The organism is Caballeronia sp. LZ033 (assembly GCF_031451265.1).
Lineage (GTDB): Bacteria > Pseudomonadota > Gammaproteobacteria > Burkholderiales > Burkholderiaceae > Caballeronia.
Genome location: NZ_JARUXQ010000004.1, coordinates 946,773 through 1,168,087, shown reverse-complemented (window position 1 = coordinate 1,168,087; position 221,315 = coordinate 946,773). Strand labels below are relative to the sequence as shown.

Here is a 221,315-nt window from a genome sequence, read left to right as displayed (position 1 = left end):
AGACCAGGACGTTGATAGGTCAGGTGTGTAAGTGCAGTAATGCATTGAGCTAACTGATACTAATTGCCCGTAAGGCTTGATCCTATAACCAGTGTGTTTCGCAGTGACTTGGCGCTTCAGCGCTTAGTCAATGCAACCCCCGAAGGGGGCCACACCGGTTGAGTGAGCCGTTGTTGCCAACAATCACCACCCCAAACACTTCTACTTCTTCCCAGATTGGTTGTGCCGTCCCCGACGACACAACAACAAGTCATGCCTGATGACCATAGCGAGTCGGTACCACCCCTTCCCATCCCGAACAGGACCGTGAAACGACTCCACGCCGATGATAGTGCGGATCACCCGTGTGAAAGTAGGTAATCGTCAGGCTCCTCATGCTCCAAACAAAAACCCCACCCCACAAAGGTGGGGTTTTTGCGTTTCAGGGCCTGGGCCGAGGTCGGGCCTGGCATTTGCATCCTGCTATCTCGTTCTGACACCATCTCGATGTCGGACCTTCGCTTTCTGTCGGTAGAATGACGACGAGAGCCATCATGTCGACCCTCACTGGAGCGCATATGAGAACGAGCCTGTTGATCGCAGCCCTGAGCGCCGCCTTGCTGGTTGCCGCATGCGGCAAGAAGAACGACGCGAGCGAGTCCAGCCTGGGCGATGCAATATCCGCCGACATGAAAACCAGCCGCGGTCTGCTCTGTCTGAACCGCAGCGGCCGCGGCCCTTATACGTTTCCATCGGTCTATAGCAACCAGGACCTCAACGAATACGCTGCCGGCGCCTTGCGCGAGCAACTCGCCGCGCTGGAGAAGGCCGGTCTGATCGCTCGCGCGGCAACCACGCCCGCGAATGCCAGCGCCAAGCAGAACGGCGTCGCCTACAGCCTGACGGGCGAAGGGCAGAAGTACGCGGTCGAAACGAATCGGCCGGCGGGCGATCCCAATGCCACGAACGACCCGCATACCTGGAAGATCTGCTACGCGCACGTCAAGCTCGACAAAGTCGCGAGCTGGACGGAGCCGGATCCCACTGCGCACCGCTCGGATGTCACTTACACGTACAAGCTCGAAAACGTGGCCCCCTGGGCCGATGATCGCGACGTCAAGCGGGCGTTTTCCGAAGTGACGGCGTCTGATCGGGAAGCGGGCGAGACAAAGCTGCACATCACGCTGGAACAACGCGAGGATGGCTGGGTGCGGGTGGATTGACCCGCTGTCTCAACCCTCCTACATCCGTGCGAGCGAACCCGCCGCGCATGTCTGACGTCGCTCGCCACGCGGGTGTGTCGAAGATGACGGTGTCGCGCGTGCTGGCGGGCCATAGCGTTGCGCTTGCCACGCGCGAACGCGTGCAGAAGGCCATCGATGAACTCGGCTACGTCGCCGATGCCGCCGCCGGCGCGCTCTCTTCGGGCCGGTCCGAATTCGTGGCCGTGCTGGTGCCGTCGCTCGCAAGCTCCAACTTTTCCGATACCGTCCGGGGCCTGTCAGCGTCGCTGGAGCCACATGGCTTGCAATTGCTGATCGGCGATACCGACTACCATCTCGACCGCGAAGAGCGCCTCGTGCGTTCAATGCTGCGTCATCAGCCGCGTGGCATCGCGCTGACGGGATCGCGCCACACCGAAGCGACGCGCACGCTGCTGCGCCGCTCGGGCGTTCCCGTCGTCGAGATGTGGGATGCAACGACAGATCCGATCGGCGCCGCCGTCGGGTTCTCCAATGTCAGCGCAGCACGCGAAATGGTCCGCTATCTGGCGGGCAAGGGGCACGAACGCATCGGCTTTCTCGGCGGCGCGAGCGAACTCGACCGGCGCGGCCTCGATCGCCTGAAGGGCTTCCGAGCGCAAATGAAGGCACTGGGTCTCGACGATCGTCGCGTGATCCGGCTGGGCGAATCGCCGATCACCATGAGTCACGGCGGCCCCGCGATGGCCGCGTTGCTCGAAGCCTGGCCCGACACGCAAGCCGTCATGTGCGTGAGCGACATGTCCGCCTTTGGTGCGATCATGGAATGCCATCGGCGCGGGCTCTCGGTGCCGGACGACGTCGCAGTGGCGGGCTTCGGCAATTTCGAGGTCGCGGCCTGCTGTACGCCGTCGATCACCACAGTATCGGTGGATGCATACGGAATCGGCTGTCGCGCGGGCGCGATGCTGCTTGAAGCGCTCGACATGCGTGAGAACGGCATCGTCGAGCCGACAGGGAAGCGTGAGCGCGTGGGGTACTACGTGGTGGCGAGGGAGAGCGCCTGAACCGCAGCAGGTTTGCTCACGCGTGCTACCATGCATCGCGATGTTACCGGTAACGGAACCATGAAAACAGCAGCGCCGGCATTCGGGCCGGACGAGGCGCATCACATGGAGAGACAAATCATGCCCCAGCAGAAGGTACAACGGCTGCGCAGCCAGGAATGGTTCGACGATCCCTCTCACGCCGACATGACGGCGTTGTATGTCGAACGTTTCATGAACTACGGCCTCACGCGAGAAGAACTGCAGTCCGGCCGTCCGATCATCGGCATTGCGCAGACGGGTAGCGATCTCGCGCCGTGCAATCGTCATCACATCGAGCTGGCCGCGCGCACGAAGGCGGGCATCCGCGACGCGGGCGGCATCCCGATGGAGTTTCCTGTTCACCCACTGGCGGAACAGAGCCGCCGTCCAACCGCGGCGCTCGACCGCAATCTCGCCTATCTCGGGCTGGTTGAAATCCTGCACGGCTTTCCGCTCGATGGCGTCGTGCTCACCACCGGCTGCGACAAGACCACGCCGGCTTGTCTCATGGCGGCCGCGACCGTCGACATGCCGGCCATCGTCCTCTCGGGCGGCCCCATGCTCGACGGATGGCATGAAGGCAAGCGGGTCGGCTCCGGCACGGTCATCTGGCATGCGCGCAATCTGCTCGCGGCGGGCAAGATCGATTATGAGGGCTTCATGCAACTGACGACGGCGTCGTCGCCATCGATCGGTCATTGCAACACGATGGGCACCGCGCTCTCGATGAACAGCCTCGCCGAAGCGCTCGGCATGTCGCTGCCGACCTGCGCCAGCATTCCCGCCGCGTATCGCGAGCGCGGACAGATGGCGTATGCGACCGGCAGGCGCATCGTCGAGATGGTGCGCGAGGACCTCAAGCCTTCGAAGATCATGACGCGCGATGCGTTCATCAACGCCATCGTGGTGGCCTCGGCGCTCGGTGCGTCGACCAACTGTCCGCCGCATCTGATCGCGATTGCGCGTCATATGGGTATCGAACTGACGCTCGATGACTGGCAACGTCATGGCGAGCCTGTACCGCTGATCGTCAACTGCATGCCGGCGGGTGACTATCTCGGCGAGAGTTTTCATCGCGCGGGCGGGGTGCCGGCGGTCATCAGGCAACTGGACCAGGCGGGACTGATCGCGGGGCAGTGCATGACGGTATCGGGCCGCACGATCGGCGATATTGCCAGCGACGCGCCCGCCGCCGACAACGACGTCATCCGCACGGCAAGCGATCCGCTGAAACATGGTGCGGGCTTCATGGTGCTGTCGGGCAATTTCTTCGACAGCGCGATCATGAAGATGTCCGTGGTCGGCGATGCTTTCCGCCAGACCTATCTGAGCGAGCCCGGTGCCGAGAACACGTTCGAGGCGCGTGCCATTGTTTTCGATGGTCCGGAGGACTATCACGCACGCATCAATGATCCGTCGCTCAACATCGACGAGCATTGCATTCTCGTAATCCGCGGTTGCGGCACGGTGGGTTATCCGGGCAGCGCGGAGGTGGTGAACATGGCGCCGCCGGCGGAGTTGATCAAGCAAGGCATCGATAGCCTTCCTTGCATGGGCGATGGACGGCAGAGCGGGACGTCCGCGAGTCCGTCGATTCTCAACATGTCGCCGGAAGCAGCGGTGGGCGGCGGCCTCGCGCTCCTGCGCACGAACGACATGATCCGCGTGGACCTGAACGCGCGTTCCGTCAACGTGCTGCTTGGCGAGGCCGAGCTCGAAAGCCGTCGCGCGGATAGCGCGTTCGCCGTGCCGGTTGCGCAAACGCCGTGGCAGGAGTTGTATCGACAGACCGTGGGGCAGTTGTCGACGGGCGGCTGTCTCGAGCCCGCGACGTTGTATCTGAAGGTGATCGAAACGCGCGGCAATCCGCGTCACTCACACTGAGTGCACCATCATGTCCTTTGCCATTTATCCGAGCTTGAAGGACCAGTGTGTCGTCGTGACGGGCGGCGGCAGCGGTATCGGTGCGGGGATCGTCGAGGCGTTCGCGCAGCAGGGCGCGCGCGTGTTTTTCATCGACGTGGCCGATGCCGATTCGCGGCAACTCGAACAGGCGTTGGCGGGTGAACCACACGCGCCGAAGTATCTTTACTGCGATCTGCGCGATCCCGCCGCCATCGAACAAACCTTCGATGCCATCGCGAGCGAAGCAGGGCGCATCGACGTGCTCGTCAACAATGCGGCGAACGACGATCGTCATCAATGGGACAACGTCAGCGCTGCTTACTGGGACGAGCGCATGGCCGTGAACCTGCGACATCAGTTCTTCTGCGCGCAGGCGGCGGCGCAACGCATGCGGACGCAGCGGCGCGGATCGATCATCAATATGGGCTCGATTTCGTGGCACCTTGCCTTGCCCGATCTCACGCTTTATATGACGGCGAAGGCGGGAATAGAAGGGCTCACGCGCGGGCTAGCGCGTGAGCTTGGGGAGCACGGCATTCGCGTGAATACGGTGATTCCGGGGGCGGTGCGTACGCCGCGGCAGATGAAGCTGTGGCAATCGCCGGACAGCGAAGCGAAGCTTCTCGCACAGCAATGCCTTCATGAGCGCATCGATCCGGAGCATATCGCGCGCATGGTGCTGTTTCTCGCCTCTGATGATGGCGCGCGTTGTACTGGGCGAGAGTTTTACGTCGACGCGGGGTGGTTCCGCGCTTGACGCGTCACGGCGGCGTTACGGCCGCGCGTTACGTAAGCGCCGCGGGTGTCAGATGCGCGCGTCGCGCCGGCGCGAAGCCTTTACCGGCTTGAGCGTCGGCACTGTGCCGTTCTCGATGTAGTGCTGCACGGTGTGCGCCGCTTCGTCGTAACCGCGTCGTCGAGCCAGTGCCGGACGGCGGCGAGAAACAGCCCAAGCCCGGCATGCCCGCAATGGGCCATGACATCCGCGATGCCCTCGGCGAGTACTTTGGATCGCCCCTCTTCGCGCAGCGCGCTTGCCACGTGCGATGCGGCGCGTGAGACTGGATTTGCCCCGCATTTCCGGACACCATCTCACACCAAGGTTGATGAATCGGTTCTACGTCGGAACTCGCGCGGCGAGCGGTATTTCAGCGCGCTAGCCGCCGCTCGATGCCTGGCCTCGCAGGCCTCCTGTGAAGCAGCGTAAACGCGCTTGGCGTTCACCGGAGCCGCACGTCGCGATTCCCGCTCGCACCGCAACATCCCCCAGACGCGTCGATAACCGTAGGTCGGCACGCCAGCAACTAGCGACCGAACTTCATCAACGAGGCCAGCATCATCCGTCCGGCTTGCACTACGGCCATCCCGCCAGTCAGCAGCACGTGCGAACTTTACCGACACATTTGAGCGCGCTACGCCGGAAACGTCGCAGATCTGCTTCACTGGCCGTCTCCCGGCAATGAGGGTGAGCGCGCAATCCATTTTCGCGACTTCGTCACCTCCACTGCTTCCCGGAGAAGCTCATTCTCCATTGTCTTCTTGCCGAGCAGGCGCTGCAGCTTCTTTACCTGCTTGAGCGCATCGCTCAGCTCAGATACCGGAACAACTTCTTCACCAGCGCTCACCGTCGACAGGCTGCCGTCCTGACGCAGCTTGCGCACTGAAACAGTTGATTCGGATTGATGCCGTGCAGCCGCGCAACCACCTAAACCGTCTTGCCTGGCTCGAAGTGTCTCGAACCATCGCCAGCTTCTCATCCGCTGACCAGCGCCGCCGATGCTCAGGTCCGCGCAACACTTCCATTACTTCGTCCTTGTTGTTAGTCATATACACAGTCTTAAGCCTGCCCACTATTGCAAGTGGGCGACTGTGTCCGGACTTTCAGGGGGTACTCCAATAATAATAATTTCCGAAATAGTGTCTGGCCCGCAGGCTTCATTCAGCAGCGTTCTTCGGTTTTATCACATTGTCTTCCACCACCCTCTTCGAGGCTGGATTTCAGATGCGAATCGTGTTTGCCCTGGTGTTAATGAGCCGCAATGCCGCTTGGCTCCCCAGGTAGATTTAATGCCTCGATAAATAATTCAGTTTACGGTTTCATTGAATCTGCCAAACTGTGTAATAGAAGAGTTATAAGGTAGATAAAGCGACTGAATGCATCTTAGATTAACAAGGCTTCATCTGGTGTGTTGAACAACCTTTACCAATCTAAGGAGTCGAAAGTGGATAAATCGGTCATTAATAAATTATTCATGTTTGCCGCGTTTTCCTGGTTATTGATTGATGCAACTGCCTCTCACGCACAAGCCAGTACGGCCGACGTAACAATGCAAAATTGGGCTGGCTACGTCATAAACGACGCAGCATATTCGAGCGTGTACGCGTCTTGGGTCGTACCGTCCGTGGATTGCAGCGCAATCGCTGCCGGCGGGGCATCTGCTTCCTACGCTTGGGTTGGGTTGGGGGGCTACAACGACGCAGTGCTGAAGCAAAATTCCCTGGAGCAAATCGGGACCGCCCAATCGTGCAACGGAACGACGCCATCATACGCGGTCTTTTACGAGTTTGTCCCGGCCGGTCCGCAGTTTGGAGGCGCCCAATATCCGCTTTCAGCGGGCGATACGGTGACGGCAATGGTCGTCCAAAACCTCGATGGAAGTTACACCCTCCTGGAATCGGCCACGGCCAAAGGCGCGACCTCACCGAAATGGATGTTCAACACGAAAGGTTCGGCGCCGGGCGCGAGTGCATTGGATCCGGGCAATAAATCGGCTGAAGTCGTCATGGAGCAGCCGGGCATTGTTGGATGGATTGGTCGCGCGCCCGTGGCGAACTACGGAAGTATCACCTTCTTCAACGTAGGATTCACGAAGGCCAATACTGCAAGCGACGAAATATCCAAGGTCCAGTATTTCGAACCGCTGAGCGGAAACACGCTCTCGAATTTCTTTGCGTTTCCGGCCACACTTTCGCCCACCAGCTTCATCGTGTATCAGATTTAAGGAGCGGACCCGCTCTGATATCGTCCATCGCCTGCCACTGGCGATGGACAGACAACACCTCCCTCCGCGTCATGCCTGAAGTCCCGGGAAGCTTTCCGTACAATCGGATTCATGCGCACATCAAGGCACAACGACATGCCGTGGTTTCCCAGTTTCCCGGCCGGCGCGCTGATGCAAACCACTCGCGTCGCCCTCTGCACGATCGCACTGCTGGCAGGTTGTACCCCGACTACCTCCGCGCAAGGCGATCAAACGTCCCAGCCACCCGACACCACCCAACCCCAGCCGCTGCATCACGCAAAACGCACGGCTTCAGGCTTCGAAAACAACTACGGCACCTTGCCGCGTGAATCCCTGTTGAAATGGCGCTGGGAACGCTTCACGCAGGGCTTGCCGAAGCCGCCGGCCAACGGCTATCACTTCCCGACGGCCCAGCCCGACGTCGCGTGGCTGAAGGCTAACCGTACAGCGAACACGCTCACATGGATCGGTCATGCGAGCGCACTCGTGCAGATCAACGGCGTGAACATCCTCACGGACCCGATGTTGTCCGAGCGTGCGTCGCCGTTCTCGTTCGCCGGCCCGAAACGCAAGACGCCGCCGGGGCTCACGCTTGAGCAACTGCCGCACATCGACGTCGTGCTCATCTCGCACAATCACTACGATCATCTCGACAAGCCCACCGTCGAGGCGCTGAATCGCCAGGCCGGCGGCCCGCCGCGCTTTCTCGTGCCGCTGGGCGTGAAGGCATGGATGAACGACATCGGCATCACGAACGCGCAGGAGTTCGACTGGGGCGATGAAACGCACGCGTCAGGGCTCGATATCTGGTTCGTGCCGAGCCAGCACTGGTCGGCCCGCACGCCGTTCGATCGTTCTGAAACGTTGTGGGGCGGATGGGTGGTGAAGACGCCTGAAGGCGCGGCGCATCCGTACTCGTTCTACTTCGCGGGCGACACCGGCTATTCGCCGGACTTTCGTGACATCGGCGCGCGGTTCGGTGGTTTCGATCTCGCGCTGATTCCGATCGGCGCCTATGACCCGCGCTGGTTCATGCACGCGCAACACGTGGATCCGGAAGAGGCTGTGCGCATCTTCCAGGAAGTCCACGCGAAGAAGGCAATCGGCATTCACTGGGGCACGTTCGAACTCACCGACGAGCCGCTCGACGAACCTCCGCGTCGCCTGGCCGAAGCCGTGCGCCACGCCGGTCTGCCCGCCAATGCATTCACGGTGCTGAAATTCGGCGAAACCCTGCAGCTCGATACGGCCGCTCGCTGAACCATGCGGCCATAAAAAAAACGCGCGGACTCGAGAGAGGTCCGCGCGTCTTTTTTAACCTCAATGCAGCGTCATCGTCTGAACACGCCCAGCAGCAAGGTCGCAAGAAAGATCACGATGAAGATGAAGAACAGGATCTTGGCGATTTCCGCCGCGCCGGTCGCGATGCCACCGAAGCCAAAGAAGGCGGCGATGATCGCGATGATGAAGAAGATGACAGCGTAACGAAGCATGAAGTCCTCCACGGGATCGGTTGATCGAATGATTCGCAGCCGGGCGGATGCCGATGCCGCTTCGCTCATGGCGTGCATGCCGCGCGATGGCACGAAGCAACGCCCGTGCCCAGCAATGAAAACGCCGCAAGGCCTGAGCGGCAGTGCGGCGTCGCGGGATGCGCCATGGGAGACGCAAGGGGCACGGCAGGGAAGGCTAACGGCCTAGTGTGCGTTCGGAGTCGGATTCATCGTCGAGATCGTCTTCATCATCGACGCTGTTTAGCGCATCCGGCAGGTTGTTCTCCAGTTCATCGCGCTCGATCTGATCGGCGAGATCGAGGGATTTGCGCGTGGCGGGACCGGATGGGCGGTTGGCTCCAGACATGACGTACTCCTTGAACAGATTGCAAAGCCGCGCCGGAAATTCGACGCGAATTGACGAACAAGCAAGGCATGTACGCGCCGGACTGTAACCGCCGCTAGAGCAGTCACGCAGGTGCTTGCTGGAAGCTTCTGTACCATCCTGTCCCAAACTTGCAAGGAGGACGGCAGATTTTGCGTGCCGGCGCGTCGGACCAGTATGCACCGGTCCCGGCGATCCGGCAAAGCGCGCGGCGCCTGGATGCATCATGCGAAAAAATGGGCCACGATCGGATACAGCGAAAGCACCAGCAGCAGCGCCATCGACAGATTGAACATGCGCAGCCAGCGTGGGTTGGCGAGAAAGCGTCGCAGTGACATGCCGAACGCCGCCCACATTGTGATGCAGGGCAAGCCGATCACGACCAGCACGAGCGCCATCAACGCCGCATTCAGCGAGAGACTGGCATGCAGGTGAATGGTGGTTGCGGCGGTCAGCACCATCATCCACGCCTTCGGGTTGATCCACTGGAACGCGATGGCTTCGTGAAAGCGCATCGGGCGGCTCTGGCCGTCGCGCAGCTGCACCGACGACGACGTACCGATCTTCCACGCCAGATACAGGAGATACGCCACGCTCGCGGCTTCCAGCACCGTATAGAGCCACGGCAAGCGTTCGAAGGCCTGCGCGAGGCCCAGCCCGACCGCGATCATCAGGATGGCAACGCCCGTGCTGATGCCAAGCACGTGAGGCAGCGTGCGCTTCAGGCCGAAATTGACGCCCGAGGCGAGCAGCATCGTGTTGTTCGGGCCGGGCGTAATGGTCGTCACGAGGGCGAACAGCGCGGCGGCGGGCAGAGCGTTGAAGAGTTCCTGCGGCATGGCGCGCTCCTTGAACTGGGATATCGATGAACCCAGTGTACTGGAGTGGTCCGGTACAGTACCGGTACAGATCGCCGACAGATTTCCAGTACGGAAAAGAAGCGCGCCTTCCTGCTCACTTACACCGGAAACGGATTGCGCTCCGCAAAGCCCTGCTGATGCCAGTACGGATAGGCCGGCCGCACCGTACTCGCTTCATCGAGCTTCTTGACCTGTTCCGGCGTGAGGTTCCAGCCCACTGCGCCGAGGTTCTGCCGCAACTGTTCCTCGTTGCGCGCGCCGATCAGCACGGTTGCGACCGTCGGACGCTGCAACAGCCAGTTGAGCGCAACCTGCGGAATCGTCTTGCCGGTTTCCTCGGCGACGGCGTCGAGCGCATCGACGACGCGGTACAGATAGTCGTCGGGCACGGGCGGCCCCATGTCGGCGGTCTTGTGAAGGCGGCTGGTCTCGGGCAGCGGCTGGCCGCGCCGGATCTTGCCCGTGAGGCGTCCCCAGCCGAGCGGGCTCCACACGACAGCGCCCACGCCTTGATCGAGTCCGAGCGGCATCAACTCCCATTCGTAGTCACGGCCGATCAGCGAGTAGTACGTCTGGTTCGCGACGTAGCGCGGGTAACCGTAGCGCGCAGCGACATCTAGCGATTTCTGAAGATGCCAGCCCGAGAAATTCGACACGCCCGTATAGCGGATCTTGCCCGCGCGCACGAGGTCGTCGAGTGTGGAAAGCGTTTCTTCCACCGGCGTTTTTGCATCGAAGCCATGCAGCTGGAACAGGTCGATGTGATCGGTCTGCAAACGCTTGAGCGCCGCATTGACCGCCTCGATCAGATGAAAGCGCGACGAGCCGACGGCGTTCGGTTCATCGGGATCGAAACGGAACGTGGCCTTCGTCGAGATGATGGCCTTGTCACGACGGCCCTTGAGTGCTTCGCCGAGAATCGATTCCGATGCGCCGCGCGAATAGAGGTCGGCGGTGTCGAACATCGTGACGCCGGCGTCGAGACAGATGTCGATCAGCTTGCGTGCCTCGCTCACGTCGGTCTCGCCCCAGGCCTGGAAGAATTCGCCCTTGCCGCCGAACGTGCCGGTGCCGAAACTCAAGACCGGAACCTTGAAGCCGGAAGCGCCGAGATGTCGATATTCCATTGCGTGTCCTCTCTGAGATGAAGTCGAAGAGACGCCGCTCATTGTCCATATCGATGACGAGCGGCGCGCGAGTGTTCAGCGGACGAGACTACCGCAACGGTCCGCGGAATGCAGAATGCAAAACGCATAATGCCAACGTGCAGCCCGCAGCCCGCAGCCCGCAGCCCGCAGCCCGCAGCCCGCAGCCCGCAGCCCGCAGCCCGCAAAACGCAAAACGCAAAACGCAAAACGCAAAACGCAAAACGCAAAACGCAAAACGCAGCATCACCGCTTGTCCGCCGCCGCGCGTTCCCCGAGCGAGTCGTAGATCGGCGGCACGCGCAACAGCATGGGCACGATCATCGCGGTGAAGCAGGCCGTGAGCATGGGCAGCAGCAGGGTGAAGCTGGCGGTCATCTCCGTGACGAGCACGATGCCCGTCAAGGGCGCACGCACCACCGCGACGAAGAACGCGGCCATGCCGACAACCGCGAACGTGCTGGTGTCGCCCGTCACCGCCGACATGCCCGGAAACCAGTCGAGACACAGGCGCCCGAACACGAGTCCGGTCTGCGCGCCGAGCACCAGCAGCGGCGCGAACAGACCGCCAGGCGTGCCCGCCGCATACGACACGGTGCCCAGCACGAAGCGCAGCGCGAGGGTTGCGAGCACGCCCGCGACGGTGCCTGCGCCGAGCAGCGCGCGTTCGGTGAGCACATCTCCGCCGCCCGCGAGATCCGGCGCGAACCACGCGAGCACGCCGACCGCCGCGCCGACGAGCGCCGCGCGCGCGGTCGCATGCGCGACCGTCAGCGGCCTCGAAAGCGACTCGGCGATATCGAGCGTCCAGAGAATTGCGCGGCAATACGCCACGCCCAGCAACCCCAGCAACACGCCGAGCAGCAGATGCGCGCCCGTCATCGCGAAGCCGGGGAACGGTTGCGCGGGCACGTGGAAGTCGGGCAGATCGCCGTGCAGCAGACGAGCCATTGCGATGGCGCTTGCGGAAGCGCCGAGCGCCGCGACCGCCGTGCGCGTGTCGAAACGCCGCATCAGTTCCTCGAGCACGAAGACCGCACCGGCGATGGGCGCATTGAAGGCCGTCGCGAGTCCCGCGCCCGCGCCTGCCGCGAGCAGCACGCGGCAATCGCCGGCGGTGCGCCGCATGAACTGGCCGATGGCATGCGCGATCGATGCCCCCATCTGCACGGTCGGACCTTCGCGTCCCAATGCAAGACCTGCACCGATGGCGAGCACGCCGCCCACGAACTTGATGGGCACGAGCACGAGCGGCGCGGGCGGCAGCTTGCCGTGCAGCACGGCTTCGACATGAGGAATGCCGCTGCCGCTGGCCATCGGCGCGAAGCGCGCGACGAGCCAGGTCGCGAGCCCGGTGCCCACGGCCGCCGCGAGCACGACCAGTACGAAAGCGGCCTCATGTCCCGCGTGGCCCCACGCGACGAATGCAGTGCGCCACGCCTCCGCGCGTTCGAGGGAAAAGCGGAAGCCCACGCCGATGGCCCCCGTCGCGGAGCCGACGATGACCGAGGCCGCCGCGAGTGGAACGAGTCCTGCGCGTTCGTCGTGCTGTTCGAGGGAGTCGGTGTCGTTCATTGCGCATGAAGCTCCGCATCGGCATGTGCTGCGAAGGGTAGCATCGCGCCGGGCATGCTGCTTGCAAAACGAAAGACATTTGACGCAAGGAAACACGGAGGCGTGAGACGCGCATGAATCAGGCAAGCGACGACGAGCCGTTTTTCCAGCCCGGACGCAACTGCGCGAGCGTGCGTCACGCGGCACGCTTCAGCTTGCTGATCGATGGCGCGGATTATTTTCGCGTGCTGCGCGAGGCGATCACGCGTGCCGAGCGCACTGTGTTCATCCTTGGCTGGGACATCGACAGCCGCATGAAGCTCACGCCCGAAGGCGCGGACGACGGCTTCCCCGAAGCGCTCGGCGACTTCCTGCATGCGGTCGCGAATCACAAGCGGCGTCTGCGCATCTACATCCTGGCGTGGGACTTCGCGATGCTCTACGCGTTCGAACGCGAGTGGCTGCCCGTCTACAAGATGGGCTGGCGCACCAGCCGGCGCATTGCGTTCCAGATGGACGGCAAGCATCCGATGGGCGGTTCGCAGCATCAGAAGCTCGTCGTCATCGACGACCGGCTCGCGTTCGTCGGCGGTCTCGATCTCACGCGCTCGCGCTGGGACACCACCGCGCATGCACCCGACGAACCGCTGCGCCGCGATGCGAACGGCACGCGCTACCAGCCCTTTCACGATGTCCACACGATGTTCGATGGCGCGGCCGCGCGCGAAATCGGCCTGCTCGCGCGCGAGCGCTGGGCGCGCGCCTGCGGCAAACAGCTCGCGATCCGCGCGCATCGGGCAAACCTCGAACACGATGCCTGGCCGCCGTCGCGGCGTGTCGATCTCGAAGATGTCGAGATTGCCATCTCGCTGACCGAGCCCGGTTATCTCGGCCGCGAGCCCGTGCAGCAGATTCGCGCGCAGTATCTGGACGCCATCGCGCGGGCGCGGCACAGCATCTATATCGAGAACCAGTACTTCACGTCGGGCACCATCGGCGCGGCGCTCGCGAAATCGCTTGGGCGAGAGGACGGACCGGACCTTGCCATCGTCGTGCCGCGCAACCAGAGCGGCTGGCTTCAGGAAGTCACCATGGGCGTGTTGCGGGCGCGGTTGCACGCCTTGCTGAAGGACGCCGACACGCATGGCCGCTACCAGCTGCTGTGTCCGAGCGTGCCGAAACTCGGCGACGAGATCGTCAACGTGCACAGCAAGCTGATGATCGTCGACGACGAATTGCTGATGGTCGGTTCGGCCAACCTGAACAATCGTTCGATGGTGCTGGACAGCGAATGCAACATCGCCATCGATGCTCGCGGCGATGCACGCATCCGCCGCGCCATCGCCACCATGCGCGACACCTTGCTCGCCGAACATCTCGGCTGCGATATCGCGGACATCGACCGTGAACGCGCCGCGCATGGCGGCATGAACGCGGCGATCCAGGCGCTGCTGCGCGAGCGCGACGAACATCGCACGCTGGTGCCGCTGGATCCGCTGGTGTCGAGGGAACTCGATCAACTGATTCCGACCGAAGCGCTGATCGATCCGGAAACGCCGATCGCCGCCGACGAACTCGTCGACCAGTTCGTGCCCGCGGAAAAGACCCGGCCGCTCATCGGCCGCTTCGCGCTGCTCGGTGTACTTGCGCTGATGGTCGTGGTGGTCGCGGGCTTGTTGCACTGGACCTCGCTCGGCGACTACGTCAACCTTCGCTCGCTGACGAACGCGACGCGCCGCATCGACGCGCTGCCGCTCGCGCCGCTCTGGATCGTGCTGGCCTACGTCGTGGCGGCGGTCATTTCCGTGCCGATCACCTTGCTCATCGCGGCCACCGGTCTCGTGTTCGGCGCGGCATGGGGCGGGCTGTATGCCTTCCTCGGCACGATGGCCGCGGCGGCCGTCTCCTATTCGCTCGGCAACTGGCTCGGGCGCGATGTCGTGCGCCGAGTCGCGGGTGCGCGCGTCAACCGGCTGTCAGAACGTGTCGCGAAGCGCGGCATCGTGGCCGTCGTCGTGCTGCGTCTGCTGCCGGTGGCGCCGTTCTCAATCGTCAATCTCGTCGCGGGCGCCTCGCATATCCGCATGCGCGACTTCATGATCGGCACGATGCTCGGCATGGGGCCCGGCATCTTCCTCACGGTGGCGTTCGCCCATCAGCTGGTCGCTTCACTGCACCGCCCGACGATCGGCTCGTTTGCGGTGCTGATCGGCATCGGCGCGGCGCTGATCGGCGTGTCGCTGCTGTTGCAGCGTTTCCTCGGCGGCGCTCAGCCTGATGCGCACGAAGGCGCACCCGGCGATGCCGACAAGCCGCGCGCCAGCGAAGAAGCGAAGCGCGCGAGCGAACTGCACGAGAGCGGCGCGATGCCGCGCGATCCAGCGGCGCGCAACGCGCGGCCCGACGAGGTCAACTCATGACGCCGCTGCACGAACCCGTGATCGACTTGCAGGACACGAGCGAAAGCCGCGCGCGCGAACTGCGTATCGCGACATACAACCTGCATGGCGCGGTGGGCATCGACGGAAGGTTTTCGCCGCAGCGCATCGGCGAAGTGCTCGCGGAGATCGACGCCGATGTCTTCGCGCTCCAGGAAGTGCCGCTTGGTGGCCGTGGCGCGCATGACGTGCTCGACGTGCTGCAGCGCATGACCGGTCTGCATGCCGTCGCGGGACCGACGCTCGATACGCCCGAGCGCCGCTATGGCAACGCGGTGCTCACGCGCTATCCGGTGCGCGCGGTGCGCACGCTCGACCTGTCGTTCCGGAGCCGCGAGCCGCGCGGCGCGCTGGATGCCGACATCGATTGCGGCGGCGAGGTGTGGCGCGTGGTCGCGACGCATCTCGGGCTGGCGTCGAGCGAGCGGCGCGCGCAAGTGGAGCAGGTGCTGCAGAGCTTCGATACGCCCGCGCTGCCGGTGATCCTGCTCGGCGATCTCAACGAGTGGTTCGTCTATGGCCGCACGCTTCGTCGACTGGTCACGCACTTTCATCGCGCCACTGCGCTGCGCACCTTTCCGACGCGCTTTCCGCTGTTCGCGCTCGACCGCATCTGGGTGCATCCGGGCGAGCGTCTGATGCGCGTGGACGTGCATCGCACACGTCTGTCGCGTGTCGCGTCGGATCACTATCCGCTCATCGCGCACATCGCGCATCGATGATGAAAGCGCCTGCATGGCGTGCGGTAAACATCAAGGAAGCATGCATCGAGATGGCTTCATGAGCCGCATGTCTGCGCGGCACCACGAAAAACCCCTGTAAAAGCGATATAAAAACGCAAAAGACTCGCACGAACTCGCTTGGCGTATGTAGAATCCGGCGTGATACGAACGCATCGGTGCGAACGTATTCGAATATCACTGACCAAAAAACAGGTAGGAGAAACATGCCGACTTCCGCTAAAACCGCTGCCAAGAAAGCCCCGGCCAAGAAAGCCACGGCGAAGACTGCCGCACCGGCGAAGAAAGCTGCAGCACCGAAGGTTGCCGTCAAGAAAGTCGCTGCCAAGAAGACCACCACGGGCGCACTGTCGCCGGTCAAGGATACGTTCACGAAGGCATCGCTCGCGAACCATCTGGCCGAGCGCGCAGCAGTGGACGTGAAGGCAGTCAAGGCCGTGATGGTCGCGCTGGAAGACACCATCCTCGGTTCGATCCACAAGAAGGGCGCCGGCGAATTCACGCTGTCGGGTCTTCTGAAGATCTCGGCTCAAGCCGTTCCGGCCAAGAAGAAGCGCTTCGGCAAGGACCCGTTCACCGGCACCGAGCGCTGGTTCCCGGCCAAGCCGGCAAGCGTCCGCATCAAGGCACGCGCGCTGAAGAAGCTGAAGGACGCAGCAGCCTGAGTGCTCTGATGCTCTGATGCTCTGATGCTCTGATGCTTTGACGTTGCGTTCGAAGTTCGCGTCCGTCAGGTTCGGCGCACGCGAAGCTTCGTGAAAAGAGGCCAGTACCCCATGCGTGGGGTACTGGCCTCTTTGACTTTCATGCTTGCTTTCAAGCGTGATTCGACGCCAGGCCAAGCAACGCGTGATCGGTTTCGCTGAAGACCGCGCTCACCCAATCCGCGAAAACCCGTACACGCGCCGACAACTGCCGGCTATGCGGATAGAGCACCGAGACAGGCATCGGCGGCGGCGCGAAGTCCGGGAGCACGAGCTGAAGGCGTCCTTCCGCAAGCGCATCATGGATGTGATAACGCGGCACCTGCACGATGCCGAAGCCTGCGAGCGCCGCCTGCGTGTACATCTCGACGCCGGTCACCGAGACCGTCGCCTTGAGTTCGACTGCCTCGATGCGGTCTCTCACGCTGAACTCCAGCGGCACCACGCGTCCCGTCGCACTCGACACATAGTTCACCGCGCGATGCGACATCAGCGCTTCGAGATCGTGCGGCATACCCGCCCGCGCGAGATACGCGGGGCTCGCTACCGTCACTTGTTCGAGCAATGCAACGCGCTTGCCGATCATCGACGAATCCTGCAACGTGCCCGCGCGCAGCACGCAATCCACGCCTTCGCGCACGAGGTCGACGAGCCGGTCGTCTTCACCGATATGCAGCTCGATCTCTCCATAGCGTTCGATGAAGGCCGGCAGCCCCGGCATGATGAAGGTGCGCGCGAGCGTGCCTTGCAGGTTCACGCGCAGCAGGCCCTTGGGTTCGGCGTGACGGAACGATCCTTCCGCTTCTTCGAGATCGGCGATCAGCCGCACGCAGCGCTGGTAGTGCGCTTCGCCGTCGTGTGTGAGGCGCACGGTGCGCGTCGTGCGTTCGAGCAGGCGCGCGCCGAGCCGTTCCTCCATGCGCTTCATCAGATTGGTGACGGTGGCGCGGGGCATCTGCAGGTCGTCGGCGGCCTGCGTGAAGCTATGGCGCTCCGCGATGCGCACGAAGACCTGCATTTCCTGGAAGCGATCCATGGCGGTTCGATATCGATGAAGGATTGTTGAAGCAGATGGAACGATGATACTAAGCCCCGCCCGATGATCGCGGAAACGGAATGATTCATCATGCTGCTCATCGAACCTCACTCTTCAAGGAGCAGCAGCATGAACAAGACGGAACGTCAGCGCGTGGCCATCGTCACGGGTGCATCGCGCGGTATCGGTGCGGAGCTTGCGCGGCGTCTCGCGCGCGATGGCCTTGCCGTCGCGGTGAACTATGCATCGAGTGCGAAGGAGGCGGATGCGCTCGTCGCCGAGTTGCGCGAAGCGGGCGGCGTGGCGCTTGCGGTGCGTGCGAACGTCGCGAATGCCGAGGAAGTGCGCAGCATGTTCGCGACGGTCGAGGCCGAGCTCGGGGCGGTCGATGTCCTCGTCAACAACGCGGGCGTGATGAAGACGATGCCCATCGCCGACACCAGCGATGCCCTCTACGACCAGACCTTCGACATCAACGTGCGCGGCACCTTCAACACGTTGCGCGAGGCTGCGGCGCGCATGGGCGATGGCGGACGCATCGTCAACTTCTCGAGCACGGCGCTGGCCCTCAACATGCCCGGCTACGCGATCTACAACGCGACCAAGGCAGCGGTCGAATCGATGACGCACGTCTTCGCGAAGGAACTGCGCGGGCGCGGCATCACCGTGAACGCGGTGGCGCCGGGGCCGGTGGCCACGTCGCTGTTCCTCGACGGCAAGACCGACGAGCAGATCGCGGGCATGGCGAAAATGGCGCCGCTGGAGCGGCTCGGGCAGCCGGACGACATCGCGTCGGTGGTTGCGTTCCTGGTCGGGCCGGACGCGGGCTGGGTGAACGGCCAGGTGCTGCGCGCGAACGGCGGACTCGCGTAAACGGGCGTTCCGAAGCTCAGAAGCTCAGCGCGAACTGTGCCTCGGCGGGGGCGCGGCGTCGTGCCGGGTGCGTTGCCTTTACTTTTGCCGCATGGGTCGCGCGGCGCACGCTTGCGGGCGGCTCCTGGGCGATGAGATGGAATCCCGGCCGCGCATCGCACGCGATCCATTCGAGCCGGCCCGCCGCGAGGCGTTTAGCGATCAGCGCATACACGTCGGAATCGAACGGACGCAGGTCGGGGGCATCGTCGAGCAGCGCGGCGATGTCCTCGCGTTTGGCACAGGTGCCGAGGTAGCACCAGCGATCGATCACATGCCACGCTTCCTGCGTCGAACCTTCGTTGCGTTCGGCAATGGCGATCGGTCCTTCATGCGGCCAGCGCACGAGACGTGCGTTTTGCAGCGCGTCGAGCGCGCGCGTGGCGTGATCGGCGAAGCTTTCCATGCCTGCACACGAACCCCGGCAGCGCTTCACCTGATAGCCGAAACAGCCGCGTCCGCGCGACAGCGGCGCTTTCTCGAGACCGAGTGTCACGGGACAGAGCGCGTGTTCATCGGCGAGATGGCGCAGGAAAGCATGCGCTTTTGCGCGCGTCGCGAAGACGCCGAACAGCTGATCCTCCCGCGACAGATCGCGCCGGCTTGCTTTCACGAGCACCGGCGCGGGTGCGCCCGGCAGCCATTGCCAGGCGCACGCGCCCGACGCGCCCTTCAACAGCCGGTTATGCGCCGGTTTCAGATCCTTCACGAGCTTCGCTTCGAGCAGCAGCGCGCCGAGTTCTCCGACCGTCTCACGGGTTTCGATGCGACGGATGGACTGCGAGATCGCCAGATCCTTGGCAAGCCTGTGATCGCCCGAAAAATGCGCCGCGACGCGCTGTTTCAGGTTGATGCTCTTGCCGACGTAAAGCGGAATATCGTCGTCGCCGTGGAAGAGATAGACGCCGGGCGTCGCGGGCAGCGTATCGAGCGTGCCTTCGGGCAGCGCGGCCGGCAGGCTCGCGCGGCGCACCAGCGCCTTGATGGCGCTATCGACGAGATCCTGCGAGTACAGCGCGTGGATCTTCTGCCAGAACTGCCAGAGCAGATCGGCGTCGGCGAGCGCGCGATGGCGTCCCGTCGGCGCGAGGTCGAGCCTTGCGATGAGCGCGTCGAGGCCATGCCGCTCGACCGACGGAAACAGCGCCCGCGACAGCCGCACCGTGCACAAGGTATCCGCGCGAAAGGCGATGCCCGCGCGACGGAATTCGTTCTTGAGAAAGCCGTAGTCGAAGCGCGCGTTGTGCGCGATGAAGAGCTTGCCTTGCAGCCGCTCGGCCAGCGCCGGGGCCAGCGATGCGAAGCTCGGCTGGCCGCGCAACATCGCGTCTTCGATGCCGGTCAGCCGCGCGATGAACGGCGGCACCGGCACGCCGGGATCGACCAGCACGCTCCAGCGCTCGATACCCGCCGTGCTCGCCTCCACCACGCCGATTTCGGTGATGCGGTCTTCGGTCGCATTCGAGCCGGTGGTTTCCAGATCGACGAACACGATGGGACGCGCAAGGCCGGCGAGGAGGGCATCGGCGAGAGCGTCGCTGATTTCGATTGCTTCGGGGACTTCGGACATGATGAGGCGCGGGGCGTGAAGCAGGAAGTCTAGCGCGAAACGCCTTTTGGTCTCGCCAACCCCCTGAAAAAGCGGTCGTGCCGTGCCGTTAAGCGCTCGGAAGCGCGCTGGATGAAATGCGCAGGCGCGCTCAGTACAATGACGTTTTGCTTGCTTCAGGATGGATCGACATGACTTATTGCGTGGGTATGTGCGTGGACGAGGGACTCGTGTTCCTCTCCGATACCCGCACCAACGCCGGCGTGGACCACGTGAGCGCCGCGCGCAAGATGGTGGTCTTCGAACAGCCGGGCGAGCGCGTCCTCGTGCTGCTCACGGCGGGCAACCTGGCCATCACGCAGGCCGTCACGCAACTGCTCGCCGAACCGTCCGATCCGAACGCGCCCACGCTCTACAGCGTCGCGACCATGCCGGAGGCGGCGCGGGTCGTCGGCGACGCGGTGCGCGAGGTGCATCGGCGCGATGCGTCGTCGCTCGCGGAGTTCAGCGTCGACTTCAATTGCAGTTTCATTGTCGGCGGACAGATTTGCGGCCAGCCGCCGCGCCTGTTCATGATCTACGCGGCGGGCAATTTCATCGAATCGACGCGGGTGTCGCCGTATTTCCAGATCGGCGAATCGAAATACGGCAAGCCGATCATCGACCGCGTCATCACGCCGGCATCGCCGCTCGACGAAGCCGCCAAGTGCGCCCTCATTTCGATGGACTCCACGCTGCGCTCCAACCTGTCCGTTGGCTTGCCGCTCGATCTGCTGGTGTACGAGAAGGACGCGCTGTGCGTGACGCGCTTCGCCACGCTCGACAGCAACAGCGCCTACTACCAGATGATCAACAAGACGTGGGGCGAGCGCCTGCGGCAGTTGTTCGGCGAGATCCCTAATCCCGCGTGGACCGAGCCCGGCAACGTGCCGCTGCGTCCGCGCGATGCGCGCAACACGGTGCCGCGGCTCGTTATCGGCGATCTGCCGTGTCCCGAAGCGCCCGCGCAGACATTGGCCGAAGACGTGCCTTCGGGCAACGCGCCGCGGCAATAGTCATCAGCTCATGCCCGCCGCACAGGACGACGGCAGCGCCGCTTTCACGGCGCTCATCTTCGACGGCGAATCCACCAGTACGGCATCGATGCCGAGACACGCGGCGGCGCGGTAGTCCTCCGCCGTGTCGATGCCGATCGCGACGATCCGGGTCTTGCCTTGCGCGCCGAAGCAGCGCACGGCGTCGGGCGTCCAGAGCTTCGCTGTCACTGCCGTGCGCGCTTCGCCCAGCGTGAAGGTTTCGACGAGCTCCATCTTTCTTTCGAACTCGAACGCGGTCCATGTGCCGGGAGGCGGGGGCGCTTCGCAGGTCTGTTCCAGTGCGACGGCCGCGAGCCGCGCCCGGGTGGCATCGCGCGATTCAAACAGCACGGCTTGCGGCCACGCAGCGAAGGCCTTCTGATAGGACGCGTCCGTCGAGTAGATCAGCACGCGCGTCCAGGCGGCTTCCTCGTTCAGCACGCGCGCTACCGCTGCGGCTTGCGGCTCGGCCGGCAGCGCCTTCATGTCGAGCATGACGGGCACGCCGGGCGGAATCGCGCGCAAGGCTTGCGCGAGCGTGGGAATGCGCAGCGGTGTCTCACGGTACGGATAGCGCGTTACGCCAGCCGCATCGATGCGCGCAAAGCGCCAGCCTGCATTGAGACGTTCGAGCGAGGCGAGATCGGTGTCAGCGACCGCGCCCTGGCCTTCGGTATTCGCCGACAGATCCGCCGGACGATACAGCACCGGCACGCCGTCGCGCGTGAGCTGCACGGTCAGCCAGATGGCATCGGCATGATTCTTCAGCGCGCCTTCGATGGCGAGCAGCGTGTTCTCGGGGAAATCGGCTGCGCCTGCGCGATGCGCGATGATCATCGGCGCGGCGGGGGAATCGTCGCTGCGGGCGGCCCCGCATCCCGCCACGGCGATGCAGATAACAAGGGCAGCGGCGAACGCGGCGGCGTGGCGAAACGGCATCGAATCAGACTCCGAACGGCTTGAGGTTCGGGAGATTCTGCCGCGATCATCGAGCGATGTGATCTTCCACCCGCTCGATTCAACCATTTGTCACGTTACTGACGCGCAAAAAAAACAGCCATCGGCATGCCGATGGCTGTTCGAGCGTCTTGCGGTCCTGCCAGCGCGACATCTGCATGTCGCGCGAGCCGGTTGTTCTTAGAACTTGTGGCGAACGCCGACGATGACCATTTCCTGGTGGCTGCGGCCGCTTTCGTAGCCGTACGAGCCGATCGACGCTTGTGCCGAGTTCACCGTACCCGTCGTTGCATCGCGCTGGTCGCCGCTTGCGTGCTGGTAAGCAGCAACAGCGTAGAAGTCCGTGCGCTTCGACAGCGAGTAGTCGGCGCCGAGGCTGACCTGATGGTAGGTCGCCGACGTATCGCCGCCTGCCTTCGTGTAGGTGTAGCCCAGACCCGTCAACAGAGCCGGCGTGACCTGGAAGTTCACGAAGCCGTTGCCGGTGTTGAAGTGTTCCGAACCGAAGCGCGAACCACCGTCAGCCTTGAATTGCGAGTTGCTGTACGAACCGCCGACCGTGAATGCGCCGATCGAGTACTGCACCGCGCCGCGAGCGATGCCGATGGCATGAGCCGAAGCGTAGGCGTTGTTGATCGGGCCGTCGAACAGTGCGTCGGACGTGGAGCTGGTCCAGCCGCTTGCGCCCGTCGGCGGCGTGCGGCCGGCGCTCGGGTTGTTCGCGTAGAAGTAGCCGCCTGCGATAGCCAGCGGGCCGTTGTTGTACGTCGCTGCACCCGACCACGTCTGACCTTGACCGGTTGCGCCGGCAACGCCCGACACGCCGTACAGACCTTCAACCTGGAAGCCTGCGAAGTTCGGCGAAACGTACTTGACCGCATTGCTCACGCGCAGCGAGTTGTCGTAGTTGTCGATGTCGCCCGGCGTTGCGAAGATGGCGCCCCAGTAGTTGTCAGCCGTGATGCCCTGGACCATGTCAACCAGCGGGTCGTATTGACGACCGAGGGTGACCGTACCCCACTGATTGCCCGACAGACCGACGAATGCCTGACGGCCGAATTCGCGACCGCCCTGTCCGAGTTGGCCCGTGCCAACGTCAAAACCGTTTTCCAACTGGAAGATTGCCTTCAGACCGCCACCCAGGTCTTCTTGACCCTTCAGGCCCCAACGGTCGCCGGACAGGTTGCCGTTGATCATGCCGACCAGCTTGTCGCCGTTCGCGTTTGCATGGCTCACATAGCCAATGCCCGCATCGATCACGCCGTAGAGCGTCACGCTCGTTTGGGCCTGAGCTGCGCCAGCCGCGCCGAGCAGTGCCAGCGACAGGGACGTCAGTGCGAATTTCTTCATCGAATTCTCCACGCGAATGTTTAATATGTTGTTGCTGGCGCAGAGAATAACGCAACGTTTCGAAACTTTAGAAATGAAAAAATATAGATTGTCTCGAAAAACACACACTTGCTGCAACACAAGCCAGTAAAGGGTTTGCGGCAAGTTTGAAAGCAGACGACCGACGACAGAAGGCACCTCGAAAAGTTCCGCACGAGCGCCGGCATGGCGAAACTTCAACTGCGCTGCTTTATTCGATTACCTTCTATCTGAATAACAAACGGCCTTTTCGAGTTTGCTTTTTTCGGCCGTTGCGGATGATTGCCGCGCGAGATCAATCGCGGGCTATTTCTTCTGACGATCGTGACGTATCGCGACGCGATAGCAGCGCCACTGCCATGCCGGCGCTCGCCGCCACCAACACTGCGCGCCACGGATGCCGACGCACCGCCTGGTTGGCGTTCGACGCCTTGCGGGTCGCGCCGATCATGGCGATTGCGGTGGCGCGTGTCGCCGTCGATTCGGCTCGCGCGAGCTTGCGCGACAACTCAAGCGCCCGCGCAACCGCCGATACTTTCATGCGCGCCTGACCGGTCAACTGCTGGGCATGCTGGGCGCGCGCACCGATGACGCGTCGCGCGCTCGCGCTCACAGGGGCATCCGGACGCATGCTGGCGGGCGTGACGGGCAGGGCGGCGGCACTTGCCGCATTGGCGGGCGTCGCGGGACGCGTCGAGGACGCGAGCAGCGAGCCGATCTTCGCGCGGCTGCCGGGCGGCACCTTGCCATTGTTCTGCATGCCCCATGCGCCGCGCGGATCATGCAGACGCGCCCGCGCCGCCGAGAATTCCGCGCCGAGCAGCAGGACAGCCGCCGAAAAATACAGCCACATCAACAGCACCGCGAGCGAACCCGCCGCGCCGAATGCGCTGGCCGTGCCCGCATGCGTCAGATAGACCGCAAACAACTTCTTGCCTGCGGAGAACAGCACCGCGGCCACCAGCCCACCGACGAGCGCATCGCGCCATTCGACCGGCGCATCGGGCAGGAACTTGAGCAGTCCGCCGAAGGCCGCCGACAGGATCACGAGCCCGACCACCATCTGCACGATATCGCCGATGATCACAAAGGGCGATTCGCCCCACAGCCACATCCCGACGGCCTGGATAGCGGTATCGAGCACCAGCGACACGATCAGCAGGAAAGCGACGCCCAGCACCAGACCGAACGACACGAGCCGCACGCGCACCATCGCGAAGACGCCGGAGCGCTGTTCGCCGGTCATCGGCCACACGAGGTTGAGCGCGGTATTGAGTGAAGAAAAAGTAGCCGACGCACCAATGGCCAGCAGCGCGAACGAAATGATCGCGGCGATGCCCGTGCCGCTGCTGCGGTGCGCATTCTCGACGATGCTCTGCACGCCCGCGGCCGCCTGATCGCCGATCAGGCCGTTGACCTGATGGAACAACTGCCCGCGCGCCGCCTCCGGCCCGAAGATCCAGCCTGCGACGGCGATCACCATGACGAGCGTCGGCGCGAGCGAGAAGGCGGAATAGAAGGCAATGCTTGCCGCCATGGCGGCGCAGCGGTCTTCGGAAAACTTCTTGAGCGCGCCGACGGCCCAGGATGCATCTTTCCTGACGGCGGCTTCGATCTTCTGCGTTGACACGGAACTCATGGCGGACCTCTCGGTTCGGTAAGACGCGCAGGGCGCCCGGACTTGAGGTCGGGAGAGCAGGTTCCATTCCAGAACGTTCAGGAGGCATGCGTCTCAGGCGCGTACATTGCTTCATCGGGACGTTCCGGACATGAAGACGCTGCTGCCACTGCATCTTTACTGCAGGTGTCACCGAGCACCCTTACACTCTGGAAACCCACTTTACGACACGCCGAGGGCAATCATGCTCCAAATGTCACGGCGACAGTTCCTCAAGGTCTCCGCGAGCACGCTCGCCGGATCGAGCCTGGCGGCAATGGGCTTCTCTCCGGCTCCCGCGCTTGCCGAAGTCCGGCAATACAAACTGTCGCGCACCACGGAAACGCGCAATACCTGTCCGTACTGTTCAGTCGGATGCGGCATCCTGATGTACGGCCTCGGCGACAACGCCAAGAACGCCAAGGCCAGCATCATCCACATCGAGGGCGACCCGGATCATCCGGTCAATCGCGGCACCCTCTGTCCGAAAGGCGCCTCGCTCATCGATTTCATTCACAGCCCGAGCCGTCTGCTTCATCCGGAATACCGCGCGCCGGGGTCGAGCGAGTGGAAACGGATGTCGTGGGAGGACGCGCTCGACCGCATCGCCACGCTTCTGAAGGAAGACCGCGATGCCAATTTCGTCGAGAAGACGGCGGACGGCAAGACGGTCAATCGCTGGCTGACCTCGGGCTACCTGGCGGCGTCGGCGGGCAGCAACGAGGTCGGCTATCTGACGCACAAGACGGTGCGCAGCTGGGGAATGCTCGCATTCGACAATCAGGCGCGTGTCTGACATGGCCCGACGGTGGCAGGTCTTGCCCCGACGTTTGGCCGTGGAGCGATGACGAACCATTGGGTCGACATCAAGAACGCGGACGTGATTCTCGTGATGGGCGGCAATGCCGCCGAGGCGCACCCGTGCGGCTTCAAGTGGGTGACCGAAGCGAAGGCGCATCGCAAGACGCGTCTCATCGTGGTGGATCCGCGCTTCACGCGCACGGCATCGGTCGCGGATTTTTATGCGCCGATCCGCACCGGCTCGGACATCGCGTTCCTGGGCGGCGTGATCAACTATCTGCTCACGCACGACAAGATCCAGCACGAGTATGTGAAGAATTACACGGACATGTCGTTCATCGTGCGCGAAGACTTCGTGTTCAAGGACGGCCTGTTCTCGGGCTATGACGCCGAGCATCGCAAGTACGACAAGTCGACTTGGGACTACGAGCGCGGCGACGACGGCTACGTGAAGACCGATCCGAGCTTGCAGCATCCGCGCTGCGTCTACAACCTGCTGAAGCAGCACTACGCTTCGTACACCCCGGAGATGGTGACCAAGGTCTGCGGCACGCCGACCGACAAGTTCCTCAAGGTCTGCGAGATGCTCGCCACGACCGCCGCGCCGAATCGCGCGGGCACGATTCTCTACGCGCTCGGCTGGACGCATCATTCGGTCGGCGCGCAGATGATCCGCACGGGCGCGATGGTGCAGCTTCTGCTTGGCAACATCGGCATAGCGGGCGGCGGCATGAACGCGCTGCGCGGGCACTCGAACATCCAGGGCCTCACCGATCTTGGCCTGATGTCGAACCTCTTGCCCGGCTACATGACCCTGCCGATGGAAGCCGAACAGGACTTCGACGACTACATCACGAAGCGCGCGTCGCAGCCGTTGCGGCCGAACCAGCTGAGTTACTGGAAGAACTATCGGGCGTTCCACGTGAGCTTCATGAAGTCATGGTGGGGCGAGAACGCCACCGCCGACAACAACTTCGGCTTCGACTATCTGCCCAAGCTCGACAAGTCCTACGACATGCTGCAGGTCTTCGAGCTGATGGCCGCGGGCAAGATGAACGGCTACATCTGCCAGGGCTTCAATCCGCTGGCCGCGACGCCCAACAAGGCGAAGGTCGGACTCGGGCTGTCGAAGCTGAAGTGGCTGGTCATCATGGATCCGCTCGCGACCGAGACGTCCGAGTTCTGGAAGAACCACGGCGAGTTCAATGATGTCGATTCGTCGACGATCCAGACGGAGGTATTCCGGCTGCCCACGACCTGTTTCGCGGAGGAACGCGGCTCGCTGGTCAGCTCGTCGCGTGTGTTGCAGTGGCACTGGCAGGGCGCGGTGGGACCGGGCGAGGCGCGCAGCGACCTGGAGATCATGTCGGGTCTGTGGCTGCGCATGCGTCGCGCTTATCAGGAAAAGGGCGGCGCGTATCCCGATCCGATCCTGAAGATGAGCTGGCCCTACGCCGATCCGGAAAGCCCGACGCCGGAAGAGATCGCGATGGAGTTCAACGGCCGCGCGCTCGCCGATGTCACCGATCCCGCCGACAAGACCAAGGTGCTCGCGAAGCAAGGCGAGCAGCTGGCGAGTTTCGCGCAATTGCGCGACGACGGCTCGACCGCGAGCGGCTGCTGGATTTTCTGCGGTTCGTGGACGCAGGCGGGCAACCAGATGGGCCGGCGCGACAACGCGGACCCCACCGGCATCGGCCAGACGCTCGGCTGGGCCTGGGCGTGGCCGGCGAACCGGCGGGTGCTGTACAACCGCGCGTCGTGCGACGTGAACGGCACGCCCTTCGATCCGTCGCGCAAGCTGATCGCATGGAACGGGCGCGCGTGGACCGGTCCGGATATCCCCGACTTCAAGGTCGACGAACCGCCCGACAAGGGCATGAGTCCGTTCATCATGAACCCCGAGGGCGTAGCGCGTTTCTTCGCCCGCGACGGCATGAACGAAGGCCCGTTCCCCGTGCATTACGAGCCGTTCGAGACGCCCATCGGCTATAACCCGTTCTTCCCGGACAACAAGGCGGTGACGAGCAATCCGGCGGCGCGCGTGTTTCCGGATGACCGCGCGGCGTTCGGCACGGCGGACAAGTTCCCGAACACCGGCACGACCTATCGCCTGACCGAGCATTTCCACTACTGGACCAAGCACGCGCGCCTGAACGCGATCGTGCAGCCGCAGCAGTTCGTGGAGATCGGCGAGGAACACGCAAAGGAAGTGGGCGTGGTGGCGGGAGACCGCGTGAGGGTATCGAGCAATCGCGGACATATCGTCGCGGTGGCGCTCGTCACCAAGCGCATCAAGCCATTGATGGTGGAGGGCAAGAAGGTCCATACCGTCGGCCTGCCGCTGCACTGGGGCTTCAAGGGCCTCGCGCAGCCGGGCTATCTCGTCAACACGCTGACGCCTTCCGTGGGCGACGGGAACTCGCAGACGCCGGAGTTCAAGTCGTTTCTCGTGAAAGTGGAAAAGGCTTAGGGAGGACGGCATGGCATTGCAATCGCTGGATATCAAGCGCCTCTCGGCCACCACCACGCCGCCGCCCGGCGACCGCGTGCCCGTCACGGGCACGGTCGCGAAGCTGATCGACGTGTCGAAGTGCATCGGCTGCAAGGCGTGCCAGACGGCCTGCATGGAGTGGAACGACCTGCGCGACGACATCGGTCACACGACCGGCATCTACGACAACCCGCGCGACCTGACCGAGCACTCGTGGACGGTGATGCGTTTCACCGAATACGAGAACCCGAAGGGCGATCTCGAATGGCTGATCCGCAAGGACGGCTGCATGCACTGCGAGGATCCGGGCTGCCTGAAGGCGTGTCCGTCGCCGGGCGCGATCGTGCAGTACACCAACGGGATCGTGGACTTTCACGAGGAGAACTGCATCGGCTGCGGGTATTGCATCACGGGTTGTCCGTTCAATATTCCGCGGCTCTCGAAGGAAGATCATCGCGTGTACAAGTGCACGCTGTGTTCGGACCGCGTCGCCGTGGGACAGGAGCCCGCGTGCGTCAAGACCTGCCCGACCGGCGCGATCATGTTCGGCACCAAGGTGGACATGCAGCAGCAGGCGGCGGAGCGTGTCGAGGACCTGAAGGAACGCGGCTTCGAGCATGCCGGACTGTACGATCCGGCGGGCGTGGGCGGCACGCACGTGATGTACGTGCTGCACCACGCGGATCAGCCGGAGCTTTATCACGGTCTGGCGAAGGATCCGCATATCAGTCCGCTGGTGTCGATCTGGAAGGGCGTGACGAAGCCGCTGGCGATGATCGGCATCGGCATTGCGGCGCTGGCCGGGTTCTTCCATTACACGCGTATCGGGCCGAACGAAGTCAGCGACGAAGACGAAATCGAGGCGCAGCGCGAGGCGGATGAAGTGCGTCACCGCCGTGAGGGCGGACAGGAGCGAAGCGATGAAACACGATAGCGAACTGCGTGACGTCAAGGGGCATCGGCTGATACAGCGCTACACGCCGAACGAGCGCACGAATCACTGGATCACCGCGATCACCTTCGTGCTGCTCGCGCTCTCCGGGCTCGCGATGTTTCATCCTTCGATGGCGTGGCTTTACGCGGTGTTCGGCGGCGGACAGTGGACGCGCATCTTGCATCCGTTTGTGGGCTGCGTGATGTTCGTGTCGTTCCTGATCCTCGCGCTGCGGTTCTGGCATCACAACTATCTGGACCGCAACGACGTGCAGTGGATGAAACAGATCGGCGACGTGCTCACGAACCGCGAGGACCGGCTGCCGGAGATCGGCAAGTACAACGCCGGGCAGAAGCTGCTGTTTTTCGTGATGGTGGCGAGTCTCGTGCTGCTGCTGCTGAGCGGGATCGTGATCTGGCGGCGTTACTTCGCGTTCTATTTTCCGATCACGGTGGTGCGCGTGGCGTCGGTCGTACATGCGGCGACGGCCTTCGTGCTGATCGTGTCGATCATCGTGCATATCTATGCGGCGCTGTGGATCAAGGGATCGATCGGCGCAATGACGCGCGGCACGGTCACGTTCGGATGGGCGCGGAAGCATCATCCGAGGTGGTTTCGGGAGATGATCGGGAAGTAGGGGGTTCGTCTCAGGCTCAGGCGGGAGCAGGATGTTTTACGTCCCGCGTCCTTGATGCTGATCCAATTCACCAGGTCATCGGAAACCGGTGCCTTGGAGTCGCAGCGCGCGATAAGCTGATCCAGAGAGTATCGGGGTCGTGCCGGCGCAAGCACGATTCCCTCCGAACGGATCTCAACGACGAGCCTGTCACCTATGGTGACGCGAGCTTGCTCGAGCAGCGCGGCGGGCAAACGCAAAGCGGCACTTTACCCCCACTTCTGAATCGACAGTTCCATCTTGATTTCCTCAATGTGTCTTGACTCAAGCTACGCGAAATCGTAGCGCTCATCGACGCGATGTCTTTCTCTCAGGCGGCCCTTGCAACGTGTTTTTAAGCAAGACACAGTGATTTCAGACTGCTCTGAGCGCGCGCATGGATACTGCTATGCTTGACGCGCGTGTCCGTTCGAACAGACTGCCTTGTTGCCCGATACTTCCATCCAGGAGCCGCCGTGGTCCAACGCATCATCGAAGCCGCTGAGATCGAGTCGCTCGATCCCTCGGCGATCCCTAGATTGCGCATGCCCGAGCGTGCCACGGTGTTCGCTTCACGCGCCGCACGGCTGCTGCAACTCGCGGATGCGAGCAGTCCCATCGGCGGCTATCTGCAGCTGATGTCCGCGCTCGCCGACACGCAGCAGCGCGTTCTGTCCCAGTTCCAGGCGCCGATGCCCGCGCGCGAATCGATTCAAATGAATCAGCGGCATTCGATGCCGATCATCCCCGCACTCACCGATCACCGCGATCCCGCCTGGCGCGACGTGTTGTTCATGCTGCTCGACGGCATCGAGGCGGCTGGCGCGCTGACGCCCGCGCTCGTGCAACTGGTGGCGCGTCTGCGCACGATGGACACCGCCACGCTCGACAATCAGGCCGACGCCATCCTTGCCTTGCGCTTCGCCGAGATCGATCCGGCCGCCGCGCCCTTCGTCGCGGCGGCGCTGCAAGTCGTCTGGACCGATCTCGCGAGCCGCGTCAACATGCGCGACGTGCCCTACCTCGACGCGCCCGGCGTCTGTCCCGTGTGCGGCTCGGTGCCGGTGGCGAGCATCGTGCGCGTCGGCGGTCCGTATGAAGGGTATCGCTATGTGCAGTGCGGGCTGTGCGCGACGGAGCTGCACGTGGTCCGCGCAAAATGCACGAACTGCGATTCGACCAAGGGCATCGCTTATCACGCGATGGGCACGGGCGACGAAAGCGAGGACGACAAGGCCGAGCAGGCGAAACGCGCGGCGCTCAAGGCTGAGTCGTGCGACGAATGCGGCACGTATCGCAAGATCGGCTACCAGGACAAGGCGTTCGACTTCGAACCCTACGCCGACGATCTCGCGAGCCTCACACTCGACCTGTTGATGGGCGATGCCGGTTATCGCCGTGCCGCGCCGCATCCCTGGCTGTGGCCCGAACAGCCTGACGAATCATGAGCGACGTCCGGGGAAGCGACGGCGGTGAACTGCGTGCGTTGATGGCGCGCGTGCCGTCGGTCGAGCGCGTGCTGGGCGCGGCGGAATTCGCGGACGTGATCGCCGCCCATGGACGCACACAGACGCTCGCGGCCCTGCGCGCCACGCTGGATGCTTGGCGCAGCGATGCGCAGGCCGGCCGGGCAACCGTCGATGCATTGAGCGACGCCGCACTGGCGCAAGCGGTGAGCGCGGCGCTTTCGGCTCGGGCGCGCAGCGCGGTGCGCAGCGTCTTCAATCTCACCGGAACCGTGCTGCATACGAATCTGGGCCGCGCGCTGCTGCCGGACGAAGCCGTCAGCGCGGTGACGGAAGTCCTCACGCGGCCCGCGAACCTCGAATTCGATCTCGACACCGGAGCGCGCGGCGATCGCGATGACCTCATCAACGGCCTCATCTGCGAGTTGACGGGCGCGGAGGCAGCGACCGTCGTCAACAACAATGCGGCGGCCGTGCTGTTGACGCTGTCGGCGCTTGCGTCGCGCAAGGAAGTGATCGTGTCGCGAGGCGAACTGGTGGAAATCGGCGGCGCGTTCCGCATTCCCGACATCATGAGCCGCGCAGGCGCAAGGTTGCGCGAAGTCGGTACGACGAATCGCACGCATCTCAAGGACTATGACGAAGCCATCGGCCCGAAGACCGCCCTGCTGATGAAGGTGCATTGCAGCAACTACGCCGTCACCGGCTTTACCAGGGAAGTGACACTCGCCGAACTCGCGCCGCTGGCCAAATCGCGTGATTTGCCCATCGCGGTGGATCTGGGCAGCGGCACGCTGGTCGATCTCGCGCAGTGGGGCCTGCCGCGCGAAGCGACGGTGCGGGAGACCGTCGACGCCGGCGCGGATCTCGTCACCTTCAGTGGCGACAAGCTGCTGGGCGGCCCGCAGGCCGGGCTGATCGTCGGCCGTCGCGAGCTGATCGCGAAGATCAAGAAGCATCCGCTGAAGCGCGCGCTGCGGGTCGGCAAGCTGACGCTCGCGGCGCTCGAAGCCGTGTTGCGGCTGTATCGGGCACCGGAGAATCTCCGCGAACGCCTGACGACGTTGCGCCTGCTCACGCGTCCCGCCGACGCCATGCGTCTCTGCGCCGAACGCATCCAGCCCGCGCTGCAGCAATGGATTGGCGATGCCTTCGTCGTGAGCGCCGAACCGATGTTCAGCCAAATCGGCAGCGGCGCATTGCCCGTCGATGTCCTGCCGAGCTACGGCCTGGCCGTGCGCCTCGCGAACGGCAAGCGTCCGGGCAGCCAGTTGAACCGCATCGAGAAGCGGCTGCGCGAGTTGCCGCGGCCCGTGATCGGACGCATCGCCGACGGCGCCTTGCGGCTCGACCTCCGCTGCCTCGAAGAAGGCGACGAAACCTTGTTCATCGCGCAACTGCGAGGGCCAGGGGCGCGAGGCGAAGAAGGATGATCGTCGGCACGGCGGGACATATCGATCACGGCAAGACGACGCTCACGCGCGCGCTGTCGGGCGTCGATACCGACCGTCTGAAGGAAGAGAAGGCGCGCGGCATTTCCATCGAACTGGGCTATGCGTACGTGCCGCTGGCAGGCGGCGGCGTGCTCGGGTTCATCGACGTTCCCGGGCACGAGAAACTCGTTCATACGATGGCGGCGGGTGCGTGCGGCATCGACTTCGCGCTGCTCGTGATCGCCGCCGACGACGGCGTGATGCCGCAGACCCGCGAGCATCTCGCGATCCTCGAACTGCTCGGCGTGACGCGGGGCGCGGTGGCGGTGACGAAGGTCGATCGCGTGGACGCCGCGCGCCGCCGCGAGGCGCAGGCGGACATCGACGCGCTGCTCGCGCGCAGTCCGCTGCATGCGGCGCCGCGCTTCGATACCGACGCCACGCGCGAACACGATGCCGGCGTCGCCGCGCTGGCCGCGCATCTGCACGAAGCGGCGGCGCACGAGCGCGCGCGCCGCGACGACGGCTGGTTCCGGCTGGCGGTGGATCGCGTGTTCACGCTGGCGGGGCAGGGCACGATCGCGACCGGCACGGTGTTCGCGGGCCGCGTGGCGACGGGCGACGTGTGCGCGCTCGCGCCGCGCGGAACCTCGGGCGAGGCCGTGCGGGTGCGCAGCATTCATGCGCAGAATCGCGCGACGCAGACGGGCCGCGCGGGCGAACGCTGCGCGTTGAATCTCGCTGGCATCGAGAAGGATGCGCTGGGTCGCGGCGACTGGATCGTCGATGCGCGGCTGGCGCGTGTGTGTGAGCGTATCGACGTCGAACTGAACCTGCTCGACGATGCGGCTCTCACGCTCCAGCACTGGTCGCCCTTGCATGTTCATCTCGGCACGACGCATCGCGTGGCGCACGTCGCGCTGCTCGACGGCGACACCTTGCAGCCGGGGCACACGGCGCGCGTGCAGCTCGTCTTCGATACCCCGGTGTGCGCGCTGCCCGGCGACCGCTTCATCGTGCGCAATGCGCAGGCGAGCCGCACGGTCGGCGGCGGCCGCGTGCTCGATCCGTTCGCGCCTGCCAGGAAGCGCCGCACGCCGCAACGCCGCGCCTGGCTCGATGCGCTCGCGGCGTGGCTCGATACCCAGCGTGTGGATGCGCTGTTCGAACAGGCGCCTTACGGCCTGCCGCGTTCGCTGATCGAGCATCTGTGCGGCGTGCCGATGGCGGCGCTCGCCTTGCCGGCCGACATGCGCGAGATTCCGCTGCATAACGATGTGCTCTACGTGTCGGCTGCTTACTGGAACGTGCTGAACGCACGGCTCATCGACGCGCTGGGCGCGTTTCACGCACGCTTCCCCGATGAACAGGGCCCCGACGTCGCGCGCCTGCGCCGCATGGCCGCGCCGCTCGCGCCGGATGCACTGTGGCGCGCGCTCGTCGACGACGCCGTGGCGCAGAAGACGATTGCGCGAAGCGGTCCATGGCTGCATCTGCCGACGCACGCGGTGACGCTCGATGCGCGCGAGGAAACGCTGGCGCACGCGGTGCTGGCGTCGCTGCAACAAGGCCGGTTCGATCCGCCGTGGGTGCGCGATCTTGCACGAACGCACGGCGTCGCGGAAGAGGACATGCGCCGGCTGCTGAAGAAACTCGCGCGGCGTGGCGACGCGCATCAGGTGGTGCGCGACCTGTTCTACGACCGCGCGACGATCGGCGCACTGGCGCGGCTCGTGGCCGAACAGGCGGCGGCGCAGGGCGGCGGGCTGGGTGCGGCCCATTTCCGCGATGCAACGGGTCTCGGCCGCAAGCGCGCAATACAGCTTTTGGAGTTCTTCGACCGGGTTGGATACACTCGATTCCATCGCGACCTCCACCTGTTGCGCACCGACAGCCGCTGGCACGAGTCCGTCTGATGTCCGTCTGATCCGTCCTGTCCCTGGCCGGGTTCACCCTTGATCGCGATGGAGCATTACTACTTCAAGCTCTTGCATGTCCTGGCGAGTTACCCGGAATGGGCGCTCGCCGTGGTGCTGCTCGCGTCGTTCCTGGAATCGGTCGCGTTCATCGGCACCTTCGTGCCCGGCAGCACGGCGATGTTCATCGCGGGCGCGCTGGTCGGCACGGGCGCGTTGAATCTCGGCTGGGTATTCGTCTGCGCGATCGGGGGCGCAATTGCCGGCGATGCCGCGAGCTTCTGGTTTGGTCAGCGCTACGCGGACCGCATTGCGCAGATGTGGCCGTTCCGGACGCATCCCGGCGCGCTCACGGCAGGCAAGAAGTATTTCGAGAAGCATGGCGCGAAGAGCGTCGTGCTGGCGCGTTTCGTCGCGCCGATGCGCGCCGTCGTGCCGGTCGTCGCGGGCCTGACGGGCATGACGCCCGCGCGCTTCCTGGCCGTCAACATCCTGAGCGCGCTGGTCTGGGCGCCGACGCATATCCTGCCGGGCGTGGTGTTCGGCGCGTCGATCGAACTGGCGGGTGCGGTTTCGATCCGGCTCGTCGTGATCCTCATCATCCTTACCGCGCTCGCGTGGGTCGTGTTCAACATCGTGCGCGTGCTGGTTTCGCATGCGATGCGCTGGAGCATCCTGTCGCGCGATGCGCTGCTCGCCTGGGCCCGCAACAGCCGCGGCCTGCCGGCGCGGCTCGTCGCGCGCGCGCTCGATCCGGCCAATCCGGCCACCGGCCTCATCGTGATGATCTCGACGCTGCTGCTTGCCTCGGCGGTGCTCTTCTTCTCGGTGCTCGCGAATGTCGCGCGCGGGGCGTCGATCGTGCAGGTGGATGTGTCGGTGTATCGGCTGCTGCAATCGTTCCGCTCCACCTGGACCGACTCCATCCTCGATGCCGCCGCCACGCTCGGCAGCACCGAGACGCTGCTCGTGCTGGGCGTGATGGTGATCGTGTGGATGAGCATCGAGCGGCGCTGGCGCACGGTCGCCTACTGGGTCGCGGCGCTGGCGTTCTCGCAGTTGCTGGTGGCCGCGATCCGCTTCACCGCGCACGAGCCGCTGGCCGTGTCGTTCGCGCCTTCGACGCACCGCTTTCCAAGCAGTCACGTCGCGGCGACGGTCGTGATCTACGGCTTCCTCGCGTTCCTGCTGCTGCGCCGCGTGCGGCTGCTGACGGGCGTGCTGGTCGCGATGGGGACGTCGGCGATCGTGACGGCGGTGGCGCTGGCGGGGCTCTACTTCGGCCGCTTCACGATCTCGGATGCGCTCGGCAGCGCGGCGCTCGCGGCCGTGTGGGTGTTCCTGATCGCGTTGACGGCCGTGTGGCGCAATCCGGCCAAGCCGAAGCCGCGGCCGTTGATGCCGGTCGCGGTGCTGGTCGTGATCTGCGCGAGCGTGGCGCTGCAACTGAGCGACGACACTGAAGCGCGCAGCGCGCCGCCCCGGTCCGTCGTCATTACGCCGATCCAATGGACCGATTCGGTCTGGCGGACCTTCTCGTGTTATCGCGCGAACATGGAAGGCGACCGGCGCGAGCCGATCACCGTGCAGTGGGCCGCGACGCCCGCGCAGATCCGCGCGCAGTTGTTGAGCCGCGGCTGGACCGAGGTGTCGCATGTGTCGCTGAAGAGCGTGTTGTCGGTGGTGCTGCCGAATGCGCCCGCCATCGATCTGCCGGCGCTGCCGCGCCTGAACAATGGCGAGCCGTCGAAGCTCGTGTTCGCGCGGTCGCCCTATGGCGCCGACGAGCGCGACGTGCTGCGCTTCTGGTCCACGCCATACGAGGTGCGCGAGCGTCCGGGCGTCGCGCCGACGCCCATCTGGCTCGGCGCCGTGGTGCACGAGCGGATCCGCCGTCCTTCGTGGCCGTTCAATGTGCTGAGGCCCGACCGGCGCGTCGATCCGATGGCCTTCGACCACGGCAAGAATTCGCCGTGGCAAGGCATCGAAATTGCGAGTAGCGCGGGATGCGGCGATGTGCCGGTGATGCTCGTTGAGTCGAGGGCGGAATGATGCGTTGGAACCAGCGTTCGCGAGGTGTTGTTTGATTCAGATCCCGCCGTCGGCAATCGTGCAATGGGGCGGCGCGGCCGTTTTTGCGAACGTGCTGCTCACGCGACTGGGCGTGCCGTTGCCGTCCGCGCCGTTGCTGGTGTTCGCGGGATCGGCGGTGGCGAGCGGGCGGCTCGCGTTCTCGCATGTGCTGCTCGCGGCGGTGTGCGGCGCGTTGCTCGGCGATGGCGTGTGGTTTGCCGCAGGGCGCATCTATGGGCGCAAGCTGGTCGCGGCGCTCTCGCGCAGATCGTATGCGGTGGATTCGGGCATGCGCACGACCGGCGAACTGTTCGAACGGCATGGGCCGCCGATCGTGGCGCTGTCGAAGTTCGTTCCGGGACTTGGACTCGTCACGCCGCCGTTGATGGGCACCACGCAGATCGCGGTGCCGGCGTTCTTCTTGTGGGACACGGCGGGGATCGTCGCGTGGGCGGCGTTCTGGCTGCTCGGCGGCGCGCTCTTCGAGCATCAATTGCACCTCGCGCTGCTCGAATTGCAGGCGCACGGCACCACGGTGGTCGATCTGCTCGTGGCCGTGGCGTTGCTGTACTGCGTCTATCGGCTGTTGCGGAGGCGTCAGCCGCGACGGCACATGAAGGACAAGGGCGGCGGACCCTGACTCATGCTCGACGAATGACGTCGTTATAATCGGTCGCCCCCTGCGAAGTTTTGACGGCGGCGCAGTGTGACGCACGGAAGGCATCCGTATCCGGTGGTGCGGCTGGGCTTCAAACCCAGTTGGGGATGTCAGACATTCCCAGGTCGGTTCGACTCCGGCTGCCTTCCGCCATGTGGCTCGTGGCATCTTCTCGCTCACCCTTTAGTCCCACCGAAAGAGATAGTGTTTTCCCTGATGGGAGCGACCCCTTTGCGGACGTACTCTTTGTATACAGAATTTAGAGTACGGTAGTCATGCCGCCTGAAGGCATGGACATCGCACGTCTCCACAGCGCCAGTCGACAGATCCAAAAATGGACGTCCCCAACTATCTCGTTCTCCGGTCCGATGCAGGCCCTCCCGTCGAATGTCAAACCCTGAGCCATAGCGATGGCGCTTTCGGCGGCCTCCGCCGACCGCCTCATGCCCTCGCACAGTGGACAGACTCCGACGCGTTTCCGGCTTCGGCACAATGCGTTTTGAATGCAAAATCCTCATTGAGGGAACTCGAGGGGCTCTCGCGCGTGCTCATGCGATCTGAAACGCGTACGGATTACGACGCCGCCTGGATACTGGCCCGCGCGAGAATCGGGCTGGTGTCGATCCTGGTACGCGACGCGCGCGACTTCACCACAGCGGCATTCATCGAGGATGCGAGTTTCGTGCTGAAGCAGGCGAGACGTTACTTTGCGTCGCAATCGCTCGTGCTGGTGCAGGCCCATTCCGAATCCGGCCTGGCACGCGCACGCGCGGTCATGGAAGAGGTCTTGCAGATGCGTGATGTCGCGCCGGACGTGCTCTATGAGAAGCATGCCGCCGAAAACGAAACGCTTGGCGTCGCGCTCCTGTCGATGAGCTGAGCGCCCTCGACGTGGCAATTTGCCGGAGCAAAATCCCTGTGGAAAGCTGATAGGATTCGGTATTCAATATCGATTCTGATTTGCCATGCCGGCCAAACTCGTCAAGATTCAGGCTCGTACCGATTACGTCGACGAGGTCTACAACATCCTTCTCGACGCCATCAGCGAAGGCTCCATCGCCCCTGGAACGCGCATCGTGCAGGAGGAGATTGCCGAACAGCTCTCGGTATCTCGTTCGCCCGTGCTTCAGGCGTTTCGTTTGCTCAAGAAAGACGGACTGGTCGAGGACGCACCCGGGCGCGGCTTGCAGGTCACGCCGCTCAACGTCGAACGGGTCGGGCATCTGTATGAATTCAGGGAAGCGCTCGACGGTCTCGCCGCCAAGCTCGCCGCCCGGCGTTCCGTGCGGCTCGACAAGTCGCTGATCGCCAATGGCCGCAAGGCAATGCGCGGCGACGACATCAAGGCCATGGTCGAAGCCGACATGGCGTTTCATCTGGCCATCTATGCCGCTTCAGGCAATCCGTTGATCCTGGAAAATGCCCGGCTGCACTGGATGCATCTGAGGCGCGTGATGGGCGCGGTGCATCAGGTCGTCGGCCAGAGGAAGGTGGTCTGGGACGAGCACGCGGCCATCGCCGACGCAATCGCCGCAGGCGACGAAGAACTCGCCGCGCGCCTGAGCGTGCTGCACGTCGAGGCGGCGCGAGCGAATCTCGTGAAGCACATGAGCACGAACAGCGAAATCGCTCAGGCTACTTCCTGAGTCGCAATACCGGCCGCTTGGGTCCTGCGGCCGTCATCTCTTCTGAAAATCCCGCGTTTCTGCACCTGTCTGCATTGCCACCAACTTCACGTCCTCGCGACGTGCGCGTGACACTTCCCGCGCAACGCTAATGCGTCTCCGGCAACGCCCGGAAACACTCTTATCCGTGTTTACCCATAGAGACATCGCCCTCGTATGCGCCTAATCTTTGGATACAGAGTTCAGAGCACGGAACACCGACGACGGAAACCGCTCTGACAAGAACAACCGATGTGGTCCCTAACAATCATTGGAGGCAGGACATGAGCGTCAAATCGGACAAGATGGACGACCAGAAGCGCACCGGAGGTTCGGCGCCGGTGGCGAAGAAGCTGATTCCATTCGGGGGCTATTACGCCAACAAGACGCCGGAGCATGATCCCGAGCTGACGGAAACCGGCCCGGGCACGCCGACTGGCGAATACATGCGCCGCTTCTGGCATCCGGTCTGCATGTCGATGGAACTGACCGACACGCCGCGCTTCCTCAAGATCCTCAACGAAGAGCTGGTCGCCTTCCGCGACAAGAGCGGCCGCGTCGGCGTGCTGCATGCGCACTGCGTTCACCGCGGCGCATCGCTCGAATACGGCGCGATCCAGGAGCGCGGCATCATGTGCTGCTATCACGGCATGGTGTTCGACGTGGACGGCGCCTGCCTCCACGTGCCGTTCCCCAAGGGCGAGGAAAAGGAAGCCGAGCGCTACGCGTGCTCGATCCGTCAGGGCGCCTACAAGGCGGTCGAGCGCAACGGCCTCGTGTTCGCCTACATGGGACCGCCGGAAGAGGAGCCGCCGTTTCCGGAATGGGAAGGCGACTACACGGTATCGCCCGGCGACGAGCTCGTGCCCTACAGCAACTTCCAGCACTGCAACTGGCTGCAGGTCCAGGACAACGCGGCGGACAACTACCATCCGACCGCACTGCACGCGGGCAAGAACGTCGTCGACGGCAACTATCAGGGAACGACTTTCGACGAAGTCGGCGCCGCATCCATGGAAGTCGCGCCGGACATGAACTTCGTGCCGGTGCAGGGCGGACGCAGTCTGGCGTGCGCCGGCGCTCGCCGCGTCAACAAGGACCGGCTGTTCGTCCGCGTCCAGCATCAGGTGCTGCCGAACCTGAGCCTGCATGCCTACACGTCGGAAGACGGCTCGAAGAAGAAGTACTTCAGCCGCTTCCACATCATCCGCTGGACCGTGCCCGTCGATGACGAGAACAGCAAGATGATCGGCTGGCGCGTCATGGGCCCGGGCATCGACACACGCGGCATCGGCAACAAGGAGATGGTCGGTTACGAAACCATCGACTTCCTGGAAGGACAGGTGGCGATGCGCCGTCCCGAGCGCTTCGGCAAGTACAAGCTCGAAGACATGCCGCCGATTCCCCCGAACCATCGCGAACGCGACATCTACAAGCAGGCTCAGTACGCACCGGGCGACTACGAGGCGATCATCAGCCAGCGTCCGATCGCCGTTCATGCACTCGAGAATCCGACCAAGTTCGACGCGGGCCTGTACCAGTTCCGCAAGATGCTGCGCGATGCAGTGCGCGGCACGAACTCGGCGGCCTCGGCGCAGGGCTTCGCCGAATGGTTCCGCGCTTTGGGCGGTGCGCCCAACAGCTTCTGCTCGGGCAACGTGTTCGAAATCGAAGAGGGCGCGACGGTCGAAGAAGAAGTGGCGCGCCGTCGCAAGGTGCTGAAGACCGTCGTCCAGATCCTGACCGAGAGCGACAGCCTGAAAGGCGAAGCGCGCGGTGAATTCGTGCGCAACAAGTTCAAGGACCTCGAACAGTCGCTGAAGAGCTAATCGGCGCGCCGGGTGCCGGCCGCCTTTACGCGCGGCCGGTCATCCGCCACGGAGCAAGGATCATGGACACGGTATTGGAACGATTGGAACAGGAAGAAGCGGTCGCGGATATCGAAGCCGGTACGCTCGATGTCCGCGTCAAGCAGATTCGTTACGAAGGCAAGGGCATCAACTCGTACGAACTCACGAACCCGAGCGGCCAGGCGCTGCCTCGCTTCGAGGCGGGCTCGCACATCGACGTTCATCTGAAGAGCGGCGTCATCCGACAGTACTCGCTGTGCAATGCACCTGCTGAGCGCAACCGGTATGTCATTGCCGTGCTCAAGGACGAGAGCGGGCGGGGCGGTTCGCGCGCGGTGCACGAAAGCATCGGCGCTGGCGACATCGTCACCATCAGCAAGCCGCGCAATCATTTCGCGCTGGCCGAGGGCGCACGCAAGGTCGTGCTGATTGCGGGCGGTATCGGCGTGACGCCCTTGAAGGCGATGGCGCATGAGCTGGAACAGCGCGGCGTGGATTTCGACATGCACTACTGCGCGCGCAGCCAGGATGCAGCGGCATTCGGTCCTGAGTTCGCCAGCATGTTGCGCGCGGGCAAGCTGCACTATCACTTCGACGATGGCGCGGAAGCCGATCGCCTGGACTTGCGTGCGCTGCTCGCCGAGCCGCAGCCGGGCACGCACGTTTATTACTGCGGGCCGGGCGGATTCATGGCGGCCTGCGCCGACGCGGCGAGTCACTGGCCGAAGGGCACGGTGCACTTCGAGCACTTCAAGGCGCCGGAGCAGCCGAAGCGCGAGCCTTCGGGCACCGAGAACGCCGACGGTTGCGACGTCACCATCGCCAGCACGGGTCAGGTCATTCATGTGCGACCGGAGCAGAACTTCAGTGAAGCGCTGGGCGAGGCGGGTGTCGAAGTGCCCACGTCCTGCTGTGCCGGCCTGTGCGCAACCTGCAAGGTCCGCTATCTCGAAGGCGAAGTCGAGCACAACGACTTCATTCTGGACGAAGACGAACGCAGGGAATTCCTGACGGTATGCGTCTCCAGGCCCATCAGCAAGACATTGATCCTGGACCTGTAGACCACGCATCTCGCGTGGCCGACATCAACCCTTCCATCGCACCCATCTGGAAACCGCATGAAAGTCTTTTACGACAAGGATGCCGACCTTGCCCTTCTGAAGAGCCGCAGCGTCGCCATCATCGGCTACGGTTCGCAGGGCCATGCGCATGCCCTCAACCTGAAGGACAGCGGCATCAACGTCTGCGTCGGCGTGCGCCAGGGCCCTTCGTGGGAGAAGGCGCAACGCGCCGGCCTGACCGTCAAGCGCATCGCCGATGCCGTCAAGGAAGCCGACATCGTCATGATGCTGCTGCCTGACGAGCAGATCGCCGAGGTCTATCGCACGGACGTCGAACCGCATGCCCGCGAGGGCGCGGCGCTCGGCTTCGCTCACGGCTTCAACATCCATTACGGGCAGGTCAGCCCGCGCGCGGATCTGGACGTCATCATGATCGCGCCGAAGGCACCCGGCCACACGGTCCGCAGCACCTACGCCGCAGGCGGCGGCGTGCCGCATCTGATCGCCGTGGCGCAGGACCGCTCGGGCTCGGCGCGCGACATCGCGCTCGCGTATGCGGCGGCGACGGGCGGTGGCCGCGCCGGCATCATCGAGACCAGCTTCCTGGAAGAAACCGAAACCGACCTGTTCGGCGAGCAGGCCGTGCTCTGCGGCGGTCTGGTGGACCTCATCAAGGCGGGCTTCGAAACGCTGGTGGAAGCCGGCTATTCGCCCGAGATGGCGTACTTCGAATGCCTGCACGAAGTGAAGCTCATCGTCGATCTCATCTACGAGGGCGGCATCGGCAACATGAACTACGGCATTTCCAACAATGCCGAGTTTGGCGAATACGTCACTGGCCCGCGCATCGTGACCGCGCAGACGAAGGCCGCCATGAAGGACGTGCTGCACGACATCCAGACGGGTGAGTACGCGAAGCAATTCATCCTCGAAAGCAAGGCCGGGGCGCCGACCCTTCAGTCGCGCCGACGTATCACCGCCGCGCATCCGATCGAAATCGTCGGCGCCAGGCTGCGCGCAATGATGCCGTGGATCGCCCGGGACGCACTGGTCGACCGCTCCAGGAACTAGGCCGCCGCTCTCGTGAAGTTCCAGTGTCCCCCAATCAACAACAGGAGTATCTGATGTCCACCATCGATGAACCGAAGCAAGCCACGCAGGAATCGATTCTGAAGCCCGGCAAGATCTCGATCTACGAGCCGGATCAGGAAGGCGTGATCTTTCCGCGCATGCCCGAGTTCAAGGACCACGCCGAGCATCGCAAGTATCTGAAGGAACGCCTCGTCGCCGCATGCCGCGCCTTCGCGCTGCAAGGTTTCGACTACGGCTTCGCGGGCCACCTGACGGTGCGCGACCCGGAGCATCCGGGCCTGTACTGGACCAATCCGATGGCCGTCCACTTCTCGCAGGTGAAGGTGTCGAACCTCATCTGCGCGGACCACGAGGGCAAGGTGGTTGAAGGCGAATACGCGATCAATCGCGCCGGCTTCGTCCTGCATGCCGCGGTGCATGAGCAGCATCAGGACATCGTCGCGATGTGTCATGCGCACACCACCTACGGTACGGCATTCGCCTCGCTCGGCAAGCCGCTGGCGCCGATCTCGCAGGATGCGGCCGCCTTCTTCGAGGACCACGTCGTCATCGGCGATGAGGCAGGCAAGGTCGCGGTGGAAGTGAAGGGCGGCAACAAGGTCGCGAACGCGTTCAAGGGCGTGAAGGCCGCCATTCACCAGAACCACGGCCTGCTGACGGCGAGCCGTCACAGCATCGACTCGGCCGCGTTCTGGTTCATCGCGCTCGAGCGCTGCTGCCAGCAGCAACTGATGATCGAAGCCACCGGCATCACGCCGAAGGAAGTCACGCCCGAGCGCGCGCGCTACAGCCGCGAGCACGTGGGCAGCGATTACATCGGCTGGCTGCACTTCCAGACCATCTGGAGCGAGCTGGTCGAAACCCAGCCGGACATGTTCGACTGAGTACGCAGGGTAGTGCGGGATGCGCGCGCCAGGTCTGGCGCGCGCATCTCAAGCGCTGGCGGAGAACCGTCCGGTACAGGACACCGCTGGTCACTCGATGGCCCCACAGGAGACACAACTTGAGTTCCCAAAGCCCAGCCACCTTCGTGGAAGGCGCCGACACGTCCGTCTTTACCAAAGCCGCGTGGCGTCTCGTTCCCTTCCTCTTCGTCTGTTACCTCTTCGCTTATCTCGACCGCATCAACGTTGCATTCGCCAAGCTCCAGATGCTGAGCGACCTCGGCTTCAGCGAGGCCGTCTATGGCTTTGGCGCGAGTGTGTTTTTCGTCGGCTATCTGCTGTTCGAAGTGCCCAGCAACCTGTTGCTGCTCCGCGTGGGTCCGCGCCGCTGGATCGCCCGGATCATGGTCACGTGGGGGCTGATTTCAGCGGCGATGATGTTCGTCAAGACACCGACGATGTTCTATGTCATGCGCTTCTTCCTCGGTGTCGCGGAGGCGGGCTTCTTTCCGGCCATCGTGCTCTATCTGACCTACTGGTTCCCGGCTTCGCGGCGCTCGAAGGTGACGGCGTTGTTCATGACCGGCATTCCGATGTCCGGGGTGATCGGCGGGCCGTTGTCCGGCTGGATCATGACCGCGATGAACGGCTCGCATGGTTTTGCGGGATGGCAGTGGCTGTTCCTGGTCGAAGGCATCCCGACCGCCGTGCTGGGCGTGATGGCGTTCTTCTACCTCGACGACCGGGTGCGCGACGCGAAGTGGCTCACGGAATCGCAGAAGGACACGCTCGAGACCGCGCTCAAGGTCGAACAGCCGAAGAGCGGGCTGCATTCGATGAAAGACGGCCTGATGAACCCGAAGGTGCTGCTCGTCAGTGTCATCTACTTCTTCTACACCATGGGGCTGTACGGGGTCAGCTTCTGGCTGCCGACGCTCATCAAGTCCAGTGGCGTGGCCGACCCGCTGCATGTCGGCTTGCTGACGGCGATTCCGTATGCGGCCGGCGCGCTGGCGATGGTGTTCGTAAGCCACAACTCGGACCGGACCGGTGAGCGTCGCTGGCATCTGATCGTGCCGGGTCTGGTTGCGGCCTTTGGCCTGACGATGAGCGTCGTGTTCTCTCACTCGACCGTGCTCGCGATGATCGCGCTGACCATCGGCACGATGGGCGTCATGACCACCATCTCGCAGTTCTGGGTGATTCCGCCGTCGTTCCTGGGCGGGGCGGCGGCAGCAGCGGGGCTCGCGCTCGCGAATTCGGTCGGCAGTATTTCGGGTGTGGTGAGTCCGTCGCTGATCGGGTTGGTGAAGGAAGCGACGGGATCGGCAGGGGCGGGCGTGCTGGCGCTTTCGGTGAGTCTGGTGATCGGCGGGATATTGGTGCTGCTGGTGCCTGCTGCACTGGTGAATAGCCGCAGGCGGTAACTTCAGATTGCACACTTGAAAAGCCGGCACGGGCTGAACGCCGTGCCGGCTTTGCGCTCTCTTGTGCGTCGAAAGCCATTTGCTGAACGCTCAGATTTCCCCGGTGGCCCGCAGATGCGCGAGCCGCTTCTTCATGTGCATGACGTCGCGCGTGTGGTTCTCACCGCGCCTCAATGCGACGCTGGTCGAAAGAATGTCGATGACGACCAGCGCCGCGAGCCTTGAGGTAGTCGGCGTATAGACGTCAGTGTTTTCGAGCGTCTCGGCGATCACCGCGACGTCGGCGTAACGCGTGATCGGGCTATCGGAACCGGTGATGACGACCACGCCCGCGCCGCGTTCGCGCGCGGTGCGGGCAATCTCGATCAACCCGCGCGTGGAACCCGTGTTCGAAATTGCAACGACCGCATCGCCCGCTTCGAGCATCGAGGCCGCGATGAACTGCTGATGCGAATCCTGATGCGCGACGCACGGCACGCCGAACAACGGAAACTTCTGCTGCGCGTCCTGCGCGACGATGCCCGACGCCCCGAAGCCGAAAAACTCGATGCGCCGCGCCTTCGCGAGCAGATCGACCGCGCGTCCGACGGCCGCGAAATCGAGCTTCTTGCGGGCCCAGTCGAGGCTCGTGATCGTGTAGTCGAAGATCTTGGTGGCGACGGCCTCGGGCGTGTCGTCGTTGGAGAGCACCGAGTGCGCGGCGGGCGCGCCGAGCGCGAGGCTCTGCACCACTCGAATCTTGAAGTCGCGAAAGCCGTTGCAGCCGAGCGTCGTGCAGAAGCGCAGCACGGTCGGCTCGCTGACGTTGGCGAGCCGCGCGAGTTCGGCGAGGCTCAGGTCGGGGAGGGTATCGAGATTCGAAAGGATGAACTCGGCGACCTGCCGGCTGCCGCGCTTCAGGCCCGGCCGTGCGCGGTCGATCAGTTCGAGAACGTTGATGTCGGACACTCGATGTTCCTTTGAAGGACGCCGGACGCGCGGGCTTCAACGGCGGCGCGTCCGGCGGGGTCACGCGAAAGGAACAGTTTATCGGAACGAGAAACGGCGCCAGAAGCCGCCGCCGCGCTGCGACAGCACCGCCGCGACGATGATCACGCCCATCACCACCTGCTGGTGATAGCCCGGCACGCTCGCCAGATTCATGATGTTGCCGATCACGCCAAGAATCAGCACGCCCATCAGCGTGTTGAGCGCGCCGCCCTTGCCGCCCGCGAGACTCGCGCCGCCGATCACCACCGCTGCGATCACGGTCAGTTCGTCGCCCACGCCGACGGTCGGCGCGCCGACGCCCGCGCGCGAGGTCGAGATGATGCCGGCCATCGCGGCGAGCACGCCCGACGCCACATAGGTGCCGAGCACGTGGCGCGCGACCGGCACGCCGGAGAGACGCACGGCTTCCTCGTTGGAGCCGATCGCGCGCACCACGCGGCCCGCGCGCAGCCGGTTCAGCGCGATGCCGCCGCCGACGAACACCAGCAGCATCACGAGCGTCGGTCCCGGAATGCCGAGATACGAATGACGGCCGAAGTCGAGCAGCGCCTGGCCGGGATCGTCGACGAGAATCGGCGAGCCGTTCGACACGATCAGCGCGATGCCGCGCGCCACGGTCATCATCGCGAGGGTGACGACGAACGGCGTGAGCCGGAACCACGCCACCAGCGCGCCCGAGACGAAGCCGCACAGCGCGCCGGTCAGGAGCGTGGCGAGCAGCGCGAACCAGAGGCCGTGTTCGGGGATCAGCAGCGCGCACAGCACGCTGCCGAGCGCGGCGACGGAGCCCACCGAGAGATCGATGCCGCCCGTGAGCACGACCAGCAGCATGCCCACCGACATGATGCCGACGCCCGCGACCTGCCGCGAGATGTTCGCGAGGTTCGGCACGGAGAGAAAGTCGCTCGACACGAACGATGCCGCGATCACGAGCACGACGAGGATCGCGACCGTATTGAAGCGGCGCGCGGCGGTCCACCATGAGGCGGCCGCGGCGCGCTGCGTGCGCGCACTGGACGATTCCGGCGTGGCGGCGCTGTGATTCATGATGTCATCTCCGCATGGGTATGAGTGAGCGAGGGCGCTTCGCCGGCCTCGCGTTGCAGCGACAGCGCGAGGATGCGTTCCTCGCTGTAGTCGTCGGGATTCAGTTGTCCGCGAATGCGGCCTTCGCCCATCACGAGGATGCGATCGCACAGGCCCATCAGTTCCTGATGATCCGACGAGATCACCAGCACGGCCTTGCCCCGTTCCGCCAGTTGATTGACCAGCGTGTAGATTTCGACCTTCGCGCCGACGTCGACGCCGCGCGTGGGTTCATCGAGAATGATGAGATCGCCGTCGGCGTGGAACCACTTCGCCAGCACGACCTTCTGCTGATTGCCGCCGGACAGCGTGGAGACATCCGCGTCCATCGAGCGGGCCTTGATGCGCAGCGCGTCCATCAGCTTCGCCACCGCCGCGCGTTCACGCCGGAAGGCCAGCCAGCCGAACGGCCCACTCACCGAATCGAGCGCGGCGAGCGTCGCGTTGATGCGGATCGGCATCCCGAGCACCGCGCCCTGGCCCTTGCGGTCCTCCGGCACGAAGCCGATGCCCGCGCGTACGGCGGCCATCGGCGAGCGCGCATGGAGCGGCTTGTTCTTCAGTTCGATATGACCTGCGTCGCGCGTGTCCGCGCCGAAGATGAGCCGCGCGACTTCCGTGCGCCCCGAGCCGATCAGCCCGCCCAGGCCCACCACTTCGCCGGCGCGCAATGAGAACGACACATCCTGCACGGCGCGGCCGCGCGTCAGCCCCTCGACCTTCAGCACTTCTGCGCCGGGCGTCGCATGGCGTTCGGGAAACAGCACGGACAGCGGACGGCCCACCATCTTGCGGATCAGTTCGTCGCGCGTGATGTCGCCGGGCGTAACGGTATCGACGCGCTTGCCGTCCTTCAGCACCGTGATGCGGTCCGCGATCGCGAAGACCTCTTCCAGCCGGTGCGAGATATAGACGATGCCCACGCCGCGCGCCTTCAGATCGCGCACGATATCGAGCAGACGGTTGGCGTCCGAGGGCGCGAGCGCGGCGGTCGGTTCGTCGAGCACCAGCAGCTTGAGCGTGCCGCTCAGCGCCTTGGCGATCTCGATGACCTGGCATTGCGCCGCCGACATCGTTTCGACGAGCGCGGCCGGATCGATCTCGAAGCCGAGGCTCTCGATCAGCGCACGGGCCTTCATGCGCAGCGCGCGCCAGTCGAGCACGGCGGGCATCGCGCCGAGGAACACGTTCTCGGCCACCGAGAGATCGGGCGCGAGCGCGGTCTCCTGATGAATCACGGCGATGCCTTCGGCCAGCGACGCATGCGGATTGCGGAACGTGATCTCGCGGCCTTCGACGCGTATCGTGCCCGCATCCGCCTGATGGCCGCCGCCGATCACGCGCATCAGCGTGGACTTGCCCGCGCCGTTCTCGCCGACGAGCGCATGGACCTCGCCCGCGTGGACGTCGAAGTCGATGCCCTCGATGGCGTGCACGCCGCCGAAGCGCTTGGCGATGCCCGAGAGAGCGATAAACGGAAGCATGTTGGGTTCTCCACTCCAGCACGCTGCGCGCATGACGGCGCGCGCAGCGTGCGGTCGGTCCGGCTTTAGAAGATCGCCTTCGGGTTGTAGAACTTGTCGACGTTGTCCTTGCTGATGACCGCCGAAGGCGTATAGGAGATCTTCGGCACGCTCACGGCCTGTCCTTGCGCCGCCTTCACGCCGATATCCACCGCCGTGCGCGCGACCAGCGCCGGGTCGTTGAGCGCGGTGGCGCCGTACTTGCCCTGCTTGATGAGCGCGAGCGCTTCCTTCTGGCCGTCCGCCGCCGCCACCAGCGTGATGCCCTGGCGGTTCGCGCTTTCAATCGCGCGGCGCGCGCCGAGAACCATGCTGTCGTTTTCGCCGAGCACCATGTTGATGTCCTTGTTGGCGACCAGCAGATCTTCCATCGCCTTCAGGCCGCCTTCGTCGGACCAGTTGCCCCAGCCTTGCCCGACCACCTGCACGTTGACCTTGCCGGTCTTCGCGAGCTGCGCTTCCATGATCCCTTCGAGCACGCCGTCGCGACGTTCCTTGCCCACCGGGTTGCCCTTCTCGCCGGAGATCAACGCGATCTTGAGCGGCTTGTCGCCCATCGTGTTGACGACCCACTGGCCGACCAGCGAGCCGTTCTCACGGTTCGACGACTGCACCAGCGTCAGGTAGTTGGCCTTCGGATCGAGCGTGCTGTCGATCACGACCACTTTCACGCCGGCGGCGGTCGCGGCGTTCACCGCGTTGACGAGGCCTTTCGGATCGGCGGGATCGATGATGAGCACCTTGATGCCGCGCGTCACGAGATCTTCCACATCAGCAATCTGCTTCTGCATCTTGCCCTGCGCGTCGGCGACGATGACGTCCTGACCCAGTTCGGTGGCGCGTGCCTTCGCGGATTCCATCGCGGCGGCGAAGTAGGGCGCGTTGAGCACTTTCATCGAGATGCCGACCTTGATCTTGTCGGCGGCGAACGCGGACGACGACAGCGCAATGGCCGCGACCGCAAGTGCGATGGCGCCGGCTGCTTTCTTCATGACACGGGACATGTCTCCTCCTTTATGAGCGCGAGCGCGCGGGTGTGATGCGAGTGATCGACTGCTGCGTCGTCGAATGAAGCGGGTCAGGCCGGAAGCAGCTTTCCGGGATTCAGCAGGTTCAGCGGGTCGAGCGCGTGTTTCACCGCGCGCATCGCGGCGAGTTCGGCGGGCGTGCGCGACAGCGCGATCACGCCGAGCTTCTTCAAGCCGATGCCATGCTCCGCCGACACCGAGCCGCCGAACTCCGCCGTGACGCCATACACCACGGCCTGCACGCGCGGCGCGGTATCGGCGGGCCAGTCGGGCTCCTGCACGACGATATGCAGATTGCCGTCGCCAAGATGGCCGTAGATGAGGATCGTCGCGCGCGGCCATTGCTCGCGCAGCTTCGCTTCGGCACGGCGCGCCGCTTCGCCGACATCGGCGATCGAAAAGCTCACGTCGAAGGACACGCGGCCCGGAATCAGGCGCGGATATTCGCCGGGCGCGTCGCGGATCGCCCAGAACGCGGCGGCGTCCGCTTCGCTCGCGGCGAGCGCCGCATCCGCGATCACGCCGTTTTCGAGCATCTCGCCGAGGAAGTCCTCGAAGGCTTCCGCCTGGCGCGCCGGGTCCGCGCCGCTGCTCTCCAGCAGCACGTAGTACGCATGCCGTTCTTCGAGCGGCGCGCGCAGTTCCGGAAGACGGCCGAGCACGAAGTCGTAATAGCCCGGCCACATCACCTCGAATGCGGAGACGCCCGCAGGCAGCCGCTCCTGCGCGGCGTGCAGCAGCGCGGTCACGGCGTCGTAGCTGCCGACGCCGCAGAATGCGGTCGAGACGGCGCGCGGCTTCGGACGCAGCCGCAGCACCGCGCGCGTGATGACCGCGAGCGTGCCTTCGCTGCCGATCAACAGATTGCGCAGGTCGTAGCCGGTGTTGTTCTTGATCATCTTGCGCAGGCCGCCGACCACGGTGCCGTCCGCCAGCACCGCTTCGAGGTCGAGCACCTGTTCGCGCATCATCCCGTACTTGATGACGCGGTTGCCGCCTGCATTGGTCGCGAGATTGCCGCCGATGGTCGCGCTGCCGCGCGCGCCGAGATCGAGCGGGAACATGAAGTTCGCCGCATCGGCTGCTTCCTGCACCGTTTGCAGCGGCGTGCCGGCCAGTACCGTCATCGCGGCGCCCACGGCATCGATCTCCTCGATGCCGGTCATGCGCTCCAGACTCAGCGCGACTTCACCGCCCAGCATGCATGCGCCGCCCGCGAGGCCCGTCAGGCCGCCTTGCGTGACTACCGCTTGCCGGTGCGCATGACAGATGCGCAGCGCCGTGGCCACCTGAGCGGTCGTGCGCGGCCGGATCAACGCGATGGGATCGGCGCTCGGCGTGCGGCTCCAGTCGGCGTGCTTGCGGCCGGCGAAATCGGCGGGCAGCGTCACGATGCCGGCGCCGAGCGCCTCATGCAGCGCGGCCACTACCGCTGGCAAGTCTGAGTTGTGCATGGATGTCTCCCGGCGAGGCCAACAGGCTTTCCCTGGCGCCAGTGAATATCGTTAGTTATGTGAACGTTGACAGATCGTATCACTAGCGTTTACGTGCTGTGAAGCAGCAATTTCTCGGGGAAAACCCGGTCATAAAACTTCAAAACTTATCTTTTAACTTTACTAAAAGTAACGTTAGAATCGGCGGGACATTGATCCTGGAGAGCGCCTCATGAGCTGGCCTGAACCCCGAGCATTCGACGTCGATCTGGAAACCGGCCTCATGGACGGCACGGACACGCGTTACCGGAAGCATCTGCGCGATCTCGACGGCCTCTATGCCGATGCCGCCGCCTTCGCCGCGCTCGCGGCCCAGCGCGGCGACGACGTGGTGTACGACGTGACCGACCATCGCCCGAGCGCGGCGCCCGGCGATCTCATTACCGGCGTGACGCGCATGAGTCCGGGCAAGGTGGGCAACGAGTACTTCATGACGCGCGGACATATCCACGCGAACATCGACCGGCCGGAGCTGTACTTCGGCCTGAAGGGCACGGGGCTGATGCTGATGGAGTCGCCGGACGGCGACACGCGCATCATCGAGATACGCGCGAACACGGTGTGCTATGTGCCGCCGCGCTGGATCCATCGTTCGGTGAATTTCGGCGGCGAGGACTTCGTGATGCTGTTCTGCTATCCCGCCGATTCGGGCCAGGACTACGCGATCATCGAGAAGTCGAACGGCATGAAGCTGCGCGTCGTCGATGACGGCGCGGGCGGCTATCGCACCGAACCCAATCCGGCGTATGTGGCGCGCAGCGGCGCGGACATCGACCAGTTGATCGAGCGCGCCAGCGAAGGAGCCACGCGATGAACCAGGTTGCCACGACGACATACGAGGCGGCGCGCCGCCCGACCTTCTATTTCATCGGCGTGACGACGGCGCAGAGTTCGATCATGCGGGTGTTTCCCGCATGGGCGAAACATCTGGGTTTGGGCGATGTCGAGATCAGGGGCATCGACTTCAAGCCGCATTCGAGTCCGGAAGCGTATCGGGAAGCGGTGCGTTTCCTGCGCGACGATCCGCTCTCGCTCGGCGCGCTGGTCACGACGCACAAGATCGACCTGTATGCGGCCTGCCGCGACCTGTTCGACGAGATCGACGACTACGCGCGCATCATGGGCGAGACCAGTTGTCTCTCGAAGCGCGACGGCAAGTTCGTCTGCCACGCCAAGGATCCGATCACGTCGGGCTTCGCACTCGACGGCTTCCTGCCGGAGGGGCATTTCGCGACGACCGGCGCCGAAGTCTTCTCGATGGGCGCGGGCGGTTCGACCATCGCGCTCACCTGGCATCTGATGCAGCGCAGCCGCGGCGCGGACCGGCCTTCGAAGGTGATCGTGTCGAACCGTTCGGCGGGGCGGCTGGAGGAAATCGAACGCATCCATCGCGAACTGGATCTCGGCGTGCCGTGCGAATACGTCACCGCGCCGCGCCCCGAGGACAATGATGCGGTGCTCGCGCGGCTGTCGCCCGGCGCGCTCGTGATCAACGCAACGGGTCTGGGCAAGGACGCGCCCGGTTCGCCGCTGACCGATGCGGCGGTGTTTCCCGAACGCGCCATCGCGTGGGATCTGAACTATCGCGGCGATCTGGTGTATCTCGATCAGGCGCGCGCGCAGGAGCGCGAGCGGCGCTTGCAGGTCGAAGACGGCTGGACTTACTTCATTTATGGCTGGACACGCGTGATCGCGGAAGTGTTTCATCGGGATATCGCGTCGAGCGGTCCGGCCTTCGATGAAATCTGCCGCATCGCCGCCGACGCAGGCAAGCCCGCGCCGCGCGCAGCCTCGTAAAAGCACTCGTCATCAAGGGAACGCTGAACATGTACATGGACAAATTCCGGCTCGACGGCAAGATCGCGGTCGTGACGGGCGCGGCACGCGGCATCGGCTTTGCGATTGCGGAAGCGCTCGGCGAAGCAGGCGCGCGCGTCGTGCTGACGGACTTCGACGCGAAAGCGCTGGACGAAGCGCTCGCGAAACTGGCGTCGTCAGGCGCGCAGGTGGAAGGCGAGCTGTTCGACGTCACCGATCCCGCCGCCGCGCAACGCGTCAACGATGCCGTGGTCGCGCGTCATGGACGCGTGGACGTGCTCGTCAACAACGCGGGCATCGCGATCTCGAATCATCCCGCTGAAACGATGAGCGACGAAGTGTGGGACCGCGTGATCGACGTGAACCTGAACGGCGTGTTCCGTGCCTGCCGCGCGTTCGGCAAGGGCATGCTGGAGCGCGGCGGCGGCAGCATCGTGAACGTCGGCTCGATGTCGGGCTTCATCGTCAACCGGCCGCAGGAACAGGCGAACTACAACGCGTCGAAGGCGGGCGTGCATCATCTGACGCGTTCGCTGGCCGCCGAATGGGGCGCGCGCGGCGTGCGCGTGAACGCGGTTGCGCCGACTTATATCGACACGGAAATGAACCAGTACGTGTACAAGAAAGAGAACGAGGAGATGTATCGCCATTGGGTGGGCGGCACGCCGATGAACCGTCTCGGACGCGTCGATGAAGTGGCCTCCGTGGCGCTGTTCCTCGCCAGCGATGCGGCGAGCCTGATGACGGGCGCCATCGTGCTCGCGGACGGCGGCTACGTGTGCTGGTGATGCACGCCGAATCCTTCGATACGCCGCTCGCCGCGCGTCTGGCCGATGCGCGTCATGCGCCGCGCGCGGGCGAGGTCGTGTTGTACTGGCTGGGCCAGGCGGGCTTCGTCATCGATACGCCGGAAGCGCGGCTGTTGATCGATCCGTATCTGTCGGACTCGCTCGCGCAGAAGTATCGCGGCACGCGCTTTCCGCATGAGCGCATGATGCCCGCGCCCATCGCGCCGCATGATTTCGATCGCCTCGATCTAGTGTTGTGCACGCACCGGCACACGGATCACATGGACCCGGGCACGCTGCAACCGCTGGCGGAACGCTTTCCGTCGCTGCGCTTCGTGGTGCCGGAAGCATCGCTCGATGAAGCGCTCAGGCGCACCGGCGCGAGCCGCGAGCGGCTGATCCCGGTCGAAGCAGGGCAGCGCGTGCCGCTCTTCGATGGCTGCACGGTGTCGCCGATCGCGTCCGCGCATGAAACGCTCGACACGGACGAAGCAGGGCGCCATCCGTGGCTCGGCTATGTGATCGAACTGCATGGCGTGCGCCTCTATCATTCGGGCGATTGCGTGCCGTATCCGCAGTTGCACGAGCGCGTGCGGCAGGCCGCGCCCGATGTCGCGCTGCTGCCTGTGAATGGCCGCGACGCCACGCGCAGCGGCAACGGCGTGCCGGGCAATTTCACGCTCGACGAAGCCGTGGAACTCGCGCGCGCCGCGCACATTCCCGCGCTGATCGCGCATCATCACGGCTTGTTCGGCTTCAATACGCTCGCGCCCGAAGTGATCGACGCCCGTATCGACGATGAACGCGAACACGGCGCATTGTCGATACACCGCGCGCAGACCGGCTGCGCGTGGCACATCGGCGCATCGACGCCTCGGCGCGCACGAATGGGTGAATGACATGGAGACCTTCTATCTCGCGATCGACGTGGGCACGGGCAGCGTGCGCGCCGCGCTCGTCGATTCGCGCGGCGTGGTGCGGCACATCGCGGCGCATGAGCACGAGCAGATCGTGCCGCGCTATGGCTGGTCGGAGCAGCGTCCGGCCGACTGGTGGGCGGGCGCGGCGCGTTCCATCCGCGAGGCGCTCGACAGCGTGCCCGGCGCGGCGGCGAACGTCGTGGCGGTGTGCGCGTGCGGGCAGATGCACGGCACGGTGCTGATCGACGCCGACGGACAACTCACGCGCGACACCGCGCCGCTCTGGAACGACAAGCGCACCTTCGGTCAGGTCGCGCAGTTCCGCGCGAGTCACGATGCACAGCGCTATCTGCACAACACCGCGAATCCCGCGACGCCCGCATGGCCCGCGTTCAAGCTGCAATGGATCAAGGAGCACGACCCGGAGGCGTACGAACGCGCGGCCACGGTGTTCATGCCGAAGGACTACGTGAACTTCCGACTGACCGGCGAGCGCGCCTGCGACTGGAGCGATGCATCGACGAGCTTCCTGATGGACCCGGTCACGCGCACGTGGTCGCGCGACATGCTCGACCTGCTCGGACTCGATGCCGCGAAGCTCGCGCCGATCCGCGCGCCGCTCGACCTGCTCGGCGCCGTGACCAAGGAAGCCGCCGCGGCGACCGGCCTGCGTGAAGGCACGCCGGTGCTGGTCGGCGGCGCGGACTATCCGGTGTCGGTGCTGGGCTCGGGCGTCTATGGCGCAGGGCAGGCTTCGGACATCACGGGCACGTCGTCGATCATCACCGTCATCGCCGATACGCCGATGCTGCATCCCGAAGTATCGAACCTCGTGACCTGCGACGGCTCCTGGGGCCGTTTCATGCTGCTCGATTCCGGCGGCGATGCGATGCGCTGGGCGCGCCGCGCCTTCCACGAAAACGCGCTGTCCTACGAGAACGTCGCGCAGAAGGCGGCGAGCGCACCGGTGGGCGCCGAAGGGCTGTTCTTCCTGCCGTACCTGACCGGCGAGCGTCTCGGCGAGCACACCAATTCGCGCGCGCAGTTCTTCGGCATCACGGCGAAGCATGGGCTGGCGCATCTGCATCGCGCGGTGCTGGAAGGCGTCGCGTTCGGCGTGCGTCGGCATATCGCGCTGCTGCAACCGGACGGCGCGAAGACGGAACGGCTCGTCGCGGCGAGCGGCGGCGCGAAGGCGTCGCTGTGGCTGAAGATCAAGGCCAGCATGTATCGCACGCCGATCCTGGTGCCCACGCAAGTGGAGTGCGGCGTGACGGGCTGCGCGATTCTCGCCGCCACCGCGCATGGACAGTTCGCGCGTCTCGCCGATGCCGTCAGCGCATTCGTGAGCTTCGAGCAGGAAGTGCTGCCCGACGAACGCGCCAGCGACACCTACGACCGCATGATGCCGATCTTTGAGCGCCTGTACCTGAACGCGCAGCAGTTCTACGACGACCTCGACCGGCTCGCCCTCGACTCTCAAGAACCCACACGATGATCAAAGCCATTCTCTGGGACATGGACGGAACCCTCGCCGAAAGCGAGGCGCTGCATCTCAGCACCTTGATCGCGGTGCTGGCGAAACATGGCATCGAAGCCGGCGACGAAATGCATCCGCTGATCTTCGGCAAGACCGGGCGCGAAGTGCATGCGTTGTGCTGCGAGCGGTTCGGCCTGTCCACGCCGTTTGCCGCGTGGTCCGCGTTTCGCGCCCGCGCCTATCTCGACGGCGCGCCGCATCTCGTGCCGCGTCCGGGTGCGCTGGAGGTGTATCGCGCGGCGCAACGGGCGGGGATTGCGCAAGGCATCGTGTCGAACTCGTCGCGCATGTTGCTCGAAGCCAATCTGCGCGCGCTCGGCCTCGAAGAGCCGCAGCTCGTGACCGTGAGCGCCAACGACGTGCGCATGGGCAAGCCCAGCCCCGAGCCCTACGAACGCGCCGCGTGGCTGATGCGCGCGCTGCCCGCCGAGGTGATCGTTGTCGAAGACAGTCCGACCGGTGCGCGCGCGGCCATCGCCGCGAACATGCGCGTGCTCGGCTGGCCGCCCGACGAAGCCGGCGCCGCGCTGTTTCCGCCGCAAGCGCAGATCGTCTTCACGCCGGAAGAACTGGCGCGGGCGCTCGGCCTGACTGATGTCTCCCTCTCCGGACAGACGGACGATGATGCCTAGAACCAGCATCTTTCCGTCGCGCTATGTGCAGGGCGCGGGCGCGCTCGAGCAACTTGGCGCGGAACTCGCGCGCCTCGGCACGCACGCGGCGTGTCTCGTGGACAGCAGCGTTGCCGCGTTGATCGAACCTGCACTGGCGAAGACCGACGGCGTGCGCGTGCAGATGCGCAAGCAGGACGCGGCCTGCACCGAACGCGCCATCGCCGATGCGGCCGCGTGGGTCAGGCAATGCGGCGCGGATATCGTCGTGTCGTTCGGCGGCGGCAAGGTCGTGGATATCGGCCGCGCGGCGGCGGACGATCTGCGGCTGCCGTTCGTCTGCGTGCCGACCATCGCGGCGTCGGATGCGCCGTGTTCGGCGCTCGCCGTCATCTACGACGAAGCGGGGCACGTGGTGCGCGACCGCTTCGTGCGGCGCAATCCCGATCTCGTGCTGCTCGACACTGCGTTGATCGTCGCGGCGCCGGTGCGCTTCTTCATCGCGGGGATCGGCGACGCCCTCGCGACCTTCTACGAAGCCGATGCCTGCCGGCGCTCCGGCGCGCGCAATCTGTGCGGCGGCGTGGGCACCGCGCTCGCCTTCGAGGCCGCGCGGCTGTGCCGCGACACGCTGTTCGCGCATGCGGTGGACGCCGTCGCCGATTGCAGGCGCAAGACCGTGACGCTGGCGTTCGACGCGACGCTGGAAGCCACCGTGCTGCTGTCGGGGCTCGGCTTCGAGTCGGGCGGCGTCGCGGCGGCGCATGCGATCCATCACGGACTGGCGCAACTCGACAGCACGCACGGCGTCCTGCATGGCGAGAAAGTGGCGATCGGCACGTTGGCTTCCTTGTTCCTGTGGCCGTGCGCGGACAGAGAACGCCGCCGCGTGTTCACGTTCTGCAAGGCGGTGGGCTTGCCGACGCGTCTCGCCGATATCCACGTGGACGCGGCGGACCGTACGGCATTGCTGCGCGTCGCGGAGCGTGCGTGTCGCGAGGGCGAAATCATTCATAACGAACCGTATCCGGTGAACGCCGGCATGGTCGTCGCCGCGCTCGATGCGATGGATCGCTACGCCGCGTTGATGGATCACGCCGAACCCGCCACCACCCTTTGAACGAGGACGATCACATGGAACAGGCATTTCGCGCAGGACTTTTCGAAGGCAGGACCGTGCTCGTGTCGGGCGCGACGAGCGGTATCGGCCTCGCGATTGCAAGCGGCTTTGCGGCGCTCTCGGCGCGAGTGATCGCCACGGGTAGTTCCGATGCGAAGCTCGCTTCCCTGCGCGCGGATCGCACGCTGGAAGGCATCCGTTTCGAGAAGCTCGACGTGCGCAGTCCCGGCGACATCGTGGACTTCGTCGCGCAACTGGATGAACTCGATGTGCTGGTGAATGCCGCGGGCGTCGCGCGTCCCGCCGACGAATACACGGACGCGGTGTTCCAGGAAGTGCTCGACGTGAACCTGAGCGCGGCGATGCGTCTTTCGATGGCGGCGCGCGACCGGCTCGAATCCCGGCGCGGCGCGATCATCAACATCGCCTCGATGCTGAGTTTCATGGCCGACGCCGACGTGCCCGCGTATTGCGCGAGCAAGTCGGGCATCGTCGGGCTGACGCGCGCGCTGGCCCATGCTTTCGGACCGGCGGGCGTGCGCGTCAATGCAGTGGCGCCGGGATACCATCGCACGGACATGACGAAGGCGCTGTGGCAGGACCCGGCGAAGGCGGACAAGATCGCGGCGCGCAGCGCGCTCAAGCGCTGGGGCGAGGCGGAGGATCTGGTGGGCGCGGTGACGTTTCTCGCATCGCCGGCTGCGGCGTTCGTCACGGGCGTTACCTTGCCCGTGGACGGCGGCTATCTGACCGGCGCGTGAGGCCGCGCGCGGGTCATAGCTGTTGCGTGATTTGCGGAACGGCCTCGAACAGATCGCCGACGAGTCCATAGTCCGCGATGCTGAAAATCGGCGCCTCGGCATCCTTGTTGACGGCGACGATGACCTTCGAATCCTTCATGCCGGCCAGATGCTGGATCGCGCCCGAGATGCCGACCGCCACGTACAACTGCGGCGCGACGATCTTCCCGGTCTGTCCGACCTGCCAGTCGTTGGGCGCGAAGCCTGAATCCACGGCCGCGCGCGACGCGCCCACGGCCGCACCGAGCTTCTGCGCGAGCGGGTCGAGGATGGCGAAGTTATCCGCGCTGCCGAGTCCGCGCCCGCCCGACACGACAATGCGCGCCGAGGTCAGTTCGGGCCGCTCGCTGACGGCAATCTCGCGGCGCACGAAGCGGGCGCGGCCGTTCACAGCCACCGCGTCGCGCGTGTCGATTTGCGCGTTGCCACCTGACGCGGCGGCAGCATCGAACGCGGTGGTGCGGATCGTCGCGACCTTGATCGCGTCGCCGCACTGCACGGTGGCGATCGCATTGCCCGCATAGATCGGGCGATCGAAGGTATCGGCGTCGTGAATGGCGATGACATCCGACATCTGCGACGCATCGAGCTTTGCGGCCACACGCGGCGCGACGTTCTTGCCCGCCGCCGTCGCCGCGAAGAACAGATGCGTATACGACGGCGCCAGCATCAGCACCTGCGCGGCGAGCGCTTCGGCGAGGCCGTCGGCGAGTTGCGGCGCGTCGATCAGGATCACGCGCTCCACGCCCTCGATGGCGCTGGCCGCTTCCGCCGCACCGCGTGCATCATGACCCGCGACCAGCACATGCACACCGTTCTGCAACTGCTGCGCGGCGCTCACCGCGTTGAGCGTCGCGGCCTTGATGCGGGCGCCTTCGTGTTCGGCAATGACGAGAGTGGTCATTCAGATTACCTTCGCTTCGTTGCGGAGTTTGTCGATGAGCGCGGCCACGTCGGTCACGCGCACGCCGGCCTGGCGCGCGGGCGGTTCCTTCACGGTGAGCGTCTTCAGGCGCGGCGCAGGATCGACGCCGAGTTCCGCCGGCCTCAGCGTATCGACCGGCTTTTTCTTCGCCTTCATGATGTTGGGCAGCGTCACGTAGCGCGGCTCGTTCAGGCGCAGGTCCGTCGTGACGATGGCCGGCAACGTGAGTTCGATCACTTCGAGCCCGCCGTCCACTTCACGCGTAACCGTGGCCGTGTCCGTGCCGATCTCGATGCGACTGGCGAACGTGGCCTGCGGCCAGTCGAGCAGCGCGGCGAGCAACTGGCCGGTCTGGCCCGCATCGTCGTCGATGGCCTGCTTGCCGAGAATCACCAGCTGCGCCTCTTCGCGCTCGACCGCCGCCTTCAGCAGCTTCGCGACGGCCAGCGGCTGCAATTCCGCATCGGTGTGGATGTGCACGCCGCGATCCGCGCCGATGGCCAGCGCCGTGCGCAGCGTCTCCGCGCTCTGCGCCGGGCCGCAGGTCACCGCGATCACTTCGCTTGCATGACCGGCTTCCTTCAGCCGCACGGCGGCTTCCACGGCGATCTCGTCGAACGGGTTCATCGACATCTTCACGTTGCTCGTCTCGACACCGCTGTGGTCCGCCTTTACGCGGACGTTCACGTTGTAATCGACGACACGCTTCACTGCTGCCATGACTTTCATGCCTGGACCTTCCTCAGGAAACCGCGCCGACGCCGTACTTGCCGGTCAGCAAGGCGCCAGTCGCGAAACGTTCGATGGAATACGGCGCGAGCGAGACCTCGGTCGGCAGGCCGAGCGCGGCTTGCGCGAGCACCAGGCCGACGGTCGGCGAGAGCTTGAAGCCGTGACCGGAGAAGCCATAGCCGATCACCAGTCCGTCGATGCCGGGCAAGCCGCCAAGCACGGGATTCCAGTCGGGCGTGACGTCGTACACGCCGGTCCACGACGAGGCAATGCCCGCCGCCTCGTAGGCCGGAAAGCGCTCGGCGACCTGCGCGCCGACTTCGACGACATAGTCCATCGGAATGTCGCCTTGTTCGGTGTCGGCGTGGTCGAGCTTTTCGCCGGCGGTGCCTTCGCTCACCAGCATCTGATTGCCGCCGTAGCTGCGGTAATAGAGCATGCCCGGCGACGCGAGGTCCTTGAACACCGGCATCTGGTACGTGTAAGCGGCGCCTGCGCATTCCAGCGCGAGCACCGCATGACGTTCGGGCGAGACCGGCAAGGTCTGGCCGGTCCAGCCGGCGAGTTCGGGCGTCCAGATGTTCTGCGTGCTGACGACCATCGCGGCGGCGAAATCGCCCGCGCTGGTCGAGACGCCGCGCACCTTGCCGTTGTCGATCAACAAGCGGTTCACCGTGACGTTCTCGCGTATCGTCACGCCGCCGCGCCGTGCGGCGCGCGCAAAGCTCGTCGCGGTCAGATAGGCATCGGCGAAACCGGCTTCGGGTTCGAAGCCGATCAGGGCGGCATCGTCGAAGCGGGCGATCGGCATCAGTTCCTGCGCCTGCTGCGCACTCAGCAATTCGAGCGGAATGCCTTGTTGCTGCTGCTGTTCGAGCGAGGCGCGCAAGGGCTCGACCTTGTCGCCCTCGGCCGCGACGATCATGTAGCCGCTCTTCACGAGGCCGCATGACGCTTCGTCGTCGCCGAGATATGCCGCGAAGTCGTTGAACACGGCCCACGACTTGCGCGCGAGCTGGACGTTTTCCTTCACCGAATAATGCGTGCGCAGAATGCCGGACGATTGCGAGGTCGTGCCCGCGCCGATGGTCGCGCGGTCCAGCACGAGCACGTTCTTCGCGCCGAGCTTTTGCAGGTGGAACGCGACCGACGTGCCGACTACGCCGGCCCCGATCACCACCACGTCATAAGTATTCACGGTTGCGCTTCCTTTGCGATGCGGATGATGGATGCAGTGTGCCGCGCCGCCTGCGCCGCGCGGCGTTCATAAGGAACAACGATGCTAAGCAGAAGCGCGGGCACGCCACGGGTGTCAGGCAGCGCCTTCCAGCCCCTTCATGACTTCGGCCTGCACGGTTTCCCAGATCGACTTCTTCATCTCGAGATACGCGGGCGAGAGCTGCACTTCGGCGGAGCGGGGCATCGGCAGGTCGTTGCGGATGTCCTGCACGATGCGTCCCGGCTTCGCGCCCATCACGATCATGCGCGTGGAGAGCATCAGCGCTTCGTCGATCGAATGCGTAATGAAGACGATGGTCTTGCCGCTCTTCTCGTACAGCGAAAGAAGCTGTTCCTGGAGCACCTGGCGCGTCATGGCATCGAGTGCGGCGAAGGGTTCGTCGAGCAGCATCACGTCGGGGTCGTTGGCGAGCACGCGCGCAATCGACACGCGCTGCTTCATGCCGCCCGAGAGCCTGCCGGGATAACTGTCCTCGAAGCCCTTCAGGCCCACCGCCTCGATATGACGGCGCGCGGCCTCACGCCGCTCCGCCTTGCTGACGCCGCGCATCTTGAGACCGAACGCCACGTTCTCGCTGACCGTCTTCCACGGGAACAGCGCATATTGCTGGAACACCATGCCGCAGGCCGGCTCGATGTCCTTCACCACCTTGTCGTGAACGAGCACGCGGCCTTGCGTCGGCTGCTCGAAGCCGGAGATCATGTTGAGCATCGTCGACTTGCCGCAACCCGATGCGCCGAGCAGCACGACGAATTCGCCCCGGGCGATATCGAGGTTGACTTCCTTCAGCACCTGCAACGCGCCATAGCTTTTCGCGACGCCTTCGAGGCGGATCATCGGCGCATTCATCGTTGCCATGACAGCACCCCGCGTTCGATGAGGCGAAACACGGCATCGGTAATCAGCACCGTGATGCTGATGAGCACCATGCCGAGCACGACCGTGTCGGTCTGGAAAAACTCGCGTCCGTTCATGATCATGAAGCCCAGGCCTTGCTGCGCGGCGACGAGTTCGGCCGAGATCACGCAGGTCCACGAGAGGCCGAGAATCACCTTCATGCCGGACAGGATCTGCGGGATGCAACCCGGCAGGATCACTTCGACCATCACCTGCCAGCGGTTCGCGCCGAGATTGCGCGCGGCGCGGATGAAGATCGGATCGATACTGCGTGTGGCGTCGATCACATACAGCAGCGCGGGCGCGAACGAGCCCATGAAGACGATGCTGTACTTCTGCGTTTCGGTGATGCCGAACCACAGCAGCGACAGCGGGATCCAGCTCATCGAGGGCAGCGGGCGCAGGAACGACAGCAGCGGATCGAACACGGCGCGCGCCACGCGTGACGTGCCGAGCACGATGCCGAGCGGGATCGACACCAGCGCGGCCGCAAGGAAGCCGACCATCACGCGGCGCGTCGAGGCGAGCACGTGGTCGAGCAGCGCATGCTGGTTCCACATGCGGATGCCGCGCGCCAGCACCTGCGACGGCGCGGGCAGGAACACGGGATCGACCAGGCCGGCGCGGCAGATGAGTTCCCACAGCAGCAGGAAGCCGATCAACGAGCAGGCGCTGACGACGAACAGACCGCCGCCGTCACGCCATCTACGATTGGAGGCCATCCGCGCGCGCTCAGAGATAAGTTGCGTTGATCCAGTCCGCCACCTTCGGCGACTGATCGATCTGCTTCAGGTCGACGAGCATGTCCGAGAGCTTCTGCACGCCATCGACGAACGGCCCCGGCTTGCCGCCGTTGCCCACGAAGAGCGCCTTCTGCTGCGCGTGCGAATACCACTGGGTCTGCTTGAGGACGGCCATCTGTTCGTCCTGGGACAGGCTGGTGAGCGTCATCAGGATCGGCGCGGCTTTTTCGGGCTGTTGCGTCATCAGGTCGTTGGCTTGCGCGATGCCTTGCAGGAAGGCCTTCGGCACTTCGGGATGCGCGCTCGCGAAGGCCGTGCGGACCAGCAGCACGTCCGGTCCCGGCGTCAGCTGGAACTGCTTGTAGAGCGAGAACGACGAATCGTCGAGCAGCAGCTTCGTGTCGGGCAGGGCGCGGATGCGGTCGAAGGTCGGCGTCCATGCGGCGGCGGCGTCGATCTGGTTGCCGCGATAGGCGGTGAGCAGTTCAGTGGCCGGCAGATTGATGATGCTGACGTCCTTGGTCGGGTCCATGTTGGCCTGGCGCAGCACGTCGAGCAGCAGCACATGCGAACTCGACGCATAGGTGACGCCGATCTTCTTGCCTTTCAGATCCGCGAGCGACTTCACGTTCGCATGCACCAGCAAGCCTTCGGACTTGCCAAAGTTGTTGGGCGTGGTGATGAGCTGAAATTGCTTCGCGCCGTTGGCCATCAGCGCGAGCGCCGAGACGACGCCCGTGCCGGCGATATCGAGGTTGCCCGACATCACCGCGCCCATGCGCGCGGAGGAGGTCGAGAACGACTGCCAGCGACAGTCGATGCCGAGCTTCGTGAAGATGTCGGTCTTCATCGCGACATAGGCCGCGTAGTGCCCGAGCCATGCCGAGCCGCCGTAGTTGACGGGAACCGCCGCCGCGCGCGCCAGCGGCGCGAAGCCTGCCGAGATGCCCGCCGTGGCGGCGGCCGCGCCGATCCAGGAAGCCTGCTTCAGAAAAGTGCGGCGACTGCTTGTCATCGTTATGTCCGTCCGAATGAGAGGTTTGAACCGGCGGCGTGCCCGGCGTGATCTGGTCCGCCATCGATGGTAGTGGCGAACGCGTGCTCGCCATAAAGCGGGTTGCCGAATCAGCAACTCTTATGTTTTGAAGCAGTTGCGCTAATTCGATGCTGCATTGCCCACTGCTTCGGCTTCTGCCGCGTGGGTATCGAAGAGATGGGGGGGCATGCCCGGCAGGGCCGCATGCAGACCGGGCGCGATCACGTCGCGCGTCACGGCGATGGACTCGCGCGACACGGCTTCGGCCATCGCGGACCATTCGGAACGGCGCGTGAGGATGTAGAAGTCCCGGTGCCCGATGCGCGTGAGAGGCAGCGGCACGACCGTCACGTCCGGCAGATGTGCACGCGATTGCCACAGGCACAGCGGCGAAGTGATCGCGCAACCGAAGCCGGACGCGACGAGACTGAGCAGCGGATCGGTGTCATCGAACTCGTAGCGGTTCGGCGCGTGGAAGTTCATGTGCTTGACGAGCCGCTCCACCTGTTGCCCGATCAGCGAGCGCCCGGTGTAGCGCAACAGCGGCAGTTCACGCACGACGTCGTGGAAGTTGCGCGGTGGGTGTTCCGCGCAGAAGGCCTTCGGCGCGACGGCGACAAAGGTCTCCGAAAACAGCGGACGCAATTCGACACGGCGCGGATCGAGTGTCGCGTCCGTGCAGATGGCGAGATCGAGTTCGCGGTTGGCGAGTTGTTCGCTCAGGATCGGCGTGAGACCGGACCACATCGAAAGCGTCTTCATGCGCTCCGCCAGCCGCTGCACGATGAACGGCCCGACACTGGCGGCGAACGAGTCCACGCAGCCGATACGCAGGCTCGACACGCCTTCGCTCGTCGCCGTCCGCACGTTGTGCGAGACCGCCTGCGCATGTTCGAGCAGCCCGCCCGCCTGCTCGAACAGGATGCGTCCCGCCGCGTTGGGCCGCACGGGCCGGAACTCGCGGTCGAACAGCGCGACGCCCTGTTCGCGCTCCAGCGCGGCGATCAGCTGGCTCACCGCGCTCTGCGTGACGCCGAGCACGCGGGCGGCTTCGGTCATCGAGCGCGTCTCGCATACCGCGACGAACGCCTGCAACGCGCGCAGGTCCACCCCGACGAATGTATTTCGCATGGCATCCTCCTGCGCGCCATAATAGCGGGCACAAGCATCGAACACGGCGTCTTCGCGAGTGCGCTTGCTGCTCAGCGAAGGCTTGCATCGTCAACCCCACGTCGCGCGCCTTGGTCACTCACTCTTCTTCATCCGCCGCCGTGCCGCCGCGCCGGTTCGTGTTCCTGCTGGCCGAAGGCCTCTCGATGATGAGCCTCTCGTCCGCCATCGAGCCTTTGCGCTCGGCCAACCGCCTCGCGGGAGAAACGCTCTACGGCTGGACGCTTGCGAGCCTCGATGGCGAGCCGGTCGAGTCATCGAATGGCATTGCGCTGGCGGCGCGCAGCTTCGACGACGTGTATAAGGAGGCCGACTACGTGTTCATCTGCGGCGGCCTGCGTCTCGCGCCCGCGCAGGAACCGGCCTTCGTCGCGGCGCTGAAGCGGGCGGCGCGCACGGGTGCGGTGATCGGCTCGCTGTCGACGGCAACCTGGCTGCTCGCGCTTGCTGGCCTGCTCGACGGCTATCACTGCACCATCCACTGGGAGAACCTGCCGGCCTTTACGGAAGCCTTTCCCGATCTGCTGTGCAGTAGCCGGCTGTTCGACATCGATCGCGACCGCATGACGTGCTCGGGCGGCATCGCGGCGATGGACATGATGCTGCAGCTCATCAAGACGCAGCATGGCAGCGATCTGGCGGTTCGCGTCGCCAACCAGTTCCACCACGAACGCATGCGCGACACCGCCGACAACCAGCGCGGCTGGCGCGACCAGAATCACGCGAGCCTGCCGCGCGGCATTCGCCGGGCCATCGAGATGATGCGCGCGAACGTGGAGACGCCGGTGCAGATCAACGATATCGGATCGGCGATCGGCATGACGTCGCGGCAGATGGAGCGCCTGTTCCTGCGGCATCTGAACGCGACGCCCGCGCGCTATTACGTGCAGCTAAGGCTGGAGCGCGCGCACGACATGCTGACGTATTCGAGCGTGCCCGTAGCCGATGTGGCGGTGGCGACGGGCTTTGCGTCGCCGTCGCATCTGGCGCGCTGGGTGCGCCGGGCGTACGGCATCAGCCCGACGGAATTGCGCGCGGCGCAGCCGCGCTCCTGAGCTTCTACGCGGCTTCCAGTACGGGCGCCGCAGCGCGCAACGGCAACGGCAGCCAGCCCTGCAATTCGCGCCAGTTCGGCTCCAGTTCGGCGAAGCGCGCGAGCGAGAGCGATGACAGATCGGCGAACCCGCAATGCCCGTCCACGACGAGATCGCGGATTGCGTGCCCGCTCGCCGGCGACAAGCCAAAGCCCACGCTCGACAAGGTCGCGACCGTCACGTTGCTTTGCGCCGCCGGCCGATCGATCACGGGCCGTCCATCCGGCGTGTTCTCGATATAGCCCGCCCAGCTGCGGATGACCTTCGCATGCGCGGCCTTCGGCAGCAGGGCCGCGAGCCGGGCCGCGATGCTGCATTGAAGCGGCGTCGAATGCGGGCGGACTTTCGGGACGTCGTCGAGCGCGAGCCATTCGTGCGGTCCGCCGCCATACGCAAGATTGCCGCGCAGCGTCTGCCGTCCATACAGTCCGTTGCCGTCGATACCGCCCAGCGGCATCAGCGGCAGCGGCTCGGTGACGATCATCTCCGCGCGCGCGGCCGCCAGCGGCACGTCGATGCCGAGCTGCGCCGCCAGCACGCCGGTATGCGGTCCGGCCGCGATGACCAGATGGTCGCAGGCAAACTCCCCTGCGGGCGTCTGCACCGCGGAGACGCGTCCGCCTTGCGAGACGAAACCCGTCACCGGCGTGTGTTGCAGGATGCGCCCGCCGTGATCCTCCATGGCCCACGCATAAGCCTGCAACGTGCGATGCGGATTCGCATGGCCGCCGAAGTGATAGAAGTAACCGGCATGCACGTTGTCGCCCGCGAGCGGCACGAGTTCGCGCACCTGCTTCGCGTCGAGCACGTCGGAGCGCAGTCCGTGATGTTCGCCGTTCTCCAGCGCGCGCCGGTAGAGGATGAACTGCTGTTCGTCCAGTGCGATGCGGATGCGTTCGCGGCAGAACTCGGTCGGATAGCCGAGCAGTTCGTCCATCATCGGCCAGAGGCGCTGCTCTTCCATGAAAAGCGGGCTGTGATGATGCGAACAGCCGCCGCCGTTGCGCCCCGACGCGCCCCAGCCCAGCATGCCTGCTTCGAGCACCAGCACGTCGATGCCCTCGCGCGCGAGCCACCATCCCGCCGACAATCCCGTCACCCCGCCGCCGACGATGACGACCGATGCGCCCTTGACCGTGCCGCCGTCCGTGGTCTTGCCTGCTGCCGATGTGTTCATGCCTGCGTGCCTCGATTGCGATTGGGAGTTGCCTTTGGATGCGATGGAGTCGACGTCATGTTATTCGCTCGCCACTGCTTCGCCGACCTGGCGCGTGCCCGCGCGATAGAGCGGCTCGACGCGCCAGAACGGCACCCATTGCGAGGCCATGCCGAACCAGCTGTCCCAATGCGCGGCGGTCGATGAGGCTTCGGCGACTTCGGCCAGCTGGCGCAATGCGAGCGGACGCACCGGCGCGCGGAAGGTGGCGAGCGGAATCTGCGGCAGCGCGCAGCCCGAACCGATGGCCAGCAGCGCCGCCACTTGTTCGCGGCAGCGGCGGCCCTGACACGGACCCATGCAGGCGCGTGTCAGGCGCTTGACCGCATCGGGATTCGGCGGGCCGCTCTGCGCCAGCCCGGCGACGCCGCGCGTGTCGTGCGCGGCATCGGCGGGATGCCAGTCGAGATAGCGCGGCGGACGCACATCGAGGATCTCGCGCGCGGTTACTTCCTCGCACTGGCACACGAACGGCTCGCCCGCCGCGCCGATGACGCTCGCCTGGACCCATGCCACGCGTGCCTGCGCGATGTCGTATGCGGGCGTGTCGGGTTCAATCGGCTTGGTCGCGGCAGTTTCGTCCCGGGAAGCGCCCAGCGCTTCGAGCGCCGCGCGCGCTGCGCGCCGGCCTTCCTCTCGCGCGACATCTTCATCACGGCTCTTGCTTGCCCACACGCCCGCGCAGTCGCCGGCCGCGTGAATGAACGGCAGCGATGTGCGTTGCATCGCATCGACGATCACGACATGACCGCTGCGCGCGGCATCGAACGTCGTTGCGCAGCCGGCTGCTTCGGGCAGTTCGATCGCGGGCAGGGCGGCGATGCCGAGCAACACCGTGTCGCACTCGAACGCGGTCGATGCGCCCGTATCCAGCGACGCCGCTTCGACCGAGGTCACGCCGTAGGCGTCGCCGTGCGCGTGCCGCACCGCGTGACGCACGAGCAGCCGCGCGCCGCCTGCCTCGAGTTGCGAGGCGAGCGCCGGATCGCCGAGAATCGCCTCCGACTGTTCGATCACCGCGACAATGCGCACCCCGCGCGCCATCAGTTCGACGGCCACGTTCAGTGCATCCGTATCGCTGCCGACGAGCACCGCGCGGCGCGCATCGAGTGCGCCGTAGAGCACCGCGAGCCGCCATGCGGCGCTCGCGCCCATCACGCCGGGCCGCTGCCAGCCGTCGAAGGCGAGGCCCATGTCACGCCGTCCGGACGCGACGATCACCTGTTTGAAACTCATCAGCCACGCATGCGAGGCATCGGCGAGACCGGCGGCGTGGGTGTCCATCCACGCGCGCGCCGGGCCGTGCGGGAAAAGTCCCCAGACCGCCGTGCCGAGTCTGACGTCGACGCCCGCTTCCAGCGCGTCGCCGAGTTCGGGACGCGCCTCCAGCATCGCTTCGAGCATCGCGTTGGCATTGCCCGCTGTCGCGCCCATGCGTCCGCCGAAGTGCAACGGCACGTCCTCGCCCATGGTTTCCAGCGGCACCGGATTTTCATCGACGAGCGTCACGCCGATGCCGCGTCCCGCCGCTTCGAGCGCGGCCGCAATGCCGGCGGGACCCGCGCCGACGATGAGCAGATCGGTCGCTTCGCCGACCGGCGGCGCCTTGCCCGCGACGCTGGCGGGATCATGGAACGGCGTGTGCATGGCTTCGTTTTCCACTGTTTCGGTTCGATCGTTCAGGAGGGGACGGCCTGGTCGTCGCAGGCGCGTGCATCGGCTTCTTCGATGGCGGGCGGCGCGTTCAGCACGAGTTCGCACAAGCGGGCGGCACTTGCATCGGGTTCGGCGAGTGCATCGACGGCGGCTTCGAGTTCGCTCGCGAAACGAGCGCCGAAACGCGCGCTCGTCAGGCTGCGGTATTTGTCGCGTTCGGCACCGGGCGATAGCGGGCGCGCGAGGTCGCCGTCCGCCTGCATCGGACCGGAATCGAGGCGGCGTCCGTCGCTCAGTTCGACGCCCACACGCGCCCAGCGCTCGGCGGGAAAGGCTGCGTTGAAGTCCGCGTGTTCGCGCGTGACGAGCCGCGGCAGCAGTGCGCGCACCGCGGGATCGGCGAGACCCGCATCGCCGATGGTGTCCGCATCCACGCGTCCATGCAGCAGCGCGGCGGCGACCGGGAACAGCACGCCGTATTGCGCTTCTTCGGTCGTGCGCGGCGCGTCCGACCACAGGCGCGCGGCTTGATGGAAGGTCTCGATTTCCACGCGCACGATGTCCGCCGCATCGAAACCGGCCTGCGCGCGCACCGCGAGCGCCGCCGCAATCGAAGCGTGCGCCCAGCGGCACACCGGATACGGCTTCACATACTGTTCGAGGATCAGCCAGCGTTCGCCGAGATCGGCCCAGACGGCGGGCGCATCGCGTTCGACGGTCGTGGCCGGCGCGCCGGTGAAGCCGCGCGACGCGAGCCACGCCGCGCTGATGCCCGCGAGCGCGCCCCAGCACGAGCCGTCCTTCAGCATGGTCGGATGATCGATACAGCGCATCATGTCCGAGCGCGGTCCGTGATACTCGGCGATGCCGAGCGCGTGACGCGTCGTCGGCAGATCGAAGCCGAGCGCGCGGCTCGCGATGGCCGCCGCCGCAAGCGCATTCCACGCGCCCGACGTGTGATATTCGCGGCTCGTCGCGTGCAGCGCGATACCCGCGCGCGTGCCGAGCTCATAGCCGAGCACCGTCTGCACGATGAACTCGCGGCCGCTCATGCCGGGCGCGCGTTCGGTCATCGCGAGCAGTGCGGGCAGCACCGTGACGCCTGCGTGGCCCTTGGTGAGGGCGTGGCCGTCGTGGCCGTCGAAACTGTCGATGGTCGCCGCGCCCGCGAAGGCCGCGCCCGCCGCGCTAGCGAGCCGCCCGTCGAACAGCATGCGCGCCGGACTGCGGCCGGCGGCGAAACAGTCGAGCGCATGTTCGCGCGCAATCGACGACATCCGCGTGCTCGTGCCCGCCGCCGCGATGCCGAAGAGATCGAGCAGGCGGCGCTGTGCGTCGCGGACCACCGTATCCGGCAGCATGTCGAAACGCAACGCGTGCGTGAAGCGGCTGGCGTCGTCTTGCAAAGGAGCGGCGGTGCGTGTCATCTGAGCGCGATCTCGATGTCGGTGGAAGGGCGGCTGGAGCACGCGAGAATCCAGCCTTGCGATTCCTCGGCGGCGGACAAACCGCCCGCGTGCTGCATCGAGACTTCGCCGGAGAGGCGGCGGACCTTGCATGTGCCGCACATGCCGCTCGCGCAGCCGCAGGGAATCACGACGTGCTGACGCGTCGCCGCGACGAGCAGCGTTTCGCCCGCGCGCACGTCGAAGCGCTTGTCGCCGAAGGTGGCGTGATGGATGACGCCGGTCGTGTCATCGGGCGTCGGTGTTGCCGGATCGACGGGTGCCGGTCCGAAATGCTCGATATGAAACGCCGCGCGTCGCGCGCCTTCCGCCGCATGAATCTGCCGGATGCCTTGCATGAAGCCCGCCGGGCCGCAGCAGTACACCGTGCGGCGGCCGAAGTCCGGCGTCATCGCCCAAAGCGTGCCGCGCGTCATGCGTCCGCGCAGGCCGAACCAGCCCGGCTCCGGCGCACTGAGCCAGACGCTGATCCGCAGGTTCGGCATGCGCGCCTGCAGCGCGGCGAGTTCGGCCGCGAAGAGGATGTCGTCGGCATGACGCGCGCTGTGCAGCCAGGCGACGTCCGCATCCGGCCGGCTGTGTGCGAGCGTGCGCAGCATCGACATCAGCGGTGAGGCCCCCGATCCCGCCGACACCAGCGCAAGCGGCTCCGGATTTGCCACGTCGAGCGTGAAGCGGCCGAGTGGATAGCGTGCCTCGATTTGCAGGCCCGGCACGCAGTGTTCGTGCAGCCAGCGCGTCACGACGCCGTCGCGCTGCGCCTTGATGGTCAGCTCGATCACGCCGCGCCCGAGCGGCGACGACGCAATCGAGAAGGTCCGGTCATGCCGCACGCCGTCGATATCGAGCGTCAGCAACATGGCTTGTCCGGGCGCATGGCGGCGCGCGCCGTCGGCATGGTGATCGCGCAGGAAAAAGGTCCGCACGCCCGGCGCTTCATCACGCACCCCGATGCATTCGAGCGTGCGCGCGGCGGCTTCATCGAATGCATTCACGGTGTCGGGGTCGATCAGCACGTCAGCCATTCGACACCTTCAGTTCAATCGAGCGATGCGGATGCGAGCCGTCCAGATACGTCGCCAGCTTGTTCGCGTACCAGTGGGTGAAGTTGCGCAACATGAATTCGGATGGCGCATACGGTCCCGGCGTGTAGCCGATCGAGCCGACGCCCAGCTGATTGTTGGCCGCGAGCCGCGCGTCCTGCGTGTTGGTGGCGTTCCACACGGAGGTCAGCGTATCGACGTCGTAATCGACGCCTTCCACCGCGTCTTCATGCACGAGCCAGGTCGTGCGCAGCATCGTGCGCGACGCCGACAGCGGCAGGATCCGGAAGTGGATGATGTGATCGGCGAGGAAGTGATTCCAGTTGTTCGGCACGCGGAACATGCGTACCGAGCCGAGGTCGGGCTCGGTGAGATCGCCGAGCAGCTTGCCGCAGGCAGGCGAGCCATCCGGCGTGAACGACACCGCGCCGCGATGAAACGGCAGGCGGATGCAGCGGAACTCGTCGCCGCCATCGGCCGGCAGATGCGGCAGGCCGTGCCGTTCCCACTTGGCGGCCTGCGAGTCCATCAGCAAACGGAAGTCGCGCGAGCCGGCGGGATCGTCGGGCAGCGCGAATTCGACCAGCGTCGCGAGCAGCTCCGGATGATTGCCTGCGCAGTGATAGCACTCGCGATTGTTCTCGATGACGAGCTTCCAGTTCGCGTCCTCGATCATCGTCGAGACGGCCGCTACCTTGGTGCGCCACGGCTGATGCGGTGCGATGTAGGGCGTCACCGCTTCGCGAAAGCGCGTGAGGTCCGGCGGCGTATCGGCGAGGCAGAGGTAGACCATCCCGCACACGATCCCGACATGCACCGGACGCAGTCCGTACGCTTCGCGCTCGAAGTCCGCGGGCATCTGCCGCGCATGCAGCAGCGAACCGTCGAGTTCATAGACCCACTGGTGATAGGCGCAGGTGAGGCGGTGCGCATGGCCCTTTTCGTCGAGACAGATGCGCGAGCCGCGATGTCGGCAGGTATTGAAGAAGGCGCGAATCTCACCGTCCCGGTCGCGCAGAACAATGACCGAGGTCGCGCCGATTTCGAGTGTCAGGTAATCGCCCGGTTCTCGCAGTTCGCAGCTATTGCAGGCGAAGAGCCATTCGTTGTTGAAGACGGCGTCGATATCGAGTTGATGAAACGTGTCGTCGGTATAGAACGGCTGCGGCAGCGAGAAGTTGTCACGGCGTTGCGCGAGGGCGGCGCGCACGCGTGTCGGGTCGATCATCGTCGTGTTCTCCGTGCGAACGATCAGTTAGACCGATTGTCTGCCGCTGATTTGGCGCATGCCGACAGCCACACGACCTACCCGATCACGAAACCGACACGATGTCGTTTTCATCGTTTCCGGAAGCGTGGCGAGACAGAGCCATGTCGATGGCGCGGGCATCGCGGACCGTCGGCAGGTCGAAGCGGGCGTTGCGCACCGCGCCGTAGTCGAGGTCGGCGATCACCAGTTCCTCGTGCGCCGTCTCGCTCTGCGCGAGCACCTCGCCGCGCGGGCCGACGATGCGCGAGCCGCCCCAGAAATGCAGCGCGCCTTCGCGTCCGACGCGATTGGCGAACACGATCGGCAGCCCATAGACGAGTGCATGGGCGCGCAATACGGTGTCCCAGCCGCGCGGGTTGTCGAACTCAGTGCCGACTGCTTCCACCGCCGAACTCACCGGCGCGGCGCACAGCGTGGCGCCGTCGCGCGCCAGCCGATGCATCAGCGCAGGGCTCCACAAGTCCGCGCAGATCGGCGTCGCGACACGCCAGCGCGGGTCGTCCGGCAGCGCAAACTGATCGAGGCGCTCGCCGTGTCCGTAGTACTTGCCGTCGTCGAGTTTGCCGTAGGTCGCGAGCGCAATCTTGCGATGCACCCGCACCACGCGTCCCGCATGCAGCGTCGCGACGCTGTTGTAGAACAGCGCGCCCGGGGCTTCCTCGATGAACCCGACTACCGCCGATAGCTCCGAGCAACCGCGCGCGAGTTCGAGCAAGGCTTCGTCATCGCGGGTGAGGGCGAGCTTCAGCGCGTGCTCGCCGGCGCCGTGTCCGGCCAGCGACAGTTCTGGAAACACCAGCAGCCGCACGCCGCTTTCCGTCGCCTGTTCGATCACCCGCCGATGCACGGCGAGATTCGCCGCGAGATCGCCGGGAACGGTTTCGATCTGCGCGGCCGCGACGCGCAAGGCTGGCTGCGCGCGCATGGATCAGAGCAGGCCGGCGGACTTGAGGAACGCGCCGGAGACGTCGCTGAGCGACTTCTTCTGCACGTCCACTTCGGCGTTGAGACGGGCCATGGTCGCGTCGTCGAGCTTGGCGGACAGCGCGTTCAGGATGCCCGCCAGGTTCGGATTGGCGTCGAGCGTCGCCTTGCGCACCACCGGCGTCAGCGCATAGGCGGGGAAGAAGTTCTTGTCGTCACGCAGGACGATGAAGTTGAACGCGGGCACGCGGCCATCGGTCGTAAAGACCAGCGCGGTATCGACCTGACGATCCTTCAGCGCCTGATACGTGAGACCCGAATCCATCCGCTTGATCTGCGCCGGGCCGAAGTGGAAGCCGTACTCCTTCTCCAGCGGACGCAGGCCGTCGGGGCGCGCGTAGAACTCGGAATTGCACGCGAAGGTGAGTTCCTTGCCGCTGTTCAGCACCTTCGCGAGATCGCTGAGCGTCGCGATGCCGAGCTTCTGCGCGACATCGCGGTTCATCGCGAGGCCATACGTGTCGTTCGCCTTCGACGGGTCGAGCCACACGAGGCCCTTCTGCGCATCGAGTTCCTTCACGCGCGCGTAGGTTTGCTGCGGATCGAGCTTGTCGGTCACCTTGTTGTAGGTGATGAGCGACGTGCCGGTGTATTCCCAGTACACGTCCACCTGACCGTTCTCCTGCGCCTGACGCAGCACCGTGCTGCCCATGCCGTCCTTCTTCACGACATCGAAGCCCTTGGCCTTCAGCAGTTCCGTGGTCATCTCCGCGAGCAGGACCTGCTCGGTGAAGTTCTTCCCGCCGACCGTAATGGTCGATGCGGCCTGCGCCGCCTGGCTCGCGCCCAACGCACTGAATGCGCCGAATGCGAGCGTGAACAGGGATGCGCCGAGCAGGCGTGACCACGACGTGCGTGACAACAGCGGCTTGAACATGGGCTTCGGTTCCGGGAGAAGGATCAACGTTGAGGACTGACGCCGCGCGGCACGAGCCAGTGCTGCAGCTGCGCGACGAACAGGTCGGTGGCGACCGCGAGGAGGGCGGTCGGGATGGCGCCGGCAAGCAACATCGTGAAGTCGTTCAGGTCGATGCCGGTGAAGATGAGTTCGCCCAGTCCGCCGCCGCCGACGAGAAACGCCAGCGGCGCGGTGCCGACGGTGATCGCCAGCGCGGTGCGCACGCCGGCGAGAATCACGAACATGGCGTTGGGCAGTTCGACCTTGCGCAGGATCATCCACTGCGTCATGCCGATGCCGTTGGCCGCTTCGATCAGCGCGGGCGGCACGGCGCGGATGCCTTCGTAGGTATTCATCGCGATGGGCAGCAGCGTGGCGAGCCACAGCGCGAGAATCGCGGGCTTCGCGCCGATGCCGAGCACGCTCATGGCGAGCGCGAGGATCGCGAGCTTCGGCACGGCCTGGCCCGCGTTCAGCGTGAACATGACGAAATGCGCGGCGCGGCCGTTCTCCGGACGGCTCAGCCAGATGCCGGCGGGCACGGCCACGAGAATGGCCGCGACGCCCGCGATCAGCACCATCAGCATCTGCTGGCCGGCCTGATAGACGATGTCCGCGCGATACTGGCCGATCGACGCCAGCCAGTTGTCCGCATGCGCCGACGCGCTGACGCATGCCACCGCCAGAGCACACGCAAGGCGAGCGGCGCGCGGCTTCATCGCACGGCTCCGGCGGCGAGCGCGATATCGTCCGCCCGCGGCGCGGCGGCAACCTGCGGCGATGCTTCGCCCGAAACGCATGCCGCGCGCGCCATCGAAGCGATGCGTTCATGCGTCACATAGCCGATGAAAGCGCCCTCGGCATCCACGGCCGGCAGCCACGTCACGCCGTGCGCGAGCAGCATCGACATGACGGAGCGCAGGTCGTCGGTTGCACGTATCACGGCGGGTAGCGGACGCAGCCGCACGGCCTCCAAGGTTGCGCCTGCTGCGGCGAGTTCCAGCGGCCCGACATGGCCCACCGGCTGGTTCTGCGCATCGAGGACGACCAGCGTGTCGGCCAGATGATCGCGCAGGAGCGTGCGTGCATCGGCGCTCGCGTAACCCAGTCGCGCGACGCGTGCCGGTTCCAGCGCGGCATCGGCGGCGCGCATCAGGCGCAGGCGCTTCAGCGCCCGGTCCGTGCCGACGAAATCCGCGACGAACGCACTCGCCGGACGCGCCAGCAACTCGTCGGGACTGGCCATCTGCTCGATCTTGCCGTCGCGAAAGATGGCTACCTTGTCGCCCATCTTCATGGCCTCGTCGATGTCGTGGCTCACGAACATCACGGTCTTGCGCAGGCTCTTCTGGATATGGCGGAACTCGTCCTGGATCGACGTGCGGTTGATCGGATCGATCGCGCCGAACGGCTCGTCCATCAGCATCACGGGCGGATCGGCGGCGAGCGCCCGGGCCACGCCGACGCGCTGCTGCTGGCCGCCCGACAAATCGCGCGGATAGCACGGCATGAAGGTCGCCGGATCGAGCGAGACCATCGCCAGCAGCTGTTCCGTGCGCTCGCGGATGCGCGTCTTGTTCCAGCCGAGCATCTCCGGCACGAGCGCGATGTTGTCCGCCACCGTCATGTTCGGAAACAGGCCCACCTGCTGGATCGCATAACCGATGCGCCGCCGCAGCTCGACGATATCGAAGCCCGCCGTGTCCACGCCGCCGATCAGGATGCGGCCCGAGGTCGGCTGCACGAGCCGGTTGACCATCTTGAGCGTCGTGGTCTTGCCGCAGCCGGACGGTCCCAGCAGCACGCACAGTTCGCCTTCCTCGACCGTCATCGAGATGTCGTCGACGACCGCCTTGTCGCCGCGCGCAGTGAAGCGCTTGGTCAGGTTTCGAAGCTCGATCATCGTCCCTCCGCCGGAGTGGCAGGCGTGTGTGCAAGAGGCGCCGCGAGCGGCGGACGGGCCGTGGCGCGGCGCCACAGGAAGCGCGCCCGGCGCGGCCGCATGCCTTCCGGCGTCAGCCGCCATTGCAGCGCGGCCAGGCCGAGATCGGCGAGGATGGCCAGCAGCGCGACGATCAGCGCGCCCGCCACCAGCTGCCGCGGGTCCGACTGCGATATGCCGCGGCTGATGAGCCGCCCGAGTCCGCCCGCGCCGATATACGTCGCAATCGCCGCGATGCCGATGTTCATGACCACCGCCATGCGCACGCCGGCCATGATGATCGGCACGGCAATGGGCATTTCGACGCGCCGCAGCCGCTGCCACGAAGTCATGCCCATGCCTTGCGCGGCTTCGCGCAGCGCGGGATCGAGATTGCGGATGGCCGCGTAGGTGTTGCGCAGGATCGGCAACTGCGAATAGAGGAACAGCGCGATGGCCGCCGGCAGGAAGCCGATGCCCTGGCCGATCAGCGACAGCACCGGGATCAGCAGGCCGAACAGCGCGATGGACGGAATCGTCATCAGCATCGCGGCCGTATAGAGCACGACGCGCGCGAGCCGCTCGTTGAGCGTGATGACGATGCCGAGCGTGACGCCCGTCACGATCGCGCAGCCGACGCCGGCCAGCACGATCAGCACGTGATCGACCAGCATTTGGCCGATCGATGCCGCATTACTCCAGATGAAAACCAGCGTATCCAATGCGGCCTCCGTGCACCCGATGCGGGTGTGGATCGAATGTAACGGGCCAATAACACGTGAACCAACACAAACTCGACATCAACTGTCACCAAACCGACCGGGCCTGTGCGGGTGCATCAAAGCGCTGGACTCTGTTTTAAAGTGCGCGTGGCGGTTTTGTAGAAGGCAAACTGATGATGAGCGCCGCGCGGGCGGCCGTTCTTCTTGCGGAGACTTGATGAGACGCACCCCAGCCCCGATCGATTTGCGCGCGTTGCAGGCGTTCGTCGCCGTCTGCGAAACCGGCTCGATGACGGCCGCCGCCCGCCGCCTCGGCCTGAGTCAGAGCGCGGTGAGCCAGTCGATTGCCGCACTGGAACGCGAACAGGGCGCCGATCTCTTCGATCGTGACAGCCGTCCGCCGCGTCCGAATCGCGCCGGGCGCGCGCTGCTCGAACTCGCAGGCCCGCTGCTGGAACATGCGCAGACGGTGAGCGCGCGGCTCGGCGCCGAATCGCTGGCGGGGACGTTGCCTTTGCGGCTCGGTTGCGTCGATTCCTTCGCGGCGACGGTCGGCCCCGAACTGATTCGCGCGATGTCCGGTCCGGCGCGACAGATCACGCTGTGGTCGGGCCTGACGCCCGGGCTGGCGGCGCAGATGCACGCGCGCGAAGTGGACGTCGTGGTCTGCACGCAGACGGCGTTGACCGATGCGCGCATCGTCGAAGTGCCGTTGTTTTCGGAGGCGTTCGTCGCGGTGGTGTCGCGGCGCTGGCTGGAGGAACGCGCGGCTGGTCACGCGCAAGGCAGCACGCCGGACTGGCGCACGCTTGCGGACGAACTGCCGCTGATCCGCTATACGGCGCGTTCGGTGATTGGCCAGCAGGTGGATCGCTTTGCGCGGCATCTGGGTATCGAAAGCCCGCGCCGCTACGAATTCGACGCCACCGATCCGCTATTGAGCCTCGTCAGCGCGAAGCTCGGCTTTGCCATCTCGACGCCGCTGTGCCTGTGGCAGGCACGGCATTATCTCGACGAGATCGCCGTGTTGCCGCTGCCCGAAGGACGGCTCGCGCGGCGCGAGTTCTTCGTGCTGCATCGGCAGGGAGAGTGGGACGGTTTCGTCGATGAGACCGTGACGCTCACGCGACGTGTGCTTGAGCATCTGATTCGCCCGGCGCTCGTGCGCGCCGTGCCGACGTTGCCGGACGACGCGTTGCGCCCAGCATGATGCATGGGTCGGCGATGCCGTCAGCCGCGCGTGTCGATCCAGTCGCGCGCCCAGCGGCGCGAATACTCGATCGCATCGGATTCCTGGGAAAAGTAATCCAGCGAGAAAAAGCGATAAGTGGATTCGTCCGATTCCGTTTCGGGACGTTCCAGCATGACATTCGCGGAAAACGTTTTGTCGTGCAGGCGATGCGTAAAGGCGTGTACCGCATAACCGCGGTATTGATTGAGTTGTGTCATTTTAATTTTAAGAGTGAGTGTTTCCGGCGCAACCAGAGAACACGAGGCGATGCGCGTCTTTAACGCGATCGAAAGATGGCGGCAACCAGGGCCAGGCCGAAGGAGTGTCGCGGAGCCGCGAAGGTGAACCGGAGGAAGCCGGAAGCCTTGTCTTGAAGGCTCCCGGCGTGCCGCGAATTAACAGCGGCAAATCTGCAGCGGCAAATTTACAGCGGCTTGATGTTCGAAGCCTGCATGCCCTTCGGGCCGCGCTTCGTTTCGAAGCTTACCTTCTGGCCTTCTGCCAGGGTCTTGAAACCGTCAGCGCGAATTTCCGAGAAATGCGCGAAAAGGTCATCGCCGCCTGCGTCCGGCGTGATGAAACCGAAACCCTTGGTGTCGTTGAACCACTTGACAATACCGGTGTCCATGAAAATCCTGAATTGAAATACAACAAAAAAAAGTGCTCGATTGAGCGGGGCGAAGCAGCAAGGAGGGAATGGACAACGAATACCGCAAGAGATAAACGGACTATTGATGAACAGCAATCGACTTCTTGTACTCCAGCCACGGATGCTACCAAATCCTTAGTGAATTGGTCAACAATTTTCGAACGAAAGTTCGTCGGCCTTGCCGGGCGAAGCACGGTTCTTGCGCCATGTTTTCGCTGGAGGGCGAGCCGTTCGTGGGAGACCGAAAGCGGTTTGCCATGTCGATCATCTTCGATTTCAAGCTCAAGGCTCACGACTCCGCGCCGATAACCATGGGCGATGTGACGCCCGCGACAACGTCACGCGCTTTTGCTTTCGGTACCGTAAGGCGGTGTCGCCCAGGTGAGACTATGTCCGGTTTGCCCAACACAACTCAGGAGCCCGCGGATGGCGTGACGATCTGCGTCGCTCTCTTCGCGCGCGATGCGCACGGTGCTTTTGTCATCAACGCTTGCAATGACGCGTTCCTCGCGATGGCGGGCGTGGCGCACGCCGAGCCGCTTTCATTTCCGTTCCTGTTCGATACGCTGATTCCGGATCACGGATGGTCCGCATTGCGCGAGAAACTGAACGCAGGTTTTACGTCGGGCGATGTGCAGGAACTGGCGCATCCCGCGATGCGCGGCGCGAATGAACCGCTGTGGCGGCTCACGCTCAAGCCGCTCGGCGGTGCGGACGCGAAGGAGATCCTGCTGACGGGCTTCGTGAATCCCCCGAAGCGCGATCTGACCCACGCACTCGAAGTCAGCGACTCGCGTTTTCGCGCGGTCGTGGATTCGGCCTATGACGCCATCGTCACGATCGACGAGCAGCACAACATCACGCTGTTCAATCGCGCGGCGGAAAACCTGTTCGGCTATCGCTCCGACGAAGTGCTCGGCCGACGCATCGAGACGCTGCTGCCCGAACGCTTCCGCGCGAACCACTCGCGCAATGTCAGGCAGTTCGCCGACTCCGACAAGATGAACCTGCGTTCGATCACGCCGCCGCGCATGGACGAAAGCAACAGCGTGTACGGACGGCATCGCGACGGGCGGATCATTCCCGTGGAGATCGCGATCTCCAAGATCAAGGTGGATGGCGTGATCGAATTCACGGCGGTGATCCGTGACATTACCGAGCGCGCGCAACTCATGGAATTGCTCAGGAAGCAGGCCGCGACCGATGCCTTGACCGGCCTGCCGAACCGTCGCGAATTCCTGGATTTTGTCGAGAAGGTGCTGGGCACGGATCAGGTGCTGTCCGTGTTCATCCTCGACATCGATTACTTCAAGAAGATCAACGACAGCCACGGCCACGATATTGGCGACGAAGTGCTGTGCGTGCTGGCGCAGGTCGGCATGTCGATCCCGCATGCGTCGAAGCTGTTCGCGCGCTGGGGCGGCGAGGAGTTCGTCGCGGCGCTGCCGGGCGCGGATGCGCGGCTCGCCTGTGAGATCGCCGACGCACTGCGCCGGCGCTTCGAGCAGCAGGACTTCGAGCACGCGTGGCGCGTGAAGCCGATTCCGTTCACGGTGAGCATCGGCGTGGTGACGCGCGAGCCGGGCGAATCGGATGTCGATGCCTTGATGCGGCGCGCCGACCGCGCGCTGTATCAGGCGAAAGAGCGCGGGCGCAACCGCGTCGAGGTGGGATAGCGAGGCGTACGGCTTACGGCAACAGGCACCAGACGGCGATGAACGGTTCGCGGCCGGAGCGCATCGCATGACGGCTGCCCGGAAGGTTATGGATGCCGCCGCCGATGCCCGGATTGAACCAGTCGCCGTCGCGCTGGCGAAACTCGCCGGCACTCAACAGCACATAGGCTTCTTCCGGTGGATGCGAGTGATCCGGATAGCGGACTTCGGGCGCCATCACGGAGAAGCCGAGCCGCACGTCATGACGGCTCTCGGCGCCGCCCGTTCCGCAGATCATGCCGTGTACGTGACCTTCGATGTAATTCTCGCTGCCATTCTCACCCGAATTCCGGCGCGACCAGCCCAGAGAAGGTTCCAGCGACTTGAGCGCGCGCGCGGCCGCGCCGAGGTCCGTATCCTCGCCGATGCGCGGTGCGAGCGCGGCATCGAACCACGCGCAGGCGGGGAAGCGGTCCGTACGCCGCGTGCCGTCGTCGGACGGCGTGCGTAATTTTTCAAACACCTTTGACGCAACCACGCGTCCGCCTTCGGGAAGCTGCGTGGACTGGAACAGGCGTTCCGCGATGGCAATGAAGGTCGATACGGCTTCAGGTCGCTTCGTCATGGTGTGCTCGCGCTATAGCCAGTCGGTTTCGAAGGGGCAGGCCGTGAGCGGCTCGCAGCCATGCTCCGTCAGGACGACCTGTTGTTCGAGCTTGACGCCCTGCGTGCCGCCCTCGGCGCCGATATAGCTTTCGACGCACACCGTCATGCCCGGCTCGAAACGGCCATCATAGCCCGCGCTGTCCCAGTCGACCTGATGGGCGATCGACGGATATTCATCCACCATGCCGATGCCGTGCGCCAGACAGCAATAGCGGTTCTTGATGAAGCGCTCGGGAATGCGCCACGCCTTCTCGGAGAACTCGCGAAACGTCATGCCGGGCTTCAGCAGATCCATGTTGGTGTGGACTTGCGCATAGGCCTGTTCGTAGAGCGCGCGCTGTTCGCCGGACGGGCGTCCGTCGCCGACCAGCCACGTCCGCGAGATATCCGAGCAATAGCCGTGCGGGCCGACCATGTCGGTATCGAAGGCGAGGAGATCGCCGTTTTGCAGCACGCGCGCCGAGCATTCGTGCATCCACGGATTGGTGCGCTCGCCGGAAGCGAGCAGCCGTGTTTCGATCCACTCGCCGCCGTGGCGGATGTTCTCGAAATGCAGATGCGCCCACAGTTCGTTTTCGGTGATGCCCGGCCGAAGCGCTTCCCGCATGCGTTGGATGCCTTGCTCGGCGGTGCGCAAGGATGCGCCGATCAGCACGAGTTCGTCCGGCGACTTGATGAGGCGCGCGCTTTCCATGAGAAGCTGGCCGTCGAATAGCGCGATGCCGTGTTGCTCGAGATAAACGGTGCCGAAGGGATCGAGCCGATCGACGGCAAGGCGCGTCTCGCCCGGCGCATGGGCGCGCAGCACATCGACGATCTCCGCGCCCCAGGTCTCGGCGCGGCGTTCGGCTTCGTGACCGGCATTGAAGAAGGTCCAGCTGGTGGCGCCGCGCCACTCCACGTCGAGATCGATGCCGTCCCACACATGTTCGCTGCTGTGGAATTCCCATGCGACGATCCGGCCGTCCGCGAAGATCATCACGTAGCGCGCCGGATTGCGGCCGCACCACACCTGCATGTTGGAGGTATCCGTCGCGTAACGGATGTTCACCGGGTCATACAGCAGCAGCGCGGGCACCGCGTGTTCGCGCATCTGCTCCAGCACGCGCGCGAACCGGTAGGTCCGCACGTCGCGCATGTTCGCTTCGACCGCCATGCTGTCGCTCCTCAAAAGAATATTCGTGGATGGCGGCGCAGCTTCAGAGTTCGAGCGTCAGGTCGGAGGTCGGCCGGCTGCAGCACAGCAGCCGGAAGCCCTTCTGGATCTCGCGCTCGCGAATGCCGCCGTTGTGCTTCATGTCGACCGTGCCGTCCAGCAGTTTCGCCTTGCAGGTGCCGCATACGCCCTGACTGCACGACGACGGGATCGCCACGCCCGCCTTGCGCGCCGCCGCCAGCACGGTTTCGGACGGGTTCATCGTGAAGCTCTTCGACGAGCGGGACAGCTTCACCGTGAAGCTTTCCTGTGCAATCGACGGCGCATCGTCTACCGGCTCCGGCGCGACACCCGCGCCGAGATCGAAGCTTTCCTGGTGATAGCGCGCAGGATCATGACCGCCTTCGCGCAGCAGGTCGCGCACGGCGCTCATATAGCCGGCGGGACCGCAGGTGAAGACTTCGCGCTCGGCGTAGTCGGGCGCCCACTCGGACAGCAAGCGCAGACTCAGCCGGCCGATGGCGCCGCGCCAGTCCGCTTCGTCGCCGCTGCCCTCGCACACGAAGAACGTCCGCAGGCGCGGCGACTGGGCGGCAAGGCGCCGCAGTTCGTCACGGAAGACGATGTCGGCCGGGGTTCGCGCGCTGTGGATGAAGATCACGTCGCGGTCGAGTCCGAGATCGAGGGCGGCGCGGGTCATCGACATCAGGGGCGTCACACCGGACCCGGCGGAAAGATAGAGCGATTTGAGCGACGCAGCGGCCGTCGCGGTGAAGCTTCCGGACGGCCCGTACGCGCGCAACGCGTGGCCCGGCTTCAGCGTGTCGTGCAGCCAGTGCGAGACGATCCCGCCCGGCACGCGCTTCACGGTGATCGAGACGAGCCACGGACGCGTCGGCGGCGAGGAAATCGTGTAGCAGCGCTCCACCGGCATGCCCGCGACGTTTGCCCGGATGGTCAGGAACTGGCCGGGTTCGAAGCGGACGGGCGCGCCATCGCCGACGCGGAATTCGAAGCTCCTGACGTCGTGGGTCTCGTCGGTGACGCGGCAGCACGTCAGCGTGCGTTGCTCGCTGCTGGCCCACGGCTCGCCGCCGCGCTCCCAGGTGCCGGGACTCGAAAACACGCTGTCGGCGTCCGGGGCGGGGGCAAGGCTTCTCTCGGGCATGTTCATGGCGTCGGAACGGTCGGAGCGCCTTGTCTGGCGCGGGTTTGCGGGGCGGCGCGGGGCCGGGAGGGGCTGGCATCGAGTATCGATTTGCGCCCGGACAGCGTCAATGCGCTTTAATTTCGCGCTGTCATTACATGAGGTTATGCGTCCGCGTCGTTGGCTCAGGGCCGCTGCGCGCCGCTGTGGGATAATTCAGCCTTTGCTCAAAAGCGGCGCCCAAAAGGCTGTCCGCAGGCCGTTCAGGCAAGGGCAAAGGGCCTTTATCCTCGTGGCCCGCTTTCATTTTCGCGACAATTTTCAAAGCCACCCACGATGCCCACTTACCGTTCCAAAACCTCCACCGCCGGCCGCAACATGGCGGGGGCGCGCTCGCTGTGGCGCGCCACCGGCATGAAAGACGAAGACTTCTCGAAGCCGATCATCGCGGTGGTCAATTCGTTCACCCAGTTCGTGCCCGGCCACGTGCACCTGAAGGATCTGGGACAGCTGGTCGCGCGCGAGATCGAGGCCGCGGGCGGCGTGGCCAAGGAATTCAACACCATCGCGGTGGATGACGGCATCGCCATGGGTCACGACGGCATGCTGTACTCGCTGCCGAGCCGCGAGATCATCGCGGATTCGGTGGAATACATGGTCAACGCGCATTGCGCCGACGCCATGGTGTGCATCTCCAATTGCGACAAGATCACCCCCGGCATGCTGATGGCTGCGATGCGCCTGAACATCCCGGTGATCTTCGTGTCCGGCGGTCCGATGGAAGCCGGCAAGACGCGCCTCGCAAATCCCGTCACGAAGGCCATGGAGTTCAAGAAGCTCGACCTCGTCGACGCCATGGTGATCGCCGCGGACCAGAAGTACTCGGACGCCGAAGTGGCTGAAGTGGAACGCTCCGCGTGCCCGACGTGCGGTTCGTGCTCGGGCATGTTCACGGCCAACTCGATGAACTGCCTGACCGAGGCGCTCGGCCTCTCGCTGCCGGGCAACGGCACCGTGGTCGCGACGCACGCCGACCGCGAGCAGCTTTTCAAGCGCGCGGGACGCGAGATTGTCGGGCTGGCGCGGCGTTACTACGAAGAGGAAGAAACGCGTCTGCTGCCGCGTTCGGTGGGCTTCAAGGCGTTCGAGAACGCGATGACGCTCGACATCGCGATGGGCGGTTCGACCAACACCATCCTGCACTTGCTGGCGATTGCGCAGGAAGCCGAGATCGACTTCACGATGGCCGACATCGACCGTCTGTCGCGCACGGTGCCGCAGCTGTGCAAGGTCGCGCCGAACACGAACAAGTACCACATCGAGGACGTGCATCGCGCGGGCGGCATCATGGCCATCCTGGGCGAACTGGAACGCGCAGGCAAGCTGCACACGGACGTGCCGACCGTGCACGCGCCCACGCTGGGCGACGCGCTCGCGCAGTGGGACATCAAGCGTACCGACGACGAAGCCGTGAAGACCTTCTACATGGCGGGCCCGGCCGGCATTCCGACGCAGGTGGCGTTCAGCCAGAACACGCGCTGGCCGAGCCTCGACAGCGACCGCGCGGAAGGCTGCATCCGCTCGTACGAGCACGCGTTCTCGAAGGAAGGCGGTCTGGCGGTGCTGACGGGCAACATCGCGCTGGATGGCTGCGTGGTGAAGACCGCGGGCGTCGATGAAAGCATTTTGGTGTTCGAAGGCAGCGCGCACGTCACGGAATCGCAGGACGAGGCCGTGGAGAACATCCTGAACGACAAAGTGAAGGCGGGCGATATCGTGATCGTGCGCTACGAAGGTCCGAAGGGCGGCCCGGGCATGCAGGAAATGCTCTACCCGACGAGCTACATCAAGTCGAAGGGCTTGGGCAAGTCCTGCGCGCTGCTGACGGATGGCCGCTTTTCGGGCGGCACGTCGGGACTGTCGATCGGCCATTGCTCGCCGGAAGCGGCGGCGGGCGGCGCGATCGGCCTGGTGCGCGACGGCGACCGCATTCGCATCGACATTCCGAATCGCCGGATCGACGTGCTGCTCTCCGACGAGGAACTCGCGCAACGCCGCGAGGAGCAGAACGCCAAGGGCTGGAAGCCGGCGAAGCCGCGTCCGCGCAAGGTATCGGCGGCGCTGAAGGCGTATGCGAAGCTCGTGATGTCGGCGGACAAGGGCGCGGTGCGCGATCTGTCGCTGCTCGACGACTGATTGTGTCGCTCTGCGTTCAGGCGCGCAGGCCGCTCCTTCGGGAGCGGTTTTTTTTCGCCTGCTTCGGCGTGCGTCGAGGTACGGGGTTTGCTCGAAGCCTTGCGCACTGGCCGCACTCGGCGGACGGGCATATGAGCCGCACGCATGAACGACCCACACGCCCACGAAGCACACAGCGTACGCAGCGCACGAAAGCGCAAACCGCTCGACGACGAACTCGAAAGCGCCTTGCGCCGCGTCTTCGGCTTTCCGAACCTGCGGCCAGGCCAGGACGAGGTGATCCGCAGCGTGCTTGACGGCCACGACACGCTCGCCGTCATGCCCACCGGCGCCGGCAAGTCGCTGTGCTACCAATTGCCCGCGCTCCAGTTCGACGGCATGACGGTGATCGTCTCGCCGCTCATCTCGCTGATGCGCGATCAGGCGTCGAAGCTCGCCGAGGCCGGCATCGCGGCCACTGTGCTCAACAGCACGCTGACGGCGCGCGAGGCGCGCGAGGCCATGGAAGCCGTCGCCAGGCATGCGGTGCGCATGCTCTTCGTTACGCCCGAGCGGCTCTCGAACGCCGACTTCACCGCCGAACTCGCCGCGCCCGGCATGCCGGCCATTGCGCTCGTCGTGATCGACGAAGCGCATTGCATCTCGCAGTGGGGTCACGACTTCCGCCCGGCCTATGTCGAACTCGTGCATGCCATCAAGGCGCTCGATCGGCCGCCCGTGCTCGCGCTGACCGCGACGGCGACCCCCGCCGTCATCGAGGACATCGTGCGCGAACTGGCGATGCGGCACGCTCGCGTGATCCATACGGGCGTCTATCGCGACAACCTGCACTTCAGCGTCGAACAGCTGACCAATCCGGAAGACAAGCGGCGGCGCGCGATCGAATGCGTGCGCGAGGCGCAGGGCAGCGGCATCGTCTATTGCGCGACCATCGCCGAATGCGAGGCGCTGCATGCCGCGCTCGTCGAGGCCGGTGTCGAGGCGGGGCGCTATCACGGCAAGCTGTCGTCGGCCGAGCGGTCGGAGTCGCAGGACGCGTTCATGGAAGACCGCGTGCGCGTAATGGTCGCGACCAACGCATTCGGCATGGGCATCGACAAACCCGATATCCGCTTCGTGATCCATGCGCAGATGCCGGGCAGCCTCGATGCCTACTATCAGGAAGCCGGCCGCGCCGGCCGCGATGAACAACCCGCGCGCTGCACGCTGCTGTTCGAGATGAAGGACCGGCACGTGCAGCAGTTCTTCATGAGCGGCCGCTATCCGAGCCGCGAGACCATCGCGCGCGTGGCGGCGAAAGTGCATGAGTTCGCGCAGGAAAGCGGAAGCGGGACGCTGGAGAAACCGCTCGCGCGTCTGCGTGAAGCGCTGCCGGATATCGGCGCGAACAAGCTGCGGGTCGCGACGGCGCTGCTTGGCGATATCGGCATGACGCGGCGCACGCAACGCGGCGGACTCAAACTGAGCGATGGACACTTCGACGAATCCCGGCTCGATGCCGCCGCCGAAGAGTATGCGGCGCGCTCGGAACGCGATCGCGCCGTGCTCGAACGCATGATCGGCTATGCGCAGGGCGCGCAATGCCGCTGGCGCACGCTGCTCGACTACTTCGCGGAAGACATCGAGGCTACGCGTTCGGCGGCGCCGCGGCAGGCGAGCGAGATCCGCTATCGGAAGCCCGAGGACGAGCTCGGCGGCGAGCGCTGCGGCACCTGCGACAACTGCCTGCATCCGCCGCAAGTGAGCGAGAGTCCGCGCGAACAGCGGCAACAGGAACGCGCGGAACAGAGCGAGTCGACGCGTCCGGAAGCAGCGCGCTTCAAGGAGGGCGATCGCGTGCGCGTGCGCCGTTATGGCGAGGGTGTCGTCGAGATGATCAGCGGCGAGCGTGTCGCGGTGCGCTTCGCGGACGACGCAGTGCGCACCTTCATCGGCGAGTACGTGAAGCGCGCACGCAAGGCGTCCTGACGCACGGCTTCAGCGGGCTTTGCTCGCCGGGCGCTCGCGGTCGATGCGCAGCCGGTATTGAAACGTGTCGCCGCGAAAATAGAGGTACTCGAAATCGACCGGCGTGCCGTCCGCCCCGTGCGTAAGACGCTCGATGCGCAACAGCGGCGCGCCTTTCTTCACATCGAGCGACTGCGCGATCTCAACCGGCGCCGCGATGGCGTCGATGGCGAGATCCGCGCGGCCGAGCGGCACGGCGCAATCGTTCTCGAGGATCAGGAAGATGTCGCGCGTCACGAGTTCCGCGCGCGCGAGCGGTCGCGCGAAGTGCTCGGGGAGAAAGCTGATCTCGTATGAAACCGGCGCGCGATTCAGCAACCTCACGCGATGAATCTCCGCCACCGGACTGCCCGGCGCAAGACCGAGCCGGGCGGCGACTTCGTCGGCCGCCGGCACGATGTCGAAGCTCAGCACGCGGTTGAGGATATCGTGCCCGCCTTCCGACATCGCCTCGGCAAAACCCTGCAGCGACGTCACGTTCTGGAACGCTCGCGGCTGGGAGACGAACGAGCCCTTGCCGTGTACCTTGAAGATCAAGCCTTCCTTCTGCAGATCGCCGAGCGCCTGGCGGATGGTGATGCGGCTTACGTCGAACATCGCCTGGAGCTCGCTCTCCGACGGCATGCGGCTGTGCGGCGGATAGCGTCCGTCGAGAATCCCGGTGCGCAGCGTGTCCTTGATCTGCGCATACAGCGGCACCGGCGAGTCCGGGAAAACAGCGGGGGGAGCGACGGATCGGCGGGTGGGCATGAGGGTGGCGGGGCAGAAGGCGGGCGCATGTGCGCGACCGGACGCGGCGTGCAGCGATTATAGCGATGCCTGCCGCGCGGCCCGCCGCGGTCATAAACAAATGACGAAAAATTGCTTAGCCCACGCGGTGCGCTCGCTGAGAATGAGGCCTGATCGATTCGGGTCGCAGCGAGGATGAACATGAGCGAACGCAGCGCGGGTGGAACACGGGAAGCGGAAGTCTCGCGGGCGGCCGTCACGCTCGTCACCGTGCCGGGTCTGTACGGCAGCGAGGACGCGCACTGGCAGAGCTGGCTCGAAGGCGAGGTGGCGTCGGCGCGGCGCGTCGAGCAACGCAACTGGGATTTGCCGCATCTCGACACCTGGAGCGACGCGGTACGCGACGAACTGGCGGACCTCGACGGTCCTGTGGTCATCGCGGCGCATAGCTTCGGCTGTCTCGCGACCGCGCATGCGCTTGCGCATCTGAAGCCTACCGGCGCGCAAGTGCAGGGCGTGCTGTTCGTCGCGCCCGCGAGTCCGGCGAAGTTCCGCTTTGCCGGCAACTTCAGCGCACGGCGTCTGGACACGCTTTCGCTCGTGGTGGGCAGCGAAACCGATCCGTGGATGCCGCTCGACGAAGCACGCACGCTGGCGCAGCACTGGAACAGCGCGTTCATCAATCTCGGCGACGCGGGGCACGTGAACACGGCGGCGGGTTTCGGACCGTGGCCGCTGGCGAAGCATTTCGTCGAGACGCTCGCGCGGCGCGCACCGTCCGGCGACGAACACGAACATGAAGACGAGACGGAGCAACGGCGCGCGTACGGATAAGCGCTGTTGATCCTGCCGTATAAAAATGGCCGCCTTCGAGCGGCCTTCGGCTGTTGTGCAGTATCGAAACCCTGTCACTGGAGAACAAGAATGGCGGTACACAAGAAGCTGCTGATCGCAGCCGCGGTTGGTGTCACCCTCGGTATCACACTCGGCATGACCGGCGTCGCGCATGCGGACACGACGCTCCTCAACGTGTCCTACGACGTCACGCGCGAGCTGTACAAGGACATCGATTCCGCGTTCATCGCGGACTACAAGAAGAAGACCGGCGAGACGGTTTCGGTGCGGCAGTCGCATGGTGCCTCGAGCGCGCAGGCGCTCTCGGTGACGCAGGGTCTCCAGGCGGACGTCGTGACGATGAACCAGCCGAACGACATCGACCTGCTCGCCGAACGCGGGCAACTGGTGCCCGCCAACTGGCGCAGCCGTCTGCCGGATGCCAGTGCGCCTTACACCACGACGATGGTGTTCCTCGTCCACAAGGGCAATCCGAAGAACATCAAGGACTGGAACGATCTGGCGCGCAACGGCGTGCAGGTGGTCATCGCCAATCCGAAGACTTCGGGCAATGGCCGCTACACCTATCTCGCGGCGTGGGGCTACAAGAAGCAGCAGGGCGCCACCGACGCGCAGGCGCAGGCCTTCGAAAAAGCCATCTTCAAGAACGTGCCGGTGCTCGACACCGGCGGCCGCGGCGCGACGACCACCTTCACGCAGCGCGGCATCGGCGACGTACTGGTCACCTTCGAAAACGAAGTGGGCCTGATGAGCGCGGGACCGGGCGCGAAGGACTTCGAGGCGGTGTATCCGTCAGTGAGCCTGCTGGCCGAGCCGCCGGTGTCCATTGTCGACAAGGTGGTGGACAAGCGCGGCACGCGCAAGCAGGCGCAGGCGTATCTCGACTTCCTGTACACGCCGGCGGCGCAGGAGATCATCGCGCAGCATCATCTGCGTCCGCGCGAACCCGGCGTGCTGGCGAAACATGCGAGCGAGTTCAAGCCGTTGAAGACCTTCACGGTCGAGCAGTTGTTCGGCAACTGGCAGAACGCGCAGAAGCTTCACTTCGCCGATGGCGGCACCTTCGATCAGGTCGTCGCCGACAAGAACTGAGCGCGGCTGCACTTGCGATTACTGCCCGCCGCGCGGCGCCTGGATCATCTTCCAGCCGTTGCCGGCGGGATCGCGAAAACCCGCATCCACGCTGCCGTAGCGCTCCACCGGCTCCTGCGTGAACTCCACGCCGCGCGCCTTGAGCCGCGCGTAAGCCGCGCGGCAATCGGCGACCGCGAGCACGAGCGGCGGCATCGCGCCCTTGGCGATCATCGCGCGCAGGGTTTGCGCGGTGGCGTCGTCGTGAATCGGCGGGCCGGGCGCGAACAGCCCCAGCTGGAACGCCGGCTGGTCCGGATGCTGCACCGTGAGCCAGCGATAGTCGCCGTTGCGCACGTCCGTATGAACGCGGAATCCCAGCTTGTCGACGTAGAAATCCAGCGCTGCGTCCTGATCGTCGACATACACGCCCACCACATTGATACCGTCGCTCATGTTTCCTCCTGGGTTGATGAGCGCACTGTAGCCGTGGCCGAACGGCGGCGCTTCTCCAAAACTGCCATCGTCAGATCGGGACGCAGCGCGGCCTTCAGGACACAGGCGGGCACCTGCCGCAGCGGACTGTCTGCGGCGCGCAGCGCGCTGCGCACGGCGCCGGGGCTGCTGCCCTTGATGTCGCGGAACACGCGGCCGAAGGTGCCGAGGCTTTCCCAGCCGGTGGCGAAGGCGATCTCGGTAATGCTCAGTTCGGTATCGCGCAGCAGGCTGGTGGCTTGCTCGATGCGCCGCGTCAGCAGATAGCGATGCGGCGGTAGCCCGAACGCGCGCTTGAAGGACCGCGCGAAATGCGCTTCGGAGACGCCGCTCACGTTGGCCAGCCGGGCGACCGGCCAGGCCTCGTGCGAGGCGGCGTCCATGCGGTCCTTCGCGCGCAGCAGGCGGCGCAGCAGGGCGGGATCTTCGAGCGGAGCGGCGGAGGGAAGCGGGCGAGGTGGCATGAATCCGGAACGGCAGGCAAATTTCGTTTAGTGTAGGCGCGAACGCGGCGTCGTATAAGCATGTGCACGAATCCGTGCGATTCCGCAAGCATGGCACGTGTGCGAAGCAGCGCACGAAGCAGCACCCGCCCGCGTGGCCTCAGGCTGATCCCTGTCCATTCTTCTGTTCACAAGGTGAACGCGATGTCCACGACTTCGAATCCGGCCGCGAAACTCGTCGTCGTTACCGTGCTCGTCGGCGTGGGCGCGGGGCTCGGCGGCATGTTGCTCGCGCTGCTGCTGCATGCGGTGCAGCATGTCGCGTTTGGCTACAGCGTCGATTCGTTGCCCGGCAAGGAAAGCTTCCTTCAAGGCATCAGCAGCGCGTCGCCGCAACGCCGCTTCATCGTCCTGACGCTGTGCGGCGTGATCGGGGGCGGGGGCTGGTGGCTCCTGTATCGCTTCGGCAAGCCGCTCGTCAGCGTCGCGGACGCCATCAAGGCCGACGGTCCACGCATGCCGCCCGCCAGCACCGTCGCCAATTCGCTGCTGCAGATCGTGACCGTCGCGATGGGCTCGCCGCTCGGCCGCGAGGTTGCGCCGCGCGAAATCGGCGCGCTGTGGGCCGGCTGGCTCGCGCACTACGCGAAGCTCACGCCGGCGCAAGCGCGGATCATGATGGCGTGCGGCGCGGGCGCGGGGCTCGCGGCGGTCTACAACGTGCCGCTCGGCGGCGCGGTGTTCGTGCTGGAAGTGCTGCTCGCCACGTTCGAAGCACGCATCGTCGTCGCCGCGCTGCTGACGTCGGCTATCGGCGCGTTCGTCGCCTGGATCGGACTGGGCGATGCGCAGACTTATCGTCTGCCGGTCTATTCGCTCGATGCGCAGCTGATCGTCTGGGCCGTCGTCACGAGTCCGCTGTTCGGCGCGGCCGCGCGGCTCTTCGTGAAGTTCACCAAGGCGGCGCGCGCGAACGCGGCGCGCGGCACGTCGCTGCCCGTGCTGCTGATCCTGAACTTCATGCTCGTCGGCGCTTTGGTGATCTATTACCCGCAGCTTGCGGGCAACGGCAAGAGCGCCGCCGGGCTGTCCTTCGAGGACCATCTCGGGTCTGCGCTCGCCGGCGTGCTGCTGGTGCTGAAGGTGATCATCGAGGTGAGCTCGCTGCGCGCGGGCGCGCAAGGCGGCTTGATGACGCCGAGCCTGACGAACGGCGCGCTGCTCGGCGTGGTGCTCGGCAGCGTCTGGAATGGGTTCTGGCCGGGCACGCCGCTGGGGGCGTTCGCGGTGATCGGCGCGGCGGCCTTCCTGGCCTCGGCGATGCAGATGCCCCTGACCGCGCTGGTGCTGACGCTCGAGTTCACGAACATCGAGCAGGGCTTCCTGATTCCGCTGGCGCTGGCGATCGCGGGCGCCATGATGACCTTCCGCGTGCTGGGCGAGACGCGTCCGGCGTCGGCGCTTGCGCCTGCGACCGCGCCGGCTCCTGCGCCCGCGCAGGGACTGCACGGGGTGTCGGATTAGGCATGGTGAAGCGCGTTGCGCTCGACCTGGAACACCGACACCGCTTCACGCAGCGACTCAGCCTGTTCGGCGAGCGACTGCGCGGCCGCCGAAGCCTGTTCGACGAGCGCCGCGTTCTGCTGCGTGACTTCGTCCATCTGGGCCACCGCCACATTGACCTGATCGATGCCCGTGCGCTGCTCCCCGGATGCGGCGGCCACTTCGCTCATGATGACCGTCACGCGGTTCACGGAAGCCACCAGTCCTTCGATTGCGCTGCCCGCATGCTCGACGAGCGCCGAGCCGCTGGCCACGCGCGTGGTGGAATCGTTGATGAGGGTCTTGATCTCCTTCGCGGCCACGGCGCTGCGCTGGGCCAGCGCGCGCACCTCGCCGGCGACGACCGCGAAGCCGCGTCCCTGATCGCCGGCGCGGGCGGCTTCCACTGCGGCGTTGAGCGCGAGAATGTTGGTCTGGAAGGCGATGCCCTCGATCACGCCGATGATGTCCGCCATGTGCGACGAGCCCTGCGCGATGCCGCGCATGGTCGCGACGACCTCGTTGACGTTCGCGCCGCCCTGCGTGGCGTCGCCGCACGCCTGGGTGGCGGCGTGCGTGCCCTGGGCGGCGTTGTCGGCGTTCTTCGCGACGGTGCTGGCCAGTTCCTCCATGCTCGCTGCGGTTTCTTCGAGCGAAGCCGCCTGCGATTCGGTACGCCGCGACAGATCCACGGTGCCCTGTGCGATCTCGCGCGCCGCGCCGGCAATCGTGACGCTCGACGACTGAATGCCCAGCACGATCGCATTGAGGCGTGCGCGCATGCTTTCGAGCGAGACCATCAGGCTGTCGGGATGACGATGCGCGGTCGCGACCGGCTCGCGCAGATTGCCTTGCGCGATGCGCGCCGCCAGCGCCTTGGCTTCGTCCGGCTCGCCGCCGAGGGCACGGGTCAGCGCGCGTGTGATGAGCAGCGCCGCTGCTGCGCCGCTCAGCGTGGCCAGCACGCCGAGCGCGATCATGATGGCTTTCGCGCGGGCGTAGGCGGCGTCGGCATCGCGATTGGCGCTCGCGTTCTGCTGGTCCTGCAACGCCACCATCTCTTTCGCGGCGTTCATCCAGCTGCGCTGCACGGGACGCAGTTCGTCGATCAGCACACGCGTCGCGCCCTGCTGGTCGCGTGCCTCGGCGAGCGTCACTGCGCGCTCGATGATCGGCGCGGCAGCGGCCGCGTTCGTGCGCAAGGTGTCGAACAGCGCGCGTTCGCGGGCTTCGGTGTGGTCGTTCTGCGCGAAACGCTTGCCGAGCGCGTCGAAGGCTTCCGCATAACCCTGCGCCTGCGTGCGGATGCGTTGCTTCTCGGTTTCGATCGCAGCGATGTCGCTCATCAGCGCGACGTTGCGCAGCGCGATCATGCGGTCGCTGATCGAGAGCGTCAGCGCGTGTGCGAGCCGGGCTTCCTCATTGTTGACTTCGACTACTTCGTCGAAGCGCGCCTGGATCTGCGCCATGCTGAAGAGTCCGTAGGCGAGCACGGCGAGCAGCATCGACAGCACGATGCCAAAGCCCAGACTGAGTTTGGTGGCGACCTTCATGTTTTGACTTCTCCGTGGACGGTTTGACGCAGATTTGCGCGCAAGAGCAAATCCTATTCTTTCAAACTGTTTACGGAGAAGATTCGTTTTACTTTAGGCCGGTTGAATCCGCATTCGTCACGTTTTGCGCGGCGGCGAGCGGTGAGCCCATCGCCTGGAACAGCGCGGCCGTGTCGCTCATGCGCGCGCTGCCGGCGCGGATCGCGGTCAGGCGTGCGTTCAGCGACTGCTGCTCGCTGCTACGCGCGGCGCGCGGCGGAATGGCGCCGAGCCGCACCCGCGCGAGCGCATCGGCCGAGGCATCGCGCGCCTTGCTGCTCGCGCTGTCCGCGAAGGCGAGCGCCTCGGCGTCGTTTTCCAGCGACGCCAGCGTATCCGCGACGTTGCGGAAGGCCGCCAGCACCGTCTGCTTGTATTGCTCGACGGCGGCGTCGTACGTGGCGATGGCCGCGCGCCGCTGCGCGAGCAACGCGCCGCCGTGGAAGATCGGCGCCGACAGCGAAGCGCCGATGCTCCACAACGCGCCCGCGCCGGACAGCGCCGTCGGCCAGCTGAAGCCGCCCCGGCCCATCGATGCCGATATCGACAGGCTCGGGAACAACTGCGCCGTCGCGACGCCCACTTGCGCGGCGGCGGCCTTCAATGCGGCGTCGGCGGCCTGGATGTCGGGGCGCGTCTGCAGCAGCTCCGACGGCAGCACGAGCGGCACGTCGGGCGGCACGGTGAGGCTCGCGAGCTCGAGATCGTCGGGAGCCTGGTCGGGCGTGCGGCCGAGCAGCACGGCCAGCGCATGACGGTTCGCGAGCCATTGCGCGCGCAAGCCGGGCAGTTGCGCCGCGAGCGAGGCCGCGTTCTGCTGGGCCGTGAGCATGTCGGCGCGCGACGCCGAACCGAGCGCATAGCGGCGTTCGGTGTCATGGGCGTCGTCGCCCGCGAGCGCGATGAGCCGTTCCGTGATGTCGATCTGCGCATGCAGAGAAGCCGCGCCGAGCGCGCCCGTCACGATGTTCGCCGCGAGCGCGCGCCGTGCGGCGTCGAGCTGGAAGGCCTGCTGATCGACCTGCGCCGCCAGCGCCGCGTTCGCGAAGCGCGCTGCGCCGAACAGGTCGAAGGTGTATTGCGCCTGGATCTGTCCGACGAAGAGGTTGTACAGCGCGGTCGGCGGGCCGAAGTCGGGGATGGTGAGGGCGCGCTGGCGAGTGGTCTGTGCGCCCGCGTCGATGGACGGCAACAGCGACGAGCCCACCTGTGCGCGCAATTGCTCGCGTGCGGCGACGAGCGTCTTGTCCGCGGCGGCGAGATCCGGGCTGTTGCGCAGGCCTTCATCGACGAGCGCGTTCAGCGTGTCCGAGCGATACGCCTTCCACCACTCGGGCACCGCATGCGCACCGGCGACGAAACGTTGCGATGCGCCCTCGGCGGTGACGGTGGCGTCGGCTTGCGGCTGCGCGCCGTAGTGCGCGGGCGTGGGCATCGCGGGCGGCTTGCCATCCGGGCCGAACGCACAGCCGGCGAGCACGGCGCTTGCGGCGAAGATCAGCGTACGAGTGCGGTTCATGACGAGGCTCCCTCGCGTTCGTCGAGCTTCACGCGGAACCACGCGGCATAGAGCGCGGGCAGGTAGAACAGGGTGAGCACGGTCGCGCTCGTGATGCCGCCCATCAGCGCGGTGGCCATCGGGCCGAAGAAGTTGCTGCGCAGAAGCGGGATCAGCGCGAGCACGGCGGCCGCGGCGGTCAGCGTGATCGGGCGGAAGCGTCGGACCGTTGCGCCGATGATGGCGTCGAATCGCTTGTGGCCGGAGGCGATGTCCTGCTCGATCTGGTCGACGAGGATCACCGAGTTGCGCATGATGATGCCGAACATGGCGATCACGCCGAGCATCGCGACGAAGCCGAACGGCTTGCCGAAGGCCAGCAGCGTGACGACCACGCCGATCAGCCCGAGCGGCGCGGTGAGCACGACCATCATCACGCGCGAGAAGCTCTGCAACTGGATCATCAGCAGCGTCAGCACGACGATCACCATCACCGGAATCTGCGCGTTGATCGACGCCTGGCCCTTGCCGCTTTCCTCCACCGGTCCGCCCACCTCGATGCGATAGCCCACCGGCAGCGCGCGGCGAATGGCGTCGAGCTTGCCGTCGATGGCCTTCGTCACGTCAATGCCCTGCGCATTGCCCGTGACATCGGACTGCACGGTCAGGGTCGGCTGCCGGTCGCGTTCCCAGATCACGCCGTATTCGAGCGTATCGACGACGCGCCCCAGCGCGCCCAGCGGCACCGGACCGTTCGGCGTGGGCATCGCGAGCGTGGCGAGGCGCGCCGGATCCACGCGTTCCGCGCGTGGCGCGCGCAGATCGACGCCGATCAGCTTGTCGCGCTCGCGATACTGCGTGACGGTCGTGCCGCTTTGCGTCATCGCGAGAAAGCTGGCGATGTCCTGCGACGTGACGCCCGCCGCGCGCGCCTTCTGCTGATCCACTTCGAAGCGCACCGAGCGTTCCGACGGCTCGTCCCAGTCGAACTGGACATTGGTGGTGCGCGTGTCGGCGCGCATGTCGGCGGCGACCTGCTCGGCGATGTGCCGCACCGTGCCGATATCGTCGCCACTGACGCGGAACTGCACCGGATAGCCGACCGGCGGCCCGTTTTCCAGGCGCGACAGACGCGTGCGCACGGCGGGAAAGCGTTCGCGCAGCATCGGATCGAGCCAGCGCGCCAGTTGTTCGCGCGCCTCCACCGACTTCGCCGTGACGACGAATTGCGCGAAGTTCGGCGTCGGCAGTTGCTGGTCGAGCGGCAGGTAGAAGCGCGGCGCGCCGGTGCCGACGAAGCTCACGACATGATCGATTTCCGCGCGGCCCTTCAGCGCGGTTTCGAGGCGCTTCGCTTCGCGCAAGGTGGCGTCGAACGACGCGCCTTCCTGCAGGCGCACGTCGATCAGCAACTCGGGGCGATCCGAGCTCGGGAAGAACTGCTGCGGCACGAGCGTGAAGCCCGCCATCGCGATGACGAACAGGACCACCGTGACGGCCAGCACCACGAAGCGCCGCCGCACGCACCAGCCCACCCAGCGGCGCAGGCGGCCATAGAACTTCGTGTCGTAGATGTCGTGTTCGTGATCGTCGGGCAGATGCGCTTCCTTCTTGCGCTCGGGCAACAGCTTGTAGCCCAGCAGCGGAATCAGCACGACTGCCGCGAGCCACGACGCGATCAGCGCAATGGCCGAAACTTCGAAGATCGAACGCGTGTACTCGCCGGTGCTCGACTTGGCGAGCGCTATCGGCAGGAAGCCGGCGACCGTGACGAGGGTGCCGGTCAGCATCGGGAACGCGGTGCTGGTGTAGGCATAGGCCGCCGCTCGCGTGCGGTTCCAGCCCTGCTCGAGCTTCACGGCCATCATCTCGACGGCGATGATCGCGTCGTCCACGAGCAGGCCGAGCGCCAGGATCAGCGTGCCCAGCGACACCTTGTGCAGGCCGATGTCGAACAGATACATGAAGAGCGCGGTGACGGCGAGCACGATGGGAATCGAGATCACGACGACCATGCCCGTGCGCACGCCGAGCGACACCAGGCTCACGATCAGCACGATGATGACCGCTTCCGCGACGGCTTCGAGGAAGTCATCGACAGAATGCGACACCGCATGCGGCATGCTGGAGACTTCGGTGAGCTTCAGGCCAGCGGGTAGTTGCGCACGCAACCTGGTCATCTCGGCATCGAGCGACTTGCCGAGACGCACGACGTCCTCGCCGGGCTGCATCGTCACGCCGATGCCCAGCACCGGCGCACCGGCCGAGCGCATTTGCGTGGCGGGCGGATCCACGTAGCCGCGCGTGATCTTCGCGATGTCGCCGAGCCGGAACGAGCGGCCATTCACGGCGATGAGCGTATCGGCGAGCGCGTCGATGCTCTTGAACTGGCCGCTCGGGCGCACGAACACGCGGTCGTTCGGCGTGTTCATCACGCCGGCGGGCGCGACGGCGTTCTGTCCGTCGATGGCCTGCGCGATCTGCTGCGGCGATAGGGACAGGCGCGTGAGCGTCGTGTTGGGACTCTCGATATAGATGCGTTCTTCCTGGTCGCCGAAATAATCCACCTTCGCGACACCCGGCACGCGCAACAGCACGGTGCGCAGCGAATCGGCGTAGTCGTGCAGTTGCGCGGGCGAGAAGCCGTCGCCTTCGAGCGCGAAGATGTTGGTGTAGACGTCGCCGAACTCGTCGTTGAAGAACGGGCCCTGCACGCCGGGCGGCAGCGTCGCGGCGATATCGCCGACCTTCTTGCGAATCTGATACCACTCTTCCGGCACATCCTTCGCGGGCGCCGAGTCCTTCATCTGGAAGAACAGCAGCGATTCGCCCGGGCGCGAGTAGCTGCGCATGAAGTCCGTGTACGGCGTCTCCTGCAGCTTGCGCGCGATGCGGTCGGTCACTTCCTCCTGCACCTGACGCGCGGTTGCGCCCGGCCAGAAGGTGCGGATGACCATCACGCGGAACGTGAACGGCGGGTCTTCCGACTGCGCGAGGCGCGTGTACGAAAGGATGCCGAAGATCGTCGCCATCGCGATCAGGAAGATCACCAGCGCGCGATGCCGCAGCGCCCATGCCGACAGGTTGAAGCGGCCTTCCTCGTGACGCTGCGCGGCGTCTTCGCCGGACGTGGAATCGCGCGCGCTCATGAAGCGAAGTCCTCGGGATGCAAGGGCGCGACCACGCGCACCTTTTCGCCCGCCGAGACGGTATGCACGCCTTGCCACACGACGCGGTCTCCCGCCTGGAGGCCGCTCGCCACCGTCACGGTGCGCTCGCCGAAGCGCGCGATCTCCACGCGCCGCAGTTCGAGTGCATCGCCGGGTTTCGTCACGACCCATACGGCAGGGTGGCCGTTGTCGTGGAACAGGGCCGTCGACGGCAGCGTGAACGCGCCTCCGGCCGTCTGCACCGGGGTGAACGCGATGTCGGCCGTCATGCCGAGCCGGACTTCGGGCGTCGGCGCTTCGAGCGTGAGCTTCGCGCGCCAGGTGTGGCTCTGCGTGTCGGCGGCCGGGGAGAGTTCGCGCACGCGCGCCTTGAAGGTGCGCGCGGGAAGGGCGGTGAGCTTCACGTCCGCTTCATGACCGACCGCGAAGGCGCCGAGCGAAGACTCGGGCACGTCGCAGATCACGTCGATGTCGCCGCTCCATGCCAGCGTGTAGACGGCCTGACCCGCGTTGACGTTCTGGCCGGTGTCGGCTTGCTCGGCGGTGATGACGCCGGCGTGATCGGCGGCGAGCGTCGCATAGCGCAGCTGGTCGCCGGCAAGCGCGGCCTGCTGCTGCGCCTGATTGCGCTGCGCCAGCGCCGACGCATAGGCGTTCTGCGTCTGTTCGAGCTGCGCGGGCGCGATCAGGTTTTCGGCGGCCTGGGCGCGGTCGCGGTCGAGTTGCTGCTGGGCGTAGACGAGTTGATGCGAAGCGGCGTCGAGTTGCGCGCGAGCGCTGGCGCTGTTCTTTTCGACATCGGCGGGATCGAGTCGGGCGACGGTTTGTCCCGCCTTCACCGTATCGCCGATGCGCACGCGCCGCTCGAGAATCTTGCCGTTGATGCGAAAGGACAGCGGCGTCGAATAACGGGCCTGCACTTGACCGGGCAGCGTGGCAAGCGGTGCAGCGTTATCCGCTTTGGCTTCGACCGCGACAACGGGACGGGGCGCGGGCGCGGCAGCCTCATGGCGCTGACAGGCGGCGAGCGCGACGCAGAGGGTCGTGCAGATGATCGGAATGGCTGCCGCGCGCGAGAAGGCTGGCGTGGTCAAGGAAAAGCGCTTCACAGGAACCTCGGCGCCCGTCGGGGCATGAGTGCGCGCGTGCCGCAACGAACGAAGCGCGCCGCTTGGTGGCGAAGCAAAACCGGAAAGAGCCGCTGAAACCGGGGATGTCCGTGAGACCTGGCGCGACGGATGGCTTATTCCATGCGTCTGTCAGGCCCGCCCGCAAAGGGCTTCGGTCATTCCGAAAAGAAACTGCGGTGGATTCTAATACACACCTGTATCCGAATGCAAAGCAGAATGTGCAAGCTGGCCGATGCTACACTTCGGCCCATGAAACCCGTACGACTGACCCGTGAACAGAGCCGTGACCAGACGCGCCAGCGTTTGCTCGATGCTGCGCAAGCCGTTTTCATGAGGAAGGGTTTCGGCGCGGCGAGCGTCGAGGACGTGGCCGCCGAGGCGGGTTATACGCGTGGCGCGTTCTATTCGAACTTCGACAGCAAGGCGCAGTTGCTGCTCGAAGTGCTCAAGCGCGATCACGACATGACCATGGAGCACCTCTCGACCATCTTCGAGGACGGCGAGGCCTCGCGCGCTGATCTCGAAGCGCGCGTGCTCCAGTACTACAGCGAGTGTTACCAGGACAATGCCTGCTTCCTGCTGTGGGTCGAGGCGAAGCTGCACGCGAGCCGCGACGCCGCTTTTCGCACCAGCTTCAACGCGCTGATGCGTGAGCTCAGGCAGACCACGACGGACTATATCGAGGCGTTTTCAGAGCGGGTGGGCACGCCGTTGAGCATGCCCGCCGGGCAAATGGCGCTCGGGCTGATTGCCTTGTGCGACGGCGTGCAATTCTTCTATTCGTCGGATCCGCAATCCGTGCCGGCGGAGTTTGCCCAAAGCGTGCTCGGGCATTTCTTCCGGCGCGTCGCGCTGAATGGCGGCACGGAATAACGCCATAACTTTGCAGCGGGCTTTCGCCTTCAATTCGCATCCGCGCAGCCTGCCATTCCGATAAGTGGCTGATTTACCACGAGGGTAATCATCGACAGTATCCGTACTGCTGATGGACGTATCATCGGAACCCGAGTGCGGGATCCCATTCTCAGCCTTTCACAGGCATTCGATGACACGCGTTATCCGGAACATCTGGATTGCCGGCGTCGTGATGATCGCCAGCAGTCTGGTTTCAGCCAATGAGCAGGCCCGCTTGTTTCCTCTGGAACGAGCCGCCGCAGGCATGGTGTTCTTTCCTTATCCGGCCGTGGTTTCAACGGCCGGCGTGCGCACCGTTCGAACCGTGCATGCACGCTTCTCATATGGGGTTTCCGAGAAACATGCAGGCACGGCGCCCTTGTCCGGCGCCGGTGTCAGTCTCGCCGATCCGAATACGGTGGATCGGCAATATCCGCAGGCATTGCCTGCCTATTCGCTCGGCAATTCCGGTAAAACGCGTAGCGATTTCGCCAGCGATGAAGACGACTGGCATTTTCAGGCGAATCCGCAACTCGGCGTGAATCACGAGCACGAGAAAGGATTGACCTTCCTGATGCGCCGGGGCTTTTGATTCTCTTCATTCCCGGCGTCAATCTTCCTGAAAGAAGCGGCTGTCAGCCGCGCGCTTCGGCATAGCGCCGCGCAACCTCGGGCCAGTTGATCACGTTATAGAAAGCCGCAATGTATTCCGGCCGGCGATTCTCGTATTTCAGGTAATAGGCGTGCTCCCAGACGTCGAGGCCGAGAATCGGCTTATTGCCCGATGCGATGCCGCTCATCAGCGGATTGTCCTGATTCGCCGTGCTGCTGACCGCGAGCTTGCCTTGCTTGTCGACTTCGAGCCACGCCCAGCCGCTGCCGAAGCGCGTCAGCGCGGCCTTCGTGAACGCGTCCTTGAAGGCATCGAAACCGCCCAGATCCGAGTCGATCGCCCGGGCCAGTTCGCCGTCCGGCTGGCCGCCACCCTCCGGCGACATCACGGTCCAGAACAGGCTGTGATTCGCATGGCCGCCGCCGTTGTTGCGCACGGGCGCGCGCAGCGCTTCGGGCAACGCATCGATATGCACGATCAGGCTCTCGACCGGCTCGTCCTTGCGGTCGGACTTCTCCAGCGCCGCGTTGAGGTTGTTCACGTAAGTCTGGTGATGCTTCGTGTGATGGACCTCCATCGTGCGGGCGTCGATGTTCGGTTCCAGTGCGTCGAAGGCATAAGGCAGGGGAGGCAGAGTGTAAGGCATCGAATGCTCCTTTCGGTTCGAAGTGGGGATCAGTGCCGCGCGGTGTGGCTGGGGTGAAGCGCGACGTCGCCGTCGGCGATGGCGTGTGCAATGAGCGGATGCGGCCCGTGACGGGCGAGATGGCGAATCAGCGCGACATAGGTTTCGCGGCTGTGGCGCAAGGCGGCCTGGCGCAGCGTTGCGGGCCGGTCGGCGGCTTGCGTCAGTGCGATCAGGGTCGCGTGCGCGCGGCACAACCAGGGCGCCGCGCGATCGGGTGCGCCCTGCGCGACATGCAGGTCCGCGAGATTGTGATGCGCGACCACCAGCGCGGCGAGGCAATCGTCGGCGCGGCCGGCGGGCGGCGCGTCGATCAACCGATGCGCGATCGACAACGCCCGCTCATAACCGGCGAGCGCCAGCGCGGCGCGTCCGTCGCGTTCGTCCTGGACGGCCTGACGCATTTCGGCTTCCCACAACGCGAGGGTCGGCTGGCAGGGAACGGACGTGTCCGATGAGAGGTCGGCAATCTGCTGATGCATGGCGAGGGCTCCTGTTCCATCGCCCTTTGCGTCGACCTGGCGTCTGCGTACTCGGGTGAGTCAATGATAACCATTATCATTTGGCCTTGCCAACCCCGTTCCCGACGTGGACATACGCGCGGCTTTGGCCTCTACTGGAGCGGTGTCCACAAGACGGGGAAGGCATCTTGGCCAGCGCATCCACCGAAAGCCACGAACTCCGCGAACGCCCGCATGCGGTCGCGGCGCAGGCGAGTCCTTGCGACGAAGGCATCATCCGCGTGCAGCCGTGCGCCAACGACGCGCCGTGTACCCGCAAGCGGCTCGCCTTGTCCGCGACGATTCTCGGTTCGAGCATGGCGTTCATCGACGGCTCGGTCGTGAACGTCGCCTTGCCGTCGATCCAGAGCGAACTGGGCGCGAGCATCGCGGCGATGCAGTGGGTCGTGAACGCCTACCTGCTGTTTCTCGGCGCGCTCGTGCTGGTCGGCGGATCGCTCGGCGACAAGCTCGGACGGCGCACGATCTTCGTCGCCGGCATTGCGCTGTTCACGGCGGCGTCGGCGGCGTGCGGCTTCGCGCCGGACACCGGCTGGCTCATCGCGGGGCGCGCGGTGCAGGGCATCGGCGCGGCGCTGCTGGTGCCGAGCAGCCTCGCGATCATCGGCGCGGTGTTCGACGGCGCCGAGCGCGGCCGGGCCATCGGCACGTGGGCGGGCGTGGGGGCGATCACGTCGTCAGTGGGACCGGCGGCGGGCGGCTGGCTCGTCGATGCGTTCTCCTGGCGCGCCATCTTCTTCCTCAACGTGCCGCTGGCCGCCGTGACGATCCTGCTGGCGCTGCTCTCGGTGCCCGACAGCCAGAAGGCCGACGCGCCGTCGACGCTGGACTGGCCCGGAGCGGTGAGCGCTGCCGCCGGACTTGCTGCACTGACCTACGGGCTGACCGAAGCGCCTGCGCACGGTTTCGGCGCTGCGCGGGTGCTCGGCATGATCGGCGCGGGCGTGCTGTTGCTTGCCGTGTTCCTGGTCATCGAGGCCAGGAGCCGCGATCCGATGATTCCCCTCGACATCTTCCATTCCCGCGACTTCACCGGCGCCAACGTGGTCACCTTGCTGCTGTACTTCGGGCTGGGCGGGGTGCTGTTCTTCCTGCCGTTCACGCTGATTCGCGCTTATGGATTCAACGCGGCACAGGCCGGGGCCGCCCTTCTGCCGATGCCGCTCATCATCGGCCTGCTGTCGCGCTTCACAGGTGGACTGACGGGCCGGTACGGCGCGCGGGCCCTGCTTACCGTGGGGCCGGGCATCGCCGGCATCGGGTTCGTGATGCTGGCGCTGCGTGTCGCGCCGGCCAGCTATTGGCTGGGGTTCCTTCCGGCACTCGTGGTCCTCGGCCTCGGCATGACAATCACCGTCGCGCCGCTGACGACGACCGTGATGGCGTCGGTGCCGGGCGCGCGCGCGGGCATTGCTTCAGGCATCAACAACGCGGTGGCGCGCGTGGCGGGCCTGCTGGCGATTGCCGTGCTGGGCATTGCGTTCGTATGGTCGCACGACGCCGTGTTGCGCGCCGGGGGCGCGGAGGCCGGCGCCATTGCCGCAGGCCTGCGTGCCGTTGCGTTGCTCTCCGCGCTGTGCGCATTCGCGGCATCCGGCGTTGCGGCGGCAACGATACGAAAACACGCTTGAATGCGCCGGGTCGACGTGATTTAGCAGAGTCGAACGGCGAGAACAATAGGCGGTTTCCGACCACTGCGTAAATTGCATGGGATAACGAAATGACATACAACCACCCGGTGTTTTGAGAGTTTTCACGAAGTTGAACGCCCAACTTCAACTTTACAATGGCTTCACATTCCTGATGTTTCGAGTTACTGACTAATTGGGAATGTAGAGGCAAAGATCCCGAGTTTCGGGTCAACGGCTGATCGGCCGTTTTTATCTGACTAAGGAGTAGAACAACATGATCAAGATCGAAAGAAGCGCTCTGGGTGTGTCCCACGTTGCCGGCGGCGCGAGGAAGCAGTCGACCACGACCATCATCGAAGTGCCCGGCGTTCCCAGTTCCACCACTACGCCGACCACGGGCACGACCGGCAGCGCAAGCTCGACCATCTTCGTCAACGGCAAGGAAGTGATCAGCCAGTCGGTCACGTTCTAAGCTTCGCCCGCCGAGATGCAACGTGGGCGGAAGATGCGTTCCGCCCACGTTGTTTCGGTCCCGCGCTCGCTCAGGCGTTCTTGTGTTCAACGTTTTGGCGCGCTTCTGAAGTGCTTCGGTTGTGTGTCCCTCGCCGTTCGGCAGCCAGCCGGGAGGACGCAGCACGAAGCCGATTGCATCGGAGACGCTCTTCGCCCGCACCACATCCTTCACGAGACTCGCCCAATGCTCCAGTTCCACGACCACCGGATTATGCGAAGTTGTCGGCGTCGTGAGGCCGTAGACGCAGGGCTCTTCAGCGCGTTCCTCCACATAGGTGCCGAACAGCCGGTCGAAGACAATCAGCACGCCGCCGAAGTTGGCATCGAGATAGGTGGCATTCGAGGCGTGATGAACGCGGTGCGCCGAAGGCGTGTTGAGCACATATTCGAGCCAGCCGAGTTTCGGAATCCAGGTGGCGTGCAGCCAGAACTGATAGAGCAGGTTGATGGACACCACCGCCAGCACCACGTCGGGCTTCACGCCGAACCACACGAGCGGGGTGAAGAACAGCGCCGAACCGGCAAGCTTGGTCAGCCAGCCAAGACGGTAGGCGGAAGACAGCGTCAACTGGTTCGGCGAATGATGCACGGCGTGATTCGCCCAGAAGAAGCGGATCGTGTGCGAGGCGCGGTGATACCAGTAGTAGCAGAACTCCTGTCCGATGAAGAGCAGGAAGATCGTGAGCGCCGTGTTGCTCGTGACCGTGTGGATCCGGTGCTCCCATGCGAAGTTGAAGACCGGCGTGGCCAGCGAGATCGGCACGAATGCGAGCAGCTTGCGGCCGACGAGATCGGCAAGAGAGATCCAGGCTTCATGCCAGTCGAAGGCGCGGTCGGTGCCTTTGTGTTTGAAGTGCAGGACGAGCGCTTCGATCAGCGACGCGGTGAGCACGATGCCCATCGCGTACAGCGAGATTTTTCCAAGCAGTTCCAGTTCCATGATGGTTCGCCTTGGTGGGTGGATTGTGAATGAACCCATTGTGGCGAGCGGCCCGGTCGAAATCCACGCGCAAACTGTTTCATCTCATGTCAGCGCGTCCGTTCGATCCCGCGTGCCTTGTGGGACAAGCGTTTGCGGCGAGTCATGTCACGAAGGTTCAGGCGCGGCAAGCGAAGATGCGCCGTCGCCGGAAGAGATGCTAAAGTCTCGCTCGATGGGGATGGGGTGCCCCCGATAACCGCCGTCCGGCTGATGACTCCTGTTGAATTGCGTTGCGCGACCTCGTTGCCTGCAAGGGTGCGCGCACGTCCGACAGGAGTTTCCTCGTGCAATCGTTTCTTTCCTTCGTTCTGGTTTTTGTCGGCGGCGGCCTCGGCTCGATGGCGCGTCACCTGGCCGGGCGAGCGTCCCTCGCGCTCTTCGGTCCGTCATTTCCCTATGGAACGCTCGGCATCAACGTCCTCGGCTCGTTCGCCATGGGCGTGGTGGCCGGCTGGTTCGCGCTGCGCGGCCACGCCGACCAGAGCGTGCGCCTGTTCCTGACCACGGGCATCATCGGCGGCTTCACCACCTATTCCACGTTCTCGCTCGAGACCGCGCTGCTCTGGGAGCGCGGCGACGTGCTGTCCGTCATGTTCTATGTCGGCGGCACGCTGCTGCTCGGCTTCGTCGGGATATTCGGCGGGCTGGCGCTCGCACGCGCAGCCTTGGGCGCGTGAAGTGCCGTTACGCGGACTGCCTCGCCGCATCGAACACTTCGCGTGCCGCCTTGACCGCCGCATGATTCTCGTCGGCCCAGCGCAGCAGCACGTGCAGCGCGGCGTACATTGAGCGGCCCAGATCGGTCAGGCTGTATTCAACGCCGGGCGGCTTGGTCGGAAACACCTCACGGTGGACATAGCCGTCGCGCTGAAGCTCGTGCAACGTCTGCGTCAGCATGCGCTGCGAGATGTCCGGCACGAGCCGCCGCAGTTCGCCAAACCGATACGGCTGCTCGGCCAGCGCCATCATCAGCAGCGAAGTCCATCGTCCGTCGATCACGTCGATGACATCGCGCACCGGACAGTTCGATACATCACCAAACTTCGTCCGCGCGGCATCCAGCATCGTCTTGACTGCGCTGGGCGCGGCCTTGGAACTGACCTTGGTGGTTCCCATTCGGTGCCTATCTCCTGAAAAACTGCCTTCTTTACGGAAGACGATCGACGCCCGATCATCGAGGCGCTCTCAAATTGAGAGTATCACCCGGAATGAGGCAGGACTATGAGCGATACGATTTTCGTGACCGGTGCAGCCGGTCAACTTGGGCGGCTGGTCATCAAGCATTTGCTGGCGCGCGGCGTCGGGCCAAGGCGCATCATCGCGGGCAGCCGCAGCCCGGACAAGCTCGCCGATCTCGCCGCGCGGGGCATCGACGTGCGCCGCGCCGACTTCGACGATCCCGCCGCACTGACCGATGCCTTCAAAGGCGCCGGCACCGTGCTCATCATCTCGACGGATGCGCTCGACGGCGCCGATACGCGCCTCAAGCAACATCGCAATGCGGTGGCGGCGGCGGTAGAAGCAGGTGCCGGACGGCTTGCCTATACGTCGCTTCCCAATCCGGACAGTTCGCTGTTGAGCTTCGCGCCGGATCACCTCGGCACCGAACGGGCCATCAAGCAGACCGGCCTGCCGTACGCGATTTTCCGCAACGGCTGGTATCAGGAAAACCTGCACATGGCATTGCCCGGCGCGTTTGCGAGCGGCACATGGCATTCGGCTGCGCGCGGTGGCAGAACGTCCTATGTGGCGCGGGAGGAAATCGCCGAGGCCATCGCGGCCGCGCTCGCCACGCCGGACGCCGGGCGCCACACATACACGCTGACGGGCGCGGAAGCGCTGAACCGCGAAGAGATCGCTGAACTCGCGCGGCGGGCGACGGGCAAGCCGCTGGCGCTCGTGGAAGTAACGGACGAACAGCTCGCAGCGGGCTTGAAAGCGGCCGGTGTGCCGGATGTATTCGTCGATGTCCTCGTCTCGGCCGATGTGGAAACCCGCGCGGGCAATCTTTCCATCGTGACCGATCATCTCGAATCGCTGATCGGCCGCGCGCCGCGGCGGCTGGCGCGTCATCTCGAAGAAGCCGGCGCCGGATACGCGGGCTGACGCGCGCAGTGGCTTTACTTGGCGTCGTTATAAACGGTCGCGCGCGACACGCCGAGATGTTGCGCGACCGTTTCCATCGAGCGCCGCAAATCCAGGAAGCCCTCCTGTTTCAGCGCCTGCATCAGCGCGCGGCGCTGGTCGGCGCGCAGGGCCTGCGGCGTGGTCGCCTGACTCACGGCGAAGCGGTCGATGCGCTCACGCAGCGAATCCGCGCTCGACGGATCCAGCGATTCCCGCACGCCGTCCGTACCCAGCGACGAAAACTGCTCGAGCATATTGGTCAGGCTGCGGAACAGCGTGACATCGACATTCAGGCAGAGCGCCGCGATATAGCGGCCGTCCGAATCCTTGATCCCGATCGACGTGCTCTTCGCCTGCCGGCCGTCCGCGAAACGGTTGGCGTAGTTCGCGAGAATCTGCGGATAGGCGTCGTCGGCGATGCGGGCCAGGCCGAGTTCCGTTGCCGGATCGCCGACCTTGCGGCCCGACAGATTGTTGTGAATGGCAAGCACCGCGTGTTTCGGCGAGCGCAGGTCATGCACGACGACCTCCGTGAACGGCGCCAGTGTTTCGCCCAGACCCGCGGCGATCTGCTTGACCTGTTCGAGAATGGTCCGCTGTTCGACGGTGAGCTTGGCTTGGGTCATGGTGTCTGGACGGGTCGGTCGCGTCGGGTTGCGTCAACGAGTACAAAGCATGCCATCTCAAGCCGTCGCGCGCATTGATTTTTTGTACAAAAATAGACATAATGTTGAAAATGCGCGACGCGTCCAGTGCACGGAATCGTGACGTGCCATGCGCAGTGTGACCCTGGCCAACCCTTCTCACGGCATGTCCGACATGACGACTCCAAGCCTCCCCACCTACGCCGACGTCGAGGCTGCCGCCTCGCGCATTGCGGGCGTCGCGCATCGCACGCCGGTTCTGACTTCCAGCACGCTCGATGCGCTGACCGGCGCCGAGTTCTTCTTCAAGTGCGAGAACTTCCAGCGCATGGGCGCGTTCAAGTTTCGCGGTGCGTTCAATGCGCTGTCGAAGTTTTCGGCCGAGCAGCGCAAGGCCGGCGTGGTGGCGTTCTCGTCCGGCAATCACGCACAGGGCATCGCGCTGTCGGCACAGCTGTTGAACATTCCGGCCACCATCGTCATGCCGCACGATGCACCCGCCGCGAAGGTCGCCGCCACCAAGGGCTACGGCGCGCAAGTCGTTGTCTACGACCGCTACAAGGAAGACCGCGAAGCGATCGGCCGCCGTCTCGCGGAGGAAAACGGTCTCACGCTGATTCCGCCATACGATCACCCGGACATCCTGTCGGGCCAGGGCACGGCGGCCCGGGAACTGTTCGAGGAAACCGGTGCGCTGGATCACCTGTTCGTGCCGCTCGGCGGCGGCGGGCTGCTGTCCGGCACGGCGCTGGCCACGCGTGCGCTGGCGCCGCAATGCGTGCTGCATGGTGTCGAGCCCGAAGCGGGCGATGACGGCCAGCGCTCGTTCCGCACGGGCGAAATCGTGCATATCGATACGCCGGTGACCATCGCCGACGGCGCGCAGACTCAGCATCTCGGGCGCATCACCTTCGGGATCATCAAGCGCGATGTGAACGACATCCTCACCGCATCCGATGCCGATCTGGTCGAAGCCATGAAGTTCTTCGCGACACGCATGAAGATGCTGGTGGAGCCCACCGGCTGTCTCGGCCTTGCCGCTGCGCTGAACCTGCGCGAGCAACTGGCGGGCAAGCGCGTGGGCGTGATCATCAGTGGCGGCAACATCGACCTGGAACGCTTCTGCTCGCTGGCGGCGGTGTGATGGTCACGTCCGCCATGAACACGCCGTTCGATCAGCTGATCGACGCGCTGGAGCGGGAAGGCGCGCGCTATCGCGTGCTCGAGCATCCGGAGGAAGGTCGTTGCGATCTGGTGGCGGCGTTGCGCGGCACGGAACCCGGACAGGGCGCCAAGGCGATGCTCTGCAAGAGCAAGGACGCGGACGGCCAGATGATCCTGGCCATTCTTCCCGGCGACAGGAAACTGGACTTCAAGAAGGTCGCCAAGGCAGCGGGCATCAGGAAGGCCACACTCGCCACCCCGGAGGAAGCGCAGCGCGAGACCGGCTGCGTGATCGGCGCAATTCCGCCGTTTTCTTTCTCGCCCGCGGTGAAGTTGATCGTGGATCCGGAACTGATCGAACGCTTCGACGAAATCGCGTTCAATGCGGGCCGGCTCGATCGCTCGATGCTGCTCGCGTCGGACGATTATCTGCGCATCGCCCGGCCGCTTGTCAGTCCGTTGTGCGCATGATGCGCATCAATCACGCTTCGGCGGGCTGTCGAATGACGCGCAGCGCCACGCAAAGGCTCAGCACGAGCAGTACGGCGACGTAGGCCGCCACGGCGGGCCATGCGCCGTGCTGCCAGAATGCGCCGCCAATCGACCCGAGCACGCTCGACCCGAGGTAATACGCGAGCAGATAGAGCGAGGCCGCGTGACCCTTGGCCGAACCGGCCAGCCTTCCGACCCAGCCGCTCGCGACCGAATGCGCGATGAAGAAGCCGATCGTCACGAGCACGATGCCCGCGATCACCGCCACGAGCGATGCGGATAGCGTCAGCGCGAGACCGGCGGCGAGCACCACGACGCCGCTGATGAGCACCGGCGCGCGGCCCAGCTTGTCGGCCAGCGCGCCCGCGCTCGACGACGACACCATCCCGAACAGATACGCGCCGAAGATCAGCCCGCACTGGGTCGAATCGAGATTGAAGGGCGGGGCGATGAGGCGGAAACCGGCGTAGTTGTAGACCGTCACGAACGCGCCCATCACGAGAAAGCCGATCGTGAAGACGAACGGAAGACGCGTGTGCAGCAGTTGCGCCTGCCACAGCCGCAGGTGATGGCGCAGCGTCAGGTCGGTGCGCCTGACGAAGCGTCGTGAAGGCGGCAGCAGCATCACGAAAGCGAGAGCCGCGATGAGATCGATCACGCCGATCGTCGACATCGCCGTGCGCCACGAAAAATACTGCTCCAGCGCGCTCATGCCGATCCGTCCGATCATCCCGCCGAACGCCGTGCCGCCCACATAGAGACCCATCGAGAGGCCGAGTCCTTCGGGCGCGATTTCCTCCGCGAGATAGGCCATGGCGACAGCCGGCACGCCGCCGAGCGTGAAGCCTTCCAGCGCGCGCCAGACGAGCATCAGGTCCCAGCTCGACGCGCTGGCGGCCAGCAGGTTGAACAGCGCCGCCGAGGTCATCGATGCAAACATCAGCCCGCGCCGTCCGACGCGTTCGGACAGCGCGCCGGCGCACAGGATGGAGACCGCGAGGAAGCCGGTCGAGAGCGACAGCGATAACGAACTCGCCGCCGCGCCGATGCCGAATTCACGCGAGAACGCAGGCAGCAACGGTTGCACGCAGTACAGCAGCGAGAACGTGGAGAAACCGGCGAGAAACAGCGCGAGCGCGATGCGCCGGTAGGCGGACGAACTAGGCAGGACGCCGTTCGAGGGCGCGTCGCGCCGCGTGCCATCCACCGGGGATGTGAGGGAAGGGGAGGACATCGCCTGATTGATTGAAGAAGAAAGTTGACTTCATTCTTGCCAATGTCGAGCCATATGTCCAATATATGAAAACATGGGCAGCGATATGTTTCAGCACTGGCCTTTTCGAATGTTGAGCGGCATCGGGGATTAAAAAGGATGGAGCTTCGCCACTTGCGCTATTTCCTCGCCGTCGCCGAGACGTCGAACTTCACCAAGGCGGCCGAGCAGCTGGGCATCGGCCAGCCGCCGCTCAGCCAGCAGATCAAGGCACTCGAGCAGGAACTCGACGTGGAACTGTTCAGACGCAGCGCGCGGGGCGCCGAACTCACACAGGCCGGAAAAGTCTTCGCAGATGAGGCGCGGCGCGTGCTCGACGACGCCCAGCGCGCGGCGCGGGCGGCGCAGCGTGCCGCACGCGGGGAGACCGGACATCTGCGGGTCGGTTTCACCGGCACCGCTGCGTTCAATGAACACGTCTCAGGTCTGATCCGGCGCTTTCGCGAACGTTATCCCGAAGCCGAGCTGGCGCTGCACGAGGCGGCCTCGGGCGTGCTGCTGGACCTGCTCGAAGCGGGCCAGCTGGACGTGGGAATCATCCGGCCGGTGCGGCGTGTCGCCGATGCGCTGCTGCAAAGCGACTGGCGCGAGGAACCCATGCTGGTGGCGCTGCCGGTCGCGCACCGGCTGGCGTCGAAGACACGCATTGCGCTGGCCGATCTCGCCGACGAACCCTTCGTGCAGGTGCCGCGCGTGGCGGGCGGCACGCTGTTCGACGACATCGTCGCCGCGTGCGCCGCCGCCGGGTTCCAGCCGCAACTGGCGCAGCCCGCGCCGCAGATGGCGTCGGCGGTGACGCTGGTGGCGGCGGGGCTGGGCATTTCCATCGTGCCGAAGTCGATCACGCAGGTGCGCGTGCGGGGCGTGGTGTATCGGCCGCTGCTGGCGCGTGGCTTGCGCGCGCGGCTGGCCATTGCGTCCCGGCGCGACGATCCGTCGTCCGTCGTGCGCAACTTTCTCGAACTCGCCTGAGGAACGCCGGAGGGGTGTTCGAAGTCCATTCGCGAATGTCGTAGAATTTCGAACGCCGAACACAACACAACAGTCGCCGGATCGCGGCGAATCTTCAAGAAGACCATGGCATATCAAAGCGTTGAAATCGCCAAACTGAGGGCGCAGCAAGAAGCCCTGGACAGACAACTGGCCGAAGCGAAAGAAAAGGAAACCCAGCATGTGCTGCGCGAAATCGTGCAAAAAATGCGCGAGTACGGCATCTCGCTGGCCGAACTGATGGGCCGCAAGACGGTGTCGGAATCGTCCGGGCAAAGCGCGCAGACCCCGGCGGCCGAATCTCCGGTGAAATATCGCGACCCGGTCAGCGGCGCCACCTGGAGCGGCCGTGGCCGCGCCCCGACGTGGATCGCGGGCAAGAATCGCGACGAATTCCTGGCGGACCGGCACGCCGCCGCTCGCGCGATGGTTCAGGCAGCGCTGTTCCCGGAAGGTCATTGAGGCATCGGGCGGCGCAAGGCTCGTTTCACGCACCGAGCGCTGCATACCTCTCGAAACTTCTTCAGTACCTTACGAAAGCCTTGTGAATCAGGCTTGCCGTCGATAAACTTGCGAACAATTCCTATTTACGTCGCAAGATTTCGATGAAACCCGTCGCGTACGACCGTTGTTCCGAGGACCCGCAGGCATGAGGCCGGTCATGGTTCGCCTGCATCGCTGGCTTGGCGTCGCCACAGCGTTGTTCCTGTTCGTCTCGGGCCTCACGGGCGCCATCATCGCGTGGGATCACGAGATCGACGCGTGGCTCAATCCCGCGTTCTTCCACGCCCGCACGGACGGCCCCGCGCTGCCGCCGCTCGAACTCGCGCGCCGTATCGAAGCCGCCGACCCGCGCGTGGAAGTGACCTACATGCCGCTCGGCGTCGAGCCGGGCCACACCGCGCAGATGATGGTCATGCCGCGCACGAATCCGGCCACCAACGCGCCGTTCGAGGTCGCGTACAACCAGATCGCCGTCGATCCCGCGACCGGCCAGGTGCAGGCGCAGCGCATGTGGGGCGCCGTGTCGCTCGCGCGCATCGACCTGATGCCGTTCCTCTACAAGCTGCATTACACGCTGCATCTGCCGTTCGTCGGCGGAATCGACGTGGGCACCTGGCTGCTCGGCATCGTCGGGATCCTGTGGTTCTTCGACAGTGGCATCGCGCTGATCCTGTCGTTCCCGAGCGTGAAGGCGTGGCGCAAGTCGTTTGCGTTTCGCGTGAAGCGCGGCGGCTACGCGCTGACCTTCGACCTGCATCGCTCTGGAGGCGTCTGGATCTGGGGCCTGCTGCTGACGATGGCCCTCACATCCATTTCCATGAACCTCTCCGAACCGGTGGTGCGCCCGGTTGTCTCGGCGTTCTCGAAGCTCTCGCCGTCCTTCCTCGACAACCCCGCGCTGGTGCGCGCCGGACCGCCCGGCCAGCCGCTGGCCACGCGCGAGGAGATTCTTCAGAAAGCCGCGCAAGACGCGCAACGTCAGAACCTCACCCAGCCGATGGGCGCGCTCTACTACGCGCCGATGTTCAAGGCCTACGGCGTCGGCTTCTTCGCGCCGGGCCACGATCACGGCGACATGGGCCTCGGCAACGCCTGGCTCTACTACAACGCGCAGACCGGCGCGCTGGCCGGTTCGACCATTCCCGGACGCGGCTCGGCCGGCGACATCTTCATGCAGGCGCAGTTTCCACTGCATTCAGGGCGCATCGTGGGCATTGGCGGGCGCATTCTCGTGAGCGCGGTGGGCATCGCGGTGGCGGTGCTGAGCATTACCGGCCTGATGATCTGGATTCGCAAGCGCGCCGCACGCCGGCAATCGGCGGCGGCCTCAAGCGAAAGGGCGGCGCGCGGCCGTTCCATCGCTTCCTAGCGTGTTGAGCGCTGGCGACACTCTTCAAGCCAGCGCCCATCCCTCGAATAAAGCTCGACGCGGTAGTTCCTGCCGGGTGGGATGTTGCGCGGATGCAAATCGCGCAATCAATAAATGATAACGACTCGCATTCACTCTATAATCCGGCGCACAACGCCAGTCTCATCCGTCGCGCCTCGTGCGCGCCCGGTCTTGCGACGCAGAACAATGCCGCCCGGATTCCAGACGATGCCCCGGGACGGAAGACCGACCATCACCGAAGCCCTTTCCTGATTCATGTCCGCATTCCGTTCTTACACCTCGCAGGCCATGCCTGCGCTGGCGCAGCGCGCCGCGATCGTCGCCGCGGTGGCGATGGTTTTTTCCCTGTCGGCTCACGCGCAATCGGCTGATACGAGCAATACCGGCAGTACCGGCACGGCGGCTGCCGCGCCCCAGGACAGCGCGCTGCCGGCCGTCAAGGTGCAGGCGAGCAAGGAACAACTGCCCGGCGATCTCTCGCCGACCTTCGCGGGCGGCCAGGTCGCGCGCGGCGCCGATTACGGCGTGCTCGGCAAGCAGAAGAACCTCGACATGCCGTTCAGCATGACAACCTACACATCGAAGCTGATCGAGGACCAGCAGGCGCGCACGATCGGCGACGTGCTGGCGAACGATCCGTCGGTGCGGACGGCGTTCGGCTTCGGCAACTTCGCCGAAACCTACGTGATCCGCGGCTTCGAACTCCAGGGCGACGACATCTCGCTGAACGGCCTGTACGGCATCACGCCGCGTCAGCTCGTGGCCACGGATGCGCTCGAACGCGTCGACCTGTTCAAGGGCGCCAATGCGTTCCTGAACGGCGCGTCGCCGAACGGCTCGGCAGTGGGCGGCGGCATCAACCTGCAACTGAAGCGTGCCGACGACAAGCCGCTCACCCGCGTGACCGTGGACGGCGAAGCGTCCGGCATGATCGGCGCGCACGTGGACGTGGGCCGTCGATTCGGCAGCGAAGGCCAGTTCGGCATTCGCGTGAATCAGGCGAATCACGATGGCGAAACGGCGATCGACGGCGAGCACAAGCGCGACAACACCACGGCCGTCTCGCTCGACTGGCGCGGCGACAAGCTGCGTCTGTACGCCGACTTCCTGTATCAGCGGCAGCGCATCAACGGCGGACGTTCGACCGTCTATGACTACGCCAACTATGTCCCGGCGCCGCCCGCCGCGACCTACAACTACGGCCAGTCGTGGGGCTACAGCTCGATCGAGGACACGGTCGGCATCCTGCGCGCCGAGTACGACTTCCTGCCCGGCTGGACCGCGTATGTCGCGGGCGGCATGCGCCACACGGACGAGCATGGCGAATATGCGTCGCCGAGCATCAACACGACCGGCATCACGCAGTCGCGCCTCGGCGTGCCGCACAAGGAAGACGGCAGCTCCGCCGAAGCCGGCGTGCGCGGCCGCTTCAACACGGGCCCTGTGTCGCACTTCGTGACGGCGGGCGCGTCGATCGTGCGCGTCGACTCGATGTCCGCCTACACCTACAGCAGCTCGTTCCCGTCGAGCATCTACGACACGCCGCGCGTGCCGTATCCGGCGACCGTCGGTTCGGCAGGCGATCTCGGCGACCCGCAGACCGTCTCGCTGAGCCTGCTGCGCAGTGTGTCGGTGTCGGATACGCTCGGCTTCCTGAACGACCGCGTGCTGTTCACGGTCGGCGTGCGTCATCAGGACCTGCACGCGAACAACTTCGACTACACCGGCAAGCAGACCGAAGCCTATAACGATTCGGTCACGACGCCGTTGTTCGGCCTCGTCGTGAAGCCGTGGCAGAACGTCTCCTTGTTCGCGAACCGCAGCGAAGCGCTGACCATCGGCGATTCGGCGCCGTCCACCGCGGCCAACACGGGACAACTGCTGCCGCCGGAGAAGTCGAAGCAGTGGGAAGTCGGCGCGAAGTACGACAACGGCCAGTACGGCGCGACGGTCGCGGCATTCCAGATCGAGAAGCCGCTGACCTACACGAACGCGGCCAACTTCTTCGTCGCGGACGGCACGCAGCGCCATCGCGGCATCGAGGCGTCGGTGTTCGGCGAGCCGGTGAAGGGCGTGCGCCTGATCGCCGGCGGCACGTATATCCACGCGACGCAGATCGACACCGGCAGCGGAACGACGGACGGCAACAAGCCGATCGGCGTGCCGACCTTCATGTTCAACGTGAACGCGGAATACGACGTGCCGATGCTGCAAGGCCTCACGCTGACGGCGCGCTGGATCTACACGGGTTCGCAGTATCTGAACACGACCAACACGCTGTCGATTCCGCACTGGAACCGCTTCGACCTGGGCGCGCGCTATGCGACCGTGGTGTTCGGCAAGCCGACGACCTTCCGCGCCAGCGTGCTCAACGTGGCGAACAAGTCGTACTGGGCCTCGACGATCGGCGGATATCTGACGCAAGGCGCGCCGCGCACCTTGCTGCTTTCGATGACGACGGACTTCTGAACGTAGCCTGAAGACGCAAGCTGAAAGCACACCCCGAATGTCGGATGGCGATCCGGCGTTCGGGGTGTTTTCATTGGCGCGGGGTTGTCCGCTTCAATCGACGACGGCCGGCCCGATGTAATGCGCGCGCGGCCGCAGCAGCGTGCCTTCCTCGATCTGTTCGATGGCATGCGCCATCCAGCCGACGCTGCGCGCAATGGAAAACAGCGCGAACGCCGCGCCTTCCGGCAACGCGCAATGCTCGACGAGCGCGGCGAGCGCGATGTCGATGGCGGGCGGCGTGCCCGTCAGCCGCCCGACGCATTCGATCAACTCGCGCGCGGCGCGAGGCGCGTCGAAGGCGGAGAGGAGATTGGCGGCGCGCGGATCGCCTTGCGGATAGAGTTCGTGGCCGAAGCCCGGCAGCGATTCGCCTCGCGCGACGCGTTCCTCTACGGCCCTTTCGGTTCCAACGCTTCGTGCTTCGTCCATGAAGGCGCCCACGCGCACGATGGCGTTGCCGTGCATCGGTCCCGAGAACGCAGCCAGTCCCGCGATCATGCTCGCGCCCAATGATGCCCCGGTCGATGCCGCAACGCGCGCCGCAAACGACGAACTCGTCAGCTCCTGATCCGCGAGCAGCACCAGCACGCGGCGCAACAAATCGGCGTGACGCGGCACGCCCCACGCATCCGCGATGCGCGCGTGCAGCGGCCCTTCATCCGAACGCGATGTGAAGAACTGACTCGCGAGCAATCCCACGAGCCGCGCGGCTTCGCCGAAGCGGTCGGCGTGTTCGCGCGAGGGACGGGCGGCGTCGTGCGCCAGCGCCGCATAGACCCGCGCTTCGGCGGGCCCGTCGAATGCGACCGGTTCGAACGAGGGAAAGTGCGGCGGTCCGGGCGTGTCCCACAGCAGCTGCGCGGCGTCCTCGAAACTCGCCGATGCCGCCAGATGCACCGCATCCCTGCCGCGGTAATAGAGCGTGCCGCGCGCAATGGTGGAGATGCGCGTATCGATGATCGGTTCGCCCCAGGCCATCGTGCTGGCCGCGATTTTCTTGCGGCCGCGTCCGAGGCTGCGCTTCTTCAGCAACCCGGCGATATCCGTCGCGCGATAGAGGTTGCGGTTCGCCTGCTGCGGGTCGTCCCGCACCTCGATCTGGCCGCGGCTGACATAGGCGTACAGCGTCTGCTTGCGCACGCCGAGAGCTTCGCAGGCTTCTTCCTGCGTGATCCAGTTCTTCACGTTGATCGAATCAATCAAGATTGACGCTCATGCACCACGCCGGTTTAATCGGCTAAACACACCACCCCGAAGGAAGACCCGGCAGTTCGAACAAGGGCATCGGGCGGCGCGTTCAAGCGACCGCTTCAGGGACATGGAAACAGGAGATGACAGTGGCAACAGATCGGACGACCCAGTATATAGCGGGCACGACGGCCCGCACGACGCGCACGCGTTACTCGATTCTCGCGATGATCCTGCTGCTGGCGACCGTCGCCTACGCGGACCGCGCGATCCTCTCGATTGCAGGCCCCGGCATCTCGAAGGAATTCGGCCTGAATCACGTGCAGCTGGGCTACGTGCTGTCCGCGTTCAGCTGGGCCTATGTCGTCGGGCAGATTCCCGGCGGCCTGCTGCTCGACCGCTTCGGCACCAAGACCATGTACGGCGCGACGCTGATCCTGTGGTCCATCGCCACGATGCTGGTCGGGTTCATCGGCAACTTCACATCGGATCTCTCGATCGCGCTGAGCCTGCTGTTCGCGCTGCGTTTCGCGCTCGGGCTGATCGAGGCGCCCAGCTTTCCCGCCAACGGCCGCGTCGCGGTCATGTGGTTTCCGAAGGAGGAACGCGGGCTGGCGACGTCGCTGTTCGCATCGGCTTCGTATTTCGCGGTGGCGATCTTCTCGCCGTTCGCCGGCTGGCTCACGTCGCAGTTCGGCTGGCCCGCGCCGTTCATCGCGCTCGGCGTGATCGGGATCGCGGCGGCGGGCGCATGGGCCGTCGTCATGCATGAGCCGCGCAATCATCCGCGCGTGTCCAGCGGCGAACTTGAGCACATCATCGCGGGCGGCGCGATGATCGATATCGATTCGAAGCAGTCGCTCAAGGCGCGTCCGCCGCTCTCGCGTGGCGTCATGCGCATGCTGCTCGGCAATCGCATGCTGTGGTGCGCGTATGTCGGGCAGTATTGCACCATCGCGCTGAGCTATTTCTTCATCACCTGGTTTCCCATCTACCTCGTGCAGGCGCGCGGCATGAACGTCATGCAGGCCGGCTTCGCGACGATGGTTCCGGCCATCGCGGGCTTAGTAGGCGGCATTGCGGGCGTCACGATCTCGGACTGGCTGATCCGGCGCGGCTGGAGCGTCTCGTGGGCGCGCAAGACGCCGTATATCGTCGGCATGGGGCTGGGATGCAGTCTCGTGTTGTCCGCGGTGGTCGAAAGCAATGCCGTGATCGTCCTGCTGATGACGCTGGCCTTCTTCGGCAAGGGCGCGGCGGCGGGCGCGGGCACCTGGGCCGTGGTCAGCGACACCGCGCCGCGCGAAGCCGTAGGCCTCGCCGGTGCGATCTTCAACTGCATCGGCAATATCGGCGGCATCGTCACGCCCATCGTCTTTGGCTACATCGTGCAGGCGACGGGCGGCTATACGGCCGGACTATACTTCGTCGCCGCGCATTGCCTCGTTGCCGCGGTGGTCTACCTGTTCTTCATGGGCAAGATCGAGCGCGTGAAAATGGCCTGAATCGCCTTGGCAGGCAGCGCCTTCAACATTCATTCCGAACCATGACCCGACCTATCATTCTCAATGCGGCCGACCTGCCCGAGTGGACTCACGAGGAGTTGAGAACGCACTTCACGGTGCTCGACCTGCCCGACGATCCCGCCGCCGCGCACGCGTTCCTGCAAGAGCAGGGCAGCAGGATCCGCGGCATTGCGCTGCGCAAGACGAAGATCGATGCCGCCTTCCTCGATGCGCTTCCCGCGCTGGAAATCATCTCGAGTTACAGCGCGGGCCTGGACAACGTGGACATCGGCGCGGTGCGTGCGCGTGGAGTGAGCATCGAAAACACCTCGCACATCCTGGCGGAAGACGTGGCGAATGCGGCGGTGGGTCTTGCGCTGGCGCTCACGCGCGACTTCGTGAACGCCGATGCCTTCGTGCGCTCGGGCCAATGGCTCACGCAGAGCCAGTACCGGCTGGGACGCTCGATTTCGCGGATGAAGGTTGGCATTGTCGGGCTGGGGACGATCGGCTCGGCGATCGCAAAGCGGCTGCATGCCTTCGGTTCGACCGTCGCGTATTTCGGGCCGAGCCGCAAGAATGTCGAGCTGCCCTGGTACGACGACGTGACCCGGCTCGCGCACGACAGCGACATGCTGATCCTCACGTGCCCGCTTTCGCCCGCGACGCATCATCTCGTGAATGCGGACGTGATTCGCGCGCTCGGGCCGGCTGGTTTCCTCGTGAATATCGCGCGCGGTCCGGTGGTGGATGAACGCGCGCTGGTCACGGCGCTGGCGGCGGACGGACTGGCGGGCGCCGCGCTCGATGTCTTCGAGCATGAGCCCGAGGTTCCCGAGGCGCTGCTGCGCGATCGCAGGCTGGTGCTGACGCCGCATATCGGGTCGGGCACGCACGAAACGCGTCACGCGATGGCGGAACACGTCGTGGATGCGCTCGCCAGGCATTTCGACATCGACGGTCCGCGCACCCGCGCGACGGGCACCGCTTCACTCCAGTACACGTAACGCTGCTCCGTGTCCGTCCGCAAATGCCGTGCGCTTTCGAAAGAAGGCGTGCGGCGTTCGCCCTAACATGCGGGTTGCCTGACATCGCCCGCGCCGTATCGACGCTGCTCGCCGGCTTCGTCACGCCAGACGCCCTGACGAACCCTGACTTGGTGGAATCGATTCCCGTGCCCCGGGATTGCGCCGATGCCGAAGCCATCCTGATGTCGCGCGAGCTGTCGTGCGAACTGAACCGGGCGCAGCTCATCAAGAAGTTCATGCGGATCGCGGTGACGCAACTGGGCGTGGAACGGGCGGTCCTGATCCTGTTGATCGACGGTATTGCCGAAGTGGTGGCGGAAGCCGTGGCCTCGCCGCAGCGCGTGGAAGTCAGCTGTCGCGCGAACGAAATCTTCAGTGCCTTGCTGCCGATGACGATCGCTCATACGGTCATGAACAGCCGAGAGCGGTTGCTGATCGATCAACCCGAAGCCTTTCCGGACGATCCGTATGTGCATGCTCATCGTCCGAAGTCGGGCCTGTTTCTCCCTGTACTGAGACAGGACCGCCTGGCTGGCATTTTGTACGCGGAGAACCGTTCGACATCCACGCCGATCGACCGCGCGAAGATCTCGCTCGTCGAAATCCTGGCGGCGCAGACTGCGGTGTCGATGGAAAACGCCCGGCTCTACGACGCGCTCAAACAAGAGAATCGCGAGCGCACGCTGACCGCGGAACGCTTGCGGCGCAGCGAGGCGCTGCTCGCCGAGGGCCAGCGGATCAGCAAGACGGGCGCGTGGACCTGGAACGCCGATTCCGGCGACATGCAGTGGTCGGAGCAGGTGTACGACATCTGGGGCTTGCGCGTAGCCAACGGCATTCCCACCTTCGACGCGCTGATGCAACACGTGCATGCGACCGACCGTGAGCGGGTCATCGGCCTGCATGGGCTGGCCATCATCAGCGATGTGAAGGACGAGATCTTCACGACTGAATTTTCCATCGACCGGCCCGACGGCGCATGGCGCCGGCTGCAGATCGTGTTGCGGCCATGGAGCCGGCCCGGCGAGCGTCCGCGGTTGTATATCGGCACCACGGCGGAGGTCACCGAACGGCGGCTGTCGGAAGACGCGCTCAGACGCAGCGAGGCGCATCTCTCCGAGGCCCTGCGCCTGAGCAACATCGGCAGCTTGAGCTGGATGATCGATTCACGCATCCTGCACTGTTCCGCGCAGTGCCGCCGCATTCTCGACGCGGACGACACCGCCGACATCGAGATCGAGGACATTCTCGCGAGGATCCACGCCGATGACGTCGAAAGCGTCGGCGCCGCGTTCTTCCGCAACAAACCCAGCGACGACGCGACCCAGCAGGAGTTCCGGCTGACGGCGAGATCAGGCGCACTGCGCTATCTGCGCATGGTCGCGCGATCGATCCGAGCCACGAGCGGGGCGGTCGGATATGTCGGCGCGCTGGCCGACGTCACCGACTCCCGCAACGCGCAGAACGCGCTGATGGAAGCACAGACCAACCTCACTCACGTGACCCGCCTCTCGGTGCTGACGGAACTGACGGCCAGCATCGCCGACGAGATGAAGCAGCATCTCGCGAGCATCATCGCGAATGGCGAGGCGGGCTTGCGCTGGCTCGACCGGCGCTCGCCTTCAGTCGGCGACGCGAGCCGCAGCTTCGATGAAATCGTCAAGTCGGCGCAGCGCACCAACGACGTCATCAACCGCATTCGTTCGTTTGCCCGCAAGAGCCGCGCGGAACGCAAGATGATCGATCTTGCCGACACCCTCTACGAAGTGCTGCCCCTTGTGCGTCAGGAACTGGATCGTCACGCCATTACGCTGCGCACCGCCATTGCATCGCCTGCGCCGATGGTCTGCGCCGACAACCTCCAGATGCAGCAGGTCCTGATGAACCTCATCACGAATGCCATACGCTCGATCCAGCGTGCGTCGGGCGAACGGAAGGACATCCTGATCACGGTGGATACCGTCGGCGACAGCTACTTCAGGGTGGCCGTCACGGATTCGGGCGCGGGGCTCTCGGTGGATGCGAGGCAGCATCTCTTCGAACCCTTCTTCACGACCGAACCCGAAGGCATCGGCCTCGGTCTGTCCATCTGCCGGTCCATCGTCCAGGAACACGACGGCATGATCGGCGCGGAAGACTGCCAGGAAGGCGCCCGCCTTTTCTTCGACATCCCGCGTTGCCCGGTCCGCGAGGTTGCGCACTGAAGCGTCATCGGCGCAGCGGTTCCAGCGCCTCATGCACTAGGCCGAAGAATTCGCCGGCGTAAGCGGAGTCGAGCCAGCGCACGATCAGCGCGAGGCGGCTTTGCGGCTCGATCCACATGAACGAGCTGCCCGCGCCCACGCCGAAATAGCTCGATGCCGGCACGCGCGGGAACATCTTCTGTCCGCTGTTGAGCCACACGAGATAGCCGTAGTAAGGCGCGAGCGCCACCGGCGTGCGCATGCGCGCGATCCATTCCGCCGACAGCACGCGCCGCCCGTTCGAGACGCCTTCGTCGAGCAGCATCTGCGCGATCTTCAACTGATCGTTCGCGCTGATCGACATGCCTGCGCCCCAATGCGTGCCGCCGGGCACGGACTGCATGCGCTTGCCGTCGATCTCGGTCCACGCGTGGTCATAGCCCGCCCAGTTCCAGTTGCCGGAGAGGCCGCAAGGCTCCGCGATGGCCGTGCGGAAGACTTCCGGCAGCGGCTCGCGAAACAGATGCAGCAGCGCCAGCGAAAGCTGGTTGATGCGCACGTCGTTGTATTCCCAGTACGTGCCGGGCGTGTTCAAAGGCCGGCGCTCGCCCTTCTTGCCGGCGGGCGGGTCGCCGAACGTGACCGCGCGATAGTGGTCCGCCTGATCCGGAAGACCGAAGCATTCGCCGGTCCATTCGCTCGTCTGCTGCAGCAATTGCGTCCAGGTGACCTGCGCGTTGTGCGCATCGTCGAAGCCGATGCCGCGAATGCGTTCGCGCACGGGTTCGTCGGGATCGGGCAGCAGGCCGCGATCGAACGCGACGCCCGCAAGCAGCGCGAGATACGTCTTGGCGATGCTGAACGTGAGATCCGCGCGGTCCGGCTCGCCCCAACTGGCGATGAGCTTGCCATCGAGAGCGATGGCCCCCGACACGCCGCCGCGATCATGGACGGGACCGAGCAGCCGGTTCCACGGCGGCGGATCGTTGACATGCACGCCCCAGTTGCCGTCGACCTTGCGATCCCAGGCGGATTCATGGTCGATCGAAAAGCGGATCGCGCGCTGCAAAGCCTCATTCATGCTGCTGACTCCTTCGGTACTCAACGAATGTTCAGGCGCCGCTTTGCCCACACCAGGGTGAACAGGCTCAGGACGGCCGCGATCATCAGATACAGGCCGGGCGCGAGATTGTTGTGCGTGACGGCGATCAGCGACGCCACGGCGAGCGGCGTGAAGCCGCCGAACACCGTGGTGCCGATGTTATAGCCGAAGGCCATGCCGGTCGTGCGGGTGGCGGTGGGGAACAGCTCGGCCATCAGCGCGGGAATGGGCGCGAAGTAGGTGGCCTTGAGCAACGCGACCCAGACGACGGCCGCAATGAGCGTCGGCAGCGAAGGATGCGCGTTCATGAACATGAAGGCCGGATACACGGTCAGGAAGAACACCACGCCGGTCGTGATCATGATGCGATAACGCCCGTACTTGTCCGACAGATGCCCGACCACCGGCACGAGCACCATCATGATGAAGCCCGCCGAAAGCGTCGCGATGAAGCCCGACGAAGGCGACAGCCCGAGTTGCCGCGTGGCGTAGGTCGGCATGTAGAGCAGCATGTAGTTGGCCGTGGTCGTGAGGATCAGCGAGCCGATGGAGACCAGCAGCCGTTCCTTCTGCGTGGCGAGCATCACACGCACGGGCGAGGCGAGCTTCTCTGCGTGCTCGAACTCCGGCGTCTCGTCCATGCGGCGGCGGATATACAGCCCGATCGGCCCGATCAGCATGCCGAACAGGAACGGGATGCGCCAGCCCCAGCCTTCGAGTTGTGCGGGCGTCAGCGTGCTCGTGAGGACCGCGCCGAACAGCGAGGCGAGCAGCGTGCTCGCGCCCTGACTGGAGAACTGCCAGCTCGACATGAAGCCGCTGCGTTCCGGCTTGTGCTCGACGAGGAAGGCTGTCGAGCTGCCGAACTCGCCGCCCGCGGAGAAGCCTTGCAGCAGGCGCGACGCGAATATGAGGATCGGCGCCGCGATGCCGATGGTTGCATACGGCGGCATCAGCGCGACGATGCCGGTGCCGATGGTCATCATCGCGATGGACAGCGTCAGCGCGGCCTTGCGGCCGTGCCGGTCGCCGTACGAGCCGAGCACGAGCGCGCCGACGGGCCGCGCGAGATACGACAGCGCGAAGGTGCCGAGCGTCAGCAGCAGCGAGACCGTATGGTCCTGCGCTGGGAAGAACAGCTTCGAGAGAATCCCGGCGAAGTAGCCGTACACGACGAGGTCGTAGAACTCCAGCGCATTGCCGATCGAGGTCGCGACGATGAGCCGCGCAATCTTGCTCTGCTCGGCCTGCCCGGAGGCGGGCTGGGTCATGCCGACGGAATCAGTGCTCATGAAGAAGCCTCACTTCGCTTGGCGGGGAAGATGAAACGCGGGATTGATCGCGGCTGCGTCGCCTTCGCGCGCGCCGAGATCCCAGAACAGGCCGGCCATGATGCGCAGGCCTTCGGAGACGACAGGTCCGAGCAGATGCTCGTCCGGCGCATGTTGCGAACAGCCGGGATACGAATGCGGCACCCAGAGCGTGGGCATGCGGAGAATGTCGGCGAAGACGTCGTTGGGCAGCGTGCCGCCGAGATTGGGCAGCAGCACGGGCGTAGCACCCGTGGTCTCGGTGAGTGAGCGCAACGCCCATTGGACCCAGGGATTGTCGGGATCGACCCGCGTGGCCGGCATGCCGCGTTCGATCTCGACCTCGACCAGCGGAAAGCCGTGCGCATCGAGATGGCGGCGCACGATGTCGCGCAGATTGAGCCAGTCCGTGCCGACGACAAAGCGGATCTGCATGTGCGCGAAGGCGCGGTCGGGAATCGCGTTGACGGGCTTCTCGGGGTTGCCGGTCTTGAAGGCCAGCACTTCGATGTTGTTCCAGCCGAACACGCGTTCGGCTGGCGTGAGTCCGGGCTCGCCGTAGTCGGCATCGACTTCCGGCTCGCCCGGATTGCCGCCCACTTCGATGTCCTGCAACGCGCGCCGCACCGAATCCGGAATCGGCGGCGGACGCAGTCCTTCGATCAGGATCTTGCCGCGTGCATCGACCATCGAGGCGATGGCGTTGGCGAGCACCACGGCCGGATTGCGCAGCAGGCCGCCCCAGTTGCCCGAATGATGCGCGCCGTCGCGCAGCTTCACGTCGAGCCGGAAATTGAGGACGCCGCGCGAGCCGAGGAACAGCGTCGGACGATGTGCGGCGAGACGCGGACCGTCGGAGGCGATCAGCACGTCGGCCGCGAGTTCATCGCGCAACTGCTCGCAGATCGCCCACAGCCCTGGCGAGCCGACTTCCTCGCCGGTCTCGAACAAGAGCTTCAGATTGAAGCCGAGCTTGCCGCCGCGCGCGTCGAGCACGGCCTTCAACGCGGCGAGATTGATGCTGTGCTGGCCTTTGTTGTCGGCGGTGCCGCGTCCGTACCAGCGCTCGCCTTCCACCTTTACTTCCCACGGCGAGAGGCCCGTGCGCCATTGCGCATCGTAGCCGCGCACGACGTCGCCGTGACCGTAGCTCAGCACCGTCGGCAGGTCGTCGCTCTCGTGCCGGTGCGCGATCAGGAACGGCCCGGCGCCCTCGTGCGGATTCTCGGCGATGCGGCAGGTGAAGCCCCATGCGTCGAGCGTCGGCATCAGGTCGTCGGTGAGATAGGCGCGCAGGCGCGCGCCGCTGTCGGCCTCCTGACTGTCCGTGCGATGCGCGACGCGGCGCTGCAGGTCTTCGAGGAACGCGCCCGAGTCGAAATGGCGGGCGGCAAGCTGAATGGCGGTATCGCGGCTCACGTCGTCTCTGTCCAGTAGGTTCGATGACGACCCATGCTGACCTCGCCGATATTTCTGAACAATTACAATATTTCACTGCGACCGTTGCCATTTCGGCAAGGTGATTACGTTCTGAAAGCTCATGGATCAGACCGCTTTGCGCTATTTCCTTGAAGTCGTCAAAAGCGGTTCGCTGAGCAAGGCGTCCGAGCGCTTGTTCGTGGCGACCTCGGCGTTGAGCCGGCAGATCGGCAAGCTGGAAGAACAGGTGGGCACGCCGCTGTTCGAGCGGCGTCCGCGCGGCATGGTGCTCACCGACGCAGGACGTTTGCTCGCGAATCACGCGCGGCGCAGCCAGTTGGAGGAAGAGCGCGTGGTCGAGGAGATCATGGGACTCAGCGCCAGCGGCCGCGCGACCATCCGTATCGCGGCTTCGGAGGGCGTCGCGCCGGACTTCCTGCCGCAGCTGTTCGCGCATTTTCGCAGCACGCATCCGCGCGCGCATTTCGCGCTCGATGTCTCGGCGCCGTCCATCGCGACCCAGCGCGTGCGCGACGGCACACACGACATTGCCGTGTGCTTCAGCATGGCGCCTGAAGAAAACGTGCAGGTTCACTATGCTCAGCGCGCGCCGGTTTATGCGCTGATGCGGCGGGGTCATCCGCTGGCTTCGCAATCGATGCTGTCGCTCGCCGATCTCCTGAAGTGGCCGCTTGCGATGCACAGTCAGGGCGTGACGCTGCGGCAACTGTTCGACATTGCATGCAGTCTCGAAGGACTGGTGTTCGAGCCAGTGTTCACGAGCAACTACCACGTGGCGCTACAGAGCTTCGTGCGGCGTACCGATGCGATCACGCTGACGGGCTATGTCACCGTGCGCGGCCGGCTCGATACCGACGGGCTCGCGGCGATTTCGTTGAGCAATCCCGAACTGCATCAGCGCAGCCTGCAAGTGCAGACGATGGCGGGGCGGCTTCTGCCGCAGCCGGTGCAGGCGTTCGTCGAGTTGCTGAAGGAGGCGATCGACAAGCCGGAGGTGATGGAGCCGGGGTTGTGAGCGTCACGCCCACCGTTCCCACGGCGTTTCAGCAAGACAGTCGACAAAACGCCTGACCTTGACCGGTATGTGCCTCGTGCTCGGATAGACGGCTTGAATCGTGAGGTCGGCCGCGCGATAGTCCGGCAGCAGCGCGATCAGATCGCCGCGCGCAATCGCATCGCCGAACACGAAGGCGGGACCATATGCGATGCCCGCACCGGCAAGGGCGGCGGCCAGCAGTATCTGCATGTCGTTGGCGGCCATGCGGCACGGGCCGTCGATGACATGCGCGCGCTGGTCCGCGTCGAGCAGTGTCCAGTCGTTTGCCGACACGGCTTCGCTGAAGGCAAGGCGCGGCGCTTGCCGCAGATCGTCGGGATGGCGCGGCGTGCCGTACTGCTTCAGCCAGGCCGGCGATGCACACACCACCATTCGGCATGGCGCAAGCTTGCGCGTCACGAGCTGCGGATCTTGCAGGCGTCCGATGCGGATGGCAACGTCCACGCCCGCCTCAATCAGATCGATGTAGCGATCGGCCAGCTGCACTTCCACGTTGACATGCGGATGCGTCTCCAGAAAGCGCGCCAGCACGCCGCCCAGATGCAGCGCGCCGAAGCTCACGGGCGCGGCCACGCGCAACACGCCGCGCGCGGTGCCTTGAGCGTCGCTGGCCTCGCGATTCGCCTCGTCATAGGCCTCGAGAATGCGCCGGGCACGCTCGTAGTAGGTCTGGCCGATGTCGGTCAGGCTCAGGCGCCGGGTGGTCCGTTGCAGCAGGCGCGCGTTCAGTTCGGCTTCGATGGCGCTGACGTGCTTGCCCGCCATCGCCGCCGACAAGCCGAAACGGCCCGCAGCCGCTGCGAAGCTGCCTTCCTCCACTGCGGCGACGAACACGCTGAGGCTCATGAGCCGGTCCATATGCCCTCCCATTCGATAATGTGATTATCGACTGTCAATAGGAAAGCGGCAATTATCAATCCGGGCGATTGATCCCAGAATGCAAACTCAACCTCCGGAAAAGGACTCGGATCATGGACATCGATACGAACGGCGTGCGGATACACGTCGAGGAACGGGGTAGCGGCGGGCTCGCCTTGGTGTTCCTGCACTACTACGGCGGCTCGTCGCGCACCTGGAACGCGGTTGCCGGCGAATTGAGCAGGCGCTTCCGCACCGTGGCGACCGATCATCGCGGCTGGGGCGCTTCCAGCGCGCCCGCCGATGGCTATCGCATCGCCGATCTCGCCGCCGACGCCGAAGGTGTCATCGACGCGCTGCGCCTGCAACGCTATGTGATCGTCGGCCATTCGATGGGCGGCAAGGTCGCGCAATTGATTGCATCGCGCAGGCCGTGCGGGCTCGCAGGTCTGGTGTTCGTCGCGCCTTCTCCGCCGACGCCGACCCTCCTTCCCGATGAACAGCGCGAGACTCTGGCCGGCGCGTATCAGTCGCGCGAAGCGGTGGAGTTCGTCATCGATCACGTGCTGACCGCAAGACCGCTCGATGCCGCGCGGCGTGAGCAGGTCATCGAGGACAGTCTGAAAGGCGCGCCGCAGGCGAAGCTGGCGTGGCCGAACGTGGCGATGCGCGAAGACATCGGTGTGACGGCGGGCGCGATCGACGTGCCGGTGATCGTCGTCTCCGGCGAACTCGATCAAGTGGACCCGCCCGACACGCTGCGCGCGGAACTGATGCACCGCATTCCGCAAGCGACGATGCACATCCTGCCGGGCACGGGCCATCTTTCGCCGCTGGAAGCGCCCGGCGAACTGGCGGCCATCATTGCGCGCTTTGCGGAAGCGGTCGGGGACGGCCGTTAGCGCAAGCGCAGGTAAGGTTATGCGAGCAACTCGCGCAGCCCCGTCGCAGCGGCCTTCGCGACCTTCACGAGCCGCGCCGCGCTCATGCCCTCGCGCGCGCAGCCCGACAAGCCGGACATCACCACCGACACATAGTCCGTCGCGCCGTTCGCCTGACGCGGATGCGTCTTCGCGACGAATTTGCGGATCTGCGCCCGACGACGTTCAGCAGCTTGTCGCGCGAGTGAAGCACTTTCACTGTCGCCGTTGCCGCGCGCGCTTTCCAGCACGAGGCAGCCGGTGCATTCGGGATCGCGTGCATAACGCCGGGCCGCGCGTTCGAGCAGATCCGCAAGGGCTTCGACAGGCGGTCGACCCTCACGCAGGATCTCCGTCAGCGCAAGTTCGCTGCCCGCATAGCGCGCCAGCACGTGCTCGAAAAACGCCGCCTTGCTGCCGAACGCCGTATAGAAACTCGGCGGCGTGACGCCGAGCGCATCCGTGAGCGCGCTCAGGCCCACGGCATCGTAGCCGGCCGCATGGAACATGCGCTGGCCGATTGCGAGCGCCGCGTCGGGATCGAAGGCGCGTGGACGCCCGCGCCCCGGCTTCGCTTCCCTTTTTAAAATAGTGGTCACTATCAAAACTCCTTGCGGCCCGGTTTCCGGAAATATATAGTGGCCACTAGTTTAATTCAAGCTGCTTGACCAACAGGAGCGAGGCCATGGAAATCGGCATGATCGGACTGGGCGCGATGGGACGCGCCATGGCACGCAATCTGGCGCGCGCGGGACATACGGTGAAGGCATGGAACCGTTCGGGCGGATCGGTTGAAGGCGTCACGATGGTGGCATCGCCCGCTGAAGCTTTTCAGAGCGACGCGGTCTTCACCATGCTCGCAGACGACGACGCCATTCGCTCGACGTTGCTCGTCCCCAACGTGCTCGCTCACGCAAGACCCGGATTGGTGCACGTGCTTTCATCGACGATCTCGGTGGCGTTCGCGCGCGAGCTGGTCGCGGCGCACGAGGCGGCGGGCATCGCGTATGTTTCCGCGCCGGTGCTCGGACGCCCCGACGTAGCGGCGAAAGGCGAACTCAACGTGCTGGCAGGAGGACCGCCCGATGCATTGGCGAAGGTGCGTCCGCTGCTTGAAGTGATCGGCGGACGCATCTGGGACATGGGCGATCATGCGCCGACTGCGAACGCCGCGAAGATCGCCTGCAACATGATGATCACGATGGCGATCGAAGCGATGGCCGAAGCCGTGGTGCTGACCGAGGCGAACGGGCTGCCGCGCGAACGCTTCTTCGACGTGATCCTGAACACGCTGTTCGGCAGCCGTTCGTATCAGGTCTATTCGGCGAACATCGCGAACGAAAACTACGAGCCCGGCTTCAAGGCGACGCTCGGGCTGAAGGACTTGCGGCTTGCATCGGAAGCCGCGGACGATGCCGGCCGCATCCTGCCGATGCTGTCCGCCGTGCATGGCCGCATGCGCGAAACCGTCGAGGCGGGCTTCGGCGAACGGGACTGGTCTGCCATGGCGGCGTTCACGATTGCCGCGGCGGGGAAGTGATCGAGGCGGCTGCGCTGATCACGCGTTGACGCACCTGAACCCGGCGTACACATACTGGTAATGCCCCTGGAACCAGTTGCGGAAGCTCGGCCGCAGCATGCAGGCGGCCGTGCGCGGCGAGCCGCCCTTGATGACGAAGTGCTTGCCGTCGAAGAAGTTGGCCGAATAGCCCAGGTAGAACGGAAACGGTTCGAAGCCGTCCAGCGGCGCGAATTCCGTCGAGGTCCATTCCCAGCCATTGCCGAACTGGCCTTCCACGCCGAACTCGCTGCGGTTGTCCGGATGCGCCTGTACCGGCGACGGATCCCAGCGGCGGAAATCGAAGTTGCCTTCCGCGACATGCGGCGCACCCGAGGCCGCGCGCTGCCATTGCGCCTCGCTCGGCAGCTTCTTGCCAGCCCAGCGGGCATAAGCCTTCGCCTCGGCATGACTCACGAACACCGGCCAGTCGAGCGGCAGCGCGATCTCGTCGAACATCGTGCGAAGCGTCCACGCGGCGCCCGACGGAATCCAGAAGGCCGGATGCGCGATGCGCTGTTCTTCCTTCCATGCCCAGTCGGCATCGTCCCAGACGGCGCGGTTCGAATAACCGCCGGCCTCGATGAAACGCAGCCAGTCGCCGTTCGTGACCATGTGGCGGTCGATCTCGAACGCGGGCACGTCGACGCGCTGTTCACCGAATTCGTTGTCCCAGCCGAACAGGCCGCTGTCGCGCGCCAGACCCAGCGTCACCGTACCGGCCGGCACGCGCACGCTCTCGTGCGCGAGCGGACGGTCCGAGCTGCGGTCCGACAACGCATCGGACGGCGCAATTTTTCTATCGACCGGCAATTGATGCAGCATGTACGCGAGCGTTTCCGCATGCATCAGACGATGCTCGATGGCGACTTCGAGCAGTTGCGCGGGTGATTCGTCCGGAGAAAGCGGGGCTGCCGCCAGTTCGACCGGATCGAAACAGGCGTCGATCGCCGCCCGTACCGTGTCGCGATAGGCGCGCACTTCGTCGAGCGTGGGCCAGTCGGCGGGTTGATCGGTGGGCAGGCCGCCGTCCACCGGATCGATGCCGAACGCGAACAGCTGGTCGTAGGCGGGATTCGGGCTCGGCAGGTCGAACAGGCGCTGGTCGAACAGATTGCGGTCGAAGGCTTCCAGATGCCCGATGTAGAACACGATCCGATGCCGCTCGGCAATCGGCCTGTCATACAGATGTTCGGGCTTGACGACGCCGAAAAGTTCGTCGGTGACGCGTCGGGCCTCGGCGAGGCGTTCGAGCAGAGGGTGACGCAGTGAAGGTTCGCGATTCATCTCGCTCATTCTCCTTGGCAGGCCAGCTAGGCTAAAGAGCCTAATGCGTAGCGAGCAGCGTGCCAACTGAAAAATGAGCGCCGATTATTCTCACTCTGGAAACAATCGGCGGCGGATCCGCGCCAGGCGGGGCGGAGATCAGACGGCGCGCAGGCCGTCGAAGTCGCGGATGCGGATGAATTTGCCCTGCGTTTCGATCAGCCCCGAGCGGTCGAAGCGCGACAGCGTGCGGCTCACGGTTTCGAGCGTCATGCCGAGATAGCTGCCCATGTCGTCGCGCGTCATGCGCAGCGTGAATTCGGACGCCGCATAACCCCGCCGCGAAAGTCGCGAGGAAATGTCGAGCAGCAGGCGCGCGACGCGTTCGTCGGCGCGCAGCATGCCGAGCCTGACGACGTGATTCACTTCCCGGTTCAGCGCGTGACTCATCATGCGGTGCAGGCGCTTCTGCAAGGCGTCGGTCTCGCGGCACATGCGCTCGAACAGCGGGTAGGGCACCACGCACACGGTGCTGTCCTCCAGCGCGACGGCGTCGCAGGTATGCACGCCTTCCTCGATGCTCTCGAAGCCGACCGCGTCACCGGCCAGCAGCAGGCCGGTGACCTGTTCGCGGCCGCCGTCCTGCGCGACAACCTTCTTGAGCGAGCCGGCGCGCAGCGCGAACAGGGCGTCGAAACGGTCGCCGGCGCGAAACAGCGCTTCGCCCCGTTTGACCTTGCGCGTGACGGAGATGATGTTTTCCAGCTTGGCGACGTCGCTGGCGCAGAGTCCTTCAGGCATGCAGAGATGACGCATGGCGCAGGTGGAGCAATTTGCCGCGTTGCGCCGCGCGCGGTGGGTGTCGGACAGTGCGCTCATGGGCTTCGTTTATTGATGAAAGACAAACGATTTTCCCACGCTGCTTTCCGCCCCCAGCGTGGAAAATTGACGCAGGCTGCAACCCGTACAGCAATTTTTACATCAGGCGTCCGCGGCTTTCTCGTCGGCTTCCTCGTCGGCTCCCGCGGCGGATGGAATCAGCAAGACCGGCAGCGTCGCCTGGCGCAGGCAGCGTTCGGCCACGCTGCCGAGGATCAGCCGCCGGAAGCCCTTGCGGCCGTGCGTGCCCATGATCAGCAGGTCGGCGTTGAAGGCCGCGGCCGCCTGGATGATGAGCGTCGCGACGTCATCGCTGGCGGTGGCCTCCACCGTCACCACATCGCCGGCAATCCCGCGCGCCTGCATGGCGGCGGTGGTGTCGCGCGCCAGTTCCGCGCTTTGCTCCATCAGGCTCTTTTGCAGCGAGGTCGGATCGTAACCGGGCACGTCCATGTACATGGGGCCCGTCTCGACGACGTAGTACGGCTGCATGACCGCGTGATGCGTGGCGGCGAGATCGAGCGCGGCCTCGAACGCGTGTTGCGAGGTGCGGCTGCCGTCGATGGCGACGAGAATGCGTTGGAACATGACGATTTCCCCCTGAAGACGATCGAGTGGCGAACGGCGGGCGATGCGTGTGTCCCGCCGTGCCTTCGGATGATAAGGCGCGCGTCTTGCCGTGCCGTGCGGCTTTTTGGCGAAAGGTCGATCCCGCGCAAGGCAGGCCGTACAATTCGTCCTTCTCGGCATCAGCGGCCGCTTAATTCGGCGGCCGCGATCTCCTTGTAGCATTTCTTCCGCCTGCCTGCCTGACTCACCGTGACCCAGACGCCGCCCGCCGCACCCGCCCTCGCTTTCAGAACCGCCCTCTACGCGATGCTCGGCATCGGCCTCGTCAACATGCTGGTCGCGCTCGACCAGACCGTGGTCAGCACGGCCTTGCCGTCGATCGTGGCCGAGCTGCACGGCTTCGAGTTCTACGCGTGGATCGCAAGCGCCTATCTGCTGGCGTCGGTGGTGACGGTGCCGGTGTTTGGACGGCTCGGCGACTACTTCGGGCGCAAGCGCTTCGTGGTGGCGGCGGTGATCGTGTTCACGCTGGCCTCCGTCTTGTGCGGACTCGCGCCGAACATGCTGTTCCTCGTGCTCGCGCGCGGCCTGCAAGGCGTGGGCGGCGGCATGATGGTGGGCACGGCGTTCGCCTCGATTCCCGACCTGTTTCCCGATCCGCGCACCCGCGTGCGCTGGCAGGTGGTGCTCGCGGCGGCGTATGGCATCGGCACGGCGGCCGGGCCTTCGCTCGGCGGCTGGATGAGCGAGCACTGGGGCTGGCGCTCGACCTTCCTCGTCAATCTGCCGGTCGGCATCGCGGCGCTGTACTTCATCTGGTCGCACCTGCCGAACCTGCACCGGCCGCGCGCGGGCGGCGTGAAGATCGACTGGACTGGCGCGGCGCTCGTCGGACTCGTGCTCGGCGGCTTCCAGGCGCTGATCGAGGCGCTGCCGAAGGACGGCTTCACGACCGGCAACATCGCGCTGGGCGCGGGCGTGGCGGTCTGCGCGGCGGCGCTGCTGATCTGCGAGCGGCGCGCGACGCATCCGATCATCCCGCTCGACATCTTCCGCGACGCCCAGCTCAACACGCTCTTCACGCTGTCGTTCCTGGCGGGCTTCGTGATGTTCTCGCTGATCTTCTTCGCGCCGCTGCTGCTGCAGGGCGGTTTCGGCCTGTCGCCGCAGCAGGCGGGCCTGCTCGCGACGCCCATCGCCGCGTGCATCGCGCTCGGCAGCTTCATCAACACGCGCATCGTGATTCACATGAAGAAGCCGGTGAACATCCTGTCGATCGGCTTTACGCTGCTGCTGGTCGCGTCCGCTGCGCTGGCATTCGCCCGCATCTCGACGCCCCATGTCTGGATCGAACTGCCGATGGCCGCCATCGGCATCGGCCTGGGCTTCATCCTCAACAACATGAACATCTTCGGGCAGGAGATCGCGGGCCGCGAGCGCTTCGGCATCACCACGGCGCTGCTGCAATCGACCCGCATGGTCGGCGGCATGATGGGCACGAGCATTGTCGGGACGATCGTCGCGCATCATTACGCGAGCGTCGTCGAGCGCACGGTCAGCGTACTCGGTCCGCAGGTTTCGGCACAGTGGCTGCCGCGCATGGCCGATCCGCGCATTCTCGTCGACGAAGCGCTGCGCGAACATCTGCTCGGCGAACTCAACGCAGCCGGCCTGGACGCGCCCGCGCTGTTCGACGCCGCCCGCGACGCCCTCGTGCAGTCGATTCACATCGGCGTGATGCTGACGGCCGTCGCCGCGCTGGTCGCGGTGCTGCTGGTGCGGCGCATCGCGCACATCACGTTCCGCAAGCCGGCGGCGAAGGCCTGAGCCCGCATTGACGCGCCGTTCTCAGGGCCTGTAGCTTCTGCCTGGTGCAGTGTGCACGTCTGGCCGCCGCGACCGTGCATCGCGTTTGCTTCACCCCTTTCCATCGCGGATTGCATGGAACGCCTGGCGCAACCCGCGAGTCTTCGCATTAGCGGGCGGCGCGAGCGCAAGGCTGGCCGCTCCCCTGCCATCACCATGAGGAGCTGACATGAAGATCACCGGAGAGATGCTGATCGGCGCATCGGCCGTGCGGGGCACCGACGCCACGCTCCGCGCGTTCGACCCCGCGCGCAACGCGGACCTGGAGCCGACCTTCGGCGGCGGCGGCGCGGCGGAAGTCGCGCGCGCCTGCGAACTCGCGGACGCCGCCTTCGACGCCTACCGCAACGCCCCGTTCGAAACGCGTGCGCAGTTCCTGGAGGCGATTGCGGACAACATCATCGCGCTCGGCGATCCGCTGATCGAGCGCGCCATGGCCGAATCCGCGCTGCCGAAGGCGCGTCTCGAAGGCGAACGGGCCCGCACGGTCGGGCAGTTGCGCCTGTTTGCATCGCTCGTGCGCGAGGGCCGCTGGCTCTGCGCGACGCTCGATTCCCCCCAGCCCGAGCGCAAGCCCTTGCCCCGTTCCGACCTGCGTTTGCAAAAGATTCCCGTCGGACCGGTTGCCGTGTTCGGCGCCAGCAACTTCCCGCTGGCGTTCTCGGTGGCGGGCGGCGACACCGCGTCGGCGTTCGCGGCGGGCTGTCCCGTTGTCGTGAAGTCGCATCCGGCGCATCTGGGCACCGCCGAACTCGTCGGGCGCGCGGTGCAGAAGGCGGTCGCCGACAGCGGCCTGCCCGAAGGCGTGTTTTCGCTGGTGGTCGGCGAAGGCAATGCGATCGGCGAGGCGCTCGTCGCGCATCCGGCCATTCAGGCGGTCGGCTTCACCGGTTCGCGGCGCGGCGGGCTGGCGCTCGTCGATATCGCGGCGAAGCGTCCCGTGCCCATTCCCGTCTTCGCCGAGATGAGCAGCGTCAATCCGCTGTTCGCGCTGCCCGCCGCGCTCGACGCGCGCGGCACCACGCTGGCGGCCGCCTTCATCGATTCGGTCACGCTCGGCGTCGGCCAGTTCTGCACCAATCCGGGCCTCGTGATCGGCCTCGACAGCCCCGGTCTCGACGACTTCATCGACAGTGCCTCGGCCGCGCTGGAGAAGAAGGGCACGCAGACCATGCTCACCGCGGGCATCGCGGCGGCTTATGCGGACGGCGTCGGCAAGCGCGACGAAAGCGCCACGCGCATTGCCACGGGCACGCAGAACGAGGCGCACAGCGGCGCGTTGCCGGCGCTGTATCGCGTGAGCGCGGACGAGTTTCTCGCGCGGCCGCAACTGGCCGAGGAGATCTTCGGGCCGACCTCGGTGATCGTCGTGTGCCGCGACGAAGCGGAGATGAGCGCCGTTGCGCGCCATCTCGAAGGCCAGTTGACCGTGACGCTGCTGATGGACAAGGAGGACATCGACCTCGCGCGGCGGCTGTTGCCGGTGCTGGAACGCAAGGCCGGGCGCATCCTGGCGAACGGCTTCCCGACCGGCGTCGAGGTGTCGTACGCGATGGTGCATGGCGGCCCGTTTCCGGCGACCTCGGACAGCCGTTCGACGTCGGTCGGCGCGATGGCGATCGAGCGTTTCCTGCGCCCGGTGTGCTATCAGGATCTGCCTGCGGCGCTGCTGCCGGCCGCGCTCGCGGATGACAATCCACTCTCGTTGTGGCGGCTCAGGGACGGCGAGCTCGGGCCGAACTGAAGCGAGGCTAGCAGGCGATTATCTGTGTCGAGAATAAACGACGTTTATGCGCGACACAGATAAGCAGCGCGGTTTGACGCATATCTGCGTGACGCATAAACTGCGTTTATTCTTCTCGCAGATATTGCCTGCCATGCATCAAGTCATCGCAACCGTGGGACACATGGGCCATGTGCTCGCTGCCGGCCGCAGGCGCGCCGGCCTGACGCAGGCGCAAGCGGCGGCGCGCCTGGGCATCAGCCAGAGCCGGGTATCAACACTCGAACGGGACGCCCGCGCGCTGACGCTGGATCAGATGCTGGCCATGTTCGGCGTGTACGGCCTGCAATTGCTGGTTCAGGACCGGCCCGAAGCGGGGTTGCTCGAGTTGCGCGAGCCGGACGGAGCGAACTGGTAATGGCCGGACGCCGGCCTCATTCCCGGGCCTTGTCCATCTGGGCCAACGGTCTGCGCATGGCCACCTGGCGTCTGCCCGCACGCGGCCCGGCCGAACTGCTGTACGACGATGCGTGGCTGCGCTCCGACGAGGCGCGCGCGCTGTCGCTCTCGCTGCCGGTGCCGCTGGACGGCGCGCCGTTGCGCGGCGAGGCCGTGCTGAACTACTTCGACAACCTGCTCCCCGACAGCGAAGCGATCCGCCGGCGCATCGCCCAGCGCTTCCAGACCGGCAGTCTCGATGCCTTCGATCTCCTGCAGGCCATCGGCCGCGATTGCGTGGGCGCGGTGCAGTTGCTCGGCGAAGACGAAGTGCCCGAGGGCGTCGAGCGCATCGAGGGCGAGACGCTCGGCGAGGAGGACATCGAGCGGCTGCTGAACCAGGTGGCGGGCGGCCTGTCATTCGGCGTCGACGATGAAGACGACTTCCGCATCTCGCTCGCCGGCGCGCAGGAAAAGACCGCGCTGCTGCGCCACGACGGGCGCTGGCTCAGGCCGCACGGCGCGACGCCGACCACTCACATCCTGAAGCTGCCGCTCGGTCTGGTGGGCAATCGCCGTGCGGACCTGACCACGTCGGTCGAAAACGAATGGCTCTGCATGCGCCTGCTGCGCGCGTTCGGTTTGCCGGCAGCGCACGTGGAAATCGCGACCTTCGGCGCGCGGCGCGTGCTGGTGGTGGAGCGTTTCGACCGCCGCACGCATCCCGACGGCGCCTGGATCCTGCGCCTGCCGCAGGAGGATTTCTGCCAGGCAAGCGGCCTGCCGCCGCATCGCAAGTACGAGCACGACGGCGGCCCCGGCGTGCTGGATCTGGCGCGCGTGCTGCAACAGTCGAGTGCGGCGCGGCGCGACCTCGAAACCTTGCTCACCACGCAACTGCTCTTCTGGCTGCTCGCCGCGCCGGACGGACACGCGAAGAACTTCAGCCTGCATCTGCTGCGCGGCGGGCTGTATCGGCTCACGCCGCTGTACGACGTCATGTCGATCTGGCCGGTGGAAGGCGATGGCGCGAACCAGTGGTCGTGGCACAAGGCCCGGCTCGCGATGGCGCTGCCGGGCAAGAGCCGGCATTACGCCTTTCGCGACATCCGGCGGCGGCATTTCAACGCGCTGGCGCTCAAGTCCGGTTACGGCGAGAACGCCGAGCCGGTCATCCAGAGGATCATCGAGATCACGCCGGCGGTCATCGAGGAAGTCACGGCACAGTTGCCCGCCGACTTCCCGCCACGCGTCGCGCAGCGCATCTTCGACGGACTGCGCCGGTCCGTGGCCGCGCTCGACGCCATGCCGCCCGCATGACGCCGCGCTCATGAACGCATTCAAGGAGACGAACAACCATGTCGAGTGATTCGCGCCGCTATCCCGACCCCGCCATCCGCGTGCTGGATCCGCGCTTCAACGCGTTGCGCGTGGCGGCGGCATCGGTCGAATGTCTTTATCAGGGAACGCGCTGGTCCGAGGGACCGGTCTGGTTCGGCGACGCCCGCGCACTGCTGTGGAGCGACATTCCGAACAACCGCATCCTGCGCTGGGACGAAGAGAGCGGCCAGGTGAGCGTGTTCCGCAAGCCGTCGAACAACGCCAATGGCAACACGCGCGACCGCGCCGGACGCCTCGTGACCTGCGAGCATCTGACGCGGCGCGTGACGCGCACGGAATACGACGGCTCCATCACCGTGCTCGCGGGCCGTTACGCGGGCAAGCCGCTGAATTCGCCGAACGATGTCGTCGTGAAGTCGGACGGTTCGATCTGGTTCACCGATCCGGCGTTCGGCATCGACGGGTTCTACGAAGGCGAAAAGGCCGCGGCGGAGCTGAAGCCATGCGTCTATCGCGTGGACGGCCAGAGCGGCGAGATCACGATGATGATCGACGACTTCATCGGACCGAACGGCCTGGCGTTCTCGCCGGATGAATCGGTGCTGTACGTGGTCGAGTCGCGTTCCGCGCCGCGCAAGATCTTCGCGTTCGACGTGCTCGACGGCGGCCGGCGCCTCGGCAAGCCGCGCCTGGTCATTGACGCGGGACCGGGTACGCCGGACGGCTTTCGCGTCGATATCCACGGCAACCTGTGGTGCGGCTGGGGCATGGGCGACGCGGAACTCGACGGCGTGCGCGTGTTCTCGCCGCAAGGCGAAGCGCTGGGCCATATCGACTTGCCCGAGCGCTGCGCGAACGTGTGTTTCGGCGGGCGGCACCGCAACCGTCTGTTCATGGCGGCGAGCCATGGCCTCTATGCGCTCTACGTCAACACGCAAGGCGTGCAGGGCGGCTGAAAGCGCTCACGTGCGGCCGATCTTCTCCATGATGCGCTCCGGATGCGGGCTGGCCGCGAAGCCGTGGCGCGCGTAGAGGCGGTGGGCATCAGACGTGACGAGCATCATGCGCCGCAGTCCTTGCAGGTCGGGATGCGCCATCACGCAATCGATCAGCCACACGCCCAGACCCGCGCGGCGATGCGCGGACAGCACGAAGACGTCGGCGAGATAGGCGAAGGTGGCGGTATCGGTGACCATGCGCGCGTAGCCGATCTGCTCGTCACGCAGGAACAGCCCGAACGCGAGTGAATGGCGCGCCGCGCGTTCCACCTTCTCGCGCGCGATACCGGGCGACCAGTAAGCCTCTTCGCTCAGGTAGCGATGAATGACATCGAAGTCGAAGCTGTCGATGTCCGTGCTCACGCGGTAGTCGTCCCGGGTCCATAGCATGGCGCCGCTCCATTCGTCATGAAGCGCCGAGCTTAGACGATCGCCTTGTCATGCTCCATGCACAGTTGGCAGCGAACAGCGGCGTCACTCAATGCACGCAGTACACGCGGCCGGTTTCGGCGCCCTCGACGCTGCGGCTGTATGCCAATGCCACGCGCGCGCCGCTGGCAGCCTCGAAGCCGCGGAAGTAAGGGCCGAAGCTTTCGCGTGCTTCTTCGAGCATCGTTGGGCTGACGGCGTTGATGCGCAGGCCGCGCGGCAGTTCGATCGCGGCGCCGCGCACGAAGCCTTCGATCGCGCCATTGACGGCGGCCGCGCTCGCGCCTTGCAGGATCGGTTCCGCGCCGACGATGCCGCTCGTCAGCGTGAACGAACCGCCGTCGTTGAGATGATCGCGCGCGGTGAGGACGAGATTGACCTGACCCATCAGCTTGTCGTCGAGGCCGAGGCGGAATTGCTCGGGCGTCATCTTCACGAGTTCGCCGAAATGGACGTGACCGGCGGCGGCGACGATGGCATCGACCCGGCCGATGGATTCAAAAAGGCGTTTGATGCTGTTGAGGTCCATCAAGTCGACGCGATGTGCGCCGCGCGTGGCGCCGATCTCGATGACTTCGTGGCGGGCTGTGAGTTCGTTGGCGACAGCCTGGCCGACCGTGCCGGTCGCGCCGATGACGGCAATTTTCATGATGTGGGCTCGCAAGCCAGGGCGTGAGTAATAACGATAAACCGCCTTGCATTGTGCGAGCCGGCGGACGCGCGAAACAGCCACGCCCGCTTCATGGATTACAAACGTGCGGTTTCGAATGCGCCGGCGTTAGCGGGTGTCAGCGCTTTGCGATACGCGGCGGCATCGGCGAGACGAGATACAGGGACGCTGCCAGCTTGCAGACCAGACCGGCGCCGCAGACCAGTGCGGCGGCGGGGAACGCATGCCATTGCATGCCGATCGTCGGCGCCACCAGCGCCACCGAAAGAATGCCGATGGCGACTGTAAGCCAGCGCGCCCATTGCAGCCGCGATGCAACGCACACATACAGCATGCCGATCAGCACACGAGAAACAATCGACGCCGCCACCGGATGGCTCGATGCATCGCCCGGCAGACCGATGGCAAGCGCCAGCGCGAATTCGGCCCATGAAAGCGCGTAAGCGGCGCCGAGACACGCCATCGCGGAGGTGAAGCGTTGTTCCGGCGCGGTCAGCGGCTGCTGCGTTGCAGGAAGTGCCTGAAGGTCTTCCGTGTTGTTCTGATAGCCGTCGTACGCATGGATCGTCGTCATTGGCCTTCCCCTTTATCGATCTACGGTCAGTCGCGTTGTTTTTGTGCGGCGCATGGTCGCGAGAAAGCATGCGCAACCATCGTGCCTGCTGCGAAAGTTCACCTTGCCGCCAAGGCACGCGCGTTGCAGGTATCCGGGGCACGCACCCCAACCAAGGAGCCAGCAATGAACACCAAGGAACAACACCCGCATTCCGAACGTGACGAAGAGGATCTCGACAAGGCCGTCGAGGATACTTTCCCGGCGAGCGATCCTCCCGCGACGGGCGGCGTGACCCGCATCGAGTCCGATGAGGAGTCGAAGGAAAAGAAGTGACGCTTTGGGTTCGGCTTCGGCCGGGACTGCAATTGCATGTGCAAAGCCGCATCATCGATGCGGCTTTACTCTTCCCATGAGCCTCAACCCGCCTTAGCCGCGATCGATTTCGAACAGCCTGGAAGGACGCAGGTGATTGAGCGCGTAGTGCTTGCGACCGCGCAAGGTATGACCGTGCGCATCGCGTCCTTCGAAGCGCACGCGGTCTTCCACTTCCGGAACCGTCGGCGCGACCATGCCGCGATCGATCAGCCGATAACCGCGCTCCAGCGCCAGCAGCAGGCCATTGCGCGCCGGACGGCTATCGAAACCGCCGAGCCCGTCGCCGGGTTCGGGCACATGGTTCACCGGCGTCGCGTTCGAATTGATCACCGCGTCCGGTTGACGCGCGCGCATTTCCATGTCGCGCTGTGCCTCGCGATTCTTGCCGTCGGCGTCGACGGTGTCATCGGGTCCGTCGTCGTTGGCGACATCGACGCCGCGCGGCGGCTTCTCATACGTGCCTTGCGGTCCGATGTGCATGCCATCGCGGGTCGTCTCCGCGCGCACGCCGCTCTGGGCACCAGCGCCCGCATGCGCTTCGCCGCCCGCGGCGGCCTTCTGCGCATCGTCCATCCGCACGTGCGCGGTTTCGGCGCCGGGCGTCTTGATTGGACTGTCGGCGGCGCGCTTCGTCTGCTTGTCCTGCGGCTCGTTTGCTTCAGCGTTGTTCATCGCATTGCTCCGTTGGATCTGAACCAGCCGATTGGCTCGCAAGGTTCGTTCCGGCTTTTTGGCGCCGGAACCGCCGCCCTTGTCGTAGCGCGCCTTGCAGGCAAGCGAAAATTTTCGGGATTTTTTTTCAACCCCAAGCCGATTTCCAGCAAGTATCATTTGGAACCTGTCGGCGGCAAACTGCAAGACGGGATGCGGCAATCAGGAGGACGCATCCCACACGCCGTCTACGAAGCGCATTGCCATTCGAACGAGCAGGGCACTTTCATACAGGTGACTCATGCAACACGATGCAGCCTTTTCACATCGAGGCTACCTTCTAAACTGCGCGCCCGCCCGGGCCGGAGATGGCAGCTACCAGCCCTACGTGGTGATCTCGCGATCGAGCGACGGTGAACTCGTCGCGAACCGCTTCTTTCCCACCGACCTGCGCTTCCGCGACGAACATGAGGCCATTGCGCACGCGCGCGACTGGGCGGTGCGCTGGATCGACGCAAGTAACGTAACGGTGTGACGGTGTTCACGTAACAGCGCGACACGCGGCGCATCAGGCGCTGTGCGGCAAGTCTGGGCAAAACCGGTTACGCTTGATCTTTCATCCGCCGTGCGCGCTGCGTGTCATGGCGGCGGTTTTCCCTCGATCCATGCCCGCCCATGCAGAACACGCCCAAGTTCGGCGCCGTATCGCCGCTCGAACCTTCTCACGAGATCTCCCGCGACGCCGCCCAGGAATGGGGCCTCGCGCGAATCGTCGCTGACCTGCGCCAGTCGCGCGAGGAACTGCATCGCACGCGTCATCCGCTGGGCATACGCGAATTGCCCTCGCGCGAGGCGATCGTCAGGATCGTGAACGGCCTGCGCTCCGCGCTCTTTCCCACGCATTACGGCGCGCCCGATCTGACCGACGAAAGCGTCGACTATTACGTTGGCCAGACGCTGGAGAGCACCTTGCGTCTGCTGCACGAGCAGATTCGCCGCGCATTGCGGTTCCTGCCCGAGCATCGCGACACCGCTGACGCCGAAGTCAGCGCGCGCGCCTTCGCGATCGCACGCGAGTTCGGCGGACAGTTGCCGGCCATCCGCGCGCTGCTCGTCAGCGACATTCAGGCAGCCTTCAGCGGCGACCCGGCGGCACAGCACATCACCGAAATCCTGTTGTGTTATCCGGGCATCTGGGCGATGACGCATCATCGTCTGGCCCACGCGCTGCACAAGCTCGGCGTGCCCTTGCTGGCGCGCTTCATCAACGAGATCGCGCATTCGCTGACGGGCATCGACATCCATCCGGGCGCGACCATCGGGCCGAGCTTCTTCATCGACCACGGGACGGGCGTCGTGATTGGCGAGACGGCGATCATCGGTCAGCACGTGCGCGTGTACCAGGCGGTGACGCTCGGCGCGAAGAGCTTCCCTTCGAGCAGCGACGGCTCGCTCGTCAAGGGCAACGCGCGCCATCCTGTGGTCGAGGACGATGTGGTGATCTATGCGGGCGCGACCATTCTCGGTCGCGTGACGATCGGCCGGGGTTCGGTCATCGGCGGCAATGTGTGGCTTACGCACAGCGTGCCGCCGGGAAGCAATGTGTCGCAGGGCAAGGTGCGCGAAGGGTCGGGCGCCGATGCGCCGGGCAACGGCTACGGCGCATGAACCCGCAGCGTGCGCGATGAAACGAAAAGGGCTTCGCAGTGAGCGAGGCCCTTTTCACATGCGGGATCGGCCGATCAGGTGTTGGAGACGCTGAACGCGTTCTGATTGCCGACGATGGACAAAAATTCGCGCCGTGTGGACGGGTCGTCGCGGAATGAGCCGAGCATGCGCGACGTCACCATCGAGACGCCGGCCTTGTGTACGCCGCGCGTGGACATGCATTGATGCGCGGCTTCCAGAATCACGCCGACGCCGAGCGGCTGCAAGACTTCGTTCAGCGTGTCGGCGATCTGCGCGGTCATCTTCTCCTGAATCTGCAAACGCTTGGCGAAGGCATCGACGAGCCGCGCCAGCTTCGAGATGCCGACGACGCGTTCATTCGGCAGATACGCGACGTGCGCGCGGCCGATGATCGGCACCATGTGATGTTCGCAATAGCTTTCGAAACGAATGTCCTTCAGGACGATCATCTCGTCATAGCCCTGCACTTCGGAAAATGTGCGCGCCAGGATCTCATGCGGATCCTGCGTGTAGCCCGCGAAGAATTCTTCATAGGCGCGTACGACGCGGCCCGGGGTGTCGAGCAGGCCCTCGCGAGCGGGGTCGTCGCCGGCCCAGCGCAACAGCACACGCACGGCGGCTTCGGCTTCCTCGCGGCTTGGACGATCATCGGCTTTGTCAGCGGGGATGTCCAAGCCTGAAAGATGGTTCTTGCGCGGGGCGCTCATCGAAAACTCCTGTCGGTCGAATGCGAGACGCGCCGGTCATGGAAGGAGACCGGCACGCCGCCATTGTTCCACGTTCTCGATGGCCGCTATGCGGGTCAGGTCTTTCCGCCCCCGTCGATGCCCGAGCCCGTGCGCCATACCTGCTTGCCTTCCTCGGTCAGTTCGCCGCTACTGCGGTCGCGGTCGGGCTCGGTTCCGGGCTGCGCCATGGAGCCGCCTGTCTGCTCCTGCGACGTTTGCTGCTTGCCCTTGCGTTGCGCGATACGGTCTTCCTGCGAACGTCCGGCGTAGTTGCTCATATCGCTTCTCCTTTCGGTTTGAGGCGATGAAAAGCGCGCAAGCCGTGTTCCCGCTGTATGTGTCTAGCGTTGAGCGGACGGATGTTCCAGGCCGCCGAGCACCATCCACGACACGCCGAACCTGTCCGCGACGATGCCGAAGCGCTTTGCGAAGAAGGTGGGCGCCATGGGCATCTGCACCTGGCCGCCGTCCGACAGCGCGCTGAAATACTGCTCGGCCTGCTGTTCGTCGTTGGCGGTGAGCGAGAGCGAAATGCCCTTGAATTCCGGCTTGCCGTTGCACCAGCCGTCGGATGCCATGACGACGGAGTCGCCGATGGTCAGCGCCGCGTGCATGATCTTGTTCTCCGATCCGGGTGGCATGTTGCAGCCGCCGTCGCTGCCCTGATCTTTTCCGGCTTCGGGATTCTCGCTGTAGCGCATCATCATGACGACCTGCGCGCCGAGCTTCTCGCGATAGAACGTGATCGCTTCTTCACAGCGGCCTTCGAAAAACAGATAGGGTTGCACTTGCATGTCCGCTCCCTGGGTTATGACTTCTCGTCCGGGTCCATATCCATCATCAGCGGCACGGAGGTGTGTTCGCGCACGACACGCCATTCGCCGCCGATCTTCCTGAAACATACGGTGGCGCGCACGATGTCGTCCTGCTCGCCCACGGCGACGCGGTTGACGGAATGCGCGAAGGCCAGGTCGCCGCTTGCCGCGACCTCCACGTCCCGCATCTCGAATGCAAGCGGACCTTTCATGCTGTCGAACCAGCGCTGCCAGTGCTCGCGATACGGCTCGACGCCCTTCAGCGATGAAGGCGGCACGACGTCGAACACGACGACATCTTCTGCGTAATGACGCACGAGCGCATCGACATCCTTGGCGAGCACTGCTTGCCGCCATGCTTCGATCAAGGCGCGAATGGCGCGTACCTCTTCCGTTTCCTGCGCACGATCGTTCGACGGGTTCATGAGCGTCTCCTTCCGCCTGCGTTTGCCTGCGACGCGGATTTATTTTTTCTTGTGTACACCGTCCACAAAAGTAGCAGAGATAATGGACAGTGTCCACATCGGCAAACACCTGAATAATCTGAAATAACATGCCGCCCATGACGAACGGAATGCAGCGCAGCACGTATCGCCACGGCGACTTGCGACGCGCGCTGATCGATGCAGGAATTGAACTCGCTCGCGAAGGCGGGCCGGATGCCATCGTCCTGCGCGAGGCCACGCGCCGCGCAGGCGTCGCGCCGAACGCGGCGTACCGGCACTTCGACAGCCGTCAGGAGTTGTTGTCGGCGGTGCGCTCGGCGGCGCTGTCGTACGTTGCGCAGGCGATGGAGGAAGAGCGGGCGGCGCGGCCCAGGAAGCGCAGCCGTGCGGACGCGGCCCGCGCCGGATTGCGGGCGGTCGGCGCCGGATATCTGCGGTTCGCGCAGTCAGAAACGGGGTTGTTCCGCACGGCCTTTGCGGCGTCGCGCACGGAATGGGGCGAGCATGCGGAAGCTTACGGCGCGGGTCCGGGCGGACTCGATCCCTTCCAGTTGCTGAGCCGCGCGCTCGACGACATGGTGACGACCGGCGCCCTCGATGCAGCACGGCGTGTCGGCGCGGAGTATCTGGCGTGGAGCGCGGTGCATGGCTTCGCGCTGCTGCTGATCGAAGGCCCGCTGCAGGGGATGGACGACGCGCAGATCGGGCCGTTGGCAGAGCGCCTGCTCGCGATGGTCGAGCACGGTCTCTGAGACCCAGGCGGCCCTCTGCGCGAATCTACTTCGCTGACGATTCCTCGCCCGCCACCGGCTCGACTACGCTGATGAGCAACAGCAGGCACAGCAGCGCAGTGCCGACCATGTACAGGAACACAGCGGTCCAGCTATAGCGGTCGAGCAGCAGGCCGACAGCGAGTGGTGCGCACGCGCCGCCGATCTGTCCCAGCGAATTCACGATGCCGAACGCGGTGGGGTAGGTGGCTTTGGTCGCGAGGCCCATCGGATAGGCGGAATAGCCCGCGAAGCCGATGCCGAGCATGAGGCCCGCGAGCATCAGCGCACCACCGAGATAGGCGACGCTGTCGGGTGCGTCGATCAGCAGGAAGGTCATGATCATCGTGCCGAGCGCGCCGAGCATCATCATCGGCTTGCGGCGGCCGCCGAGCAGGCGGTCCGAGATGATGCCGCCGAGCATGTTGCCCGTGACTGCGCCGATGAACGGCGCCGACGCGAGAAAGCCCATCTTCACCGAGGCGAAGCCCTTCACCGTGACCAGATAGGTCGGGATCCACGAGATGAAGATGTTGCTGATGCCGATCATGCAGCCATAGCCCAGCGCAATGCCGAAGATATTCCATGAACCGAACACCTGGCGGATTGTCTCCAACTGCGGCACGCGCTTCGTGCGGTTGATGGCGTCGAGCCGGGGCATCGGCGTCATCTGCGTGCGGATGGGCGCGCGTCCGCCATGCTGGCCGTCGTTCGATTCGTCGGCGATATAGCGGCGCTCCGCGGGCGAGCAGAAGCGGTTTTCATCGGGCGAGTTGGTCACCAGTACGAGCCACACGAGCGCCAGCACGATCCCAGGAACGGCGAAGACGTAGAAGATCTCGCGCCAGCCCCACAGATTGATCACGATGATGCACACCGAAGGCACGATCAGCGGCCCGAGCTTGGACGCGGCGATCCACAGGCCGGCGGCCGTGCCTTTCTCGCGCTTGGGAAACCAGCGGTTGATGACGTTGGTGCAGCCGATGCCGAGCGGTCCTTCCGACAGCCCGAGCCCCACGCGATAGGTCATCAGCAGCAACACTGAAGAGGTCGTGCCCATCAGTCCCGTGAACACCGACGTCAGGATCATGAAGACCGAGAACAGCAGCCCGGCAGTGCGTTCGCTGAGCCGCTTGTAGAGCAGGCCGACGGGAATCTGCACGAAGCCGTAGGCGAACGAAAAGAGGCTGACGATCAGGCCGGCCTCGGTGTTGCTGATGTGATATTCCTTCTTCAGATACGGCAATGCGATGCCGAAGTTCGCGCGATCCGCGCAGGCGATGGCCCAGATGCAGAAGATCAGGCCCATCACGACCCAGCGATGTTTCGTGCGCTTCTCGGTGGTGGCGTCCGCATTCGACGAAGCGACGATGCCGTCGGCGTTGCTCATCGTGCTGCCTCATTGCCGGACGGCGCAGCGACAGTCAGAAAAGGGGGAAATGAAGGGCAGTCAGGGCGCAGGCTCACGCTGTTGTCTCCGGATCGTTATGGAGGCTTTTTTATTGATATGCCTTCCGATGTTTCAAATTGTGGAGACGCCCTGCAAGAGCGTCCAATCTTTTATTGCTATTACCTGATTCCCGGATTGAATCGATGTGCGTTGCATCCAGGAGTGGATCAACTGATAGCGTTTTGGGATTGGACGCGTGCGGACAAAGCACGCATGATGCGCTCCACATCGGTCATCGAATGAGAGGAAGCGCATCACATGAAGCCGCATATTCTGCAACTCAATCCCATCCTCGTTCCCGCGATCAACCAGAAGCTCGATGCCCTCTACGTCATGCACCGGCTATACGAGCAGGACGACAAGGAAGCCTATATTCGCGAGCACGGCGCGGCGATTCGTGGCGTAATCACCGGCGGTCATACGGGCATTTCGAACGACATGATCGAACGCCTGCCGGGTTTGCAGGTGATCGCGGTGAACGGTGTCGGCACCGACGCCGTCGATCTCGCCTTCGCGCGCTCGCGCGGTCTGCCGGTGACGGGCACCTTCGGCGCGCTGACCGAAGACGTCGCCGATCTCGCCATCGGACTGATTCTCACGGTGCTGCGCGAGATCTGCTCCGGCCACGACTTCGTCAAGACCGGCAAGTGGCCCGCCAATCCGAGCCCCGCGGCGATTCCACTGTCGCGCCGTTTCAGCGGCAAGCGCGTGGGCATCGTGGGCCTCGGCAAGGTCGGCCGCGCCATCGCGCAACGGGCCGAAGCCTTCGGCTGTCCGATTGCCTATACCGACGTGCGCGAGATGAACGACGTCGCGTATGCCTATGTGCCGGACCTGCTGTCGCTGGCGCGGACCAGCGACATCCTGGTGCTCGCCGCGGCTGCGGACAAGGCGCAGGGCATCGTGAACGCCGCCGTGCTCGATGCGCTGGGCAAGGACGGTTATCTGATCAACATTGCGCGCGGCAAGCTTGTGGTGGAGAGCGACCTGTGCGACGCGCTGGCAAGCGGCGCGATTGCAGGCGCGGGCCTCGATGTGTTCGTCGACGAACCCAACGTGCCGGCTGCCTTGCTGGCGAGCGAGCGCGTCGTATTGCAGGCGCACCGCGCGAGCGCAACGGTGGAATCGCGCACGGCGATGGGCGAGATGGTGCTCGCGAGTCTCGCGCAGGCACTGGCGGGACAGCGCCCGGAAGGCAGCCTGACGACCTGATGCCCGCATGAGCCGCGCCGCGACGAACCTATAATGATCGGCACCTCCATCAACGTCGATGACGAATGCTCGATCTCGGACAAGTACGTTGCTTCGTCGCTGCGGCGACCGAACTGAACTTCAGGCGCGCCGCTGCGTTGCTCAACATGACGCAGCCGCCGCTTTCCCGGCAGATTCATCTGCTCGAAGAGAACCTGGGCGTGCAGCTGTTCGAGCGCATCGGCCGCACGGTCAGGCTGACCACGGAAGGCCGCGTGTTCCTCGCCGACGCCACGCGTCTGCTGAATCTCTCCGAACAGGCCGAGAGCACGGTGCGGCGCGCCAGCACGGGCAAGACCGGGCGGGTGCGCATCGCGTTCACCGGCGCGGCGGGCTACGAGCTGATTCCGGGACTGCTCGTCGCGGCGAAGCAGCACCTGCCGGATATCGATGTCGTGTTGCTGGAGATGATCTCGGTGGCGCAGATCGAAGGCTTTGAGGCCAATGCCATCGACCTCGGTTTTCTGCGGCCGTTGCCGTCGCGGCAGAAAGTGGAGTTCATGCTGGTCGAGCGCGAGCCGATGATCGTCGCGCTGCCCGCCGGACATGCGCTATGCGCCTTCCCGCAGCTGGCACTCAGGCAATTGCACGAGCAGGCGTTCATCATGCACTCGCCCGCGCACGGCAAATATTTCCACGACCGCATCATGGGCCTTCTCGCCGCCGAGGACGTGACGCCGCATTTCACGCAATACATCGACCAGACGCCGACCATTCTCTCACTCGTGCGCGCGGGTCTGGGCGTGTCGATCCTGCCGGCGTCGTCGCAGCGCTTTCACTATGACAACGTCGAGTTCCGGGAGATCTCGGGCCACACCGTTCACGCGGAAATGAGCATGGCGTGGCGCACGGACCAGGACAATCCCGCCGTCACGGCCTTCCGGCACATGGCGGCGGACTACTTCGTCAAGCAGCGCGATTGATGGCGCGCGCGGTCGCGTCGATGGCAGCGCGCGCCTTCTGCACGATCTCGTCGATCTCCGCATGCGTGACCACCAGCGGCGGCGACAGCAGCATCCGGTCGTCGCTCGCGCGCATCACGAGATTGCCTTCGAGAGAGAAGTCGCGACATAGCGTGCCGATGGCATCGGCGTTGTCGAAACGCTTGCGCGTGGCGGGATCCTCCGCGAGCTGAATGCCCGCGACGAGTCCCGTTCCCGCAATCTCGCCAACGATCGGATGATGCGCGAGCGCCTCTCTCAGGCACCGCTGGAAATAAGGCCCGGTGTCGTGCCTGACGCGCGTCACGATGCCTTCGTCGCGCAGCAGGTTCAGATTCGTCACGGCCACGGCGGCCGCGAGCGGATGCCCGGAATACGTGAAGCCGTGATTGAACTCGCCCCCCTCGATGATCGCATCCGCGATGGCATCCGAGAGCGCGACGGCGCCCATCGGCACGTAGCCGCTCGTGATGCCCTTGGCCATCGTGATGACATCGGGCTCGAAGCCGAAATGCTCATGCGCGAACCATTCGCCGGTGCGCCCGAAGCCGCCGATGACTTCATCGGCGATCAGCAGCACGTCATGCTCGCGGCAGATGCGCTGGATCTCCGGCCAGTAGCTCGCGGGCGGAACGATCACGCCGCCCGCGCCCTGGAACGGCTCGCCGATGAATGCCGCGACCTTGTCCGCGCCGAGTTCGAGAATCTTCGCTTCGAGCTGGCGCGCGCATTCGAGTCCAAAGGCGTGCTGATCCATCGTGCCGCCTTCACCGAACCAGTAAGGCTGGCCGATATGCGCGACGTGTTCGAGCTTCGACAGCATCTGCTCGTGCATGCCGGTCATGCCGCCGAGCGTCGCCGCCGCGATGGTCGAGCCGTGATACGCGTTGTGGCGCGCGATCACATGGCGCTTCTCCGGCTTGCCCTGCACGGCCCAGTAGCGATGTACGGCACGCAACGCGGTGTCGTTCGCTTCGGAGCCGCTGTTGCAGTACAGGAAGCGGTTGAAGCGCGCGGGCATGAGTTCCGCGAGCAACGCCGAGAGTTCCGCGACCGGCGGATGCGTCGTCTTGAAGAAGGTGTTGTAGTAGGGCAGTTCGTGCATCTGCCGGCAGGCGGCATCGATGAGTTCCTGCCGTCCATAGCCGAGGTTCACGCACCATAGGCCCGCCATGCCGTCGATGATGCGCACGCCTTCCGAATCCCGCAGATACACGCCTTCGCCCTGCACGATCACGCGGCTGCCCGTGCGATTGAGCGCGCCCATGTCGGAGAACGGATGCAGGTGATGCGCGGCGTCGAGCGCCTGGTAGTGAGCGGTCCAGTCGATACGATCGTTCATGTCTCTATCTCCCTGAGTCAGACGTGCAGCAACAGATGCTTGCGTTCCCATGAACTGATGACACGGAAGAACGCTTCGTTCTCGGTTTCCTTCAGCGCGAGATAGGCGCGCACGAAGGTTTCGCCGAGCAGTTCCGCCAGCGGCTGGCATGCGCCCATCAGCGCGAGGCCTTCATCGAGATTGCGCGGCAGTTGATACGGCTGGCGATAACCGTCGCTCGCGAGCGGCGCGGTGGGCTCCAGATGCTGCGTCATGCCGAGGTAACCCGCCGCGAGCGTGGCCGCCATCGCGAGATACGGATTGCAGTCGACGCCTGGAATGCGGTTCTCGACGCGTCGCGCCTGCGGTGCCGCATGCGGCACCCGAAAGCCCACGGTGCGGTTGTCGTAGCCCCATTGCACGTTGATCGGCGCGGCCATGAAGCGCGACAGCCGGCGATACGAATTGATGTAAGGCGCAAGAATGGGCATCAGCGCGGGCGTGTACTTCTGCAAGCCGGCGATATAGCTGTAGAACAGGCCAGTCGGTTCGCCGTCGCGGCCGGAGAAGAGATTGCGGCCGGTGTCCGCGTCGACGATGCTCTGATGCACGTGCATGGCCGAGCCGGGTTCGTTTTCCATCGGCTTGGCCATGAAGGTGGCGTACATCTGGTGGCGCAGCGCCGCCTCGCGCACCGTGCGCTTGAAGAGGAACACGCGGTCCGCGAGATTCAATGCGTCGCCATGCATGAAGTTGATCTCCATCTGCGCCGCGCCGACTTCATGGATCAGCGTGTCCACCTCCAGTTCCTGCACCTCGCAATACTCGTAGATGTCCTCGAAGAGCGGATCGAACTCGTTGACGGCGTCGATCGAATACGCCTGGCGTCCGGTTTCCGCGCGACCGGTCCGGCCGACCGGCGGCTTGAGCGGCAGGTCCGGGTCGCGGTTCATGTCGACCAGAAAGAACTCCAGTTCGGGCGCGACCACCGGACGCCAGCCCCTTGCCGCGAACTGTTGCAGCACCTGGCGCAGCACGCGCCGCGGCGAGATGGCGACCGGCGTGCCGTCGAAATGCACGCAATCGTGGATGACCTGCGCGGTCGGATCGGTGGCCCAGGGAATCAGGCGGATCGTGTCGGGATCCGGTACGCAGATCATGTCGGGATCGGTGACGCCGGTGATGCCGGTCTCGGGGTAATCGCCCGTCACGGTCTGCAGCATCACGGCTTGCGGCAGGCGCATCGGCTCGCCCGACTCGAACTTGCTGCGCGGAATGATCTTGCCGCGCGCGGTGCCGGCCATGTCGGGAATGATCGCCTCTACTTCGGTGATGTGATGGTGTCGCAGGAATTCGTCGATGCGGTCCATGGATGTGCTCTCGTAGATCAGGGCGTGCGCGTCCCCTGCGCCCGCGAAGCATCGCGAGCGCGCAAGGCAACGACGCGCGCGGGTTCCGCGTGCGGTGCGGTCAGCTAAAGCCAGTCAGAAGGGGAAGGAGAGAGGCGCTACGGCAGCAGCGAGGCAACGCCGACGCAATGCACGGCGATGAACGCGCGCGCGGCAATGGCATTGCGCCGCCGCACGCCGCGGCGGGACAGGGCGGTGAGATCCGACAGGAAGCGGCAGTCGGGAAGCATGCCGCAGCGATCGGTGCAGGCGCGGCGCATGGGCCGGCGTGCCAGAGGGCTTTGGACTTTCACGATGACACTCGTTGAGCGAGTTGAGTCAGGCGCCATCGCCAGGCTGACGATGACCCTACAGCGAGCATATACGAGCCATGCATGCCGTCAACCCCGGTTTTCCATTCGTCCGGGGCGACGGATTTTTGCTCCGCGCGGGCGTCGTTGCACAATTCATCGATAATGTCGGCTCTTTTGTCCGTCATCGGCCCTTCGCCCTTCGTCATCGAGCCTGATGCTCTCGAACCTGCTCGTCCAACTCGTCAATGGCCTGGCCGACGCCTGCGCGCTGTTCCTCGTCGCCTCGGGACTCTCGCTGATCTTCGGCGTCACGCGCATCGTCAACTTCGCGCATGGCTCGCTGTACATGCTCGGCGTGTATCTCGCGTACAGCCTCACGAGCCGCTTCGGCGCGAGCGTCGCGGGATTCTGGGCCTCGCTCGCCGGTGCGGCGCTGGCGGTCGGCTTGCTGGGCGCGGCGATCGAGGTGACGGTGCTGAGGCGCATCTACCGCGCGCCCGAACTGTTTCATCTGCTCGCCACGTTCGCGCTGGTGCTCATCATCCGCGATGCCGCACTGTGGCTCTGGGGCCCGGAAGACCTGTTCGGCCCGCGTGCGCCGCATCTCGAAGGCGCGGTGCAATGGCTGGGCCACGCGTTGCCCACTTATGACCTCGCGTTGATCGTGATCGGCCCACTGGTGCTGCTCGCGCTCTGGTATGCGCTCACGCGCACGCGCTGGGGCACGCTCGTGCGCGCGGCGAGCGCGGACCGGGAAATGCTCGGCGCGCTCGGCGTCAACCAGGCCTGGCTCTTCACCGGCGTGTTCTGTGTCGGCGCGATGCTCGTCGGCCTCGGCGGCGCGTTGCAGGCGCCGCGCATGTCGGCGAACCTGTCGCTGGACCTCGACACCATCGGCAATGCGTTCGTGGTCGTCGTGGTCGGCGGGATGGGCTCGATTCCGGGCGCGTTCGTCGCGGCGCTGCTGATCGCCGAGATCAAGGCGCTGTGCATCGGCATCGGCCATGTGTCGATTGCGGGCATCGACTTCTCGCTGTCGAAGTTCACGCTGGTGGCGGAGTTCGTCGTGATGGCGGTGGTGCTGGTGCTGCGTCCGTGGGGGCTGTTCGGACGTCCTTCAAGCGTCGCGCGGTCGGCCGCGCCCGCCGAGCGGCCGCTCGTGCCCGCCACGCAAGCGATGAAGCTGGCCGCCGCGGCCGTGGTGCTCGCGCTGGCCGCCGCGCCGCTCGCCGCCGGTGCGTTCCCCTACATGCCGGTGCTCTTCGTCGAGATCATGATCGCCGTGCTGTTCGCCGCGAGCCTGCACTTCATCATGGGCCCGGGCGGCATGCATTCGTTCGGACACGCGGCGTACTTCGGTCTCGGCGCGTATGGCGCGGCGCTCGTCCTCAAGCTGTTCGCGCTGCCGATGGAACTCGCGCTCGTGCTCGGCCCGCTGCTCGCGGTCATCGGCGCGCTGGTCTTCGGCTGGTTTTGCGTGCGGCTGTCAGGCGTCTATCTCGCGATGCTCACGCTCGCGTTCGCGCAGATCGTCTGGTCCGTGGTGTTCCAGTGGGATGCGGTGACGGGCGGCAGCAACGGCATCCTCGGCATCTGGCCGGCGCCATGGCTGTCGTCGCCGGTGGCGTTCTATTACCTGACGCTCGGCTTCGCGGTGCTCGGCGTGTGGCTGTTGCGCCGCATGCTGTTCGCGCCGCTCGGCTTCGCGATGCGCGCGGGCCGCGATTCGCCGTTGCGCGCCGAGGCGATCGGCGTGAACGTGGCGCGCGTGCAATGGGCGGCGTTCGTCGCTGCCGCGCTCGTGTGCGGCTTCGCGGGTTCGCTGTATGCGTTCTCGAAGGGCAACATCTCGCCCGAGGTCATCAGCGTCGGGCGCTCGGTGGACGGCCTCGTGATGGTCCTGCTGGGCGGCATCCAGACACTCGCCGGGCCGCTCGTCGGCGCGAGCGTGTTTACGTGGCTGCAGGACACCGTCGCGCGCCAGACCGACTATTGGCAGGCGCTGCTCGGCGCAGCCATCCTGGTGCTGGTGATCGCGTTTCCGCAGGGCATCGCGGGCTTCGTGCGCGAGCGCTTCGCGAGGGATGCGTCATGACTCTCCTGAGCATCGCGCATCTCTCGAAGTCCTTCGACGGCGTCAAGGCCGTCGACGACGTCTCCTTCGACCTCGAAGCAGGCCAGCTGCTTGCGCTGATCGGCCCGAACGGCGCGGGCAAGTCCACCTGCTTCAACATGATCAACGGCCAGCTGAAACCGACCTCGGGCGCGATCCGTTTCGATGGCCACGACATCGCCGGACTGCGACCGCGCGAGATCTGGCGGCGCGGCGTGGGCCGCACGTTCCAGATCGCCGCGACCTTCAACTCGATGACCGTGCTCGAGAACGTGCAGATGGCGCTGCTCTCGCACGAGCGTCGGCTGTTCAGTCCGTTCGGCCGGGTGGCGTCGTGGCGCGAGCACGACGCGCTCGATCTGCTCGATCTCGTCGGCATGGCCGGGCATGCGCGGCGCAGTTGCGCGGTGCTGGCGTATGGCGATGTGAAGCGCGTGGAACTGGCGATTGCGCTGGCGCACGGTCCGAAGCTGCTGCTGATGGACGAGCCCACCGCCGGCATGGCCCCGCAGGAACGCAACGCGTTGATGGCGCTGACCGCGCGGCTCGCGAAGGAGCACATGATCGGCGTGCTGTTCACGGAGCACAGCATGGACGTGGTCTTCGCGCATGCCGACCGGCTGATCGTGCTGGCGCGCGGCCATCTGATCGCGCAGGGCGACGCCGCCACCATCCGCAATGATGCCCGCGTGCGCGAGGTGTATCTCGGCACGGGCGCGTCGTTCACGCCGCGTGGGGAATCGGCATGAGTCTGCTGAAGGTTGCCGGTCTGAATGCGTTCTACGGCCGCGCGCAGATTCTTTTCGACGTCGGCTTCGAAGTGGCGCGTGGCGAGGTCGTTGCGCTGATGGGCCGCAACGGCGCGGGCAAGTCCACCACGATGAAGGCCGTGATGGGCCTGTTGCCGCGGGTGTCGGGGGCGGTCTCGTTCATGGGCGAGGACATCGCCGGCATGGCGCCGCACCGGATCGCGCGCAAGGGGCTGGGCTACGTGCCGGAAGATCGCCGCGTGTTCGGCGATCTGACCGTGATGGAGAATCTCGCTACCGGTCGTCAAGCGCCGCGCGAAGGCGCGCCGCGCTGGACGCCGGAGAAGCTGTTCCACGTATTTCCGAATCTCGGCGAAATGCGCGAGCGTCGCGCGAGCCGCATGAGCGGCGGCGAACAGCAGATGCTCACGGTGTCGCGCACGCTGATGGGCAATCCGCGCCTGGTGCTGCTCGATGAACCGTCGGAAGGCGTGGCGCCGGTCATTGTCGAACAGATGGCGGACATGATCCTGACGTTGAAGCGAGAAGGCCTCGCCATTCTGTTGTCCGAGCAGAACCTGCATTTCGCGGAGCTGGTCAGCGACCGCGTCTATGTGCTCGAACGAGGCCAGGTGCGCCATGCCGGCGCGATGAACGCATTCGCGCGCGACAACGCTGCGCGCCGTGAATTCCTGGGCGTATGACCCCATCCGCCCGAACCGGTTATCCAGAAGAGGAGAAGCATCCATGACAATTCGTGCGGGCATCCCGCTGCGCCTGACGCTTGCCGCGACCGCGGTGCTTGCCGCGAGTATCGGCGCCGCGCGCGCCGATACCATCAAGATCGGCGAGATCAACAGCTACAAGGCCCAGCCGGCGTTTCTCATGCCCTACAGGAACGGCTGGAATCTCGCGCTGGACGAGATCAACGCGACGGGCGGCGTCAACGGCAACAAGCTGGAAGTCGTCTCGCGCGACGACAATGGCAACCCCGGCGACACGGTGCGCGTCGCGCAGGAACTCGTCACGCGCGAGCAGGTGAAGCTGTTGTTCGGCGGCTATCTGTCGAACACGGGCCTCGCGCTCGCGGACTACGCGAAGCAGCGGCGCATCTTCTTCCTGGCGGCGGAACCGCTCACGGACAAGATCGTCTGGCAGGACGGCAACAAGTACACGTATCGTCTGCGGCCGTCCACCTACATGCAGGTCGCGATGCTGGTGCCCGAAGCGGCGAAGCTCCACAAGAAGCGCTGGGCGCTGGTGTACCCGAACTACGAGTACGGGCAGTCCGCGGTGGCGACCTTCAAGCGCCTGTTGAAGGCCGCGCAGCCGGATGTCGAGTTCGTCACGGAACAGGCGACGCCGCTCGGCAACGTGGACGCCGGCGCGGTGACGCAGGCGCTCGCCGACGCGAAGCCCGACGCCATCTTCAACGTGCTGTTCAGCGCAGACCTGGGCAAGTTCGTGCGCGAGGGCAATACGCGCGGCCTGTTCAAGGATCGGGCGGTGGTGTCGCTGCTGACGGGCGAGCCCGACTATCTCGATCCGCTGGGCAAGGAAGCGCCGGTCGGCTGGATCGTGACGGGTTATCCGTGGTATTCGATCGATACGCCCGAGAACAAGAAGTTCGTCGCCGCCTATGAAGCGAAGTATCACGACTATCCGCGGCTTGGCTCGGTGGTCGGCTACACGGCGATGATGTCGATTGCCAACGGCCTGAGACGAGCCGGCTCGCCCGATGCCGACAAGCTCGCCGCCGCCTTCAAGGGCCTGCCGGTGAACACGCCGTTCGGGCCCATCACGTACCGCCCGCAGGACAACCAGTCGACCATGGGCGCATACGTGGGCGTGACGGGGCAGAAGGACGGCAAGGGCGTGATGACCTCGTTCCGCTATGTGGATGGCGCGAGCGTCCAGCCCTCGGACGCCGAGGTAAAGAAGCTGCGTCCGGCGGAGTAAGGCGTCAGGACTTCGGAAAGGGCTTGCTGACGAATTTCGAGCCGGCAAGCCCGAAGCGCCAAGGCACGTCGATGGCCTTGGTCAGGCCGATGCGCGGGCCGCTCACGATGGGAAACTCTTCCTCGGGCGGCTCGATATGAAACGGCGGCTCGAACAGCGACATGCCGTTGTTCCGGTGCGTGATGGCGAGCGCTTGCGCGAGGCGTCCCGGTCCCGAGCAGAGCAGCTTCACGGGTTCGAGCCCGCGCCGTTGGCGCATGGCATCGAGGCCGGTCAGCGGTTCGATGGCGCGGATCAGCACGCCCGCGCCGTGGCCTGGTTCGCGGCACACGAAGTTCATGCACCAGTGAATGCCGTACGAGCGATAGACATACACATGCGCGGGCGGCCCGAACATTGCTGCATTGCGCGGTGTCGGGCCGGAGAAGGTATGTGACGCGGGATCTTCGCGGTCGTAGGCTTCCGTCTCGACGATGCGGCCGCCGACGCCGTCCACCGTCACGATCGCGCCGATCAGGCGTTGCGCGACGACCTCGGAGGGCGCGTAAAAATCGATGGGAGTGGGCTGGGTGTTCACGAGCGCTATTCTAAGTCGTGCGTGGACGCCGCGTCCGCCAACGACTCAGGAGACGCCGAATGAAGACTTCATGGTTTCTGCGATTCTCGAATGCGCTCGCGCAGGTGGCGGGCCACGCATCGACCTTTGTGATTGCCGTCGTGCTGGTGATCGTCTGGGCCATCTCGGGCCCGATGTTCCATTTCAGCGATACGTGGCAGCTCGTCATCAATACCTCGACGACCATCGTCACGTTCCTGATGGTGTTCCTGATCCAGAACACGCAGAACCGCGATACCGCCGCGATGCAGATCAAGCTCGACGAGCTGATCCGCGCGATGGACCGCGCGCACAACGCGCTGCTGGATCTGGAGGAACTCGACGAGAAGGAACTCGCCGTGTTCCGCAAGCGTTACGAGAAGCTTGCGCAGGAAGCGCGCGAGGATCTGCGTTCGGCGGGTAGCGATATCGAGATGCCGGCGTTCGAGCGCGCGGATGCACGCTCGAACGGGAAGCAGACGTGACGGCTTACTTCGTGAGACGCAGCACGCCCAGATTGCCGGCGATCTGCTGGAAGATGTTGTCGAGCGTCGTATTGTCGGGCGCGTGATAGTAGTTGCCCGGGCTCGCGCAGTTCTGCATGGTGACCTGCGCACTCGAACTCGACGCCGCCGCGCCGAAGGTGATGGCGTAGATCGTGATCCCTTCCGCCTTGATCGCCGTGCAGATGGCCTGCTGGAACGTATTCACGTCGTCGGGATAGCCGGCGCCGTTGCCGCTCGAATCGTCGACCGGATCGCCGCCGTGCAGCTCGGATGAATCCGTGAGCGCGTTGGACATGGTGGTGCCGTTGGGGCGGATCACCGTCGGCGCCGAGAGGCTGTTGGTGCCCACGCCCGACAGTCCATTGAAATAGAGCGTATTGGGAATGGAGCCCGTTGCGCCGATCTGATTCTGGCCGTCGGTGAGGACGATCATCACGCGCTGCAGGTTCTGCACCGAGCCATCGGTGGGCTTCGGCAGGCTTGGGTCAGTGGAAGTCCAGCCGCTCTTGGCGCCGGCCACGTTCTGCGACCACGACGGCTCCAGCATGCGCCAGCCCCAGAGCAATCCCGTCGGAATGATGGTTGAACCGGACGGCGTCATCTTCTTGACCGCGGCCGTCAGCGTGCTCGAGCTCTGCGTGAGGAAGGTCATCGAGGTGGCGAGGCAGCCCGAGTTCTGCGTGAGCGTCTGTCCGCTGCTGTTGGTCTGATCGAACTGATAGCCGATGCCGGTGCCTTTTCCCGTCGACGGATACGAGCATTGATTGGCCGCCCCCGACGAGCCGAGCGTCACCGGCACGGACGAGCTGGTCGAGGTGGTCGAATCGGTCGTGGTGCAGCTCTTGTAGCGACTGCTCGAGCTGTAGGTGATCATCTTCAGCTTGCTGGTCGGGACGTTGTAGTAGTAGCGCTGGAACTTGCGCGTGTCCGCCGGCGAATAGGCTTCGGGCGAAAGGTTGCCGCCCGTGCGCGGCTCGATCACGCAGCCGTTCCAGGTGCTGGTCGAGATGTTCGACGTGTTGTACGTGGGCAGCGTGCTGCTGAGCCAGGTGCCGGTCGAGGGCAGGGCGCCGGTCGTGTTGACCGTGCTGGCGAACGGCACGAGTCCGATGAAGTTCTTGTTGGTCGCACTGCTCGTTCCGGACGGCAGAAGGTCGCCGATCAGCGAGTTCGCCGCTGCCTGGAGGCCGCTCATCTTGGTGGCGCCGCTGATGCCGTTGGCGGGGTCCTTCATGGAGCCGGTGTTGTCCAGCACCATCACGAGTTCGAGGGTGCTTTGCGGCAGCCGCGTTGCGGTGTTGGTCGCGGATACCGTCGACGTATCCGGCGTGGGCGTGCCGCTGCCGGAACCGCTGCCACTGCCGCTACCTGATGTTTTCGTGAAGACCTTCGGCGCGATCAAAGGCAGTGATCCCGAAGCCGTGAGCGAGATGGTCTGTCCGGTGGCCGGCGCGCCCGTCACGGTCGCCGAGAAGTTCGCGTCGGGCATGGTGAAGCCCATCATGCCGGAAGGGCTGTTCGCGTCGTAGTAGGCGCGCGCGTCTTTTTGCCAGGTAGCAAGGCTGGTGCCGGTCGGCGTATTGCCGTAGCGCTGGAGATCGACGCCGGCCGAGAGCGTGGCCACGTCGAGCGCCATCTGCATGTGGCCCTGCGTCATCACGTAGTTGATCGAGTCCAGCGCCAGGCACATCGATCCGATCATGGCGCTCGCGCACATCGCGAACATGATCGCGACGCTGCCTTCCGCGTGTTTGCGCAGCCGGTTGCATGCACGCAGCGTCGACGAAATCGTCATGAAGCAGTACCCCGTTCTTTTGATTTTCATGGGCGAATCCGTGGTTCCGCGAGCCTCAATAGAACGCTCGCGGCGCACGCGGGCGCACGAACACGCGGCGGTACACCGTCTGCTGACCGGGCATTCCAGGCACCAGTCTGGAGGTCATGAGGAACGGGTTATACGACAAAAACACTTCCACGATGATGGCTGAATCGCCCGTGCGGAAGGGCCATGTCGTGGGCAGCGGCGCCGCGCTCGACACCCGCGACGCCATGCTCGAAGCCTTGCTGTTGGTCCATGAAGGCGGGGAGGCCGTCCACTGAACCTTCGGCGTGGCGGTCGTCATGGAGGTATCCATGTCCTTGCACTTCTTGCTGGAATCGGGATCGCACACGAAGGTCACGTACACCATGCCGTTGGCCTTCAATTGATACGGCGCGGCGAGGAGCGCCGCATCCTGCCACAGCGAGCCATAACTGTTGGCATCGGTGGTGTCGCTGTTGTCGGCGATGACGGAGGTCATCTGGCCGATAGTATTGGCGAGCGTGAAAGCCGTGCGATCGACCGCGCTGACCGCCCGGATATACATGTAGATTTCGGTGAAACCGAGCAGCACGAGCAGCATCATCGGCACGATGATCACGAACTCGATCGACACGCTGCCACGATCCGAGCGCAGCAGGCGGACCAGTTTCGTCGCGATGGATCCGGCTGGTTCGCGGGTCGTTGTCATTTTTCGTTCAGCACGATGTAGTTGCGCTCGAAGGTCAGTTGGCTGATGCCGAACAGTTTCGGAACGCCGGTGATGCCGGGCATCTTGAGCTGGATGTTGTAGACGACCACGTCGCCGTATCCACCCATGTCCGACGTCGGCGCGTAGCTCGCGTTGGCGACGTTGTTATAGCCGTAACTGCCGTAGTTCTGTTCGGTGACGGCGATGGTCGCGCCCACGTTGCGCCATCCGCCGAGGATCGATTCGACCTTCGCCTGCGCCTCCTGCGACCGCGTGCCCGAAGTCGGCGCGGTCGTGGTCAGGCCGACACGCGACGCAACCTGTGCCGCGGCCTGCACCGATGCATCGGCGATCATCTCCAGTGCAATCTCGACGGTGCCGATGAAGAGGATCATCGCAATGATCCCGACGAACGCAAATTCGATCGACGCGATGCCGCGCTCGTCGCGCAGCAGTGCTTTCGCGAAGGCCGGTGAGCCCGGCCGGCGGCGCGCGGAGTGATTCATTTGAGGCGCGTGGTCTGCACCTGGGCCGTCGGAATGGCGGCGGGCGTGGTGGAGCCGGAGGGCGTCGCAGGGGAGACGGACGACGTACGTTGCAACAGCAGCTCGCGCTGCAGGTCGTAGTAGCGCAGGTTGTCCTCGACCGACGCCTTCGGCAGATCGCGCGACAGAATCTCGGCGGCCGCTTCGCGGTTGCCGAGCAGCCCGTAGGCGAGCGCGAGGTCCTGGCGGGCTTGCGGCGGCGCGGCGGGGAAGCGCGTGACGTCGAGCAGTACGTTCGCGCCTTCGCGCGGATCGCCGCCGAGCACCAGCGAGAGGCCGAGGTTCACCGAAATCAGCGGATCGCCGGCGTTCTTCCTGAGCGCCTGCCGCAACACGGCCTGTGCGCCCCGGTGATCGCCGCTCATGTCGAGTGCGGCGCCCAGTCCGGCCGAAGCGAGCGGATCGTCCGGCATCAGCGAGAGCAGGCGGCGGTACGTCGCGATGGCGTCGTCGAAGCGGCGCTGGCGCATCGCGACGCGCGCGATGCCGATGAGCGGCGCAGGCGCGTTCGCATCGTTCTTGCTGGCGCGATCGTAATAGACGCCCGCGCGCGTGAAGTCGCCGACCGCGTACAGCGTATTGCCCAGGCCCGTGAGGCCCGCGACCGAGTGCGGGTCCGCTTGCACCACTTTTTCGTAGAGCGACGTCGCGAGTTCGATGTTGCCGGATTCGAGCGCCGTCTCGGCGATTCGCATCTCGCTCATCGAGCTGGGCGCCGAGTTGCGCATCACCGGGCGGCTATCGACGCTCTGGCGGGACGTGGTCGTGCAGGCGCCGAGCAGGATCGCGAGCGTGGCGCAGCAGGCCGTCACACTCAGGCGGCGCACGGCGGGATGGGAGAACGGTGTGGTCTTCATCGTTTTGTAAAGACGCTGATGAGTTGGATGGCAGCCGGGCCTGCGGCGATCAGCATCACCGCGGGCAGGATGAAGAGCATCATCGGCACGGCCATCTTGGGGGCGAGCTTCGCCGCCTTTTCTTCGAGCGAGACGATGTGCGCGAGCCGCTCGGTGTGCGACAGCGTGCGCAACGCCTGCGTGATCGGAGTGCCGTAGCGCATCGATTGCGTGAGCGTGGAGATGAGCGCGCGAATCGACGGCAGATCGATGCGGTCGGCGAGCGCCTGCAAGGCGCGCGTGCTTTCGCCCGAGAGCTTGAGCTCGTCGGCGGTCAGCGAGAATTCGCCCGACAGGGGCGGGCAGATGGTCTTCAGCTCGTCGGCGACGCGCCGGATCGACACGCCGAGACTATTCCCCGCGTTCGTGCAGATGACCAGCAGGTCGAGTGCATCGGGCAGGCACGAGGCCATGGCCTTGCGGCGCCGCGCGGCGAAGAAGCCGATCACGTATTCCGGCAGGATCATGCCGACCACGAAAACGAGCAGCATCATGACGCCGCGCACGGCCGGATAGCCGCCCACCACGGGAATATGCGAGCCGAGCATCACGGTGAACGCGGCGCAGACAAGCCCGACGACGAACTTGATCGCGAGCAGTACCGAGACCGCCGACTGGCTGCGATAGCCGCTGCGGATCATCTGCGTGCGCAGTTTTGCGCGGTACTTGGCGTCGAACAGCGGCAGACGGTCGCCCAGGCGGGCGAGGCGCTGCGCGAGGCGCGCCATGCGGCCGTCGTCGGTGTCCTCTTCGACCGCCATGCGTTCATTGCGCTGCACGACCGCGGCCTGACGCGTGCGCTCGGCGATGCGCCCGCGAGTACCGCCGTGCTTGGTCGCCCACCAGATCACGATGCTGACGACGAGCGCCAGCAGCATCAGCAGGTTGATCAGTGTTTCGAGGTTGTCCTGACTCATCGCGCCGTATCCAGTTTCGACATCTTTTGAACGATGATCAATCCCATCGTGAGGCAGACTGCCGCGCACATCAGCACCTTCTGGCCCGCCGAGGTATCGAACAGCACCATCAGATAAGCGCGATTGAGCATGAACATGCTGCCCAGAATGAAGAACGGAACCGAAGCGAGAATCTTGGTGGTGATGCGTGCCTCACCCGTCAGCGCCTTCGTTTTCTGGCGAATCTCACGGCGCTTGCGCACGATGCCCGCGAGGTTTTCGAGCGTCTCGCCGAGCTGGCCGCCGGTTTCGCGCTGGAGCAGCAGGCAGACGCAGAAGAACGAGAAATCCGCGATGCCGATGCGTGCAACCGCCGTGTCGAGCACTTCTTCGAGATCGAGACCGACCTTCAACGCGTCGCCCATCAATTTGAATTCGCTTTTGAGCGGCTCGGCGCATTCGCTGGACGCGACGCCCATGACGTGCGTGACCGGCACGCCGGCGCGCACCGCGCGCACGATCAGGTCGATCAGATCAGGGAAGCCCTCGAGGAAGCGCCGCTTGAAGCGCTCGACGAGAAAGCGGTACGACTGCATCGCGCCGAGCAGCGGCAGGCCGGCGAGCAACGCGGGCTTGGCGACGTCGGGCAGCGGCAGCAGATTCGTCATCAGCAGCGCGATGATTTCGGCCACGACCGTCGCGATGATCACGATGCGCAAGCCGTTCGCGCCAGCCACGGTCTTGAGGCGTGAGATCTTCGGTCCGAACCAGCGCGTGAACAGATTTTCGTTACGGCTGACGGTGAAGAGGTCGGCAACGTCATGGCGCGCGTCGCGGATATGCGAGCCGGTCGCGGGGAAGTCGGCCTTGACGCGGGCCTGGATGCGTGCGTCAGGCTGCTGCTTGCGCATGTCCTGCAGCATTAGCAGCATGATGCCGGCCAGCAGGGCGACGGCGAACACGCCGAATGTGATCAGATCGACGTTGCTCATGGGCGCATCGCCTCCAGCAGTGCGTCTTCGAGTCCGTAGTAGGCGGCGCGGGCCGCGAACGCCGGCCGCACCGACCCCGTTTCGAACACGCCTTTGACTTCCTCGCTGTAGGCGCTGGCGTCGTAATGGAACGCGAACAGGTCCTGCGTGATGATCACCTCGCCTTCCATGCCGACGAGTTCCGTGATGCGCGTGACGCGGCGCATGCCGTCGCGCATCCGTTCGATCTGCACGATCATGTGCACCGCGCTTGCAATCTGGCGGCGGATCGACAGCAGCGGCAGGTTGCCGTTCGCCATCATCACCATCGATTCGAGACGCGTGATGCCGTCGCGCGGCGTGTTCGCGTGGATCGTGGTCATCGAGCCGTCGTGGCCCGTGTTCATGGCCTGCAACACGTCGAAGGCTTCGGAGCCGCGGGTTTCGCCGAGGATGATGCGGTCAGGACGCATCCGCAGCGCGTTGCGCACCAGATCGCGCTGCGTCACCGCGCCGAGTCCTTCGGCATTCTCGGGCCGCGTTTCCAGGCTGACCACGTGCGGCTGCACGAGCTGCAGTTCGGCCGCGTCCTCGATCGTCACCGTGCGTTCGCCATGGCCGATGAAGTGCGACAGCGCGTTGAGCAGCGTCGTCTTGCCCGAGCCCGTGCCGCCCGACACGATGATATTGAGGCGGCAGGTGCTCGCGAGCTTGAGCACGGTGGCCATCGCGGCGGACAGGTTGCCCTGCTGCGCCATGCGATGCAGCGTGATGTTGCGCTTGGAAAACTTCCGGATGGAGATCGAGGCGCCGTGGATCGCGAGCGGCGGCAGCACGACGTTCACCCGGCTGCCGTCGGCGAGACGGGCATCGACCATCGGGCTGCTTTCATCGACGCGACGGCCCACGCCCGCCGCAATGCGCTGCGCCACGTTGGTCACGTGGGTGTTGTCGCGGAACTTGCAATTCGTGAGTTCGAGACGGCCGTGCCGTTCCACCCAGACCTGATCGGGGCCGTTCACCAGCACGTCGGTGATGGTGTCGTCGGCGAGCAGCGGTTCGATCGGACCGAGGCCGAACATGTCGTTCAGCAGTTCGCCGACGATCTGCGCCTGTTCCGAGATCGTGATGTTGAGCCGTTCGCGCTCCGCGACTTCGAGCACGAGCTGTTCGACGCCCGGCTTCATCTGCTCGCGCGTCTTGCCGACGGCCGCGGATGCATTCATCGAGGCGAACACGCCGGTGCGGATGAGCCTGAACAGGTCCGAACGCACCAGCACCTCGTTGCCTTCCGGCGCCTGCACGCGCGGAGGCGGTGGCGCCGGGGCGGGAGCCGGCGCGAGCGCGGCAGCGTCGGCTGCCGCTTCCGTGTCGGGCTCCGGGCGGGTAACCTGTTTCTGTCCGAACATCAGCCTCTCCTGAGCCGGAGCTTCTGGAAGAACGAGCGCTCGGCGTTCATCTGCTGACCGGTCAGGTCGCCGCCGATACGCGTGATCATCTGATTGAAGCCGTTCGCGTTCTTCTCTTTCGGCGCTTCGCCGAGATTCTCGGCCGTTGCGAGCGCCTTCGCCTCGAACGGGATCTCGTACAGCACGTTGCGGCCGACCGCCGTCATGAAGTCGTTCAGTTGCACCTTGCCGCTCGACACGGCATTCGGGTTGTTGACCAGCAGCGAGGTCGGCGGATTGTTGTCACGGTCCTCGATGTGACGCAGCAGGCGAATGGTCTCGCGCGTCGAATGCACCGAACGGTCGGCGATCAGATAGACGCGCGCGGCGTGATCCAGCGCTTCCTGCGCGAGCGGATCGGTCATCGGGCCGACGTCGAGAATCACGTAGTGAAAGCTGTCGCACAGCAGTTCGAGCACGCGCGGCAGCGCACCGGTGCCGAACGGCCGCGCGGCGCCGTATTCGAGTTCCGCGGAGAGCATGAAGAGCCGGGTGCCCTTGGCGACCAGTGTGCGCTCCACGTATTGCGGATCAAGGCGGTGCACATTCTGCAACACGTCGACCAGGCCGTTGTTGCTTTGCAGGCCGAGCATCGAGTTGGCGGCGCCGCCGTTCAGGTTCAGGTCCACATAGGCGACGCGGCGGTGCGTGTCTTCGGACAGGTGACGCGCCACGTTGAGCGCCAGCGTCGTGACGCCGACGCCGCCCCGCGAACCCGCAAACGCGATGGTCTTGCCGGCGCGCGCCAGCATCACCGGGCTGACCTTGCCTTCCGAGACGTTCACCGTGCGCTTGAGCAGTTCGACGGTGATCGGCTTGACGAGATAGTCGCGCACGCCAATCTTGAGCAGGCTGCGGAACAGGCCCACGTCATTGCGCTCGCCGAGCGCCACCACCTGCACCGAGGGCTCGCACACTTCGGCGAGACGGCCGAGGTCGGAGAGCGGCATCACGGATTCCTGCAGATCCACCAGCAGGAAGAGCGGCGAGCGGTCGACCTTGGCGAGATACGCAATTGCGTCGTCGACGTTGCCCACGACGATATGCGCGTGCGGCATCGCCTGTTCGAGCACGAAGCTCTTCACGATCTGTTCGGTCTTGCGATCGGACACGAACGCGATGAAGTCCGCATTGCGCGCGCTCGACTTGGTCTTCGAAAAGGAAAGCTCTGTGCTCATGGCTGGCCTGGTCTGACTTGGGCTGAATTGCGTTGCATCACTTGCTGCTGCGCGAGGTCGACGTGTCGAGCGGGATCACGTGACCGGTCTCGTAACGCCTAACCGCGCTCGCCGCCACGGCCGCGTCCGCCGGGCCGAGCGTCTGCGGATGCACGGCGTCTTCGGGACGTGCGAGTTGCGCGGCCAGGTTGGTGTACGTGGCGCAGCCCCATTGCATGCTCGGCCGGCGGATGCCAGCGTCCGTCAGCAGCGACGGGCGCGAGAGGCTGGCGCAGTCGGGCGGCACGGCGTTCGTGCCGTCGTAGCCGATCACCGTTTCGTTCGGCATGTTGCGCGGCGGCTTGAAGCAGCCGCTGGCGGCGACGGCGAACACGCCGGCGATGAGAAGGGAAAGCAGTCGTGTGTGTTTCATGACGGGCTCAATAGACGTAGCCGGCCGCGCCGACAAGACGCGGCTGTCCGGCCTGAGCCGCCGCGTCGCCGTTCTGGCGCCGGAAGCTGTATTCGACATCGCTCGACGGCGAGATCAGCGAATCGAGCGGGGTACGCAGTTTCGACGGATCGGTCGGCTCGACCAGATACGGCGTGACCATGATCACCAGCTCGGTCTTGTTGTTCTGGTAGTTGGTCGACGAGAACAGCTTGCCGAGCACCGGGATCGAGCCCAGGCCGGGCACCTGCGAAACCACGTCGCTGGTATTGCTCTGCAGCAGCCCGCCGATCGCGAAGCTCTGGCCGCTCGCCAGTTCCACGGTGGTGTCCGCGCGGCGCACCGACAGGCCCGGCACGGTGATGCCGCCGGTCGTGACGCTCGCCGTCGTGTCGATCTGGCTGACCTCGGGGCGCACCTTCAGGCTGATGCGGCGGTCCGTCATCACGGTTGGCGTGAAGTCGAGCTTGACGCCGAACTGCTTGAACTCGACCGTGATCGCGCCGTTGACTTGCGACACCGGAATCGGGAATTCGCCGCCCGCGAGGAAGCTCGCGGTCTGGCCCGAGAGCGCGACGAGATTCGGCTCGGCGAGCACGGTGAGCAGACCTTCCTGGTTCAGCGCATCGACGAGCGCGCGGATGTCCACGTTGTTCGTCTTGAAGGCGCCCAGAATAGAGTAAGCGTTGTTGGTCGGCAGGTTGACCGGATAGGTCACGGCGCCGTTGGCGGCGGTGAGCGGCTGGTTCAGGTTGTAGATCGAACGGCCGCTGAAGACGCCGCCGTAGAAGTTGCCGACCGCGTTGCCCATCGCCTGCCAGTTGATGCCGAGCTGCTGCGTGACGTTGCGGTCCACTTCCGTGATGCGCACGCGCAGTTGCACTTGCAGCGGCCGGTCGATCGTCATGCGGTTGACCAGCACTTCCTTCTCGGCGAGATAGGGCGTCACCGTCTGCACGATGGCGTCGGCATCCGCCGGATTCGATGCCTGGCCGCTCAGCGTCAGCGTGCCCGGTCCCGTACCGATCTGCACGTTCGCGTTCGGGAAGCGTGCGGTGAGCATGCCGCGCAGCATGGTCAGGTCGCGCGAGACGATGATCGTGCGCTGCACGAGCGGCCGGTTATTGGCGCCGAGCACGTAGAGCGTGGTCGAGCCGGTTTTCTTGCCGAGCACGAACACCGCGCGCGGCGAGGGTACGTGCACGTCGGCGATGGTCGGATCCGCGACGAACACCGATACGGCGTTCTCGTTGAGCGACAACATCGTGCCCTTGCTCGCGTCCAGCACGAGCGGGCCTTGCGGCGCGGCGGGCGACATCGCGTCCGTCGAAGCGGTGCGGACGGGCGAGGCTGCGCCGGCGTGCGGCGGCAGCTTCGCCGGCGGCGCGGCGTGGGCGACCGTGCACGCGAGCAACGCTGCGCACGCCAACGCCGGCGCGCTGCGCGTCTGATCGATACTTCCCGCGATACCGCTCGCGAGCCGACTCCAACTGAACTGCGTTTTCATGAATGTGAATCCTGGCGATGGCGCGCGTTCGAACAAGGGCACGGGATCAACGCTCCGCGGGCACGGAGGGCAGCGGCGGAACGCCCTGGCCGGAGCCCGCCTGCGCGACGGTCGACGTATCCGATTTCTCGGAACCGCGGTAGATGGTCACCATGCGCGGGGCGGCCGGCGTGGCGCTCGGCGTACCGGACTGAGCCGGACGCGGGCGCGGCAGGTCCCGCACGGCGCGTGAAATGTCACCGGCCCAGATGGGCTTGCGCTCGGGCGCCGATGCGCCCATGGGCGCTGCCGGATCGCGGCTGACGGTCGCGAAGCTGCGCAGCGCGAGCGACAGGCTGCCGAGCCGCGCCGCGACCGCGACGACTTCGCCCATGCGCGGCGTCACTTCGAGGGTGACAGTACGGGCGCGCACCACGGCGACATCCGCGTCGGCGCCGCCGCTGCCGCTGTTGTTGGGCCGCTTGATTTCAGAGCCGACGGCCAGCACGCGTACGTGCTCCACCACCGTTTCGCTCGATACCGCGAGATCGGGGGAGTCGGTGCGGCGCTCCATCTGCTGGGTGAGCAGCAGATCGACGTAGTCGCCCGGCTGGATCAGGCCGGCATTGCCGGACACATCGTCGACGGCGACCGAGACCGCGCGCATGTCGGGCTTGAGGGTCGCGGCGAGGAAGCCGGGCGCGCTCGGCAGAAAGACGTCGTCGGACACCAGCACGGTGCCGCTCGTGACCGGATGGCGCAACAGCGCGCCCTTCAGGCTGGGCGCTCCCTCCACGCCGTTGACGATGGCATTCGGCGGCAATTGCGCTTTCGGGATCTCCTTCCAGGCGAGATCCTCGTCGCGCAGCAGCAGGCCCTGCGGCAGATCCGCGGCGCTCACCAGCACTTTTTCGCTTGTCACGACCGGCTTCGACGGGTGCGAAGCGCCCGCAACGACCACGCGCACGATCAGCGCGATCAGAAGCGCGCCGACCAGCAGTACGGCAAATTTAATGATATTGGACATAGGGACGCCGTCCTATCGCGTCGAAATGAGGGGCAGCAGGGCAGGCAGCATGATCACGAGGCCGCCGCCGAAGGCAAGCGCCACGCCGTACGGAACGCCGCGGGCCGCGGAAAACATGGCGAGGGCGCGAAGCGGCATGGAGCGATGAGACGGATTCATGTTGCGGGTGGCGAGACTCACGAGCGACACCACGGTCCCGATGACCGAGACGAGTGTCAGCGTGGCGAGCGAAAGACCGAATCCCACCCACAGAAAAATGACTGATGCGAGCTTGGCGTCGCCGCCGCCCAGCATCTTTGCAGCGAACAACAGCGCGCAGGCCAGAAACACGATGACCGCGAGCACCAGATGCGAGATGACATCGTCGAGCGACATGCCGGCGACGAACGCATCGAGGAAAAACAGTGCGCCGATCGTGAGAACTATGCTCGTCGGCAAGCGTCGGGTGCGCACGTCGGCGATCGCGAGCCAAAGCAAGGCGCCGAGCACGGCAAGACGAATGATGAGAGACAGGGCGGTCACGATGGGCTCGATTCGGGGGAGGGCAGGTTGAGGTCCGGGCGTGTGAAGACCGGACCTGTGGCTCGACTGCTTAGCCCGCCGCTGCCTTGACCTTCGTGGTCAGGTTCGAGAAGACGTCTTGCATGTTGGTGCTGAAGGCGCTGCCGACAGCGACCAGCGCGACCACGACGATGCCGGCGAGGATCGCGTATTCCATGGCGCTGACGCCACGTTCGTCACGGACGAAGGCTTTAATGAATTTCTGCATGTTGCTTCCTTGATGAGTGAGGTTTGGGCTTGCAGTACCAGAGGGATTTGCTTACCGATTTGGATCATATCCACGGCGGCCCGGGCCAATCGCTGGAACAAAAGGCGAAACAGGCCTTAATTCAACTCGACTTGGGTGCTATGGATAAGCCCGTTAACGGCATGCGTCTGAGTGGCTTTAACCCTGTTTGCAGAAAAGATTCGAACGTTTGCTTCGGCTGAGATGAACGCCTTTGGAAACAGAAAACGATTGCGTTTTCTGTCTCTTCAGCAAGCAAACGATTGGCGTGCTGATCCGTTGCATCGAACGGATCCGGGCGGACGGCGAGCGGGTCGACCGTCGTCGAGACGTGTCGGCGCGTAAAACGTTTGCGGGCACATGCGTTGCTCGCGGGATCAGCGCAGTTTCACTTCACTCGAGGAGGTCTGACATGCCCGAAAAGAAAACTCTCGCGCGCGCTTCGCAAGCGAAGCGCGCAGGCAAGTCCGGCAGCACCCAGGCAGGCGCGTTCGTGAAGGAGCAGATCGACCATATTCGCGAAGGCAAGCACGGCGCGAAGTCGGCGAAGCAGGCCATCGCGATCGGGTTGTCCGAGGCCCGACGCTCCGGCGTCAAGATGAAGGCGCCCAGCAAGAGCACGACCTCCGCCGCCACCCGCAAGAAAGCCGCGCAGGACACGAAGGCCGCGCATCGCACCAAGAAGAGCCCCAGCACCGAGTCGAAGGCGAAGCGCTCGGCGGCGTCTACCCGCGCGTTGAAGCGGGAAAGCACGAGGGCCGCGTCGCCCAAGGCGCTGTCGCGGCAGACCCATGCGGCGTCGAGCAGGCGCTCGGCTGCGGATCGATCGGCGGCGGCGAAGAAGGGCTGGGCGACGCGCCGCGCCAATGCAGCGGCGGCATCGAAAGGAACACGCGCGCGTCACGCGTCGCGCTGAGCGCGGCGCTTGCGGGCGATTCGCGAGTACGACAGCGCCATCGTCGCGAGTTCCTGGGCGGCGGGCGTCAGCGGCACGCCCGCTCGTCGCACCAGGCAGACCGGTGTGCTCGCAGCCCGCTCGGCTATCTTGAGCACGGTCACGTGGTCGCGGAAAAACGGGTGAGCCGCGAGGCCCGCCGGTTCCAGGCCGAGATAGTCGCTCGCGGCGATGCAATGCAGCGTATCGAACACGGCTTCGGTCGTCGCGGCGATGCTCGGCGCGGGCAAGCGCGCGTCTTCGAAGAGCGCGGAGAGCCGGTTGCCCGCGGTCTCGCCGCTGCGTTGCCGCGTGCTGACCCATTGTGCGTCGCGCAGGTCGGCGAGCATGCGGGCCCGCGCGAGCGGATGATCGCGCCGCGCAATCACCGCGACGTCCGATTCGAACAGCGGCGTCGTTTCCATGTCGTGAACGTCCGCGTCCGGCGCAATCAGCGCGAGCGCGAAGTCGAGACGGCCTTCGCGGACCCACGAAGTCAGCATCCGTGAAGTCGCGCTGGTCAGGTGCACGTCGATGCGCGGGCAGCGCTCGCGATAGCTCTCCAGCAACGCGGGAAACAGCCGCATCGTGGCTTCGGCCGACAGTCCGAGCGCCACGCGGCCCGTCAGATCGCCCTGAAGCTGACGCATTTCGTCTTCGGTCTTGCGGCACTCGCCGAGAATCAGTTCCGCGCGTACGCGCAATCGCTCGCCGATTGGCGTCAGGCGCGCTCCGCGCACGTCGCGCTCGAACAGCGGGCCGCCCGCCTGTGCCTCCAGCTTGCGCATGTGCTGCGTGACGCCGCTCTGCGCGACGTCGAGCCGCCGCGCCGCCGCGCGTACACTGCCCGCGTCCGCCACGGCGATGAACATGCGCAATTGGGTGAGAGTCAGTTCCATCGTCAGGTTCGCGACAGGGCGATCACGAAAAGTGAACATGATAAGCAAACTGCCTCTTCTGGTGGGCATCGGGCGCTCGTAGTATCGAGACCCTGAATAACCTCATCACCGCGCCCCATGCCCCGATTCCACGCCCTCATGCTGGCCGCCATCCTCGCGGCTGCCGCACCCGCTCATGCCAAGGACACCGACACCCTGCGGCTCGGCATCGACCCTGGCTATCCGCCGATGGACGTCAAGACGCCCGACGGCCACGTCGCCGGTTTCGACGTCGATCTCGGCGACGAAATCTGCCGCCGCATCGCCATGCATTGCCAGTGGGTCGAGCTCGAATTCTCTGGGATGATTCCGGCGCTGCAGGCGCGCAAGATCGACGGGATCATGTCGTCGATGGCGATCACCGACAAGCGCATGAAGCAGATCGCCTTCTCCAACAAGCTGTTCCAGTTCCGCTCGCGGCTGATCGCGAAGCAGGGCGCGCCGCTCATGGCCAGCGCGGACGGCTTGCGCGGCAAGCGGATCGGCGTGCAGAGCGGCAGTCAGTTCGAGACCTATGCAATGAAAAACTGGGCGCCGGGCGGCGTCGAGGTGGTTCCCTATCAGAGCATGGAAGGGGTGCTGAACGACCTCACGGCAGGCCGTATCGATGCCGCGCTGCTCGGCTCGGTGGAGGCCGAGCACGGTTTTCTGAAGACGCCGCGCGGCGCGGGCTTCGGGTTCGTCGGCGAGCCGCTCTCGATGGGCGATCACGGCGTCGGCATGGGCATGCGGCAGGACGACGCCGCGCTCAAGGCGAAGGTCGATCGCGCGGTGAAGGACATGCGCGCCGACGGCACGTATCAGAAGATCGCCCGCAAGTATTTCGACTTCGATGTCTACGGCGACTGATCATGCACATCCAGCGCGATTCCCTCCTCTCGACCACGCTCGGCACGACGCGCGAACTCGTCAGCTTTCATTTCGGCGACGCGCGGGGCGCGGGCGAGCAGGTCTATATCCAGGCATCGCTGCACGCCGACGAAACGCCCGCGATGCTCGCCGCCTGGGCCCTCAAGAAGCGTCTCGCCGGAGTGGAGGCGCAAGGCCGCCTGCGCGGCGCCGTGGTGCTGGTGCCGGTGGCGAATCCCATCGGGCTGTCGCAGCATGTGCTCGGGCAGTTCCTCGGGCGCTTCGAGGCGAACAGCGGCCAGAATTTCAACCGCGGCTTTCCGCTGCCGACCGCGGCCGCGTTGATCGAGCGGGTCGCGGAGCCGTTCTCGCCGCACGATGGCGCGCGCAACGCGCGTCTGTTGCGCGCCGCGTTGCTCGCGCTGCTCGGCGAGACGACGGTGAAGAACGAGTTCGAAGACTTGCGGCTCGTGCTGCTCAGGCTCGCGTCGCAGGCGGATATCGTGCTCGACCTGCACTGCTCGCTCGAAGCGACCGTGCATCTGTATACCAGCCCGGCAAGTTGGCCGGCGCTCGAACCGCTCGCGCGCCATCTCGACGCCAACGGCGTGCTGCTCGCGACGGATTCCGGCGGGCAGTCGTTCGATGAAGTCCACGCGCTCCTGTGGAACCAGGTTCGGGAGCGTCTGGGCGACGCCGTGCCGCTCGCCGCGCCGAATCTCGCGGCGACGGTGGAATATCGCGGCCAACGCGACGTCGATTACGACACCGCTGCGCACGATGCCGAAGCCATCGTCCAGTTCCTGATCGGGCGCGGCGTGATCGAGGGCGAAGCGCAGACGCCGCCGCCGCTCGAACAGCCCGCGACGCCGCTCGCGGGCAGCGAGCAGCTGACGGCGCCGGTGAGCGGCATCGTCGTGTATCGGGCGAAGGTGGGCGCGCGGTTGCGGGCGGGCGATCCGGTGTTCGATATCGTCGATCCGATCACGGACGCGGTGACGACCGTCACCACGCGCAATGACGGCGTGTTCTACATGCGGCGCGCGATCCGCTTCGTGCCCGCCGGAGCGCCGATGGGGCGCGTAACAGGCGAGACGCCGATCAGGAGCGGCGTGTTGATCGGGGCTTGAGCGGGGACGGGCACGCCAAGCACGCCCGACGCCGCGTCGCTAGAATGACCTTCCCCCATTCGCGTTCCCGTTGAGGAGTCTCGCCATGCTTGACTTCGCTCTGCACGCCCGCACGCCGACGCTCGACATCTCCTTCGCCGATTCCGGCCCCCGCGACGGTCCGGTCACCCTTCTGCTGCACGGCTGGCCCGATGCCGCCCGCGCCTGGAACCCGGTCGCCGCGCGCCTCAACGACGCCGGCCGCCGCACCATCGTGCCGGAGCTGCGCGGCGCGGGCGGCACGCGTTTCCTCTCGCCGGACACGATTCGCGACGGCTCCGGCGTCGCGCTTGCCCAGGATGCAATCGATCTCGCCGACGCCCTCGGCATCGCCCAATTCGATGTCGTCGGCCATGACTGGGGCGCGCGCGCCGCTTACACGCTTGCCGCGCTGTTTTCCGAGCGGGTGCGCCGCATGGCCGCGCTCGCCTTGGCCTACCAGCCGCGCGGCGCGTTCCGCCTGCCGGATTTTTCGCAGGCGCGGCGTTTCTGGTACCAGTGGTTCATGTCGCTCGATGGCGGCCCGGACGCCGTCGCCGCCGATCCGAAAGGCTTCGCGCGCATGCAGTGGGACACGTGGTCGCCGCCCGGCTGGTTCGACGAGGCCGAATTCAACATCACCGCACGCGCCTTCGAGAATCCCGACTGGGTGCCGATCACGCTCAACGCATATCGGCGGCGCTGGCGCGGCGATCAGCCGTCCGATCCGAGGCTGTCCGACCTGTACGCGCGTCTCGGGACGATCGAGCGCATCAGCGTGCCCGCGCTGATGATCCAGGGCGGCGCCGATGCCTGCGACGAACCCGCCAGCTCGGAAGGCCAGGAGTCCCACTTTCAGGCGGGCTACCGGCGCGTCGTGATCGACGGGGCGGGGCATTTTCCGCTGCGCGAGGCCCCCGACGCCGTGGCTGCCGAAGTGCTCCGCCATCTGGAGTGACCCGTCGATCAGGCGAGCGTCTTGCGCACCCCGGACGGACACTCCCGACACGTTTGGCGACAACCACTGTATGCGTGTACAGTACTGTTCGCTGCGGCAGCTGTGCGCTTCCGAACTCGCGCGCACCTCGCCCGAGGCCGTGAACGGCCGCCCAACTCATTGAACCGGTTGACAAATTGGCATCGAACAACGCAATCCGCATCCGCGGCGCACGTCAGCACAATCTCAAGAATCTCGACCTCGACCTGCACACCGGCCAGATGACGGTCGTGACTGGCCCGTCCGGCTCCGGCAAGTCGAGCCTCGTGTTCGACACGCTCTACGCGGAAGGCCAGCGCCGCTACGTCGAAACCTTCAGCGCCTACGCGCGCCAGTTCCTCGACCGGATGGACCGTCCGCAAGTGGAGCGCGTGGACGGCGTGCCGCCCGCCATCGCCATCGACCAGACGAATCCGGTGCGCAGTTCGCGCTCGACCGTCGGCACGATGACCGAGCTGAACGACCATCTGAAACTGTTCTACGCCCGCGCCGCCGAGCTGTTCGACAAAAAGACCTCGAACCGCGTGCGCCACGACACGCCCGAGACGATCTACGCCGAACTGCTCGAACGCACGCGCGCGGACGATCCGCGTCTCGCGATCACGTTCCCCGTCGAATTGCCCGACACCGCCAGCGACGCGGAAGTCGAGCAATGGCTGTCCGCGAGCGGCTACACGCGCGTGCAGGCGAAGCGCCACATCGAAACTGCGAGCGGCAGACGGCAGATGCTCGACGTCGTCGCGGACCGGTTCCGGCTCCAGAACACCGAGCGCTCGCGCGCGCTGGAGGCGATCGAAAGCGCGCTGCTGCGCGGCACCGGCCGGGTGGACGTCTACGTGCTGAAGGACGAGGGCGAACCCGACATCTGGCGCTTCTCCACGGGCCTGCACAGCCCGGAGAGCGACCTGCGCTACGCGGACCCGCAGCCGGCGCTGTTCTCGTTCAACTCGGCCTACGGCGCGTGCGAGACCTGCCGGGGCTTCGGCCGCGTGATCGGCGTCGATTACGGGCTCGTGATTCCCGACGAGAAGAAGACCTTGCGCGAAGGCGCGGTCAAGACGCTCCAGACGCCCGCGTGGAAAGAAAACCAGGACGATCTCGTGCGCTACGGCGCGAAGGCGGGCATCCGGCTTGGCGTGCCCTGGAACGAGCTGTCGCAGCAGGAACGCGACTGGGTCATCAAGGGTTCGCCCGACTGGACCGGCAAGTGGCAGAACCAGTGGTACGGCGTGCAGCGCTTCTTCGACTATCTGGAGTCGAAGGCCTACAAGATGCACATCCGCGTGCTGCTGTCGAAATACCGCAGCTACACCCCGTGCCCGGTCTGCGCCGGCGCGCGCCTGAAGACCGAATCGCTGCTGTGGCGTCTCGGTACGAAGGAACAGGCGGATGCCGTACTGTCGCCCGCGCATCGCTTCATGCCGCAAGGCGTCGAATGGACGCGCGCGCAGCTCGAAGCGCTGCCCGGCCTGACCGTGCACGACCTCATGCTGATGCCGATCGAACGCATCCGCCGCTTCTTCGATTCGCTGACGCTGCCGTCCACGTTGCTCGACGAAGCGCTCAAGCTGCTGCACGCCGAAGTGCGCACGCGCCTCAAGTATCTGTGCGATGTCGGCCTGGGCTATCTGACGCTCGATCGCCAGAGCCGCACGCTCTCCGGCGGCGAAGTGCAGCGCATCAACCTGACCACCGCGCTCGGCACGTCGCTGGTGAACACGCTTTTCGTGCTCGATGAACCGAGCATCGGGCTGCATCCGCGCGACCTGAACCGCATCGTCGAGGCCATGCACCGGCTGCGCGACGCGGGCAATACGCTCGTCGTCGTCGAGCACGATCCTTCGGTGATGCTCGCGGCGGATCGTCTGATCGACATGGGACCGGGGCCGGGCGAGCGCGGCGGGCAGATCGTCTATGACGGCACGCCCGGCGACATCCAGTCCACCGATACGCTCACCGGCGCCTATCTCGGCGGCCGCAAGCAGGTGGCGCATGCGTCGGACTGGAACCGGCGCGCCGTCGACAGGAACACGCCGCGCCTCGTGCTCGAAGGCGCGAGCGATCACAATCTGCGCGACGTCACCGTCGAGATTCCGTTGCAGCGGCTCGTCTGCGTGACGGGCGTGTCGGGCTCGGGCAAATCGACGCTGATCCAGGACGTGCTTGCGCCCGCGCTGATGCGCCATTTCGGCAAGGCGACGGAAGCGCCCGGCGCATTCCGCGACCTGAAGGGCGCGGAGCAGCTGAGCGATGTCGTGTTCGTCGATCAATCGCCGATCGGCCGGACGGCGCGCTCGAACCCGGCGAGTTACGTCGGCGCGTTCGATGAAATCCGCAAGCTCTATGCGAAGGCGCCGCTCGCGCTCCAGCGCGGCTATAGCGCGAGCATGTTCAGCTTCAATTCCGGCGATGGCCGTTGCCCGACCTGCGGCGGCTCGGGCTTCGAGCACGTCGAGATGCAGTTCCTGAGCGATGTCTACCTGCGCTGCCCGGACTGCGATGGCCGCCGTTACCGCGCCGAGATTCTCGAAGTGAAGATCGAGCGCGGCGGGCGGCACCTGAGCGTCGCGGATGTGCTCGAACTGACCGTCAGCGAAGCGGTCGAGCTGTTCGCGGAAGACAAGGAAGTGCTGCGCGTGCTGCAGCCGATCGTCGATGTCGGGCTCGAATACGTGAAGCTGGGTCAGCCGGTGCCGACGCTGTCGGGCGGCGAAGCGCAGCGCCTGAAGCTGGCGGGCTTTCTCGCGGAGACGTCGCAGGGCACCAAGGGCAAGAAGGGCGGCGAAGCGGAAAGCCGCCTCTTCATGTTCGACGAACCGACCACCGGCCTGCATTTCGACGACATCGCCAAGCTGATGCGCGCGCTGGGCCGGCTGCTGGAACGCGGCCATTCGCTGATCGTGATCGAGCACAATCTCGACGTGATCCGCGCCGCCGACTGGATCATCGATCTCGGTCCTGAAGGTGGCGACGGTGGCGGTCAGGTAGTGTGCGTCGGCACGCCGGACGAGGTGGCCGCCTGCGAACACTCGCATACCGGCCGGGCGCTGCTGGACTACGAGGAAGCCATGGCTCCGGGCGCAGCCGAGCGCGCCGGCGTGCCGCTGCAACTCGCCGCCGAAGTGGCGAGCGCACGGCGCGCGTTGCAGGGCGAGGACGTGGTGCGCATCGTCAATGCGCGCGAGCACAACCTGAAGTCGCTCGACGTCGATATTCCGCACAACAAGTTCAATGTGGTGACGGGCGTGTCGGGTTCGGGCAAATCGACGCTCGCCTTCGACATCCTGTTCCACGAAGGCCAGCGCCGTTATCTCGAATCGCTGAACGCGTATGCGCGTTCCATCGTGCAGCCGGCGGGCCGCCCCGAAGTGGACGCCGTGTACGGCATTCCGCCGACGGTCGCCATCGAGCAGCGCCTGTCGCGCGGCGGGCGCAAGTCCACCGTCGCGACGACTTCCGAGGTTTGGCACTTCCTGCGCCTGCTGTACGTGAAGCTCGGCATCCAGCACTGCATCCACGACGGCACGCCGGTGCAGTCGCAGAGTTCGGAATCGATTGCCGCGCAGATCATGCGCGACTTCAAGGGCGCGCACGTCGGGCTGCTTGCGCCGCTCGTCGTGAACCGCAAGGGCGTCTATACCGATCTGGCGAAGTGGGCGAAGGCGCGCGGCAACACGCATCTGCGCGTGGACGGCGAGTTTCTGCCGGTGAGCCCGTGGCCGAAGCTCGACCGCTTCCGCGAACACACGATCGAACTGCCGGTGGCGGATCTGATCGTGACCCCGGAGAACGAAGCCGAACTGCGCCGCCTGCTCGACGACACGCTCGAAATCGGCAAGGGCGTGATGCATCTGCTCGCGCCGCTCGATGATCTGTACGGTTCCTGGGCCGACGGCAAGCGCCGCGGCGCGGAAGAAATGCGCGTGTTCTCGACCAAGCGGGCGTGTCCTGTGTGCGGCACGAGCTATCCTGAACTCGATCCGCGCATGTTCTCGTACAACAGCAAGCACGGCTGGTGCAACACCTGTGTGGGCACCGGCGTGAAGCTGACGCGCGAGCAGCGCGCCGCGTTCGACGACACGCTGTTCGCACAGGACGATCGCGGCCGCGAACAGACCATCGGCTCGGTGGATCAGGAGCCGGACGACATCGTCGATCAGCCGTGCCCGGATTGCGAAGGCACGCGCCTGAACGACGTCGCGCGCGCGGTCACGTTCGGCAATTATCCGATCACGGAAGTGGGCCGCTGGACCGTCAGCGATACGCGCGAATGGATCGCGACGCTTCGGCTGACAGGACGTGACGCGGATATCGCGCGTGACGTGGTGAGCGAGATCGAAGGGCGCCTGCAGTTCCTCGAAGAAGTCGGGCTCGGCTATCTGAGCCTCGACCGCGCCGCGCCGACGCTCTCCGGCGGCGAAGCGCAGCGCATCCGTCTTGCCGCGCAACTCGGCAGCAATCTGCAAGGCGTGTGCTATGTGCTCGATGAGCCGACCATCGGCCTGCATCCGCGCGACAACCTGATCCTGCTGTCCGCGCTCAAGAAGCTCAACGACAAGGGCAATACGCTCGTGGTTGTCGAACATGACGAGGACACGATCCGCCGCGCGGATCACATCATCGACATCGGGCCCGGCGCGGGCAAGCGCGGCGGCACGGTGGTCGCGCAGGGCAACGTGACGGATCTCGCGGCCCACAAGGCGTCGCTGACCGGCCAGTTCCTCGCCAACCCGATCGTGCATCCGCTGCAGCCGCGCCGCGAAGTGCGCGCTGCGACCGCGAAGCGCGCCGCCGTGCCGGAGCAATGGCTGACGGTCGAAGGCGCCACCTTGCACAACCTGCGCGACGTGACGGCGAGCGTGCCGCTGAACCGGCTGGTCGCGATCACGGGCGTGTCCGGCTCCGGCAAGTCGACGCTCGCGCGCGACGTGCTGATGACCAACCTGCTCGATGCGGTCGGTCGCTCGGTGCTGTCGTCGCCGGCGGTGCGGCGCGCGCGCAAGTCGGCGCAGGCCGACAAGCCGGCGCCGGGATCGCGCGCCAGCGTGCTCGCGCGCGAAGCGCCGCGGCCGAAGTTCGACGTCAAGCATGCGTGGCAGGGGTGCAGCGGCGTGAGCGGTTTCGAGTCGATCGACCGCGTGCTCGAAGTGGATCAGACGCCGATCGGCAAGACGCCGCGCTCGTGTCCGGCTACGTACATCGGCATGTGGGACACCATCCGCAAGCTGTTCGCCGATACGCTCGAAGCCCGCGCGCGCGGCTATACGCCGTCGCGTTTCTCGTTCAACACGGGCGAGGGACGCTGCCCGGCCTGCGAGGGCCAGGGCGTGCGCACCATCGCGATGAGTTTTCTGCCGGACGTGAAGGTGCCGTGCGACGTGTGCCACGGCCAGCGCTTCAATCCGGAAACGCTGGCGGTGACGTGGCGCGGCAAGAACATCGGCGAAGTGCTGACGATGGAGATCGACGAAGCCGTCGAGTTCTTCTCGTCGATGCAAAGCATCGCGCATCCGCTGCAACTGCTGCGCGATGTCGGCCTCGGTTATCTGACGCTCGGCCAGCCTTCGCCGACGCTCTCCGGCGGCGAGGCGCAGCGCATCAAGCTCGTGACGGAACTGTCGAAGGTGCGCGACGACATCACGCGGCGCGGCCAGAAGCCGCCGCACACGCTTTATGTGCTCGACGAGCCGACGGTCGGCCTGCACATGGCCGACGTCGCGAAGCTGATTCGCGTGCTGCACCGGCTGGTGGACGGCGGGCATAGCGTGATCGTCATCGAGCACGATCTCGACGTGATCGCCGAAGCCGACTGGGTGCTCGATCTCGGTCCGGAAGGCGGCGTGAACGGCGGCATGATCGTCGCGGCGGCGGACCCGGACACGCTGGCGACGCATCCGCGCAGCCACACGGGCACGGCGTTGCGGCCGGTGCTGGCACGTGCGAGGCCCGCTGAAAATGCTGCGTGACCTCAGTGCGCTGCTCGCGGCGATGGAGCCCGAGCTTCAGCCGGGCGTGTATGTGTTCGCATCGGTGACGCATGGAAGCGCGCCCGCGAGCGCTGACGTCATCGCGACGTTTCGCGAGCGCGAGGGCCTGACGGTCGTGATGGAGGAACACGCGGCGCAGGCGGCGGGCCTGACGCCGCTGTTCCGCGCGGCGTGGATCACGCTGACCGTGCACTCGGACCTGCATGCGGTGGGACTGACGGCGGCGTTCGCGCAGGCGCTCGGCGAGGCGGGCATCAGCTGCAACGTGATGGCGGCGGCGTATCACGATCATCTCTTCGTGCCCGCCGACGATGCCCCGCGCGCCATGGACGCGCTGCTTTCCTTGCAGAAGCGGGCTGGTATGCTGGCGGCCTCTTCGAAACCCTGAAAGCACACCAGATGGAAACGCAGGACAAAGCCGTTGCGCTAAAAAGAATGAAGTGGTTCGCCTTCGCGTTGCTGATCGCGGCGGGCGCGTTGTTCGCGCTCGCCAAGAGCCGGCACGATGAGGGGATCTGGGCGTGGGTATCGTCGTTCGCGGAGGCCGCGATGGTCGGCGCGCTCGCCGACTGGTTCGCGGTGGTGGCGCTGTTCCGCCATCCGCTCGGCGTGCCCATTCCGCACACGGCGATCCTGCCGGCGAACAAGGCGCGCGTCGGCGACAACCTCGCCGCGTTCGTCCGCGACCGCTTTCTCGGCACCGATGCGCTGGTGGCGCGCGTGAACGCGTTCGATCCGGCGAGCCGTCTGTCGCTGTGGCTCGCCGAGCCGAAGAACGCCGAGCTGCTTGGCAAGAAGGCGGTGACGGCGGTGGGCCAACTGCTGTCCTTCGCCGATGACGACCGCATCAAGACCATGCTGCACGACACGCTGCGCCGCCGCGCGGACCAGTTCGATCTGGCGGGCGCGGCGGGCGGCGTGCTGGCGTCGCTGACCTCGGATCGTCGGCATCAGCTGCTGCTCGACGAAGGGCTCGCGCAGATGGCCGCGTGGCTCGACAAGCCCGAAGTGCAGGAGATGCTCGCGGCGCGCATCGTCGCGGTGGCGGGCGAGGAGTATCCGAAGCTGGTCGGCATGCTGGGCTTCGTCGGATTGAACGCCGAGGATCTCGGCAGCAAGTTCGCGGCCGGACTGGTGCGCGGCGCTAACCAGTGGCTGCACGACGTCAGCAGCGATCCGGAGCATGAACGCCGCCTGGCCTTCGATGCAGCCGTGGCGCGGTTTGTCGAACGCCTGCGCACGGACCCGGCGTTCAAGGCGCGCATCGACGAGCACAAGCGCGAATGGCTCGAACGGCCGGAACTGCGGGATTACGTGAACGGTCTGTGGGACGAATTCGTCGCATGGCTCGATGCCGACATCAGGCGGCCCGACTCGGCGCTGCACATGAAGGTGGTTGCAATGGCGGGCGGATTCGCTTCGGCGCTCGGTAATGATCCGGCCTTGCGCGATTCGATCAACGAGCACATGCGCGACGCGCTGAAGGCGCTGGCGCCGGAACTGCGCGACGGCATCGCGAAGCATATCGCCGCCACGGTCAAGCAATGGGACGACGCGACGCTCGTGCGTGATGTCGAGCTGAACATCGGGCGGGATCTGCAGTTCATCCGCGTGAACGGGACGCTGGTGGGCGGCGCGGTCGGTATCCTGATTCACGCGGTCACGACGTTGCTGTGAACGCCTGCGGTTCGTGCGGATCAGCCGGCGTCGGGGTCGGTGTTGCTCGCGGCGCTGGGTTCTTGGACGCCGTCATAGGTTTGCGCCGCCTCCGTTGACTCTGGCAGTGCCGAGGCAGCCGGGGTCGCGCCAGGCGGTGAGTTTGATGTGACCGCGTCGCCTTGTGGCTTGCCGGAAGAATCGTAGGCCTGAGTGGTTTGCGTGCCGTCCTTGCCGTACGTGTAGGCAACCGACGCGCCGTCCTTGTCGAAATCGTCCTTCTCCGTCACCACGCCTTGACCGTCGGAAATCGTGGCCGAGTAGGCGCCGCCCGTCTGCCGCGCATACTCGATGTGCTGTTGCAGGTTGCCGTTGGCATCCCTGAGGTCGGCGGAGGTGAGCTTGCCATCGGCCCCGAAATGCTGCGTGCCCTGCATGCCGGATGCATAGGTTTCGTTCATCGACGTGATCTTGCCGTCACCAGCCGGATCGCCCAGTTGCGCGGCGGTCGGTGAACCCAGTCCGGGCGGCACGACTCTCCTGTTTGCGCCACCGTAGTAGTCGTAGTAATCGCTCGATGCGTTGCTGGGCGTTTCCGTGGCGTTGAGGCTCGCCGCTCTGTCGATCAGTCTGTTCTTGTCCTGTTCGTCGGACAGGCCCGACTGCGTATCGGACGCGTGCAGACTGTCGAGCGCTTGCTGGGTTGGGCCGCCTGGTTGTTCGCCCGCCATGTTGATGAGCATCCCGGGATGCTCCGGCGTCGAGGTGTTCCGCAAGATTTCCTGGCCGACTTTCCAGTTGTTGTAGATCGCCTCGCCTTCGCCGCGCAAACCCAGCATTGCTTCCACGTCGAACGCCTCGGGATCGCGTGGATTGACGCCGTAGCAGGTCGCAAACGCCCGGTCGTTGCTGCGACTCTCGAAATGGCCGAGCTCGTGTGAAAGTGCCCCGATCCAGTTGCCGTCGGATAACCCGGCAAAGTTGTGGGCGAGTACGATCCGGTGCTGCGTAGCGTCCTCGAAATAGGTCCCTTTGTCCGGGCCGACCGCAATCGGCTGGATATCTCCCGAGCTGACTGCCGCGCCGTAATCCTGGAGGTCTGCCTGCATCGTTGGACTCTGGTTGATGAGCCTGACCTGGTTCTCTGTCGGATGCACGTCGCCCCAGTATGACTCCTTGCCGGTTACCGGTTGTATGGCCATGCGGGCTCCTGTTGCGTTCGGCTCATCTGGCCGCGCCAATGAGCCAACTGATGGAAGTGCGCGGATGGAGCACTATTCCCTGCGGAGCCACTGCCCGGGCGGTAATGGGATATTTCGCGGACGCTTCACCGAACCCGCCTGGTCCGCCAGCGATATGATGTGTGCACCCGGCGCCCTGAGCGGCAGCCGGCCAGACGTCGCACCTCAACCTCTTGCGCGCGCAACGTATCTCATGCCCCAGCCCAACAACGCCCTGATCGAACAGTTCTACACCGCGTTCCAGCGTCTCGACGCCGAAGCGATGGCCGCCTGCTACGCGCCCGACATCCTGTTCCAGGATCCCGCGTTTGGCGTACTGCGCGGCAAGGAGGCCGGCGACATGTGGCGCATGCTGCTCGGCCGGGCCGCCGACTTCTCGCTGTCCTTCGACAGCATCAAGTCCATCGGCCAGGTGGCCAGCGCGCGGGTGGTGGCGCGCTATACGTATTCCGCGACCGGCAGGCCCGTCGTCAACGAGATCCAGGCGCGCTTCGCGATCCGCGACGGGCTCATCGCCGAACACACCGACGTCTTCGATCTCTGGCGCTGGAGCCGCCAGGCACTCGGGCCGAGCGGCTGGCTGCTGGGCTGGACGCCGCAGATGCAGCACGCCATCCAGAGCCGGGCGCGCCGCACGCTGAACGACTATCGCCTGAAGTACCGCAAGGCCGCGCCATGACACGCATCGAAAGCACGGACCACGCGCCCCTCGACGACGCGCGTCTCGAAGACGAATGGCTCGAGGCGGACGCCTTCGGCGGCTTTGCATCGGGCACGGTGGGCACCGTGCGCACGCGGCGCTATCACGCGCTGCTGCTCGCGGCCACGCAGCCGCCGGCGGGACGCGTCACGCTCGTCAACGGCGTCGAGGCATGGCTCGAAGCGGACGGCCAGCGCTATCCGCTGACCATGCAGCGTTACGCGCCGGACATCCTTTATCCCGATGTCCGCGCCAGCCTGCTTTCCTTCGACACATCGCCCTGGCCTACGTGGCGCTTTCGCGTGGGCGTCGACGCGGTGATCGTGGCGGAGGTGTTCGTCGCGAAGGAGAGCCGCGCGACCGTATTGCGCTGGCGTTTCGAGGGCGCGACGCCGTCCGCCTGGCAGAACGGGAACGCGCGTCTGCACGTGCGGCCGCTGGTCTCCGGACGCGACTACCACGCGCTGCATCACGAGAATGCCGCGTTCGGCTTCGATGCCACCGTCGAGGGCGAGCGCGTGCAGTGGCGTCCGTACTGCGATCTGCCCGTCATCGATGTGAAAGCGAACGGCGAGTATGAACATGCGCCCGACTGGTATCGCAACTTCTGCTATGCCCGCGAACGCGAGCGCGGTCTGGATTTCATCGAAGATCTCGCGGCGCCGGGCGTCTTCCATTTCGACCTCGCGCACGCCGACGCCGTCATGATCCTGCACGCCCACACCGGCGCGGAGCGGCCCGACACGGAGGCCGCGCTCGCGCATGCGGCGCGTCTCGCCGCGACCGAAACGCAGCGGCGCGCGGCGTTCGGCTCGCGGCTCGCGCGCTCCGCCGACGCCTACGTGGTCAATCGCAGCGGCGGCCGCACGATCATCGCGGGCTTTCCGTGGTTCACGGACTGGGGCCGCGACACCTTCATCTCGATGCGCGGCCTGCTGCTGGCGTCGGGCCGTCACGATGAAGCCGAGTCCATCCTGCTCGAATGGGCCGGCACGATCTCCGAAGGCATGGTGCCGAACCGCTTTCCCGACAGCGGCGGCCTGCCGGAATACAACTCCGTCGATGCATCGCTGTGGTTCGTCGTCGCGGTGCAGGACTATCTCGCGACGGGCCACGCGCATGCCGCGACGGCAAGCCGCCTGCAACGCGCGGCCGGCGCGATCCTCGACGGCTATGCGCGCGGCACGCGCTTCGGCATCGCTGCCGACAGCGACGGCCTGCTGCGCGCGGGCGTGCCCGGCGTGCAGCTCACGTGGATGGATGCAAAGGCGGGCGACTGGGTCGTGACGCCGCGCATCGGCAAGCCGGTGGAGGTGCAGGCGCTGTGGATCAATGCGCTGTCGGCCGGCTCGGCGTGGAGCGCGCAATGGCAGACGCTGCGCGACCGGGCGCACAGCGCGTTCACCGCGCGCTTCGTCGATCCGGCCACGCACACGCTCTACGATGTCGTCGACGTGGACCACGAGCCCGGCAAGGTGGATCGCGCGGTGCGTCCGAACCAGATCTTCGCGGTGGGCGGGCTGCCGTTCGCGCTGGTGGACGGCGAGGTGGCGCGCGCGGTCGTCGCGCAGGTCGAAGCGCAACTGCTGACGCCGCTTGGCCTGCGCACGCTCGCGCCTTCGGACCCGGCGTACCGGCCGCATTACGCGGGCGGCGTGCTGGACCGCGACGGCGCGTATCACCAGGGCACTGTGTGGCCGTGGCTGCTGGGGCCGTTCGTCGAGGCCTGGGTGCGCGTGCATGGCGTGGCGGGCGCGCGCGAGCGCTTCCTGACGCCGCTGTATGCGCATCTCGACCGCTACGGGCTGGATCACATCAGCGAAGTCGCCGATGGCGACGCGCCGCACACGCCCGGCGGCACGCCGTTCCAGGCGTGGTCGCTGGCGGAGTTGCTGCGCATCGAGAAACGGCTCGGCACGGACTGAGCAGGGCGCGCGCGCCGCGTGCCCAAACGCGCTAAATTACGGCTCTTGCCAGAGGGTTCGCGCATGGCCTGGACAAGGTCCGGGCGAGGTTCAGCGCGCCCGCACTTCAGGAGACGTTCATGCCGAAATCGCGCCCCGTCAATCAGATCGACACCGTCGAGGGCTCACGGCTCCATTCGGCCGATTGCGCGCACTGGCAGCGCTGGGGACCGTACCTGAGCGAGCGTCAATGGGGCACGGTGCGCGAGGACTACAGCGAGTTCGGCACCGCCTGGGAATACTTTCCCCACGATCACGCGCGCAGCCGCGCCTACCGCTGGGGCGAGGACGGTCTCGCCGGGTTCGGCGACGACAAGCTCAACTGGTGCGTGTCTTTGGCGCTGTGGAACGGCGCGGACCCGATCATCAAGGAGCGGCTCTTCGGTCTGACGAACCAGGAGGGCAATCACGGCGAAGACGTCAAGGAGCTGTACTTCTACCTCGACGGCACGCCGACCCATTCCTACATGCGCATGCTCTACAAGTATCCGCATGCGGCATTTCCCTACGCCGATCTCGTCGATGAAAACGGCCGGCGCAGCGCGGAAGTCCCCGAGTACGAAGTGCTCGACACCGGCGTCTTCGACGGCGAGCGCTACTTCGACGTGCAGGTCGAATACGCGAAGCACACGCCCGACGACATCGTGATGCGCGTGACCGTCGAGAATCGCGGCGCGGTGGCAGCCGCGCTCGACGTGCTGCCGCAGATCTGGGCGCGCAACAGCTGGTCGTGGCGGCCGACGCCTGTGAAGCCGTCGCTCACGCAGGAGACGGTGGAGGGCCAAGGCACCTATGTGCTCGCCGAACAGACCGGCCACGAGCCGATGGTGGTGACGGCGTGGTCGGCGGACGACGCGGCGGTGGACTGGCTCTTCTGCGAAAACGAAACCAATGTCCGGCGCCTGCACGGCATGGACGGCGAAGGGCCGTTCAAGGACGGCTTCAACGATTACCTGGTGAACGGCGACGAGACCGCCATCCGCCGCGCCTCCGGCACGCGCGCCGCGGCTCATGTGCATCTCGCGCTGGAGCCGCACGGCCGCGCAGTGGTCTATCTGCGCTGGCGGCCCGAATCGGCGCCCGATGCCGTGCCGCTCGACGCGGATGCGTTGTTCGAGCGCCGCATCGCCGAAGCGGACGAGTTCTATGGCGCGCTCCAGCACGACATCGCCGGCGTGGATCAGCGGCTCGTGCAGCGGCAGGCGCTGGCCGGCATGCTGTGGTCGAAGCAGTACTACCAGTTCGACGTCACCCGCTGGCTCGACGGCGATCCCTTGCAGCCCACGCCGCCGAAACAGCGGCGCTTCGGGCGCAACGTGGACTGGCGGCACCTGTGCAATGCGGACATCGTGTCGATGCCGGACAAGTGGGAATACCCGTGGTATGCGTCGTGGGATCTCGCGTTCCATGCAGCGGCCTTCGCGCTGATCGATCCGGAATTCGCCAAGCGGCAATTGCTGCTGCTCGTGAAAGACCGCTATCAGCATCCGAACGGACAACTGCCCGCCTACGAATGGGCCTTCGGCGACGCCAATCCGCCCGTGCATGCGTGGGCCACGTGGCGGGTCTACGAGATCGACCGCGCGATCACCGGCAAGAGCGACCGCGACTTCCTCGAACTCGTGTTCCACAAGCTGCTGCTGAACTTCTCGTGGTGGGTCAACCGCAAGGACGCCGACGGCAAGAACATCTTCCAGGGCGGCTTTCTCGGGCTGGACAACATCGGCATCTTCGACCGCTCGTCGCCGCTGCCGACCGGCGGTCACATCGACCAGGCCGACGGCACCGCGTGGATGGCCGCCTATGCGCTCGACCTGATGCGCATCGCGCTCGAACTCGCGTATGCGAACAAGGTGTTCATCGACATCGCGGTGAAGTTCTTCGAGCACTTCCTGTACATCGCCGAGGCCGTGAGCTGCGAGGACGATTGCGATACCGGCCTGTGGGACATGGAAGACGAGTTCTTCTACGACAAGCTGCGCCTGCCGGACGGCAGTAACGTGCCGATGCGCATCCGCTCGATCGTCGGGCTGAGTCCGCTGTTTGCCGTGCATGTGCTGGAGCCGCGCGTGCACGGCTCGCTGCCGGGACTGCGCGACCGCATGCACTGGTTCCTCGAACATCGTCCGGATCTGGCAAAGCTCGTGTCGCGCTGGAATATCGCGGGGCGCGGCAACAGCGTGCTGCTGTCCCTGCTGCGGGGGCATCGCATGAAGGCGCTGCTCAAGCGCATGCTCGATGAAACCGAGTTCCTCTCGGACCACGGCGTGCGGGCATTGTCGCGCGTCCATCTCGACAACCCGTTCGTCTTCTATCACAACAGCGAAAGCTTCAGCATCCGCTATCTGCCGGGCGAGTCGGACTCGCGCGTGTTCGGCGGCAATTCGAACTGGCGAGGCCCGGTGTGGATGCCGGTCAACTTCCTGCTCATCGAATCGATCCGCGAGTTTCACCGCTATTACGGCGACGACTTCCGCGTCGAATATCCGACCGGGTCAGGCCAGAAGTTTTCGCTCGCGCAGATCGCCGATGAACTCGCGCGCCGCGTCAGCACGCTGTTCCTGCTCGATGCAAACGGCGAGCGTCCCGTGATGCGCGCCTATCCGCAATTGCAGGCAGACCCGCGTTCGCGTGACCTCGTGCTGTTCCACGAATACTTTCATGGCGACAACGGGCGCGGCGTCGGCGCCTCGCATCAGACGGGCTGGAGCGGGCTCGTTGCGTTGCTGTTGCATCCGCATGCGTCGGGGCCGTCGGGCGTCGTGCCGCTCGCCGGCGAAGCCGATGCCGAAGTCCAGGAGTTCGCCGGCGCCAAGTAAAGCGGCGCGCGGCGGTTTCGGAATCGTCCGATGGTGGCGGGTTCTCCGTTTTCGTATGGTTGCTTCGAAACAATCGAAGCGAGACCACGGAGAAAATGATGAGTCATGCCATCAACCGGCACTCCGTGAGCGGCTACCGCCAGCGGCTGGGCGCCTGGAGCCAGGTCAGGATCGAACATGAGCATTGCCCGCCGTTTGCCATCGTGATGACGGTGTTCGGCTCGGCCATGGCCGGCATCGTGTGGTTCAGCGGCAGGCTCCATAGTTTCGCCGGCGGCTGGATTGTCGGCCTGACGATCTTCGCCGCACTGGGCGGGTTCATCCACTGCCGTTTCAGTGGCGCGCGGGCGTTCGAGCGGCGCATCCGCCAGCGCCGGCGCGCATGGCTCAAGCAGCCATCGCAGCGACAGAGCGGCTCAGCAGCACCGGAATGGACTTCGAGGTCGGCGTGCCCGCGCCATCCGCGACGGAAGACAGCGGCACGAGCGGATTCGTCTCCGGGTAATACGCACCGAGACAGCCGCGCGGAATGTCGTATTCCACCAGGGTGAAGCCGTTCACGCGGCGCTCCACGCCGTCGTCCCACACGCTCGTGATGTCCACCCGCTCGCCCGGCTCGAAGCCGAGCAGGTCGATGTCCTCGCGGTTCGCGAACAACACGTGACGCTGTCCGTACACGCCGCGGTAACGGTCGTCGAGGCCGTAGATGGTCGTGTTGTACTGGTCGTGCGAACGAGTGGTCATCAGCGTCATCAGGCGCTCGCCGTGACGCGCGCGGGCCCGGTGAATCGGCGTGTCGTGCGCAATGGCATGCACGATGAACTGCGCCTTGCCGCTCGGCGTCTTCCACACCCGCTCGCGCGAGGCCACGCCCAGATGGAAGCCGCCCGGTTGCTTGAGGCGCTCGTTGTAGCGCCCGAAGCCGTCGATCACCTTTTCGATGCCGTCGCGGATCAGCGCGTAGTTGCCCGCCTGCGCGAGCCAGTCCACCTTGCTTGAACCCAGTGTCGCCTGCGCCATGCGCGCGACGATCGCCACTTCCGAAAGCAGGTTCGGCGAGGCCGGCTTGTTCATGCCGTACGAGATGTGCACCATGCTCATCGAGTCCTCCACGGACACGCCTTGCGGCACGCCGTTCTGCAGGTCGATTTCGGTGCGGCCGAGCGTCGGCAGGATCAGTGCGTCGTGGCCGTGCACCAGATGGCTGCGGTTGAGCTTGGTCGTGATGTGCACGGTGAGGTCGCATGCGCGCATCGCTTCCCAGGTGCGCGGCGTGTCGGGCGTCGCGATCGAGAAATTGCCGCCCAGCCCGATGAACACCTTCACCTTGCCTTCGAGCATCGCGTGGATGGTTTCGACCACGTCATATCCATGCTCGCGCGGCGGCTCGAAGTCATAGGCCGCGCCGAGCCGGTCGAGAAAGGCCTGGGTCGGCTTTTCTTCGATGCCCACGGTCCGGTCGCCCTGCACGTTCGAGTGGCCGCGCACCGGGCACAGTCCCGCGCCGCGCCGGCCGATATTGCCGCGCATCATCATCAGGTTCGACAGCAGCTGGATGGTCGGCACCGAGTTCTTGTGCTGCGTGAGGCCCATGCCCCACGTCGAGATGACGGCGCGGCCCTTCACGTAGATATCGGCGAGATTCAGCAGGTCGTCGCGCTCGACGCCCGATTCCGCGAGGATCGCGTCCCAGCTTTCGGCGCGCAGGTCGTCGGCGAAGGCGTCGAAGTTCACCGTGTGCTCCGCGATGAACGCGACATCCAGGACGCGCTCGCCGCCGTTCGCCACGGCCGCATCGTCCAGTTCGATCACGCGCTTCGCCACGCCCTTGATGAGCGCGAAGTCGCCGCCCACCTTCGGGCGGATGAACACCGAACTGATCTTCACGCCCTTCGGCGACAGCATGTCGAGCGTGTGCTGCGGGCTCGCGAAACGCTCGAGACCGCGCTCCTTCAGCGGGTTGATCGACACGATGGTCGCGCCGCGCTTCGCACACTCGCGCAGTTCGCCGAGCATGCGCGGATGGTTCGTCGCGGGATTCTGGCCGAACAGCAGCAGCGTGTCGGCGTGCTCGAAGTCGTCGAGCGTGACCGTGCCCTTGCCGACGCCCACCGTATGCGGCAGGCCGCGGCTCGTCGCCTCGTGGCACATGTTCGAGCAGTCGGGAAAGTTGTTGGTGCCGTACATGCGCACGAACAACTGATACAGGAATGCGGCTTCGTTGCTCGCGCGGCCCGAGGTATAGAAGGCGGCGCGGTCGGGATCGTCGAGCTGCTTCAGGTGCGACGCGATCAGCTCGAACGCATCGTTCCATTCGATCGGCACGTAACGGTCGCGCTTCGCGTCGTAGACGAGCGGGTCGGTCAGACGGCCGTGTTGTTCCAGTTCATAGTCGGTCTGCGCCATCAGCGCGCTCACCGTGTGCTGCTCGAAGAACGCAGGCGTCACGCGCTTGCTGGTCGCTTCGGCGGCGACGGCCTTCACGCCGTTTTCGCAGAACTCGAAGGTCGAGCCGTGCTCGCGGTCGGGCCACGCGCAGCCGGGACAATCGAAGCCGTCGGGCTGGTTCTGCTTGAAGAGCGTCCGGTAGTTCCCGCCCGCCACGCGCTCCTTGACGAGGTTGATGGCGACCTGCTTCAACGCGCCCCAGCCCGCGGCCGGGTGCGTATAAGGTTCGATGCGGGCTTCGGGCTTCTTCATGGCGTTCGGATCAGGCAGAGCGTGCAATGAGAGGAGCCTACTGTGTCCCGAAACGAACGCGGCGCACAGAAAAAGCGAAATTCGAGGGATACAGTTGCGGCGTTTTGCCCTAGACTGCACAGTCAGGCCCGCCGAGAAGTCTCCAGGGAAAGCATCCATTGAAACTTTACGAAAAGCTTGCCGACGAAATCGAGGAAGCCGTGCGCCGCGGCGTGTTCGCGGCGGGGGAGAAGATCGCGTCGGTGCGGCAGGCGAGCCAGCAGCACGGCGTGAGCATCAAGACGGTGCTGCACGCCTACGCAATCCTCGAAAGCCGCGGCGTGCTGGAGACGCGGCCGCAGTCCGGCTATTTCGTGCGCGCGAAACCGCCGGCGGGCGTGGCCCAGGCCGCGCCGAAGCGGGTGAGCGCCACGGCATCGGAGGTGGACGTGAGCCGGCTGGTGCTGTCGACGCTGCGCAGCATCCGCGCGCACGACGCCGTGCCGTTCGGCTCGCCGTATCCGGATCCCGAGCCGTTTCCCTGGCGGCGCATCAACCAGTACGCGAACGCCATCGCGCGGCGGCATTCGAGCTGGAACCTGATCGACGACCTGCCGCCCGGCAATCCCGAGCTGATCCGGCAGATTGCGCGGCGTTACGCGGAGAACGGCGTGCCGGTGAATCCGGAGGAGATCGTGATCACCGTCGGGGCGACCGAGGCGATCAACCTGAGCCTGCAGGCGGTCGCCAGGCCGGGCGATACGGTCGCGGTCGAGTCGCCCACGTATTACGCGATGCTGCATGCGATCGAGCGGCTCGGCATGCGCGCGATCGAAGTGCCGACGCATCCCGTCGACGGCATCGATGTCGAGGCGCTCGCGCAGATCATCGCGAAGCGCAAGATTGCCGCGTGCATGGTGATGCCGAACTTCCAGAATCCGCTCGGCTTCCAGATGCCCGACGAACGCAAGCGCGCGCTCGTGGAACTGCTCACGGAGCACGATATTCCCGTCATCGAGAACGATGTCTATCACGAGCTCTACTACGGCGACACGCGCCCGACGACCCTCAAGAACTTCGACACCAAGGGCCTCGTGCTGCATTGCGCGTCGTTCTCGAAGAGCCTGACGGCGTCGTACCGGATCGGCTGGGCGATGCCGGGGCGCTACCGGGCGCAGGTCGAGAAGCTCAAGTTCCTCAACACGCTGACGACGCCGTCCGTGCCGCAGATCGCCATCGCCGATTATCTGCGCCAGGACGGCTACGACCGGCATCTGCGGCGCGTGCGGCGGCTCTACCGGCAGCAGGCGCGCATCATGACCGCGCTGGTCGAGCGCGTCTTTCCGGCGGGCACGCGTACCTCGGCGCCGCAGGGCGGCTATGTACTGTGGGTGGAACTGCCGGAACACGTCGATTCGATGCGGCTTTATCGCGCGGCGCTCGATTGCGGCATCACGGTCGGGCCGGGTTACATGTTCTCGACGCGCAATGCCTTCAGCCATTACATCCGGCTCAACTACAGCTATCCGTGGACGGCGCAAAGCGAAGCCGCGTTGCGGCGGCTGGGCGCGCTGGCGGGCGAGATTGCCGCGCGCAGGGAGAAGGGAGACAGAAGATGAGCGATGACATCGATCCGGCGCTGGTCGCCGTGCTGGAACAACTGTGGCGCGCGCGGGAAGGGTCGCCGCAGCGGGCCTGGTCGCTGGCGAAACTGGCGAAGCAGTCCGGTCTGCCGATGAGCACGCTCAGGCGTCAGCTGACCGGGCTCGAAGACGCCGGGCTGGTGCAGGTGACGATCAACGAGGACGGCACCGGCAGCGCGTGGCTCAGCGAGCAGGGCGAGACCTTGTGCCAGGCGGTGTTCGGCGCGGCGGGATAAGCCGGTCAGCGCGTTCGTCGCAAGCCCATTCAACACCGCGCGTACTCTCGAAACCGTGGACATCCATATCACGCTGCACGGCCGTCGCGACCTCACCGGCCAGATCTATGCGCAACTGCGCGCGGGCATCGTCGAAGGGCGCCTCGCCGCGCATGCACGCCTGCCTTCCACGCGTAATCTCGCCGCCCAGCTCGGCGTGTCGCGCAAGACCACGCTCGACGTCTTCGAGCGCCTGATCGCCGAGGGCTTCCTGCGCACGCGCGCGGGCGACGGCACCTTCGTCGCCGATGGCCTCGCGCGTTTGCCCGGCGCGCGCGCCGAACCGCAGTCGGCCCGTGCGCGTGCCGCCGGCATCTGGCGCCAGCTGCCCGAGCGCATGACCATGCCGATGCCGCCCGCCGGCGAACCGCTCGATTGCGACTTCAAGGGCGGCGTGACCGACCGGACGCTGTTTCCGCACGACGCGTGGCGCCGCTGCGTCAACCGCGCGCTGCGCACGCAGGCGCGCGCGGACGGCGGCGTGGCGGGCTATCGCGACCCGGGCGGCGAGCAGGAACTGCGGCTGGGCATCGCGCGCTATCTCGCGTTCAGCCGCGCGGTGACCTGCAACTGGCAGGACGTGCTGGTCACGCAGGGCGCGCAACAGGCGCTCGATCTGCTGGCGCGCGTCGTGATCCGTCCGGGCGATGTCGTCGCCGTCGAGGAGCCCGGTTATCCGCCGGCACGCGCCTTGTTTGCGTCGATGGGCGCGCGGCTCGCGCACGTGCCGGTGGACGGCGAGGGCATCGTCGTGAGCAGGCTGCCGCGCAACACGCGGCTTGTCTACGTGACGCCGTCGCACCAGTTCCCGCTCGGCATGCCGATGAGTCTCGAACGGCGCGTCGCGTTGCTCGAATGGGCGGCGCGGCGAGGAGCGGTGATCGTCGAGGACGACTACGACGGCGAATTCCGCTTCGAGGGACGGCCGATGGAGTCGCTGAAGAGTCTGGATCACGCGGGCGTCGTGGCGTATGTCGGGACGTTCTCGAAGACGCTGTTTCCCGATCTCAGGCTGGGCTATGTGGTGCCGCCGCCGAGCCTGTCCGTGCCGCTATGGCAGGCCCGGCAAATCTGCGACTGGCACGGCTGCATGCTGACGCAGACGGCGCTCGGCGCCTTCATGCTCGACGGCGAATTCGCGCGGCATCTGCGGCGCATGCACAAGGCCTATGCGGGGCGGCGCGCCCGGTTACTCGCGCATCTGAACGGCGCGCTTGCGCCATGGTTCGAGCCGCTGCCGGCGTCGGCGGGCATTCATCTGGTCGCGCGGCTCAAGGCGCCGGGGCGCGAGGACGAGATCGTCGCGGCGGCGCGGGGCGTGTCGGTGGGAGTTGCCGGGATACGCAGGTTTTATGCAGGCCAGCCGACGCAGCAAGGCGTGCTGCTCGGTTATGGCGGAACGGCGGAAGCGGTCATCGAAGAAGGCATGACGCGGCTCGCGGCGTTGTTGAGCGCCGGAAGAGTCAATCGACGTTCGTGACCATGTCGGGGATTTCGAGCAATGGAAAGTCGCCCAGGTTTTCCTGCGCCAGCCGTATGGCTTCGGCGATGAGCGCCTCCTTGTTCGCATTCGGAAAAGCGGCCTTGCTCTCGCCCCGGGCCCGAAAGATCGCCGCGATTTCGACCGGCCCGGTCTTGATGAGCCTTTCGCCGTCGAAGGCGCCGCGCTGGATGAAGACATCGGGCCGCGTCATCACGATGACTTCGTTGTGTTCCTGATGGAGCCTTTTAGTGCTTGCGAGTACTTCCTCGGGCGAAATGATCGGATACCGGTCCGCCTGATCGAGAATGTGCCGCATCAGAAGGCCGTTGCGCCCATGAGCGGGCATCGCCTGGATTCGGGCGGCCTGACTCGGGATCAGCCAGTTTTTCTGACGATCGAGATTGCCTTTGTTGCCATCGAAATCCATGTCCTTGAACGACGTCAGCAGAATGTTCTGCTTCGGAGCGCGCAACACGACGCCCACCGTCGCATAGGTGAAGCGGTTGTTTTCGTCGATGACGCTGGCGCTGATCGTGTCCCACTGATTCAGCGCCTTTGTACCCTCGCGGAACAGCTGCATGCCGTTCTCGCGTTCGAGTTCGCCGCAGTTGACGGTGTGCACGAGCAGGCGGAACGCAGCGTAATCGCTGTTTGCAAGGGTTGCGGGATCAGAAAATGCCGATTCGTCCCACGCGTCCACACTAGCCGATGAAACGCCGGGCAAAGGCTGGGTATGGGTGCGCTGGATTTGCGGCTCGAGCTGGCTTCTACGCGTGCGCTCTCCGGGCGCGGCAGCCTTCTTCTTGCGAAACGAGGCGCGGCACAGCGGCGCGCAATACTGGGATCTGGGCACGGTCACGGCTCCTTCGGGTCATCGCCGACCCGTAGGCAGGTTTTAACTCGAAACCGTGTCTCAAAAAACGCTTTTCTTGTCGATGCGGACGCACCACCGCGACTGTTTCCGTTACACGGCATGCATCCGCGGATCATTCCACTCGCGCTGCCGGCCACGCGCGTCGATCACGGTGGCCGGTCCGGTTCGCGTAACAACGAATCACTGATCGCACAACAAGAGCAACTTCTCCTGCGCCGAACACGTCGCCTTCTTCACACGCTGCATCGCGCCATCCTGCTGACGGGCCGACACCTGCCGCGTCGGGTTCTGCGACTGCTCCGCCGCCGCCGTGCGTTGCGCGATGCAGGCGCGCAGGTGCTTTTCCATCGGCGGATAGTATTTCCAGCCGCGGGTGAGCGGCGGCAGTTCGAGATGCACCTGCTTCCACTTCGGATGCCCTTGCGCCTGCAGCGTGTCGAAGTTGGTGCACAGCGAATCCGCGAACTTCGACAGCGCGCCCACCGTGCCCTTCAGACCGTAGTCGTAGGTCACGAGGAAGGCCTTGACGGTGAGCGTCGGCGTGTCTTCCTGAATCCAGTTCGGATAACTGGACGTGCGGATCGTGGCCGGGAAGTAGGTCTGTTTCGCGCGGGCGGTTTCGGGTGCGCTGGCATCGAGGCGCAGCAGCTTGATCTGCTTCAGCAGTTCCGGATTCATGTCCTGGAACAGCTTGGCCGGCTGGCCCGCGACGATCACCGCCACATCGATCTTGCCGACGATCAGCTTCGCAAGCGAATCCTCGTTGTTGAGATGCTGCTCGTTGGCGTCGGCGATCGGTTCGCCGAACATCAGCCGGTACAGCGTTTCGGCCGACTGCGCCGTGCCGCTGCCGATCGGCCCGACGCTGATGTTCTTGCCCTTGATTTCCTGGATGTTCTTCATCGGCGAATCGGCGCGCGCGACGAAATAGATCTCCTCGTCGTAGAGCGGCATGATGAGCCGCAGCGGCTTGATGATCTTGCCGGCTTCCGCGTTGCCGGAGGTCGCCATGTCCATGTATGCCTGATACACGTCCGACTGCACCAGCGCGAACTTCACGCCCGGCTCATAACGCATGCGCTGGACGTTTTCGGCGGAGCCCTTCGACGGCAGCACGTCGAGCTCGATGCCCGCCGGTTCGGCCACAAATTTCGACAGATCCTGTCCGATCTGGATATAGGTGCCGCGCTCCTGACCTGTGGTGATCTTGTAGGGAATCGGATCGGCTGCGAAGCTGAGCGGTGCGCCGGCGAACCCGGTGATCCCCGTGACGGCGACGAGCGCAAGCAGGCCCCGTGCGGCATTGCTCATGCGTTGTTTGATGAACATGATTGTCCCTTGGTCGGAGTTGGACGTCTGCTCTGAAACTCGCGCGTTGCCGGTACAGGAGAAGGTGGCGTACGGTTGGCGCGCAATCCGGTCGTGCGTGGTCACTCACATGCGGCCCAAGGCGCGTTGCGCGAAAGGCGGTGTGTGCCATGCGTCGTCGTTGTCGGTGCTTTCGGTGCTGTCTCTGCTGTTTTTTTGCTGCTTTTTTGCTGCTGCCGCTGTCTCTGCTCGTTCTTGTTCTGCTTGTTTTGCGTGCTCTGCTTGTTTTCGTCGTGGCGCTCGTGATTCTTTTTCTTGTGCGCGGGTCAGGCTTGCTGCTTTTTGTCGTCCGTCGCTTGCTGATCGCTTATTGCGAAGGCTTCTGGCTTCGGCTCGAGTCGCCGTTGCTGCTCCAGCCATACTGCTTGATGGCGCGTTCGAGCTCCTCGGATTTGTCGGAGTCGAGATGCGCGCCCGCCGGCATCGGCGCAAATTGCGGCGAGGCCGCGGTCGCAGCGGACTGCGCACTGCGCGTCGAGACGGCCGGCGTCGTCGCGGGGCTTACGGTCGCGGCCGCTGGCGTCCCCGTCGCCGCCGTTGCCGTTGCCGCGGCGGCCGCCGCGCGCGGCGCGACGACGTTCGGCATGGGCTGCGCGACCGCCGCCGGCGGCTTCGGCGCGGCGGCCGTGGTGGCCGCCGGTGTTGTCGCGGCTGTCGTGGGAACGGTGAGAGCGGATGGCTCGATCGAACTGCTCTGTCCCGTTGATTGCGGCGGCCGCGGCACCGCCGATCGCACGGCGGGCGCTGCCTGCTGCGGCGGGTCCTCGCCGAGGTAGTAGGGCGTGCGCGGATTCGCGGCGCGCGTGGCGGGCTGGGCGGACGGCGCGGAGGACTTCGGCTCTTCTTCGCCGAGATAATAAGGCGCGCGCGGCGCGGCAGCCTGTGCGGCTGGAGCCGGGGCTTTGACGGCCGGCTGTGCCTGCGTTGCTGACTGGGTTGGCGCGGGCGCCTGCGTCGCTGCCTGCGCGGCCGGAGCCGGCATGGTTCTGACAGCCGGCTGCGCGGGCGGTTGTGCAGCAGCCTGCGTTTGCGCGGGCGCCTGCACCTGTGCCGGAGGCGCCACAACCGCAGGAGCGGGCACCTTCGTGACAACCGAGGGCGACGGCGCGACCGTCGCCGCCGTGATCGCATTGGTCGCGACTTGGGCGCGGGCAATTTTCTCCGCACGCGAATCGTAAGCGGCGTCGGCGCGCGCCTCTTCCGCCGCCGCGCGCGCGGCCGCGCTGCGTTGCGCCGCGCGCTGCCGCTCGGCCGCTCTCTGCGCGGCGCTGTTCGGCTTCGCCGCAGGGGCCGCTGCTGCAACGTTTGCCTGCGCAGGAGCGCCGACAGCCGGCTTCGGCGTCGTGTTCGCGGCGTTCGCGGAGGGCGCGGGAGCGGTGGCGTCGGCCGTGGGACCCGACGGCGTCTTCTTCGCCAGCGCCGCCGATGCGCTCGGCGCCAGCCAGCCCGCATGCGAGATCACATGTTCCAGCATGGCCTGCGATTCGACGTTGCCGCCATCGAGCGCGAGGGCCTCACCCGCGTTCTGCTGCACGCACGCCCATGCGGACGTGCGTTCGCAGGCGCGCGCCAGTTGCAGCGCGGCGTCGCGCTGCAGTTCGCGCTTGACCAGTTCGTCCTTGAGCGTTTCATACTCCTCGCGCGCCTGCTGCTGCGCGGGAAGCGCCTTGAGACGCGCGCGGGCCGCGCCGAGATCGTGCTGGTCGAGGGCGGTGCGCACGCTGCTCAGCGGATCGCCGGAAGCCAGCGCGCGGGGCTCGGCCGGCGCGCGCCGGGCAGGCGTGATGGAATTGTTAGCCGGGTTGCCCGTGTCGATTGCGCCGCGCACCAGCGGACCGACCTTCGAATCGATGGCGCCGGAGACGCTGTGATCGGCGGAGGCGGCATTGTCGCCGTCGGAGTTGCCGGACTGTTGCAGATAGAACGCCGCGCCAGCCAGCAGCACGACGCCGCATGCCGCCGCGATGAATGTCTTGTTGCGGCTCCAGCGGTCGGAACCGGGCAGGGCGTCGGGGTCGTTGCTGGAGTCGGCGTAGGCGCTGCGGGCGTGCATTTCCGCGCGCCGCGCGCGGTATTCCGCCGCTTTCTGCGCGATGCGTTCGCTCGCGCGCTTGGCGTCCCAGGCCGGCCAGCCGGGCCGCAGCGAGGGTTCGGCACGGTCTCCACCGCCGAGGGACGCGCCCGCCGAAGCGGACGCCGCGGCAGAGGCCGAAGCCGTCTGCTCGAACATGCCGGTGTTGGCCGAAGCCGGGGCGGCGGCGCGCCTTGCGCCGAGCGCGGCGGTGCGGTCCGCGCCGCAATTGGGACAGCTGTCGGCGTTCTTGCGCATCGTGCTGCCGCACCGCTGGCAGACGACGGAGAACATCGATGCAGGAAACGTCAAACGCGTGGTCATGCTTGAAGCCCTCGAAGGACATGTGCGTGAGGTTGCCTGTTCGCGTGGCCGCCGGATGCGCGCTTGAGCGGCATCTGAACATCGGGACGAAGTCCCGCAGCAGCAATCCTTCGTACGGTTTCCTCGCGTGGCATACCGCGAGTGGAAACGTCAGCCCGAATATGGTTCAACCGCTTTCGGACGTCAATTGCCTTTCGCACCTATCTCGGGCCGCCGAAACCTGCATGACTCACGCGGCAGAACGGCCGGCTGGCCGTCTCGCCACCTCGTATCGTGCCCGGACACGTCACACGTGCCCGGCACATGGCCCGGATATGGATGTGAAAGCGTCGGATCGCTACGGATGGGCGGCGCCGGAGCAGGCATCGCGCGATACGTCTCGCTCTCTCGCTCACTATGTTTCTGACATTTTGGGATCGGCCCGGCGGTTTTGAGCCGCCATTCCTTAGCCGTTTGCCGACAAGGGGGCGTGACTGAAGGATAAACCACTGATGGCAAAGCAAATCGCGCATGTCATGGCTGGCGACATCTGAAACGTCTTGTTGCATCTCGCCGACGCATCGCTCAAGCCCCTTGAGATCCAGGCGAAAAACAGCTTTCTCAGGGTTCCGAAGCATCGTCCGGAAGGCGATCGTTATTGCTGTATCGCTCCCCAAAAGCAACACGGGCCGCAGCGCGCGTGACGCGCAGCGGCCCGTGCTGAAACCTTGAAAGCGCTTACTTCGCCAGTTGCAGCGTACCGTCGATACGGCGGTTCAGGCCGAGCGGGTTCTCCGTCTTGAGGGCGTCGGGCAGCAGCGCGTCAGGCAGGTCCTGGTAGCTGACCGGGCGCAGGAAGCGGTTGATCGCGAGGCTGCCGACGGAGGTCGAGCGGCCGTCCGCCGTCGACGGATACGGGCCGCCGTGCACCATTGCGTGTCCGACTTCCACGCCCGTGCCGAAACCGTTCACCAGGATGCGGCCGGTGCGGCGTTCGAGCGCGGGCAGGAAGGTGCGGGCGTCGGCGTGATCGGCTTCATCGATATGCAGCGCCGCCGTCAGCTGGCCTTCCAGCGATTCGATCAGCTCGCGCATCGCGGCGAGGTCCGGGCAGCGCACCACCAGCGACGACGCTCCGAAAATCTCTTCCTGCAGTTCATGGCTCTTGCGGAATTCATCGGCGGTGGTCACGAACAGCGCCGACTGGCCCTGGTTCTCGCCCTTCTGCTCGACGCCGCGCGCGGCGGTCGTCACGCCCGCGTGTTCGGCGGCGCGCGTCACGGCGCCCTGATAGGCCTTGCAGATGCCCGGCGTCAGCATGGTTTGCGCGGCCGTTTCCTTGAGCGCCGTAGCGGCGGCTTCGATGAACGCGTCGAGTTCCGGACCGTCGATGGCGAGCACCAGCCCCGGATTCGTGCAGAACTGGCCTGCGCCCATCACGAGCGAACCCACGAACGCCTTGGCGATGCCTTCGGCGCGGTTCTTCAGCGCGCTCGGGAACAGCAGGACCGGGTTGATGCTGCTCATTTCGGCGTAGACGGGAATCGGTTCGGCGCGGGCCGCGGCGAGCTTCATCAGCGCCGTGCCGCCGCCGCGCGAGCCCGTGAAGCCCGCCGCCTTGATGCGGTTGTCCTTGACGAGACCCTGGCCGATGTCGCGGCCGCTGTCGAACAGCAGCGAGAAGGTGCCTTCGGGCATGCCGCAATCCTTCACGGCCTTTTGCAGCGCGCGGCCGACGAGCTCCGACGTGCCCGGATGCGCCGAGTGCGCCTTGACGATGACCGGGCAGCCGGCGGCCAGCGCCGATGCGGTGTCGCCGCCGGCGACCGAGAACGCGAGCGGGAAGTTGCTCGCGCCGAACACGGCGACCGGGCCCACGCCGATATGACGCAGACGCAGGTCGACGCGCGGCAGCGGCTTGCGTTCCGGCTGGGCCGGGTCGATGCGCACGCCGAGGAAATCGCCGTTACGGACCACGCCCGCGAACATGCGCAGCTGGCCGACGGTACGGCCGCGCTCGCCTTCGATACGCGCGCGCGGCAGGCCGCTTTCGATCATGCAGCGCTCGATCAGGTCGTCGCCGATGTCGAGAATGTTCTGCGCGATGGTTTCGAGGAAAGTGGCGCGGGCTTCGGGCGAGGTTTCGCGATATTGATCGAACGCCGTCCACGCGAGCGCGCAGGCCCGTTCGAGGTCGTCGGCCGTGGCGCCGCCGAAAGCCGGTTCGATGGCCGCGCCGGTCGATGCATTGACGGCCTTGATGGAGCCGTTCGAGCCGAAGCGCGATTCCTGGCCGATGAGCAGGTTGCCTGTGAGTTGCATGATGTCTCGTCCTTGCTTGAATGGATTCATGGCGGCCCGTTGGTGCCTGTCGGTGCCAGTTGTACGATGACCGCTCCCTGCGCCGACTATACGGCCTCCGACGCCGGGCTGTATAGTGAAACCTTTCCATCGCATGATCGCTTTCAGGAATCACCCCGGGCGCGGCGGCCACGTCGCGCGGGGCGCCAGACCATGAAGAACACACTGGACGTGCTGATGTCGCGGCTGCGCATGAAGCAGCTGCAATTGCTGATCTCGCTGGACGACCACAAGTCGCTGCACAAGGCGTCGAGCGCGATGGCCATGACGCAGTCAGCCGCCAGCAAGGCGCTGGCCGAGCTCGAATCGATGCTGGAAGCGCCGCTGTTCGAGCGCGCCAAGACCGGGCTGATTCCGAATCCCTTTGGCCGCTGCGTGGTGCGTTATGCACGCGTGCTGGCCGCCGATCTGAACTCGCTCTGCCATGAATTCGCGCAGATCCGCGCAGGGACGGGCGGACGGCTGACGGTCGGGACCATCATGGGCGCGGTGCCGGGCGTGGTCGCGCCGATCGTCAACGAAATGCACGCGAAGCATCCGGATCTCGCCATCGAAGTGCTCGAGGACACGAGCGCGCGCATGCTGCCGATGCTCGACGACGGCCGCGTCGATCTCGTCATCGGCCGCTCCAGCGTGTCCGATCAGCCGTCGAAGTATCACTACCAGCCGCTGATGGACGAACCGTTGTGCATCGTCGTCGGGCAGGGGCACGAGCGCACCGGCGCGCGCGAAGTGGGCTTCGCCGATCTCGCGCACTACCGCTGGGTGACCTATCCCACCTATATGCCGATGAGCGCGCTGCTCGAACGCGAAATGGACCTTGCCGGCTTGCCGATGCCGGTCAATCCCATCTCCACGGCCTCGCCGCTGCTGACGGTGAGCCTGCTCAAGCAGAGCGCCGAGCTGGTGTCGATCCTGCCCGCCAGCGTGGCGCGCGAGTTCGAGCGCCACGGCATGCTGCGCATCCTGCCGGTGCGGATGAAGTCCAAGTCGCAAACGTTCGGCATCGTGACGCGCAAGGGCGGGGCGCTGTCGCCGGCGGCGCGGCAGTTCGCGCAGATGCTGCGGGAACAGAGCCGCGTGCAGTGACGTTCAGTGCGCTCAGCGCGTCGCGACGATGAACAGCCGCGGAAAGGGCAGCAGCACCGTGCCGTCGTCCTGCACCGTGCAGGCGGCGCGCAGGCCTTCGCGATAGCGGTCGAGGAAGGCCTCGGCTTCGTCCGCATCGAGCTTCGCGAGGAACGGCCGCAGCGCGCTGCCCTTGAACCATTCCACGATGCCTTCAATGCCGCTTTCGAGCGGATGGTGATACGTGGTGCGCCACACGTCGACCTGCGCGCAGTGCGGCTTGAGCCGCGTGTAGTACCACTCGGCGCCGTGCCGCGCCGTGCGCTCGACGCCTTTGAGCTTGCCGCGCCAGGGGCCGTCGGCGGCGGCTGCGCGCATCGCCTGGTGCGCGGGTTCGTCGAGATTGTCGGGCATCTGCACCGCGAGCCGCCCGCCCGGCGTCAGCCGGGCCGCGAGCGACGGAAACAGCGTCGCGTGATCGGGCAACCATTGCAGCGAGGCGTTCGCGAGAATCAGGTCGTACAGGCTGTCGGTGCACCATGCGCCGATGTCGGCAAGCTCGAACGCAATCTGCGGCAGGCGCTTGCGCGCGGCGTCGAGCATGTCGGCGGAGTTGTCGATGGCGGTGATGTGCGCGTCGGGCGCGAAGTCGAGCAGCGTCTGCGTCGAATTGCCCGGGCCGCAGCCGAGGTCAACGGCCGTGCGCGCCGTCGCGGCATGCGTGGCACTGAGCAGATCGCGCACGGGGCGCGTGCGCTGTTCCTCGAACACGGAGTATTGCGCGGCTTGCCAGTCCGACGAGGGCGTCGTCATGTGAGGCTCCATTCATGTGGGTCGAAAGATGGCTATATCCGAAAGGATACATATCCGTACGCGTGATTTGGTTCCCTGCCAGCCGGCGCTCTTGAAGGACATGCTGACCTGGCGCACGTACAGCTTACCGATACGCCCATCGTAAAGCCCAAGTTAACGCTCGGAATTACCCCTTTGTGAACAGGCATCGTCCTATACTGGCGTGGCGTTCGCGGGCGCTGGCCGACCCCAGGCAAGCCGCCCCGGCGCAGTGCTTTCGACTGTGAATCAGGGTTCCTTGCGCGGCTTCATGCGGCGCCCTCAAACGGAAATCGGCAGATGAGCGACACGTCAGTCGGCAGCTCGAACGGCCTCGTGGCCGCGCTGCGCGCACAGCAGCAGACGCTTACCGAGCAATGGATGAAGCTCGTGTTCGGCGATCAGGAAGTCGAACACTCCGACCAGCTCACGTACCGGCAACTCGCGGATCATCTGCCGGACATCTTCAATGAAATCTGCATCGTGCTGGAATCGCGCAATATGCGCGACCAGGAAGGCGCCATCGAACGCAATGCGCGCCAGCATGGGCAATGGCGCTGGCAGCAGGGCTATCGTGTCGATGAACTGGTGCGCGAGCTCGATCTGTTCCGGCAAGTGCTGCTGCTCGCGATCGGCGAGTATGCGAGCACCCATGACGATTTCTCCCGCGCCGACGAAGAACATGCACGCCTGATGACCGACGAAGTGGTGAGCTTCGTCACGCTGGCGTCGATCCGCGAGGCGGTGGGCGAGCGCGATCGCAAGCTCGACGAATACACCGGCATGCTCGAGCGCGCCAACTACGAGCTGACGCTCAGGCAGAAGCTCATCAGCGAACTGTATGAAACGCGCATGCAGGTGACGCGCCGCGTCGCCCACGACCTGCGCAATTTTCTCAACGTGTTCTCCACGGCGCTGCAACTGGCATCGCGTTCGCCGGCGAAGCGCGACACGGCGCTCGGACTCGCGAACCGCCAGGTCGCCGACATGGCGACGCTCGTCGACGAAATGGTCGAATACTCGAAGGTTCTCGGCGACGATTCGCTGCTGACCGTGGAGTCGTTCGATCCCGTCGGCCTGTTCGACGAACTCATGCAATCCTGCCGCGTGTCCACCGAGGCCAAGGGGCTCAAGCTCATCGGCCAGCTCGACGCCGATCTCGGCGCGGTGACCTCCAACCGCCTGAAGGTGAAGCAGGTTGCGCTGAATCTGCTGTCGAACGCGATCAAATACACGTCGGCGGGAGAAATCGTGTTTTCCATGTCCGCCGTGCCCGGCGAGCGCTGGAAGCTGCTGGTCGCGGACACGGGCGTCGGCATTGGTCCGGACGATCAGGAGCGCGTGTTCGAGGAGTTCGAGCGCGCCGCCGATGACGATATCCCCGGCGCGGGACTCGGCCTGGCGATCGTCAAGGAACTGTCGCGGGCGCTCGACGGCGAGTTGCGTTTCGACTCGGCGAAGGGCCGCGGCAGCGTGTTCGAGGTGACGTTTCCGCTGGTGCTCGAACCGAAGCCTGCCAACGGCGCTGCCTCATGAAACAAAAAAAGCGAACGGGCTGCCCCGTTCGCTTCCGGTCCTCGTGACAACAGCCCGCATGCGAGGCATGCGGGCCGCGAGCATTACGCCGTCACGGCTTCTTCGACCACTGCTTCATCGTCCACCGACGAGCGGATCAGGTGATCGAACGCGGAGAGCGATGCCTTCGCCCCTTCGCCGACCGCGATCACGATCTGCTTGTACGGCACCGTGGTGACGTCGCCGGCGGCGAACACGCCCGGCAGCGAGGTGGCGCCCTTCGCATCGACGACGATCTCGCCGTGCTTCGACAGCTCCACCGTGCCCTTGAGCCACTCGGTGTTCGGCACCAGGCCGATCTGCACGAACACGCCTTCCAGTTCCACGCGATGGCTTTCGCCCGAGGCGCGGTCCGTATAAGCGAGCGCGTTGACCTTCTTGCCGTCGCCGAAAATTTCCGTGGTCTGCGCATTCGTCACGATGGTCACGTTCGACAGGCTGCGCAGCTTCTTCTGCAACACGGCGTCGGCGCGCAGCTCGGTGCCGAACTCGATCAGCGTCACCGCCGCGACCAGACCCGCGAGGTCGATGGCCGCTTCCACGCCCGAGTTGCCGCCGCCGATCACCGCCACGCGCTTGCCCTTGAAGAGCGGGCCGTCGCAGTGCGGGCAATAGGCCACGCCGCGGCCGCGATACTCGCGCTCGCCCGGCACGTTGATTTCGCGCCAGCGCGCGCCGGTCGAGAGAATCACGGTCTTCGCCTTCAGCACCGCGCCGCTCGCGAGATGGATCTCGTTGATGCGGCCCGGCACGAGCTTGTCGGCGCGCTGCACGTCCATCACGTCGACTTCATGGTTCTTGACGTGCTGTTCGAGCGCCATCGCGAACTTCGGTCCTTCCGTTTCCTTCACCGAGACGAAGTTCTCGATGGCCATCGTGTCCAGCGTCTGACCGCCGAAGCGCTCCGCGACGACGCCCGTTGCAATGCCCTTGCGCGCCGCGTAGATCGCGGCCGCCGCGCCGGCAGGGCCACCGCCGACGATCAGCACGTCGAACACCGGCTTGTTTTCCATTTCCTTCGCGGCGCGGGCCGGCGCGTCCGTGTCGAGCTTCGCGAGGATTTCCTTCACGCCGCTGCGGCCCGAGCCGAAGCTTGTGCCGTTGAGGAACATCGTCGGCACGGCCATGACCTGGCGGTCTTCCACTTCCTTCTGGAACAGCGCGCCGTCGATGGCCACGTGCTTGATGCGCGGATTGATGAGCGCCATCATGTTCAGCGCCTGCACGACTTCCGGGCAGTTCTGGCACGTCAGCGAAAAATACGTTTCGAAGGCGAAATCACCGTCGAGATTGCGGATCTGTTCGACGGTCGAGTCGTCGAGCTTCATCGGATGGCCGCCGGTCTGCAGCAGCGCCAGCACGAGCGACGTGAATTCGTGGCCCATCGGGATGCCGGCGAACTGGATGCCCGCAGGTTTGCCCGGCTCGCCGATGGTGAACGACGGCCGGCGTGCGCCCGCATCATCTTTCTGGACGACGCTGATCCGCGAGGACAGCGAGGCGATGTCGTCGAGCAGGCCTTTCAGCTCGCGCGATTTGTCGCCGTCGTCGAGGAAGGCGACGAGTTCGATCGGCCGGATGACCTTTTCCAGATAGGCTTTCAACTGATTCTTGAGATTGGCGTCGAGCATGGCGAGGTCCGTTCCGTGACTGGTACAGGCGTGCTTCGATACGGCGCTGAAGTTTTCAGCGCCGCAGCGTAAGCGTTGGGGTGTTGCTGGACGCGCCGCTTGCGCGCGGTGCGTCCCATTCGACTCGCTGGAGGCGCGGGTCTTAGATCTTGCCGATCAGGTCGAGCGACGGGGTCAGCGTTTCAGCGCCCGGCGTCCACTTGGCGGGGCACACTTGACCCGGGTTCTTGGCGATGTACTGGGCTGCCTGAACCTTGCGGAGCAGTTCGCCAGCGTCGCGGCCGATGCCGTTGTCGTGCACTTCGCACAGCTTGATCTCGCCTTCCGGGTTGATCACGAACGTGCCGCGCAGCGCCAGGCCTTCTTCCTCGATCAGCACGTCGAACGCGCGCGAGATGGCCAGCGTCGGATCGGCGATCATCGGGTACTCGATCTTCTTGATCGTGTCCGACGTGTCGTGCCATGCCTTGTGCGTGAAATGCGTGTCGGTCGACACCGAGTAGATTTCCACGCCGAGCTTCTTGAACTCTTCGTAGCGGTCTGCCAGATCGCCGAGTTCGGTCGGGCACACGAACGTGAAGTCCGCCGGATAGAAAACGAACACCGACCACTTGCCCTTCAGGTCTTCATCGGTGACGGTCACGAAATCGCCGTTGTGGTAGGCGGTTGCTTTGAACGGCTTGACTTGGCTGTTGATGATGGGCATTACCAGTTTCCTTTTGGAGTGGTGTTGAAGAAGTAAGTGAACTATACAGTAAAGCTATCGTTGCTGCGAAGTGGATTGATTTTATTGTCGGGATAGGGCGAGTCTATCGGGCCGATATTGGATGTTTTCCCGCATACGGCATTCTGATTGCACGCATCGGTCGCGGTTCCTTTTTAGCAGCTTTTTACATTGTCAATATTCAAGGAGGCGTCATGAAAATCGGCATCATCGGAGCGGGGAATATCGGGGCGGTGCTGGCCCTGCGCTGGAGCGAGAAGGAGCACGACGTGCGTATCGCCAATTCGCGCGGCCCGGCGACGCTGGCCGACGTGGCGCGCGAGACCGGCGCGACGGCGGCCGAGGCGCGTGACACGGTAGCGGGCGCGGAAGTCATCGTCGTGACCATTCCCGAGGCCGAGGTGCCGAATCTTCCGAAGGACCTGTTCGCGGGCGTGGCGGCGGGTGTCGTGGTCATCGATACGGGCAATTACTATCCGCGGCAGCGTGACGGGCGTATCGACGGAATCGAACAGGGGCTGCCGGAGAGCCGCTGGGTCGAGCAGCAGATTGGCCGGCCGGTGGTGAAGGCGTTCAACAACATTTATGCGGACCATCTGCGCAATCGCGGCAAGCCGGCGGGCGAAGCGGGGCGTATCGCGCTGCCGGTCGCGGGCGACGACCCTCAGGCGAAGGCGCTCGTCATGCGGCTGGTGGAGGAGATGGGCTTCGATGCGGTGGATGCCGGAACGATCGACGATTCCTGGCGCCAGCAGCCGGCTACGCCCGTCTATACCGCCGATCTCGACGCCGCCGGCTTGCGGGCCGGGCTCCAGCAGGCGGATCCGGTGCGCAAGCCCGAATGGCGCGCCACCGACGCGAGTCCGGGCACGTTCGACGCGCCCGCCTGAGGCCGCGCGGGGGTGAGGGTGTTTCGTGCGTTGGAACGTTCGTACGGGTTAATGCGGGAGACGGCGCACCTCATGAGACAATCGGGCAGACTTTCCTGATGGGCTTTATCATGGCAACCCCGGCTGGCGCGTGCTGTCTGGCCTGACCGGGCGTCGTGGACTTGCTGATTGACTATGAAAACCGCTTCTCCCTCGCAGGATGTGCAGGATCCCCAGCCCCGTTTTGGCGAGTGCGACGCATGCGCCGATGTCGAACTCGTCGCCACCGCCACCATTCCCACCCGCTACGGCACCTTCGGTTCGTATGTGTATCGCGTGAAGCATACGAACGTCGAGCACATCGCCTTCGTCATGGGCGACGTGAGCAACGGCGATTCGGTGCTGACGCGGCTGCATTCCGAATGCGTGACCGGCGATGTGTTCGGCTCGTATCGGTGCGATTGCGGCGAGCAGCTGGATCTCGCGCTGCGCTACATCGCCGCCGAAAGCCGCGGCATCCTGCTGTATCTGCGTGGGCATGAGGGCCGTGGCATCGGGCTGGCCAACAAGATCCGCGCGTATGCGCTGCAGGAGCAGGGACTCGATACCGTCGATGCGAACCTGCACCTCGGCCTTCCGGACGACGCGCGTGAGTACGACTCCGCCGCGGCCATCCTGCGGGCGATGAAGGTGAAGTCCGTGCGCCTGATGAGCAACAACCCGTCGAAGTTCGACACGCTGCTCAAGCATGACATCCCGGTATGCGAACGCGTCGCGCTGGCAATTCCGATGCGTGAGGAAAACGAGCGCTATATCAAGACGAAGCAGGCGCGGTTTGGGCACTACTTCGAGGAGAACGAGTAGCGTGAGTAAGCTCGACTGGGCGCCCCCTCAACTCGCGTCGTGAAAAATCACCCCGAGCATATGCCGCCGACCCGAGCGCAGGCGGCTCACGCCGTGCCGGAGGTTCACCCGATACGGCCCGCGCGTCCCCTGCACCGGCCGATGATGCACGGCAAACAGCACCGCATCGCCCTGACTGAGCGGCACCACTTCCGCGCGCGATTGCATGCGCGGCCGCTGTTCCGTCATCACGAACTCGCCGCCGGTGAAATCGCGTTGCGGCGCTGACAGCAAGATGGCCATCTGGATCGGAAAGACGTGCTCGCCGTACAGGTCCTGATGCAGGCAGTTGAAGTCGCCCGCCACGTAGCGCAGCAGCAGCGGCGTGGGGCGCGTCTGCCCTGCGCGATGACAGCGGTCGATGAACGCATCGTGTTCGCGGGGATAGCGCGTGTCGATCCCCATGATCTCGTTCCACCGGTTCGCCACCGGCACGAGATGCGGATAGACGGCGCGGCGCATCTCGCCGATCACATCAGGCAGCGGATGCGCGAAGTACTTGTATTCGCCGCGCCCGAAACCGTGCCGCTCCATCACGACGCGGCTGCGGAAGCCGCTTTCGCGATCGTAAAGCGCGGCCAGCGCCTCGCACTCCCCGCGCGAGAGCAGGCCTGGCGCGGTCGCTGAACCGAATGCATCGAGTTGTGCTTCGAGGCTGGCCCAGTCGAGCGCGTCGATGCGCTCGCTGACCGCCGGCGGCGCTGACACAGACAAGTTCATGCTGGATCTCCGAAAAAGCGTGATTCTGCTCGCCACGCGCGCGTCACGCACTCCGGGTCTTGCGCCGCAATTCAAGAACGCGAATGGTCTAGTGCGGCAGCGCCGTCATGGCTGTCTCGTCGATACGCCCTCGCAGCGCGTTTCGCCGCGCGTCCATCCGGGCGCCGAGCGTGACGAGATCGAGTTGCGCGCGGCGAAGTTCGGGAAAGAGCGTCGTTTCTTCTTCCGCGACATGACGCCCCGCATGTTCCTTCAGCATCCTGAAGGTGGCGTCGAAGCCGTCTTCGCCGGCCGTGAGCGACGCCAGGCGATCGATCAGCGAAGTCATCAGGAAATGCTCGACATAAGCTTCGTCGACGTCGATGTTCCCCTGTGCGGCGAGCGCGTCCTGAGCCATCGGATAGAGTAGTTCTTCTTCGACGATCGCATGGATCGTCAGCAGTTCGCACGCGCGCTGCACCAGCGATTGCTTGTGTTCCGGCGCGGCGGCGCCGGCGCGGTCGAAGGCATCGAACAGCTGTTCGAGCGCACGGTGATCGGCTTCGAGCATGTCGAGCGCGTCCGGATGTCGCGGGGAGTGAACGGTGGACATGTGGGGGTTCTCCAGATGAGGGCTCTACGGCCTGGCAGGGATCACGTGTGTTCCCGAGGTGCCGAAGAGAAGCAAAGCGAATGCCCGCGATTGCATCGGTTAACGGCGGCATCGCGCCGGTCTAAATGGTCGCTGCCGATCTGCGCCAGGTCACGATGTCGCAGCACCTTCACCTGCCACCACGCCGGCAGCAGACGCCGCACCTCGGCGCGTGCGAAGCGATCGTCGATCAGGTACAGCACGCCGCGATCGAGCGGCCCGCGTATCACGCGCCCGGCCGCCTGCACCACTTTCTGCAAGCCCGGAAACAGGTACGCATAGGCATAGCCTTCGCCAAAGGCTTCGTGCATGCGCGCGCGCATCTGCTCGTTGACCGGATTCAGCTGCGGCAGGCCGAGCGTCGCGACGAACGCGCCGACCAGCCGCGTGCCCGGCAGATCCACGGCCTCGCCGAACGCCCCGCCCAGCACCGCAAAGCCGACGCCGCGTCCGTCCGGCACGAAGCGCTCGAGAAACGCGTGCTGCTCCGCCTCGCTCATCGCGCGGGATTGCTGCCAGCAGGGAATCGACGGATGCCGTTCGATCAGCGCGGCCGCCACCTGCGTCAGATACTCGAAGCTGCTGAAGAAGCTCAGGTAATTGCCCTCGGCCTGGAAGAACTGGGCGGCGATCAGATCGGCAATGCGCGCCACGGAATGGGCGCGGTCGCGATAACGCGTCGAGACATCGGCGATCGCGCGCACGTCGAGTTGCGTGGCGTCGAATGGCGACTCGACGTCCACGCGCACGCACGACTCGGGCAGGCCGAGCGTATCGGCGTAGAAGTGCGCGGGTGTGAGGGTCGCGGAGAACAGCGCGACGCTGTGAGCGCGCGCGAAACGCGGCGCCAGATGCGGCCCGGGCACCACGTTGCGCAGGCACAGTACAGCCGGACGCTTGCCGCCGTGCGAGCGCTCGAGCGCGATGTCGAAGATCGAATGCGCGCCGAAGCGTTCGGCGATGCGCGCGAAGTGAATGGCATCGAAATAGAAGCGGAGGATCTCGGGCGTGAAGCTGTCGGGCTGTTCGGCGAGCACCTCGGTCATGTGCGAGACCGCCTGAGCCAGCGCGCCGAGGAAACTGGCGGGCGCTTGCGCGTAGGCAACGTAGTCGGTGTCGGCTGCGCGCTGCTCGCGCGCCGTCTCGTTCCAGCAGCGCGCGACGCGGCCGAGCGGCTTCTTCAGCCACGCAGGCGCGCCGCGGCGCATGGCGTCGAAGGCGCGCTGGTCGAGTGCCGCCGAATACATGCCGCGCGCGCGTTCGACGAGGTTGTGCGCCTCGTCGACGAGCACCGCGACGCGCCAGCGGTTCGCCTCCGCGAGCGCGAACAGCATCGCGCTGGTGTCGAAGTAATAGTTGTAGTCGCCGACGATCACATCGGCCCAGCGCGCCAGTTCCTGACTCAGATAGTACGGACAGACGTCGTGCGCGCGCGCCACTTCGGCGATCGACGCGCGGTCGAGCAGAGGACGCTCGAGCGCGGCGGCGCGCGCGCCGGGCAGGCGATCGTAGAAGCCGCGCGCGAGCGGACACGCATCGCCGTGACAGGCGCGGCCCGGATACTCGCAGACCTTGTCGCGCGCGACGAATTCGATGACGCGCAACGGACGCGCGGCCAGCGTCGTCAGCGCGTCGAGCGCGAGTTGCCGGCCGGCGCTCTTGGCGGTGAGAAAGAAGATCTTGTCGAGGTGCTGCCCGTGCCAGGCCTTCAACAGCGGAAACAACGTGCCGACCGTCTTGCCGATGCCCGTCGGCGCCTGCACGACGAGCCGCTTTCCCGACACGGCCGCCCGATACACCGCCTCCGCGAGCGTGCGCTGGCCGGGCCGAAAACCGGCATGGGGAAATGTGAGCGAATCCAGCGCTTGATTGCGGGCCGCGCCGTGCGCCAGTTCCTGCCGCGCCCAGGCGATGAAACGTTCGCATTGCGTGTCGAAATGCGTGGCGAGCGCGTGCGCGGTCTGAGTCTCGACCAGCACGGTTTCGGTTTGATCGACGATGTTGAAGTACACGAGCGCGATGTCGATTTCGGCAAGCCCGAGCTTGCGGCACATCAGATGTCCGTAGACGCGCGCCTGCGCCCAATGCAGGTGACGATGATTGGCCGGCATCGCGTCGAGCTTGCCGCGATGCGTCTTGATCTCTTCGAGCCGGTTCAGCGCGGGATCGTAGCCGTCGGCGCGGCCGCGCACGCTGAGCGGGCCGTGTGTTTCCGCGAGGGAGATTTCCTTCTGGTAACCCGCGGGGCGCCTTGCAGTCACGGTCAGATGACCGGCGATGCCTTCCTGAGCGCTCGGCGCGGGTGTGAAGCGCAGGTCGAGATCGCCTTGCTTCGCCGTGAATTCGCACAGCGCGCGAACGGCAACGGTGTAGGCGGGCTCGGGTACTGTATGCATGTACAGCAGTCTAGCATGGGGAAAATGCGGCGAAGTGACATTCAGGACGCCCCCCGCACCCACTCCCCCAACGCCTTCACCGCCCCTTCAATCTGTCCCGACCACGGATGCCCGAAGTTGATCCGCACGTAATTGCCATGCGCATGACGCGCGGAGAAGATCGGCCCCGGCGTCACGTTGACGCCATGCTCCAGCCCACGCCTGTGCAACTGCATCGCATCGACGTCCGCCGCCAGCCTGAGCCACAGAAAATAGCCGCCCTCCGGCCGCACGAACGACACCTCCGGCGGCAGCCAGCGCGCAATCGCCGCTTCCATCTCGCCGCGTTGGGCGAGCAGGGCGCCGCGCAGCTTGCGCAGATGCCGGTCGAAGCCGCCATGCTGCAAATAATCGGCGATGCCCGCCTGAACCGGAATGCTGGTCGACAGCGTCGTCATCAGCTTGAGACGGCGCACCGCCTGCGCGTAGCGGCCCGCCGCGACCCAGCCGAGCCGGTAGCCCGGCGCGAGCGTCTTCGAGAACGACGCGCAGTGCATCACGAGCCCCTGGGTGTCAAACGCTTTCGCGGGCGGAGGCCGGTCCTGCGCAAAATGCAGCTCGCCGTAGACGTCGTCTTCGATCATCGGCACGTCGTGCCGCGTGAGCAGTTCAACCAGCGCGCGCTTCTTCGCAATCGACAGCGTCACGCCGGTCGGATTCTGGAAATTCGTCATGAACCAGCATGCGCGCACCGGATGCCGGTCGAGCACTTCGGTGAGCACGGCGAGATCCAGTCCTTCTTCGGGATCGACGGGAATCTCGACCGCCTGCAGTCCCAGATGCTCGATCGCCTGAAGCGCGGCGTAGAAGCAGGGCGATTCGATCGCGACGACGTCGCCCGGTTTCGTCACGGCCATCAGGGAGAGCGTGAGCGCCTCCAGCGCGCCGTTCGTCACGATGAGCGTGTCCACCGGCTGCGCGATCCCCATGCCGACGTAACGCAAGGCGATCTGCTGCCGCAGCGTTTCATTGCCCGGCGGCATGTCAGCGACCGTGCTCCACGGATCGAGCCCGCGCGCCGCCTGTCCGAGCGACTTCGCGAGCCGCGCCAGCGGGAACAGTTGCGGTGCGGGGAACGCCGAACCGAGCGGCGCGACATCGGGACGCTTGAGCGCATCGAGCACGGAGAACACGAGGCTGCTGACGTCGATCGGCGCGGGTTCGGCAAGCGCCGTCTGCGCGGCGCCGGCGCGCGGCGCGTCGAGCGTCGCGCCCGGCGTGACGTAGTAGCCCGAGCGCTCGCGAGCGCGGATGAGCCCCCATTCCTCGAGCAGGTAATAGGCGCGGAAGACCGTCGATTGCCCGACCCCGTATTGCGTCGTCAGATGCCGCACCGAGGGCAGGCGCGCGCCGACAGGCAAGCGGCCCGCGCGGATCTCGGCGGCCATCGTGTCGGCCAGGGCCTGGTAGCGCTTCATCGCGTGGTGTGCTGGAGTGGACGCGCATCGGCCGATGCGCGGCGCGAATTGTCGCACGGAGCGTGCGGGGAATATCGCGGCGGAGTCGAGCGTTTGATCAGGGAGCGGCCCATGCGCCGCGCCCATTCTTAACTCGTCCGAAGGTGTGTCATGAAGTGCGCCAGAATCGCCGCGATCGTCGTCGCCTTGCTCGCCGGTCTGCTCGCGGGTTGTCAAAGCGATGGCAGCGGCATGCCGCAGGGTTCGTCTTCAGGCAGCAGCAGCGGCCGGTACTAGGGCCGCCGGTCCGCGAGGCAGGCGCGGTCCGGAGGATAGAATCGGCGTTCCGCACTACGCCGCGCAGGAATCAAACGATGGACGCGAAGCACACCCGCAGCATCACCGACTGGCACGCCCACGTCTATTTCGATGCACATACGCGCGATGCCGCCTGGCAACTGCGGCTGGTCATCGAAGCGCATTTCTCCGATCTGCTGGAAGGCGGCGCGTTGCGTCTGGGCCGTTTTCATGAGCGACCGGTCGGACCGCATCCGGTGTGGTCGTTCCAGCTCGCCTTCGGCAGCGAACTGCTCGCGCCGATGCTCGAATGGCTGACCCTCAACCACGGCGCGCTCGATGTCTTCATGCATCCCAACACCGGCAACGCGCTGGCGGATCATCGCGATGCAGCGGTGTGGATCGGGCGTTCGCATGAACTGGTGTTGAAGACGCTGGGCGGCTGAATCCCCAGGCCTGCCTCTCAGACGCAACAAAGGCGGGTCATGCCCGCCTTTGTTTGTTCTCTTGATTGCCGCTGAAAGAAGCTTACTTCTTCGCGGTAGCCGCCTTGGGCACGGCACGCACGACGGCGCCGCCGGCCACTTCCGCGTCGCTCTGCGCGGCGTCCACGACCCGCTTGGCGGCCTTCCGGGCGGCTTCGTACGCGGAGTTGGCGGATTCCGTCGCAGCGTCGATGGCGGAGCGCCACGCATTCACCACGGCTTCGCTGCCGGCGGGCGCGTGGCTCGCGAGGCTCTCGACAAACGCCTGGACGTTGCGCTGCGATTTGCCGAGCTGATCCTGCACGGCTTCGATGTAGTCGCCACGGACGCCCGCGGCGATTTCGTAGACTTGCGTCCAGTAAGCCTGCGTGCGCTGGGCGGCGTCCTGCAAATTCTGGTTATGCAGCGTGAGGAATTCCTGCGGACCGCGCGCCGAGAACGCACGGACGACGAACGCCTGCTGTTCGTCGAGCGCGGTCCTGATGGTGCGCGTGTTCAGATCGACCAGTTGTTCAAAGCCACCGACAGCCCGCGTGGCGAGGCCAAACGTGGCGTCTACTCCCGCCTTCTGCGACTCGACTACCTTTTCCGGCGCAAGACTGCTCATTCTCGACTCCAGGTGGTTTGATGCGTGATGGCGCGGGGCGCGCGATGATTGGTGCGGTGCAGCGAGCGACTCATTTTAATGAAACTGCTTCGCGTGTCAATTACGTGTTTCCGACCAGACATTAAACTAGTCCGATATTCGTCAAAATGATCGAAGGGAAATAAGCAAATGCGCTCGGACGATATATACGGTTTGATCACACATCACGTCATCAGACGTGTGCAACTGATCAATGGTTAAATTCTGAACAATATTTCAACTGCTGATAATTTATTCAGGATGGTCCGGAACGCACGCTCGTTCGGTCAAACCCTTGTCCCGCAGGACTTTGGGCGAGATGCTGGTAAACACCTAAGCCAATTATTACCGAATGCGATGTTTCCCTAGTTGACGCATTGATGTCGGAATTGAAAAAATCACGCACCGCAGCAAACGAGGGAAAGGCGTAATGCCGGGTAAGAATTTCGACGTAAATCGTGTCACCAGCCCGTCACTTCGCCTGTATAGGATTCACCCTCGCGCAAATCAGCCGGCGCTGAACGGCATATATATAAATCGAGAGACTTGAAGAAGATGGGGCAACATTCTCAAACCCTGGGCCACCTTGAACGCAGCGAAGAAGACAACACCCTGCGGCGCGCCATGGCCGCGCGTCTGGACCGGGCCATGCACAAGGCAAACATCAGTTCCGCAAAAGCCGCCAACTGGCTCGACGTGAGCGAGCACGACGTGCAGTACTGGCGTCGCGGCATCACGGTGCCGCCGCTGGCGGCGTTCAATCGCATCGCCCGCGCGCTCGACCTCGACGTGCACTGGCTGTGCACCGGCCAGAGCCGCCAGGCTCCGGTGCATGCGCAGTCTCAGGCAGTCAACTGAGCGCGCTTTCCCGCCGCATTTTCCGCGTCATCAGGCTTCCGGCGTCATCGCAGGCGCCGCCTGCCCGCGCCCGTGCAGCAGCACGGTGCCGATGCCGCTCGCCGCGATCACGCACATCCCGAACGCCATCCAGCCATCCGGCACCTGGCCGAACAGCAGCCAACTGAAGAACGCCGCGAGCGCCAGCTGGCCATAGGAAAACGGTGTGAGCACGGCCAGCGGCGCGCGCCGTAACGCCTGCAGCATCAGCAACTGGCCGACCGTCGCGAAGGTCGCCATCAAGGCCACCAGCATCCAGCTTCCGGGCCGCACGCGTGCAATCGCCGGCAGCGTCTCCGCCTGATCCATCCAGACGAGCACGCACAACACCAGCGTCGCGACGAACGCCGTGAGGAAGTTGGTGGTGATCGCGTCATCGACCCGGGAGAGGTGGCTGGAAATCACTTGGAAGCACGCGAAGGTCGTCGCCGAGCCGATCGGA

General features: G+C 65.4%; 196 protein-coding genes, 1 tRNA gene, 1 rRNA gene, 2 pseudogenes and 1 riboswitch (1 of these 201 only partly in view). Of the genes and pseudogenes, 96 read left to right on the top strand and 104 right to left on the bottom strand.

Annotated elements, in window-relative coordinates; all coding sequences use genetic code 11:
* Window positions 1-255 precede the first annotated feature (255 nt).
* The 5 genes from rrf (at window position 256) to QCE62_RS32575 (ending at window position 4,931) form a co-directional block, all read left to right on the top strand.
* Window positions 256-369: ribosomal RNA gene (gene rrf, locus QCE62_RS32595) — 5S ribosomal RNA — on the top strand.
* Window positions 370-557: 188 nt separating this feature from the next.
* Window positions 558-1,202, top strand: coding sequence for a hypothetical protein (locus QCE62_RS32590; RefSeq protein WP_309821038.1), 645 nt, complete (start codon window positions 558-560; stop codon window positions 1,200-1,202).
* A 47-nt stretch (window positions 1,203-1,249) separates the two neighbouring features.
* The gene (locus QCE62_RS32585; protein ID WP_309927035.1) at window positions 1,250-2,248 is read left to right on the top strand and encodes a LacI family DNA-binding transcriptional regulator; all 999 of its coding nucleotides are present in this window, start codon (window positions 1,250-1,252) and stop codon (window positions 2,246-2,248) included.
* 120 nt (window positions 2,249-2,368) lie between these two features.
* Window positions 2,369-4,153 (top strand): IlvD/Edd family dehydratase, encoded by a 1,785-nt coding sequence (locus QCE62_RS32580; protein WP_309927033.1) that lies wholly within the window; start codon window positions 2,369-2,371, stop codon window positions 4,151-4,153.
* A 10-nt stretch (window positions 4,154-4,163) separates the two neighbouring features.
* On the top strand, window positions 4,164-4,931 hold the full coding sequence (locus QCE62_RS32575; protein WP_309927031.1) for an SDR family oxidoreductase: 768 nt from the start codon (window positions 4,164-4,166) through the stop codon (window positions 4,929-4,931).
* A gap of 446 nt (window positions 4,932-5,377) precedes the next feature.
* On the opposite strand, the pseudogene QCE62_RS32570 reads toward QCE62_RS32575, so the two are convergent.
* A pseudogene (locus tag QCE62_RS32570) lies at window positions 5,378-5,977 on the bottom strand (transposase); the annotation flags it as partial.
* A 419-nt stretch (window positions 5,978-6,396) separates the two neighbouring features.
* On the opposite strand from QCE62_RS32570, the gene QCE62_RS32565 reads away from it, so the two are divergent.
* Together QCE62_RS32565 and QCE62_RS32560 are read left to right on the top strand one after the other, a co-directional pair.
* On the top strand, window positions 6,397-7,176 hold the full coding sequence (locus tag QCE62_RS32565; RefSeq protein ID WP_309927029.1) for a G1 family glutamic endopeptidase: 780 nt from the start codon (window positions 6,397-6,399) through the stop codon (window positions 7,174-7,176).
* A 171-nt stretch (window positions 7,177-7,347) separates the two neighbouring features.
* Complete coding sequence (locus QCE62_RS32560) at window positions 7,348-8,457, top strand: MBL fold metallo-hydrolase (RefSeq protein WP_309927026.1); 1,110 nt, start codon at window positions 7,348-7,350, stop codon at window positions 8,455-8,457.
* Window positions 8,458-8,528: 71 nt separating this feature from the next.
* Here QCE62_RS32560 and QCE62_RS32555 read toward each other — a convergent pair whose 3' ends face one another.
* The 5 genes from QCE62_RS32555 to clcA all read right to left on the bottom strand — a co-directional run bounded on the left by QCE62_RS32555 (window position 8,529) and on the right by clcA (window position 12,655).
* Window positions 8,529-8,690: a DUF1328 family protein gene (locus QCE62_RS32555; RefSeq protein ID WP_035509367.1), complete on the bottom strand. Its 162-nt coding sequence runs from the start codon at window positions 8,688-8,690 to the stop codon at window positions 8,529-8,531.
* 196 nt (window positions 8,691-8,886) lie between these two features.
* Window positions 8,887-9,057: a hypothetical protein gene (locus QCE62_RS32550; protein WP_309927024.1), complete on the bottom strand. Its 171-nt coding sequence runs from the start codon at window positions 9,055-9,057 to the stop codon at window positions 8,887-8,889.
* 242 nt (window positions 9,058-9,299) lie between these two features.
* Window positions 9,300-9,914, bottom strand: coding sequence for a LysE family translocator (locus QCE62_RS32545; protein WP_309910943.1), 615 nt, complete (start codon window positions 9,912-9,914; stop codon window positions 9,300-9,302).
* Between the two features lie 119 nt (window positions 9,915-10,033).
* Entirely contained in the window at window positions 10,034-11,062 is a 1,029-nt protein-coding gene (locus QCE62_RS32540; RefSeq protein WP_309927022.1) for an aldo/keto reductase, read from the bottom strand.
* 264 nt (window positions 11,063-11,326) lie between these two features.
* Window positions 11,327-12,655 carry a H(+)/Cl(-) exchange transporter ClcA gene (gene clcA, locus QCE62_RS32535; RefSeq protein ID WP_309927020.1) on the bottom strand — a complete coding sequence of 443 codons (1,329 nt, stop codon included), beginning with the start codon at window positions 12,653-12,655 and terminating at the stop codon, window positions 11,327-11,329.
* Window positions 12,656-12,768: 113 nt separating this feature from the next.
* Between clcA and QCE62_RS32530 the strand changes: the two genes are divergently transcribed.
* The 3 genes from QCE62_RS32530 (at window position 12,769) to QCE62_RS32520 (ending at window position 16,477) form a co-directional block, all read left to right on the top strand.
* The gene (locus QCE62_RS32530; RefSeq protein ID WP_309927018.1) at window positions 12,769-15,054 is read left to right on the top strand and encodes a VTT domain-containing protein; all 2,286 of its coding nucleotides are present in this window, start codon (window positions 12,769-12,771) and stop codon (window positions 15,052-15,054) included.
* The gene (locus tag QCE62_RS32525; protein WP_309927015.1) at window positions 15,051-15,794 is read left to right on the top strand and encodes an endonuclease/exonuclease/phosphatase family protein; all 744 of its coding nucleotides are present in this window, start codon (window positions 15,051-15,053) and stop codon (window positions 15,792-15,794) included. The genes QCE62_RS32530 and QCE62_RS32525 overlap by 4 nt, the downstream gene beginning before the upstream one ends.
* A gap of 224 nt (window positions 15,795-16,018) precedes the next feature.
* The gene (locus QCE62_RS32520) at window positions 16,019-16,477 is read left to right on the top strand and encodes an HU family DNA-binding protein (RefSeq protein ID WP_309821010.1); all 459 of its coding nucleotides are present in this window, start codon (window positions 16,019-16,021) and stop codon (window positions 16,475-16,477) included.
* 151 nt (window positions 16,478-16,628) lie between these two features.
* On the opposite strand, the gene QCE62_RS32515 is transcribed toward QCE62_RS32520, so the two are convergent.
* The gene (locus QCE62_RS32515; RefSeq protein ID WP_309927013.1) at window positions 16,629-17,552 is read right to left on the bottom strand and encodes a LysR family transcriptional regulator; all 924 of its coding nucleotides are present in this window, start codon (window positions 17,550-17,552) and stop codon (window positions 16,629-16,631) included.
* Window positions 17,553-17,681: 129 nt separating this feature from the next.
* On the opposite strand from QCE62_RS32515, the gene QCE62_RS32510 reads away from it, so the two are divergent.
* Window positions 17,682-18,425, top strand: coding sequence for an SDR family oxidoreductase (locus QCE62_RS32510; protein WP_309927010.1), 744 nt, complete (start codon window positions 17,682-17,684; stop codon window positions 18,423-18,425).
* Between the two features lie 16 nt (window positions 18,426-18,441).
* Here the strand turns inward: QCE62_RS32510 and QCE62_RS32505 are convergent, their stop codons facing one another.
* Window positions 18,442-20,034 carry an exonuclease domain-containing protein gene (locus QCE62_RS32505; protein WP_309927008.1) on the bottom strand — a complete coding sequence of 531 codons (1,593 nt, stop codon included), beginning with the start codon at window positions 20,032-20,034 and terminating at the stop codon, window positions 18,442-18,444.
* 170 nt (window positions 20,035-20,204) lie between these two features.
* Between QCE62_RS32505 and QCE62_RS32500 the strand changes: the two genes are divergently transcribed.
* Complete coding sequence (locus QCE62_RS32500) at window positions 20,205-21,068, top strand: proteasome-type protease (protein ID WP_309927006.1); 864 nt, start codon at window positions 20,205-20,207, stop codon at window positions 21,066-21,068.
* A gap of 3 nt (window positions 21,069-21,071) precedes the next feature.
* Here QCE62_RS32500 and QCE62_RS32495 read toward each other — a convergent pair whose 3' ends face one another.
* The 3 genes from QCE62_RS32495 to QCE62_RS32485 form a co-directional block, all read right to left on the bottom strand.
* Window positions 21,072-22,028, bottom strand: coding sequence for a glycerophosphodiester phosphodiesterase family protein (locus QCE62_RS32495; RefSeq protein WP_309927004.1), 957 nt, complete (start codon window positions 22,026-22,028; stop codon window positions 21,072-21,074).
* 198 nt (window positions 22,029-22,226) lie between these two features.
* Window positions 22,227-23,396, bottom strand: a complete 1,170-nt coding sequence (locus tag QCE62_RS32490) for a porin (protein ID WP_309927002.1) — start codon at window positions 23,394-23,396, stop codon at window positions 22,227-22,229.
* Between the two features lie 313 nt (window positions 23,397-23,709).
* A complete protein-coding gene (locus QCE62_RS32485; RefSeq protein WP_309927000.1) occupies window positions 23,710-25,053 on the bottom strand; it encodes a YihY/virulence factor BrkB family protein in 1,344 nt (447 codons plus the stop codon).
* Between the two features lie 223 nt (window positions 25,054-25,276).
* Here QCE62_RS32485 and fdnG point away from each other — a divergent pair, with 223 nt between their 5' ends.
* Genes fdnG through QCE62_RS32470 form a run of 3 tightly spaced genes read left to right on the top strand, consistent with a single transcriptional unit; the run spans window position 25,277 to window position 29,937 of the window.
* Window positions 25,277-28,345, top strand: a complete 3,069-nt coding sequence (gene fdnG / locus QCE62_RS32480; protein WP_309926999.1) for a formate dehydrogenase-N subunit alpha — start codon at window positions 25,277-25,279, stop codon at window positions 28,343-28,345.
* A gap of 10 nt (window positions 28,346-28,355) precedes the next feature.
* On the top strand, window positions 28,356-29,300 hold the full coding sequence (gene fdxH / locus QCE62_RS32475) for a formate dehydrogenase subunit beta (RefSeq protein ID WP_309820995.1): 945 nt from the start codon (window positions 28,356-28,358) through the stop codon (window positions 29,298-29,300).
* Complete coding sequence (locus tag QCE62_RS32470) at window positions 29,287-29,937, top strand: formate dehydrogenase subunit gamma (RefSeq protein WP_309926997.1); 651 nt, start codon at window positions 29,287-29,289, stop codon at window positions 29,935-29,937. Before fdxH ends, QCE62_RS32470 begins: the two co-directional genes overlap by 14 nt.
* On the opposite strand, the gene QCE62_RS32465 is transcribed toward QCE62_RS32470, so the two are convergent.
* A complete protein-coding gene (locus tag QCE62_RS32465) occupies window positions 29,901-30,176 on the bottom strand; it encodes an AbrB/MazE/SpoVT family DNA-binding domain-containing protein (RefSeq protein WP_309926994.1) in 276 nt (91 codons plus the stop codon). The genes QCE62_RS32470 and QCE62_RS32465 overlap by 37 nt on opposite strands.
* A 255-nt stretch (window positions 30,177-30,431) precedes the next feature.
* On the opposite strand from QCE62_RS32465, the gene fdhE reads away from it, so the two are divergent.
* The 13 genes from fdhE to QCE62_RS32400 all read left to right on the top strand — a co-directional run bounded on the left by fdhE (window position 30,432) and on the right by QCE62_RS32400 (window position 45,479).
* On the top strand, window positions 30,432-31,403 hold the full coding sequence (gene fdhE, locus QCE62_RS32460) for a formate dehydrogenase accessory protein FdhE (protein WP_309926991.1): 972 nt from the start codon (window positions 30,432-30,434) through the stop codon (window positions 31,401-31,403).
* Window positions 31,400-32,854 carry an L-seryl-tRNA(Sec) selenium transferase gene (gene selA / locus QCE62_RS32455; RefSeq protein ID WP_309926989.1) on the top strand — a complete coding sequence of 485 codons (1,455 nt, stop codon included), beginning with the start codon at window positions 31,400-31,402 and terminating at the stop codon, window positions 32,852-32,854. Before fdhE ends, selA begins: the two co-directional genes overlap by 4 nt.
* Complete coding sequence (selB, locus tag QCE62_RS32450) at window positions 32,851-34,770, top strand: selenocysteine-specific translation elongation factor (protein ID WP_309926986.1); 1,920 nt, start codon at window positions 32,851-32,853, stop codon at window positions 34,768-34,770. Before selA ends, selB begins: the two co-directional genes overlap by 4 nt.
* Before the next feature lie 48 nt (window positions 34,771-34,818).
* On the top strand, window positions 34,819-36,822 hold the full coding sequence (locus QCE62_RS32445) for a VTT domain-containing protein (RefSeq protein ID WP_309927553.1): 2,004 nt from the start codon (window positions 34,819-34,821) through the stop codon (window positions 36,820-36,822).
* A gap of 31 nt (window positions 36,823-36,853) precedes the next feature.
* Complete coding sequence (locus QCE62_RS32440; RefSeq protein WP_309926985.1) at window positions 36,854-37,483, top strand: DedA family protein; 630 nt, start codon at window positions 36,854-36,856, stop codon at window positions 37,481-37,483.
* A gap of 75 nt (window positions 37,484-37,558) precedes the next feature.
* Window positions 37,559-37,654: transfer RNA gene (locus QCE62_RS32435), tRNA-Sec, on the top strand.
* A gap of 181 nt (window positions 37,655-37,835) precedes the next feature.
* The gene (locus QCE62_RS32430; RefSeq protein WP_309926984.1) at window positions 37,836-38,381 is read left to right on the top strand and encodes a hypothetical protein; all 546 of its coding nucleotides are present in this window, start codon (window positions 37,836-37,838) and stop codon (window positions 38,379-38,381) included.
* An 85-nt stretch (window positions 38,382-38,466) separates the two neighbouring features.
* Window positions 38,467-39,147 carry a GntR family transcriptional regulator gene (locus tag QCE62_RS32425; protein ID WP_309820977.1) on the top strand — a complete coding sequence of 227 codons (681 nt, stop codon included), beginning with the start codon at window positions 38,467-38,469 and terminating at the stop codon, window positions 39,145-39,147.
* 302 nt (window positions 39,148-39,449) lie between these two features.
* Window positions 39,450-40,994: a Rieske 2Fe-2S domain-containing protein gene (locus QCE62_RS32420; protein ID WP_309926982.1), complete on the top strand. Its 1,545-nt coding sequence runs from the start codon at window positions 39,450-39,452 to the stop codon at window positions 40,992-40,994.
* Between the two features lie 62 nt (window positions 40,995-41,056).
* Window positions 41,057-42,076 carry a PDR/VanB family oxidoreductase gene (locus QCE62_RS32415; RefSeq protein WP_309926979.1) on the top strand — a complete coding sequence of 340 codons (1,020 nt, stop codon included), beginning with the start codon at window positions 41,057-41,059 and terminating at the stop codon, window positions 42,074-42,076.
* A gap of 57 nt (window positions 42,077-42,133) precedes the next feature.
* Window positions 42,134-43,147, top strand: a complete 1,014-nt coding sequence (gene ilvC, locus QCE62_RS32410; RefSeq protein ID WP_309926977.1) for a ketol-acid reductoisomerase — start codon at window positions 42,134-42,136, stop codon at window positions 43,145-43,147.
* 53 nt (window positions 43,148-43,200) lie between these two features.
* Window positions 43,201-44,052: a class II aldolase/adducin family protein gene (locus QCE62_RS32405; protein WP_309926974.1), complete on the top strand. Its 852-nt coding sequence runs from the start codon at window positions 43,201-43,203 to the stop codon at window positions 44,050-44,052.
* A gap of 119 nt (window positions 44,053-44,171) precedes the next feature.
* A complete protein-coding gene (locus QCE62_RS32400) occupies window positions 44,172-45,479 on the top strand; it encodes an MFS transporter (RefSeq protein WP_309926971.1) in 1,308 nt (435 codons plus the stop codon).
* Window positions 45,480-45,569: 90 nt separating this feature from the next.
* Here the strand turns inward: QCE62_RS32400 and QCE62_RS32395 are convergent, their stop codons facing one another.
* From QCE62_RS32395 to QCE62_RS32375, 5 genes are all read right to left on the bottom strand, one after another.
* The gene (locus QCE62_RS32395) at window positions 45,570-46,427 is read right to left on the bottom strand and encodes an SIS domain-containing protein (RefSeq protein WP_309820946.1); all 858 of its coding nucleotides are present in this window, start codon (window positions 46,425-46,427) and stop codon (window positions 45,570-45,572) included.
* Window positions 46,428-46,505: 78 nt separating this feature from the next.
* Entirely contained in the window at window positions 46,506-47,516 is a 1,011-nt protein-coding gene (locus tag QCE62_RS32390; protein ID WP_309926969.1) for an ABC transporter permease, read from the bottom strand.
* Window positions 47,513-49,039: a sugar ABC transporter ATP-binding protein gene (locus QCE62_RS32385; protein ID WP_309926967.1), complete on the bottom strand. Its 1,527-nt coding sequence runs from the start codon at window positions 49,037-49,039 to the stop codon at window positions 47,513-47,515. Before QCE62_RS32385 ends, QCE62_RS32390 begins: the two co-directional genes overlap by 4 nt.
* 65 nt (window positions 49,040-49,104) lie before the next feature.
* On the bottom strand, window positions 49,105-50,082 hold the full coding sequence (locus QCE62_RS32380; RefSeq protein WP_309820940.1) for a substrate-binding domain-containing protein: 978 nt from the start codon (window positions 50,080-50,082) through the stop codon (window positions 49,105-49,107).
* Between the two features lie 74 nt (window positions 50,083-50,156).
* Window positions 50,157-51,560: an FAD-binding oxidoreductase gene (locus QCE62_RS32375; RefSeq protein ID WP_309926964.1), complete on the bottom strand. Its 1,404-nt coding sequence runs from the start codon at window positions 51,558-51,560 to the stop codon at window positions 50,157-50,159.
* Between the two features lie 211 nt (window positions 51,561-51,771).
* Between QCE62_RS32375 and QCE62_RS32370 the strand changes: the two genes are divergently transcribed.
* Genes QCE62_RS32370 through QCE62_RS32335 form a run of 8 tightly spaced genes read left to right on the top strand, consistent with a single transcriptional unit; the run spans window position 51,772 to window position 59,157 of the window.
* Window positions 51,772-52,413, top strand: coding sequence for a glucose-6-phosphate isomerase (locus QCE62_RS32370; RefSeq protein ID WP_309926962.1), 642 nt, complete (start codon window positions 51,772-51,774; stop codon window positions 52,411-52,413).
* Window positions 52,410-53,396: a shikimate dehydrogenase gene (locus QCE62_RS32365; RefSeq protein ID WP_309926961.1), complete on the top strand. Its 987-nt coding sequence runs from the start codon at window positions 52,410-52,412 to the stop codon at window positions 53,394-53,396. The genes QCE62_RS32370 and QCE62_RS32365 overlap by 4 nt, the downstream gene beginning before the upstream one ends.
* A 29-nt stretch (window positions 53,397-53,425) precedes the next feature.
* Complete coding sequence (locus QCE62_RS32360; RefSeq protein WP_309926959.1) at window positions 53,426-54,205, top strand: SDR family NAD(P)-dependent oxidoreductase; 780 nt, start codon at window positions 53,426-53,428, stop codon at window positions 54,203-54,205.
* Window positions 54,205-55,104 (top strand): MBL fold metallo-hydrolase, encoded by a 900-nt coding sequence (locus QCE62_RS32355; protein WP_309927550.1) that lies wholly within the window; start codon window positions 54,205-54,207, stop codon window positions 55,102-55,104. Before QCE62_RS32360 ends, QCE62_RS32355 begins: the two co-directional genes overlap by 1 nt.
* Before the next feature lies 1 nt (window position 55,105).
* On the top strand, window positions 55,106-56,623 hold the full coding sequence (locus tag QCE62_RS32350) for an FGGY family carbohydrate kinase (protein ID WP_309926956.1): 1,518 nt from the start codon (window positions 55,106-55,108) through the stop codon (window positions 56,621-56,623).
* Complete coding sequence (locus QCE62_RS32345; protein ID WP_309926953.1) at window positions 56,620-57,297, top strand: HAD family phosphatase; 678 nt, start codon at window positions 56,620-56,622, stop codon at window positions 57,295-57,297. Before QCE62_RS32350 ends, QCE62_RS32345 begins: the two co-directional genes overlap by 4 nt.
* Complete coding sequence (locus tag QCE62_RS32340) at window positions 57,287-58,396, top strand: glycerol dehydrogenase (protein ID WP_309926951.1); 1,110 nt, start codon at window positions 57,287-57,289, stop codon at window positions 58,394-58,396. The genes QCE62_RS32345 and QCE62_RS32340 overlap by 11 nt, the downstream gene beginning before the upstream one ends.
* A 14-nt stretch (window positions 58,397-58,410) precedes the next feature.
* On the top strand, window positions 58,411-59,157 hold the full coding sequence (locus QCE62_RS32335; RefSeq protein ID WP_309926949.1) for an SDR family oxidoreductase: 747 nt from the start codon (window positions 58,411-58,413) through the stop codon (window positions 59,155-59,157).
* A gap of 13 nt (window positions 59,158-59,170) precedes the next feature.
* Here the strand turns inward: QCE62_RS32335 and QCE62_RS32330 are convergent, their stop codons facing one another.
* From QCE62_RS32330 to QCE62_RS32300, 7 genes are all read right to left on the bottom strand, one after another.
* On the bottom strand, window positions 59,171-60,100 hold the full coding sequence (locus QCE62_RS32330) for an FAD-binding protein (RefSeq protein ID WP_309926947.1): 930 nt from the start codon (window positions 60,098-60,100) through the stop codon (window positions 59,171-59,173).
* Window positions 60,101-60,850: an electron transfer flavoprotein subunit beta/FixA family protein gene (locus QCE62_RS32325; protein WP_309926944.1), complete on the bottom strand. Its 750-nt coding sequence runs from the start codon at window positions 60,848-60,850 to the stop codon at window positions 60,101-60,103.
* 13 nt (window positions 60,851-60,863) lie between these two features.
* Window positions 60,864-62,051, bottom strand: a complete 1,188-nt coding sequence (locus QCE62_RS32320) for an FAD-binding oxidoreductase (protein ID WP_309926943.1) — start codon at window positions 62,049-62,051, stop codon at window positions 60,864-60,866.
* A 114-nt stretch (window positions 62,052-62,165) separates the two neighbouring features.
* The gene (locus QCE62_RS32315) at window positions 62,166-62,951 is read right to left on the bottom strand and encodes an ABC transporter ATP-binding protein (protein WP_309926941.1); all 786 of its coding nucleotides are present in this window, start codon (window positions 62,949-62,951) and stop codon (window positions 62,166-62,168) included.
* Window positions 62,939-63,712, bottom strand: a complete 774-nt coding sequence (locus QCE62_RS32310) for an ABC transporter permease (RefSeq protein ID WP_309820903.1) — start codon at window positions 63,710-63,712, stop codon at window positions 62,939-62,941. The genes QCE62_RS32315 and QCE62_RS32310 overlap by 13 nt, the downstream gene beginning before the upstream one ends.
* 10 nt (window positions 63,713-63,722) lie before the next feature.
* Window positions 63,723-64,748, bottom strand: coding sequence for an ABC transporter substrate-binding protein (locus tag QCE62_RS32305; RefSeq protein WP_309926939.1), 1,026 nt, complete (start codon window positions 64,746-64,748; stop codon window positions 63,723-63,725).
* A gap of 141 nt (window positions 64,749-64,889) precedes the next feature.
* Window positions 64,890-65,900, bottom strand: coding sequence for a LysR family transcriptional regulator (locus tag QCE62_RS32300; RefSeq protein WP_309926936.1), 1,011 nt, complete (start codon window positions 65,898-65,900; stop codon window positions 64,890-64,892).
* A gap of 110 nt (window positions 65,901-66,010) precedes the next feature.
* Between QCE62_RS32300 and QCE62_RS32295 the strand changes: the two genes are divergently transcribed.
* Window positions 66,011-66,994, top strand: coding sequence for a GlxA family transcriptional regulator (locus QCE62_RS32295; protein WP_309926928.1), 984 nt, complete (start codon window positions 66,011-66,013; stop codon window positions 66,992-66,994).
* A gap of 4 nt (window positions 66,995-66,998) precedes the next feature.
* Here QCE62_RS32295 and QCE62_RS32290 read toward each other — a convergent pair whose 3' ends face one another.
* The 10 genes from QCE62_RS32290 to QCE62_RS32245 form a co-directional block, all read right to left on the bottom strand.
* Entirely contained in the window at window positions 66,999-68,210 is a 1,212-nt protein-coding gene (locus QCE62_RS32290) for an FAD-binding oxidoreductase (RefSeq protein WP_309926926.1), read from the bottom strand.
* Window positions 68,211-68,270: 60 nt separating this feature from the next.
* The gene (locus QCE62_RS32285) at window positions 68,271-69,896 is read right to left on the bottom strand and encodes an FAD-dependent oxidoreductase (RefSeq protein WP_309926923.1); all 1,626 of its coding nucleotides are present in this window, start codon (window positions 69,894-69,896) and stop codon (window positions 68,271-68,273) included.
* 32 nt (window positions 69,897-69,928) lie between these two features.
* On the bottom strand, window positions 69,929-71,332 hold the full coding sequence (locus QCE62_RS32280; protein ID WP_309926922.1) for an MmgE/PrpD family protein: 1,404 nt from the start codon (window positions 71,330-71,332) through the stop codon (window positions 69,929-69,931).
* Window positions 71,329-72,396, bottom strand: a complete 1,068-nt coding sequence (locus tag QCE62_RS32275; RefSeq protein WP_309926921.1) for an iron-sulfur cluster-binding domain-containing protein — start codon at window positions 72,394-72,396, stop codon at window positions 71,329-71,331. Before QCE62_RS32275 ends, QCE62_RS32280 begins: the two co-directional genes overlap by 4 nt.
* On the bottom strand, window positions 72,389-73,642 hold the full coding sequence (locus QCE62_RS32270) for an aromatic ring-hydroxylating dioxygenase subunit alpha (protein ID WP_309926919.1): 1,254 nt from the start codon (window positions 73,640-73,642) through the stop codon (window positions 72,389-72,391). Before QCE62_RS32270 ends, QCE62_RS32275 begins: the two co-directional genes overlap by 8 nt.
* A gap of 85 nt (window positions 73,643-73,727) precedes the next feature.
* Window positions 73,728-74,609: a nitrilase-related carbon-nitrogen hydrolase gene (locus QCE62_RS32265; RefSeq protein WP_309926918.1), complete on the bottom strand. Its 882-nt coding sequence runs from the start codon at window positions 74,607-74,609 to the stop codon at window positions 73,728-73,730.
* Between the two features lie 3 nt (window positions 74,610-74,612).
* Entirely contained in the window at window positions 74,613-75,545 is a 933-nt protein-coding gene (locus tag QCE62_RS32260; protein WP_309926917.1) for a glycine betaine ABC transporter substrate-binding protein, read from the bottom strand.
* Between the two features lie 23 nt (window positions 75,546-75,568).
* Window positions 75,569-76,285, bottom strand: a complete 717-nt coding sequence (locus QCE62_RS32255) for an ABC transporter permease (protein ID WP_309926914.1) — start codon at window positions 76,283-76,285, stop codon at window positions 75,569-75,571.
* Entirely contained in the window at window positions 76,282-77,469 is a 1,188-nt protein-coding gene (locus QCE62_RS32250; RefSeq protein ID WP_309926912.1) for an ABC transporter ATP-binding protein, read from the bottom strand. Before QCE62_RS32250 ends, QCE62_RS32255 begins: the two co-directional genes overlap by 4 nt.
* A complete protein-coding gene (locus QCE62_RS32245; RefSeq protein WP_309926909.1) occupies window positions 77,466-78,209 on the bottom strand; it encodes an ABC transporter permease in 744 nt (247 codons plus the stop codon). Before QCE62_RS32245 ends, QCE62_RS32250 begins: the two co-directional genes overlap by 4 nt.
* A gap of 217 nt (window positions 78,210-78,426) precedes the next feature.
* Between QCE62_RS32245 and QCE62_RS32240 the strand changes: the two genes are divergently transcribed.
* A complete protein-coding gene (locus tag QCE62_RS32240; RefSeq protein WP_309926905.1) occupies window positions 78,427-79,419 on the top strand; it encodes a LysR family transcriptional regulator in 993 nt (330 codons plus the stop codon).
* A 20-nt stretch (window positions 79,420-79,439) separates the two neighbouring features.
* Here the strand turns inward: QCE62_RS32240 and QCE62_RS32235 are convergent, their stop codons facing one another.
* Together QCE62_RS32235 and QCE62_RS32230 are read right to left on the bottom strand one after the other, a co-directional pair.
* Entirely contained in the window at window positions 79,440-79,574 is a 135-nt protein-coding gene (locus tag QCE62_RS32235) for a hypothetical protein (protein ID WP_309926903.1), read from the bottom strand.
* A gap of 290 nt (window positions 79,575-79,864) precedes the next feature.
* The gene (locus QCE62_RS32230; RefSeq protein ID WP_309821213.1) at window positions 79,865-80,068 is read right to left on the bottom strand and encodes a cold-shock protein; all 204 of its coding nucleotides are present in this window, start codon (window positions 80,066-80,068) and stop codon (window positions 79,865-79,867) included.
* Between the two features lie 410 nt (window positions 80,069-80,478).
* Here QCE62_RS32230 and QCE62_RS32225 point away from each other — a divergent pair, with 410 nt between their 5' ends.
* Entirely contained in the window at window positions 80,479-81,765 is a 1,287-nt protein-coding gene (locus QCE62_RS32225; protein ID WP_309926900.1) for a diguanylate cyclase, read from the top strand.
* Between the two features lie 13 nt (window positions 81,766-81,778).
* On the opposite strand, the gene QCE62_RS32220 is transcribed toward QCE62_RS32225, so the two are convergent.
* Genes QCE62_RS32220 through QCE62_RS32210 form a run of 3 tightly spaced genes read right to left on the bottom strand, consistent with a single transcriptional unit; the run spans window position 81,779 to window position 84,740 of the window.
* The gene (locus QCE62_RS32220) at window positions 81,779-82,369 is read right to left on the bottom strand and encodes a dimethylsulfoniopropionate lyase (RefSeq protein ID WP_309926898.1); all 591 of its coding nucleotides are present in this window, start codon (window positions 82,367-82,369) and stop codon (window positions 81,779-81,781) included.
* Window positions 82,370-82,381: 12 nt separating this feature from the next.
* A complete protein-coding gene (locus QCE62_RS32215; protein WP_309926896.1) occupies window positions 82,382-83,566 on the bottom strand; it encodes a Xaa-Pro peptidase family protein in 1,185 nt (394 codons plus the stop codon).
* A 43-nt stretch (window positions 83,567-83,609) separates the two neighbouring features.
* The gene (locus tag QCE62_RS32210) at window positions 83,610-84,740 is read right to left on the bottom strand and encodes a hybrid-cluster NAD(P)-dependent oxidoreductase (RefSeq protein WP_309926895.1); all 1,131 of its coding nucleotides are present in this window, start codon (window positions 84,738-84,740) and stop codon (window positions 83,610-83,612) included.
* 309 nt (window positions 84,741-85,049) lie between these two features.
* Between QCE62_RS32210 and ilvD the strand changes: the two genes are divergently transcribed.
* The gene (gene ilvD, locus QCE62_RS32205) at window positions 85,050-86,909 is read left to right on the top strand and encodes a dihydroxy-acid dehydratase (protein WP_309926893.1); all 1,860 of its coding nucleotides are present in this window, start codon (window positions 85,050-85,052) and stop codon (window positions 86,907-86,909) included.
* A 144-nt stretch (window positions 86,910-87,053) separates the two neighbouring features.
* Window positions 87,054-88,877 carry an ATP-dependent DNA helicase RecQ gene (locus QCE62_RS32200; protein ID WP_309926891.1) on the top strand — a complete coding sequence of 608 codons (1,824 nt, stop codon included), beginning with the start codon at window positions 87,054-87,056 and terminating at the stop codon, window positions 88,875-88,877.
* 9 nt (window positions 88,878-88,886) lie between these two features.
* Here the strand turns inward: QCE62_RS32200 and QCE62_RS32195 are convergent, their stop codons facing one another.
* Complete coding sequence (locus tag QCE62_RS32195) at window positions 88,887-89,666, bottom strand: GntR family transcriptional regulator (protein WP_309926890.1); 780 nt, start codon at window positions 89,664-89,666, stop codon at window positions 88,887-88,889.
* A gap of 180 nt (window positions 89,667-89,846) precedes the next feature.
* Between QCE62_RS32195 and QCE62_RS32190 the strand changes: the two genes are divergently transcribed.
* A complete protein-coding gene (locus tag QCE62_RS32190; protein ID WP_309926887.1) occupies window positions 89,847-90,479 on the top strand; it encodes an alpha/beta hydrolase in 633 nt (210 codons plus the stop codon).
* A 90-nt stretch (window positions 90,480-90,569) separates the two neighbouring features.
* Window positions 90,570-91,592, top strand: coding sequence for a sulfate ABC transporter substrate-binding protein (locus QCE62_RS32185; protein ID WP_309926885.1), 1,023 nt, complete (start codon window positions 90,570-90,572; stop codon window positions 91,590-91,592).
* An 18-nt stretch (window positions 91,593-91,610) separates the two neighbouring features.
* Here the strand turns inward: QCE62_RS32185 and QCE62_RS32180 are convergent, their stop codons facing one another.
* Window positions 91,611-92,027 carry a VOC family protein gene (locus QCE62_RS32180; protein WP_309926884.1) on the bottom strand — a complete coding sequence of 139 codons (417 nt, stop codon included), beginning with the start codon at window positions 92,025-92,027 and terminating at the stop codon, window positions 91,611-91,613.
* On the bottom strand, window positions 92,024-92,530 hold the full coding sequence (locus QCE62_RS32175; protein WP_309926883.1) for an AraC family transcriptional regulator: 507 nt from the start codon (window positions 92,528-92,530) through the stop codon (window positions 92,024-92,026). Before QCE62_RS32175 ends, QCE62_RS32180 begins: the two co-directional genes overlap by 4 nt.
* Before the next feature lie 183 nt (window positions 92,531-92,713).
* Here QCE62_RS32175 and QCE62_RS32170 point away from each other — a divergent pair, with 183 nt between their 5' ends.
* Entirely contained in the window at window positions 92,714-94,033 is a 1,320-nt protein-coding gene (locus QCE62_RS32170) for a chloride channel protein (RefSeq protein WP_309926882.1), read from the top strand.
* On the opposite strand, the gene QCE62_RS32165 is transcribed toward QCE62_RS32170, so the two are convergent.
* From QCE62_RS32165 to QCE62_RS32150, 4 genes are all read right to left on the bottom strand, one after another.
* Window positions 94,030-95,604: a methyl-accepting chemotaxis protein gene (locus QCE62_RS32165; protein ID WP_309926881.1), complete on the bottom strand. Its 1,575-nt coding sequence runs from the start codon at window positions 95,602-95,604 to the stop codon at window positions 94,030-94,032. The genes QCE62_RS32170 and QCE62_RS32165 overlap by 4 nt on opposite strands.
* Window positions 95,605-95,692: 88 nt before the next feature.
* Window positions 95,693-97,162 carry an efflux transporter outer membrane subunit gene (locus QCE62_RS32160; protein ID WP_309926880.1) on the bottom strand — a complete coding sequence of 490 codons (1,470 nt, stop codon included), beginning with the start codon at window positions 97,160-97,162 and terminating at the stop codon, window positions 95,693-95,695.
* Entirely contained in the window at window positions 97,159-100,290 is a 3,132-nt protein-coding gene (locus QCE62_RS32155; protein ID WP_309926877.1) for an efflux RND transporter permease subunit, read from the bottom strand. The genes QCE62_RS32160 and QCE62_RS32155 overlap by 4 nt, the downstream gene beginning before the upstream one ends.
* Window positions 100,287-101,405, bottom strand: coding sequence for an efflux RND transporter periplasmic adaptor subunit (locus QCE62_RS32150; protein WP_309926875.1), 1,119 nt, complete (start codon window positions 101,403-101,405; stop codon window positions 100,287-100,289). Before QCE62_RS32150 ends, QCE62_RS32155 begins: the two co-directional genes overlap by 4 nt.
* A gap of 285 nt (window positions 101,406-101,690) precedes the next feature.
* Here QCE62_RS32150 and QCE62_RS32145 point away from each other — a divergent pair, with 285 nt between their 5' ends.
* A complete protein-coding gene (locus tag QCE62_RS32145; protein WP_309926872.1) occupies window positions 101,691-102,314 on the top strand; it encodes a TetR/AcrR family transcriptional regulator in 624 nt (207 codons plus the stop codon).
* A gap of 214 nt (window positions 102,315-102,528) precedes the next feature.
* The gene (locus QCE62_RS32140; protein WP_309927548.1) at window positions 102,529-102,927 is read left to right on the top strand and encodes a hypothetical protein; all 399 of its coding nucleotides are present in this window, start codon (window positions 102,529-102,531) and stop codon (window positions 102,925-102,927) included.
* A gap of 43 nt (window positions 102,928-102,970) precedes the next feature.
* Here QCE62_RS32140 and QCE62_RS32135 read toward each other — a convergent pair whose 3' ends face one another.
* Together QCE62_RS32135 and QCE62_RS32130 are read right to left on the bottom strand one after the other, a co-directional pair.
* A complete protein-coding gene (locus tag QCE62_RS32135) occupies window positions 102,971-103,594 on the bottom strand; it encodes a superoxide dismutase (protein ID WP_309926870.1) in 624 nt (207 codons plus the stop codon).
* Window positions 103,595-103,623: 29 nt separating this feature from the next.
* Entirely contained in the window at window positions 103,624-104,115 is a 492-nt protein-coding gene (locus QCE62_RS32130) for a hypothetical protein (RefSeq protein WP_309926867.1), read from the bottom strand.
* 167 nt (window positions 104,116-104,282) lie between these two features.
* Between QCE62_RS32130 and QCE62_RS32125 the strand changes: the two genes are divergently transcribed.
* Window positions 104,283-105,785 carry an MFS transporter gene (locus QCE62_RS32125; protein ID WP_309926865.1) on the top strand — a complete coding sequence of 501 codons (1,503 nt, stop codon included), beginning with the start codon at window positions 104,283-104,285 and terminating at the stop codon, window positions 105,783-105,785.
* A gap of 565 nt (window positions 105,786-106,350) precedes the next feature.
* Here QCE62_RS32125 and QCE62_RS32120 read toward each other — a convergent pair.
* A pseudogene (locus QCE62_RS32120) lies at window positions 106,351-107,238 on the bottom strand (sterol desaturase family protein); the annotation flags it as partial.
* A 207-nt stretch (window positions 107,239-107,445) separates the two neighbouring features.
* Window positions 107,446-107,507, top strand: a riboswitch (Fluoride riboswitch).
* Between the two features lie 57 nt (window positions 107,508-107,564).
* On the opposite strand from QCE62_RS32120, the gene crcB reads away from it, so the two are divergent.
* Complete coding sequence (gene crcB, locus QCE62_RS32115; RefSeq protein ID WP_309926863.1) at window positions 107,565-107,957, top strand: fluoride efflux transporter CrcB; 393 nt, start codon at window positions 107,565-107,567, stop codon at window positions 107,955-107,957.
* A gap of 7 nt (window positions 107,958-107,964) precedes the next feature.
* Here crcB and QCE62_RS32110 read toward each other — a convergent pair whose 3' ends face one another.
* Window positions 107,965-108,396 (bottom strand): helix-turn-helix domain-containing protein, encoded by a 432-nt coding sequence (locus QCE62_RS32110; RefSeq protein WP_309926861.1) that lies wholly within the window; start codon window positions 108,394-108,396, stop codon window positions 107,965-107,967.
* Window positions 108,397-108,501: 105 nt separating this feature from the next.
* On the opposite strand from QCE62_RS32110, the gene QCE62_RS32105 reads away from it, so the two are divergent.
* Window positions 108,502-109,386 (top strand): NAD(P)H-binding protein, encoded by an 885-nt coding sequence (locus QCE62_RS32105; RefSeq protein ID WP_309926860.1) that lies wholly within the window; start codon window positions 108,502-108,504, stop codon window positions 109,384-109,386.
* 14 nt (window positions 109,387-109,400) lie between these two features.
* Here the strand turns inward: QCE62_RS32105 and QCE62_RS32100 are convergent, their stop codons facing one another.
* Window positions 109,401-110,033: a PAS domain-containing protein gene (locus tag QCE62_RS32100; protein ID WP_309926858.1), complete on the bottom strand. Its 633-nt coding sequence runs from the start codon at window positions 110,031-110,033 to the stop codon at window positions 109,401-109,403.
* A gap of 193 nt (window positions 110,034-110,226) precedes the next feature.
* Between QCE62_RS32100 and QCE62_RS32095 the strand changes: the two genes are divergently transcribed.
* On the top strand, window positions 110,227-111,195 hold the full coding sequence (locus QCE62_RS32095) for a threo-3-hydroxy-L-aspartate ammonia-lyase (RefSeq protein ID WP_309926857.1): 969 nt from the start codon (window positions 110,227-110,229) through the stop codon (window positions 111,193-111,195).
* Entirely contained in the window at window positions 111,195-111,686 is a 492-nt protein-coding gene (locus QCE62_RS32090; RefSeq protein ID WP_409017952.1) for a YbaK/prolyl-tRNA synthetase associated domain-containing protein, read from the top strand. Before QCE62_RS32095 ends, QCE62_RS32090 begins: the two co-directional genes overlap by 1 nt.
* Window positions 111,687-111,696: 10 nt before the next feature.
* Here QCE62_RS32090 and QCE62_RS32085 read toward each other — a convergent pair whose 3' ends face one another.
* Window positions 111,697-112,941 carry an MFS transporter gene (locus tag QCE62_RS32085; protein ID WP_309926855.1) on the bottom strand — a complete coding sequence of 415 codons (1,245 nt, stop codon included), beginning with the start codon at window positions 112,939-112,941 and terminating at the stop codon, window positions 111,697-111,699.
* A gap of 138 nt (window positions 112,942-113,079) precedes the next feature.
* Between QCE62_RS32085 and QCE62_RS32080 the strand changes: the two genes are divergently transcribed.
* From QCE62_RS32080 to QCE62_RS32065, 4 genes are all read left to right on the top strand, one after another.
* Entirely contained in the window at window positions 113,080-113,952 is an 873-nt protein-coding gene (locus tag QCE62_RS32080) for a LysR family transcriptional regulator (RefSeq protein WP_309926853.1), read from the top strand.
* Window positions 113,953-114,057: 105 nt separating this feature from the next.
* Window positions 114,058-114,432, top strand: coding sequence for an H-NS histone family protein (locus QCE62_RS32075; RefSeq protein ID WP_309926851.1), 375 nt, complete (start codon window positions 114,058-114,060; stop codon window positions 114,430-114,432).
* A 187-nt stretch (window positions 114,433-114,619) separates the two neighbouring features.
* Window positions 114,620-115,843 carry a PepSY-associated TM helix domain-containing protein gene (locus tag QCE62_RS32070; protein WP_309926850.1) on the top strand — a complete coding sequence of 408 codons (1,224 nt, stop codon included), beginning with the start codon at window positions 114,620-114,622 and terminating at the stop codon, window positions 115,841-115,843.
* A gap of 309 nt (window positions 115,844-116,152) precedes the next feature.
* Complete coding sequence (locus tag QCE62_RS32065; protein WP_309927544.1) at window positions 116,153-118,333, top strand: TonB-dependent siderophore receptor; 2,181 nt, start codon at window positions 116,153-116,155, stop codon at window positions 118,331-118,333.
* Window positions 118,334-118,426: 93 nt separating this feature from the next.
* On the opposite strand, the gene QCE62_RS32060 is transcribed toward QCE62_RS32065, so the two are convergent.
* Window positions 118,427-119,578, bottom strand: coding sequence for a citrate synthase family protein (locus tag QCE62_RS32060; RefSeq protein WP_309926849.1), 1,152 nt, complete (start codon window positions 119,576-119,578; stop codon window positions 118,427-118,429).
* A 134-nt stretch (window positions 119,579-119,712) separates the two neighbouring features.
* Between QCE62_RS32060 and QCE62_RS32055 the strand changes: the two genes are divergently transcribed.
* The 3 genes from QCE62_RS32055 to QCE62_RS32045 are packed head-to-tail and all read left to right on the top strand — an operon-like array spanning window position 119,713 to window position 124,300.
* The gene (locus tag QCE62_RS32055) at window positions 119,713-121,068 is read left to right on the top strand and encodes an MFS transporter (RefSeq protein WP_309926847.1); all 1,356 of its coding nucleotides are present in this window, start codon (window positions 119,713-119,715) and stop codon (window positions 121,066-121,068) included.
* Window positions 121,069-121,109: 41 nt separating this feature from the next.
* Window positions 121,110-122,075 (top strand): 2-hydroxyacid dehydrogenase, encoded by a 966-nt coding sequence (locus QCE62_RS32050; protein ID WP_309926844.1) that lies wholly within the window; start codon window positions 121,110-121,112, stop codon window positions 122,073-122,075.
* A 23-nt stretch (window positions 122,076-122,098) separates the two neighbouring features.
* A complete protein-coding gene (locus QCE62_RS32045; protein WP_309926841.1) occupies window positions 122,099-124,300 on the top strand; it encodes an ATP-binding protein in 2,202 nt (733 codons plus the stop codon).
* A 4-nt stretch (window positions 124,301-124,304) separates the two neighbouring features.
* On the opposite strand, the gene QCE62_RS32040 is transcribed toward QCE62_RS32045, so the two are convergent.
* From QCE62_RS32040 to QCE62_RS32030, 3 genes are read right to left on the bottom strand one after another with little or no spacing between them, the layout of a single operon-like run.
* Window positions 124,305-125,360, bottom strand: coding sequence for a serine hydrolase (locus QCE62_RS32040; protein ID WP_309926839.1), 1,056 nt, complete (start codon window positions 125,358-125,360; stop codon window positions 124,305-124,307).
* Between the two features lie 20 nt (window positions 125,361-125,380).
* Complete coding sequence (locus QCE62_RS32035) at window positions 125,381-126,673, bottom strand: MFS transporter (protein WP_309926836.1); 1,293 nt, start codon at window positions 126,671-126,673, stop codon at window positions 125,381-125,383.
* 9 nt (window positions 126,674-126,682) lie between these two features.
* Window positions 126,683-128,110, bottom strand: a complete 1,428-nt coding sequence (locus QCE62_RS32030) for a M20 family metallopeptidase (RefSeq protein WP_309926834.1) — start codon at window positions 128,108-128,110, stop codon at window positions 126,683-126,685.
* Window positions 128,111-128,231: 121 nt separating this feature from the next.
* Between QCE62_RS32030 and QCE62_RS32025 the strand changes: the two genes are divergently transcribed.
* Window positions 128,232-129,146, top strand: coding sequence for a LysR family transcriptional regulator (locus tag QCE62_RS32025; protein WP_309926833.1), 915 nt, complete (start codon window positions 128,232-128,234; stop codon window positions 129,144-129,146).
* A 3-nt stretch (window positions 129,147-129,149) separates the two neighbouring features.
* Here QCE62_RS32025 and QCE62_RS32020 read toward each other — a convergent pair whose 3' ends face one another.
* Window positions 129,150-130,046 (bottom strand): LysR family transcriptional regulator, encoded by an 897-nt coding sequence (locus QCE62_RS32020; RefSeq protein WP_309926830.1) that lies wholly within the window; start codon window positions 130,044-130,046, stop codon window positions 129,150-129,152.
* Window positions 130,047-130,159: 113 nt separating this feature from the next.
* On the opposite strand from QCE62_RS32020, the gene QCE62_RS32015 reads away from it, so the two are divergent.
* On the top strand, window positions 130,160-130,948 hold the full coding sequence (locus QCE62_RS32015) for an alpha/beta hydrolase (protein ID WP_309926827.1): 789 nt from the start codon (window positions 130,160-130,162) through the stop codon (window positions 130,946-130,948).
* Between the two features lie 17 nt (window positions 130,949-130,965).
* Here the strand turns inward: QCE62_RS32015 and QCE62_RS32010 are convergent, their stop codons facing one another.
* Complete coding sequence (locus tag QCE62_RS32010) at window positions 130,966-131,565, bottom strand: TetR/AcrR family transcriptional regulator (RefSeq protein WP_309926823.1); 600 nt, start codon at window positions 131,563-131,565, stop codon at window positions 130,966-130,968.
* An 86-nt stretch (window positions 131,566-131,651) separates the two neighbouring features.
* Between QCE62_RS32010 and QCE62_RS32005 the strand changes: the two genes are divergently transcribed.
* Window positions 131,652-132,506: an NAD(P)-dependent oxidoreductase gene (locus QCE62_RS32005; RefSeq protein WP_309820790.1), complete on the top strand. Its 855-nt coding sequence runs from the start codon at window positions 131,652-131,654 to the stop codon at window positions 132,504-132,506.
* An 18-nt stretch (window positions 132,507-132,524) separates the two neighbouring features.
* Here the strand turns inward: QCE62_RS32005 and QCE62_RS32000 are convergent, their stop codons facing one another.
* From QCE62_RS32000 to QCE62_RS31990, 3 genes are all read right to left on the bottom strand, one after another.
* Complete coding sequence (locus QCE62_RS32000; RefSeq protein ID WP_309926820.1) at window positions 132,525-133,811, bottom strand: SUMF1/EgtB/PvdO family nonheme iron enzyme; 1,287 nt, start codon at window positions 133,809-133,811, stop codon at window positions 132,525-132,527.
* 138 nt (window positions 133,812-133,949) lie between these two features.
* Window positions 133,950-134,669 (bottom strand): helix-turn-helix domain-containing protein, encoded by a 720-nt coding sequence (locus QCE62_RS31995; RefSeq protein ID WP_309926817.1) that lies wholly within the window; start codon window positions 134,667-134,669, stop codon window positions 133,950-133,952.
* A gap of 102 nt (window positions 134,670-134,771) precedes the next feature.
* Window positions 134,772-135,257: a universal stress protein gene (locus QCE62_RS31990; protein ID WP_309926814.1), complete on the bottom strand. Its 486-nt coding sequence runs from the start codon at window positions 135,255-135,257 to the stop codon at window positions 134,772-134,774.
* A gap of 288 nt (window positions 135,258-135,545) precedes the next feature.
* Here QCE62_RS31990 and QCE62_RS31985 point away from each other — a divergent pair, with 288 nt between their 5' ends.
* The 5 genes from QCE62_RS31985 to QCE62_RS31965 all read left to right on the top strand — a co-directional run bounded on the left by QCE62_RS31985 (window position 135,546) and on the right by QCE62_RS31965 (window position 141,563).
* Window positions 135,546-137,066: an MFS transporter gene (locus QCE62_RS31985; RefSeq protein ID WP_309927543.1), complete on the top strand. Its 1,521-nt coding sequence runs from the start codon at window positions 135,546-135,548 to the stop codon at window positions 137,064-137,066.
* A 208-nt stretch (window positions 137,067-137,274) separates the two neighbouring features.
* A complete protein-coding gene (locus QCE62_RS31980) occupies window positions 137,275-138,849 on the top strand; it encodes an aldehyde dehydrogenase (NADP(+)) (RefSeq protein ID WP_309926811.1) in 1,575 nt (524 codons plus the stop codon).
* A gap of 133 nt (window positions 138,850-138,982) precedes the next feature.
* The gene (locus QCE62_RS31975) at window positions 138,983-139,246 is read left to right on the top strand and encodes a helix-turn-helix transcriptional regulator (protein WP_309926809.1); all 264 of its coding nucleotides are present in this window, start codon (window positions 138,983-138,985) and stop codon (window positions 139,244-139,246) included.
* On the top strand, window positions 139,246-140,586 hold the full coding sequence (locus tag QCE62_RS31970; protein ID WP_309926808.1) for a type II toxin-antitoxin system HipA family toxin: 1,341 nt from the start codon (window positions 139,246-139,248) through the stop codon (window positions 140,584-140,586). Before QCE62_RS31975 ends, QCE62_RS31970 begins: the two co-directional genes overlap by 1 nt.
* A 38-nt stretch (window positions 140,587-140,624) precedes the next feature.
* Complete coding sequence (locus QCE62_RS31965; protein WP_309926807.1) at window positions 140,625-141,563, top strand: SMP-30/gluconolactonase/LRE family protein; 939 nt, start codon at window positions 140,625-140,627, stop codon at window positions 141,561-141,563.
* 6 nt (window positions 141,564-141,569) lie between these two features.
* Here the strand turns inward: QCE62_RS31965 and QCE62_RS31960 are convergent, their stop codons facing one another.
* The 3 genes from QCE62_RS31960 to QCE62_RS31950 all read right to left on the bottom strand — a co-directional run bounded on the left by QCE62_RS31960 (window position 141,570) and on the right by QCE62_RS31950 (window position 143,278).
* On the bottom strand, window positions 141,570-141,995 hold the full coding sequence (locus tag QCE62_RS31960; RefSeq protein WP_309926805.1) for a GNAT family N-acetyltransferase: 426 nt from the start codon (window positions 141,993-141,995) through the stop codon (window positions 141,570-141,572).
* Between the two features lie 88 nt (window positions 141,996-142,083).
* Complete coding sequence (locus QCE62_RS31955; RefSeq protein WP_309927542.1) at window positions 142,084-142,686, bottom strand: short chain dehydrogenase; 603 nt, start codon at window positions 142,684-142,686, stop codon at window positions 142,084-142,086.
* 136 nt (window positions 142,687-142,822) lie between these two features.
* Window positions 142,823-143,278, bottom strand: a complete 456-nt coding sequence (locus QCE62_RS31950; protein ID WP_309926803.1) for a hypothetical protein — start codon at window positions 143,276-143,278, stop codon at window positions 142,823-142,825.
* Window positions 143,279-143,443: 165 nt separating this feature from the next.
* Here QCE62_RS31950 and QCE62_RS31945 point away from each other — a divergent pair, with 165 nt between their 5' ends.
* Window positions 143,444-143,593: a hypothetical protein gene (locus tag QCE62_RS31945; protein WP_309926801.1), complete on the top strand. Its 150-nt coding sequence runs from the start codon at window positions 143,444-143,446 to the stop codon at window positions 143,591-143,593.
* A 93-nt stretch (window positions 143,594-143,686) separates the two neighbouring features.
* Here the strand turns inward: QCE62_RS31945 and QCE62_RS31940 are convergent, their stop codons facing one another.
* Window positions 143,687-144,307, bottom strand: coding sequence for a DUF3005 domain-containing protein (locus QCE62_RS31940; protein ID WP_309926800.1), 621 nt, complete (start codon window positions 144,305-144,307; stop codon window positions 143,687-143,689).
* Between the two features lie 280 nt (window positions 144,308-144,587).
* On the opposite strand from QCE62_RS31940, the gene QCE62_RS31935 reads away from it, so the two are divergent.
* Both QCE62_RS31935 and epsC read left to right on the top strand, forming a co-directional pair.
* The gene (locus QCE62_RS31935) at window positions 144,588-144,821 is read left to right on the top strand and encodes a hypothetical protein (protein WP_309820740.1); all 234 of its coding nucleotides are present in this window, start codon (window positions 144,588-144,590) and stop codon (window positions 144,819-144,821) included.
* A gap of 140 nt (window positions 144,822-144,961) precedes the next feature.
* Window positions 144,962-145,954, top strand: a complete 993-nt coding sequence (gene epsC, locus QCE62_RS31930; protein WP_409017951.1) for a serine O-acetyltransferase EpsC — start codon at window positions 144,962-144,964, stop codon at window positions 145,952-145,954.
* A 74-nt stretch (window positions 145,955-146,028) separates the two neighbouring features.
* On the opposite strand, the gene folE is transcribed toward epsC, so the two are convergent.
* From folE to QCE62_RS31910, 4 genes are all read right to left on the bottom strand, one after another.
* On the bottom strand, window positions 146,029-146,682 hold the full coding sequence (gene folE / locus QCE62_RS31925; protein ID WP_309926799.1) for a GTP cyclohydrolase I FolE: 654 nt from the start codon (window positions 146,680-146,682) through the stop codon (window positions 146,029-146,031).
* 95 nt (window positions 146,683-146,777) lie between these two features.
* Window positions 146,778-146,981, bottom strand: coding sequence for a hypothetical protein (locus QCE62_RS31920; RefSeq protein WP_309926797.1), 204 nt, complete (start codon window positions 146,979-146,981; stop codon window positions 146,778-146,780).
* Between the two features lie 63 nt (window positions 146,982-147,044).
* Entirely contained in the window at window positions 147,045-147,497 is a 453-nt protein-coding gene (locus tag QCE62_RS31915) for a VOC family protein (RefSeq protein WP_309926794.1), read from the bottom strand.
* A 14-nt stretch (window positions 147,498-147,511) separates the two neighbouring features.
* On the bottom strand, window positions 147,512-147,943 hold the full coding sequence (locus QCE62_RS31910) for a nuclear transport factor 2 family protein (protein ID WP_309926791.1): 432 nt from the start codon (window positions 147,941-147,943) through the stop codon (window positions 147,512-147,514).
* Window positions 147,944-148,080: 137 nt separating this feature from the next.
* Between QCE62_RS31910 and QCE62_RS31905 the strand changes: the two genes are divergently transcribed.
* The gene (locus QCE62_RS31905) at window positions 148,081-148,716 is read left to right on the top strand and encodes a TetR/AcrR family transcriptional regulator (protein ID WP_309926789.1); all 636 of its coding nucleotides are present in this window, start codon (window positions 148,081-148,083) and stop codon (window positions 148,714-148,716) included.
* A gap of 25 nt (window positions 148,717-148,741) precedes the next feature.
* Here QCE62_RS31905 and QCE62_RS31900 read toward each other — a convergent pair whose 3' ends face one another.
* Window positions 148,742-150,124, bottom strand: a complete 1,383-nt coding sequence (locus QCE62_RS31900) for an MFS transporter (RefSeq protein ID WP_309926786.1) — start codon at window positions 150,122-150,124, stop codon at window positions 148,742-148,744.
* Window positions 150,125-150,442: 318 nt separating this feature from the next.
* On the opposite strand from QCE62_RS31900, the gene QCE62_RS31895 reads away from it, so the two are divergent.
* Both QCE62_RS31895 and QCE62_RS31890 read left to right on the top strand, forming a co-directional pair.
* A complete protein-coding gene (locus QCE62_RS31895) occupies window positions 150,443-151,396 on the top strand; it encodes a 2-hydroxyacid dehydrogenase (RefSeq protein WP_309820725.1) in 954 nt (317 codons plus the stop codon).
* Window positions 151,397-151,461: 65 nt separating this feature from the next.
* Window positions 151,462-152,358 (top strand): LysR substrate-binding domain-containing protein, encoded by an 897-nt coding sequence (locus QCE62_RS31890; RefSeq protein ID WP_309926784.1) that lies wholly within the window; start codon window positions 151,462-151,464, stop codon window positions 152,356-152,358.
* Here QCE62_RS31890 and QCE62_RS31885 read toward each other — a convergent pair.
* From QCE62_RS31885 to QCE62_RS31875, 3 genes are all read right to left on the bottom strand, one after another.
* The gene (locus QCE62_RS31885; RefSeq protein ID WP_309926781.1) at window positions 152,342-153,718 is read right to left on the bottom strand and encodes an aspartate aminotransferase family protein; all 1,377 of its coding nucleotides are present in this window, start codon (window positions 153,716-153,718) and stop codon (window positions 152,342-152,344) included. The two genes, QCE62_RS31890 and QCE62_RS31885, sit on opposite strands and share 17 nt — an antisense overlap.
* 17 nt (window positions 153,719-153,735) lie before the next feature.
* The gene (locus QCE62_RS31880) at window positions 153,736-155,067 is read right to left on the bottom strand and encodes a glutamine synthetase family protein (RefSeq protein ID WP_309926780.1); all 1,332 of its coding nucleotides are present in this window, start codon (window positions 155,065-155,067) and stop codon (window positions 153,736-153,738) included.
* Window positions 155,068-155,204: 137 nt separating this feature from the next.
* Window positions 155,205-155,399, bottom strand: coding sequence for a hypothetical protein (locus tag QCE62_RS31875; RefSeq protein WP_309927574.1), 195 nt, complete (start codon window positions 155,397-155,399; stop codon window positions 155,205-155,207).
* 214 nt (window positions 155,400-155,613) lie between these two features.
* Here QCE62_RS31875 and QCE62_RS31870 point away from each other — a divergent pair, with 214 nt between their 5' ends.
* From QCE62_RS31870 to QCE62_RS31855, 4 genes are read left to right on the top strand one after another with little or no spacing between them, the layout of a single operon-like run.
* Window positions 155,614-157,494, top strand: coding sequence for an ABC transporter permease (locus tag QCE62_RS31870; protein ID WP_309926775.1), 1,881 nt, complete (start codon window positions 155,614-155,616; stop codon window positions 157,492-157,494).
* The gene (locus QCE62_RS31865) at window positions 157,491-158,261 is read left to right on the top strand and encodes an ABC transporter ATP-binding protein (RefSeq protein WP_309926772.1); all 771 of its coding nucleotides are present in this window, start codon (window positions 157,491-157,493) and stop codon (window positions 158,259-158,261) included. Before QCE62_RS31870 ends, QCE62_RS31865 begins: the two co-directional genes overlap by 4 nt.
* Window positions 158,252-158,965, top strand: a complete 714-nt coding sequence (locus tag QCE62_RS31860) for an ABC transporter ATP-binding protein (protein ID WP_309927539.1) — start codon at window positions 158,252-158,254, stop codon at window positions 158,963-158,965. The genes QCE62_RS31865 and QCE62_RS31860 overlap by 10 nt, the downstream gene beginning before the upstream one ends.
* A gap of 43 nt (window positions 158,966-159,008) precedes the next feature.
* Window positions 159,009-160,220, top strand: coding sequence for an ABC transporter substrate-binding protein (locus tag QCE62_RS31855; RefSeq protein ID WP_309820707.1), 1,212 nt, complete (start codon window positions 159,009-159,011; stop codon window positions 160,218-160,220).
* Window positions 160,221-160,224: 4 nt separating this feature from the next.
* On the opposite strand, the gene QCE62_RS31850 is transcribed toward QCE62_RS31855, so the two are convergent.
* Window positions 160,225-160,797, bottom strand: a complete 573-nt coding sequence (locus tag QCE62_RS31850; RefSeq protein ID WP_309926770.1) for a DNA-3-methyladenine glycosylase — start codon at window positions 160,795-160,797, stop codon at window positions 160,225-160,227.
* Window positions 160,798-160,856: 59 nt separating this feature from the next.
* Between QCE62_RS31850 and QCE62_RS31845 the strand changes: the two genes are divergently transcribed.
* A complete protein-coding gene (locus QCE62_RS31845; protein WP_309926768.1) occupies window positions 160,857-161,300 on the top strand; it encodes a low affinity iron permease family protein in 444 nt (147 codons plus the stop codon).
* Between the two features lie 4 nt (window positions 161,301-161,304).
* On the opposite strand, the gene QCE62_RS31840 is transcribed toward QCE62_RS31845, so the two are convergent.
* The 13 genes from QCE62_RS31840 to QCE62_RS31780 form a co-directional block, all read right to left on the bottom strand.
* Window positions 161,305-163,146, bottom strand: coding sequence for a VWA domain-containing protein (locus tag QCE62_RS31840; RefSeq protein ID WP_309926766.1), 1,842 nt, complete (start codon window positions 163,144-163,146; stop codon window positions 161,305-161,307).
* A gap of 25 nt (window positions 163,147-163,171) precedes the next feature.
* A complete protein-coding gene (locus tag QCE62_RS31835; RefSeq protein WP_309926762.1) occupies window positions 163,172-163,831 on the bottom strand; it encodes a TadE/TadG family type IV pilus assembly protein in 660 nt (219 codons plus the stop codon).
* A complete protein-coding gene (locus tag QCE62_RS31830) occupies window positions 163,828-164,337 on the bottom strand; it encodes a pilus assembly protein (protein ID WP_309926760.1) in 510 nt (169 codons plus the stop codon). Before QCE62_RS31830 ends, QCE62_RS31835 begins: the two co-directional genes overlap by 4 nt.
* Entirely contained in the window at window positions 164,334-165,233 is a 900-nt protein-coding gene (locus QCE62_RS31825; RefSeq protein ID WP_309926758.1) for a tetratricopeptide repeat protein, read from the bottom strand. Before QCE62_RS31825 ends, QCE62_RS31830 begins: the two co-directional genes overlap by 4 nt.
* A complete protein-coding gene (locus QCE62_RS31820; RefSeq protein ID WP_309926754.1) occupies window positions 165,230-166,189 on the bottom strand; it encodes a type II secretion system F family protein in 960 nt (319 codons plus the stop codon). The genes QCE62_RS31825 and QCE62_RS31820 overlap by 4 nt, the downstream gene beginning before the upstream one ends.
* Window positions 166,186-167,160: a type II secretion system F family protein gene (locus QCE62_RS31815; RefSeq protein WP_309926750.1), complete on the bottom strand. Its 975-nt coding sequence runs from the start codon at window positions 167,158-167,160 to the stop codon at window positions 166,186-166,188. Before QCE62_RS31815 ends, QCE62_RS31820 begins: the two co-directional genes overlap by 4 nt.
* Window positions 167,157-168,548, bottom strand: coding sequence for a CpaF family protein (locus QCE62_RS31810; RefSeq protein ID WP_309926748.1), 1,392 nt, complete (start codon window positions 168,546-168,548; stop codon window positions 167,157-167,159). The genes QCE62_RS31815 and QCE62_RS31810 overlap by 4 nt, the downstream gene beginning before the upstream one ends.
* Entirely contained in the window at window positions 168,548-169,765 is a 1,218-nt protein-coding gene (locus QCE62_RS31805; protein WP_309926747.1) for an AAA family ATPase, read from the bottom strand. Before QCE62_RS31805 ends, QCE62_RS31810 begins: the two co-directional genes overlap by 1 nt.
* 37 nt (window positions 169,766-169,802) lie before the next feature.
* Window positions 169,803-170,177, bottom strand: a complete 375-nt coding sequence (locus tag QCE62_RS31800) for a CpaD family pilus assembly lipoprotein (RefSeq protein WP_309926745.1) — start codon at window positions 170,175-170,177, stop codon at window positions 169,803-169,805.
* Window positions 170,178-170,184: 7 nt separating this feature from the next.
* The gene (locus tag QCE62_RS31795) at window positions 170,185-171,702 is read right to left on the bottom strand and encodes a type II and III secretion system protein family protein (RefSeq protein WP_404987710.1); all 1,518 of its coding nucleotides are present in this window, start codon (window positions 171,700-171,702) and stop codon (window positions 170,185-170,187) included.
* 46 nt (window positions 171,703-171,748) lie between these two features.
* On the bottom strand, window positions 171,749-172,708 hold the full coding sequence (gene cpaB / locus QCE62_RS31790; protein ID WP_309926743.1) for a Flp pilus assembly protein CpaB: 960 nt from the start codon (window positions 172,706-172,708) through the stop codon (window positions 171,749-171,751).
* A gap of 12 nt (window positions 172,709-172,720) precedes the next feature.
* Window positions 172,721-173,197 (bottom strand): prepilin peptidase, encoded by a 477-nt coding sequence (locus QCE62_RS31785; RefSeq protein WP_309926740.1) that lies wholly within the window; start codon window positions 173,195-173,197, stop codon window positions 172,721-172,723.
* 103 nt (window positions 173,198-173,300) lie between these two features.
* Entirely contained in the window at window positions 173,301-173,477 is a 177-nt protein-coding gene (locus tag QCE62_RS31780) for a Flp family type IVb pilin (RefSeq protein WP_309926739.1), read from the bottom strand.
* Between the two features lie 430 nt (window positions 173,478-173,907).
* On the opposite strand from QCE62_RS31780, the gene QCE62_RS31775 reads away from it, so the two are divergent.
* The gene (locus QCE62_RS31775) at window positions 173,908-174,411 is read left to right on the top strand and encodes a DUF6496 domain-containing protein (RefSeq protein WP_309926737.1); all 504 of its coding nucleotides are present in this window, start codon (window positions 173,908-173,910) and stop codon (window positions 174,409-174,411) included.
* Here QCE62_RS31775 and QCE62_RS31770 read toward each other — a convergent pair.
* A complete protein-coding gene (locus QCE62_RS31770) occupies window positions 174,396-175,328 on the bottom strand; it encodes a LysR substrate-binding domain-containing protein (RefSeq protein WP_309926736.1) in 933 nt (310 codons plus the stop codon). The genes QCE62_RS31775 and QCE62_RS31770 overlap by 16 nt on opposite strands.
* Before the next feature lie 117 nt (window positions 175,329-175,445).
* Here QCE62_RS31770 and QCE62_RS31765 point away from each other — a divergent pair, with 117 nt between their 5' ends.
* The 6 genes from QCE62_RS31765 (at window position 175,446) to QCE62_RS31740 (ending at window position 186,025) form a co-directional block, all read left to right on the top strand.
* On the top strand, window positions 175,446-176,216 hold the full coding sequence (locus QCE62_RS31765) for a transporter substrate-binding domain-containing protein (protein ID WP_309926735.1): 771 nt from the start codon (window positions 175,446-175,448) through the stop codon (window positions 176,214-176,216).
* A gap of 2 nt (window positions 176,217-176,218) precedes the next feature.
* Entirely contained in the window at window positions 176,219-177,346 is a 1,128-nt protein-coding gene (locus tag QCE62_RS31760; RefSeq protein WP_309926733.1) for a M14 family metallopeptidase, read from the top strand.
* Between the two features lie 85 nt (window positions 177,347-177,431).
* Window positions 177,432-178,322: an alpha/beta hydrolase gene (locus tag QCE62_RS31755; RefSeq protein ID WP_309926732.1), complete on the top strand. Its 891-nt coding sequence runs from the start codon at window positions 177,432-177,434 to the stop codon at window positions 178,320-178,322.
* 176 nt (window positions 178,323-178,498) lie between these two features.
* Window positions 178,499-184,327 (top strand): excinuclease ABC subunit UvrA, encoded by a 5,829-nt coding sequence (uvrA, locus tag QCE62_RS31750; RefSeq protein WP_309926730.1) that lies wholly within the window; start codon window positions 178,499-178,501, stop codon window positions 184,325-184,327.
* A complete protein-coding gene (locus tag QCE62_RS31745; protein ID WP_309926728.1) occupies window positions 184,317-184,736 on the top strand; it encodes an ACT domain-containing protein in 420 nt (139 codons plus the stop codon). The genes uvrA and QCE62_RS31745 overlap by 11 nt, the downstream gene beginning before the upstream one ends.
* Window positions 184,737-184,783: 47 nt before the next feature.
* Complete coding sequence (locus QCE62_RS31740; RefSeq protein WP_309926725.1) at window positions 184,784-186,025, top strand: DUF445 domain-containing protein; 1,242 nt, start codon at window positions 184,784-184,786, stop codon at window positions 186,023-186,025.
* A 20-nt stretch (window positions 186,026-186,045) separates the two neighbouring features.
* Here the strand turns inward: QCE62_RS31740 and QCE62_RS31735 are convergent, their stop codons facing one another.
* Window positions 186,046-187,206: a hypothetical protein gene (locus QCE62_RS31735; RefSeq protein ID WP_309926723.1), complete on the bottom strand. Its 1,161-nt coding sequence runs from the start codon at window positions 187,204-187,206 to the stop codon at window positions 186,046-186,048.
* A gap of 232 nt (window positions 187,207-187,438) precedes the next feature.
* On the opposite strand from QCE62_RS31735, the gene QCE62_RS31730 reads away from it, so the two are divergent.
* From QCE62_RS31730 to QCE62_RS31720, 3 genes are all read left to right on the top strand, one after another.
* Window positions 187,439-187,924 carry a nuclear transport factor 2 family protein gene (locus QCE62_RS31730; protein ID WP_309926722.1) on the top strand — a complete coding sequence of 162 codons (486 nt, stop codon included), beginning with the start codon at window positions 187,439-187,441 and terminating at the stop codon, window positions 187,922-187,924.
* Window positions 187,921-189,870 (top strand): amylo-alpha-1,6-glucosidase, encoded by a 1,950-nt coding sequence (locus QCE62_RS31725; RefSeq protein WP_309926720.1) that lies wholly within the window; start codon window positions 187,921-187,923, stop codon window positions 189,868-189,870. The genes QCE62_RS31730 and QCE62_RS31725 overlap by 4 nt, the downstream gene beginning before the upstream one ends.
* A gap of 119 nt (window positions 189,871-189,989) precedes the next feature.
* Window positions 189,990-192,728 carry an MGH1-like glycoside hydrolase domain-containing protein gene (locus QCE62_RS31720; protein ID WP_309926719.1) on the top strand — a complete coding sequence of 913 codons (2,739 nt, stop codon included), beginning with the start codon at window positions 189,990-189,992 and terminating at the stop codon, window positions 192,726-192,728.
* Window positions 192,729-192,861: 133 nt separating this feature from the next.
* On the opposite strand, the gene QCE62_RS31715 is transcribed toward QCE62_RS31720, so the two are convergent.
* Window positions 192,862-193,050, bottom strand: coding sequence for a hypothetical protein (locus QCE62_RS31715; protein WP_309926717.1), 189 nt, complete (start codon window positions 193,048-193,050; stop codon window positions 192,862-192,864).
* A 65-nt stretch (window positions 193,051-193,115) separates the two neighbouring features.
* Window positions 193,116-195,428 carry an FdhF/YdeP family oxidoreductase gene (locus QCE62_RS31710; RefSeq protein WP_309926715.1) on the bottom strand — a complete coding sequence of 771 codons (2,313 nt, stop codon included), beginning with the start codon at window positions 195,426-195,428 and terminating at the stop codon, window positions 193,116-193,118.
* A gap of 158 nt (window positions 195,429-195,586) precedes the next feature.
* On the opposite strand from QCE62_RS31710, the gene QCE62_RS31705 reads away from it, so the two are divergent.
* The 3 genes from QCE62_RS31705 to QCE62_RS31695 are packed head-to-tail and all read left to right on the top strand — an operon-like array spanning window position 195,587 to window position 198,805.
* A complete protein-coding gene (locus QCE62_RS31705) occupies window positions 195,587-197,026 on the top strand; it encodes a PLP-dependent aminotransferase family protein (RefSeq protein WP_309926714.1) in 1,440 nt (479 codons plus the stop codon).
* Window positions 197,023-197,286 (top strand): helix-turn-helix domain-containing protein, encoded by a 264-nt coding sequence (locus QCE62_RS31700; RefSeq protein ID WP_309926712.1) that lies wholly within the window; start codon window positions 197,023-197,025, stop codon window positions 197,284-197,286. Before QCE62_RS31705 ends, QCE62_RS31700 begins: the two co-directional genes overlap by 4 nt.
* A 55-nt stretch (window positions 197,287-197,341) precedes the next feature.
* Window positions 197,342-198,805 (top strand): PLP-dependent aminotransferase family protein, encoded by a 1,464-nt coding sequence (locus QCE62_RS31695; RefSeq protein WP_309926710.1) that lies wholly within the window; start codon window positions 197,342-197,344, stop codon window positions 198,803-198,805.
* On the opposite strand, the gene QCE62_RS31690 is transcribed toward QCE62_RS31695, so the two are convergent.
* The 4 genes from QCE62_RS31690 to QCE62_RS31675 all read right to left on the bottom strand — a co-directional run bounded on the left by QCE62_RS31690 (window position 198,789) and on the right by QCE62_RS31675 (window position 205,746).
* On the bottom strand, window positions 198,789-199,661 hold the full coding sequence (locus QCE62_RS31690) for a hypothetical protein (RefSeq protein ID WP_309926708.1): 873 nt from the start codon (window positions 199,659-199,661) through the stop codon (window positions 198,789-198,791). The genes QCE62_RS31695 and QCE62_RS31690 overlap by 17 nt on opposite strands.
* Window positions 199,662-199,862: 201 nt before the next feature.
* Entirely contained in the window at window positions 199,863-201,011 is a 1,149-nt protein-coding gene (locus QCE62_RS31685; RefSeq protein ID WP_309820634.1) for a TAXI family TRAP transporter solute-binding subunit, read from the bottom strand.
* 346 nt (window positions 201,012-201,357) lie between these two features.
* Window positions 201,358-203,445, bottom strand: a complete 2,088-nt coding sequence (locus tag QCE62_RS31680) for a zinc ribbon domain-containing protein (protein WP_309926707.1) — start codon at window positions 203,443-203,445, stop codon at window positions 201,358-201,360.
* 717 nt (window positions 203,446-204,162) lie between these two features.
* Window positions 204,163-205,746: an aldehyde dehydrogenase (NADP(+)) gene (locus QCE62_RS31675; RefSeq protein ID WP_309926705.1), complete on the bottom strand. Its 1,584-nt coding sequence runs from the start codon at window positions 205,744-205,746 to the stop codon at window positions 204,163-204,165.
* A 192-nt stretch (window positions 205,747-205,938) separates the two neighbouring features.
* Between QCE62_RS31675 and QCE62_RS31670 the strand changes: the two genes are divergently transcribed.
* Window positions 205,939-206,874, top strand: a complete 936-nt coding sequence (locus QCE62_RS31670; RefSeq protein ID WP_309926704.1) for a LysR family transcriptional regulator — start codon at window positions 205,939-205,941, stop codon at window positions 206,872-206,874.
* Between the two features lie 12 nt (window positions 206,875-206,886).
* Here the strand turns inward: QCE62_RS31670 and tam are convergent, their stop codons facing one another.
* On the bottom strand, window positions 206,887-207,666 hold the full coding sequence (gene tam, locus QCE62_RS31665) for a trans-aconitate 2-methyltransferase (protein ID WP_309926702.1): 780 nt from the start codon (window positions 207,664-207,666) through the stop codon (window positions 206,887-206,889).
* Between the two features lie 318 nt (window positions 207,667-207,984).
* Between tam and QCE62_RS31660 the strand changes: the two genes are divergently transcribed.
* Window positions 207,985-209,220 carry a HAMP domain-containing sensor histidine kinase gene (locus tag QCE62_RS31660; protein WP_309926700.1) on the top strand — a complete coding sequence of 412 codons (1,236 nt, stop codon included), beginning with the start codon at window positions 207,985-207,987 and terminating at the stop codon, window positions 209,218-209,220.
* Between the two features lie 83 nt (window positions 209,221-209,303).
* On the opposite strand, the gene ahpF is transcribed toward QCE62_RS31660, so the two are convergent.
* Together ahpF and ahpC are read right to left on the bottom strand one after the other, a co-directional pair.
* Window positions 209,304-210,890, bottom strand: coding sequence for an alkyl hydroperoxide reductase subunit F (ahpF, locus tag QCE62_RS31655; protein WP_309926698.1), 1,587 nt, complete (start codon window positions 210,888-210,890; stop codon window positions 209,304-209,306).
* Between the two features lie 142 nt (window positions 210,891-211,032).
* Window positions 211,033-211,596, bottom strand: coding sequence for an alkyl hydroperoxide reductase subunit C (ahpC, locus tag QCE62_RS31650; protein ID WP_309820620.1), 564 nt, complete (start codon window positions 211,594-211,596; stop codon window positions 211,033-211,035).
* 56 nt (window positions 211,597-211,652) lie between these two features.
* Between ahpC and QCE62_RS31645 the strand changes: the two genes are divergently transcribed.
* Both QCE62_RS31645 and ribA read left to right on the top strand, forming a co-directional pair.
* Entirely contained in the window at window positions 211,653-212,504 is an 852-nt protein-coding gene (locus QCE62_RS31645; protein WP_409017961.1) for an NADPH-dependent F420 reductase, read from the top strand.
* A gap of 174 nt (window positions 212,505-212,678) precedes the next feature.
* On the top strand, window positions 212,679-213,347 hold the full coding sequence (gene ribA, locus QCE62_RS31640) for a GTP cyclohydrolase II (RefSeq protein ID WP_309911040.1): 669 nt from the start codon (window positions 212,679-212,681) through the stop codon (window positions 213,345-213,347).
* A 27-nt stretch (window positions 213,348-213,374) separates the two neighbouring features.
* On the opposite strand, the gene QCE62_RS31635 is transcribed toward ribA, so the two are convergent.
* The 4 genes from QCE62_RS31635 to QCE62_RS31620 form a co-directional block, all read right to left on the bottom strand.
* The gene (locus tag QCE62_RS31635) at window positions 213,375-214,106 is read right to left on the bottom strand and encodes a 2OG-Fe(II) oxygenase (protein ID WP_309926692.1); all 732 of its coding nucleotides are present in this window, start codon (window positions 214,104-214,106) and stop codon (window positions 213,375-213,377) included.
* 88 nt (window positions 214,107-214,194) lie between these two features.
* Complete coding sequence (locus QCE62_RS31630; protein WP_309926690.1) at window positions 214,195-214,698, bottom strand: hemerythrin domain-containing protein; 504 nt, start codon at window positions 214,696-214,698, stop codon at window positions 214,195-214,197.
* A 41-nt stretch (window positions 214,699-214,739) separates the two neighbouring features.
* On the bottom strand, window positions 214,740-217,133 hold the full coding sequence (locus QCE62_RS31625; protein ID WP_309926688.1) for an ATP-dependent DNA helicase: 2,394 nt from the start codon (window positions 217,131-217,133) through the stop codon (window positions 214,740-214,742).
* A 41-nt stretch (window positions 217,134-217,174) separates the two neighbouring features.
* Window positions 217,175-218,590: a PLP-dependent aminotransferase family protein gene (locus QCE62_RS31620; protein ID WP_309926686.1), complete on the bottom strand. Its 1,416-nt coding sequence runs from the start codon at window positions 218,588-218,590 to the stop codon at window positions 217,175-217,177.
* 353 nt (window positions 218,591-218,943) lie between these two features.
* On the opposite strand from QCE62_RS31620, the gene QCE62_RS31615 reads away from it, so the two are divergent.
* Window positions 218,944-219,312 (top strand): DOPA 4,5-dioxygenase family protein, encoded by a 369-nt coding sequence (locus tag QCE62_RS31615; RefSeq protein ID WP_309926683.1) that lies wholly within the window; start codon window positions 218,944-218,946, stop codon window positions 219,310-219,312.
* Between the two features lie 82 nt (window positions 219,313-219,394).
* Here QCE62_RS31615 and phaP read toward each other — a convergent pair whose 3' ends face one another.
* Window positions 219,395-219,958, bottom strand: a complete 564-nt coding sequence (gene phaP / locus QCE62_RS31610) for a TIGR01841 family phasin (RefSeq protein ID WP_309926681.1) — start codon at window positions 219,956-219,958, stop codon at window positions 219,395-219,397.
* 573 nt (window positions 219,959-220,531) lie between these two features.
* Here phaP and QCE62_RS31605 point away from each other — a divergent pair.
* Complete coding sequence (locus QCE62_RS31605; protein WP_309927536.1) at window positions 220,532-220,834, top strand: helix-turn-helix domain-containing protein; 303 nt, start codon at window positions 220,532-220,534, stop codon at window positions 220,832-220,834.
* A 30-nt stretch (window positions 220,835-220,864) separates the two neighbouring features.
* Here QCE62_RS31605 and QCE62_RS31600 read toward each other — a convergent pair whose 3' ends face one another.
* Window positions 220,865-221,315 carry the 3' portion of a DMT family transporter gene (locus QCE62_RS31600; RefSeq protein ID WP_309926679.1) on the bottom strand. Its footprint extends 491 nt past the window's final position, so only the last 451 of its 942 coding nucleotides appear in the window; the start codon falls outside the window, past its right edge; its stop codon occupies window positions 220,865-220,867.

Excerpts from the sequence above, each read along its gene's own strand:
- QCE62_RS31625 (WP_309926688.1), bottom strand. The coding sequence starts at position 217,133 with ATGCATACAGTACCCGAGCCCGCCTACACCGTTGCCGTTCGCGCGCTG.
- QCE62_RS32035 (WP_309926836.1), bottom strand. The coding sequence starts at position 126,673 with ATGAGCACTGATTCCGTCGGCATGACCCAGCCCGCCTCCGGGCAGGCC.
- QCE62_RS32140 (WP_309927548.1), top strand. The coding sequence starts at position 102,529 with ATGATCGCCAGCAGTCTGGTTTCAGCCAATGAGCAGGCCCGCTTGTTT.
- QCE62_RS32095 (WP_309926857.1), top strand. The coding sequence starts at position 110,227 with ATGACGACTCCAAGCCTCCCCACCTACGCCGACGTCGAGGCTGCCGCC.
- QCE62_RS32345 (WP_309926953.1), top strand. The coding sequence starts at position 56,620 with ATGATCAAAGCCATTCTCTGGGACATGGACGGAACCCTCGCCGAAAGC.
- folE (WP_309926799.1), bottom strand. The coding sequence starts at position 146,682 with ATGAGCGCCCCGCGCAAGAACCATCTTTCAGGCTTGGACATCCCCGCT.
- QCE62_RS31735 (WP_309926723.1), bottom strand. The coding sequence starts at position 187,206 with ATGGCCATACAACCGGTAACCGGCAAGGAGTCATACTGGGGCGACGTG.
- QCE62_RS31835 (WP_309926762.1), bottom strand. The coding sequence starts at position 163,831 with ATGACAACGACCCGCGAACCAGCCGGATCCATCGCGACGAAACTGGTC.
- QCE62_RS32315 (WP_309926941.1), bottom strand. The coding sequence starts at position 62,951 with ATGGCAACGATGAATGCGCCGATGATCCGCCTCGAAGGCGTCGCGAAA.
- QCE62_RS32270 (WP_309926919.1), bottom strand. The coding sequence starts at position 73,642 with ATGATCGACCCGACACGCGTGCGCGCCGCCCTCGCGCAACGCCGTGAC.
- ilvC (WP_309926977.1), top strand. The coding sequence starts at position 42,134 with ATGAAAGTCTTTTACGACAAGGATGCCGACCTTGCCCTTCTGAAGAGC.
- QCE62_RS32575 (WP_309927031.1), top strand. The coding sequence starts at position 4,164 with ATGTCCTTTGCCATTTATCCGAGCTTGAAGGACCAGTGTGTCGTCGTG.
- QCE62_RS32560 (WP_309927026.1), top strand. The coding sequence starts at position 7,348 with ATGCAAACCACTCGCGTCGCCCTCTGCACGATCGCACTGCTGGCAGGT.
- cpaB (WP_309926743.1), bottom strand. The coding sequence starts at position 172,708 with ATGTCCAATATCATTAAATTTGCCGTACTGCTGGTCGGCGCGCTTCTG.
- QCE62_RS31845 (WP_309926768.1), top strand. The coding sequence starts at position 160,857 with ATGAAGACTTCATGGTTTCTGCGATTCTCGAATGCGCTCGCGCAGGTG.
- QCE62_RS32230 (WP_309821213.1), bottom strand. The coding sequence starts at position 80,068 with ATGGACACCGGTATTGTCAAGTGGTTCAACGACACCAAGGGTTTCGGT.
- QCE62_RS32495 (WP_309927004.1), bottom strand. The coding sequence starts at position 22,028 with ATGCCGTTTCGCCACGCCGCCGCGTTCGCCGCTGCCCTTGTTATCTGC.
- QCE62_RS32365 (WP_309926961.1), top strand. The coding sequence starts at position 52,410 with ATGAACCAGGTTGCCACGACGACATACGAGGCGGCGCGCCGCCCGACC.
- QCE62_RS32325 (WP_309926944.1), bottom strand. The coding sequence starts at position 60,850 with ATGAAAGTCATGGCAGCAGTGAAGCGTGTCGTCGATTACAACGTGAAC.
- QCE62_RS32290 (WP_309926926.1), bottom strand. The coding sequence starts at position 68,210 with ATGAACACATCGGCAGCAGGCAAGACCACGGACGGCGGCACGGTCAAG.
- ilvD (WP_309926893.1), top strand. The coding sequence starts at position 85,050 with ATGCCCACTTACCGTTCCAAAACCTCCACCGCCGGCCGCAACATGGCG.
- QCE62_RS32130 (WP_309926867.1), bottom strand. The coding sequence starts at position 104,115 with ATGCATCAGCAGATTGCCGACCTCTCATCGGACACGTCCGTTCCCTGC.
- QCE62_RS31770 (WP_309926736.1), bottom strand. The coding sequence starts at position 175,328 with ATGGAACTGACTCTCACCCAATTGCGCATGTTCATCGCCGTGGCGGAC.
- QCE62_RS31920 (WP_309926797.1), bottom strand. The coding sequence starts at position 146,981 with ATGAGCAACTACGCCGGACGTTCGCAGGAAGACCGTATCGCGCAACGC.
- QCE62_RS32390 (WP_309926969.1), bottom strand. The coding sequence starts at position 47,516 with ATGAATCACAGCGCCGCCACGCCGGAATCGTCCAGTGCGCGCACGCAG.
- QCE62_RS31720 (WP_309926719.1), top strand. The coding sequence starts at position 189,990 with ATGCCGAAATCGCGCCCCGTCAATCAGATCGACACCGTCGAGGGCTCA.
- QCE62_RS32040 (WP_309926839.1), bottom strand. The coding sequence starts at position 125,360 with ATGAATGAGGCTTTGCAGCGCGCGATCCGCTTTTCGATCGACCATGAA.
- QCE62_RS32000 (WP_309926820.1), bottom strand. The coding sequence starts at position 133,811 with ATGAATCGCGAACCTTCACTGCGTCACCCTCTGCTCGAACGCCTCGCC.
- QCE62_RS31885 (WP_309926781.1), bottom strand. The coding sequence starts at position 153,718 with ATGAACGATCGTATCGACTGGACCGCTCACTACCAGGCGCTCGACGCC.
- QCE62_RS32505 (WP_309927008.1), bottom strand. The coding sequence starts at position 20,034 with ATGTCCGAAGTCCCCGAAGCAATCGAAATCAGCGACGCTCTCGCCGAT.
- QCE62_RS31620 (WP_309926686.1), bottom strand. The coding sequence starts at position 218,590 with ATGAAGCGCTACCAGGCCCTGGCCGACACGATGGCCGCCGAGATCCGC.
- QCE62_RS32015 (WP_309926827.1), top strand. The coding sequence starts at position 130,160 with ATGGACATCGATACGAACGGCGTGCGGATACACGTCGAGGAACGGGGT.
- QCE62_RS31980 (WP_309926811.1), top strand. The coding sequence starts at position 137,275 with ATGAAGATCACCGGAGAGATGCTGATCGGCGCATCGGCCGTGCGGGGC.
- QCE62_RS31975 (WP_309926809.1), top strand. The coding sequence starts at position 138,983 with ATGCATCAAGTCATCGCAACCGTGGGACACATGGGCCATGTGCTCGCT.
- QCE62_RS31815 (WP_309926750.1), bottom strand. The coding sequence starts at position 167,160 with ATGAGCAACGTCGATCTGATCACATTCGGCGTGTTCGCCGTCGCCCTG.
- QCE62_RS31630 (WP_309926690.1), bottom strand. The coding sequence starts at position 214,698 with ATGTCCACCGTTCACTCCCCGCGACATCCGGACGCGCTCGACATGCTC.
- QCE62_RS31840 (WP_309926766.1), bottom strand. The coding sequence starts at position 163,146 with ATGAAAATCAAAAGAACGGGGTACTGCTTCATGACGATTTCGTCGACG.
- QCE62_RS32360 (WP_309926959.1), top strand. The coding sequence starts at position 53,426 with ATGTACATGGACAAATTCCGGCTCGACGGCAAGATCGCGGTCGTGACG.
- QCE62_RS31615 (WP_309926683.1), top strand. The coding sequence starts at position 218,944 with ATGGACGCGAAGCACACCCGCAGCATCACCGACTGGCACGCCCACGTC.
- QCE62_RS32530 (WP_309927018.1), top strand. The coding sequence starts at position 12,769 with ATGAATCAGGCAAGCGACGACGAGCCGTTTTTCCAGCCCGGACGCAAC.
- QCE62_RS31725 (WP_309926720.1), top strand. The coding sequence starts at position 187,921 with ATGACACGCATCGAAAGCACGGACCACGCGCCCCTCGACGACGCGCGT.
- QCE62_RS32025 (WP_309926833.1), top strand. The coding sequence starts at position 128,232 with ATGGATCAGACCGCTTTGCGCTATTTCCTTGAAGTCGTCAAAAGCGGT.
- QCE62_RS32260 (WP_309926917.1), bottom strand. The coding sequence starts at position 75,545 with ATGTTCAAGCCGCTGTTGTCACGCACGTCGTGGTCACGCCTGCTCGGC.
- QCE62_RS32195 (WP_309926890.1), bottom strand. The coding sequence starts at position 89,666 with ATGCCCACCCGCCGATCCGTCGCTCCCCCCGCTGTTTTCCCGGACTCG.
- QCE62_RS32385 (WP_309926967.1), bottom strand. The coding sequence starts at position 49,039 with ATGCTTCCGTTTATCGCTCTCTCGGGCATCGCCAAGCGCTTCGGCGGC.
- QCE62_RS31880 (WP_309926780.1), bottom strand. The coding sequence starts at position 155,067 with ATGGACCGCATCGACGAATTCCTGCGACACCATCACATCACCGAAGTA.
- QCE62_RS32430 (WP_309926984.1), top strand. The coding sequence starts at position 37,836 with ATGGACGTCCCCAACTATCTCGTTCTCCGGTCCGATGCAGGCCCTCCC.
- QCE62_RS31915 (WP_309926794.1), bottom strand. The coding sequence starts at position 147,497 with ATGCAAGTGCAACCCTATCTGTTTTTCGAAGGCCGCTGTGAAGAAGCG.
- QCE62_RS31675 (WP_309926705.1), bottom strand. The coding sequence starts at position 205,746 with ATGCAACTCACAGGCAACCTGCTCATCGGCCAGGAATCGCGCTTCGGC.
- QCE62_RS32080 (WP_309926853.1), top strand. The coding sequence starts at position 113,080 with ATGGAGCTTCGCCACTTGCGCTATTTCCTCGCCGTCGCCGAGACGTCG.
- QCE62_RS31775 (WP_309926737.1), top strand. The coding sequence starts at position 173,908 with ATGCCCGAAAAGAAAACTCTCGCGCGCGCTTCGCAAGCGAAGCGCGCA.
- QCE62_RS31870 (WP_309926775.1), top strand. The coding sequence starts at position 155,614 with ATGCTCTCGAACCTGCTCGTCCAACTCGTCAATGGCCTGGCCGACGCC.
- ahpF (WP_309926698.1), bottom strand. The coding sequence starts at position 210,890 with ATGCTCGACGCCAATCTCAAGAATCAGTTGAAAGCCTATCTGGAAAAG.
- ribA (WP_309911040.1), top strand. The coding sequence starts at position 212,679 with ATGAAAACCGCTTCTCCCTCGCAGGATGTGCAGGATCCCCAGCCCCGT.
- QCE62_RS31795 (WP_404987710.1), bottom strand. The coding sequence starts at position 171,702 with ATGAAAACGCAGTTCAGTTGGAGTCGGCTCGCGAGCGGTATCGCGGGA.
- QCE62_RS32330 (WP_309926947.1), bottom strand. The coding sequence starts at position 60,100 with ATGACCACTCTCGTCATTGCCGAACACGAAGGCGCCCGCATCAAGGCC.
- QCE62_RS32350 (WP_309926956.1), top strand. The coding sequence starts at position 55,106 with ATGGAGACCTTCTATCTCGCGATCGACGTGGGCACGGGCAGCGTGCGC.
- QCE62_RS31830 (WP_309926760.1), bottom strand. The coding sequence starts at position 164,337 with ATGAATCACTCCGCGCGCCGCCGGCCGGGCTCACCGGCCTTCGCGAAA.
- QCE62_RS31895 (WP_309820725.1), top strand. The coding sequence starts at position 150,443 with ATGAAGCCGCATATTCTGCAACTCAATCCCATCCTCGTTCCCGCGATC.
- QCE62_RS32090 (WP_409017952.1), top strand. The coding sequence starts at position 111,195 with ATGGTCACGTCCGCCATGAACACGCCGTTCGATCAGCTGATCGACGCG.
- QCE62_RS32250 (WP_309926912.1), bottom strand. The coding sequence starts at position 77,469 with ATGATCGAGCTTCGAAACCTGACCAAGCGCTTCACTGCGCGCGGCGAC.
- QCE62_RS31820 (WP_309926754.1), bottom strand. The coding sequence starts at position 166,189 with ATGAGTCAGGACAACCTCGAAACACTGATCAACCTGCTGATGCTGCTG.
- QCE62_RS31965 (WP_309926807.1), top strand. The coding sequence starts at position 140,625 with ATGTCGAGTGATTCGCGCCGCTATCCCGACCCCGCCATCCGCGTGCTG.
- QCE62_RS32175 (WP_309926883.1), bottom strand. The coding sequence starts at position 92,530 with ATGCCACCTCGCCCGCTTCCCTCCGCCGCTCCGCTCGAAGATCCCGCC.
- QCE62_RS32375 (WP_309926964.1), bottom strand. The coding sequence starts at position 51,560 with ATGCACAACTCAGACTTGCCAGCGGTAGTGGCCGCGCTGCATGAGGCG.
- QCE62_RS31700 (WP_309926712.1), top strand. The coding sequence starts at position 197,023 with ATGAGCGATGACATCGATCCGGCGCTGGTCGCCGTGCTGGAACAACTG.
- QCE62_RS32545 (WP_309910943.1), bottom strand. The coding sequence starts at position 9,914 with ATGCCGCAGGAACTCTTCAACGCTCTGCCCGCCGCCGCGCTGTTCGCC.
- QCE62_RS31660 (WP_309926700.1), top strand. The coding sequence starts at position 207,985 with ATGAGCGACACGTCAGTCGGCAGCTCGAACGGCCTCGTGGCCGCGCTG.
- clcA (WP_309927020.1), bottom strand. The coding sequence starts at position 12,655 with ATGAACGACACCGACTCCCTCGAACAGCACGACGAACGCGCAGGACTC.
- QCE62_RS31745 (WP_309926728.1), top strand. The coding sequence starts at position 184,317 with ATGCTGCGTGACCTCAGTGCGCTGCTCGCGGCGATGGAGCCCGAGCTT.
- QCE62_RS32540 (WP_309927022.1), bottom strand. The coding sequence starts at position 11,062 with ATGGAATATCGACATCTCGGCGCTTCCGGCTTCAAGGTTCCGGTCTTG.
- QCE62_RS32240 (WP_309926905.1), top strand. The coding sequence starts at position 78,427 with ATGAGACGCACCCCAGCCCCGATCGATTTGCGCGCGTTGCAGGCGTTC.
- QCE62_RS31605 (WP_309927536.1), top strand. The coding sequence starts at position 220,532 with ATGGGGCAACATTCTCAAACCCTGGGCCACCTTGAACGCAGCGAAGAA.
- epsC (WP_409017951.1), top strand. The coding sequence starts at position 144,962 with ATGCAGAACACGCCCAAGTTCGGCGCCGTATCGCCGCTCGAACCTTCT.
- QCE62_RS32510 (WP_309927010.1), top strand. The coding sequence starts at position 17,682 with ATGAACAAGACGGAACGTCAGCGCGTGGCCATCGTCACGGGTGCATCG.
- QCE62_RS32585 (WP_309927035.1), top strand. The coding sequence starts at position 1,250 with ATGTCTGACGTCGCTCGCCACGCGGGTGTGTCGAAGATGACGGTGTCG.
- QCE62_RS32305 (WP_309926939.1), bottom strand. The coding sequence starts at position 64,748 with ATGACAAGCAGTCGCCGCACTTTTCTGAAGCAGGCTTCCTGGATCGGC.
- QCE62_RS31730 (WP_309926722.1), top strand. The coding sequence starts at position 187,439 with ATGCCCCAGCCCAACAACGCCCTGATCGAACAGTTCTACACCGCGTTC.
- QCE62_RS32275 (WP_309926921.1), bottom strand. The coding sequence starts at position 72,396 with ATGGCTGACGTGCTGATCGACCCCGACACCGTGAATGCATTCGATGAA.
- QCE62_RS32100 (WP_309926858.1), bottom strand. The coding sequence starts at position 110,033 with ATGACCCAAGCCAAGCTCACCGTCGAACAGCGGACCATTCTCGAACAG.
- QCE62_RS31740 (WP_309926725.1), top strand. The coding sequence starts at position 184,784 with ATGAAGTGGTTCGCCTTCGCGTTGCTGATCGCGGCGGGCGCGTTGTTC.
- QCE62_RS31825 (WP_309926758.1), bottom strand. The coding sequence starts at position 165,233 with ATGAAGACCACACCGTTCTCCCATCCCGCCGTGCGCCGCCTGAGTGTG.
- selB (WP_309926986.1), top strand. The coding sequence starts at position 32,851 with ATGATCGTCGGCACGGCGGGACATATCGATCACGGCAAGACGACGCTC.
- QCE62_RS32135 (WP_309926870.1), bottom strand. The coding sequence starts at position 103,594 with ATGCCTTACACTCTGCCTCCCCTGCCTTATGCCTTCGACGCACTGGAA.
- QCE62_RS32355 (WP_309927550.1), top strand. The coding sequence starts at position 54,205 with ATGCACGCCGAATCCTTCGATACGCCGCTCGCCGCGCGTCTGGCCGAT.
- QCE62_RS31635 (WP_309926692.1), bottom strand. The coding sequence starts at position 214,106 with ATGAACTTGTCTGTGTCAGCGCCGCCGGCGGTCAGCGAGCGCATCGAC.
- QCE62_RS32065 (WP_309927544.1), top strand. The coding sequence starts at position 116,153 with ATGCCTGCGCTGGCGCAGCGCGCCGCGATCGTCGCCGCGGTGGCGATG.
- QCE62_RS32415 (WP_309926979.1), top strand. The coding sequence starts at position 41,057 with ATGGACACGGTATTGGAACGATTGGAACAGGAAGAAGCGGTCGCGGAT.
- QCE62_RS32170 (WP_309926882.1), top strand. The coding sequence starts at position 92,714 with ATGTCCACGACTTCGAATCCGGCCGCGAAACTCGTCGTCGTTACCGTG.
- QCE62_RS32515 (WP_309927013.1), bottom strand. The coding sequence starts at position 17,552 with ATGGATCGCTTCCAGGAAATGCAGGTCTTCGTGCGCATCGCGGAGCGC.
- QCE62_RS32165 (WP_309926881.1), bottom strand. The coding sequence starts at position 95,604 with ATGAAGGTCGCCACCAAACTCAGTCTGGGCTTTGGCATCGTGCTGTCG.
- phaP (WP_309926681.1), bottom strand. The coding sequence starts at position 219,958 with ATGAGCAGTCTTGCGCCGGAAAAGGTAGTCGAGTCGCAGAAGGCGGGA.
- QCE62_RS31670 (WP_309926704.1), top strand. The coding sequence starts at position 205,939 with ATGAAGAACACACTGGACGTGCTGATGTCGCGGCTGCGCATGAAGCAG.
- fdxH (WP_309820995.1), top strand. The coding sequence starts at position 28,356 with ATGGCATTGCAATCGCTGGATATCAAGCGCCTCTCGGCCACCACCACG.
- QCE62_RS32190 (WP_309926887.1), top strand. The coding sequence starts at position 89,847 with ATGAGCGAACGCAGCGCGGGTGGAACACGGGAAGCGGAAGTCTCGCGG.
- QCE62_RS31995 (WP_309926817.1), bottom strand. The coding sequence starts at position 134,669 with ATGAGCGCACTGTCCGACACCCACCGCGCGCGGCGCAACGCGGCAAAT.
- QCE62_RS32110 (WP_309926861.1), bottom strand. The coding sequence starts at position 108,396 with ATGGGAACCACCAAGGTCAGTTCCAAGGCCGCGCCCAGCGCAGTCAAG.
- QCE62_RS32155 (WP_309926877.1), bottom strand. The coding sequence starts at position 100,290 with ATGAGCGCGCGCGATTCCACGTCCGGCGAAGACGCCGCGCAGCGTCAC.
- QCE62_RS32370 (WP_309926962.1), top strand. The coding sequence starts at position 51,772 with ATGAGCTGGCCTGAACCCCGAGCATTCGACGTCGATCTGGAAACCGGC.
- QCE62_RS31935 (WP_309820740.1), top strand. The coding sequence starts at position 144,588 with ATGCAACACGATGCAGCCTTTTCACATCGAGGCTACCTTCTAAACTGC.
- QCE62_RS32405 (WP_309926974.1), top strand. The coding sequence starts at position 43,201 with ATGTCCACCATCGATGAACCGAAGCAAGCCACGCAGGAATCGATTCTG.
- QCE62_RS32005 (WP_309820790.1), top strand. The coding sequence starts at position 131,652 with ATGGAAATCGGCATGATCGGACTGGGCGCGATGGGACGCGCCATGGCA.
- QCE62_RS31810 (WP_309926748.1), bottom strand. The coding sequence starts at position 168,548 with ATGTTCGGACAGAAACAGGTTACCCGCCCGGAGCCCGACACGGAAGCG.
- QCE62_RS32070 (WP_309926850.1), top strand. The coding sequence starts at position 114,620 with ATGAGGCCGGTCATGGTTCGCCTGCATCGCTGGCTTGGCGTCGCCACA.
- QCE62_RS31760 (WP_309926733.1), top strand. The coding sequence starts at position 176,219 with ATGCACATCCAGCGCGATTCCCTCCTCTCGACCACGCTCGGCACGACG.
- QCE62_RS32335 (WP_309926949.1), top strand. The coding sequence starts at position 58,411 with ATGGAACAGGCATTTCGCGCAGGACTTTTCGAAGGCAGGACCGTGCTC.
- QCE62_RS32580 (WP_309927033.1), top strand. The coding sequence starts at position 2,369 with ATGCCCCAGCAGAAGGTACAACGGCTGCGCAGCCAGGAATGGTTCGAC.
- QCE62_RS32265 (WP_309926918.1), bottom strand. The coding sequence starts at position 74,609 with ATGCGCGCGCAGCCAGCCTTGCGCGTCGCGGCCGCGCAGATCGAAACC.
- QCE62_RS32520 (WP_309821010.1), top strand. The coding sequence starts at position 16,019 with ATGCCGACTTCCGCTAAAACCGCTGCCAAGAAAGCCCCGGCCAAGAAA.
- QCE62_RS32215 (WP_309926896.1), bottom strand. The coding sequence starts at position 83,566 with ATGGCGGTCGAAGCGAACATGCGCGACGTGCGGACCTACCGGTTCGCG.
- QCE62_RS31985 (WP_309927543.1), top strand. The coding sequence starts at position 135,546 with ATGCTCGGCATCGGCCTCGTCAACATGCTGGTCGCGCTCGACCAGACC.
- QCE62_RS31960 (WP_309926805.1), bottom strand. The coding sequence starts at position 141,995 with ATGCTATGGACCCGGGACGACTACCGCGTGAGCACGGACATCGACAGC.
- QCE62_RS32145 (WP_309926872.1), top strand. The coding sequence starts at position 101,691 with ATGAAACCCGTACGACTGACCCGTGAACAGAGCCGTGACCAGACGCGC.
- QCE62_RS31945 (WP_309926801.1), top strand. The coding sequence starts at position 143,444 with ATGAACACCAAGGAACAACACCCGCATTCCGAACGTGACGAAGAGGAT.
- QCE62_RS31755 (WP_309926732.1), top strand. The coding sequence starts at position 177,432 with ATGCTTGACTTCGCTCTGCACGCCCGCACGCCGACGCTCGACATCTCC.
- QCE62_RS31685 (WP_309820634.1), bottom strand. The coding sequence starts at position 201,011 with ATGTTCATCAAACAACGCATGAGCAATGCCGCACGGGGCCTGCTTGCG.
- QCE62_RS32500 (WP_309927006.1), top strand. The coding sequence starts at position 20,205 with ATGACTTATTGCGTGGGTATGTGCGTGGACGAGGGACTCGTGTTCCTC.
- QCE62_RS32445 (WP_309927553.1), top strand. The coding sequence starts at position 34,819 with ATGGAGCATTACTACTTCAAGCTCTTGCATGTCCTGGCGAGTTACCCG.
- QCE62_RS31905 (WP_309926789.1), top strand. The coding sequence starts at position 148,081 with ATGACGAACGGAATGCAGCGCAGCACGTATCGCCACGGCGACTTGCGA.
- QCE62_RS31940 (WP_309926800.1), bottom strand. The coding sequence starts at position 144,307 with ATGAACAACGCTGAAGCAAACGAGCCGCAGGACAAGCAGACGAAGCGC.
- QCE62_RS32310 (WP_309820903.1), bottom strand. The coding sequence starts at position 63,712 with ATGGCCTCCAATCGTAGATGGCGTGACGGCGGCGGTCTGTTCGTCGTC.
- QCE62_RS32075 (WP_309926851.1), top strand. The coding sequence starts at position 114,058 with ATGGCATATCAAAGCGTTGAAATCGCCAAACTGAGGGCGCAGCAAGAA.
- ahpC (WP_309820620.1), bottom strand. The coding sequence starts at position 211,596 with ATGCCCATCATCAACAGCCAAGTCAAGCCGTTCAAAGCAACCGCCTAC.
- QCE62_RS31715 (WP_309926717.1), bottom strand. The coding sequence starts at position 193,050 with ATGAACCCGCCCAGTGCGGCGAAGATCGTCAGGCCGACAATCCAGCCG.
- QCE62_RS32085 (WP_309926855.1), bottom strand. The coding sequence starts at position 112,941 with ATGTCCTCCCCTTCCCTCACATCCCCGGTGGATGGCACGCGGCGCGAC.
- QCE62_RS32105 (WP_309926860.1), top strand. The coding sequence starts at position 108,502 with ATGAGCGATACGATTTTCGTGACCGGTGCAGCCGGTCAACTTGGGCGG.
- QCE62_RS32210 (WP_309926895.1), bottom strand. The coding sequence starts at position 84,740 with ATGAACATGCCCGAGAGAAGCCTTGCCCCCGCCCCGGACGCCGACAGC.
- QCE62_RS31680 (WP_309926707.1), bottom strand. The coding sequence starts at position 203,445 with ATGACCACGCGTTTGACGTTTCCTGCATCGATGTTCTCCGTCGTCTGC.
- QCE62_RS31900 (WP_309926786.1), bottom strand. The coding sequence starts at position 150,124 with ATGAGCAACGCCGACGGCATCGTCGCTTCGTCGAATGCGGACGCCACC.
- selA (WP_309926989.1), top strand. The coding sequence starts at position 31,400 with ATGAGCGACGTCCGGGGAAGCGACGGCGGTGAACTGCGTGCGTTGATG.
- QCE62_RS32485 (WP_309927000.1), bottom strand. The coding sequence starts at position 25,053 with ATGAGTTCCGTGTCAACGCAGAAGATCGAAGCCGCCGTCAGGAAAGAT.
- QCE62_RS32160 (WP_309926880.1), bottom strand. The coding sequence starts at position 97,162 with ATGAACCGCACTCGTACGCTGATCTTCGCCGCAAGCGCCGTGCTCGCC.
- QCE62_RS32225 (WP_309926900.1), top strand. The coding sequence starts at position 80,479 with ATGTCCGGTTTGCCCAACACAACTCAGGAGCCCGCGGATGGCGTGACG.
- QCE62_RS31805 (WP_309926747.1), bottom strand. The coding sequence starts at position 169,765 with ATGAGCACAGAGCTTTCCTTTTCGAAGACCAAGTCGAGCGCGCGCAAT.
- QCE62_RS31765 (WP_309926735.1), top strand. The coding sequence starts at position 175,446 with ATGCCCCGATTCCACGCCCTCATGCTGGCCGCCATCCTCGCGGCTGCC.
- QCE62_RS31890 (WP_309926784.1), top strand. The coding sequence starts at position 151,462 with ATGCTCGATCTCGGACAAGTACGTTGCTTCGTCGCTGCGGCGACCGAA.
- QCE62_RS31865 (WP_309926772.1), top strand. The coding sequence starts at position 157,491 with ATGACTCTCCTGAGCATCGCGCATCTCTCGAAGTCCTTCGACGGCGTC.
- QCE62_RS32550 (WP_309927024.1), bottom strand. The coding sequence starts at position 9,057 with ATGTCTGGAGCCAACCGCCCATCCGGTCCCGCCACGCGCAAATCCCTC.
- QCE62_RS32525 (WP_309927015.1), top strand. The coding sequence starts at position 15,051 with ATGACGCCGCTGCACGAACCCGTGATCGACTTGCAGGACACGAGCGAA.
- QCE62_RS32340 (WP_309926951.1), top strand. The coding sequence starts at position 57,287 with ATGATGCCTAGAACCAGCATCTTTCCGTCGCGCTATGTGCAGGGCGCG.
- QCE62_RS32020 (WP_309926830.1), bottom strand. The coding sequence starts at position 130,046 with ATGGACCGGCTCATGAGCCTCAGCGTGTTCGTCGCCGCAGTGGAGGAA.
- QCE62_RS32220 (WP_309926898.1), bottom strand. The coding sequence starts at position 82,369 with ATGACGAAGCGACCTGAAGCCGTATCGACCTTCATTGCCATCGCGGAA.
- QCE62_RS32255 (WP_309926914.1), bottom strand. The coding sequence starts at position 76,285 with ATGAAGCCGCGCGCCGCTCGCCTTGCGTGTGCTCTGGCGGTGGCATGC.
- QCE62_RS32280 (WP_309926922.1), bottom strand. The coding sequence starts at position 71,332 with ATGACACGCACCGCCGCTCCTTTGCAAGACGACGCCAGCCGCTTCACG.
- QCE62_RS32490 (WP_309927002.1), bottom strand. The coding sequence starts at position 23,396 with ATGAAGAAATTCGCACTGACGTCCCTGTCGCTGGCACTGCTCGGCGCG.
- QCE62_RS32180 (WP_309926884.1), bottom strand. The coding sequence starts at position 92,027 with ATGAGCGACGGTATCAATGTGGTGGGCGTGTATGTCGACGATCAGGAC.
- QCE62_RS31800 (WP_309926745.1), bottom strand. The coding sequence starts at position 170,177 with ATGAAACACACACGACTGCTTTCCCTTCTCATCGCCGGCGTGTTCGCC.
- QCE62_RS31950 (WP_309926803.1), bottom strand. The coding sequence starts at position 143,278 with ATGACGACGATCCATGCGTACGACGGCTATCAGAACAACACGGAAGAC.
- QCE62_RS31970 (WP_309926808.1), top strand. The coding sequence starts at position 139,246 with ATGGCCGGACGCCGGCCTCATTCCCGGGCCTTGTCCATCTGGGCCAAC.
- QCE62_RS31855 (WP_309820707.1), top strand. The coding sequence starts at position 159,009 with ATGACAATTCGTGCGGGCATCCCGCTGCGCCTGACGCTTGCCGCGACC.
- QCE62_RS32555 (WP_035509367.1), bottom strand. The coding sequence starts at position 8,690 with ATGCTTCGTTACGCTGTCATCTTCTTCATCATCGCGATCATCGCCGCC.
- QCE62_RS32200 (WP_309926891.1), top strand. The coding sequence starts at position 87,054 with ATGAACGACCCACACGCCCACGAAGCACACAGCGTACGCAGCGCACGA.
- QCE62_RS32185 (WP_309926885.1), top strand. The coding sequence starts at position 90,570 with ATGGCGGTACACAAGAAGCTGCTGATCGCAGCCGCGGTTGGTGTCACC.
- QCE62_RS31710 (WP_309926715.1), bottom strand. The coding sequence starts at position 195,428 with ATGAAGAAGCCCGAAGCCCGCATCGAACCTTATACGCACCCGGCCGCG.
- QCE62_RS32590 (WP_309821038.1), top strand. The coding sequence starts at position 558 with ATGAGAACGAGCCTGTTGATCGCAGCCCTGAGCGCCGCCTTGCTGGTT.
- QCE62_RS32420 (WP_309926982.1), top strand. The coding sequence starts at position 39,450 with ATGAGCGTCAAATCGGACAAGATGGACGACCAGAAGCGCACCGGAGGT.
- QCE62_RS32380 (WP_309820940.1), bottom strand. The coding sequence starts at position 50,082 with ATGTCCCGTGTCATGAAGAAAGCAGCCGGCGCCATCGCACTTGCGGTC.
- QCE62_RS32285 (WP_309926923.1), bottom strand. The coding sequence starts at position 69,896 with ATGCACACGCCGTTCCATGATCCCGCCAGCGTCGCGGGCAAGGCGCCG.
- tam (WP_309926702.1), bottom strand. The coding sequence starts at position 207,666 with ATGACGACGCCCTCGTCGGACTGGCAAGCCGCGCAATACTCCGTGTTC.
- QCE62_RS31990 (WP_309926814.1), bottom strand. The coding sequence starts at position 135,257 with ATGTTCCAACGCATTCTCGTCGCCATCGACGGCAGCCGCACCTCGCAA.
- QCE62_RS32470 (WP_309926997.1), top strand. The coding sequence starts at position 29,287 with ATGAAACACGATAGCGAACTGCGTGACGTCAAGGGGCATCGGCTGATA.
- QCE62_RS31910 (WP_309926791.1), bottom strand. The coding sequence starts at position 147,943 with ATGAACCCGTCGAACGATCGTGCGCAGGAAACGGAAGAGGTACGCGCC.
- QCE62_RS32050 (WP_309926844.1), top strand. The coding sequence starts at position 121,110 with ATGACCCGACCTATCATTCTCAATGCGGCCGACCTGCCCGAGTGGACT.
- QCE62_RS32425 (WP_309820977.1), top strand. The coding sequence starts at position 38,467 with ATGCCGGCCAAACTCGTCAAGATTCAGGCTCGTACCGATTACGTCGAC.
- QCE62_RS32300 (WP_309926936.1), bottom strand. The coding sequence starts at position 65,900 with ATGCGAAATACATTCGTCGGGGTGGACCTGCGCGCGTTGCAGGCGTTC.
- QCE62_RS31780 (WP_309926739.1), bottom strand. The coding sequence starts at position 173,477 with ATGCAGAAATTCATTAAAGCCTTCGTCCGTGACGAACGTGGCGTCAGC.
- QCE62_RS32235 (WP_309926903.1), bottom strand. The coding sequence starts at position 79,574 with ATGCTGGAACGTCCCGAAACGGAATCGGACGAATCCACTTATCGCTTT.
- QCE62_RS32045 (WP_309926841.1), top strand. The coding sequence starts at position 122,099 with ATGCCGTGCGCTTTCGAAAGAAGGCGTGCGGCGTTCGCCCTAACATGC.